Below are 230,686 nucleotides of genomic sequence, written 5' to 3' on the forward strand. Positions count from 1 at the left end.
CCGCGTATTCCGGCTTGTTCAGATGCCGCGTCTTGCCCATCATTTTCAGCCAGTCGCCGACGGGAACCCTCTTCCCCTTCTCCTCCGGGTTGTAGGTGATCGTCGTAATGCCGCGCTCGACCTCGTACAGCGGGAAGAAGCAGCTGTTGACCGCATTGTCGATAATGTCGGCCCCATCCTTGTCCTCGGACAGCCAGTTGAGCGGGCAGGTGATCAAAATTTTGCCGTACACGAGACCGACGTTCTGCGCGTACCACTGCGCCTTGGCTCCTTTGCGCACGAGATCCTGCGGGCTCGCCTCGCTGCCGGTGAAGACGTAAGGAATGTTCGTGGCGGCCATGATCTGCGCGGTGTCCTTGTGGTGGAACACTTTGCCGCCCTGGAATTTGCCGACGTTGGACGTCGACGTCCTGTGTCCCATCGGCGTCGAATACGATAGCTGGGCTCCCGTGTTCATGTAGCCTTCGTTGTCGTATTCGAGGATGATCATTTTGTGGTTGCGGAGCGCGGCGCCGATCGCAGGGCCCATGCCGATGTCCATGCCGCCGTCTCCCGTAATCATGACGAACGTAAAGTCGTCCTTCAGCCCGTATTGGTCGAGCTCGCCTCGGCGCTTGCGCTCGTGGAACATCTCGACGACGCCGGACAGCGTGGCCGCGCCGTTCTGGAACAGGTTGTGAATATACGTCGCCTTATGCGCCGAATACGGGTAACCCGTCGTGACGACCATCGCGCAGCCGGTGTGAAACAGGGCGACGATGTCGCCTTCGATTCCTTTGAAGAACAACTCCAATCCCGAGAAAATGCCGCATCCCGGACATGCTCCGTGCCCCGGAGCGATCCGCTTCGGCTTCTTCGTCAAGGAGCGCAGCGGCGGAATGCGCACGTTGACTTTGCCCGTCGCCTCGTCGGGCGTAACCGTGATGAGGCCGGTCTTCAAATCCTCGTACTTCATCGGCTCCAGCACGCGCTTCGGCGCTTTCGCCGGATCTCCCGGAGTCGCGCCGTGGTAGTCGAACGGCTTCTCCACGTACCCTTTGTTCATCGCGCTGATCGCGACTTCGAACAAGGCCAAGCCGTCCTCGGCGTAGAAATCTTTGCCTCCGAGCCCGTAGATGCGGCTGATGACGAGCGTGGACGAATTGCCGTATTGCTGAAGCGCGGCGCGCACCTCCATCACCATGTTGCCGCCGTGGCCGCCATACGAGTCGGCGCGGTCGCCGACCGTAACCGCCTTGACGTGCTTGAGCGCCTCCGCGATGAGCTTCGCCGGGAACGGCCGGATGATGTTCGGCGAGATCGCCCCCGCCTTGATTCCGCGTCCGCGCAGCTGGTCGACGACGTCCTTGATGATCTCCGCCGACGAGTTCAGCAGGAAGACGGCGACATCCGCGTCCTCCATCCGGTACAGCTCGAGGATCGGATACTCCCGTCCGGTCAATTCCGCGTACTCTTTCTGAATGCGGTCGTACACCGCCTCGGCCCGATACATCGCCATGCTCTGCTGATAGCAGTTGTTGATGTAGTCCGGCTCGTTCATATACGGCCCGACCGTAATCGGGTTGTCGCGGTCGAGCACGTGCTGGAAGCCTTCCGGAGGATGCTCGCCGACGAACTTCTGCACGTCCTCGCGATGGGTGAACGTCATAACCCTGCGCTTCTGATGGCTGGTGAAATATCCGTCCGAAGCGACGATGACCGGCAGCCGGACCTCCGGATCTTCCGCCAGCTTCAGCGCAATGATATTCATATCGTACACGGCTTGCGGATCGCGGCACAGCACGATCGGCCAGCCCGTATTCAGCGCGAAATACAAGTCCGAATGATCCCCGTGAATGTCGAGCGGCCCGGACACCGAGCGGCACACGAGGTTGAGCACCATCGGGAACCGCGTTCCCGACTGGACGGGCATCTGCTCCAGCATGTAGAGGTAACCGTTGGCGGAGGTCGCGTTGAACACCCGTCCGCCCGCCGCCGACGCCCCGTAGCACACCCCTGCCGAGCCGTGCTCGCCGTCCGCGGGAATCAGCACGATGTCGTGCTGCCCGTTAGCCTTCATAAGATCGAGAAACTGCGCGACTTCCGTCGAAGGAGAGATCGGAAAATAACCCATGATGTGATAGTTGATCTGGTGTGCGGCGTATGCGGCCATCTCGTTGCCTGATTCGTAGACGATTCGTTGCTCGACGGTGCCTTGCTTGACCGTTTCTTTGCGAATGTCGATCGACATGTTCAGACTCCACCTTTCCTATCGGGTTCTCGTTGAAAGATCACAAGGCGCTTTCTCTTTTACTTTTACTTTTACATGGCCAAATGGAACTTGTGGGCGACGCGGTGCCCGTCCGCGTATCCGTCCTCCTCCAGCTCGGAAGAGAGCGCGTCCGTCGGGCAAGCCTGCACGCATTTCAGACAGCCCTTGCAGTATTGGTAATCGATGCCCTGCAGGAACATCTGCGGACGTCCCTTCTTGTCCGGAAGCTCATCCCAGACGAAGCAGAAATCGGGGCAGACGTTGTCGCAGGCCGCGCAATGAATGCACTTGTCGTCGGCGAAATGCGGCATCTTGCCCGCGCGGGAAATGCTCAGATCCTTCAGGATGCTGTTGCCGGGGTTCGTGATCAGTCCGCCGATCGGCTGCGTCTCGTAGCCGAGCACCGGCGTGTCCATGCGGACGAAGGACGGCATCTCGTCGCCTTCGGCCAGTCCGAACGTCTGGAAGCTCATTTCGTCGTAGCCGCGCTGGAACGTGTTCAGCGCCGGCTGCACGGCGGCCGGGTACTTCTTCTCGAGCGATTTGCGAATGACGCCTTTCATGAATTCCACGTCGAGGAATTCGCAGAGCCGGAACAGCCCTCCGAGCATCGCCATGTTAACTCGGTTGTTCTCCTCCATCGCGATGCCCGTGGCGTCCACGACCGCGATGATGCCGGCCTTGAGCTTAAGCTGGCTCTTGAGCTGCTCCGGCGATTTCTTGGAATTGACCAATACAATACTGTCCTCGTGCATCCCCGAAATGACGTTGATCGTCTTCGACAGGTTCTCGTGGAACACCCCGATCACGTGCGGCCGCTCTACCGGAGACGTGTCCCGTATGCGCGTGTCGATGTCGCAGAACCGGATGTGGGCTTTGACGGCCGACCCTTTCTTCTCCGAACCGTAGGAGCTGAAGCTGACGCCGTTGAGTCCGACGCCCATGACCCCGGCCTCCGCCAGCATTTTGCCGGCCAGGTTGGCGCCCAGCCCGCCGATCGATTCCAGTCGAATTTCAAAAAAACCGAGCTCGTTAACCTTAGGCAGCGTCACCATGTTTTTCTGCAATCCCCTTTCGCGTGAAGTGAAGGAACATTCAGAAAATTTACAATATACAAACATTAATTATTTCGCCTTAAAAAGATGAATTCCTTCCTCCGATGTGGAAAAGCGCCAAATATAGCCATCCTTATGCCGACAGATCTTTTTGCAGCCGCTGCAGCTCCCTCCAGCCGATAAGGCGAACCTGTTCTTCGGCAAGTATTCTGCGGACGTCCTCGTCGAGCCAGAAGCGCCGTTCCATATCCCTCTTGTCCGGATGTCCGTGGAACGCTCTCAGCTCCGGCGCGGCCGCGGCCGGGTGCGCGATCCACTCCGTCACCCCGGGCAGCAGGCCTCGCAGCAAGTCGATCCCCTCGCGCTTGACCGTTTCATAGGTATCCCCCTCGCTCAGCCGATACTCCGGACCGATCATGTAGTCGGGCAGCACGATTCCGCGGTCGTCCGCCTGGCGCACCCGCTTTTTGGCCCGCTCCTGCAGCTCCGGCGGGATCGTTCTGCCTCCGACCGGAATCAAGGTGCGGGGCAGTCGGAAAGGCAGACCGTATTTCGCGCAAATGTCGAACACGATCGGCAGCAGGTCTTTCCCGGTATATAATCCGTACAGACTTCCCATATGATTGTCGGCATGGGTCGGCGCCAAACCCGCGGAGATGGCCGCTTCCGTCTGCGCAATCAGTTCGCTTCGCACCTCTTCGGGGTCGGCCTGCCGTTCCACCTCCGCGATCGTTTCGGGAAACCAGCTTCCTTGGGCGGTGAGCGTATTCATCGGCCGGCTCCGGCACACCGGCCCCCACTTGTAGCCAGGCCACTCGCTCGTGAGCGTCCAGTGAACGCCGACGTCCGCGTTCGGGACGGCCTCCCGAATCCGGGCGATCGCGTCCGCGGACCAGGAGCAGCACATCATGACCGTCGCCGAGCTGACCGCCCCCGCGGCCAACAGCTCGACGATCGTCTCGTTGACGCACCCGCACAATCCGAAATCGTCCGCGTTGACGATCAGCAACTTCTCCTCTTTCCCGTACCCTAACCGCTGAGCCGTGTTCACCTTCCATCGCCTCCCTCCCCTCCATTATATGTTCGCCCCCTGCGCTCATTGCTTAACAGTTGTCTATCTGTCGCACAACAAAAAAACGGAGCGCTCTAGGCACCCCGTTTTCAAGCTTATTGGTCACCCACCAGCCCCGTCGCCGCCGATAGTACCGCCACACGTGCTTACCGGTCACCCGCGGGCAACAGTCGACACGCCAGAGCGCACTACCCGTTCAGCCGGCCCAACCGCTTGGTCAACGTGTTTATCCAGCTTGCGGACAGCGCGTCCACGGCGAGCAATCGACGAATCCCTTCCGCGTCGTCCCGATCATGGTGCATAACCCGATTGGCCTCGGCCACCGTGACGCCGTCCGGATGGGGCTGCAGCAGCGACAATTCGTCGCCGACCCGCACTTCCCCCGTCTCCGCCACGCGAAAATAAAATCCGGTCGCCCCGCTGTTCGTCACGAGCAACGGCAGCTCATCCAACCCCCACTTCATGGCGAGCTTCCAGCAAGGCTGCCTTGGCTGGCTCACCTGCACGACCGCAGAGCCGATGCGGAACAGATCGCCGACTCGCACGTCATGTTCGTTTATTTTTCCCAGCGTGAAATTTTCTCCGAACGCCCCGTAATCGAGAGAACGCCCCAGCACCTCTTCCCAGTGCGGATAATGCTCGTAACTGTAGACGCAGATCGCCTTATCCGGTCCTCCGTGATGCTCCAGATCGGCCTGCTCGTCTCCTTCGAAACCGAGCTTGGTCAGCCTCACCGCTTGCTCGACCGGGCCTTTCGCAATGCCGGATTTCGCTTCTTTACCTTTATAGATGGCGGTCTGAACTTTGCCGATGTTGAGCGACAACAACGGGTAAACCGCCGCAGGCGCGGCGCTGCTCATCATAAATCCGCTCCTTTCTTGCTTGAAGAACAATTGGTGAATAACCTCCGACCTCATACGCCACGATAACTCATGTACGACCATTCGAACGAAAGGCGGGAAAAACATGTCCACTGCCAAGCGTCGCCGGGAAAGCGCATGGAAAAGCCGCAAACAAAACCAGCATCCTCACGGAAAAATCTCTTCGCTCCGCGAGTTGTCTGCCGAAGCGGACGCCGAGAGCAAACCCGATCCGTCGACGTAAACGAGCCGCTCTCGCAACGGATTCCGCGACTCTTATAATACCGATCCGTCGAAGCCGATAGTGACCGCAATCGTCTATGCAATCGGGCTGTCCGCCACAATGCCGATCCGTCGTTCACATACCGGAAGGCAACACCTGCAGTGCCGATCCGCCGTCCGCACACCGGGAGCCGTCGCGGCGCTTATCCGCCGAAGCGGCTTCCGGTTTCTACGCCAAACGCATCTTCTCCGCCGCCGTCAGCCGCCGGCCTATCGCCGTCGTGACCAACCGTCCGTCCTGCATGCCCCAGATTTCGTCCGCGAACTTCTCCGCGAGCTCTACCCGGTGCAACGCCGCGACGATCGTCGTTCCTTTATCCTTGCACAGCTTCTTAAGCGTGGCCATCATTTCCTCCGACGTATGAGGGTCAAGTCCGGAGACGGGCTCGTCCGCCAGCACGAGACGCGCGCCGTGCACGAGCGCCCGAGCGATCGCGATCCGCTGCCGTTCGCCTCCGCTCATCCGCTCGACGATCTGTTTCGACCGCTCCATCAGGCCGACATGCTCCAGCATGTCCATCGCGCCCATATAGTCGTCGCTGCGCACCATGCCGGTAATTCTCCGCCATATCGGCGTCTGCTCGGAAGCTCCGATCAGCACGTTTTTGAGCGCCGTCTTTTTCTCGTACAAAATCGGCTTCTGCTCCAAATACGCAATCTGCCGCTTAAAGCGCATCTTAGCCAGAAAATTGGCTTCCATCAAATCTTTGCCGTCAATCTTATATTCTCCCGAAGTCCACACTTCCTTCAGCGCAAGCGCTCTCAGCAACGCGGACTTGCCGCTTCCGCTCGAGCCGACGACGGCGATGAACGTTCCGGGCTGCAACCGGGCATCTACGTCTTTCAGTATCGTTTTTCCATCGGGTATCGTGCGAGTCAATCCAGAAATTACGATCATGGCTGTCCTATCCCTTCGATCTTGATGAATCTAGTGTAAAGTATAATCCCATCCCTTGCCATACGAACAAACGTTTGCTATAATAAAAACAGGAACAAACGTTCCTACACTGTTTCCAAGGTGGGATAATGGATGGTGAACTGCGAACATCTCCGTTACTTGGAGCCTCCGAGAGGCGCCAGACCGTCTAGAGACCTGACATTCAAATTTTACGAAGACGGGAAGCTCGTCATCATCGATAACGACACGGGCAACACGATGAGCCCCCGCGAGCTCAGCGGGGGCAGCTACGACTTCTACGTCCGTCAGCGCATTCGCTTGATTAAGCGCAACTTGGCCGAGAAGATTATCAAGTACGCTTGAAGCAAGCGGCGCCGCGCTCCCGCCCGTCTTGATCAGGGCAGGTTTTTATTGATTCCGTTCAAGCTGGGCGGGAAGCGCGTCATTTTTCTGACGTCCGGATCTTCCTTATGTTCCTTTACTCCCGAAGGTTTCATAGGCTCGTTCGAGTTTCTGGACATTTTCTTGGCCACGAGTTCTCACCCCCTGCCCTTCGATTGTCCGGAAGGGTTACTTTGTAGTTTTCCTCTTTTCAATCATTTACAAACCCGACTCCCCGAGCCATAATGAGAAAAACGGAATGAGGATTTAAGGAGATCAGCATCCTATGAACCAACAAATTTTATTCGACCTTGACGATACGCTAGTTTATTGCAATAAGTATTTTCACGCCATTCTGGATCGTTTCGCCGACCGGATGGCCGACTGGTTCGGTTTCGCAGGCATTGGGAAGGAAGAAATCGCGGCCAAGCAGACGGAGATCGATATCGCCGGCGTTCAGGTGTTCGGTTTCAAGAGCGAGCATTTTCCCCAATCGATGATCGACACGTACCGGTACTTTCAATCCGTCACCGGACGGCCAAGCTCTCCCCTTGAAGAGGATCAGCTATGGAAGCTCGGGAACAGCGTCTACGAGCTCGAGATCGAGCCTTACCCGCTGATGGAGGAAACGTTGGATTCGCTGGCCTCCAAAGGCCACGAACTCCACCTGTATACGGGCGGGGATGCCGTCATTCAGCTGCGCAAAATCGAAAGCATGCGCCTGGAGCGCTACTTCGACAACCGGATCTACATCCGGCAGCACAAAAATACGGACGCGTTGGAACAGATCCTGGCTGGAGGCAGCTTCGACCGCGACCATACGTGGATGATCGGCAACTCGGTCAGAACGGACGTGCTCCCGGCGCTCCACTGCGGCATCAACGCCGTCTACCTGAAGCAGGAAGCCGAATGGGCGTACAACGTCATTCCGATCGACGCCAAGCCTCGCGGGGCTCTGCTCACCCTTACGAAGCTGCCTCAAGTTCCGCCCGCGATCCATCAATACTTGGACGATAGCCTGATGAAGGAATCGGGGTAAGCACCCCTTTCCCTATGCAATAAACATAATAAGGGCATGTATTTCCCGGACGCGCAACTCTGCCGCAAATTACGGGTTCCGAAATTCTCGGAATCGCGCAGGCAGAACGGGAGATACATGCCCTATCTTTATTTGAATTTAGTGGTCAGTGTCACATCATGATGACGCTTACAAGTTAATTGAAAGCTACGTGCATACTGTTAACGGTCTACCGCACCGTTACTCCTCCGAAACCTTCGACTACGCACCCATTAACGGTCTACCGCACCGTTAATTCTCCGGAACCTTCGACTACGCAACTATTAACGGTCTACCGCACCGTTAATTCTCCGAAACCTTCGACTACGCACCCATTAACGGTCTATCGCACCGTTAATTCTCCGAAACCTTCGACTACGCACCCATTAGCGGTCTACCGCACCGTTAATTCTCCGAAACCTTCGACTACGCACCCATTAGCGGTCTACCGCGCCGCTATTCGATCACCTGGCGAGGGGCTCCCTGACAGAATACTCCCTCACTCCCCGCCCAATCCGTTCAGCTTGTCGAAAATTTTGCGAACGCCGACCGACCATAGCGGGTCCTCTGCATAGGTTCGGTTAAACCACTCGAACGGATCATGGCCTTCCGGACGGCTGTCTCCCAGCTTGACGAGAAGCCTTGCGGCGATGCCCGCGGAGTTGGCGATATCTGTATTGTATTCCATCCAGCTGTGACCGACGTTAAACGGATTGTTCGCGATTTTCAGCGCGTGTTTGGCCGACTTCGGCACGAAACCCTGTTCTTGACCGGTGATGGCGAACAGAAGGTGCGGATGCAGATCGTACTCGCGCGCCGTGTCCATAATCGTCCCAAAGTAGGGCTCTTCGGCCAGCATCGAGTCCCTGCCGCTCAAATAAGCGACAAGCGCCGGCACGTCGATTTCCGTATACTTGAGCGCTTGCGGTATCCCGACGTCGGGAACAACCGCTGGCGCCGCTTCGGGTACGGGACTTGGCGCACTCGCGGACGGCTCGACCGGCGCAGGACGCTCCATGCTGTTCGCGATCCAGACGGCTCCTCCGCCAAGCGCAATGGCCGACGCGAGAACGATAGCGGGAGCAGGCTTGGCCAAACTCCGCACCGCGGCCCAGAGCGCAGCGGACCAGCCGCTTCGCGAGGCCGTCGCTCCTTCGGGAGCCAGTCCGATCGTCACAGCTTCCGCCGCCGACAACGAAACCGCCCCATGTCGCCTCTCCAGTCGGGAAGCCAGCTGCTCCGGGCTCCATCTTCGCTGTGTGCGCTCGTTCGCCCACTGCAAAATCGGTTCCAGCAATCGTTCCGTCAAGCGTTCGTCGTCCTCGCCGATTTCTGCGAACAGATCAAGCACATCTTCAGGCCGGATGTCCCGTCTTTCTCCGACCAGACAACGGCTGATTAGCCGATCGATCATCTGCCGCTTCAAATCGTCCGGCACGTTCGGCATTCTCTGCGCGAGCGCCCGGCGAATGGCATCGGCGACGATCTCGGCGCGGCGTCCGTCGGGAAGCGGAGCGTATTTGGTCTGCACGTATCTGCGAATCGTATGAATGTCCGTCGGCGACAGCAAAGCCGCGCTTTCCATAATAAGCCTCCCCCGCCCACAATCGGTTCCTCGCCAGTCATCAGTGTACCATAGAGGAAAGATTTGGGGGAAGCCCTGTCTTCGGTACCAACTTTGCACGAATTCCGCTCCGCATGCCCTGTCAACCTGCCATCAGCCAACGTCGTGCGAGCCGATTCGCCATCAATCGCCATCCGCCGCTCCTTGCGGTCTATCCGTCTTTAGTCGCCATCGCCCCTCGCCGTGCATTCGCTCCGTCTTCAGTCCACGCGAACCGACACCGCCTCGACAATCGCCCGCTTGACCTCGTCGGTGCGGATAAAGGCGTTGATCTGCTCCTGTTCCCATTCCGTGAGCTGGTATTCGCTGTCGCAGCCGTCATCCTGTGTCACGAGCTGAATCGGGTGCCCGTCATGGGTGCACACCGCGATAATCTGAAAATCCGTCAGTTCTTCGGGCAGCGGCGTTTCGTCCGCCGTCTCCGGCAACAGGGCCACGTCGACCCACTGTCCGTCCCTGCGCTCCGCCCGATATTGAAAGCCCGTGAACCGCAGCTCGGACCATTGTTCGTCTCCATACCGAATCATTCCGTCGTTCCTCCTCCTGACATCCGTGAAAAAAGAGGCCGCCCCGCCGGGGACGACCTCTCTACGATAACCGATATCCGTTACGGGAGCAACGTGCTGCCCATCAGGAATCTGTCGACTTCGCGCGCCGCTTCGCGGCCTTCGTTGATCGCCCATACGATCAGGCTCTGTCCGCGTCTCATATCGCCCGCCGCGAACACTTTGTCCACGTTCGTCGTATACTTGCCGTACCGGGCTTTGACGTTCGTGCGACGATCCGTCTCCAGGCCGAGCTGATCGATCAGCGTACGCTCCGGACCTTCGAAGCCGACCGCGACGAGTACGAGATCCGCGGGCCATACTTTCTCGGTGCCCGGAATTTCCTCGTAAATTTTGCGGCCTTGCTCGTCCACGTAACGACGAATTTGCACCGTGTGCAGCTCTTTGACGTTGCCGTTCTCGTCACCTACGAACTTCTTCGTCAGCACGGAGAAGGCGCGAGGATCTTCGCCGTACAGAGCTTTCGCTTCCTCATGCGCGTAGTCGAGCGTGTACACGTTCGGATATTCCGGCCACGGATTGTTCATCTGATCGCGCTCTAGCGGCGCTTTCGCATGCGTACCGAATTGCGTAACGCTGGAGCAGCCGTGACGCAGCGCCGTAGCGACGCAGTCCGTTCCCGTGTCCCCGCCGCCGATAACGATGACGTTCTGGTCTTTGCCGGAAATGTACGTGCCTTCCTGCAAGCCGTTGTCGAGATAGCTCTTGATCGTGCTGTTCAAGTAATCCATCGCCTGATGGATGCCCTTAAGATCGTGCCCTTCCACGTTGCCGATCGGACGGGGCTTCGTCGCTCCGCCGCACAGCACGACCGCATCGTGCTGCTCCACCAGCTCCGCCGCGGAGATGTCCTTGCCGATCTCCGTATTGACGACGAAGCGGATGCCCTCCTCGGCAAGCAGATCGACTCGGCGCTGCACGATGTGCTTCTCCAGCTTCATCGTCGGAATGCCGTACGTCAGCAGTCCGCCGGCGCGATCCGCGCGCTCGTATACGGTGACGGTGTGGCCGGCCTTGTTCAGCTGAGCGGCCGCGGCAAGTCCTGCGGGACCGGAGCCGACGACGGCGACCTTCTTGCCCGTGCGCTTCTTCGGCGGCTGCGGAACGACCCAGCCTTCCTCGAACGCCTTATCGATGATCGCCTGCTCGATCGTCTTGATCGTGACGGGATCGCCGATCAGGCCGACCGTACAAGAGCCTTCGCACGGAGCCGGACATACGCGTCCCGTAAACTCCGGGAAGTTGTTCGTTTTCGACAGACGCTCGTAAGCTTCTCTCCACAGCCCCCGATAAACCAGGCTGTTCCATTCCGGTATCAGATTGTTGATCGGACAGCCCGATACGCTCCCCGCCAGCTCGATGCCCGTATGGCAGTAAGGAGTTCCGCAGTCCATGCAGCGCGCGCCTTGCGTGCGCAGCTGTTCCTCGGAAAACATCCGGTGAAATTCATTCCAATCCTGAATGCGTGTAAGCGGATCACGATCACCCGGCAGTTCGCGCTTATATTCCATAAATCCCGTAGGTGTAGACATCGTGCAAACCTCCATATCCGTCGGTATCTTTGTGGGTTCGTCTCTTTGCAGCATTTGTCTGTCGATGATAGATCATCCTAACAAAATGTGCTTTTCCCCACAATGGATTATCCATCGTATTGTTTGCATTATTCGTCTCCGACCCGCTCATACACGCAAAAAGCGTGCCGAAAAACGTTCCGTTCGTCCAAAATCCCCTCTTCGCGCGACGCAAGACGCCATTGCGTGCGGTCGAATTCCGGGAAGCAGGCGTCTCCTTCGAACGGCTCCTCGAGCTCCGTCAACAGCAGCCGATCCGCCGCAGCCAGCGTCTCCCGATAGATTTCCGCCCCTCCGATGACCATCAGCTCTTCGCCGCGGTACTTCTCCAGCGCCTCTGAGACCGTCCTGAGGAGCACGCAGCCTTCCGGAGCCTCCTGCATCGTCCGTGACAAAATAACGTTCGTACGGTCCTTCAGAGGGCGTCCCAGCGACTCGAACGTCTTGCGCCCCATCAGCACGGGCTTGCCGAGCGTATTTCTCTTGAAATAAGCCATATCCGCGGGTAGCCGCCAAGGCAGCTCGTTGTTCCGGCCGATCACTCCGTTGGACGCAACGGCGGCAATTAAAGCGACAGTCATGGTCAACACCCTTTGCACTTTTCTCTATACGGCCACAGTGGCTTTAATTCCGGGATGATGCTCGTAGCCGGCGAATTCGAAGTCCTCGTACTTGTAATCGAAGATCGAATCCGGCTTGCGCAAAATGTTCAGCTTCGGAAGCGGCAGCGGCTCCCTGCTCAGCTGAAGCTTGACTTGTTCCAGATGATTGCTGTAAATATGAACGTCTCCGCCGGACCAGATGAACTCGCCGACCTCCAGATCGCACTGCTGCGCGATCATATGGGTGAGCAGCGAATAGGAGGCGATGTTGAACGGGAGTCCCAGGAACGTATCGACCGAACGCATCGTCAGCATGCAGCTCAGCTTGCCCCCGGCGACGTAAAACTGGAACACGAAGTGGCAAGGCGGCAGCTTCATCTCGTCGATGACGGCCACGTTCCAGGCGCTGACCAGATGGCGGCGCGAGTCCGGATTGCGCTTGATCGCGTCCACCACCTGCTGGATCTGATCGATCGTGCGGCCGTCCGGCGTCTCCCAGGCGCGCCATTGCGAGCCGTAGACCGGTCCGAGATCGCCGTTCTCGTCCGCCCACTCGTCCCAGATGCGGACTCCGTTCTCTTTCAAATAGCCAATATTCGTATCGCCTCTGAGAAACCACAGAAGCTCATGAACGACCGATTTCAGATGAATCCGTTTCGTAGTCACGAGAGGAAAACCCTCCGACAGATCGTAGCGAAGCTGCCGTCCGAATACCGACAGCGTTCCGGTTCCGGTCCGGTCACCCTTCTCGACTCCGCGATCCAGCACGTCTTGCAGCAAATCCAAATAATTACGCAAAGAATACACACCTCGACAGCGAATTTGTTGTTTATTGTACCATCCGCCTCGCCGACTTGTCACTTGCCGACTGCGCGGACGCCGGATCATTCCGTCGTGGAGAAGCGCTGCGCGCGCCTCTTCTTGCGCTGTTCGTAGCGCTCCGGGGCGCTGTCGAACAGCTTCCTCTCCGCCTCGTTCTCGGGTACCACAGGGGGAACCGGAACCGGCTTGCCATCGTCCCCCAGCGCGACGAACGTCGAGAAAGCGGTACAGGTCACCCGGCGCTCGCCGGTGAACAGATTTTCCGCCCGCACGACGACGTACACCTCCATCGAGCTGCGATGCGTCCACGTGACGAACGCTTCCAGCTCGACCGCCTCTCCCATCCGGATCGGCGCCAGGAAGTCGAGGCTGTCCGTCGAAGCCGTGACGACCGTCTTCCCGCAATGGCGCATCGCGGCGATCGCGGATATTTTATCGATATATTTCATCAGCGTGCCGCCGAACATCGTGCCGTGATGGTTCGTATCCGTCGGAAATACGAGCTCCGTCATCACTGATCTCGACCGTCCGACCGGTCTGGCTGTCTCTATCTCTTCGTTCATCGTGTTCTCCTCCTCGCTATGCGTTATTATTTTACGCTGAAGCAGGCAAATAAAACAATCAACCCAGCTTCGACAGTTGCCCGAATAAGTCCATCAGCGCGCAAAAAAAAGAGCTGGCTATCTTTCGATAACCTGCTCCTGTTCATGATTGTTTACGCTGAGCCCTAACTTAGCGACATTGGGCTCCCGTCCCGACTCATTCTCTGAACCGGGGACAGGAAACCCCGCTTTGCCGCGCCGCTTCGGCGACTCTTCGGCTTACCTCCTCGGCCACTTGCGTATTGAACACGCTCGGGATCACATACATGCGGCTTAATTCATCCGCCCTCACCGTTGCCGCGATCGCCTCGGCTGCGGCCAGCTTCATCGCCTCGTTGATGGCGGAGGCTCTACTGTCGAGCGCTCCTCTGAATATGCCGGGAAAACATAACACATTATTGATCTGGTTCGGATAATCCGATCTTCCGGTAGCGACGACGCCGACGATATCCTCCACAAGCTCCGGCCGTATTTCCGGCTCGGGATTCGCCATGGCAAATACTATTGGTTCCGGGGCCATGGTCAAAATCTGCTCTCGGCTGACAATGTTGCCGCCGGAAACGCCTATGAATACATCCGCCCCGACCAATGCCTCGCTTAATCCGCCTGCGCGGCGCTCGCGGTTTGTATGTTCCGCATACCATGTCCAGGCCGGATTGGCGTATGCGATATCGCCGCTCAGAATACCGCATCGGTCAACTCCGACAATATGCCGCGCTCCTGCCGCAAGCAGCATCTTTGTACAGGCAGTTCCGGCGGCGCCGATACCGCATATGACGATGCGAGCGTCCTGCAGCCGTCGTCCCGTCAGCTTGAGCGCATTCAACAAGCCGGCATAGACGACGACCGCCGTACCATGCTGGTCATCGTGAAAGATGGGAATATCCAGCTCCCGGCGCAGTCTCTGCTCGATTTCAAAACAATGAGGCGCCGCTATATCCTCCAAATTAATCCCTCCGAAAACCGGAGCTATACGTTTAATCGTCTGTATAACTTCCTCGACGTCCTGCGTATCCAGACAAATCGGAAAGGCATCGATATCGGCAAATTGCTTGAACAGCATCGCCTTGCCTTCCATCACGGGCAATGCAGCATACGGACCGATATTGCCAAGTCCCAGCACCGCGCTCCCATCCGTCACAACGGCAACCGTATTTCGTTTGATGGTGAGCGCATGCACGCTGGAAGGCTTCTCGCCAATAGCCTGACATACCCTGGCCACCTCCGGGGTATACACCCGTGACAGATCGTCGCGGTTCTGAATCGGCTTTTTGGGCTGCATTTCAATTTTTCCGCCCAGATGAAGGAGAAAGGTCCGATCCGACATCATGCCATCCTTGCCACTCATTTTTGTTTGCCACTCCCCTATTATCTGTCTGCACCGAATCTCGTTTTGCATCCATTCCGGCTACTCACAGTATAGCGGGATTGTATAATGAGCCCCATCAACATATCTATCGCAACCTTCAAAAATCTATCAACATCTATATGACTACTCCATGATAAACAAGGAGCGGTATTTTTGCGGGTGCATGCCGGTATATTTTTTGAACACCGTGCTGAAATAGGTCGCGTTTTCGTAGCCGATCATCTCTGCCACCTCCAGCACCTTCAGATCCGGCGACTTGAGCAGTTCTTTGGCTGCCTCCATCCGCACCTTGGTCACGTATTCCGTTACCGTCGTTCCCGTCTCCTGCCGGAAAATGAGGCTGATATAATTGGGAGACAAATAAACCTCTTCAGCCAGACGTCCGACCGTTACATTTTCCATATAGCTGCGGTCGATAATAGTTTTGATTTTATTAATAATGCCGCTGTTTTTCCGATTGTTTTTGCGCAAAAAAAACTGCGTGACGATTCGGAATATTTCCTGCATTCGCCCGACAAGATCGGAAATATGATGCTGGCGGTACAGCTCTGTGATCACTTCCGGCAAATCGGGAAATACGGCCTCCACATTTTCACCCATCTCATGGAATGCACGCGAAGCCATATTGATCATTTCGACTCCAACGCTCTGCACGTAGCTGATCGGATAGCTGCAATCCTTCCCTATCTCCTCGAATATTTTTGTTATCGTAACGCCCACTTCCTCGACCTTGCCAAGCTTCATGTTATGAATCAGCTTGTTCTGCTGTTCATAAATGCGAGAAAAATCGATATGTACGCGACCCTCGCTAAAATCGCCAATCGGCAAAATGGCGCCATTCCCGGTAAAAAAGCGATAGTCAAGCGCCAGCTTCGCCTCCAAACAGGAGTATCTCACATCGACAATGCGATCGACGGTGTTGCCGACCCCTGCAGAAAGCGACATTTTCAGATAGGTTGAGGTGCTGTCCAGCATCTCTTTAAGGATGTCCATATGCCGGACAGCCAGGCCATCCTGATGGAAGAACAACGCGACAAATTGATTTTCATGCGGACTGAATACGATGACCGAACGATGACGCTGCGCGATTTCCTCCAAAATGTTGCTGACAGAAAACATGATTAATTGTCTGTTTTCCTCGCTGAAACGCTCTACCGCTTCCTCGTAGTCGTCGATTGTCAGTGCCGCGGCAATTACGCTCCTTTCGGCAAACTCGCTCAGCCCAAAAAACCGGAGCTTGCTTGCGAGCTCCTCCTCGCCCCGAAACATGCCCGATGCCAAACCAGCCAGGAAACGTTCCCGCAAAGCCGGCAAATTTTCCTGCAACTGCCGCTTCAGCCGCTGCTCCCTTTCTTCCCTCGAACGCTCCCGCCGTACGGATTCCGCCACCTCCAGCATCACCGTTTCCAGCTCGTCCACCTTGATCGGCTTCAAAATATAGCCATCTGCCTTTAAATTCAAGGCGGTCTTGGCGTAATGGAAGTCCTGTACCCCGCTAATAATGACAATGCGGACCGAACTGCCCGAGCTTCGCAAATAATCAGCCGCCTGCAGACCGTCCAACTCCGGCATGCGAATGTCGGTCAATACGATGTCGGGCTGCAGCCTTGTGCACAGATCCAGCAATTCAGGACCATCGGCCGCTGTGGCCGCAACCTCAATGTCCAGCTTATCCCACTCCACGACATCCTTTAAACCTTCGCGCACATTGTATTCGTCGTCGGCAATAATCATTTTAAGCTTCATCGTGCGTGACTCCTCCTGTGTTCCGGCACAGAAACCGGACAATGACCGTTACGCCTTCTTCGCCCTCAGACTTGCGGAACTCGATTCCCGAATCGTCGCCGAACACTTGACGGATGCGCTGATTGACGTTGCTCAGACCGTAGGAACGACCGTTGTCCCCGCGCAGCATCGCATTCAACTGTTCCGCAGGCGCGCCGACTCCGTTGTCTCTGATTTCAATTTCAATCCACTCTCCCGACCGACGTGCGTGAATATAGACATGACCGACGCCCCGTTTCTTTTCTATGCCATGCACCAGACTGTTTTCCACAATCGGCTGCAGGGTCAGCTTGACAGCTGCATAACCGTAAACCTCCGGCTCAACCTCGATCGTAAAGGTCAGCTTCTCCTTAAATCTGATCTGCTGAATCGATAAGTAGCTTTCGACCTGCCGCAACTCATCCTCAATCGGAATAATATCCTGCCCCTTGCTCAGGCTGTAGCGAAAAAAATCCGACAGCGCCGTCACCATTTTACTAATATCCGGCACCTTATGTCTTAAAGCAATCCAGTTGATTGAATCGAGCGTATTGTATAAAAAGTGGGGATTGATTTGCGCCTGCAGCGCCTTTAGCTCCGCTTCTTTCTTGCGCACTTCGGAGACGTACAACTCGTCGATCAGTTCCTTTATGCGGCGAATCATCTGATTGTATTGGCTGAACAGATACGTAAACTCGTCCTTGCGATGATATTGGATCTGGATATCGAAATTGCCGCTTCTGGCATACGCCATCACTTTGATGAATTTGCGAATTGGACTCGTAATATTTCCCGACAGCCACAGCGCGATCAGAAACGCAACCACCATGCAAGCGGCAAGCACAATGTACATCACTTGTCGAAACGCGACCAGCTTGCCATTCAAATCGCTGACGGGAGACAGAGATAGAATAGTCCAGCCAAGCGAATCGATGGACCGGGCGGATGCGAGCCACTCCTCTCCGTTCAGCACAGCCTCCCTCGGGCCAGCATCAAGGTGTAATTGTTGTTCCGCAAAAAAGGGAGGGCCAATGCCGACAATATCGCCGTTTGCTATTGCGGCATCGGAGGCGGCCACTACCCTGTAACGGTCGTCCACAATGGCGATCACGCTGTTGACAGAGGGCTTCATCTCGGCAATTATGGTAGTGAACTCGTCTATATCGGCCTGAACGGTCAGCAGACCGACGTAGGGTATCGTCGCATTGCGCAGGCCGAACAGCCGCTTGGCAAGCACGATGCTATGCTCCGTCATTCCTGGTATCTCGCCCGGGGAAAGCGCGACGATCGAATATTTCTGCTTGGGCGGCAAGTCGTAATACCAGTCCTCACGCTCCACTTGACTGATGGGCGACACGTATTGCGAAAAATTGTATTGCGCATATTCGGGACGATCGAGCATGTACAGACGCAATGTAAACTCTCGGCTCTGATCTCCCGGCAAATCGTAGCTGCCCACAAGCTTATTTAGGCTGGCAAGCTCATTCACAATACCGACCTGTTCAAGCGGGCGATCGGCGGACAGCAGCTCCGTCATATCGGGATTTAGATAAATGGAACCCGCGATTTGCTCCATTTCTTCGATTTTGTTCAGCAGCGCTCTCTCCGCTGAAACCAGGTTTTTCTGAAGCGTGGCCTCAATATTGCCCTTGATTGTACGGATCGATTCGTTGTAGATCGTGACGGAAATGACCGAGGTCGGCAATATGACCAAAAATAAAAAATAAAGCAAGAGCCGAAATTTCAGGCTGACGTTATAGAAAAGCAGATAAGGCGCTATTTTTCGTAACACATTTATCAACCCCACTTCAAGATGAGCGCTAAACTTGCTCACATTATAAAGGAGCCCTGTCCGTATGAAAACCTATTATTGTCATAATATTCTGAAATGCCTCTTCGTATCGTTCGTCATTGTGACGATCGCAGGCTGTGCAAGCGGTAATCGAGCCTCGTTCGATTCTGGCTTGGAGTCGTCTGAACCCGTCGCGAAAAAGCTGACTATAACCGTGCAGGAGAATGCTCATTCCAATACGCTGCGAAGCATGATCCGCAAATACGAGCGAACGCACCCGGACGTCAAGGTCGAAATCGTCCGACTGCCATCGGATCGATATGAAGAACTGCTCCATATGTTGATGACCTCCGGCGAAGGACCGGATCTGTTCCACGCTTCGACCAGGTGGATGGCAACCTACCTGTATAAAAACTGGCTGCTTGATCTTTCGGATTGGGTCGAGCTGGACCTGCTTGCCGAATATCCCCGATGGGCGGTCGACTACACGCGAACGAACAGCCGCTTCTATGCGCTTCCTTCAGAGCTGACCACGCTTCGGCTCGTCTATAATAAAGAGCTGTTTCGGCATGCCGGCCTCAATCCGGAGGCTCCTCCCGAAACCTTGTCAGATCTGCGCGACTATGCGATCCGAATCTCGCAGGCCGGTCAGGGTTATCGCATCTATGGCTTTGCCCTTCCCGCAGGAGAGAACGAGACGCTCCATCAAGCACTGGAGGCGGGCAGCACTCGCAGCGGCCATTACTACTACCGCTATGAGGACGGCGTATACGATTTCTCCGTCTATCTGCCCTGGTTCGAAACCATTCTCGAAATGAAGCAAGAGGGGGGCGTGTTTCCCGGCGAAACCTCGCTTTCCATGGATACAGCTCTGACACAATTTGCAGAAGGTTATATCGGCATGATGTACATGACCAACCGCGACTTTTTTGCGTTGACACAAAGCATGGAGGATTATTCCTCGCTTGGCGTCGCCCTGCCTCCTGTCTATAGCGACGCTGTGAAAGACAACGGCGCCCTGATGCTCACGCTGCAAGCCCCGCTTGTCGTCCATAACCATACCGAATACAGGACAGAGGCGGTCGATCTCTGGAAAACGCTGCATACCGAGGCTTTCCAGGATCAGCTATTCCGGGAAGATCTGTCGATTCCCGTTCGGCGAATGTCCGTCATGAACGCCGAAACGGATCGTGCGTTAAGCTCCTTTCAGCCGATAGGTCAGGAATCTCCTTACCCTCAAGAGCCCAAATTCATTTTAGAGAATCGCTCTGTCGATAATTTCGCGAATCTAAGCGATTCGCTTCGCATGGGCGCTTACCGGGACATCTTGCTGGGCATCACAGCCCCCGAAGAAGCATTGAACAGCTTGTCCGGGCAATACAATCGTTCGCTCGAAAATGCCATCTATCGCGGCCTTATTAATATGGAGCACTATATCTATCCCGAATTCGATCCTCTCCAGCCCATTCACGAAATCAAATAGAATTTTAAAGATTGCTGTAGATTATTTTATTCAGCCTCTTGAAAGCGGTCTCTATAATGAAAGCGAACAACAATTACAGCTAACGGGGGTATGAACGGGAATGAAAATGAAGAAACGCTTTACCAATCTGCTGGCGCTGGCGGTCAGCGCGGCGCTTATCCTTACCGGTTGTTCCGGCAAAAGCAACGGCAACGACAGCACGCAGGTTGCCAGCAATCTGCCCTCCGGCACCACACCGGAAGCAGCCACAGAGGCAACGCCGACGCCACTTCCGCCGGTTGAACTGAGCATCTACTACCCAGGCGACGAACAAAAGGATGCGGCTCTAGTCGAAGCGCGGCTGAATGCGCTGCTGGAGGACAAGATCAACGCTACAGTCAAAATCAACGCCGTAAGCTGGGGAGATTGGACACAGAAAATTAACCTGATGGTTTCAGGAGGAGAACCGTTCGACCTGATGTTTTCGGCAAGCTGGGATCGCTTTGGCAGCAATGTGGCCAAGGGCGCTTTCCTGCCTCTCAACGATTTGATCGATGACTATGCGGTCGAGTTGAAGGAAGGCATGCGCTCTGAATATTTCAATGCGACCTCGGTTGACGGTAAAATCTATGCGGTGCCCGTCCAGAAGGAGCTTGCGCAGCAATTCGGACTGGTTCTGAGTAAACCTCTTGTTGAAAAATATCAATTCGATTTGAGCACCATCAACAAGCTGGAGGATATCGAGCCTTGGCTCCAAACGATCAAGGACAATGAGCCTGATATCGTTCCGCTGTGGGCCAGCCGCACTCTCTCTGGACTTCAACCGTTCGAGGCTGTCGGAAGCAGCGCAATTCCTGGCTCCATCTACAGAGGCGGAGAACCAACGGTGTTCAACAAATTCGAATCTCCCGAAACGCTTGAGCTGCTCACGATGCTCCGCGCCTGGAATTTAAAAGGTTTCTTCCAGGATGATCCCGCAACGCAAAAAGACGCAACGGCTCACAACAAGAGCGGTCGCGTGTTCGCTCAACAACTGCAGCTGAAGCCGGGCAAGGATGTCGAGTTTAGCGTCCAGCAAGGCCATGAGTTTGTACAATTGGAGCTTACGGACGCCTATACGACGAGCGGAGACATTACAGGCGCCCTGACCGCCATTTCCCGCACATCAAAAAATCCTGAACGCGCCATGATGCTGCTCAATTTACTCCATACGGATGCCGAAATTTTGAACACGCTCGTGTTCGGCGTCGAGGGTACGCATTTCATTCGCAACGGCAATATAATCAGCAAGCCGGACGGTCTTGAAGAAAGCGGTTATGTACCGGGTATCAACTGGATGTTCGGCAACCAATTCCTGAATTACTTGTGGGACAATGAGGATCCGCTCAAATGGGAGAAGTTCCGTGAATTCAATGAAAGCGCGACACCTTCGGTATTGCTCGGGTTCAGCTACAATCCCGAGCCGGTTACGAACGAAGAGGCTGCGATCAGCAATTTATTCGATCAGTATATCGACGCCCTGTTTACCGGTGTCGGCGATCCCGCAAAGCTGCTGGAGGAATTCAACGATAAAATGAGAAAAGCCGGTATGAACAAAATTCTTGAAGAAAAGCAAAAGCAGGTCAACGAATTCCTGAATCGATAGCAGGTGTCGCCACTGCCGCAAGCGGACCGGGTTCCATGCAGATCAGGAACCCGGTCCTTTTATAGAAAAGGAGAGCATACGATGTCCATCATGAACGCCGTACAACGCCAATACAAGCGAACAATCAAATATCGCGTCCTGTTTCTTATGCTGCTGCCGGCAACCGCCGTCCTGATCTTCAACAATTATATTCCGATGGCGGGCGTCATCGTCGCCTTCAAAACCTATACCTTTGACGGCGGCATATACGGAAGTCCCTGGGCCGGTTTTAACAACTTCAAGTTTCTGTTCCAGACCGAAGAAGCCTGGATCGCTACACGTAATACCGTTCTGTACAACGGAGCATTTATTATCATTAATACGGTCGCAGCCATCACGCTGGCCATTGCGCTTAACGAACTGCGGAATCGCCGGCTTGCGAAGTTTTATCAGAGCAGCCTGCTGTTCCCTTACTTCCTCTCCTTTGTCGCGGTCAGTTACCTGGCTTACGCCTTTCTCGGCGGAGGAACGGGTTTTATCAATAAATCCATTTTGGAGCCGCTCGGCCTCTCCCCCGTCTCCTGGTACAGCGAACCCGCGCACTGGATCTATATTTTACCCATCGTAAATCTGTGGAAGGGCGTTGGATATACGATGATCGTTTATCTAGCCTCGATTGTGGCCATCGACCCGGAGTATTACGAGGCCGCTCTCATAGACGGCGCATCCAAGCGGCAACAAATTATGAAGATTACCATTCCGCTTATGATGCCGGTTATCATTATTATGATTATTCTGCAAATCGGGCGCATCTTCAACGCCGACTTCGGTTTGTTTTATCAGGTTCCGCTGAACAGCGGGCCGCTATATCCGACAACCAACGTTATCGACACCTTTGTATACCGATCCTTCCTGCTTAACGGCAACGTCGGCATGTCCGCAGCAGCCGGTTTTTACCAAGCGATGGTCGGGCTAGTCATTGTCTATCTGACCAACTATACCGTACGCAAGATCAGCAAAGAAAACGCATTATTCTGAGGAGAGATCTCATTCATGATCAATCGCATTTCCTGGAGCTCGAATCTGCTGTTAAACCTTCTATTTGTAATTGCCACGCTGGCCTGCCTGTTCCCGGTTCTGATTGTCGTTTCGGTATCGCTGACGGACGAGAACGCCATTATCCGCAGCGGCTACCGTATTATTCCGGAGCAGTTTTCATGGTATGCCTATGAATTTCTGTTTAAGGATTACGCCAAAATTGTTCGCGGCTACACCGTGTCCATTGTCGTCACCCTCCTTGGAACCTTTATCAGTCTGTTGCTGACCTCCTTGTTTGCGTATCCGCTGTCGCGTCGCGACATGCCGTTTCGGAATCCGATTTCCTTTTTCGTTTTTTTCACCATGCTGTTCAACGGCGGTCTTGTGCCTTGGTATCTCACTTACTCTGCAGCAGGGCTTAAAAACACGCTTGCAGCTCTTATTATTCCGCTGCTGATCGTCCCATTTAACATCATCATTATGCGAATTTTCTTTACGAATACCATCCCCGACTCGCTTGTCGAATCGGCGAAGATCGACGGAGCCGGCGAATTTCGCATCTATGGCCGGATCATTTTGCCGCTGTCGCTCCCGGTCATGGCTACGATTGGCTTGTTCCAAACGTTGAACTATTGGAACGATTGGTTCAACAGCATGGTGTTCATTAGCAACAACGATCTGGTCAGCCTGCAATATTTGATGTACAAGGTCATTAATCAAATTCAGTATTTAACCTCCGGCATGGTGGATGCCACTATCGCCGGTCAAGAGCTTTCCAAGATCCCCACTGAAACCGTCCGCATGGCGATGGCCATTGTCGGTATCGGACCGATCGTCTTCGTCTATCCATTTGTGCAAAAATACTTTGTCAAAGGTCTTACGATCGGCGCGGTTAAAGGATGACAATTAGTAGAGCTGAGCTAAAAGGCGGGAGAGATATAAAGTGGGATGGTTCGAAACACGCAAGCAAGAGCTTATGCAGCAAAATCCGGAAAGAACAATATCGATCCAACAAATTGACGAATATTGGAACAGCATTTTGCAGAAGCAGTCCCTCATTCCTTTACTGGTGTCAAGAGAAACTCAGAATTCGCCGTATTCGACCGTTCGTGTCGACAAACTAACCTTTCAAGGGTTCGACGAGACGCCCGTCCACAGCTGGCTGCTGCTTCCTCGCCAGGAACTGGAGGTGAATCCGTTGCCGTGCGTTATTGTGTATCAAGGCTACATGGGTGATCGCGGACTGCCCGACCGCTATGCGCCTTGGCTGCTTCGCGGCTTCGCCGTTCTGGCCGTTGACGCCCGCGGACAAGGCGGTCAAACGGGCAGCTGTCTTCCGCTTAGCGAAGGTTGGGTAAAAGGCTGGGTTACGCAAGGTATCTGCCATATTGACGAGAGCTATTATAAGGCGATCATCCTGGACGCCGTACGAGCCATCGACGCTGCGGCAGCACAACCGGAGATCGACAAATCGCACCTGGCGGCAGTTGGCGGGAGCCAGGGAGGCGGTCTGGCTCTACTGACTGCGGCTTTGCACCCGCAGCTAGGAGTCTGCGTCGCAGATATCCCGAATATGTGCCATCTCGAATACGGACTCATGCATTCCACAGGCTCTCTAAGCGAAATTGCCGCTTATTTGAAACGGTATCCCGAACGTCTGCCGGCCATCCGCCAAACATTGGCCCATGTCGATTTGCTCAATCTGGTTCATCGCATCTCTATCCCTGTCATGATCTCTGTCGGCTGGAAAGACGCGATTTGTCTGCCCGAAACGATCTACGCGTTATATAATCGGCTTGACGCTCCCAAACAATTGATCGACTATCCGTTTTCCGGACATGAGGTCAGCGAACATCAGCATTCGCTGGGCATGGATTTTGTGACCGCGACTTTTCGCAACCAGGCAAAAACGCCTTAGGCGTCCTCCAGACGATGAATCACTAATAAAGAGCAGCATGACTTCCCCGGGGAGGGGACAGTCATGCTGCTCTTATTGAAATTGCTCTTCCTTAAGATTTAGGCGCAAGCGTATGGATCGGGTGACCCATGGCGAGTTCCGCCGTATCCATCGTAATTTCGCCCAGCGTCGGGTGCGCATGGATTGTCAGCGCGATATCCTCGATCGTCGCGCCCATCTCGATCGCAAGGCCAAGCTCCGCGATCATGTTGGAAGCTTCGACGCCCGCGATTTGCGCACCGAGCACAAGGCCCGTATCCGCGTCATGAACGAGCTTCATGAAGCCGTCCGCTCCGCCCAGCGTCACCGCGCGGCCGTTGCCGCCGAACGGGAACTTGCTGGATTTCGCGTTATGGCCTTTTTCCTTCGCTTCCTTCTCCGTGTAGCCGACGCTTGCGCATTCGGGGTCGGAGAACGCGACGGCCGGAATGCACTTGTAGTCGACCTTCGAAGGCAAGCCCGCGATCGCTTCCGCGGCCACTTTCGCTTCGTAGGAAGCTTTGTGCGCCAGCGCCGCGCCCGGCACGATGTCGCCGATCGCATAGATGTGCGGGATGCTCGTACGGCATTGGTCGTCGACTTCGATCAGGCCGCGCTCGCCGACCTTCACGCCGATCAGATCGAGTCCGAGCTCTCCGTCCGTGTTGGGACGGCGTCCTACGGTCACGAGCAAGTAATCGGCCGTTACCGTCTTCTGCTCTCCGCCGACTTCGTACGTCACCGTGACGTCCTTGTCGGATTGCTCCGCGCCTTTGGCCAGCGCGCCGTTGACGATCTCGACGCCGGACTTCTTCAGCTTCTTGACCACCAGCTGGCTCATGTCCTTGTCGAAGCCCGGAAGAATCGTGTCCGCTCCCTCGAGCACAGTCACCTTCGTGCCGAACTTCGCGTACATTTGACCAAGCTCGATGCCGATGTAGCCGCCGCCGATAACGACAAGGCTCTTCGGCAGCTCAGGCAGCGACAGCGCTTCTGTCGAAGACAGAATGCGTCCGCCGAACGGGAACGGCTTCAGCTCGATCGGACGGGAGCCAGTCGCGATGATGCAGTTTTTGAAACGGTAGCGCGGCGCTTCCTGATCGTTGAACAGACGGGCTTCGTTCTCGTTGATGAACATAACCTCGCCTTGGAACATTTGCACCTTGTTCGCCTTCAGCAGCATTTCCACGCCGCTCGTCATTTTGTTGACGACGGAGTTTTTGTAGTCTTGCACTTTGCCGAAGTCGACGCCGACGTTGTCCGCGGACAAGCCGAAGTCGGCTGCGTGCTGCATCGCTTCGTAGTGGTGCGCCGAGTTGATCAGCGCCTTGGACGGGATACAGCCGACGTTCAAGCAGACGCCGCCGAACTTGCCTTTGTCCGCGATGATGACCTTCTGTCCCAATTGAGCGGCGCGGATGGCCGCGACGTATCCGCCGGGGCCCGCACCGATAACGAGCAAATCAATATCCAGAGAAGCGTCTCCTACGACCATGTCTTATACCTCCATAACAAGCAGTTCCGGATCGTTAAGCAGCTGCTTGATGTAATTTAAGAAGTTTTGCGCCGTTGCGCCGTCGATAATGCGGTGATCGAAGCTGAGCGACAGAGCCATGACCGGAGCCGCGACGATTTCGCCGTTCTTGACGACGGCTTTCTCGGAGATGCGTCCCGTGCCGAGAATCGCCACTTCCGGGAAGTTGATGACCGGCGTGAAGAACATGCCTCCGGCGGAGCCGATGTTCGTGATCGAGATCGTGCTGCCTTTCAGCTCGCCGGCGCCCAGCTTGCCGTCGCGGCCGCGGGTCGCCAGATCGCGGATTTCGTTCGCGATCGTCCAGATGTTCTTGCGGTCGGCGTCGAACACGACCGGCACGAGCAAGCCGTTGTCCGTATCCGTGGCGATGCCGATGTTGTAGTACTTCTTGTACACGATTTCGTTGGCCGCTTCGTCGATCATCGCGTTCATCGCCGGGAATTCGCGGCATGCGGCGACGAGCGCCTTCACGATAAACGGCAGGTACGTCAGCTTGACGCCCTTCTTCTCCGCGACCGGCTTCGCTTTGGTGCGCAGAGCCACGAGCGCGGATACGTCGATCTCGTCCATCAGCGTCACGTGAGGAGCCGTATAAACCGACTTGACCATCGCATTGGCGATCGCCTTGCGGATGCCCTTGAACGGCACGCGCTCTTCGACGCCCGGTCCGCTGACGGCGGCGGCCACTTTCGGAGCCGCTGCTGCAGCAGGAGCTTCCGCCGCCGGTTCGGCAGCAGCCGCTTTCGGAGCGCCGCCGGAAGCGTAAGCCAGCACGTCGTCGCGGGTAATGCGGCCGTTCTTGCCGCTTCCCGCTACTTCCGCGATCGCTACGCCCTTCTCGCGAGCCAGCTTGCGCACGCTGGGCGTCGCCAGCACGAGCGCGTTCGACGCAGGCTGGGCAGCAGCCGCGGGAGCAGGAGCCGCAGCGGCTTCCGTTGCCGGCTGCTGCGCAGGCTGACCCTTCGTATCCGCGCCGCCGGTCGCGCTGTTGTCGCCGGCCGGTTGGGCATGGCTGTCCGCCGCCGGAGCTTGCTCCGGAACGTCGCCTTCCGCTTCGATGACGGCGACAAGCTCGCCGATATGCATGACTTGTCCATCTTTGGCCAGCACTTCGAGCACTTTGCCGTTAACCGGACACGGCACTTCCACGACCGCTTTGTCGTTCTGAACTTCCATAATAATATCTTCGTCCGTTACCGTCTGTCCCGGCGCGATGAGCACTTTGACGATTTCGCCTTCGTGCATCCCTTCGCCGAGTTCCGGGAACCGATATTCGAATCTCGTCACCTGGAACCCTCCTCGTCTCCGATTAGAACTGCAGCACTTGATTGGCGGTTTTCACGATGCGCGCCGGAGTCGGCAGCCACACGTCTTCGATCTGCGCGAACGGATATACCGTATCCGGGCCCGCGACGCGAAGCACCGGAGCTTCCAGGTGCAGAATCGCTTTTTCGTTGATTTGGGCGATAATTTCCGCCGCCGCTCCGGAAGTTTTCTGAGCTTCCTGAACAACGATGGCGCGGTTCGTCTTCTGGATCGAAGCGACGATCGTGTCGATGTCGAGCGGCAGCAGCGTGCGCAGGTCGATGACTTCCGCGGATACGCCGCTCTTCTCCAGCTCTTCCGCGGCCTTGACAGCCGTGTGAACCATCAAGCCGTAAGCGATGATCGTAATGTCTTTGCCCTCGCGAACGATGTTCGCTTTGCCGATCGGCACCGTATATTCGCCTTCCGGCACTTCGGCGCGGAACGCGCGGTACAAGTTAAGATGCTCCATGAAAAAGACCGGATCGTTGTCGCGAATCGCCGAGATGAGCAGGCCCTTCGCATCGTATGGGTTGGAAGGCACGATGACCTTGATGCCCGGAGTCTGGATCGCGAGGCCCTCGAGCGAATCCGTGTGCAGCTCGGCCGCTTTGACGCCGCCGCCGAACGGCGTGCGGAATACGATCGGCGAGTGGTAGCGTCCGCCCGAGCGGTAACGCATGCGCGCGGCTTGAACGAACATCTGGTCCAGCGCCTCATAGATGAAGCCTACGAATTGAATTTCCGCAATCGGACGGAAGCCTTGCACTCCGAGACCGACCGCGAGTCCGCCGATCGCGGACTCGGCCAGCGGAGTATCGAATACGCGCTGTTCGCCGAATTCCTTCTGCAGCCCTTCCGTCGCGCGGAATACGCCGCCGACGTGGCCGACGTCTTCCCCGAAAACAAGCACGCTCGGATCGCGCGCGAGCTCTACCCGCATCGCATCGCGGATCGCGTCAATCATTGTCATTTGCGCCATGCTGTTTACTCCCCCGTCATTAAGTTAACGGCCGGCTGAGGCCGTTCAAAGTAGTTGCGATGATTTATTGGAAATCCGCCTTCTGCTCTTCGAGATGCGGCGGAGTTTGTTCGAACATCGAGTCGATCAGGCCGGCTACCGTCATTTTCTCGGTTTGCTCCGCCTTCTTGATATGCTCGTTCACGGCGGCTTTCGCTTCTTCCTTCACGCGGGCCGTGTCTTCTTCCGTCCACAATCCTTTCTTGGCAAGAAACTTGCCGAAGCGGACGATCGGGTCTTTCGCGTTCCATTCCTGCTCTTCTTCCTTCGTGCGGTACTTCGTCGCATCGTCCGCCATCGAGTGAGGACGGAAACGGTAGGTCAGGCCTTCGATCAGCGTCGCGCCTCCTCCGTTGCGACCGATTTCAGCCGCCTCTTGCACGGCGGAGATGACGGCCAGCACGTCCATTCCGTCGACTTGAACGCCGCGGATGCCTGCCGCCAGCGCTTTATGCGCGATCGATTGCGCGCCCGTCTGCTTCGCGTACGGAGTCGTAATCGCATAGCCGTTGTTTTGCACGAAATAGATAACCGGCAGCTTGAAGGAGCCGGCGAAGTTCAAACCTTCGTAGAAATCGCCTTCGGAGGAGCCGCCGTCGCCAGTGTACGTAATCGCGACGCGTTTCTCGCCCTTCAGCTTGAAGCCCATCCCGATTCCCGTCGCGTGCAGAATCTGAGCGCCGATAATGATCTGCGGCATCAGAACGTTTACGCCTTCCGGAATTTGCCCGCCGTGCTGGTGGCCGCGGGAATACAGGAACGCTTGATAGAGCGGCAATCCGTGCCATACGAGCTGCGGCATGTCGCGGTAGCCCGGGCAGACGAAATCTTCCTTCGTAAGCGCGTATTCGCTGCCGACCATTGTTGCTTCCTGTCCGGATACCGGAGCGTAGAAGCCCAGACGCCCTTGGCGGCCCAGGTTGACGGCGCGATCGTCCCATGTGCGCGTAAACACCATGCGGTACATGACTTCTTTTAATTGATCGTCGGACAGTTGCGGCATGTACTCCGGATTAATGACTTCACCTTCCAGAGACAATACTTGAAGCGGCTTGACATCTTCCGACTTGACTACGTGCGGTTGAACGCCGGATTTAACCTCCGGAGCTTCCGTGGATACTTTGCTCATTGGGTTCACCTCATCTTTGATTGTGGAAGAGGGCTTTCTGTTATAGAATTATTATATCCCTGTTTAAGTGAATTGGTCAAAGAAAAACTCGTAAAAACCTTATTTTATAAAGCTTTTCTCCTATTCATGTTTATATAACAGGATAATAAATATTGTAATACAAGGTAGTACAATTTGCTGATCATACCCTCAATTGGTTTACCCATGCCCGTCAAATCCCATACCTGCCAAGGAGGCTTCCCGATGAGCGACAACCCGCTGTTCAAGAGAACGATTCACAAGCATGACGTACTCAGCCGACTGCTGCCGGAAGGCAGCCGTTCGATCCGGGTCTATCTGCCCCCCGGCTATCAGCCCTGGATGAGCTATCCTGTCGTTTATTGTCAGGACGGAGAAGAATTTTTCAACTTCGGCCGGATCGCGACCCATGCCCAAAGACTGATTCTGGAAGAGGACTGGGACCCGTTCATCGTCGTCGGAGTCGACGTGAACGTCAAAGTCCGCACCTCGGAATATGTACCGGACGGAGAACGCTACATGGCTTATACCCGTTTTTTCGCGGAGGAACTCATTCCGTGGGTAGAATCCCAGTATCCCGTACGGGATGTGCCCGAGCAGCGGCTGCTTGCCGGAGATTCCCTCGGAGGCGCCGTGTCTGTATCGCTCGCGCTCGCCTATCCCGAACTGTTCAGCCGTATTCTGTCGCTCTCGGGCGCTTTCTATGATGTCTATATGGAGCAGATTCGCAGCGCTCCCTCCTTGGAGCGGCTTAGCGTCTGGATGATCGTCGGGCTGCAGGAGACGGAATTCGCCACGGATCGCGGCACGTTCGATTTCGTCGAGTTGAACCGCCATGCGGAGAAATTGTTGAAGGAAAAAGGAGCCCGAGTCCTCTACTCGGAAAAAGACGGGGAGCACAAATGGGGGTTCTGGCAGCGCGAGCTGCCCGAGGCTCTGTCCGCATTCCTCGGACCGGAGCCTCGTTCGCTCGGTTGACTCAGCGCTGCGGGAGCTTCTCGCGTATGCGCGCCAGAAGCTTCTCGCAGCCTTCGTTGACCATCTCGTACACTTCGTCGAAGTTGCCCGTGTAGTACGGATCGGGCACATCGTCCATCCCTCTCTCCGGGAGCAGGGACAGGAAGCGGATAATTTCGGCGCGGGGCGACACTCCGAGCCTCGCCCGAATGTCCTGCTCGTTCTTCGTATCCATCGCCACGATCAGATCGAATTCCCCGCCGTCTTGCACGGAGAGCTGACGCGCCTTCATGCCTTGATAGGAAATGCTGTAGCGGTCCAGCAAGCCGCGCGTCCCCTCATGAGGCGGACGGCCGATATGCCAGTCGCCGGTGCCGGCCGAATCGACCGTCACTTCCCCGTTCAGTCCCTCCTTGTCGATCAGATGGCGCATGACCGCCTCCGCCATAGGAGAACGGCAAATATTGCCCAGACATACGAACAGCACGGAATAACTCATGACGGACCTCCCGACGCTGCGCGCAGCGAACGGCGCGGCAGCTTCCATTTATAATGTACGGACAGCATTCGGAACGCGACGACGAGCAGGAACAAGACGAACAGGAACCATGGGGCCTGCAGCTTCGATACGCCGATGACGAAGCCCGCCGCCAGCGCCCATACCGCATAAATCTCGTCGCGAAGCACGAGCGGCTTCCTGCCGGCCATAATGTCCCGCACCATCCCGCCTCCGATTCCCGTCAGCATGCCGGCGACCATGACCGCGCTGATCGGCAAATTCGCCTTGACCGCATACAGCGCCCCTTGAATCGCGAAAGCCGACAACCCGATCGCGTCGAAGAAAGCTTCGCTTCGCTTCCAGTGATGAATCCAGGAGATCGGCAGCAAGAACACGATCAGAATCGAGATGCCGGCCGTCTTGAGGAACAGCCCCTGGCTCCACAGCGTCGTCACCGGAACGCCGATCAGCAAGTTCCGGATGACCCCTCCTCCGAACGCGGTGACGAGGCCGAGCACGAATACGCCCAGAATATCGTACTCTTCCTCCATCGCCACGATCGCGCCGCTGACCGCGAACGCGATCGTTCCAATCAAGCTGAAAATTTGAAACACATCGTCCAGTTCCAACGTTAACTCTCCTCCGCTAACCCCGCTTCAATGCGCGCCCGAGCCGTCGGGCGCTTCGTTACCCATTGTAGCGGGTAGGTCTGCAGTTCCGCAACGGTCTATGCTAAAATGAATGAATAATGTCGAAACCATCATTGCTGGAGGAACTTGTTCATGTCCCGTTCCAATACCGAACGAGCTATTATATTCGCCGGCGGCCGCTTGGGCGGCTGGGCGCTGGAAGTGCCCGCTCCGGGCGATTATCTGATCGGCGCCGACCGCGGCGCCGAGTTTCTTGTCCGCCACGGACTCAAGCCCGATCTGGCGCTCGGGGATTTCGATTCCGTCACCGAAGAGGAGATGCGGCGGATCTCCCGCGAGGCCAAGCAACTGCTGGCCTGCGACGCCTTCGACAAAGATTGGACCGACACCGAGCTCGCCCTTCGCGAAGCGCTGGACCGCGGCTTCAAGCGGATTGTCGCCGTCGGCGCGCTGGGCACGCGGTTCGATCACGGCCTCGGCAACGTGCACCTGCTTCGCCAGGCGCACGAGCGGGGAGCCTCCCTGACGCTCATCGATGAGCACAACGAAATCCGGCTTTGCGCCGATCGCCTTCTCCTCGAGGCCGACTCGCGGTTTCCCTACGTCTCGCTGCTGCCTCTGTCCCTGGAAGTGACCGGAGTCACGCTGAGCGGCTTTCGCTATCCGCTGCAGGACGCCGCGCTCAAGCTGGGCTGGTCGCTCGGCATCAGCAACGTGCTGGAGGCGGAGAACGGCACCGTCGACATTTCGAGCGGATTGCTGCTCGTCATTCGCAGCCGGGACTAGGGCGTGTATGCAACCTCCGAGGATAGCAGATATGGCCGAATTTTCGTTCCATGCAAGGAACTTTTGTGAAGGCGTACCGGAGGTACGTCAAGCAAAAGTGACGCAGCAGGGGAGATGCCTCTGAGCGGGTTTGCATACACGCCCTAGACGGATACGGTCATCCCGGTAAGCGCAAGCGACACGTTGGCCGGCAGTCCGTAATCCGCACGGACGTCGACGTCGTGGGACAGATGCGTGAAGAGGACGCGCCCCGGCTTCGTCTCGGCCGCGAGCTCCGCCCCTTCTCTCATATCGTACACCGACCGGGTTTCGACCGGATAATTTTCCTCGACGAAGCTGGTTCCCAGAACGAGCAGGCTCAGACCGCGAAGAGGCGCCTTCTGCTCCGGCTCCAGATGGATCGAGTCCGAGCAGTACGCCCAGGCTCGCCCGTCCTTCTTGCTCTCGAAGCGATAAGCGTACGCATAGCCGTTCTTGCCGTGGTTCACCCTCCAAGGCGTAATCCGCCACTCTCCGTAGTCCATGCCCCCGTCGTTGGCCAGCATCGACAATTGGCCGCCGATCCAAGGGAAACGACCGACGATCTCCCGAAGCACTTCCTCGGGCGCATATAGTTTGCCTCTTTCTTCTCTCCATCTGCAAGCGTCCGCCCATTCCGTCAAGCCGCCGATATGGTCGAAGTGGGCATGGGTAATCAGCGCCTGCGCGATGCCGCGCCGGCTGATCGCCTCCATCTGCCCTCTCCAATCCGGACCGCAATCGAGCAGCAGCGGAAGTTCGCCCTCCGTCTCCAGCAAGATCGACGAACGATAACGGCGGTTCAGGCCGCCGCTCCTCGCTTCCCCGCATACCTCGCAATCGCAATACACCCTCGGCGTTCCCATCGAATCGCCGGTTCCCAGAAACGTGACTTGCATTTTCGCATCCCCTAATTTCCGTATATTTCAAGGCAGGAAAGACAAACAATGACAAGAAGAATTCTTCCCGCGAAGGAGGCGCCCCTTGAGAACCCCGTCCTTCTCTCTGCTGCAGATCAGCCTTATTTTCATCCAATCGATCGGACTCGTCAACCATGTCCTCGTCATCCCTATGCTGCTGGACGCATCAGGCAGAGACGCCTGGATCTCGACTATCGCGACGTTCCTGATTCTGATTCCTTTTTTCCTGCTGGTCGCCCGCTCGGCCAAATCGCTTAACCGGCGGCCTGCGCTCGAATATCTCGGAGAACGGTTCGGCTCCGCCGTCTCCGGGACGATCGCCGGCATATTCGTAGTCGTTCTGGCTCTGTCCGCCGCCGTTACGACCAAAGACATGACGACCTGGACAACCTCCTCCTACTTGCCGCTTACGCCCAAATACGTCGTCGCCGCTTCCTTCCTGCTGATCTGCGCGTTCACCGCTTCCAGAGGTTTGCGCTCGGTCGCCTTATCGGCGGGCATCCTGCTGCCTTTCATCGTCCTGTTCGGCGAATTCGTCATGGTGGCCAACTGGCCGCACAAAGACTACGGCTTGCTGTTCCCGCTGTTCGAGCACGGCAAGGCCGCCCTCGCCCGCGGCATTCCGTACGCCGGCTCCGGCCTGGTCGAGATTCTGATGCTGCTGTTCGTCCAACACCACATCGCTACCCCGATCAAAAACCGACATCTGCTCCTGCTCGCCGTGCTGTTGGCGGGGCTTACGTTAGGTCCCCTGATGGGCAGCATCTCGGAGTTCGGCCCCATCGAAGGCGCCATGCAGCGTTATCCCGCGTTTGAACAGTGGCGGCTTGTGAAAATCGGCTCCTTCATCGAGCACGTCGACTTCCTGTCCATTTTCCAATGGGTAAGCGGAGCGTTCGTCCGCTTAAGCTTTACTTTATGGCTGATCTCGCATTTTCTCGACCACCGCAAATACGCGCTCCCCGTCGCGTCGCTGGCGATTCTGGTTCTCGTTCTCTACCCGATCGGGGACATGACTTTCGTCTCCCTGCTGGGCAAATATTACTTTCCAGCGGATTTCTACGTCATGATCGCGATGGGGCTCATTCTGCTCTTCCTCTTCACTCTTCCCGATAAAAAACGACAAGGAGCACGAACATGACTGCCGAAGGCATCGAGAAGCTTACCGCCCGCTACCGCCGCAGCGCGGACGTCCTGTTCGACGTCGTTGCGCTTCAGGAGCGGGAACGCGCGACTTTGATCTTCTGTCCGGCGCTCTGCGACATTCAATTGATCAATCGGCTGCTGCTGCCGGAGATCCGGGAGCAATACCGTCAGACCGGGCTGAGCAAGCCGGAGGATTTGGAACGGGGCGCTTCGATCCTGCTTAAGCCCGTAACCGAACTGTCCGCTTCCAAGACGGACGCCCTGCTGTTCGGTGGCAACGTTCTGATCGGCTTCTCCCATCTGGATGCGCTCTTCTCGTTCCATGCGTGCAAATTCCCGGAACGGCAAACCGAAGAATCGAATATCGAAGTGTCCATCCGCGGTCCCAAAAACGGACTGGTCGAGTCGATCGAGACGAACTTCGGCCTGCTTAGACGCTATATGCCCGTGCATACCGTTTCGTTCGAGACGTTCGAGATCGGCACGAAGACGGCAACGAAAGTCGGACTCGTCTTCGATTCGGAGAAGATCGGCGACGATCTGCTCGCAGACATTCGCGAACGGCTGGAGAATCTGAGCGGACGGGTCGAGGAACTGATCAGCTCCACGCAGTTGGAAGAGCAGATCTCCGACACCCCGTACAGCCTGTTCCCGCTTACGATCTATACCGGACGGCCGGATTTCGTGACGTCCTGCGTGCTCAGAGGACGGTTCGCGATCGTCATCGACGGCGTTCCCGGAGCGATGGTCGCCCCGATCTCGCTCTCTATGCTGCTGAAGACGCCGGAAGACGCGCATTTCAACTTCCTCTCCGCGTCCTTCGGGCAAATCCTGCGCCTGTTCAGCCTGCTCGTCGCCATATTCCTGCCCGGCTTCTACATCGCTCTCACGGGTTATCATCAGGATCAAATTCCGTTCCCGCTGCTTGCCACCATCGTGACGACAAGACTCGGCATTCCGCTCAGCACGCCGATGGAGATGGTGCTCGTGCTGACGCTTCTCGAAATGTTCAAAGAAGCCGGCTACCGGCTGCCCTCGATGATCGGCCAGACGCTGACAGTCGTCGGCGGCCTCATCATCGGCGACGCCGCCATCCGGGCCGGGCTGATCTCTCCGTCGATGGTCGTCATCGCCGCCATCTCGACCGTGGCCGGCTCTACGCTCATCAGCCAGACGCTTAGCGGCACTGTCAGCATTTTGCGCTATTCGTCCGTCTTTATCAGCGCGGCTTTAGGCGTATACGGCTTTATGCTGTCCGTTCTTTTTCTGCTTGTATACTTGACTAGCCTGACGTCGTTCGGGGTTTCCTTCCTCTCTCCCCTGGCTCCGATCTCAGCGAAGGATATCGGCAGAGCCTTGCTCATGTATCCCCGCAAGCTGGGCGCTTTCGTTCCCGGATACTTAAGAAAGCGATCTTAACGAGGTTGTTCAATACCTTAAAGGAATGAGCCGATTTGTCCAAACTGCTGAAGCTGCTCCTGACGCTGCCAATCGCCCTCGTCGCCGTAACGCTGTCCGGCTGCTGGGATTATAACAACATCGACCGGATGAACTATTTGACGTCGATGAGCATCGACTACGACGAAGGGCAATTCATCGTCTATCTGCAATCCTCTCACTTCACCGGCATCGCCAAAAGGGAAGGAGCGCCTATAGACGCCAAACCGCAGGACGTCATCGGCATCGGTCGTGGCAAAACCATCGGCGATGCGATCTTCAAAGTGTATCGTTCCGAGCAGATCCCGATCTATTGGGGGCACGTTAAGGCGATGGTTTTCACGAAAAGAGCGCTCCGCAACGTCGGCATCATCGATCTGACGGACCTAGTCAACCGTTACCGGGAAATCCGCTACAACCTATGGGTGTTCGGAACGGAGGAACCGATCGAAAAGTTGTTAAACGCGCTTCCCTATTACAACCGTTCTCTGTACGATTCGCTGCTGATGAAGCCTGCCGAATCTTACAGGCAATTTTCCCATATCCAACCGGTCTACCTGTATCGCTTTCTGTCAGACACCTTCGAAAGCGGAAAAACCGCCATGCTCCCCAGGCTCGCGATCGAGCGCGGCGACTGGATCGAAGGCGGCAAACCGATCTCCCTGCTGACAATGAACGGCGGCTACTTCTTCCAAGGAACCGACTATGTAGGCGAGCTGAATTGGGAGCAGCTAAAAGGCAAGCGGTATCTGGACCATAAAATGTTCCGGATACCGCTTACGATCGAATATGGGGACCAGCCCGTCGTCACTTTCGTCCTTCGCATAAAGGATTTCAAGATCGGTTACGCCGTCCGAGACGGCCGGCTTAACTTTACGCTGGACATCAAGGTTAAAGCCTTCATCGACGAGATGATGGAAAATCTCGACGAACCGAAAATGAAGCGCATGCTGGAGCAAGAAATCGAGAGAACCGTAAGATCCACCTACGACGCGGGCAAAGACATTCGCGCCGACGTTCTGAATCTGGGCTACCCGGTCTTCAGATACCATCATGCGGATTGGAAAACTTATTTGCGCGGCGAAGGCTTCCAGTCCTCCTCGCTCGGTGCGGTTCGCGTTCGGGCGATGATCACGCATTCCGGCAAGTACAAAGGACGGATCGCCAACCTATAGCGGGAGCAGGCTCACCTCGTCGCGAGCTTCCAGCCCGCGGATCATCTCTTCCCATTCCTTCGGCTTGTTCGGCAACGCCGAATAGTACTGCCGGAGGAAGCGGACGATCAATTCGGCGGGCAGCGATCCGCGCGTCTCGTCGACCGGGAAGAAGCCAAGGTCGAGCTCTGCGACCGCCTTGCCTTCGTGATCCCACGACGGATGCACATACGAGAGATCCAGCTTCTGATAGCCGATATGGGACAGCACCTCGCGTCTTACGGCCGGATGCATCGGAAGCACGTTGCCGAATTTCAGCGAAGATACAGCATGCGGACGGTAGATTTCGGCGAACATGCCGATCGACTCCGTGCCGCTAAGACGCTGCAGCCTTTCGAGGTCCCGGGATCGCTCCACGTACAGGAAGCGGCCGATGCCCAGCCCCATCGCCCCGATAATCGTAAAATCGGTCATCGCCACCCGCATCTCCGGGTAGTAGCGATATTCCGTCGCTCCGACGACGGCGTCGTTATGAACCGCGACATAGACGTGAATGTCCGGATCTTCGAGCGCTTCTTGCCACAACTCGAACGCGAGCACTTCCTCCGGAGGGAAGATGGTGCTCATCAGGCGGTGCATCTCCGCAAATCTTGGATCCTCGATCGAACGAACGCGAATATATTCCATATCATCTCTCCGTCTTAAAGGGATTTCGCCATTCCATTAACGCCGCATAATTCAGTGATTGTTCGTCTTCCAAGTATTCGGCGGCGACTCCGATCGGCAGCCTTCCGCAACGCAGCATGAACGTGATGACCGGATCGTTCAGCTCCCCTTCACATACCTTCCGAACATACTCTTCGGGCCCGAGCTTGTCGGAATGGGCCTTGTAACCGGGCATTCGCCCTCCTCCGAGCAGCCTGCGGCAGCCCAGATGAACGACCGTCTCGTACATCGACTGCATCAGCCATTTGCCCAGCCCTAATTTACGATATTGCGGATCGACGCAGAGATCGACGACATAGACCGTGTCTCCGTCCGGTTCGTGATTGCGTATGTAGCCGTCGTCCGTCATCGAAGCCCAGTCGTGCGGCCCGTCGCGGGGAACCGTTACCCGCAAAGCCGTCATCGAACCTACGATCTTCCCTTCCGCCTCCGCGCACAACGCCCCTTCGGGAAAACGGACTACGTGCTCGGTCAACTGCTCCTCGTTCCACCACAGCTCGGACGGAAAAGGCGGCGGAAAACACCTCGCCTGCAAGGCGACCAGACTCGCGAAGTCCCCCCTTCCATAGTTGCGGATCGTCAGCGGCAGCATGCGGCGTTCGTCGGACACTTTCATCTGTTTCAGCACGTTCTCACCCCCTGCTGCCGTTTCGGGCTTGGGTGCTCAGGGCTGTCCCTTAAGCAAAAGAGTCGTACCGAACGATTATCGATGGATGCAGGGTAATGGGCATCTATCTCCTTCCGATGCGAGATACCCCACAAAGTGACGTTAAGCTTCGAAGCTTATTCCGATTACTTTGCGGGGGCCCCAAAAGCGCGATCCTGAAATTTTGAATGGATAGACCCGTCGCAATGTAATTTCAGGACCGTATGAGGCAGTCTCCAGGAGATAGATGCCCTTCTTTTTTCATCGATAATCTTGTACGCCCATCTTATGGGACAGCCCCTTCCCTTGCCCACTTCCTATAGTATAGGAATCCGGCGATTCGGGGCAAGCCATTTTCAGGTTAGCGCTTACGGTTCAGGGGAATGCAGGCAAAATTGAGCAAGACATGAGAAATTTCTCATGTTTTTCTAAGAATGCGATTCAAACCGTTCTCATGCCCGTTTTTTCCCTCTCCTTGGAAAACCTTAGGGAAACCTGGCTCTGCTATACTCATTCTCGTGAGCTATGAATCTTTCGGATACATTGGAGGTATCAGCATGAGCTTAAAACAAACGTTCGTCCGCAAAGTCATCGGCATCAGCCTGTGCGCAGCCATCGGCTTCACAGGACTCGCGATCGCACAAGCCCCGCAGGCATCGGCCGCGACGAAAGCGGACAAAATCATATCCCTTGGACAAAAATATCTCGGCGTAAAATATCGGTTCGGAGCGCCGTCCGGCTCGACGTCCGCGTTCGACTGCTCGAGCTTCACGCAATATATTTACGGCAAATACGGCGTTAAGCTGCCGCGCGTATCCAGCGCCCAAGCCACAAAAGGAGTCAAAGTGGCGAAAGCCAATCTGAAGCGCGGAGATCTCGTCTTCTTCACCACGTCGCGCACCGGCAAGAAAATCGGCCACGTCGGCGTATACGTAGGGAACAACAAAATGCTGCACACTTACGGCAAGCCGGGAGTCACCTACTCGTCCCTCAACTCCAGCCATTGGAAGAAGACGTACGTGACCGCCCGCCGCGTTCTCTAGTCTCTAGCTATTTATCCTATATACGCGGAGCGCAGAGACAATGTTGCACCAAAACGCAATTGAGCAGCTGGGAATTTGTTGCAACCCCCGCCTGTAAACAAAGGCAGCGCCTCAGTCCATAATCGGACGAGGCGCTGCCTTGTTTCGTTTAAATTTTGCGGGGAAGCTGGATCGAGATCGTCGTGCCGTTGTTCGGCTTGCTGTATACTTCGACGCTTCCCTCGTGGACGTCGATGATTTTCTTGGCGATCGACAGGCCGAGACCGCTGCCCCCCGTTGAACGGTGGCGAGCCTCGTCCACCCGGTAGAAGCGCTGGAACATATTCGGAATCTCGCTCTCCGGAATACCGAGACCGTAATCGGTCACCTCCAGCTTGATGCCGCTCTTCTGGTTGCGGATTCGCACGTCGATCGGCTCTTTGCTGTATTTCAGCGCGTTGTCGATAAGAATGAGCAGCAGCTGCCGGATCTTCTCCTTGTCCCCCCGCATGTAGACGAAGTGGTGGTCGGAGTGCACGCGAATGTTGCGCTGGAACGTTTTGCCCAACACCTCGGACAGCTCCCGGACGACGCTGACGACGTCGAACCGCGACACGTTCAGCCAGTTGTCCTGCTCCGCTTCGGCCAGCGTCAGCATCGAGCGGATCAAGTTCTGCAGACGTTCGGTCTCCTTGGCGATCGCTTCGATCGCTTCGTCCCGAACCGCGGCATTGTCTCTGCCCCAACGCTTCAGCATGTCGGCATAGCTGGAGATGACCGTAAGCGGCGTCTTCAGCTCGTGGGACGCGTCCGCCACGAAATGCTTCTGGCTCTCGATCGTCCGGTCCAGCCGGTCGATCATCTGATTGAACGCCCTCACCATCTGCTGCAGCTCGACCGATTCCTCCCGCCCGTTCAGCTTGACGCGGTACAGCTTGCCGCTCCGGTCGATCTCCCGCATCGTCTGCACCATCTGGCCGATCGGCCCGGTCAGACGGGACGTGAACCAATACGTGCCGAAAATGGCGAACACGACCGCGCCGATGCTCGTAACGGTCAAGGCGCCGACCAGAATCTGCAGGTAGCTGTCCAGCACGGTTAATCTGCGGGCGGCTTCCAACGTGCCGATCATCCGGCCCTGATCGAAAATCGGCTTCGACAGGAAGAGGACGCGCTGCCCGTTGATCTGCATCGTGTCCGAATAGTTGTACACCTGGTATTGCGAAGGGATCGAGAGCAGCTCTTCGTCCGTTCCGACCTTATTGACGATCTGTTCGCCGACGACGATTCTCATCATCTCGTTGTAATTGTACAGATCGCTCAGCAGCTTCGGTTCATCGAGCCCCTGCATCCCTCGCTTGCGCAAGGACTCGATGACCAGGTCCGCCTTGTTCGTGAGAAGCTGAAGCTCCCCCCGGGTCGTCACCCGAATCACGAAGAAATAGACGAAAATATTATACAGAATCAAAATAAAAATTAACCAGAAAACCGTGAATAAGGTAAATCTGGATCTGAGAGTCATGCATCGGGCTCCTTCAGCATATAGCCGACTCCGCGCACCGTGTGCAGCAGCTTATGGCGGTAACCCTTGTCCATCTTCTGCCGCAAATAACGGATGTAGACGTCGACGACGTTCGTATCGCCGATATACTCGTAGCCCCATACGTCGGACAATATTTCGTCCCGCGTCTTCTCCTCGTTCTTGTTGCGGGCCAAGTACAGCAACAGCTCGAACTCCCGCGGAGTCAAGTCGATCGAATGATCCTTCCGGTACACCTTGCGCGTCAGCAGCTCGATCGTCAAATCGCCGATCTTGAGCACGTCCTCGCTCTCGCCTTCCCGCGAAGCCTTGAATATACGCAGCAGGTTCCGCACTCTGGCGAGCAGCTCCTCCATCGCGAACGGCTTCGTGATATAGTCGTTCGCTCCGTGCTCGAAGCCGCTTACTTTGTCGGGAACCGTATCCCTGGCCGTCAGCAGAATGACCGGAACGGCCGCGTCGTTCTGCCGCAGCCGGCGCAGCACTTCGATGCCGTTCAGCTCGGGCAGCATGACGTCCAGCAGCACCAGATCCCACTCGCCGGACACGGCCATCTCCAGCCCCTTGCGCCCGTCCGCGGCCCTTCCGACGCCGTAGCCTTCGTGCTCCAGCTCCAGCTGCAGTATTCTCGCAATCGAATCTTCGTCTTCGATAATCAATATATTTTCATTTTTCATCGTCATCACCTCGTATTTATCCCACTCTATTGTACCACGACTGTCAAAGCGATGAAAAATCGGTCGATCTCGCGGCGCTTCAAGAGCGAAGATGTCGGAAATGCGAGGCGTCAGTCTCGCTTAGTTGGCCGTCTGGGTCTCGCCGAGAGAGTCCGTCAGGGCGCGCAGCGCCCGTTCCATCGTCCGCCTCGTTCGCTCGTCCCGCGGAAAGCCCTCGCCCCTCCACAGCGCATCCAGCATGACGGAGGAAGGCAGCTCGGGCAAATGCGCCGCGGGAGCTTCGGGAAACAGCGCCAGCCAGCCGGAGCGGTCGCGAAACGGCTGATCCCGGTTCGCAATCCACGCGCTGCGAATCGTCCGGCGTTCGGCTTGCCCGTACAGTTCCGCGCAGGCCGCTTGCCTGCGGGGCGACCATTTGGCCGGATAGCAATCGGCCGCGAGCAGGACGAGATCGGCTGTGCGCAGCACGAAATCCATCGTCGCGGGATGCTCCCACCGGCTGGAGACGTCCAGCAGCACGAGCGGCACGCCGAGTCTGCGAATCCACTTCGCCAGCTCTTTGCCCGGCTCGCGGTTGACGGCAGACTCCTCTCCGGGATGGAGCGGATAATAGGCCGCCGCCCCTTCACGCCAGGCGGGCGCCGCAGCTTGCCTCCCATCTGCGCGGACGAATACGGCGCTCCTCGGCATCCGTCTCTCCCCGTTGAGAAGAGCGTACAGCTCCGCCTCGCCGCCGGGACATTCGACCAACGCATGCGCCTTGCCCTGGCTGCCGAGCGCCGCGGACAGAGCGAGCGCCGCGAAAGTCGCTCCCGCCCCGGGGTAGGCGGACACGAGCGCAACGACTCGCGTGTCGGAGCGCTCCTGATCTTGCCCTGCGAGATGCGGCGCGGGAAAGCCGTCCAGGCCGACAAGATCCAGCTTGATCCGGTTCAGCTCGTCAAGCAGCTCATCGGCGGAGCGCGGTCTGTCCGCGGGATCTGTCGCCAGCATGCGGCCGAGCAGCAGCGCAAAGTCGGCGGGCACGTCCTCCTGCAGCGCCTGCGCCATCGTTCCGCGATGACGCATGGCGAAGCGGCCGCCCGACAGGAGAAAATACGCCAAGGCCCCCAAGCCGTACAGATCGGTGCGTTCGTCGGACTGCTCGCCCCGCAGCTGCTCCGGCGCGGCGAATCCCGGCGTTCCGAGCTGCAGCGTGTCGCTCGTCTTGTTTTCGCGGTAGCGGCGGGCAATGCCGAAGTCGACGAGAATCGCCTTCTCCCCCTTGCCCAGCAGCACGTTGGCGGGCTTCAGGTCGCGGAAGACGACGGCCGGAGCCTGCGCGTGCAGATAGGTCAGCACGTTCGCCAGGTCGATCAGCGCGTCGAGCACGAACGGAAAGCTCAGCCGCAGCCCGTATCGTTCGAAGCGCTCGGCCAGCGTATCCCCGGCGACGTATTCCATGACGATGCAGGCGACGCCGTCCGCGTCCGGCGGATAATAATCGACGATGTCCGGCAGATGGGGGTGGTCCAGCTCGCTGAGCAGCTGCGCTTCGGGCAGGAACGAGCGGCGCTCCTCCGGCAGCGGGCGCGTCAGCTTAAGCGCCCTGGCCTTTCCTCCGAGCCGCGTGTCTTCGGCCAAGTAGACCCGGCCCATGCCTCCTTTGCCGATCGGCCTCTCGATCCGGTAACGATCGCCGAACAGCTGCCCCGGCGCCAGAATTAAGCCGTGCGCATGCGAATTGTCCACGTTAACTCTCTCCTCTTCTCGTCCCCGCGCGGACCGGTTAACGCAAATAACCCGCACCCGGTTCCGGAGCCCGCGAACATAACGTTCGGAACTCCGGCCGAATGCGGGATGCTTTCCCGACGGCGGACTTATTTTCTTTTCACCCATATTGTAACTTCTTCGCGGTTATGGAACAACTGCTTCACTTGACGAATGTCGAAAAAGCGGCCGTACTCCTCCGTCAAATCGTCGATCGTCTGCAGCGGCTTGCGGTACATCAGCTTCAGCGTAATGATTCCCGAGCCTCCGGCGGTAATCGACGGGGCCAGCTCCGAGACGATCCGGCTCGTATGATGGGGATCCCAGCTCATGTCGCAGACGAACAGATCGAACGTTCCCGGCGCGAACGAGACGTCGGCCGCATTGCGCCGGATATGGCGCAAGTTCGGGTGAACGACGAGAGACGGGTCCATCTCGGCCGGATCGACCGCCGTCACCTTCAGCCCGCGCTCCAGCAGCACCGACGTCCATCCGCCCGGGGCGGCGCCGAGATCGAGCGCGTTGGAGAACCGGTCGAGCGGCAGATTAAACGTCCTCTCCGCCTCCAGCAGCTTAAACGCCGCGCGCGAGATCAGACTGTCGTCCTTGCGGAAACGAACCGCGCCGCCCGGCCAGTCGGACAGATTGTCGCGCGGCTTGGAGCAGCCCATGTAGAGCTTCTTCTTCGACGCGTAGATCGAGACGATCCAGTCCGCCTCGCGGGCGACGACTTCCGCTCCGAGCCCGGAGACGATCGGCACGATCGCGTCCCGGCCTTCCGCCGACGAGAATGGGAACGGACTGTTTTGTTCCTTGCGGACTTGGATTGCAACCTTCGCGCCTTTCAGCCTCTCTTCCAGAGTGGCGGCGAACGCTCTCATGCGCTCGGCCGTCGCCTCCGGGTCGCCCGTCGCTTCGCTCTCGGCCTCGACCGGAAACAGGTGGCGAAGGAACACCGGCTCCTTGCGGCGCAACTCCTTGAGCGTCGCCTCCCGTTCCTGCTCGCCGATTGCGATCAGGAACGTCTCGCCCGGCGCGAGTCCCGATACTTTGAGGCCGGGAAACCGCCGCCTAAGCTCATCCATGGCGTACGGGGCGAAGCCCGGGTTGGACGTGCAGACGAAGTCGGTCATTCGCCGCTCTCCTTCCGGACTTCGATCCAGGGCCGATCGTGCGTCCAACGAATGTCGATCGGAAGATCGTAGGCTTCCTTAAGCTTGTCCGGCGTCAGCACGTCCCTCTTCAAGCCGGAGGAAACGAACCGGCCTTCCGCCATGAGCGCGACGTGCGTAATGACCGGAATGATCTCCTCGATATGATGCGTGACGTAGAGCAGGGAAATGTCGTTCTCGGCCAGTTCGGTCAACGACTGCAGAAACTTCTCCCGCTCATACAAATCCAGCCCTGCGCACGGTTCGTCCAGAATGAGCAGACGAGGAGAAGCCATCATCGTGCGGGCCAGCAGCGCCTTCTTGCGCTCGCCCTGCGACAAGGTGCCGAACGGCTGCTCCGCGTACGCGCCGAGGCCGACTCGCTTCAGTTCCTCGTAAGCTCTCTCCTTCACTTCTTCGGGCACTTCCTCGTAGAAGCGCAGGAAAGCGAACGCCCCGCTGGCGACGATCTCCCACAGCGGGTCTCCGAGCTCCATTTTCTCGATCAGCGCCGGACTGATATAGCCGATCTGCCTGCGCACTTCCCGCACATCCACCGTTCCGTATCGGTTGCCGAGCACGTCGACGGTGCCGGAAGTCGGAAACTGATAGGCGGTCACCATTTCCAGAATCGTCGATTTGCCGCAGCCGTTGCGTCCCAGTATCGCCCAATGCTCCCCCGGGTTTACTTTCAGATCGACGCCGCGCAAAATATCGCGCCCTTCACGCCGGAATGTCAAGCCTTGCAGATGAATCATAAGTTCTCTCTCGCTTTCCTCAGCAGTTCCACCAGCTCCACGACGGAGGGGAAACGGTAATGTTTGCTCCATGCGCCGTTGTTGCGCTTGACGATCAGGCACGGCACACTTTCTATTTTCAGCAGCTGCGCCATCTCGGGCATCAGGTTCAGGTTCGCCCGCGCGACAGGCGTCTCGGGGACGAGCTCCGTCGCCACCGCGAGCATGCGCCCCGCCGCCTGGCAGGTGCCGCACAGCGGCGTATGGACGAACAGGGCCAGCGGGGTCGGCGAGAACGTCCACTCCCGCTTCCAGTTCCCCGGCTCCCACTCACGCATCCGGCCGCGCCTCCGCGGCTTCCCGCAGCACGGACGGAGGCATCGGGCCGTCGTGAACGTCGACGCCTTCCGGATTCGCCGCGCGGAGGTCTCTTACCATGTTCGCCCGCCCCAGCATGCTGGAGGAATGAACGTAAATGCGCTTCGGGTATTTGCCCGCCGCGATCAGGCCGTGCACGACCGTCAGCCCGTTCGGCTGGCCGAAGCCGAGCTCGTAATCGAGCGACAAAATATCGACTTCGCATTCCGTCAGCAGCAGCAAGCACTCCTGCGCCGAACGCGCCGCGACGAAGCCGCGCGGACAAGGTCGAACGTCGTCCAAATAAACGTTGATCATCCTTCTTCCTCCCCCAACCATCGCCTGACCCGCTTCACTTGCTCCCGATGCGTGCCGTCCGGGTCCGCAGGCGTTTCCATAATAAGCGGAACGGCGCGCAGCTCGGGCGTGCGCAGCAGTTCCTCGAACTGCTCCCGGCCGATCCTGCCTTCCCCGATCGCCGCATGCCGATCCTTGCGCGAGCCGGATGGGTACAGCGAATCGTTCAAGTGCACCGCGCGTACGTGCTCCCACAGCCCCAAGCCTCTGGCGCGTTCCGCGAAAAACTCCCATTGCCCCGGCTTCCACTCGCCGCTGGCGAACAGATGGCAGGTGTCGAGGCAGAAGCCGATTTTGTCGGGATGCTCGGCGAGCGAGCGGATTTGCGCCAGTTCCTCCGGCGTCGTGCCCATCGGGCCGTGGTCGCCGGCTTGATTCTCCAGCAGAATCAGCGCCCGACCCTGCCAGAGCGCCGTGACGCTGTTGATCCACTGCAACATGTTGCGGTAGCCCTGCAGCGGGTCAGCGCCCTTGTAGGTTCCGAAATGGACGACGACGCCGATCGAGCCGCAAGCCTCCGCGATCTGCAGATCGTTGAGCGTGCAGAGCGCCATTCGCTTCGCCGTCTCCCCTTCGGACGCGGGGTTGACGGGATACGGGCCGTGCCCGATCGATACGATGCCGCGCTCCCGGCACCAGGCGGCGCACCTCTCGGCATCGCCGCGCTCGAACGCTTTCGGCTGCAGCGTTCTCGGGTTTTTCGGAAAATACTGAAAGCAGTTGCCCCCGATCGCCGCCGCGTGTTCCGCTGCCGCGCGATAACCGCGCCGCGTGCTGACATGGCTGCCGACCCTGCTCATTCAAGCTTCCCGCTGGCAATTCGGGCAGTAAAACATTTTGCGCCCGCTCAGCGTCTCTTGGCGAATCGGCGTTCCGCAGACGTCGCACGGCTCATCCGGACGATCGTACACAAGGCACCTCTCGTTGTAGCCGCCGGTCAGCTGATCGCCCGGCGTCAGCGGATGATCCATATAACCGCCCGCCTCCTTCGCCTCGGTCAGCACCTTGTGCATGGCGCGGTACAGCCGCTCCGCTTCTTCTTCAGTCAGCTTGTTCGCGGCCGACGCAGGATGCAGCTTCGCTTCGAAGCATATTTCGTCGCTGTAGCAGTTGCCGATGCCCGCGATGAAATGCTGGTCCGTCAGCGCGGTCTTCAGCTTGCTCCGCTTGGAAGACAGCAGCTTGCGGAACGCTTCCGGCGTCAGCCGCGGGTCGAACGGCTCGGGACCGAGCTCCTTCATGCGCTCGATTGCGGTCTTGGCGGATATCCGGTGCAGGTACCCGAGACGCAGCCCCCCGAAGTAGAGCGAATGGCCCCCTTCGAACGTCAGGATGACCTGGAAGTGGCTGTCCGGCTTCGGACCTTGCTCCCCGTATGCCATCCAGCCTCCCAGCATCAGGTGGAGCAGCAGGCGATTGCCGTCGTCCAGGTGGAACAGCAGATGCTTGCCTCTGCGTTCCACGAACAGAATCGTGCGTCCGGCAAGCTCTGCCGCGAATTCATCCTCGGGTTCGTTGATCGACGCCGCGCGGTTTACTGTGGCCTTCGCGATTTTCCGGCCGCTGACAAGCGAAGACAGCTGTGTGCGGTAATGCTCCATTTCCGGGTATTCCGGCATGTTGTTGACTCCCTTTCCTTGGGTTGACGCTATGCGCTTAGGTTATCTTAAATTCTTGCGTACAGAAAGTGCTCCAGCTGCTCCGGTCCCGCGCAGACGACGTCGGGATGCACGCCGGCTTTGGCGCAATGGGCCCCCCAGTTGTCCGCGTCGCACAGTCCCGTCAGCACGAGAATCGACGGACAGCCCGCGCCTCGCGCGGCGGCCAGGTCGGTGTACGGGTTGTCGCCGATGACCCACGTATTCTGGGGCTTCGTGCCGGATATTCGCAGCGAATAATCCATCAATATGCGGGAAGGCTTGCCGATGACGACCGGCTCTACGCCGGTCGCCGCCTGAAGCGGCGCTCCGATGCTGCCCGCGCCGGGCAGAAAGCCGCCGTCTATCGGCAGCAGCCGGTCCGGATTCGTCTGCACGAACGCGGCTCCGCCGAGCAGATGGTTGACGGCCTCGGCAAGCCGGTCGTAGGTAAGCTGCCTGTCCAGTCCCTGCACGACGATGTCCGCCGGTTCGCCGCGATCGGCCAGTCGCAGGCCGGCGCTCAGAAGCGCCTCCCTCAGTCCTTTCTCGCCGATCGCATATACGGCCGCTCCCGGGTAGTTCGCCCGGGCGTAATCGGCGGCGGCCATCGCCGAAGTCGCGATTCTCTCTTCCGGCGCCTCGATGCCCATCTCTCTTAAGTGTTCCGCCACTTCGCCGGGCGTACGCGTCGAATTGTTCGTCACGAACAAACTTAGCATGCCCCGGCTTTGCAATCCGGAGATCAGCTTCCCCGCTCCCGGCACCGGTTCGTTCCCCCGGTACAGCGTGCCGTCGAGATCGAACAGCAGCGCTTCGGGAGCCGGGTAGTCGTCTATCGGGTTCAGTATCCGTATCAAAGCCGTCCTACTTCCTTTCGCGCGACACCTTGTCCCTCAGTCTCGCTATTCTATGCTGCAATGCCGCCCTCTCCGCATCGCGCTTGACCTTGTCCCGCGCCAGAATGCCGCGCCTGACGGCAAGCTCCAGCGCTCTCTCGGCATAAGTTAATGCCGTTAACAACTGCTTGTCGCGATGCTCGTAATGCATCGCCAGCTCGATATGCGCCTCGACCGCGGGAGCGGCGGCGCCCTCCGCCGTCTCGGCGAATTTCCGCCACAGCGGAAGCGCCCGTTCGAAGCGGCCCGCCTTCTTGTATCTGGCAGCCAGCGGCAGGCTCCAGCCCGCTTCGCCGGCTTCTTCCCGCTCGGCCAGCCGCTCGAACAACCGTTCGGCCACTTCCGTCAAGCCGTGCTGCTCCAGCCATGCCGCGGTACGGAACAGCTCCTCGCTCTCCAGAATCGCCTCCTCGTCGCCTTCCCCGTCCAGCAGACGGCCGAAATGGACGGCAAGCGACGCCAGCGTCAATATATCTTTCTCGTTGTGCGCGTACACGCCGTGCAGATGCTCCGGATGGCCGTCGCTCAAAAATTGAAAATAGAGCGTCGGCGCGAGCGAGCCCGGCACATCGTCTTCTCTGCGGACGCCCAGCCTCGCTTCCTCCACGGTGCCCAGTCGGCACGAAGGCAGCGTCTTCCGCCACAGCGCCCGGGAAGGATGCAGGAAATCCAGATGGCCCGGCGACTGCCCGCTCTTGCGCCAGCCGTTCAGAATGAAGCGGTTGGCGAGCACCGGCCAGTCGAACGTGCGGCCGTTGTAGGAAACGATGTGCGTCTTGTCCTTCATTCGATCCAGCAGGTAGGTCAGCATCGCCCGCTCCTCGCCCGGATGGCGGATGAGCGCCTGCTCGACGATAAAGGCGCTGGCAGCATAGTAGCCGAAGCCGACCATAAACGGCACGTTGCCTGCGCCGACGCCGAGTCCGGTCGTCTCGGTGTCGAGAAACAACAGCCGGTACGGGTCGATCGGCCCGCTGCTCCCGTTCTGGCGCTCGGCGATCGGGAGCAGGCTTCCCGCCCGCGCGAGCAGCTCGCCTAGCTCATGCTTACCATGATGGTAAGGCAGCGGATACGCGATGCGGCGAAGCAGGAACGGGCCGGCTTCGTTCTCCTCGAGCCCGACGCCGATCGCGCCGAAGCCCGCAGGCAGCGCGGGTCGCTCCGTCTGGGTCGGAGCAGGAGGCTCGCTCCGCGGAGCGGCCGGTTCGGGCGTGCCGCGCAGACGGTTCAGCCTGTCCCGCAGCCCGCTCATGCTTTCATCCCCTGCAGCAGCGACATCGCCAGCTCCTTGCCCAGCAAGCCGACTTCCTCGATCGGTCCGACGCAGGCCGGACAGCCGCTTAAGCATCCGCAGCCGCGAATGAGCCGCTCCGCTTCCTCCAGCAGCTCTCCGTGCTTCTCGTACAGCCTCTGGCTAAGCCCGATGCCGCCCGGGTAACGGTCGTAGAAGTAGATCGTCGGCTGCTTCGTATGCGTCGCCTTCACCTGCGGCACGACGCGGATGTCGAGCGGGTCGCACATCAGATGGAGCGGCGCCAAGTGAATCAGCACATTCGCCAGCCCGAGCAGCGCCATCTGCATGTCGTTGGCGCTGCGCTTGGCCGACTCCTCTTCCGAGAACGAGAACCAGTACCCGCTCGTATGCAAAATTTCCTCCGGCAGATGGATGGGACCGGAGCCGATGTTCTCGTGCGTGCGCAGCCGAATTTTCTTGAAAATCGTCGGCTTGGCCATTACCGTCACTTCCCCGAATTGCCGATGCAGGGCCCCGGTCGTCGCCTCAAGGTCGACGTGCAGCACCTTCAGCTCCACCGCCATGCTCGCATCCGTAAAATAGTCCACGTTCACTTCGCGCACATAAGCTTTTTTCTCCGGATAGTCCAGCTTCTCGACCTGATACTGCACGCCTTCGTGGAGGTAGATCGCTTCTTCGTGGATCAGCGTCGGCGCGCTGAAACGATCGACCTCGCCGATGACGCGGTGCCCCTCCGTCTGATCGATGATGACGAAGTTCTCCTGCGCCGCCGAACGAAGCGAGATGTTGTGGGCCGGGAACGCCTGCTCCATCCAATACCAGCGGGTGCCGACCTTGTGCAGCACCTTCTCCTCGGCCAGAAATTCCAGCAGATCCGTCAGCTTCTCGCCGCCGAACGTATCTCCTTCCTCGAACGGAAGCTCGTAGGCGGCGCATTTCAGATGGTCCAGCAAAATAAGCAAATTATCGGGATGAATGCGGGCTTCCTCCGGCGGACGTCCGAGAAAATAATCGGGATTCTGGATCAAGTATTGATCGAGCGGATTGCTGCTGGCGACGAGAAACGTCACCGAGCTCGTTTGCCGTCTGCCCGCGCGTCCAGACTGCTGCCACGTGCTGGCGATCGTGCCGGGGTAGCCGTTCAGCACGCACGCCTGCAACTGGCCGATGTCGATGCCGAGCTCCAGCGCGTTCGTGCTGACGACGCCGCGAATCTCGCCGCTGCGCAGCCCTCGCTCGATCTCCCGCCGCAGCTTGGGCAAGTAACCGCCGCGATAGCCGCGGATCGTCTTCGAGCCGAGCTCGTGCTTCACCGTCTCCTGAAGGTAGGTGAGCAAAATTTCGACGCGCACGCGGCTGCGCGCGAACACGATCGTCTGGATGCCGCTCTTCAGCAGCAAAGCGGCGAGCTTCTGCGATTCCAGCACGCTGCTTCTGCGGATGCCGAGCTGCTTGTTGACGACGGGCGGATTGTAGAACACCATATGCTTCTCGCCCGTAGGCGCTCCGTTGTCGTCCACGAGCGACACCGTCTCGCCGATCAGGCGCTCGGCGTGCTCGCGCGGGTTGCGGATCGTCGCCGAAGCGCACAGAAACTGCGGATCGCTGCCGTAGAACCGGCAGATCCGCTTCAGCCTGCGAATCACGTTGGCCACATGGCTGCCGAACACGCCGCGATACGCGTGCAGCTCGTCGATGACGATGTATTTGATATTTTCGAATAGCTTAACCCATTTCGTATGATGCGGCAAGATCGCCGAATGCAGCATATCCGGATTCGTGACGACGATGTGTCCGGCGTTGCGGATCGCCTGCCGCACCGTCGGCGGCGTATCTCCGTCGTATGTATGCGTCTTGATGTCCGCTTCCATCAGGTTGGCGAGCTCCTGAAGCTCCGCCACCTGGTCCTGGGCGAGCGCCTTCGTCGGAAACAGATACAGCGCCCTGGCGCTGTCGTCCTCCAGCAGACGCTGCACGACGGGCAGGTTGTAGCAGAGCGTCTTCCCCGACGCAGTCGGCGTAACGGTCACGACGTGGCGTCCGGCGGACACCTCCCGGAACGATGCGGCCTGGTGCGTATAGAGCTGCGTGATGCCTTTGCTCCCCAGCGCCCCGGCCAGCTTCGGGTGAACGGTGACGGGCAGCTCGGCCGTGCGGGCCGGTTTCGCCGGCTCGGTATGCCAGAACGTGACGTTGTCCATCAGCTCCCGCTTGCTTCTGAGCAGCTCCAGCCACTCGTCCACGGACTCCGCCTTTTGCGTATACGGATTCATGGCAATTCTCCTAAATATACAGGTATAATCCCATTGTACAGAATACATGTTCGTGCGGCAATGCCCGGTTCCGGCCAACGTTCGACAAATCGGCCGCCCATCCGTCTGACGAGACCCCTCGATTCGTAACGATCGGGGCTGTTGCGACATTTCGTGTCGGCTCCTGCGCTTTCCCGGGAAAGTATTATTTCCTCGCCGCCGCAAGACGCAAGCTCCCCGCACGGCCTCTGGAGCGGCTCGTCGGGGAGCTTGCGGGTTGTTGCTTTTCCGTTCGGCGTCCGGGAGCTTGCAGGTTGATGCCTTTCCGTTCAGCCTCCGGGAGGCTCGTTGGGTTCCGGATGTTGTTGCTCAATCCACTGATCCCTTCACACGTAAGGAGCTTCCCAGGCTTTCTTGTGCCAGCCAATGTCTTCGGCGATGACGTTCAGCTGGCGATCCAGCCTTACCTCCGCGCGATAGGGCCAATCCCGCTCTCTCCAGAAACGCAAATCCGTCCACGTGACGAGATAGTCTCCGTTGGCCTCTTCCTTCCAGCTTGCGTACGCCCGTTTGGCGAACCCCTTCAGCGTCTGAACCGAGGATGAGCGCCGACTCGCTTCGATGCACTCGTGGGCAGCGGCATGCGGCAGATGCTTGCACGGCAGCCACCGCCTTCCCGCGATGCTTCCCATCTCGTAACCCGAATCCGTCTGAACGAGAAACTGCCAGCGAAACCACCACAACCCCGGCAGCACGTGAACGGCCAGCGCTCGGCGGTATCTTCTTCTGACCCGTCTCGCCACGATGGCATGATGGGCGATCCGCCATCCGACGTACGCCGCCGTAATCGACCACGCTCCCGCGAATAGCCATGGGGAAGCGTCAACTCCGCCCGGCAGCGAGGCGACGATCGCTCCGGCGTGTACGGCGACGAGGAATGGATCGGTCAGGCAGATTGCGTCCAGATGAAGCCATTCCTTGCGAAACGGCAGCAGAAATTGAACGCCGTACGCGTTCGTCCAATCAGACAGAACGTGAATAGCCACCGCCAGCAGAGCAAAGCCGAACAGCAGAAGCGCATGCTCCCCCGTCCCCCATATCCATGCGGCCAGAGCGGCGAGTCCTCCCGCCCATACGGGCCATACGGGAAGCGCGTGGCTGATGCCGCGGTGGTGCTTCAAATAAGCGTCCTTGCCCCTCAGTCTCACGACAGCGTCGAAGTCCGGGGCCAGAGAGCCGGCGACCGAGACGGTCAGCACGGCTGCCGCCAAGTATGGATCGGCAGCGACGGACGGAAAGAACAGAGCTGTGCCCGCGAGCGTAACGCCGAACAAAACGTGCGAACCCGTATCCAAGCCGATGTCTCCTCTCGAATGCCTTTTTTCTTGGTACGGCTTCAGGTTACATCAGCTCTGTTAGGGAGAGGTCAGCGCGGCGTAAGCAACGTATTATTTTCGGAACGGAACGAATATCGTCGCAGCTTCGCATCCATACTATTCGACGGGCATGCGTCCATATCGTACAACACGAAGGAGCGATGAGAACGATGGCAAAACCCGACGACCGTTCGGATAACGCGGAGAAGCTGGAGGAAGCCGTTCAGAACACGATAGAGAACTTGGAGCAATCCGAGCACTATCTGGACGAGCATTCCGTCGAGCTGTCTCCGGAGGAATCTTCCACGCTGCGGCAGAAAAACGAAAATCGCCGCGCGGCGATCGACAGCCTGCGCAGCGAAATTCAGGACGAGCAGGAATACTCGGAATAGCTGAAGCGAAAGCCGCAGTCATGGGGCTGTCCCATAAGTACCTGCCGGAGGACAGCCCCATCTCTCATGCTCTCGAAAACGACTCCAGCTTCACCGAACCTCCCGTTCACGTGCTCTAACCAGACTCAACCGGCTTACAGCTCGTCCAACCTCCGTTTACGTGCTCCAACCAGACGCAATCGGGTTACAGCTCATCCAACCTCCGTTCACATGCTCTAACCAGACTCAACCGGGTTACAGCTCATCCACCCCACGTTCACGTGCTCTAACCAGACTCAATCGTGTTACAGCTCATCCAACCTCCGTTCACGTGCTCTAACCGGACTCAACCGGGTTACAGCTCATCCAACCTCCGTTCCACGTGCTCTAACCAGACTCAACCGGCTTACAGCTCATCCAACCTCCGTTCCACGTGCTCTAACCAGACTCAACCGGGTTACAGCTCATCCAACCTCCGTTCACGTGCTCTAACCAGACTCAACCGGGTTACAGCTCATCCAACCTCCGTTCACATGCTCTAACCAGACTCAACCGGGTTACAGCTTCACCAGCCCGCCGTTCGTCCGCCCACATTTTGCTCAAGAAGGCAAAAACAGCCCAAAAGAAAGAAATAGCGGTGCAAGGTGGTCTTCCCCCTTCAGCACCGCCATTTCTTCATTTTCGTCGATTCATTCATCAAGTGAGCTGTCTCTTAGCAAGGCGAGCAAGCCTACTTTTGGAACAGACTCTTCGTTGCGGACGCTCCGTCCGCGATCAGGCTTTCTCCACGTTGAAGTATTGCGCCTCCGGATGAGCGAACACCATTGCCGATACGCTCGCTTCCGGCTCCATCATGAAGCCTTCGGTCAATTCGACTCCGATATCTTCGGGCTTCATCAACGCGAACAACGGACCCTGATCCTCCAAGTCCGGGCAGGCAGGGTAGCCGAACGAGACGCGGATGCCCTGATAGCGGGCGCCGAAGCGCTTCTTCATCGTCATGTCGGCCGGGTCCGGGAAGCCCCAAATGTCCCTCATCATATGGTGAACGCGTTCCGCCAGTCCTTCCGCCACTTCGAGCGCGGTTGCCAGCAGCGCATGGGAGCGCAAGTAGTCCCCGTTCTCCTTCCACTCTTCCGCTTGCTCGCGAGCGCCTTGACCGGCGGTCACGACGAGGAAGCCGACGTTGTCCATCACGCCGCTGTCCACCGACTTAAGGAAGTCCGCCAGACAGAGGAACGGCTCCACCTGCTGCCTAGGGAACGTGAAGCGGTGCAGCACCTTGCTCGTATCCGCCGGATCATAGATCAGAATGTCGTTGCCGTCGGATTGCGCCGGGAAGAACCGGTACATCGCCTGAGGGTTCAGCCAGCCCTTCGTCTGGGACTGACGCAAAATCTCGTCTACCGTTGCCTTCAAGTTGACGGTTCTCTCATCCCCTGCGGCCAGCAGCTCGTCGACGTTGCCTTTCAAACCTAGATGATGCCCGAGCAGCATCTGCATGTTGACGTAGGGCAGCACGTGCGGAATCGGATAGTCGCGCAGCACGTGGCGGTCGTAGTCCGGCGGTGCAAATACCGGAGCGTCCTGCGAGATGCTGGAACGCCGCGCGCGCGACGCTTCCGGCAGCTCCTTCGCGGGCTTGTCGGTTTCCTCCGCCAGCTTCGCCTGGGCGGCCCAGTGTTCCTCGATGATGCGAGCCCGATGTCCGGGATCGCTCAGCTTGTTGGCTAAATCCAGTCCTTCCATCGCGTCCTTCGCGTAGAGAACGACGCCTTCGTATTCGGGCGCGATCCGGTTTTTCGTGAACTTCCTCGTCAACGCGGCGCCTCCGACGAGAATCGGGGCGTCGATGCCGGCGGCGCGCAAGTCCTGCGCGGTGACGACCATCTGCTGCGCGGATTTGACGAGCAGACCGGACAGTCCGATGGCGTCGGGATTTTCCTTGCGAACCGCTTCGACGATTTGATCCGGCGGCACCTTGATGCCCAGATTGACGATCTGGTAACCGTTGTTGGACAAAATAATCTCGACGAGGTTTTTGCCGATATCGTGCACGTCGCCCTTAACAGTAGCGAGCAGAATTTTTCCTTTAACGGCGGATTCGTTCTTCTCCATATGCGGCTCAAGCTGCGCTACGGAAGCCTTCATCACTTCCGCGCTCTGAAGCACCTCCGCCACGATCAGCTCGTTGTTGTTGAACAAGCGTCCTACTTCCGTCATTCCCGCCATCAGCGGACCGTTAATGATGTCCAGCGGCGCGTATTTCTTAAGCGCTTCGTCCAGATCCGGAGCCAATCCGTCCTTGCTGCCCTCGACGACGTAATTCGCAAGCCGTTCCTCCAACGTCAGGTTCTCGACCTTGATCTTCTTCTCGACCTTCTTGTCGCGGAACGCCGCGACAAACGCGGCCAGCGTATCGTCGTTCGTCTCGTACAGCAGCTGTTCGGCCAGCTTGCGCTCATGATCCGGGATCGAAGCGTATCGCTCCAGCTTCTCCGTGTTCACGATCGCATAGTCCAGACCCGCTTTCGTGCATTCGTACAGAAACACGGAGTTCAGCACTTCGCGTCCGGCTTCCGGCAGACCGAAGGAAATGTTGCTGACGCCGAGAATCGTCTGGCACGCGGGCAGAACTTGCTTGATCAGCCGGATGCCCTCGATCGTCTCCTTCGCGGAGCCGATATACTGCTCGTCGCCGGTGCCGACCGGGAACACAAGCGGATCGAAAATGATATCCTCCGCCTTTAAGCCGTACTTGTTCACGAGCAAGTCGTGCGAACGAATCGCCACGTCCCGCTTGTCTTCGCGCGAGATCGCCTGCCCTCTCTCGTCGATCGTGCCGACGACGACGGCAGCTCCGTACTTGTGGAGAATCGGAACGACCTTCTCGAACTTCTCTTCGCCGTCCTCAAGATTAATGGAGTTAATAATCGATTTGCCTTGAATGTATTTCAGCGCCAGGTCGATGACCGCGGCGTCGGTCGTATCGACCATGAACGGCACTTTGACCTTCTTCGTCACGAAGTCCAGAAACAGCTTCATATCGGACGCCTCGTCCCGGTCCGGGTCCTGCACGCAAATATCGATGACATGGGCGCCCGTCTTTACTTGCGCTCTGGCGATTTCCGAAGCTTCCTCGTATTTGCCTTCGGCGATCAGCCGTTTGAACTTACGGGAGCCGAGCACGTTCGTGCGCTCGCCGACCATGTACGGACGGCCGTCGTTCTCGATGTAGACCGTATCGATGCCGGATACCGCAGGCGGATGCTCGCCTTCGATGCTGCGGGGAGCGACATCCTTCATCGCATCGGCGATGGCCGCGATATGAGCGGGAGTCGTGCCGCAGCAGCCTCCGGCTACGTTCAGCCAGCCCTGCTCCGCAAAAGCGCGCAGCTTCTTGGCGAGCGAATCCGGCGATTCATGATAGTGGCCGTTCTCGTCGGGCAGCCCTGCGTTCGGATAACAGCTGACGGCCGTCTTCGCTATGGAAGACAGCGTGCGGATATGATCTCGCATGAACTCCGGTCCGGTCGCGCAGTTCAATCCCATCGACACCGGGTTCAGATGCTCGAGCGAAATGTAGAAAGATTCGATGCTTTGGCCGGCGAGAGTCGTGCCCATCGGCTCAATCGTCCCGCTGATCATGATCGGCAGCTCGCGCCCCGTCTTCTTGAACGCTTCCCTAACGCCTATGCTTGCCGCTTTGACGTTGAGCGTATCCTGGCACGTCTCGATCAGGATGCAGTCCACTCCGCCTTCCATCAAGGCGACGACCTGGTCCTCGTAGTCCTGCACCAATTGATCGAACGTGACGCCCCCGGTTACGGACAGCGTTTTCGTCGTCGGGCCGAGCGCGCCCGCGGCGTAACGCGGTTTATCCGGAGTCGAATATTTATCGCAGGCTTCCTTCGCGAGCCGGGCCGCGGCCAGATTGATTTCACGCGCCTTGCCGGGGATATCGTACTCGGACAGCACGACCGCCGTCGAGCCGAACGTGTTCGTCTCGATAATATCGGCGCCCGCGGCCAGATATGCTTCATGAATCGAGCGGATGACGTCGGGTCTTGTCAATACGAGCAGTTCGTTGCAGCCTTCGAATTCTTCTCCTCCGAAATCTTCGGCCGTCAGATCCGCTTGCTGGATCATCGTTCCCATCGCGCCGTCCAGAATGAGAATTCTGGAGTCCAGAGCCTCTTGCAGAGACGGTTTACTTTGCGTTAAAGTCATAATTAAGTCTCTTCCCCTGTCTGTCAAATCATTAAACTCTATAGTAACAGAATCCGTAATGGACGAAAAGATACACATCGACAGGTTTTCGGAATTGGACTATAATAAAGGCATTAATTCACATTGGGAAAAGAGGGATTTAGCTATGGCAGAAATTCGCATCCGCAACACCAACGAAAGAATTTCCGGCGAGGAAGAGGTACGTGTGTTTCTGACGAAGCAGAACGTACTGTACGAACACTGGGACACGAGCAAGCTTCCGTCCGAGCTGTATGAGAAATTCGTGCTCTCCGACGAAGATAAGGCTCAACTGCTGGCTGCCTACGATACGGAAATTCGCGATCTGGCCGGCAGACGCGGTTACAAAGTATGGGACATCGTCGCCCTCTCCGAAGCGACGCCGAATCTGCCCGAGCTGCTCAAGAAATTCGAGCAGGTGCACACGCATACGGAGGACGAAGTTCGCGCCATTACGGCGGGACGCGGCATCTTCATCATTAAGGGCGACGATGAGACCGGATACTTCGACGTCGAACTGAGCGCCGGCGACGTCATCTCCGTACCGGAAGGCCAGCCTCACTTCTTTACATTGATGGAAAACAAAGCGATCGTAGCCGTACGCCTGTTCATCGAGCCGGCCGGCTGGGTTGCGGAACCGTTCGAAGACCCTGCTTTCGTGAAGTAATCCGCAGGCATGACAAAGGGCTATCCCCGATCGTCGGGGATAGCCCTTTGTGCGTTATAGCGCGACTCAACGTTTGCAGGTGCTGACGCCGAGCATGCGATACATCAGACAACTGCCTGCAAGCCCCGTCAATACGAACACAAGTCCCAGCAAACCGACGAATCTGATCCCGCCTTCCAGCACGAAGACGAGAGACAGCACGCCCAGGCCAATCACGATACGCGTCATTCTATCGATCGTTCCGACGTTTTTCATTCCAATTCCTCCGCATGATCAAATTGAATTCTTTATCATGTTAAGAGAAAGCGGAACGCGCTTCCGTGACTAAGTCACGAAAGCGCGTCGTTTACCGCGAATTTAAAGTACGAATCAGTTCGGGAAGCTCGGTCAAGCTCTTGATCTCGTAGGACGGAACGATATCGTCGTTCCGGATCGCGCCGTGTCGGTTAATCCATACGGACGTCATGCCGATCCGGTTCGCGCCGAGAATGTCGGTCGTCAGCTTGTCTCCGATCATGATCCCTTCGTCCGCCGTAATCCCGATCTGCTCCAGCGCATGGGCGAACAGATTGGAGGAAGGCTTGCCCTCGCCGAAGTTGCCGGAGATGACGATTGCGTCGAAGTACGGAATCAGATCGGGCATGCCATCCAGCTTCTCCTGCTGAAGATCCGGGGATCCGTTCGTCAGCAGCAGCAGCTTGTACGACTCCTTCAATTCGTCCAGCACGGCGAACGTCTCGTCGTAAACGTACTTAAGCTTTCTTCTCTGGGCAGGGAACATCTCGGCGAGCTGTACGCCCAGACCCGGGCTGTCCACGCCTACCGCGGCCAGTCCCTTGGTCCAAGCGTTCTGGCGGTAGCCGGGAGCCAGCTCCTGAAGCTTGCGGAACATCGGGTGCTCTCCGCGCTCGAACTTGCCCCACAACGCCTCGAACGGATTGATGCCGATCATCTGCGTAAATCCGAAAGTCTCAAAAGTCTCGTACAGAGTTCTCGCTTCGCGACGCACCGCCGCCTCCAATTCCCGCTCGTCGACTCCCGTCGCCTCGGCCGCGTATCGGCACGTAGCCTGGAAAGCTTCGCTTACGCTTCTATCGTCCCATAGCAGCGTATCGTCCAAATCAAACAGTACCGCTTTAACCGACATTTCCCGTTCCTCACTTCGTCTTGAATTCGTATTCGACTTGATTGACTTCCGCGTAAACTTTAAGCCGCTCGGCCATTTGGGCGATCGGGTAACGGTTCATGAACTTGGAAAACACCCAGTTCGTCCCTTTGACGGATTCGACGAGGACGTAGCCGGGCTGAACGACGATTTTGCGAATTTGCGAAGGACGCAGCGTCTTGTAGCCGGTGAACTTGCGCGTCTCCAGCGTATCGCGGCTGACGGCCAAGTAAGGACGTCTGAAATAATAGAAAACCGCGAGCAGAACGTAACATCCGATCGTCACCCAGAACAGCGTCGGATCTTGAAGGAACTTGTCCGACCAAGGCTGCGACAGCACAATGTAAAACGCAATCAGCAAAACAAGCAGCGTCGGAATAACGTAATTCCGTCCCCGAAAGCGGTCGATCTGCGGCGCGTTAGGGGCAATTCCCCTTTTGCCTTCCTTTTTGCGTTTTTTGTTGATCTGCTTCGTGTTCTTCGACACCATGCGTTCCCAAGAGCGGGACATAGATTTCCTCCTCGTCACATTACGGCCGACGATTGAGAGCCTTGCGATCCGTTCGGCTCTTCGTCGACTCCTTGCGGTTTCTTCCGGTTGCTCGTTTATCGTTAATGCTTGATCGGGGGCTCGTCGACGATCTCGATCCGATCCAGCTCTTGACGGAAGTTGCTTTTGAATATCGACAAATATTGCTTGCGCAGACGGTCTCGTTCCGCGACTTCCTGTTCGCTCAAGCCTTCTTTCTTGCTTTTGCGGGATAATTCGTTAATCCGGTTAATCAACTGATCCATCTCCATCGGTGTCTCACTCCCCTTTTCGCATCTTCTCTACTTTGCCATTTTCGCCGACAGCTTGTCAAGAATTCCGCGGCTCGATCGGGCTTTGCTCCGCAGATTTGCGCTTATTGAGACTCTTTCATTAAAAACAGCAAAAAAGACCGGAGCTCCGGTCTTGGATTTGGTATCGATATATGGGAGGTTAAGGCAAAATTTTCGCGGGAAAGATGAGCTGCTGTCCGCTTTGCAAGTCGGGAGCGGATAGTCCGTTCCTCTCCATAAGAACATGCACGGCTTGCCGCGTGTCGATGGCAGGATCCTTATAGGTTCGAGCGAGTTCCCACAGCGTATCTCCGCTGTCGACGGAGATGACGATCTCTTCGCTCGAAGCCGGCGCAAGCTCGCCGGTAGAAGCGAACGAGCGCACAAGCGTAAAACCGCTGAACAGCAGAAGGAACGCCACGAGCGTGAACACGCCTCTAGCCGCTTTCCAATTTGCAGAACCTTGTTCGCGTTTCTCGCCGCGAGTATATGTCATCCGAGTCGTATCATGCAGCTTCGTTGCAGCCGGCGCTCCTGCCGGAACCCAAGTATGAACCATTCCGCTCACCCCAAACGTTTGTTCTGGTATTAGATTAACACGAACACATGTTCATGTCAACGGTTTTCAGGAACGTTCGTTCTCTAGAACGAGTGTTTGTGCGAACTCGGGTTCTGTGTTATAATTTGTCATCATGAGCTATTTTAATAGGGAGGGTTTGGCGTGACCAAGATGTCCAGCCGTCAGAATTCCATACTTGAATTCATTAAGAACGAAGTCCGCGACAAGGGTTATCCCCCTTCCGTCCGCGAGATCGGAGAAGCCGTAGGGCTCGCTTCCAGCTCGACCGTGCACGGCCATCTCGATCGTCTGGAGAAGAAGGGCCTCATCCGGCGAGATCCGACCAAACCTCGCGCCATCGAAATTCTCGGCGACGACTACGATCCGGTCCACAAGCTTTCCTCTTCGGTGCGCCCGGTGCCGCTCGTAGGCAAAGTCACGGCAGGCGTGCCGATTACGGCTACGGAGAATATCGAGGATTATTACCCGCTTCCTGTCTCCATGGTAGGAGAACAGCCGGTGTTCATGCTGTCCGTCCAAGGCGAGAGCATGATCGAAGCGGGCATCCATAACGGCGATTACGTGATCGTGCGCCAGCAGCCGACCGCGGTGAACGGAGACATCGTCGTAGCGATGACGGAAGACAACGAAGCAACGGTCAAAACCTTCTACAAGGAACGCGACCACATTCGCCTCCAACCGGAGAACGTCAGCATGGAGCCGCTCCGCCTTTCCAACGTCAGCATTCTCGGCAAGGTAATCGGCCTCATCCGCTCCATCCACTAATCGCTCGACAAACAGCCTTGCGGATGAAGATCCGCAAGGCTGTTTCTTTTTTGCAAACAACCAATGTTTCTTTTGATAACAAAATTGCTATATACTGAATTCATTAACTTGTCAAAGCAGATAATCAGACTTCAGTTCTGGAAAGTTGGGAAACTTAAGGAACTTAAACCCTTGAAGACCTAAGTTTGTGGATACCCCACTCCTGCGTGGGCACTTGCATACCAGAAAAAATGAAAGGATGATCCGTATGCGATTTACGGCTGCAGTAACGAAGGAAGGTAAATGGTACGTAGCGCGTTGTTTGGAAGTTGAAGTGACCACCAAGGCGAGTCAATGGACGAAGCACTATCGAATCTGCGCGAGGCGCTTGAGCTGTATTTTGACGAGGATACTCCGATCGAGCCGTTTGTCTCCCCAATAATCGCTCCACTTGACGTTAAGATACGGTCATGACCCCGAAGTTTCCCGTTGTTTCAAGTAAAGATGCTGCAGCTGCGCTTGAACGAATTGGCTTTATTACTGTTAGTCAGCAGGGCAGCCATAAGAAAATGCGCCACCTCAGCGGTAAAGTTGTCATTATTCCGATGCACGATGAACTCGCAATCGGAACCTTAACTACAACAACAAAATTTATGGGGGCGTTCCGGGGCCATCGACGGAATAACCGCCCAGACTCCCCCGCAACGCCCCCAAACTCAAATCCCCATACCTCTTATCTTGCAACGATCTTCCCGCTTAATAATGCGTCAAATACTGATCGCGTTCCCACTGGTGGACTTGCGTGCGGTACATATCCCACTCGATTTCCTTCAGCTCGTAGAAGTGGCTGAGCGCGTGATCGCCGAGAGCGTCGCAGATGATGTCGTCGCGCAGCAGCTCGGACAGAGCTTCCTTCAGGTTGATCGGCAAGCTCGGGATGCCTTCCTCGATGCGTTCTTCCTCGCTCATCACGTAGATGTTGCGGTCGACCGGAGCCGGAGTCGGCAGCTTGCTGCTGATGCCGTCCAGACCTGCCTTGAGCATGACAGCCAAGGTCAAGTAAGGGTTCGCGGCAGGGTCCGGGTTACGAACTTCGACGCGCGTGCTGAGGCCGCGGGAAGCCGGAATGCGGATCATCGGGCTGCGGTTGCTCGCAGACCAAGCGACGTAACACGGCGCTTCATAGCCCGGAACGAGGCGCTTGTACGAGTTGACCGTCGGGTTCGTAATCGCCGCGATTCCGCGCGCGTGCTTCAAGATACCTGCCATAAAGTGGCGCGCTTCGCCGCTCAGGCCGAGCTTGTCGCTCGGGTCGTAGAAGGCGTTCTCGCCGCCGCGGAACAGCGACAGATGGCAGTGCATGCCCGAACCGTTCATTCCGAACAGCGGCTTCGGCATGAACGTCGCATGCAGGCCGTGCTGGCGGGCGATCGTCTTCACGACGAGCTTGAACGTCTGGATCTGGTCCGCCGCCTTAACCGCGGAAGCGTACTTGAAGTCGATCTCATGCTGACCCGGAGCGACTTCGTGGTGCGACGCTTCGATCTCGAAGCCCATCTCTTCCAGCGTAAGCACGATATCGCGGCGGCAGTTCTCGCCGAGATCCGTCGGAGCGAGATCGAAGTAACCGCCCTGATCGTTCAGCTCCGTCGTCGGGTTGCCTTTGTCATCGGTCTGGAACAGGAAGAATTCCGGCTCCGGGCCAACGTTCATAGTCGTGTAGCCCATTCTCTCGGCTTCTTCCAGCGCGCGCTTCAGAATGCCGCGCGGGTCGCCCGCGAACGGAGTGCCGTCCGGCATATAGATGTCGCAGATCAAGCGCGCGACCTTGTTCTCGGTCACCCAGGGGAACACGACCCAGGTGCTGAGATCCGGATACAGGTACATGTCCGATTCTTCGATGCGAACGTACCCTTCGATGGAGGAACCGTCGAACATCATCTTGTTGTCGAGCGCCTTCTCCAGCTGGCTGACCGGGATTTCCACGTTTTTGATCGAGCCGAGCAAATCCGTGAACTGGAGACGAATAAATCGAACGTTCTGTTCCTTGGCGATCCGGGTAATATCTTCGCGTGTGTAGGTCATGACAGCCTCCTAAAGCTTAAGAATAAATTATTTGTTCTTGAAAAAGCGGGAAAGTTCCCCTTGAATCAACGAGACTTGACCCGGACGCTTGCCCTGCATCAATTGCTGCTTCAGCATCCGATGCAGCTGCGAATCGCTCAGCTCGCGCCGTTTTACTTCGGACACTTCATTAATGATCGTGCCTTCGTTCTCGTCCTGACCGACCGGATTCATCACTTGCTTGATCCCCGCGATATTGACGCCCTTCTCGATCAACGATTTGATTTCCATGAGACGTTCTACGTCGTTAAAAGAAAACAAACGCTGATTGCCGTCCGTGCGGGCGGGCTGAATCAGTTCATGCTGCTCGTAATAGCGAATTTGTCGGGCGGTCAGATCGGTCAGCTTCATTACGATGCCAATGGGAAATAACGCCATATTCCTGCGAATCTCGTCGCCCATCTCATACCAACCTTCCAACTTGACTTGTTGTAATTGAAATCACTTTCATTGTACCTGCACCCCCAAAACATGTCAAGGAATGTAAGGTTTCTGGAAGCGATCTTTTACAAAAATCCGCGATTCCACAATTCCTTTAGCGCCAGCTTGACGGCAAACTTCACATGAGCGTAAGTCAGCCCGCCCTGCATGTACGCAATGTAGGGTTCCCGCACCGGGGCGTCGGCGGACAGTTCCAGGCTTCCCCCTTGGATGAACGTGCCGGCGGCCATAATGACGGGGTGCTCGTAGCCTGGCATATCCCAAGGCTCGGGCACGACGTGCGCGTCGACTGCGGCCGCTTTCTGGATCGCCTGAACGAAATGAATCAGAGGCTCCGCTCCGGCGAATCGGATCGCCTGGATCAGATCGGTCCGCGGGTCGTCCCAGCGAGGATGCGTCTCAAAGCCCATCTGCGCGAAAATGGATGACGCGAACACGCTTCCTTTCACGGCTTGTCCGACAAGCAAAGGCGCGAGGAACAGCCCTTGATAGATCGATCTCGTCGTGCCGAGCATCGCGCCCACTTCCCCGCCGATGCCGGGAGCGGTCATCCGGTAGGCGGCCAGCTCCACGAGCCGCTTGCGGCCCGCAATGTAGCCGCCGCTGGCCGCCAGTCCGCCTCCCGGGTTCTTGATCAGCGAGCCCGCGATCAGGTCGACGCCGACTTCCGTCGGCTCCTTCTCTTCCGTAAATTCCCCATAGCAGTTGTCGGCGAATAAGATCGCGTCCGGCTTCAGCTCTTTAAGGCGCGTTGCCATCTCCGCGATCTGCCCGATCGTGAACGAAGGTCTCCAGTCGTAGCCGCGCGAGCGCTGAATGGCGAACACCTTCGTCCTCTCGGTCGTCGCAGCGGCGACTCCTTCCCAATCTACGCCGCCATCGGCGAGCAACGGTACGATCTTCGTCGTCACGCCCCAATCGGCCAGCGAGCCGAGCCCGTCCCCGGGCTGGCCGATCACCTTGTGCAGCGTATCGTACGGCCGTCCGGTGACGAACAGAAGTTCGTCACCCGGACGCAGGCAGCCGAACAGAGCCGCCGAGATCGTATGCGTTCCCGATACGAGATGCGGCCTGACGATGGCGGCTTCCGCCCCGAAGACGTCCGCGTAGACGAGGTCCAGCACTTCCCTTCCGCTGTCGTTATATCCATATCCGGTGGAAGAGGCGAAGTGAAAATCGCTTACCCGATGCTTCTGGAACGCCCGGATCACTTTCCACTGATTGTTTTCCGCGATGCGGTCCAGCTTGCGAAACACAGCCTGGGTCTGCTCTTCCGCCGCCGCCTCCCACTGTTCCCATTGTTTTTCGTAATCCCCGATCTCAGATGCCTGCATAACGCTCCCCTTTGTTTCCCCTATGGTTCTATTGCGTATCCATGATGCGATACTCTTCCAGCTCTCGTCCCGCTCTCTCCATATCCGCCGGATTCAGCCGGACCGACAACAGCAGATGCTCCTCGTCCGTCTCCTGGCCCGTCACTTCCCCGACCCGATAAGCCAGCGACGTCAAATCCCCTCTCGAAGCCGGAATCCGGAACCTCGCGATCTCTCCGAGAATGCGGTCTTCGACGGCCGCTCGCAAGCGAGCCATATCCTGTTCGTCGTAGGCGCTGACGCGAATCGCGTCCTTGCCTCCGGCAAGCGCCCGGTCGGACTGTTCGGTCAGCAAATCGATCTTGTTGAACACGGTCAGCGTCGGCTTCCCGCCCGCGCCGAGCTCGCGAAGCACTTCTTCGACGACGGACATCTGCCGTTCCCGCATCGGAGACGACGAATCGACGACGTGCAGCAGCAGGTCGGCCTGCGCCGCCTCCTCCAATGTCGCGCGGAACGCCGCGACGAGGTCGTGCGGAAGATTCTGAATAAACCCGACCGTGTCCGTCAAAACAACCGTCTTCCCGCTCGGCAGCTCCAAGCTGCGCGAAGTCGGGTCGAGCGTTGCGAACAGTTTGTTCTCCGCCAGCACGTCCGCATTGGTGAGCTGCCGCAGCAAGCTCGACTTGCCCGCATTCGTATAGCCGACGAGCGCAACCTGCACGGCGCCGACCTTGCGTCTGCGCTCGCGGTGCAGATTGCGGTGAGCCGTCACCGCCTCCAGCTGCCGCTTGAGCTCGGTAATCCGCCGCCGGATATGACGGCGGTCCGTCTCCAGCTTCGTCTCGCCGGGGCCTCTCGTGCCGATCCCGCCGCCGAGCCGGGACAGGTTTTTCCCGTGTCCGGACAGTCTCGGAAGCAGATAGGTCAGTTGCGCAAGCTCGACTTGCAAAATCCCTTCCCTTGTCTTGGCCCTTCCGGCGAAGATGTCGAGAATGAGCTGCGTACGGTCGATGATTTTCAGATCCAGCGTCTCCTCCAGATTGCGGACCTGGGCGCCGGTCAGCTCCTGATCGAAAATCGCCGTCGTCGCGCCGTCCCGAATCGCGATATCCCGGATTTCCTGCGCCTTCCCTTTGCCGACGTAATACTTGTTGTCCGGGGAGTCCAAATTTTGCATCACGGAACCGATAACCTCGACCCCGGCCGTCTCCGCCAACGAGGCAAGCTCTTCGAGCGAGTGCTCCGGATCCGCCCCCGATCTCTTCACTTCGTCCGTGACCAAGCTGACGAGCAAAGCTCTCTCCCGGCCTGCCGCTTCCGTCTCGTATGCGCTTTGTCTCATCGCTATCCCTCATTCCGTTATTGTTGCAAGCCGCGAACGTCCTCGGGCCTCAGCGCCATCAGTTCCTGACGTCCCGGCGACGAAGCCGGGTGCTGAGACAGCAGCCGTACCGCCTGATTGCGGATCGCCCGCTCCAGCACGTTCCTGACGAATCTTGCGTTGCTGAAATCGTAGATCGCTTCGGCCTTCTCCTGCATGAGCAGCTGCCTGAGCTTGTAGACGGTTTGCGGCAGCAGCGTATAGTCCCTGTCCTTGGCCATGCCTTCGGCGATCTGGATCAACTGGTCGACCGAATAGTCCGGAAACGTCATCTGAATCGGAAAGCGGGAAGGCAAGCCCGGGTTCGTCATTAAAAACGTCTCGATCTCCAGCGTATAGCCGGCGAGGATAAGCACAAATTGATTCTTAAAATCCTCCATGGCCTTCACCAGCGTATCGATCGCTTCTTTGCCGAAGTCCTTCTCGCCGCCGCGCGCCAAACTGTACGCTTCGTCCACGAACAGCACGCCGCCCAGCGCCTTTTTCACCAGTTCCCGGGTTTTCTGGGCCGTATGCCCGATGTACTCGCCCACGAGATCGGCGCGCTCCACTTCCACGAGATGGCCCTTGGCCAGCAGTCCCATGCTCTGGAACAGCTTCGCGAGCAGCCGGGCTACCGTCGTTTTGCCCGTGCCCGGATTGCCCTTGAAAATCATATGGTACACGTGAGCCTGCGCTTGCAGACTCGCCTCGCTGCGGTACTGCATGATCTGGAGCAGGGCGTAAATCTCGTAGACGAGCTCCTTGATATTGTCCAGCCCGACCAGACGATCCAGTTCCTTCTGCCATTCCGACCACGGGCCGGATTGAGGCAACGCTCTTAGACTGCCCGAATGATCGGCCGCGCTTGCATAGCCGGCCGTCGCTTCCTGGTCCGCATTGCGCAGGATGATGTTAATCTGTCTGGAAGGGCGGGAAGACGAGGCGACAGCCGCCTTGACCTCCGATGCGCCCGCTTTAGCGTTCATCAAGCTTCACCCCGTGAACTCGAGTCGACGATTAGCCGCAATACCAATGTATTCCGTTCGTCCGATCCCTAGTCATAGGAACAGCTTCATGCCCAGCCACTTCGTATAGGCCAGCACTTCGCGCGCTTGATGGTAAGGCACATTCAGCACGTCGGAATCCGTCACGCTGACTTGAACCGGTGACAGCCCGACCTTCTTGGCGATGTCCGCGGCTCTGGAGCCATGATAGTTGTGCGTGACGATGACCGCCGAAGTCCAGTCGTTGGCATCCATAATGTCCTGCGCGAAAATCAGGTTCTCGTACGTGCTCCGGGACTCCGTGTCCAACAGAATCGCCGACTCGGGCACTCCGTTGGCAACGAGATAGTTGCGCATCCCTTCCGCTTCCGTAATCGTCGCGCCGTGCGCGTCCAGCCCGCCGGTGACGATCACGTTGGCGAAAGCGCCTTGCCGGTACAGATCCAGCGCCAAGTCCAGCCGTTCTCGCAGTCCCGGGCTGGGCTGATCGTTCCACAGCCTTGCTCCCAGCACGATGCCGACGTCCGCAGCGATCGGCTTGCCGTCCTTCGGGCTGCCGTCGAACCGGACGACCATCGCGTAGATCGACAGACACCAGACAAGCAGCGCTGCCGCTCCGAGCGCAATGAGCCACAGAATTCTTCGCTTCCATTTGCCGCGTTTGCCGCCTTTAACGGGGCCGAGAGCTGTCTGCATGCCGGGCGGCCTCCCTTCTCCCTGCCGACCGAGCGTCATAGCGGGCTTTTATCCCAGCCCAGCTTGCTCAGCAGCGTCCGGCGATGCTGCAGGCTCAAGTCGAAGTAAGGAAACTTGTTTTGCTGGATCAGGTCCATCAGCCGGGACGCCGTCTTGCGGGCCATCGCGGAATCGCGGGGAGTGATCTCCCCCTCCTCCAGCGCCTCCTCCAGCTCGTCCTCGTCCAGCAGCAGCTTCTCTCCCGTCGGGAGCACAACGATGTCCAAAAACAGATCGTCGAACCAGGGCACCTGCTGATCGGTCAAGCCTTGAATTTTGCAGATGTCGATGTACCACTGCACGACTTGGCCCCGATCGTCGAACATCGTCGTCACGACGAAGTGCTCCCCCTTCGGAAAATGCTGCATCCACAAATATCCGCGGTCCGCCAGACACATCCTTCTCCCGTTGTATTCCTTCCACAACGGGTCGCGCAGCTCATGGATCCGGTACAACGTCACGAATCCCCTGAACTGAGGCTCATCCATAGGTACGCATGCATAGCTCTTCTTCAAAATCCGCCGCCAGTTGGCCCGATCCGAAAATTTACGCTTCATCACGACTTTCCTTTCCGTCCGTTCAACATTAGTAAGCTTGTTTGCTCGCACTGCGCCGTTAGACGGCTTAATCGCGTTGCCCATGGCAACTCCATATAAGAAAAGCTTACCACAAGTTGCCTTCGCTAACCAGTTTGCCTCCGCCCGGCGGAACGCCCGAAAATGAGAAAAAGGACGATACCAGCTAATGAAAGCCGGTATCGTCCTCGTTTTAACGATTCGCAAAGCGCCAAGCCGTTATTCTTTCCGAATCGCCTTCCACAAAACGCGTTTCTCTATCCTGGGGAATGCCGAAGGCGTTTCGCCCCTGAAGCTTGGGTTACGGAACCGTCCCGAACAGCGGAACGGTTTCCGTTTCTTCTCCGACCGCCGGAATGTCCGGGCTCGGACTTTCGGTCGCGACCGGAGGAGGAACCTCCTCCGAAGGCGTCGGAGAAGGCGTTGGCGACTCGCCGGGAACCTCGATCGGCGGCTCTGTCGTCTCGGTCGGCTCGCCGGTTTCTTCCGGAGGCACGGTCTCTTCGGTTTCCTCCGGCGGAGGCGTCGTCTCCATGCCGGACGTCACTGTGATCGTCTGCTGCTCGGAAGGCTCGCTCTCCAGACCCGTGGACTGCTGGTACGCGGTCACGTAGTAGGTGTACGTCTGGTCCGGCAGCAGCGCCATATCGTCGTACGCCGTACCGTCGGCCACCTCGGCCATCATTCTGAACTCCGCTTCGCTTGCTTCCTTGCGGTAGATGCGATACGAAATCCCTTCCCCTTGCACCGCGGACCACATCAGCTCGACGCTGATTGTCTCCGGGGAGTACGACACGAGCAAGCCGCTTACGGGGTCCAGCTTCTGCTCCTCTTCCTCCTTCACTCCGGAAGGCACGGGGAAGCTCTTTTTCTTGTAGTTCTCCAGCACCTTGGACATGACCGCGGAGAACATCGAGGCCGCCTGACCGCTGCTTCCGTCGAGCAGATGATCCTTATCGGTCTTGTCGTAGCCGAACCAGACGGCCGCAGTCAGCTCCGGCGTATATCCGACGAACCAGACGTCGCGGTTTTTGCTCGTCTTCAGATTCGGAATGCCCGCTTGCGTCGTTCCCGTCTTGCCGACGACGGTGCGTCCGCTGATGGCCGCCCTCGTTCCGGTTCCGCCCTTCTGCACGACGCCGGAAAGCAGTTCCGTCATGTAATGAGCGGTCGTCTCCTTCATGACCTGCTCGGGCTTATCGTCGAATTGATGGATCACCTTGCCGTTGACGTCCTCGATCTTCACAATGCTGTGCGGCTCGTACAGCTTCCCGCCGTTGGCGAAAGCCGAGTAGGCCCGAGCCATCTGCAGCGGGGTGACGCCGTGCGTAAGTCCGCCCAGCGCGATGGACAGGTTGCGATCTTCCGGTCCAAGCTCGATGCCGAGGTTTTTGGCAAACTTCAGTCCGTTGCCGATACCGATCTCGTTGAGCAGCCAGACGGCCGAGATGTTGCGCGATTCCTTGATCGCCTGACTCATCGGGATTGCGCCCAAATACTGATTGCGGTTGGAGTTGGACGGGCAGTAATCGCCGAAGCATTGCTTCACGTCCTGAACGATCGACCATGGGAAAAAGTCCCCGGACTCGAGCGCCGGCCCGTAATCGATAATCGGCTTGAACGACGAACCCGGCTGCCGTTGCTTGACTGCGCGGTTCCAGCCTTGTGCTTCGTAGTCTCTGCCGCCGACCATCGCCACGAGCGAGCCGTCGTACTGGTTCATAATGACCATCGCGCCCTGAACTTTCTGGTCGTCCACGCTCTTCTCGAAGCGCTCGTCGTTGGCGAATTCCTGCTCCGCGATCGCTTGCGCCTTCGTATCGATCGTAGTCGTAATGATGTAGCCGGCGCTGCGCAGCTCCTCCTCGGTGAGATTCGTCTTCTCCTGAGCTTCATCAAGCACGTAATCGAGGAACGCCAAATATTTTTGGTCAACCTTGCTCGCCTTGGACGGCTTATAGACTTGTTTGGCCGCGGCTTCCTTTTCCTTCTCGCTAATAAGTCCCTGATCGTACATCAGCTTCAGCACGACCGCGCGCCGTTCCATCGATTTCTCCGGATTGCGGATCGGGTTGTACGTGTTCGGAGCCTTCGGCATGCCGGCCAGCGTGGCGATCTGCCACAGCTCCAGATCCTCCAGATTTTCCACGTCGAAATAGTACTTGGCCGCCGTCTTGATGCCGTATTGGCCTTTGCCGAAGTAAATCCGGTTCAAGTACAGCTCCAAAATTTCCGGCTTCGTCATCTTCTGCTCCAGCGCGAGCGCGATGGACGCTTCCGTGCCTTTGCGGAACAGCGTCTTGTCCGCGTTCAGGAACAGGTTCTTGGCAAGCTGCTGCGTAATCGTGCTGGCGCCTTCGACCGCGCTGCGGGCGATCACGTCCTTGACGAGCGCGCGTCCGATGCCGAGCAGATCGACGCCGTTATGGTCGTAGAAACGCTTGTCCTCGGTGGCGACGAACGCGTCCTGCACGAGCTTCGGAATTTCCCCGATCGGCGCGAACTCCCGGTTGCCTTCATGGTTGTACAGCTTGGCCACTTCGTTGCCATTGCGATCGACGACGATCGATGCCTTATCCAGATTCAATTTGTTGATATTGGCGTTAAGAATGCGTTCCCCGTTCAAAATAACGAGCAAGTAACCGACGACCGCGCACACGATCGCAATCAGGGCGATGAAAAACAGCCATACGAGCGCGAGCTTCTTTCTTCCCTTGCGGGGACGCTTGCCTTTTCCATTCCCGTTGCCCTTGCCTTTGCTGCCGGTCTTGCCGCCTCTCTCCATGCTGCCCGATCGGCTTGGAACTGTCGGATGGTTCATCTGTGTCTCCCCTTCTATCCGTTTCTCTCTCTACATAGGTTGAACCTGTGGTCAGAAGTCCATTACATTCCGAAAGGAATGGCTTTGCCGGCTTCAGACAGGTTGTTTTGAGTTTCTTCGATCGATAAGACCTATATAGGCAAGAAACTCAAAGCCAAAACTCGCGGACAAAACCATTTCCTTTCTCCATTGCATTGGGTTTTGTGATACAGCTTCGGTTCAACCTGTATAGTCTCTAATCTGCCCAGCTTTTAGAGGTTGTTCAAAAAGTCCGCTTTTGATCACGAAGCATCCCAGGAAGTAGACTCGACATCGAATCTTGAATTCAGCCGTCTCTTCCGGTGCTCACGTAGCTTCCACTACGCTTTACTAGCGTTCCTCATCAACGGTCTTCATCCAATCTTCTTGGTGCTGAAAACCGAACTTGTTGAACTCTCACTATAAAGAAAGAACAACCCGGTTAGCGGGTTGCCCAAGTGCCGGCCTATTCTCTTAGACGCGTATGGCTGGGGAAAAGTTTCACTCGACCTCGTCGCGAGGACGGCGGATCAGTTGTCCGTTCCGCTGTCCTGCTGCATGAGGGAGACGTTGCGCTGAGGCATAAACGTGCTGATCGCATGCTTATACACCATTTGCTGGCGTCCCTCGCTGTCGATGACGATGGTGAAGTTGTCAAACGCGCGGACGATGCCGCGGATTTGAAACCCGTTGGTCAAATAAACAGTGACCGGAATGCTGTCTTTGCGAAGTTGATTGAGAAAGGTATCCTGGATGTTAATGGACTTGTTCATTGGCCGTAAACCCCCATCGCCACTAATATTTATGAACAAATATATTCAATATCAATCTGAAACTTTCCTGCTATTATAGCACATATCCTTTGGAAAAGGGCGCTGTTTTTTGCATCGCCGCCCACTTCCGCCCATTCGAGCCCCTGCATATGGCGAAACCAGCTTAACTGACGCTTCGCAAAATGCCTCGTATCCCGCTTAAGAATCGTCACCGCATCCTCGTAAGAAGTCTCTCCTGCCAAGTAAGCGGCGATCTCCTTGTAGCCGAGTCCGCGCATCGATACGGAGCCTCGCGGCACGCCCGCGTCAAGCAATCCGCGCACTTCTTCCACCAGTCCGGCTTCCAGCATCAGATCGACCCTCGCGTCGATTCGCCTGTACAGCTCGTCCCGGTCCATCGTCAGCCCGATCAGGCACAGCTTGTAAGGCGATTTCTTCTCCTCGCCCCTGGATTGGCTCTGCGCTTCGGACAGCGGCTTGCCGGTCAGCTTGAACACCTCGAGCGCGCGGATAATCCGGCCCTCGTCGTTCGGGTGCAGCTTGGCCGCCGTGACCGGATCGACTTCCGCCAGCTTGCCGTGCAGCGCCTGCGCGCCTTTCTCGGCGGCGTACGCCCTCATCTCCGCCCGGTACGCCTCGTCCGCTCCGAAATCCTGGAAACGAAAGCCGTAGCAGACGGACTCCACATATAATCCCGTCCCCCCCACGATAAACGGCAATCGGCCGCGACTGTGGATCTCCTTGATGGCATCGGTGCACAAGCTCTGAAACTCCGAAACGGAAAAAGGATGCTCCGGGTCGCGGATGTCGATGAGATGGTGCGGCACGCCCTCCATCTCTTCCGGCCGCAGCTTGGCCGTCCCGATGTCCATTCCCCGGTATACCTGCATCGAATCGCCGCTGATGATTTCCGCGTTCAGCGCCTTGGCCAGCTTCAGGCTGAGGGCGGTTTTGCCGACGGCGGTCGGCCCGACAAGCACGAGCAGCGGCGGACGCTTGTCTTCTTCTTCATTACTCAACGTCAATCACTCCGTATGCGACGGCGGACGAGGACGATTTGACCAGCCGGAAGCCGAGCTGCTCGAACCTCCCGCTGTCGCGATGGTCTTTAAGAACGACTTTGCTGCGGGCGACCCGCCGCGCCTCCCGGACGGATTCTTCCGTAAGCGGGCTGTGGGCGGCCCAGGCGCGCAGCGGGCTGATCGCGCTCGAAGCGGTCACCGGCTTCTCGAACATCGGATCGAAGTAGACGATGTCGGCGCTGTCGTCCGGCAAGCGAGAGAGCCATTCCTCGTAGCTGGCATGAACGGCTTCGATGGCGCGCATCGCCCGATCGGCGTCGGCAATGCCCGTCTCGTACGTTCGCAGTCCCTCCCGCACGACGACATGCACCTTAAGCACCGCTTCCAGCGCCGTGACTTTGCCCGTTTCGCCCACCGCGTAGCTGAACATGAGAGAATCCGAGCATAGCCCCGCCGTGCAGTCGATCACCGTATCCCCCGCCTTGACGCCGGACACCTCCAGCAGCGTGTCCCGTCCTCCCGCCAGCAAGCCCTTGATTCTGACAAGCGCCATGCTCGGGTGAAAATAAAACGGCGGCTCCTCCCCGGCGATCAGCCTGATGTCCCTCGGGCCGACGACAAGCGCCTCTTGGTCTCCAGCCGCCGTCTGCAGCGAGCGAATCGTCCGCGTTCCTCTGGGCGCATAAGCGCCTCCGAGTTCGGCCGCGAGCCGAACGGCCCGCTCAATCTCTTGGGCGGTCGGTCGCTGGGAAGTCGTTACGATCAAGACGTCACCCGCTTAAACATTTTCTCAAGCTCGTACGTGCTGAAGCTGACGACGATCGGCCTTCCGTGCGGGCAGGTGTAAGGCTGCTTGCACGCGGCCAGCCGCTCGAGCAGCTTCTCGCCGGATTCCCTCGTCAGCGCCTGATTGGCTTTGATCGACGCCTTGCACGAGCACATGATCGCCGCTTTCTCCCGCAGCACGCGCAGATCGACGCTTTTCTCCTCGATGATCCATTCCGCCATCTCGCGAACGATCGCCGCTTCGTCGCCGGACGGGAACCAATGGGGCACCGCCCTTATGATAAAGGTATTGCCCCCGAAATCCTCCATATATACGCCCGCGCTCTCGAAAGCCGCAAGCCGTCCGCGCAGCACGGCGCATTCGTCCGGAGCGAACTCCAGCGTCACCGGGAGCAGCAGCTCCTGGCTCGCTTCCTCCGGCCGGCCGAATTTATCGTAATAGTACTCGTAGTGAATGCGCTCGTGAGCGGCGTGCTGGTCGATCAGATAAAGGCCGTTCGGATTCTGCGCGACGATATACGTACCGTGCAGCTGCCCGACCCAGCCGAGCTCCGGAAACTCCGGAACGGCGGGCCGAACGTCAGGCGCGGCGAACGCGCTCTTCCATACTTCGGACGGAATAGGATCGGCCGAGGCCGTCGCGGCCGGCCAAACGGTCGACGAGCGAGATTGCGGCTGGCTCGCCTGCGGCCGGTCGTATCGGGAACCCGCCTGAGGTCCGGCGGAAGGAGCATTCCGCTCCGTCGACACCGGAGTGGACCGAGGCCCGTCCCCCGATGCCGGCGACGGGGGCGTCTGCCAGTCGTAAGCCGCCGCCGTCTCCTTGACGGAGACTTCGCCGGACTGCCGCTCCTCCGGTTCGCGTGAACGCTGCGAGGCATCTGCCGGCGGTTCCGGCAGCGGCGCTTGCGCCGGTTCGGCTTCCTCCCTTGCGGGCGGAAGCTGGAACCGGATCTGCTCCTGCACCCACACGTTCGTCTTCGGAGTCCGCACGGCCGCGCCCGACGGGATGTACGTCTGCGTGCTTAGCGCCTTCTTGATCGCGCTCTCCACGAAAGCGCGCAGCTCGGGCTCCTTGCTGAAGCGCACCTCCAGCTTGGCGGGATGAACGTTGACGTCCACGAGCGTCGGGTGCATCCGCAAGTCGAGCACGGCGAGCGGATAGCGATGCAGCGGCAGCAGCGTATGATAAGCCTGCAGCAGCGGCTGCATGACCGCCTGGCTGCGAACGTACCGCCCGTTGACGAGCACGGTCAGCGCGTTGCGGTTCGCCCTCGTCTCCGTCGGCATGGCGATCAGCCCGGAGATCGAATAGTCGGGATTTTCGTCCCTCACCTCGATCATCGCTTTCGCCGAAGCCGTTCCGTAGATCGCCGCCACCACCTGGCGAAGGTCGCCGGTTCCCGGCGTGCGCAGCAGCACGTTGCCGTTGTGCGAGAAAGTAAACGCGATATCCGGTCTGGCGAGCGCCTGCCGGTAGACGATATCGGACAAGTGACCCAGCTCCGTCTGGATCGTCTTCATGTATTTCAGGCGAGCAGGCGTATTGTAGAAAATCTCTTTGACGACCATCTCCGTGCCCTTGGGCGCGTTCGTCTCGCGATTGGCGGCCACCGCGCCGGCCTCGATCTCGAGCAGGCTGCCCAGCCCGCTGTCGTCCGTCGCGCTGACGCACTTGACCTTGGCGACCGCCGCGATACTCGGCAGCGCCTCTCCTCGAAAGCCGAGCGTGGCGATCTGGAACAAGTCTTTGTCGGTCGATATTTTACTCGTGGCATGCCGCTGGAAAGCGATCAGCATATCGTCCGGCTGAATGCCGCCGCCGTTGTCCGCTACCCGAAGCAGCTGCAAGCCGCCTTCCTCCGCGGATACGTCGATCCGGCTCGCGCCGGCGTCGACGGCGTTCTCGATCAGCTCCTTCAGCACGGAAGCCGGCCGTTCGACGACCTCTCCCGCGGCAATCTGGTTCGCCAGATGTTCGTCGAGCGGGCGAATGATTCCCATACCGTCCTCCTCCTTTCCTTACCCTGTCCAGCTCTGCGATTACCGCGATCCCAGCTTCAGCGTCTCGCCGGACGCCGAGAAAGTGACGCCTTTGAACCATTTCGCCAGCAGACGGACATCGATGCTCGTACGTCCGTCCTTGATTTTAACGCGGGAGTCGGTTGCCTTGATCGTCTCTTTCTGACTGCCTTTGGTCAGCGTATACGTGCGGCTCTTGGCGTCGTATGTCAGCTTGGCGCCTGCAATCTCGGTGCCGAGCTTCAAGTTGACATACCACAGATTGCCTTCCTTCCTCGCGGCGTCGGGCTGCGACATACGCACGCCGTTTAACGTCAGGATGCCCTTGTTCCAGCTGACGGCCAGCTTCGTGCCGCCGGCGAGGCGGAAAGCGCCAATCAACTGCTCGGCGGCTCCGCTCACCGTCAGATCCGGAGTCAGGCCGACCTGGTCCACCTTTTTCCCCTTGGGGGTGTAGTATTCTTGAATCGTTACTTTCAGCACGCCGCCGCTCTTGAGCGGAATAAGCGACTGAACGACGCCTTTGCCGTAAGTCTTCGTGCCGACGAGCTGCCCAACGCCGTAATCCCGCAGCGCGCCCGACAGCAATTCCGATGCGCTTGCCGTGTTGCCGTTGACGAGCACGACGACCTCATACGGTCTTGACGTTCCGGAGATGGACAGCGGCTCGTCGTGTCCGTTGCGGTCTCTCATGTGCGCCAGTACGCCTTCCTTGACGAACAACCCGGCGACCTCTTGCGCAGCGCTGACATAGCCGCCGCCGTTGTTGCGCAAATCGAGCACGAGCGAAGCAAGACCGTTCTTCTCGAGCTTCTCCAGCTCGCGCTTCACCTCTTTGCCGGCTTCGGAAGTAAAGCTGGTCAACGCCAAATAGCCGATGCCTTGATCAAGCATTTTGGTCGAAACGACCGGCACGTGCACCTGCTTGCGCGTAATCTTGAATTTGAGTTCCTTGCCGCTGCGGGACACCGTAAGCGCCACGACCGTTCCTTCCTCGCCGCGAAGCTCCTTCTGAATGTCGGCCATCGTTTTTCCTGCGAACGACTTCCCGTCCGCGGCGACGAGCAGATCGCCCGCCAGAATGCCGACCGACGATGCCGGACTGTCCGCGATCACGTCCTCGACGTAGATTTTCCCCTTCTCTTCCATCATAACGATGCCGATGCCGACGAACGTCTGCTCCAGTTCAGAGCTGTAGGCCTTCCATTCCTGGTCGTCAAAATACTGCGTGTACGGATCGTCCAGAGAGTCGACCATCTCGTCGATTTCCTTGTCCGCCAGCGCCGAATCGTCCGGACTTTTCAGATGATACTGCTCGAGCAGCCCCCTGACTTCCTCAACCTGTTGGGCGCTTGCGCCAAGAGCTGCGGGAACATATGCGAAAAATAACGAGAACGTTAGCAGAAGTACGATGGAATGCTTGATTTTCCTGATCAGGTTCATGACGCTCCCCCGCTTTCCGTCAATTGGTTTCTTGCGTCGTTCAGCCATTCCAACGCCTGCATCGGCGTCATTCTCATGACGTCGAGCTTTCTGAGCTTGTCCAGCACCTTGTCCGCCGCGGGCGGTCTGGCCGGCTTGGGCTGCGGCGCTTCCTCGGGGAACAGGCTGAGCTGCACGATCGGCTGCGGAGTCGGTTCCCCGGAGGCTGCCGCCGCTTCTTGCGCCGCTTGCTGTGCGGCCTGCGGCTTCGGCGGCTCGGCTGCGGCCGGCGCCGAATCCCGATCGTTCAGCAGCGAATACGCTCTGGAGACGATCGTCTCCGGCAAGCCGGCGAGCTGCGCGCAATAGATGCCGTAGCTGGAATCCGCCGCGCCGGGCACGAGCTTGCGCAGAAACGTGACGCCGTCCGCGCTCTCGCGAACCGCCATGCAGCCGTTGCGAAGGCCCTCAAGCGACGACTCGAGATGAGCCAGCTCGTGAAAATGCGTCGAGACGAGCGCTTTGCAGCCGATATGATGATGCACGTATTCGATGACCGCCTGCGCGATCGCCATTCCTTCGTCCGTCGACGTTCCGCGTCCAAGCTCGTCGATGATGATCAAGCTGCGCGAAGTCGCCTGCTCGGTCATGACCTGGATGTCCTTCATCTCGACCATGAACGTGCTCTGGCCGCCGACCAGATCGTCCGCCGCCCCGATCCGGGTGAAAATCCGGTCGACGAACGGCAGCACCGCCCGGCGAGCCGGCACGAAGCAGCCGATCTGGGCCATGAGACAGATCATCGCCACCTGGCGCATGTATGTGCTCTTGCCGGCCATGTTTGGCCCGGTGATGAGCAGAATCGAGCCGTCTTCCCCGGTGAGCGAAGTGTCGTTGGCGATAAACACGCCGTTCTCGTTCACCGATTCGACGACCGGGTGGCGTCCTTCTTCGATAATGAGATCGTAGCCGTCGCCGTCAGTCCAGCTCGGGCGCGTATAGCGGCGCTCGGCGCTCGCTTCGGCGAACGATTGCAGCACGTCAAGCGACGCGACGCTCTCCGCCAGCCGCTGCAGCCGCGACATCTGTCCCGCGATCCGGTCGCGAAGGGCGATGAACGTCTCGTATTCGAGGTCGAACATCCGGTCTTCCGCTTCCAGGATGAGCGCTTCCTTCTCCTTCAGCTCGGGCGTGACGAACCGCTCGGCGTTGGCCAGCGTCTGCTTTCTCTCGTAACGGCCTTCCGGCAAGCTCGTCAAATTCGCTCGGGTTACTTCCAAATAGTAGCCGAACACTTTGTTAAAGCCGATCTTGAGCGACTTGATGCCCGTCGCTTCGCGTTCGCGCCGTTCCAGCTCGGCGATCCATTGCTTGCCGTTCTGGCTCGCTTCCCGCAGCTCGTCGAGTTTCGCGTCGTACCCGGGGCGAATAATGCCGCCGTCCTTCAGCGTCGTCGGAGGCTCGTCCGCGATGGCCGCCTCGATGGCGTCGGCGATATCTTCGCAGGCGTCCATGCCCTGCGCGAGGGAATCGAGCGGGGCCGCATTGAGGCTTTCGCACAGCGCTTGAACGGCGGGAACTCGCCTGAGCGAGTTTTTGAGCGCGTTCAGATCCCGGGCGTTGGCCGTCCCGTAAGCGATTCGTCCGGCAAGACGTTCGAGGTCGTACACTTCGCCGAGTTCGTCCCTCAGCTCCTTGCGCTTGATCCAATCCTTGTTGAGCGCCTCGACCGCATCAAGCCGGCGCTCCGTCTCCTCGCGGCTGAGCAGCGGCTGGTCGATCCAGCGCTTGAGCAGCCGCGCGCCCATTGCCGTACGGGTGCGGTCCAGCAGCCCGAGCAGCGAGCCTTTGCGGGAGCGGTCGCGAATCGTCTCCGTCAGCTCAAGGTTGCGGCGGGTAAAGGCGTCGAGCGACATATAAGCTTCCGTATCGTAAGCTTTAACCGCGCGCAAATGCGCGAGCGATCTCTTCTGCGTCTCTTCCAAATAAGTGACGAGACGCGACACGGCCAGCTGCCGCACCGGCTCGTGCGCGCTCCACGGCTCGTCCGGGAATTGCGCGGCCAGCTTGCCTGTCTCGGCTTCCTCGCGCACCGTCGTCGACAGAGTGCGCCCCGCCGGATGCAGCGTCTCGCGAATCGCCGCGATCGCCGCTTCGTCCCCGACCGCTTCCGACGGCCGGTACACGTTCAGCACGTTGTTGATCTCTTCGGGCGACAGCGCGAACGAGGTCAAATACAGCTCCCCGGTCGTCAGGTCGCAAGCCGCGACGCCGAGACGTCCCCCTTGCGAAGCCGCCCCGACGATAAAATTGTTGGACGCGTCGCCGACCAGCTTCGCGTCCATCACCGTTCCCGGCGTCACGATGCGCACGATCTCGCGCCGGACGACGCCCTTCGTGCTGGCCGGGTCTTCGACCTGCTCGCATACGGCGACTTTGTAGCCTTTTTCTACTAATCTAGCTATGTATCCTTCCGCGGAATGGTGGGGAACTCCGCACATCGGAACCCGTTCCTCCATCCCGGCGCCTCGTCCGGTCAGCGTAATCTCCAATTCTCTCGACGCCGTGATCGCGTCTTCGAAAAACATTTCATAGAAATCGCCCAAGCGGAAAAACAGCAAAGCGTCCTTCGCCGTCGCTTTGACGGATAAATATTGCTCCATCATGGGGGTATATCCAGCCATGGTCTTCCTCCCGGTATTTTGCAGCAGTGCAAAGTTCAATATCTCATTATATCAAATCGGGACTGGCGGGGACACCCCGCCTTCGGCCTCTCCGCAGCGCCGCCTGACGTGCCTATTCGCTCGTTGCCTTCCTGCGACCTCGCCATAGAACCGTCGGGCGTGCCTATTCGCTCGCTGCGATCCTGCGACCCGCCGTAGAGCCGCCTGGCGTGCCTATTCGCTCGCTGCCATCCTGCGACCTCACCATAGAGCCGCCTGACGTGCCTATTCGCTCGCTGCCATCCTGCGACCTCACCATAGAACCGTCTGACGTGCCTATTCGCTCACTGCCATCCTGCGACCTCACCATAGAACCGTCTGACGTGCCTATTCGCTCACTGCCATCCTGCGACCTCACCATAGAGCCGTCTGACGAGCATATCCCCTCGTTCCCTTCCCTCAACCTCACCATAGAGCCGCCTCACGAGCTAACTGAATCCTGCCAACCGGAACAAACTTCCTCACATCGCGCTTCAGTTTCGCCGCACGAGGCGCCGCGTTCCGCGCAGCTCTTGCAAATTCCCCGCCCCGATTCCGAACATGGCCGCTTTCAGTTCGAACTCAACCCGCGCGAACAGCTCGTCCAGCTTATCGGCGGAGTCGAGCGCGGGCGCAAGCAGCGCCTTCCCGAACGCGACGGCGTCGGCTCCGAGCGCCAGCGCTTTGGCGGCCTCCACGCCGTTCGTCATGCCGCCGCTCGCGATCAGAGTCGTATCCGGCGCTGCCTCTCTCGCCTCCCGAATGCATTCCGCGGTCGGATTGCCCCAATCCTCAAAAGCATCTGACGCTATTTTTCGAAGCCGGTCCTTCGTCCGATATTTCTCAACTTTGATCCAGGAGGTGCCCCCCGCCCCCGCCACGTCCACGAACGACACGCCGATGTCGGCGAGCATCCGGACAGTCTCTCCGTCGATCCCCATCCCGACTTCCTTCACACCGACCGGAAACTCCGCTTCCTTGCACAGTTCAGCGATCCGTCGCGCCAATCCCCGGAAATTGGTGTCCCCTCCGTCCTGAAATACCTCCTGCATCCCGTTAAGATGCAGAACGAGCGCATCCGCGCCCGTCATCTCCACCGCTCTGCGGCATTCCGCAATGCCGTAACCGTAGTTCAGTTGCGCCGCACCCAGATTCGCCAGCAAGGGCACGTCGGGCGCGATTTGCCTCACCCGATAAGACGCTGCGGAATCCGGAGCTTCGATCGCCGCACGCAGCGAACCGAGGCCCATCGCCCAGCCGTGTCGCTGCGCCGCTTCCGCCAGACGCACGTTGATGCGGCCCGCTTCGTCCGTTCCGCCCGTCATTGAACTGACGACGAACGGCGCCTTTAAGTTGCGACCCAGAAACGAGGAATCCAGCCGAATATCGGCAAAATCGAGCTCAGGCAGCGCAAGGTGCCGAAAGCGGTAACGATCGAATCCCGTTCCTTCACCCCAGCCTTCCACGTCCTCGCGCAAACAGATTTCGATATGTTCCCTTTTTCTGCGTTTGATTTCCGTCTCCGGGCTCATCTCTGCTGCCGCTTCAACGTTCTTCTCGTCCATGTCCCGGAACCCCCCAAGTCGTCTGATATGTCTTCATCTATCTTGAATACCAATGTCTAACCCCATACTACACGCATTCTATCCTCAATTGCGACCCATTTATTACAATGGTGCTCGACAATGCCCCCATTCACATTATCCCCTTCCGTCAGCCCGTTAGCTAGCATCACACCTATCGTTCATTCCTTTTACAGGTATCCCTTCCCGTCAGTTCGTTCTATCTCTCTCCTTTCATTCTCTGCGTCTTTTGTCGGTATCCCCTTCATTCAGTTCACGCCATACCCCGTTCTACCGCTTTTTCGCCCCTTTGTCGCTATTCCTTCCGGTCAGTTCATGCCGTAGCTGAACGTTAATTCGTAGCTGTGGGGATGATCAACTGATTAAACGGAATAACTATCGCAAAACGCTGATAACCAGATTTCTGAGCTGTTGGGATACTGACAAATGGAGGATAGGTCATGGCCGATCTCGCAGGAGGCGTACGGCCAACCTGATTGGACGGGATATCGGCAAAAGAACAGAAAAGGCACTACGTACATATTCAGAATGTGGCGCAGATAAGCTGATTGGACGGGATACCGGCAAAAGAGCGAAAAAGACACTACGTACATATTCAGAATGTGGCGCAGATAAGCTGATTGGACGGGATATCGGCAATAGAGGCAGAGAACGATAAACCCCGCCGCCGGATCTCTGCATCCACAATAAAACAGCCTTAGTCCGGCGAATTACCGAACTAAGGCCGCCCAGTTACAGCTGCTTGTTCTTCAGGGCATGAATCAGATGCTTCTCTTTCTCCGCCAGCTCTGTTATCTGACGAACCATTGTATCGACGTCTATATCCTCCCATTTCGAATGCTTCAGCACATAATGGATCGACTCCGAGATGCCGGAGCACTCGGCTGCGGCTTGAACGAGGGACATCTCGAACGACATCGCCTCAAGAAATCTGGAGAACAGCAGACGGGAACCGAACATAATGGCGAAGAAAAACCTGAATTTCTCCTGATCCGCCTGCAGCTGCTTGGGCAACTGCTCCTTCACGACCGCATACGTGGCAAGATCATCGGAGAAGCCGTTCAGCCACTCCGTATATTTGTCCATCAGCATTTTCGGATCGACATGAACGCCGCCAAGATCCGCATAGGTCATTCCTCTGGCCGCTCCCGGAGCCGAGTTAAACGACTTGACAAGCATTTCTTCGCTCATCTCTCCGTAAAACACCGGCGGGTCCTGGACGACAAACTTGGCCTCTTTGCCCGGCACGTAATCGTGAATAATAAAGGAATGAAACGATCTATACTTCCGATAATGCTCCCGATGCGGAATATAATAATTGCACAGCCAGGAAAAAATCGACGTCCCCCCCTTCAGCAGTTGAACGATCTGCTCCTTTGCCGAATGGAACTTGGGATACCTTTGATCGACAATTTGAACGCCCAACAGCTTGAAATCGTCCTGTTTGCTCAGGCAGCCCGTTTCGAACAGCCAACGGTTTTGGTTTTTGGTAAATAAATGCTCGTAGACGGTTTTCGTATTTTCCAAGGTGTTGTAGAAATAATAATCGACGGGAACTCCTTTGGATCTCAGGTAGGCCACCACTTGCGCGTTGCGGCAATTAAAATAGTTCTCCTCGTACTCAAACAACGTTGCGTTCAGCGTATGCATCGTTTGCTGCGTGTTCATCATATCCTCCCCTTAATGTAAGATTAATATGGACGCAGACGAGCTTATTGCTCGGCCCGTCGGCAACGCCTGTTATCTCGCAGGTATCCCCTCCTTAACTTGATCTAAAATGGCAGCGATCCGGATCGCCAATTCGTTCGCTCGCTGCTGCAAAAACAGATGCCCGCCTTCGAAAGCCGCGCACTCCACCCGCTCGGCCCATTTCAGCCATGCGGATGCGTCTTCTCTCGTAAATACGCTGTCCTCCGTCCCGTAAAAGACGTGAAGCGGCGTTTGCAGCCGCTGTTCGCTGGGACATGTATAGGTTGCGATCGCATCGTAGTCCGCGCGAAGAATCGGCAGGAAGTAGTCCACAAACGGACCGCAGCGAAGCAGCTCCTCCGGAATGCCGCCGAACGAAGCGACGTGCTCCAGCAAAGCTTGATCGTCCTTGTAGTCGGCGGGCGGACAATCCGGGGCGGGGCATCCCGATACGATCACCGCCGCCGGAGCCGCCCCGGCCAGCTCCAGCAGCTGTGCCATGCGATGAACGATTTTGCCGCCCATGCTGTGGCCCAGCAGCACATAGGGGGGCTTAAAATAGGCGCGAAGCCGATCGAGATACAACCGCACGAGCGCTTCCAGGTTGTTCAGCAGCGGCTCCGGGTTGGAACCGTGCCCCGGAGGGTCGATCGATATGACCTGCCAGTCGCACCGAAGCTCCTCCTGCAGCGGCTTAAACGCGGCCGAATAACCTCCCGCATAGGGGATGCAGATCAGACGCTTGCCGCTAACCGCGGAACAATCGAATACTTTAATCATATTGTCCATCTACAGTTCGACCTCTTTTTGCGTCGCTGCCGTTTCCGGCGCCCATTTGTTCAGGCTCCAGCCGTAGTATACAAACAGGACAAAAGTAATGGCGGCAAGCCCGAAATAAGCGCTCTCCAAGCTGATGATTCGCGGATAAAACGCCAGCACCAGTCCCAGGGCGATAGAATGCGCCAGCATCATGATCGGCTCCAGCCAGGCGGCCACCCGCCCCATTTTGCTCGCTTCCACGATTTGCGGCAGCCAGCCTCCCAGCGCGACGTTGACGGGAGCGATGCACATGCCGGCAAGCGTAACCCCGATCAAATACGTCCAGATGTCGGCGATCATCGCGAACACAACGGCCAACAGGCTGATGAGCAGCAGCCCCGTGTTGATGACGATGTGCGGCTTCAGCTTTTGCAGCGCCCAGGAGCCGGCGATGCTGCCGAGAAAGAAGCCGACGCCCAGAAAGACCGCGAACAGCGCCATATACTGCTCGTACTGATCGGGAACCAATTTGTACTTCAGGGTAAACATCGGAATAACGGCCAGCGTGCCGTTAATCAAGCCGAACACCAAATAGCCCAGCATAATCGACAGCAGCAGACGATAGCGGAGGATGTATTTCATGCCCGCCGTAAAATCGGCCATGACCGGTTTAAGCCCCAGACTTCGCCATTCGGAACGCCCATTCGGCAATCTGACCTCGAGCGGAATGCGGCAGGAGCGAATGAGCAGCGCGGATGCGATCATGCTGATTCCGTCGATCACGATTGCCCAGACAATGCCCAAATACAAATAGGCAGCTGCTCCCAGCCCCATGCCGAATACGATAAATACCCCCGACACCATCTGGTTTAGCCCCGCCGCCTGCATGAGCTGCTTCTCCTCAAGAATGCCCTGCACGAGCGCGAGCTGCGCCGGAACAAAAAATTTGGACACGGCGCTGCGCAGAAACAGCAGTACAAATACGAGAGCAAGCAGGTCCAACGCAAGCGCGCCTAAAATAAACAGCGTAAGGACAGTCCGTATCCAGTCCGAGTTTTCCGCGATTTTCGCCCGGTCGAACCGGTCGGCGACGACTCCGACAATAAAGAATATGAACACGCTCGGCACCGCGGACATTAGCTCGGCTGCGGTCGCATAACCCGGCTGCTCGCTAAAGCGATCCAGCAAATAAAACACAAACGCCATATTGCCCAAAATCGTGCCCATCTGCGAGGTTAAAGAAGCCGAGAACAGCCGGACAAAATTACGGTTTCTTAAAACTTCCACGGCGTACGCCTCCTTTCTTAACGAAACAGCAAGCGGCTGATCGCCTGCGCCCCCGATTGCAGTGCCCGGACGGGAATTCTTTCGTTCGCGGCATGGATCAACTCGGTAAAGGCGAAGGACTTGGGCAGATCCATCGGCAGAAACCCGTAGGTTTGAATACCCAATCCGGCATAAAAGCGGCTGTCCGTCGAGCCGGTCAACACATACGGAATCGGAACGCCTTGCGGGTCCTGTTCGTGCAAAATGGCAGCCAGCGTCGGGAACAGCTCCAGATTGACGGCGTCGGGAAAAGGATCGTGCAGCAGCACCTCGTATTCCAGCTCATACCCGATCACCTTGTTCAATTCCTTCATTAAATCCGCTGGCTCGAACCCCGGCAGCAGCCGTCCGTCGATTTTCAACTCGATTTGCTCGGGGATTGCATTCACCGCCAATCCGCCCTGTATGACCGTAATGTTGGCCGTATTGTAGAACAAGGGTGCCAGCATTGCTCCCTTATCTCCCAGCAATTTCAAAATCGTCGAAGTCCATCCGGGATGCAGCAATTGCCGAAACAGCCGCTTCTGCGGCGGCCGCATCGCATCCGCCATCGCCTCGATCATCGTCCGCACCGCCGAGGTAATGTGCGCCGGAAACCGCAGCGGACGCAATCTCCGGATGATATCGCCCAGCATCGCGACCGCGCTCTTGTTTTGGGCTTGCGAGCCGTGGCCTCCGGAACCCTTAATCGTCGTTTGCAGCCAGCACAATCTTTTCTCCGCCACCATAATCGGATAAAACTTCCGCTTCCCGACATAGAACGAGAACCCGCCGAACTCGCCGATCGCATGCCGAATGCCCGCAAACTGCTCGGCATGGTTTTCCACGAGAAATTTCGACCCGTACTTCCCTCCCGCTTCTTCGTCGGAGACAATCGCCAGGACCAGATCCCTGGGCAGCTCCTCCTCGCGGGATTTCGCCTCCAGGAAAGCGGCCAGCAGCATGGCGACGCCGCCCTTCATGTCCAGAGCTCCGCGCCCCCAGACGCAGTCGTCGTAGATTTCGCCGCTGAACGGAGGAACGTTCCAGCTTTGTCCGTCGGTCGGCACGACGTCCACATGCCCGTACAGCAGCAGAGGCGGAGCCTGTCCGCTGCCGCGAATTCTGGCGATCAGGTTAGGCCGGTTGGCGTCAAGAGCCAGCAGCGTGCTCTCGATGCCGCTCCGGCGCAGCAGCTCTTCGATATACAAAATGCATTCCCGCTCGTTGCCGGGCGGATTCGTCGTATTATAAGAGATCAGCTTTTGCAAGATGGCCGCCGGATCGTGCCTGTTCTCCATTTGCGTCTCCTCCGTCTCCTCTGTGAACGGTTACTTTTCCAGCACCAGATACCCGACCCCGAAGTCGATCCCGGCCAACAGAAGCAGCAGTTTGCTCCCCGGCGGAATCTCGCGCTCCCGCTCCAACTGCCGCAGGCTCGCATACGGATCGTTGCCGAGCAGGTTGACGTCCGGCCACTGCCGTCTCACGAAAAACACGGTCGACGTTTGCCGGCATTTGTCCTCCACCGCGCGGCAGAAAGCGTCCGACAGCCGCTGGCAAAGGACGTAATCGATGCGGCCGTGGATCGACCAGGCTTGCTGAAGCAGCCTTTGGGCGTGATCGCTCATCAGCTTCTCCGCAAGCCGATACTCTCTTTCCTTCCAGAGAGGATACGACAAGGGGATGCCGTCGGCAAACTTCCGCGCCTCAACGATCCGATAATCTCCGGCGGAGGAAGACAGCAGCATGACGGAGGCGCTGTCCCCGCGCAAATAACCCGTAAATTGATAGCGCAGCTCGGCAAATTCCACCCGATCCGCCACGACCAGCAGTCCCAGCTTGTCCGGCTGCTTCCGCATCGCCGACTCGGCCAGCCGGAGGGCGCTCAGGCTGGCCAAGCTGCCGCTTTGACTGAGCATGAGCGAGATGCAGTCGTTCATTTCGAACTGACGTTTGATTTTCAAGGAAGGCAGCATGTAAGCTTGCTCCAACGTCTCGTGACAGTAAAACAAGCAATCCATCTTGGTCAAATTCATGCCCAGCGCTTGAATGGCGCCTATCGCCGCTTGACTGCCGGATTCCGTAAACACGGGAACTTCCGGCGCCGCCGAAGCGGCCGCCTGCTCCCGCATTCCGGCGCGAAATTCGCGATAATGCTCAGGAGTCGGAAAGAACACCTCGCTGAATTCGTCCTGAGGCTGGAAATCGCCGCCTCTCCCGTCGCCGCAAGAAATGGGCTGCGACTTAGGCACATCCAGCTGTCCGATCGACAAGTACAGGTTGCTCACGAATCGCTCTACCTCGCTTTATAGTCAGTTCAATATTGGTGGAGCGCGCAGCCCATAAACCCGCCGTAGCCCACGTTAATCGTAATATAGTAATCTCCCTGCTTAAGCGCTCCCTCCGCAATTGCCTGAGCAAGATTGTATTGGATGTCCGAGCTGGGCAGATGCCCCACCTCGCGCGTCTTCACATAGAACTTCTCGAGCGGCGCGCGCAGCAGGTAAGCGACGGTCTCCCAAGCCTTCAAGCTGACGTTGGAGCCGACAATGAGCTTCACGTCGTCCAGCGACAGCTTCGCTTGCTTGAGAATGGACTGGATCGCGCCGCGAATGCCCAGGAAGAAGGTGGTGTTAAAGAGCGCCACGCCTTCTGCGTTCGATTGGTCGTACACATATCCGTCTTGATTAAACACTTCATAGGTTTTGTGGCCTGCGCCATACGGTGTGAGCAAGCAGGCCGAGGCGCTGTCGCCGCACAAATAAAATTCGGTCAGCTTGTGCGAGTTAACGCTTAATTTGTCTACGGCAACGATAAGAATCGCTCCCTCGTCGCGGCTTGCGTCAAACAGATGAGTCGCCATCCGCAAGGCCATATGGAACGAGGCGCACGTCTGCTTCCCGATCGAATAGATGTCCGCGCCGCGAAGCTGCTCGTACTTGTGAAGCAGCGCTTTGAACACATTATGCTGCAGCCCCCAGTTGCCTCCGTTGACGAACATCAGCACTTGAATCGGAAGCGAATTTCTGTCCAGCAAGGGCGTGCACGCCGCAGCAATCATTTCTTCCACGGACAGCTCCGTTTCGAACGGGGCCTGCATAAACCCGTAGTCCCGTTGAAAAGCTTCGATCTGCGCCTCCGTAATCGTCATGCCCTGCCGCCGCAAATGCGCTGCGCCGTCGCGAACCGAAAATCGCGATTCAGGGATGTAATGCGAAAGATCGGCTATGGCAAAGCGCGCCTGCTTGTTCGTCGGCCCGGTTAATGCTTGGTCCGCAACAGCGTTTCCCATAACGCTACCTCCTTGGCAAACAAGGATTCGGCGAGCTTACAGCACTGCGGCCGATCCAGCTTGCGCTGGATCGAAGCCTTCATAAAAAGCTGTTTGACGAAATCCCAGCCGCTGCGAATCTCTTGAATCTGTGCCAGCAGCCGCTCGAACGTATCCGCCGGAATCAAAGACAGCTCGCGCAACGAACGAATCAACGATTCGTTCGCCTTGTGACGATTGGCAATAATGTTGATGCCGACCACGCTGTAGGTGAGATAATCGTTCAGCCTGCTCTCGTCCAGCTCCACGTTCCACTGCCCTTCCAGCGAGAAGCTGCGAATCTCGCGAATCAGCCGATCCGCGTGAAAGCATACCTCCTGCAGCGTCAGCTCGTAAGGCGGAATCTCCTCGCGGACGCTGTACTTCAAGACGGGCGGCAGCACGTAGTCGGGGTTTGTGCGGCACTCCGAATTTTCGTAGGACACGATCAGCCTTTCCTCCGGAATGGCGTGCTCCATATATCCGTCCAGGTTGTCGTCGATCACGTAGTAGGTGGACGCGGCCTCGTCGTAGCCGTTAAACAGCGAGTAATGGTACCAATGGAACTTCTGATAGGCCATGCTGTTCGGAATCCAGTAAAATAAATCGACATTCAGGCTGAAAATCTGATTGGCCTTGCATAGCTCGCGAATTTCGTGCAAGTAGCTGTCCCGGTCGGGGAAATGATGAAGAACGAGCGGCCCAAACACTTTGGAAAGGGAGAAGTCATGGTTCTTCCGCCCTTCGTTCCGATACAGAAAATCCAAATAATACATCGAATCGATCGTCGGATACCGGAACAGCGGATCGGTGGCCGCTTCCCAGCGAAAATATTGATAGGAATTCAAGTAGGCGGCATAGCGATAGCTCGGCTCATAGGTACAGGCTACGGAGAACATTTGGTTGAGGATGCAGTTCATCCAAAACTCGTCAAAAGGCTTGATCCGATTCGAGTATTTCATCCTTTTCTCCCCTGTCATGATCTTTTCTTCTTCATTCTGTTTCCGGGAGCCAGCTCTTCGACGATCACGCATTTCTGCGGAATTCCCCACACCGGCAGTTTGTCGCGGCAGAACGCTCTCATGCGCGCTCTAAACTCGGCGGCGGGCAGGCGGTCCCGCAGTTGAACGGTAGCGGTAATCATCGTGCCGGTAATGAGATTTTGCTCGCCGGCAACGGAAACCTCGATCACTTCGTCCATTTGCAGCAGCACGTTTTCGATTTCGACCGGATAAATTTTTTCCCCGCCGATGTTGATCATTTCCGACTGCCGTCCCCGAATGCGAAAATACTCTCCGTCGCACTCTGCGGCGTCCCCTGTTCGATACCAGCCATCCTCCGTAAACCGGCTTTCGGCGTTCAAATAGCCCAGCATCGTAAATTCCGACTTGACCTCCAGCAGCCCGTCCACGATCCGCGTCTCGTAATCCTCGCCCTTGAACTTCATCCATAAGGAATCCGGTGAGCGCGACGAAGATCGGATAATGCCGATCTCCGACATGCCGTAGCTTTGCAGCAAGCCCACCTGCGGCAAAACCTCGCGAATACGCGTCAAGGTATGCTCGTTCATCGCCTCCGTACCGTAATTGATCAGCTCCAGACTGCTCAGATCGTGCCGTCGGTACGCCTCGCTCAGCAAGAGCAGGTTCAGGAACGTCGGCGATGCCGGCAGCACCTGAACTTTGTGCCGGGCAATCGCGGCGCATACCCGGTCCGGCGAACGGTCCTCCAGCGCCACGATGCAGCCGCCGCTCGACAGCGCGTTCAGAACGGTATTGATTCCGCCGATATGATCGAAGAACAGGAAGCCCATGATCCGCTTGCCCGCCCTGACGCGGTCCGTCGCAAACTTCTTCAGCATGACGGTAAAATCGTGGACGGTCGCTTTGCTTTTGCCGGTGGAACCGGAGGAAAACAAAATGAGGCCCGGATGCTCGCGCTCCTGAAGCGAGATGAGCAGCTCATGCGAAGTCCGCGTCGGGAACGAGGACACGGACACCCGATCCTCCGCATCCATTGCCAGCACAAGCTGAGCCTGTGCGATCTCGTAAATCTCCTCCTTCCGGCTGTCCATGCCGCTTGTCAGCGGAACGATCAGGCATTCCCGATCAATCAGAGCGAACATAAACGCGAGCGTGCCCGGCGTAAAATCGCCCTCAAGCACAACTACGCTTCCCGCTTGAACCCGGTACCGGTCGAGCAGCGAGCGGCACTCTTCGATGCTTTCCAGCAGCCTCGCATAGCTGTAAGACTCGCCTTTCCATATAATCGCTTCTTTCGAGCCGCAGTCTCGAAATCTCTCAAGCAGGAAGCGAGTATGCAACTTCACACCCCTCCCAAGTAGAGACATTGTCCCGTAATAAAATCGCTCTCTTTGCGGATAAAGAAATCGACCGCATTGGCTACGTCCTCGAACGTGCCCATTCGCTGAATCGCCTGCCGCGCGATCAGGTCGTCCATTTTCGCACGCGGCACGGTGCGGATCAGATCGGTCATGACCGGAGTCGGCCCGACGCAGTTGACGGTAATGCCATACTCCGCGTATTCTCTGGCGGCAATCTCGGAGAAGGAGACGATCGCGGCTTTGGAGGCCGCGTAGATCGATTCCCCGGTCAGCTGCAGCGGGTACGCCACCGTTGAGAAATTGACGATACGACCGTAGCGATGCTTCATCATGAGCTTGGCAGCTTCCCGCGCAAATAAAAATGTGCCCTTCACATTCGTGTCGAAGATGCTTGTCACGGTGGATAACGGTGTTAGCAGGCTGTGGTTCATCGAGGCGATTCCGGCGTTATTGATCATATTGTCCAGGCGGCCGTATTTTTTCTTGACGTGCTTGAAAACCCGCTTCACGTCCGCTTCATCCGCCACATCGGCGACGATGTGATCGTAACGATCGTGCGTCCAATCCGCCTCGTTCCGGCTGCAGCCGACGACAGAGTGGCCAAGATCGGCATAGTACCGGGCGAGATATTGGCCGATTCCTTTGCGCGTGCCCGTAATGACGGTAACCGGTACACTCATACCGCCGCCTCCTCCTGCAGCAGCTCGTCGATGTACTCCGCCAGCGTTCCGACCGTTCTGAAGGGCGTGGACGATCGCGACATCGCTTTCTCGCTCGTTAACGTAATGCCGCCGGATTCCAGATTGTCGTTGACTCGCTCTTCCGCGAGCACGATAAAGCTGACCAACTCCAGCGAATTCAATACGGCTCCCTCGCCGAACAGCACCGTCGTCTCGCTCATCTCGATTGCGGCTTCCTTGGCGCTCAAAATCTCTTCCAGAGCCGGATAAACGATGTCACCCAAAATCGCTTCCATGGATTGCGGCTTATTCGTATTCGTTGTCATGGCGCTCTTCCTTTCCTGCTTGCGATTTTTTTAGCTGCTCCATGTGCGAAGCCAACGCTTGGATCGTGTTGTGCTCGACGATGTTCAAGCCGTCCATCGGGAAACCTCTGTCCTCCAGCTCGATTTGCACCCGAACGGCTTGAATCGACTGGCCGCCCAGATCGAAAAAGCTGTCGTTGATGCCGATCTTGTCCAGGTTCAGCACTTCCCGCCAGATCGCCGCGATTTGCTCCTCCAGTTCGTTCGTCGGTCCCTCGTAGCTCTCCAGATGAGACTTTCTCCCTTCCAGATGCGGCAAAGCTTTGCGATCGATTTTGCCATTCGACGTTAACGGCATCTCGTCAATCTGTACAAAATACGATGGGATCATAAAGCTGGGCAAATCCTTCAGCACGGCTTCTCTCAACGTGTTCAAGGAAAGCTCGGCGTCGGCGACAAAGTAGGCGCACAAGCGGCTGTATCCCGCGCCGCCCTCCTCCGCTTCCGCCGTCACGACGACCTCGCGAATCGACGGGCATTTCAGCAGTTGAATTTCGACCTCGCTCAGCTCGATCCGATAACCGCGAATTTTCACCTGACGGTCTATTCGGCCCAAATAAACCGCGTTGCCGTCCGGCAGCCATTTCGCCAGGTCGCCGGTACGGTACATTCGCTCGCCGGAAAGCCACGGATGCTCGACAAAGCTTCTGGCCGTCAGGTCCGGCCGGTGAATGTAGCCCCGCGCCAAGCCTTTGCCGGAGATGCACAGCTCCCCGGCGACGCCTATCGGAACGGGCAGGTCCCCGGCGCCCAGGATGTAAGCTTGGTTGTTGTAGAGCGGTCGGCCGATCGGCACATTTTTTCCTTCGGGCGAACGCGAGCGATACACATACATGTTGGAGCAGATCGTCGTTTCCGTCGGGCCGTAGCCGTTAACGATGGACATCGCGGGATTCAGCTCGATAAATTGCTCCAGCACCGTGTCCTTGATCGGCTCGACGCCGACCAGCATTTTATTCAGCTTGATCTTGTCGCGATGCTCGGCCAAGCCTTTGGCTGCAGCGGACAAAATCGTCGGCGGAATGTAGGCGAACGTAATCCGCTTATGCACAATCGTCTCGACCAAAGGTTTGACGTTGACGAAATTGCGCATATCGTACAGCACGAGCGTGCCCCCGAACACGAGCGGCATAAACAGCTCGCATACACTGACGTCAAAGGAAATGTTGGTTAAGCCTAGACCGCGATCGTTCGGACCAAACGTCTCGCCGCAGTGCCGGTTCATCGTGTAGGCGAAATTGTGAAAGGAACGATGCTCGATCATGACGCCTTTCGGATCGCCCGTCGAACCGGAGGTGTAGATGACGTACATGAGATCGCGGGCGGTTTGCACCGGCTGCAGGTCGCTCTTATCCCCTTCGTACAGGCCGTCGTCCAGCAGATCCAGCACTTCCTTGTCCTCTCCCGGATTCCAGACCCCTGCCGCGTTCGTCAGCACAATGCTCGCCCGGCAATTGTTCAGCATGAACGACTTGCGCGCCTCGGGATATTCCGGATCGATCGGCAGGTACGCGCCCCCGGCCTTTAGCACGGCCAGGATGCCGATCATCATCTCCGGCGACGGATACGTCAGCAGGCCGACAACCTCATCGGCTTTGACGCCCTTGCTTCTTAGCAGGCGCGCAAGCTGGTTGGCTTTCTCGTTCAATTCTCCGTAGGTGATGAATCGATCCTCAAGCTCGACGGCCGGCTGCGCCGGATTCAACCAGGCCTGCCGCTCGAACATCTGATGAATCATTAAACTCTCGTCATATTCCCCCGACATCTCGTTGAATTCCACCGTCATCCGCCGCCATTGCCGCTCCGTGAGCATGTTCAGCTCGCCGATGGCCGTTTGTGGATATGCGCTGCATTGCTTCAGCAATTCGATATAGTGCTCCATCATTTGCTCGACCGTCTGCTGCCGGAACAGATCGGTGCAGTATTCCACGATCAGTTCCATGCGGTTGCCCCGTTCCACGGCTTGCACCATCAAGTCGAACTTGGCCGTATTCGAAGCGATCGGATAGGAGCTCAGCTCGAAATGCTCTCCCGTCATCCCCGGCATTTTCAAATTTTGCATGATGAACATCGTATCGAAGATCGGATTGCGGCTTAAATCCGTGAACCCCAGCTCCCGCACCAGATCGTCGAACGGAAAATCCTGATTCTGGTACGCTTGCAGCGAATAGGCTTTAACCTCGCCAAGAAACTGCTCGTACGTCTTGCTGGGCGAAGGCTTGTTCAGAAACACCAGCGTATTGATGAACATCCCGACAAGCCCGCCTAAATCCGGATGCAGCCGTCCCGCAATCGGGGTGCCGACAGCTATCTCTTCATTATTGGAATATTTCGCCAACAGGATTTGATAGACGCTCATCATGACCATAAACAAGGACGTATTCGCTTCGCGAGCGAATTGCTTCAACTGCTGTGTCAGCTCGTCTTCGAGCTCAAGGAAAATCGTATGCCCTCTCTCGCTTTTGACCGGCGGTCGTACAAAGTCTGTGGGCAGATCCAGAATCGGCGGCTCGCCCGCCAAAGCTTCCAGCCAGAACCGCTTCTGCTTGGCCAATTCGGTCGATTGCAAGATTTCCCGCTCCCAGACCGAATAATCCTTATACTGCAGCTCCAATGGCGACAACTGCTGTCCGTCGTACAGAGCGACAAATTCCCGAACCAGTATCCCCATCGACGTGCCGTCCGAGATAATATGATGCATGTCGAACAGCAGCATATATTCCTCGCGGTCCAGTTCGAACGCAAACACACGGAACAATGGCGCGCTGCCTAAATCATAGGGCTGAATGCACTGCCGAATCCGAGCGTCGATCTCGTCCTCCGAAGCTTCCGCCCAAGCGATTTCGATGGAAACCTCGTCATGGATGCGCTGAACCGGATCGCCGCCGTAAAAATGAAAGCTGGTACGCAAGCTCTCATGCCGATCGACGAGCTGCTTCAGCGTCTTCTCCAACCGGGTGCGATCGAGCCTCCCTCTCAGCCGCAGCGCTTCGGATAAGTTGTAATTGGTGCTGCCCGGCTGCAGCCGATCCAGCAGCAGCAGCCGCTTCTGCGCGGACGAGACAGGATAGGCCGTCTGCGCGGACACCGGAACCAAAGGCAGAAGCTTGTCCGCTCCCGCCGTCCCGCTCTTGGACTGCCGAACGAATCGGGCCAAGTTCAGCACCGTTCCCTGCTGCAAAACATCTGTAATGGCAATCGGAACGCCCAGCAGCCGCTCGATCTCATGAACGACCTGCATCGCAATAATCGAATCTCCGCCAAGCTGATAGAAGTGCTCGGTGACGTCGATTTCTTCAAACCCCAACATTTTGCCCACGATTTGCCCGATGCCGTCTTCCAGCGAGTCGTATTCTCCCGAGGCTTTGCCTGCAAGCTTAACTCGGTTGGCAGAGGCTCGCGCCTCCGTTTCGGTCTCCGCTGCGGCTGCGGCCGCCACCGGCGCGACAATGACCGGGATCAAGCCGGAGTGCTCCACATTCGGCTTGATCCAGCAGCGATAGGGCTGGAACGAATAAGTGGGCAGGTGCAGCCGTTTCCTGCGCTCGCCGGCATACACGCCGGACCAATCGACGTTAGCGCCCTGCGCGTAATCTCTGGCCAGCGCCTCTTCCGCCGACGCATCCGCCAAATCTGCCTCTCCATCCCCGGCATGATCCGGTTGTCCGCCTGATGCCAGCATTTTTGCCCCGATAAAAACGCCTCTTGCGCTTCCCGCTAGAGCGAGATCCGCCGAAGCCGCCGGCGAGGACGCCATAAACTGAATCTGCTCCAGCTTATGGCGCAATTCCGGCACGTCCCGCACTGCGCAGGCGATCCGATAATCGTAATGCCCTCTGCCCGCGCTGGAGGTGAAGCAAATGTCCCGAACGGACAACCGCTCCGCGCTCTCTTGATAGAGGAACGAGATATAGTCTTCGATCATTCGGAGAAGGGAGTCGCGGCTTCTCGCCGACAGGGTGAACACGGAGCCGCCCTGCGCCTCTTCGTCCGTACGCTCCTCGTCGCCCGGTTGCGGGCTCTCCTCCAAAATAACGTGACAGTTCGTACCGCTCATGCCGAAGGCGCTTACTCCGGCTCTTCTAGGAGCGGCCGCCTTTTCCCACTTTCTCGCACGATCGTTGATGTATACAGGAGAACGGATAAAATCGATGGCCGAATTCGGTTGCGTAAAATGAATCGTTGGCGGGATTATACGCTTCTTCAGGGAGAGCGCAGCTTTCACTAAACCGGCGATCCCTGCAGCGTGGTCCAAATGACCAATGTTGCTTTTTACCGAACCGATAGCACAAAATTGATTCGCCTCCGTCGAGTTTCGGAATGCCCGCGTAATCCCTTCGATCTCGATAGGATCTCCCAGCACGGTGCCCGTCCCATGGGCTTCGATGCAGGAGATCGTCTCCGGCTCCACATTCGCATCTCGCCAGGCCTGCACGATGACGTCTTCCTGCGCGGCGGCGTTCGGCGCGGTAATGCCGACCGAGCTGCCGTCCTGATTGGCGGCGCTGCCTTTAATGACGGCATAGATGCTGTCGCCGGCGTCGATCGCCTGCTGCAGCGGCTTCAGCAGCACGCCGATGACCCCTTCTCCCCCGCCCGTTCCGTCCGCGCGAATGTCGAACGGCTTCGCCCGCCCGTCGGCCGACGCGATTCCGACGCTGATGCCGAGATCGACCGGAAACGTATAGAGCTTGGAGCTGCCGACCAGCGCAAGCTCGCATTCTCCATTGCGAATCGCCTGGCAGGCAAGGTGCACGGCAACGAGCGAGGACGAGCATGCCGTATCCACCATAAGAGCCGGTCCCTTGAAGTCCAGCAAATAGGCGATCCGACTGGCGATCATCGAGCTGAGGTTGCCGGGAATGGCCAGTCCGAGCGATTGCGGGTCCAGCGCTTCGATCATCCGTTTGTAATCGTGAAAGCTGTCGGCGTTATACCCGAGGAACACCCCTGTTCTGCTCCCCCTCAGCGCATCCCCTCCGTAACCCGCATCCTCGATCGTCTGCCAGGCCGTCTGCAGAAACAGCCGCTGATTGGGATTCATCAGGCTCGCTTCCTTGGGAGACAGGCGAAAAAAGCTGTAGTCGAACGTACTGATGTCATCCAAAAAGGCGCATTCCAGCAGCTTCGCGGATTTTCGGTCAATATGCAGTCTGTGCATGTAATCTTCAATGTCACGCAGCCGGTTTTCCGGAAGCGGTCCGATACAATCCAAGCCTTGCTCCAGGTTCTCCCAAAATTGCTCCAGGGTGCTTGCATGAGGCAGCTTGGCGGACATGCCGATAATCGCGATGTCTCTGTTTGATACTTCCGAAATTTCAATCGCGTCTTCTTCATCGTCTCGCAAGCGGATCGATTGAAATTGCAGCATGCTACTCCCCCTCGTCTAAAATGTCGTCGCCGGCCGAGTGTCTCTGTTCCTCCTATTCAGCAAAATCGTCAGAGCGATCATGCCGGCCACGCCGATCAGCGTCATCGCGATCGCCGCCGGGTCGTTGCTCATCCATCCCTTGCCGACGTCCAGCTTATAGCCGACGAAGAACAAGCTCATCGCCGTAATCTGCACGATGATCGGCGCCCATAAGGAACGCGCAATGATATAGATGAAGCAATACACCGTGCCGGTCACAACCGAAATGAGCATGAAGCCGGCGCTTGGCTGAACGACGACGTAACCGACCATTTGTACAATCACTGCGATCCCTACCGGCATTACTTTTCTTAGCTCATTAAAGACAAGCCCCCGGAAGAGCACTTCCTCAAGCGCGGGAAACAGAATGCCGAGCGTCGCGACAATCAGCAGGAAATTCCCGCTGCCCATCATCGAGTCCACATTGGCCTCCAAATCCGGGAACACCTCCTTTAACGACACGATTTCCAACAGCCCCAGGCTGGCCAGCGCCCCCGCGAGTCCGATCAGGAAGCTGAACGCGGCCATTCCGGGCGGCAGCTTCACGAGCTTCACCGCCTGAACGAACGATTGACGCTCCGTGTTGCGGAATACCAGGTTCAGCTTATACAGCAGCCAATAGAGCAGCATCGTCAAACCGAAAATGAAAATCAGATGAAGCGGCGGATTCGCATCGATCAGCTTCCCGTAAGCTTCCAGGGCCAGCAGGCGTCCGAATACAAATATGGAGAAATAGAAAACGACAAAATAAAGAATGACGTTCGCCGCTGCAGCCACATATTTTTTCATCGCGTCCACCTTCCGTTAAATAAGGTTCGCTTCCGCAAGTCTGTTCCTCTGCTGCTCCGGCGGAACGCCTTTCATCTGCAAAATCGCTTGCAGCCATTGCAGTCCTTGGTGAATATCCTCCGGGCCAGGCTGCTTATTCTGCTGCTCCAGCCTGCCGCGAAGATCGATGAGCCGCTTGTAAGGCTCCACGACGCCTTGCCGAGCTTTCGGATCGTCTGGACGGCGATTCGGTTCCGTGACCGCAATGGCTACCAGCTTAGCAATAGGATGATCGCTGCGACTTGCCTCTCCGGTTCTGTTCGCGATCCGGCTGGCCAGCCGTTTGCGGTCTTCTGCGACGTCGTAGGCAAACGCATCGATCGCTTCATGGCTTTTCAATAGCTGCTTCAGAACCGTTTTCGGCCCCAGCTCGATCGCCAGCTCGATTCCCCAGTAATGCAGAACGTTCATCGATTTGTGCCACTGTACGGGCAGCGTCATTTGCCGGGTCAATTCCTCGACCAGACTTTGCTTGTTCGCATCAATCGCATGGCCCGTTACGTTTGACAGCACTTTGTAATGCAAAGTTTTGAACGCGACCTGTTCAAGCCGGCGCTTCAGCTCCTCGGCTGCGGACTGCATCAGCGGGTGGTGAAAAGGAGCGCCGACTTGCAAATGGGTTACCTTCGCTCCGAGCTTGCGGAAATGGGACTCCACCCGCTCCATCGCCGGATAGGTTCCGGAGACGACCGCTTGGAAGGGCCCGTTGTAGCAGGCGATGCAGGCCTCTTCACGGCTTGCAGTCAGTGTCGCCAGCTGCTCCTCTGCCGTTAAATAATCGATTCCGCCGACGGCGAGCATCGTACCCGTTCCTAGCTCTGAAGCCGCCTTCATCGTTTGCCCCCGGAAATGCACAAGCTCTAATGCCTCGGCGAAAGAGATTGCCCCCGCTCCGCAAAGCGCCGAATATTCCCCGAGGCTGTGTCCCGCCGCGGCAAAGGGATGAACTCCGATCTCCTCCCTATACACGCGATACATCGCCATCGAAGCGGTCAGCAGCGCCGGCTGAGCAACGTCGGTGCTCGTCAACTGGTCTATCGGACCGTGAAAGCAGGCGTTTGTTACGCTCCAGCCCAGCGTGTCGTCGGCTTCTTCGAAGGTTCGTTTGGCGATCGGGTAATGGTCGTAAAACCATTTTCCCATACCCGCCATTTGCGAGCCTTGTCCCGGGAACAGCAGCGCCACCTTCTTCATGGACTCACCCCCATTTGAAACCAAACCATCACCGTTCCGCTGCTGAATACGTGCACGATCAAGGAAGCCCACAAGGAATCGGAAGCCCAGTAGACAAGCCCGTATAAGAGCGCCCCTAAGGCGGCAAAGCCTCCTAAAATCGGATCCATCATGATGACTCCAAATAGCACGGCCTGAACAAGAACCGCGACATAGACCGGGGATACGGCGCGAACTTCATTCAGAATCAGCCCCCGGAACAGCACTTCCTCAAACAAGGAACCGATCAACACCGTGCTGAGCAGCGTTAACGCAATCGCATTCCCTCCTCCGCCGACGAATTCCACCAAATTGTAAATTTGCGGCCAATCCTCCCGAATGACCGGGAGGTTGGCTGCGCTGTAGATGACGGTTCCTAGCGCGATTCCGATCAACGGAGCGATGAGGAGCGCCTTGGTCGAAATGGGCTTCACTCGGCAGAAGATCAGCAGCGACCGCTTGCGGGCTTTCATCAGCAGCGCATAAATCGCGAGCGTACAGACGTTGTTGACGATAAACGACACCTGAAGAGACAATTGCGACAACACGCTTTGGCTGACGAGCTGAACGGCGACATAGATCGCCAAATACAGCACGATGAAGCCGATGGCCCGAACGACTTTCACGCCGCCCCCTCCTTACGAATCGCGTGGGCCTGCAATCCCCGATGCTTGTTGAAGATCACGATAAGCAGAGCAACGATCGCGATTCCTGTAATCGTCAGGAAGAGGTACTGCATATTCGGGTCGGTGACGTGCGTCTCCGATCTTCTGAATACATATTGGCTGCCTTGACAGGCGTATTGCGCAACAATCGGCGCCCAGATCGAACGATAACGAACATACAGAAGGGCGAACACGACCGCGCCCAGAAATCCGTACACCGTTAACGGAATGTCAAAGCTGAAAAACAATCCGCCATACAAAATCCCTTGAATAAGGATGGCGACCGTCAGCGGCGACAGGTTGCGCAGCTCCTTAAAAATCATGCCGCGAAACAGCATTTCCTTGTAAATATTGCCGTACAACAAGAAGGCGAGAAACATCAGCACGCTTGAGCCGTCGTTGAGGTAGGCCAAGATCTCCTCGAACTGCGGAAATTGCTCTTGAATCCAGCTCAGACTGAAAAATAGATCCGTAAACCAGCCCATCAGCAAACCGATCGAGACAATCGTGACGACTTGCGGCATGCCGAGCTTGGTAAAACCGGCTTCCTTGAAAATATGAACCTTGCGAACCTTCAGCAGGATGAAAAAGAGGAGAGGCATTTGAATGATGTCGTTAAAGACGATAAAGGCGATCGGATTGTCCTCAAACCAGCCGGACGTCGGGTACACAAACCGGGAGTAAACTTGGATTAGGCCATAGAATAAAACAAAATAAACGGCGATGATCCACACGATGTTGAACAAGCTTTTGGAAGTCGTTTTTTTCATTGTTCGTTGTCGCCTCCATTTGAGTTACGGGAAGTTTCCCTTGCTACAGCTGCGTTCACATCGGCGGTAAAGGCTTCGATGACTTGATGCATGACCTGGACGAAAGATTGCAGCAGCCGCTTCATTCTGTCCGGGTTTAAGCGATGTGCGTTGAATTGCAGCACGAGCTGGATTTCACGCTTGGCGGACAAGCTCGCGCCAATGCAAATGTCGTAATCGCTCTCCCCTGCGAGAGAATGCGGCCCGTCTTGCGAAAATACGGGCAATAACGTTCCTTTTTCTCTCGTTTTTACAACTCTCTCGCGCCATTCGGACAGCGGAATGCCTAATGCCGAACCCGTGCGGAGGCTTTCATGGATACTCGCAATCAATTGTCCAAAATGGTTCACCCGAACGAAGCTTTGCCGCAGCTCGCCGACAAATCCTTGTTGGCGAACGACTTGTATCGTAATCTCTTGTTGCTCGGAACGCTCGTGAAGCAAGTAGGCATAAATCGCCAGCCAGATGTCGTGAATGTCCACGCCTAGCCGCGCGGCGATAGAAGTCAGTTGGTCGATCGCCTTCTTGTCCGGAGTATAGCGGTACTCTCTTCCCGCTTGTTGCGAGGCAGAAGGGCCAAAGTCGCCCAGCGGCCACGGGATCAGCGCAATTTTCTCCGTTGCAGCCTGCTTCTTGCGTGATCGGATGTGTTCGGCCAGCTTGAATACCGTCGAATAGGTGAACAAGTCGGTTACTTTGACCAGATCGGGATACACGGTGTCAATTTCCGCTTGCGCCCTGACAAGCAGCAATGAATTTCCCCCGATGTCGAAGAAGTTGTCGTGAACGCTGAACTTCTCCATTCCCGACAGCTCTTGCCAGATGGCGGCCAGCCGCCGTTCGATTTCGCTGTTCGGCAGCGTCGAAGCCTCATCGCGTCCTTCCCCTGCCCCTTGCGGATCGGGAAGCGCTTTGCGGTCCAGCTTCCCGTTAAAGCTGAGCGGCATTTGGTCCAATTGCACGATGTAGCCGGGCACCATATATTCCGGCACTTTACGCTGCAGCCATGCTTTGACTTCGACGCCCGACAAAGGCTGGCTTGCCACCATGTAGCCGCAAAGATAATCCTCATTCTGCTTATTGCGCTTCACGACGACTACGCATTCGCGAATGTGCTCGTGCTTCAGGAGCGCTTGCTCGATCTCGCCCAATTCGATGCGGAAGCCGCGAATTTTGACTTGATTGTCTCTCCTTCCCAAGTATTGAATGTTTCCGTCCGGCAGCCAGCGGGCCAGATCTCCCGTGCGATACAGCTTCCGACCGGCGAGGAACGGATGGTCCACGAACGCTTGGGCCGTCAATTCCGGCCGGTTCGCATAGCCGCGAGCCAAGCCGTCGCCGGCGATGCACAGCTCTCCCGGAACTCCGATCGGCTGCAATTGGAAGCTGTCGCTTAGGATCAGCAGAGACGTATTGTAGATCGGCTTGCCGATCGGCACGATACTTGCCGGCTCGTCCCAGCGGCATTCGTAATAGGACACGTCGACCGTCGCTTCCGTCGGACCGTACAGGTTGATCAGTCGCGTGCCGAAGCGCTCGTTCAGCGCTTTGAACTGCTCGACCTGCGGCGCTTGCAGCGCTTCGCCGCTGGCAAATACATAGGAGAGGCTATCGAGCTTGGTCGTCAGTCCCGTACGATGACAGCGCTCCAAAAACAGCTTCAGCATCGGAGGCACGAAATGCATATGGCTTACTTCGTACCGTTCGATTGCCGTGACAATTAGCGCCGGGTCCTTCTCTCCTCCGCTTTCCAGCAGCGCCACTCGGCTGCCGGAAATCATCCACCAGAACAGCTCCCATACCGAGACGTCGAAGGTGAACGGCGTTTTCTGCAAGATGACGCTGTCCGGACCCAGCGGATATTGATCCTGCATCCACAGCAGGCGATTCGTCACCGAGCGATGCTCGATCATCGTTCCTTTCGGCCGCCCGGTCGAGCCCGACGTGTAGATGACGTACGCCAGATGACGGCTCGTATGCGCACGAGGCAGATTGTTGCCATCGTCCGCGTACGATGACTCGCTGTCCACATCGATTCCCGTTACCGTCTGAAGCTCGCTTATGCTCCCTTGCAGCGGAAGCCAATATTTCGCTCTGCCGACTACGATGCCGGCCCCGCTGTCTTGAAGCAGGTACTGAATGCGCTCCGCCGGGAAATCGGGCGATACGGGCAAGTAAGCCCCTCCGGCCTTCCAGATCGCCAAGATGGCGACCAGCATTTCCGGCGAACGCTCGATCAACAGCGGCACGACGCTATCGGCCTTGACGCCGTGTTCGCGCAGCGTGCGGGCGAGCCGGTTCGCCCGCTCGTTCAGCTCTCCGTAGCCGAGGCTCAGGTCCAGCCACTGTACCGCAATCCGCTCCTTCCGATCCGCCGCCTGCATTTCAAAGTAATCGAGCAGCGTGCAATCCTCCAGATAATCTCTGTGCGTCGCGTTAAAGTCGCCAAGAATGATCCGCTTCTCCTCCTCGCTCATCCATTCCAACTCGGAGACGGAGCAGTCCGGCTCGCGGCAAACGCTTTGCACGATTCGGATATAATGCCTCAGCATTCGTTCGGCCGTTTCCGGCGTAAAGAGCGATGTCGCATACTCCAGGTTTAAGGTCAATGCCGTTCCATGCTCCACTGCCTCCAGCGTCAAATCGAATTTGGCGGTCGGATTGTCCAGCGCATAGGGCGCGAATAAGACCTCATCCAGCTCCAGCTCTGGCAGCCCCATGTTTTGCACAATAAACATCGCATCGAACAGCGGATTGCGCGACAGATCCCGTTCCAGCTTCAGCCCGTCGATTAAGCGCTCGAACGGATAGTCTTGATGCTGGAACGCCTCAAGCGTTAATGCCTTCGTTGCATTCAGCAGCTCTCCGCAGCTTTCGTTTGCCGAGATTTTCACCTTGAGCGCGAGCGTGTTCACGAACATCCCGATCAGCGGCTGGATGTCGCTGTGGGTTCTGCCCGCTACGGGCGTGCCGACGACAATTTCGTCCTGGCCGGCATACTTGTGCAGCAGTGCGTAAAATGCGGTCAGCAGCACCATGTAGGGGGTCGCCCCGTACCGTGCGGCCAAGTCGCGAACCGCCTGCGAATCCCGCTCGCTCAGTTGCGCAGCGATCCGGGCGCCTTCCGTCGTTTTTCTGGACGGCCGCACAAAGTCCGTCGGAAGCTGGAGCGCGGGAACGCCGTCGGCGAATTGCGCGAGCCAGAACCGTTCTTGCCGTGCAGCCTGTTCGCTGCTTAGCCAGCGGTTTTGCCATTCCGTATAGTCCTTCACCTGAATGCGGAGCGGCGGCAATTCCTTCCCTTCGTACAGCGCGATGAACTCGTTCGCCAAATGTACGGTGGACAGGCCGTCGGCAATCAGATGGTGCATATCGAACAGCAGCACATGATCGTCCGGCGACTTGCGAATGAGCACAACGCGCAGCAGAGGAGCCTGGGTCAGATCGAACGGTCGCAGGAAAGACTGGATGTGCGCGCGCTCGTCCTGTCCATCCGCCAATTCGAGCGAGAAATCCACCTGCGGATGGATGCGCTGCATCGGTTCGCCCCCAGACCACGCGAAGCTGGTCCGCAAAGATTCATGACGCCGGATCAGCCGTTGAAGGACCGCTTCTACTTTACGCGCATCGAGCGAACCCTTCATCTCAATCGCTTGCGACAAATGATAGGCGGTATTCGCCTCCTCCATCTGATGCAAAACGTACAATCGCTTCTGCGCCGAGGACAGCGGGTAAGCGTCCTTCGGCTCCGCCGGGGAGATGGATTCGAACCGCTCCCGCTCCGCCGCAGCGATCCGCTGCGCCAATTGTTTGATCGTCGGCGCTTGGAACACTTCTTTTAAGGCGATTGATACGTGGAAAGCCTCATGAATTTTCGTCACGAGATGGGCCGCCCGCAAGGAATGTCCTCCCAGGCTGAAGAAATTGTCCTCCACGCCAATCCGCCGAACGCCCAATAGCTCCTGCCAGATCGCCGCAAGCTTGCTCTCGAACTCATTGCTCGGCTCTGCGCAGGCCGCCCCGTCACGGCCGCCGAATTCGGGCAGCGGCAGCGCCTTGCGATTCAGCTTTCCGTTCGCGCTGAGCGGGAATCGCTCCAAGCGGACGTAGACGCCGGGAATCATATAATCCGGCAGTGTCGCGCCCAGCAGCGTCCTCCATTCCGGCAAACCGATCTCATGGTCGGAAATATAGTAGCCGCACAAGTATGCTTCCGACTGTGCATCCGGATGGGCGACGACGATCGCATCCCGAACCCGAGGATCGGCGTTCATCTGGTGAGCGATCTCCTCGCACTCGATGCGATAGCCGCGAATTTTCACTTGATGGTCCAAGCGGCCCAAATATTCGATATGACCGTCTTCGCGCCATCTGACGAGATCCCCGGTGCGGTACAGCTTCTGCTTGTCGGCAAAGGGATGGTTGACAAACTTCTGGGCGGTCAATTCCGGCTGATTAAGATATCCTCTGGCCAGACCGTCCCCCGCGATGCACAGCTCTCCGGGAACGCCGATCGGCTGAAGCTGCAAATGATCGTTCAAGACGAGCAGTTGGATGTTGTCGATCGGCTTGCCGATCGGCACGAACTGGTCCATCGGTTCGGCGAAGCAGTCGAAGCAGGACACGTCAACCGTCGCCTCGGTCGGACCGTACAGATTCACAAGCCGGGCTCCGAACCGTTCATGCAGCAGCGACTCGAACAGCCGAACCTGATGAGGATGCAGCGCTTCGCCGCTGGCAAAAACGTGCCGAACGCCGGCCAGCTTCGCGATATCTTCGGGATGCTGCTGCAGGTACAGTAGAAAGATTTGCAGCATGGAAGGAACGAAGTGCAGCGTCGTCACCCGGTGGCGCCCGATCGCTTCCGCGATTTGCCGCGGGTCCTTCTCCCCTTCCGCCGCCAGCAAATGCAAGGCCGATCCTTGCGCAGCGCCCCAGAACAGTTCCCACACGGACACGTCGAACGTATACGGCGTTTTCTGCAAAATGACGTCATCGGCACCGATCGGGTAGCTTCTGTGCATCCAGTTCAAACGATTAATGACGGAGCGATGCTCGATCAGCACCCCTTTCGGCTGTCCCGTCGATCCCGACGTGTAGATGACATAAGCCAAGTCCCGCGATTCGTTCACCGAAGGCAGCGGCTGATCGTCCGCATCGTAATTGGCCGCATCGTCCAGATCGATGATCGGCAGCTCCGCCCGAATCGAAGCGATCCATCGATGCTGCGCCAAGATGCGCTGCGCCCGGCTATTCTCGAGAATGTACCTCCTTCGCTCCGGCGGGTAATGCGGATCCAGCGGCAAATACGCGCCGCCGGCTTTCAGAATCGCCCAGATGCCGACGATCATCTCCAAGGATCGTTCCGCCGCAATCGGGATAATTTCTTCCCGCCGTACGCCAAGCTTTCTTAACGTTCTGGCAAGCCGGTTGGCCAATCGATCCAATTCAAGGAAGGTCCATTCCCGTTCGCCGTGCGTAAGCGCAATCCGATCGGGCGTGAGCCGGGCCTGCCGCTCGAATTGCTCGACCAGCGTCTGCTCGCTCGGATAAAGCCGGAACGTCGAATTGAATTCGAACAAAATTTGCTCCCGCTCCGGCGCGGTAAGCACGTCCAGCTCGGTCACGAGTAAATCCAAATCGTTCGCCAGACGCTCCGCGGCGATCTGAAAATGCCGGACGAAGCGTTCCATCGACTTTCTGGCGTATAAATCCGTATTGAATTCCAGATCGCAGCGAAGCTCTCCGCGTTCCGTCAAGTAAACGTCCAGTTTGAAATCGAGCTTGGCCTGCCCCAGTTCAAGTTCATAGCGCGAGCAGCGCCACTCCCCGAATCGCCAAGTATCGGGGGATTCCATCTGACTGTGCACGACCAGCATCGTGTCGAACAACGGATTGCGGGAAGCGTCGATGGAAGCGCCGGTATCCGCGATTATCTGATCGTAAGGGAAGTCCGAGTGCTCGTAAGCCTCCATCAGCGTACGATGAAGCTGCTGCATCCAGCTTCCGCACGTCTGCGCCTCCGGCAGGCGGCAGCGGATCGGCAGGAAATTGTTGAACATGCCGACCATGTCCTGAACTTCGGGATGGCTGCGCCCTGCGACGAGGGAGCCGACGATGAAGTCGTCCTGACCGCTGAGCTTGTACAGCAGCACGCTGTACACGGTGAACAATACGGTATGGACCGTGACGTTCTCCCGCTGCGCGATTGCGCGGATTCGCTCTCCCGTCTCCGCATTCACGGTAAAGCGAAGCGTCTCGCCGCGATACGTCTTATGCTCCCGGCGCGGGAAGTCCAGCGGCAGGTTCAGCACGGGAAGTTCGCCGGCAAGCTGCTCCCGCCAATACTGCCGCTGGCGCCGGAACGAGGCGGAATGCCGCTCCTCTTCCAGCCACTGCGCGTAGTCCCTGTATTGCAGACGCGGCCGCTCCGCCAGGTATCCTCCCATCAACCGGAACATCTGGTTAAGAAGGAACTGAACCGAGATACCGTCCGCAATAATGTGATGAATGTCGATGAGCAAATACTGCTCTTCGGCAGAAGTGCGCAGCAGATAGATTCGCACCAAAGGAGCCGCCTCTAAATCAAACGGTCGAATCCAGTCCCGCAGCCGTTGTTCCGCCATGTCCTGCTCCATCGTTTCGGTGTGGACGCGAATGCGGACGTTCGGATGAACGATTTGCCGCATTTCTCCCTGCCGCCAGACGAAGGAGGTGCGCAGCGGTTCATGGATTTCAGCCAACTGCTCCCAAGCTGCCTCCACCTGACGCGGATCAAGATAGCCGTCCACCTTCAGAACGATCGGCATATTGTAATTGGTGCCCATCGCCTCCAATTGCTCCTGGATCATCAACCGTTGCTGCGCAGCGGAGACGGGATACTCTCCCGATTCATTTTCTAGCGAACGCATGGGAGTAAACGCTTTCAATCCCTCTTGCTGGATTAACTTGGCCAAATCTCGTATCGTAGGCATTCGCATAAACTGCTGGAAGGGAATCTTCACCTGAAACTGCTCATAGATTCGGGCCAACAGGATCGTCGCCTTAAGCGAATGACCGCCCAAATCGAAGAAATGGTCGTCTCTTCCGATCGGCTGACGTTGCAGCAGATTTTCCCACAACTCGGCCAGCTTGCGTTCAAGCTCGTCTACCGGCGGCACAAAGGCTTTGTTCTTGGTCCGAGAAGCATCAGGAGCGGGCAGCAGCTTCTTGTTGATCTTCCCGTTCGACGTTAACGGCATCGCCTCCAGCGCGATCAAATCGGCAGGGACCATGAACAGCGGCAGCGCTTCGGATAAGTAAGCTCTGATCTCCTCCCCGTTTACGACTTCATTCGCGACATAGTAGGCGCACAGAGACGGGCTTCCTTCCGCTGCGCGCGCAACGACGCACGCTTCTTGAATGTGCGGATGGGCCAGCAGACACGCCTCGATCTCGCCTAACTCGATGCGGAAGCCGCGAATTTTAACCTGCTGATCGATCCGGTCCAGAAATTCAATGCAGCCTCCGGGCAGCCAGCGCACCAAATCCCCCGTCCGGTACACCCGCTTGTCGGCCTCGTAAGGATGCGGGATAAACTTCTCGGCAGTGACGTCCGGAAGGTTAAGATACCCCCGAGCCAGCCCTTCCCCGGAAATCCATAGTTCTCCCGGCACGCCGATCGGCTGCGGACGCCCATAGCGGTTCATGACATACAGTCCCGTTCCGTTAATCGGCTTGCCGATCGGAACGCCGCTCGCCTGCTCCTCCCACTGCTCGATCTCGTAATATGTGGCAAATACGGTCGTTTCCGTCGGGCCGTACACATGAATGAGCTTTCCGGGTCCGAGCGTCCGGAACGCCTTGTGAACATGGGACACCGAAGCCCGTTCCCCGCCGAACAATATTTTGCGCACATGCGCGACCGAGTCGATGTATTGCTCCACGATGACGTTAAACAACGCCGTCGTTACGAAAAATACGGTTACCTTTTCCGCCGTCAGCAGCTCGCTCAACCGATTCATGTCGCTGACCGTCTCCGCATCGGCCAGTACGAGCTTTGCCCCGTTCAACAATGCGCCGAAAATATCAAACGTCGAGCCGTCGAAAGCGTAATTCGACAGCTGCAGCAGCACATCTTGCTTCGTGATGTCGATATAATTGGTGTCCTTCACGACTCGAACAATGTTGGCATGTGTCGTGCACGTCCCTTTCGGGTTGCCGGTCGAGCCGGACGTGTACATGATGTAAGCCAAATCCGCAGCTGCGCTCTGCGGCGGAAGATTTGCGCGGCTTAAGCGATCGTTCGAGCCGTCGTCCAGCAGCATGACATCGCCGAAGCGCGAGCAGCGCTCTTGCCACTTGTTCATCGTCAGCATGCAGATTGCCCGGCTGTCGCTCATCATGTACTCCACGCGTTCCGTCGGGAACGTCGGATCAATCGGCAGATACGCCCCTCCGGCCTTCAAGATCGCCAGAATGGCGACGATCATCTCCACTGAACGATCGGCCATTATTCCCGCGACAAAGCCGGGACTTGCCCCGTTCGCGAGCAGCGCATGCGCCAGCTGGTTCGCTCGTTCGTTGATGTCCCGATAGGAATGGGAACTGCCGTTCAACGTTACGGCTATTCGCTCCGGGTATTGCTCGGCTTTCCGCTCGAACAGCTGCGAGATCGTCTGCTCCTTCGGATAAGGGGCGAACGCCAAGTTCCAGCCGCTTGTGAGCAGCCGCTCCTCCTCGGCCGTCAGCAGCTCGATGTCCTTCAACCGCTTGCCCGGATGCTTAGCGATGTCCTGCAGGATGCGAATATAGTGCCCCGCCAATCGTTCTATCGTCGAAGCGTGGAACAGCTCCGTCACGTAACGGAAAGTGAAGGCAAGTCCTTCATCATGGACCAACGCCTCCAGCGTCAGATCGAACGGAACCGAGGTCGGCTCGATAAAGTCGGCTTCGAAGCTCAGCCCTCCGGCCGCGCCGGACACGTTCAGCCGCTCCTGCAGCACAAATACGTATTCGAAGAGCGGGTTCCGGCTCGGGTCGCGCTGCACGCCCAGTTGCTCCACTACGAATTCGAACGGATAATCCTGATGCGCGAACGCGCCCAGCGCCGCTTCTTTCGTTTCCGTTAAGTAATCGGAATAAGCTTTATCTCCCTCCGGACAGCTTCGCAACGCGGACATGTTGACGAACATTCCGACCATTTGCTCCAGTCCGCTATGTTTTCTTCCCGCAATCGGAGATCCGACGATGACCTCCTCGTGCCCGCTGTGCTTCGACAGCAGAATGGAGTAGGCCGACAACAGGACCATATACAGCGTCGTGTTCGTCCGTTGCGCAAGCCTCTGGATTGCCTGCACGGTTTCCTTGCCCAGTCCCGTCTTGACGCACGCTCCGGCATAGCTCTTGACGGAAGGTCTGCGCCGATCCGTCAGCAGCTCTGTCACCGGAAGCTCGCCTTGCAGCGCGTTCAGCCAGTATTGCCGTCCGGCCTCCAGCGCTTCGGCTTTCATCCCGCTCTGCTGCCAGCAAGCGTAATCGCTGTATTGCAGAGCGAGGTCAGGCAGCGGCTGATCTTGCATGAGCTTAATGAACTCCGCCATTAATACATTCATCGCCATACCGTCTGCCACGCTATGATGAATATGGATCGCTACCGCACGCCGATCTTCCGCCCATGACCACACCTGTACCCTCATCAGCGGAGGCGTCGACAAATCGAACGCTTGAACAGCGGCTTGCAGCTGCGCCTCCGACGGCTCGGCGGCGACATCCCGCCAATCAACGGCGACATTCACGCGGTCGCGAACGATCTGCACAATCCCGTCTTCCCTCGTATGGAACGAGGTACGCAGCGCTTCATGTCTCGCGACGAGTTGATCGAAGGCTTGGGCGATGGCGTCTCTGCCCAACGTCCCGGCAAGCTTCATAACGCCTGCAATGACATAAGCGGTCTGCACGCCTTCGTTCTGCTCCGCCATCACCATGCGCCGCTGTGCAAATGTCGTCGGGTACGCTTCCCGCCGCTCTCCCAGCGGCTCTATCCGCTGGACGCGAGCTTTGTCCGCCTGACCGATGAACTCCGCCATCGCTTCAATGGTCGCAAGCTCAAACAGCCTCTGGATCGGGACCTCGACCTCGAATTCATGCTCGATCCGGGCGAGCATGTGCGAAGCGCTCAAGGACTGTCCGCCGATTTCAAAGAAAGCGTCGTCCGTGCTGATCCGCTCCCTCTCCAGCACCTCCTGCCATAGGGCCAGCAGCTTAGCTTCCGTAGCGTTCTGCGGCGATTTATGCGCTTTGTGCCGCAGTCTCTCTTGCATGAGCCCCGTCATCGTTTGCGCCAGCTCGGCGAATTCGCCTGCCCTGAACTGCTCCGCCAGCTTGTATCTTTGCGTTTTGCCGCTTGTCGTCTTCGGAATCGCCCTGACGGGAAGCACGTTTCTCACGTCAATGCCCATGCGGGCGTTTATCGCGCGCTGAATTCTTGCGGCCTGATCCGCAAACTTCTCCAGTTCCCCGCGATGAGACACGAAGTAAACGACTTCCTCGCTTCCAAGCCGCTCATTATAAACGCCGCAGGCCGCCGTTCGGCCCGGCGCTATGCCTTCCAAAGCTTCAATCGTTCCCTCTATGTCGTGGGGGTACACATTTTGCCCGTTTACAAAAATGATGTCCTTATGTCTGCCCGTGACACAAAGCCTGCCCCCGCGCATAAAGCCGATATCTCCCGTAATAAACCACCCTTCTTGTGTGAATGACGCCGCATTGGCTTGCGGCATTCGGTAATATCCCGACGTTACGTTTTTTCCGCGAATATGGATATGTCCAACCGTTCCTTCCGGAAGCTCGGCATGATCGTCTCCGCTAATTCTCACCTCGCATTCTGCTACAGGAAATCCTACATCTACAAAAGTGACTCGATCCTCTTCGTCGTCCGGATTCATCGCCAGCGATTCGCCGATTCGCAACGCTCGTCTGGAGAGGTGAATCGCAATAACCTCTTCCTCCACCGGCGGGAATGTGACGGCCAGACTTGCTTCCGCCAATCCGTAAACCGGGAACATCGCGTTTCGTCGCAATCCGTATGGAGCCAAGCGATCCACAAAGTCCTCGCAGATTTGCGCCGCAATCGGCTCCGCCCCGTTATAGATGAGTCTGACGCAGCCAAGATCCCACTCGCTGGCCGCCTTCTCCTTGAAGTGCCTGAGAAAATGCCGATACCCGAAGTTGGGAGACGACAGCATGGATATCCGCTCTGTGTGCACGAGCTCCATCCACAGCATCGGCTGCATCATGAATAAGGTGGAAGGCATAATCCACTGATCCATCGATGCGTACAACGGCGAGAGATGAAAACCGATCAGGCCCATATCATGGGTGAGCGGCAGCCAACTGATTGAAGAATCGGTTTCCGCAGCCCCGCAGCCGTTGACGATGGCTCGAATATTTGTCAGCAAATTTTCATGCGTGAGCACGACGCCCTTAGGCTGTCCCGTAGATCCCGAGGAAAATTGGATAAAGGCGCAATCTCCGGGAGAAATGTCGGGGATGATTCCCGGATCGACCGAGCTCAGCTCGTCGTAGATGATGATGCGCTCGCGGCCCGCTAACGGATATTGCTCCTGCTGGTCTGCAAACTGCCGAAGATGCTCGTACTGTTCCGAGTCGGTAATCAGACTGGGGTTCTCAAGCATCCGCCATACTTCGAAAAATTTAACGGTCTGATCATCCGTCGTCGCGTACTGGATCGGAACCGGCACGATTCCGCCGAGCAGGCACGCCCAGAAGGCAAATAGAAAGGCGTCGTTCTCTTGAAGCAGCAGCATGACATAATCCCCCTGCTTCAACCCTTTCCTCTGCAGATCGCCGAGATAAGCAACCGCTCGTTCATGCAACAGCTCGTAAGAAACGCGGTATTCTTTTTTCTTGTGCACAAACGTTATTCCCTTATGCTGCGTTCGATTTGCGGAGAGTAATTCAACTAGCGTATTTCCTTTATGCATCGCTCGACTTCCCTCCTAATCATCTAATCTCGTGTTCAGGCCGCCATTCCCCTCTTTTAGTTAATTTGTGTAATGACTGTGCATTTGCACAAAATTGTAAAGATGGATCACTTAAAGATTACTTAAATTTTCCATCGGCCAGCAAGTGCCAAGATTCTTTATCCAGGGATACTTTTCACTAATATTCAAAATAATTCGAGTCTTTGTCGGGAAATCGGGAATACAAAAGAAGCCCGTTGAGCTTCTTGTCTGCTCGGCGGACTTCATGCGTTTGGATGGGCGAGTTGCGCATTTGCCGTCGGATTCCGGCGGACGGCGGTCACCCGATCTGCTCGTAATCCATTTCTTGAATGCGGTATTGGATGTCGCATCCTGTCGGATTGTGCAGCGCAGTGGAAAGCATATATTTCCCCCGAAGGCGGCAGGTGTAATACTCCCATTCCCCTTGCGCGGCTCGGCCCGGCCGAACAGGTACGGAGAATGACAGAGGAGGCAGAGAAAAACCCATTCCCTTGGCCTTCATATGCGCCTCCTTCCTCGTCCACACCATGTAGAACGCATTCAGCTTTTCTTCCTCGCCCTGCTGTTCATTCACGTAATCTATCTCCGCTTGATTAAAAACTCTGGACATAATCGTTAAATGGTCCTTGGCGAGCCGCTCCACGTCCACGCCAATGTCGGATAATGTCGTCATCGCGCAGACGATCAATTTATCGGTGTGAGAAAGATTGAAAAACAGTTGTTCGCTTGTTATGTCGGCGTCATGCTCCGGGAGATAGAGCTTGCCGTATTGATTTTTGCGAAAATGAATCGTTCGCGGATCGGCTCCGATTCGCTGCGCCAGCTGCGTCTTCAGCAAGATCCGGCCAATGGCGAACTCCACTTTCTTGAAGTCAACTTGATAGCGGCGATAGACCTGCAGCTCCTCTTCGTCCAATAAGTCAAGGCGTCGATCGAGCTTGCCGAGATCGAATTCGTCCCTGACGGGGACGACATACAGCTGGATTTCGTTCAATTTCCTGTCCCCCTGTGAGCCGGTCGGCGTAATGGCGGAGATGGGCTTTCGGCGCAAGCCGATCCTTCTGCTCTCGCATTGCTATTCTCTTCGACGCGGAGGGGCGAAAGTCCTTATACCTTGCAAAATCTTTTTAAGCTCAAGCCATTGCCATGCAATGGAGCGAACTGCATAAGCCATGTTACTAATTACCGAGGTTATTTTTCGAGTTCCGCCTACTGTATCCCATCTGAGCGCCTGTGTACGATTCTTTCGAGCAATTCCCTGCAACACTCACCGGCGAACCCCGGTCAACGCACGGGAATTCGCCATTTCACGCGGATGTCGGCGTTCTCGTTCCAGCTCTTGCCCCGCTTGATCGCCTCGAACACGAAGTCGATCGGTTCGCGGTAAGCCGCATAACCCGACGTTCCGGCAAGCGCTCGATGCACTCGTGCGGCCGCGGACAGCAGCGTCTCCCGGTCGCCCGAGTAGAACGCCTCGCGCACCCGTTCCTCGTCGAGAGGTCGGCCGCAAGCCGCCAACTCGCGCGAATGCTCGCTCGCCACTTTCACCAGCGCGAACACCCCGAGCGCAAGCCTCGGGGAGACAAGCCAGCTCGGCGGCGTCCGATACTCGAAGCCGCCATGGGGCTGCCGCCGCACGTCGCCGAGCGCGCCGTAACGCGGGCGGCGGCTTCCCGCGCCCGGCGGCTCCAGCAGCCGAAGCGGCAGCGCCACGGCGTTGTCGAGCGCGCGCAGCCGCTCGCCGTGCAGCGCCGCGCCGCTCACATGCACGTGCCCGCCCAGCGGCACGCCCGGCACGGGCAAAGCGCCTGCGCGCCAAGACAGAGCGACGCCGGCGGTGCGCCCGGCCGCTTCGCGCAGCAGGCCGTGCAGCTCTGCGGTCAGCTGCGCCGGCTCCGGGCACGGTCGGGGCCGCAGCTCGACAAGCGGCCATATTTTCTCGCCGCGCACGCGCATCGAGTCGCATCCGGCTTCCCCCTCATAGGGAAAGTAGCGGGATGCCGGAACAACCCGTCCCGCGGACGAGAGCAGCACGAACTCCGGGTCCGCGCCGAGCATTGTCTGCACGCCCGATCCCTCCGTCGTCTCCGCAGCCCACCGCTCTGCGAATGCTGCCGCCGTCTCCCGCCACCTCCGCTTGCCTTCGGACGTATGCAGCAGCAGCCGCGCATCCACTGCAGTGACGGCAAGTCTGCCTTGTTCGCTTACCCGCAAGTCGACTTGTCCAAAATCGAGCCCCAATGCATAGACGGCGCGTACAGCCAGTCTCTGCGCCGGTTTCCACAGCGCATGCTCGTCCAAAATTGCGGTTTGACCAACAGCGCCCCTCACATACTTAACGTCATTAATTACTCCTTCACCCACTGAAGCCCTGCGCATCTCCAACGCGTCGAAGCCCCATACGACAACGGTTAGTTTCATTCCGCCGCCTTGCTCTCCGATCCGAGCCGACACCCCTTCGCGCCGCAGTCTCCTCTCCAACTCCTGATCGCCAAGCGCCGCAACTTCGGACGCCGCAGCGTTCATGAGCCAAGGGGATACCGACAAAGCTGCCGATTGCCCCGACCGTTCGGGCGTTTTCCCGACGTCATCTGACCGAATGGGATAACCAGTCGCCTTACCCACGAGCGCCCCCACTGAACGAACGGGATAACCAACGCCAGCCGAAGAAGCTCCCGATCCCGCCGCCAAGCCTCCGGCAGGAGTCCCGCCCGCGATCACGCAATCGTTAGGCCCGGCATCCGCCAAAGTCCGCAGCACCGGAATGCCCGCCTCGCGAGCGAGCTCCTTCCGAGCGCCAGCCCCGGCGCCTCCGGCGATCCACATTTTCAACGCTCCGGCACCGCGCGCCATACGGCTCCCTCCATCCGAAGCCAAACACGGGAAGGGCCGTCCCGCAGGCGGCGCGTAAACGCCGAAGCCGAATGACCCTTCCCCATGTTCGCCCCTGCTGCAATCAGGCTTATCCCGTTGATCCGACAGGGCATCCGCCCTCGACTTTTGATCCGCGTCCGCATAGACTTAAGTACCGGCCGATGACCGAACCGATCACAAATCGTCTTCCAGAAGATCGGAATCGAGATCCTCGTAATCCGCATCCTCGCCCACGCCGAAATCGACATCTTTGCCGTCGTCGTCTCCCCCGACCGGATCGACGATAACGTACACTTTCGTCTCCGCCACCATTTCCACGGCGAATTCCCGTTCGACGCGGATCAGGACGGAAGACCCGTTCGAGCTGACCGTCGCTTCCACACAGTTAGGCTCCTGCGTTGCGTCCGCGGAGACTTCTTCGGTGGAGGCGCGGTGCCTTGGGTCGACGTACGACAAAGGAATGTGCTCCACGTAGGAGATCGTTTCTTTGGCGACGTCGGTTTGCGAATTTTTGCTGTACGAATACCAGATGTTGATATCGTAAGACCCGATGACTTCGATTCCGTTCCCCGATTTCACCGCCTCATACTGATGGTTGATGATCCACGCGCCCAGAATGCTGGTCGGGTGGTGCGGCGGCGTTACGGTGTGGGTAATCGTCGAGAACTTACGGCCTTTGCCGCAAACCGCCTTCGTGATGATTTCCCTGCGCTGCAGCCGTTTATCCGCAATAGCCATTTCGGTAGACCTCCTCCATACGATCAAGTCACTTAAAGTCTATGCAGGACATTCGTCTAGAGTGACAAAAATGTATCCATGCACAAACTTGAACTTATACGTTTCATTGTATGATCGCATGGGCGGAAGTTGACTTCCGTTTTTTCATTCGGACGGCCACGCTAAGAAAACGTCGCAGCTCCCGCGACAGATGGAACAGCGCGGCGCGAATTTCGAATTCGTCCCTCGTCCGAGGCAGCGGCAAACCCCGGAAACCCTGCTCGAGCTCCGTCAGCATCCTCTCGGTCTCGCCTTCGTAATACTCCGACCGGACATCCTGCTGCAGCCGGTCGAACAGCACCGCGATCAGGTCCGCTTGCGGGACATGCCTCGATACGAGCGCGATGCACTCCATCATCAGCTGAATCGACTCGAACTGCTGCCTGCGCATCTGAAAATAAAGCTGCCACGGCTCGTCCTGCGGGATAAGCCGGTTTTCGCGCGCCCGGTTCGCGATCGAGATGCCCTCTTCGATCGCCGATTCCGCCTGCAATATTTCGTCGCCGTCCCACACCGTATCGGGATTGCGCAGATGCTCCGCCAGCCGGCGGAACACTTCCGAGAACGCATGCTCCGTCAAGTACCGAAGCTCCGTCAGCGCCTTGTTCTCCTTCGGCATGTAAGCCAGATTAAAGACGGTCGCCCAGCCGAGGCCGATCAGAAGCAGCGCCAGCTCCGTTCCGAGCGCATGGAGCGTCACCTCGCCGCGAGCGAACAGATGGAACACGACGACCGCACCCGTGACGACGCCCTCCTTCAATCCGAAGCGGCCGAGCGCCGGGAAGGCAAGCAGGATGTACACGGCAAGCACCCAAATATGAAAGCCGACCAGTCCGAACAGCAGCGACGCCAGCCCGAGACCGAGCACGGACGCCCCGAACCTGGCCGCGACGACGCGGATGCCGCGCCAGCGGGTCGTCTCTACCCCGAGTATGGCGAGCAAGCCGGCCGCCAGCGGATTTTCCACCCCGAGCAAGTATGCGGTATAGATCGCCGCCAGCGTGGCCGCCGCCGTCTTGATGACCCTAAACCCCATCCGCAAAAGCTCCTCTATTCCAAACGATAGATGTCCCGATATTTATTTTCCAGGTAGTCGCACAGATAGGAGGATTGCAGAGGCTGTCCGGTGATCCGTTCGATAATTTCGGAAGGACGCTGCAACTTGCCGTACTGGTACACCTTGTCGGTCAGCCACTCCTTAAGCGGGAGCAACTGCCCGGATGCGATCTGCTCGTCCAGATCGGGAATTTCCTGGCGGGCCGTATCCATAATCTGCGCGGCGTACATGTTGCCCAGAGAGTAGGACGGGAAGTAGCCGAACGCTCCGCCCGACCAGTGCACGTCCTGCAGGACGCCCAGCGCGTTGCTCGGAGGCGTGACGCCGAGCGCTTCCTCGTACTTGCGGTTCCACACTTCCGGCAGGTCGCGCGGATTCAATCCTTCATTAAACAGCATCTTCTCGATCTCATAGCGGATCATGATGTGAAGATTGTACGTCAGCTCGTCCGCTTCGATCCGGATCAAGCTCGGCTCCACGATATTGATGCCCCGGTAGAACGCTTCGGCCGACACGTCGTCAAGCTGCCCCGGAAAATGCTCCTTCAGCGCCGGCAAATATTTCGTCCAGAAGCCGCGGCTGCGTCCGACCATGTTTTCCCACAGGCGGGACTGCGACTCATGAATGCCCATCGACGTTCCCGTGCAGAGCGGCGTATTCGCCAGCTCGTCCTTGATGTTCTGCTCGTAGAGCGCGTGCCCGCCTTCGTGAATCGTGCCGAACAGCGCGCTCGTCAAGTCGTCCGGCAAGTAACGCGTCGTAATGCGCACGTCGTTCTTGTTCAGCCCCGTCGCGAACGGATGCACGCTCTCGTCCAGCCTGCCGGCCTCGAAGTCGTAGCCCATCTCCTTCAGAATCAGCCTGCTGAACTTCTTCTGCGCTTCCTTGTCGAATTCGCCGATGAGGAACGATCTGTCGGGCCGATTCCCGGACGAAGCGATCTTCTCGGCCAGCGGCACGAGCCGCGCCCGCAGCTCTCCGAACAACCGGTCCAGCTCCTCCGTCGTCAATCCGGGCTCGTATGCGTCGAGCAGCGTATCGTACGGCGTCGCCTTGACGCCCCACAGCTCGATGAACTTGCGGTTAAACTCGATGATTTTCTCCAAATAAGGAACGAAGCCTTCGAAGTCGTTATTCGCCTTCGCCTCTTCCCACGCGGACTCGGACTGGGACGTGAGCACGACGTACTCGCGGTACATGTCCGGCGGAATGCGGCGGTTGCGCTCGTAATCCTTGGCCGTCTCCTCGACGAGCCGGCGGTCGATCTCGTCCAGCGCAGCCAACTGTTCCGGCTTGTTCAGCTCCCGCAGCAGCTCGCCCATCTCTTCGGACGTCGACAGCTTAAACGTCTCCGCGGACAGCGCCCCTACCGCTTCGGAACGAAGCTCGATGCCTTTGCGCGGCGCTCCCGTCCTCATATCCCAATAGACCAGACCCAATATTTCCTCGTATTGTTTAATTTGACCCGTCAGTTCCCGAAACCGCTTCAGCGGCGCCGCTGCGGTCAGATCCGCGCTGCTCATCGATGGCACAACCTTTCTGCACTGGATATTGTCTCCTTGATCATACTCCCCTCAAAATTTATAATCAACTTACTGTTTGTTTGCAGGCTGGAATTCGAACGGGGCGAAAAGGGGAAAATGACATGATCGTGGAGTGGAGCGAAGCGGCTTTGACGGAGATTGCGAACCGTTACGGTCAAGAGGCGCGAATTTGGAAGCTGGCATCGGATTCCGAAGGGTGCGGCTGCGCGATGAACGGAGTGGCGGCCTTGTGGTCGATCGACGCGCCGGAAGCCGGCGATTTGCAGGCCCAGAGCAATGGCGTGGAGGTCTGGTACGAGAAGCGTCACGAGGTGTTTTTCGACGAGCGGATGCGGGTTTCCTACGACCCTTCCAAACGCGCGTTCAAACTGGCCAGCGACGGCCAAATCTACAGCAACCAGCTCAGGCTGGAGGACAGAAGAAACAAGGAGGAATGACCTTGCGCAAACTCGATGAAATATTGACCTTCAACAAGCAATTTGTCGAAAACAAAGATTACGAACAGTACTTGACGACGAACCGGCCGCCGGAGAAGAAGGTCGTCATCGTCACCTGCATGGACGCCCGCATGACGGAGCTGCTCCCGAAGGCGATGAACATGAAGAACGGCGACGCCAAAATTATTAAAAACGCCGGAGCCATCATCACTTCCCCGTTCGGCAACATTATGCGGAGCGTGCTCGTCGCGCTGTACGAGCTGCACGCCAACGAAGTGTTTCTCGTCGGCCATCACGATTGCGGCATGACCGGCATCAATCCGGACGAGGTCGTCCGCCATATGGAGGCGCGGGGCATCCCGCAGCATGTCATCCATACGCTTCGCCACTCCGGCATCAACCTGTACCGTTGGCTGACCGGCTTCGACAGCGTGCGCGAGAGCGTCGAGAACAGCGTCGAGATCGTTCGCAACCATCCGCTGCTTCCACCGGGCACGCCGGTGCACGGCTTGATCATTCACCCCGACACGGGTGAGCTCGAAGTCGTCACGGACGGGTATCTGGCTCTCGAATCCCGCGGCTGAGCGCCTTGAGCCTCGCCGATTCGGCCCGGGCCAGGACGACCTCCTCCCGATCTCGCGTCAAATGGCGGTGAATCACCTCTTCGCCCGCTTCAAGCCCCGGCAGGTTCCATGTATAGCCAAGCTCCAGGCAGCGCTGCTTCGCGGCGCTCAGCAAGCGTTCGTCGCGAATCGGCAGGTCGATGTCCCGGTAACTCGCGTCCGGCTCGCCCCATTCGCGCGCGGTACGTCTTAACAGCTCGGCCAGCTCGCCGCCGTCGATGCCCAGCCGGTCGAACAGCTCGGGTTCCGCCTCGTCCGCCGCTTTGCCCATCAGCTTGATCGCTCCGGTCCAATTTCCCCGCCGGGAATGATACTGACATACCGCGATCCGGATGAGCACGAGCCAGCACGTGCGATACTCCGGCCATTCGTTCTCCTTCCAAAATTCTTCCATAATCTCGTGACACTCGAAATAATCCCGCGAACCGTAATATTCGGCCAAATAATCGATATAGGCCGGCGGATACTCGATGGCTCTCATCCTGCTTCTTCCTCTCTTCTTCCGCATCTTCCTTTCCTTTAGCATAACGCAATTCGGGCCGCTCGGCATCCCAGAATGTGACTGAAACCGCAAATGAACCCGACCGTAAGTAATAAAGTAAGACACTTACAACCACCTTCAGGAGGAACTGCACCATGTGGAAAAAGATGATGATCATGATGAGCCTGTTCGCCTTCACGATAGCCGTAACGGTACCGGCAGACTACGCCGACGCGAGACCCCGCTCGTTCAGCTCCGGCAAGAAATCGTTCAACAAGACGCCCGCCCAGTCCCAGGACGGCGTCAGCAAGAGCTCGACGACGAACTCGTCGTCCGGGACTTCCGCGGCGGGAACGGGGAATCGCGGATTTTTCAGCGGCGGCAGCTTCATGAAAGGGTTGATGATCGGCGGTCTGGCCGGCCTGCTGTTCGGCGGCATGTTCGGCACCGGGTTCTTCGCCAACATGCTGGGCCTGCTCGTCAACGTGCTCGCGCTGTTCGTCCTTTTCGTCGTCTTCCGCGCCGCGTATGACGCGTTCAAGCGCCGCAGGCAGAATCAGAACCCGCAGCAGCGCAGATGGTAACCGGTCATGCGCCTTACGATGGATCAGATCGTTAACGCCGTCTGCCTTAACATGGCCGAACGTCACGAGGTTCCGGTCGAATCGGTCGAAGTCGAGCTGCTGTACGACGAGGACAACGGCTTCAGCGCCGAAGTATGGGTACAGGGCCGCAGCCGGTTTCTGGTCGAGGCCAACCTGAAGGAAGCGATCATGCGCTACGTGCTGAACGAATACGGACAGCGGGTCTACCCTTCGCAGATCGAATTGGACGTCGAAGACGAGATGTGGGCGGATATCCGCGCTTAAGCCTCCCGAACAATTATCGATAGGTGAATGGTAATGGGCATCTATCTCCTTACGCTGCTATACGATCCTGAAATTTGAACCGGAAAACCCGACAACTCGTTGTAACCTGCGAATACCAGAAATCTCCGCCCTAGTAGCGCCGGGCGGAGATTTCGTCATTTCGGCCCCTGATTGATTCGGCGGAAGATCTACGGGGGCGCCGATATTCAAGACAGTGCATACGAGACCGCCTGCTCAGCCGCCTTCCGTCCCTGCTCGATGCAGTCGGGGATGCCCACGCCCTCGTAGCCGGCGCCGCATAGCCATAAGCCCGGCTTCTCGATTGCCAGCCTCGCCCGCAACTCCTTTAACCGGTCCCGGTGGCCGAGCGGGTATTGCGGCATCGAGCGATGGCAGCGGCTGATCTCGACGAACAGCGGCTCGGCGGTTATGCCCATCGTCGCTTGAAGATCCGCCCGGACGCCGGCGATCAGTTCCTCCTCCGACAGGTTCAACCATTCCTGGGCGTTCGCCCTGCCGACGTACGTTCGAAGCAAAACTTTGCCTGGTGGCGCGGCGTGGGGCCACTTCGACGACGACCAGGTGCACGCCGTGATCAGCCTGCCTTCCCGTTGCGGAACGACGAAGCCTGAGCCGTCCAGCGCGCCGGGGACGTCCGCCGCACGATAAGCCAGAGCGATGTTCGCCACGGAGGCGTACGCGATGCGGTTCAGCCACTGCGCTTCCGCAACGTCGGAGAGCAGCCGGGCCGTTTCCATCGCGGGCGTCGCCATAATCAGGCCGTCGGCCTGCAGCGCCGTACCGTCTTCGAGCTGCAGCCGGTAGCCGTCGGCTTCCTTCCCGATTGTCGCGATACCGGCTCCCTTCAGCTTCCGAACCATCGGCAGCGCCTGCTCCAGCCGTTCGACCAGCGTCGACAGGCCGCGATCGAACGTCAGGAACAGACTGTTCCTCGCGACTTTCGGCGTATCCGTCGCAGCCGCCGGCGCGCTCTTCTTGCCCGCCAGCATCCCGATCATAAGGCTGCGGTGCTCGCGCTCGATCTGGCGGAATTGCGGGAAGGTCGCCTGCAGGCTCAGCGACTGGGTGTCTCCGGCGTAGATGCCGGCCAGCAGCGGCTCCGTGATGTTGTCCAGCACCTCCTTGCCCAGCCGGCGCCGGATAAAGCCGCCCAAAGACTCGTCGCTCTCGTCCTTCCGGCGCGGCAGCAGCAAATCCATCGCGGCGCGAAGCTTGCCGAGCGGGGAGACGAGCCCCGTCTTGACGAAGGGAGTCAGCGCCGTAGGAATGCCGAGCACAAGCCCCAGCGGCATCTCGTGGAGCTTTCCCTTGTGCAGAATGTAGTTCTTTTTCGCTTGCGGGTCCGGATTGGTCGACGCCAGGCGCTCCTCCAGATGCAGCTCGCGAACGAGCTTCAGGACGGCCGGCTTGCGGGCCAGGAAGGAATCCGGCCCTTGCTCGATAATGAAGCCGTCGCGATACAGCGTCCGGATCTGCCCGCCGAGCCTTCCGCTTTTCTCCACAAGAACGATATCGGCCGCAGCGCCCCGTTCCGCAAGATATTTAACGGCATAAAATGCCGCGCTCATTCCTGTAATTCCTCCGCCTGCGACGACGATCTTTAACCGCCTGCCGTCCATCCTCAGCACCGCCCTTCTCCATCTGTCGCCGTCTCTTTGCCGCTGTACCGTTTAACCGGCTGTTTTTCGCCTTCTCTTCGCCGCGATCCCGCATCAACCGACCGGGCTTCGCTCCCGCCATTTCTTCGGAATATACGCGCAATACGGATCACTCTCCAACTCGTCCCCGGTCACGGCGTAAGCTCTGGCCCGGGAACCGCCGCACAGCTCCTTGAATTCGCATGCTCCGCACTTCCCCTTGAGCAGCGATTTGTCGCGCAGCCGCTGCAGCAGCGGAGAATTGCGGTAGATGTCCGGCAGCGGCGTCTCCCGGACGTTCCCGCAGGAGATCGGCAGGAACCCGCTCGGGTACACGTCTCCGATATGGCTGATGAAGACGAAGCCGTCCCCGTCGTTGACCCCTTTGTGCGCGCGCCCGAGCAGGTCGGCCCTTTTCGCCCCGGCTTGTTCCTGCCCCGCCCCCGCCCGCATCTTCTCCTGCATGAACACTCGGCGAAAATGCGGAGCCTCCGTCGCTTTCACACCGTATGGCATGCGCTGCTGAACGCGGAACAGCCACTTCATGACCTCTTCGTGCTGCTCCGGGGAGATCATGTCCTTCTCCATCCCGCGCCCGGTCGGAACGAGGAAGAAGACGCTCCACAGCACCGCGCCCATCTCCTTCACCTTCTCGGCCGTCGCTTCGAGATCGTGCAGATTGTACTGCGACACCGTCGTATTGATCTGGATCGGGATTTGCATTTCCTGCAAATATTCGATCCCTCTCATCGTCAGATCGTAGGAGCCCTTCGTCCCGCGAAAATGATCGTGGATTTCCGCCCGGGAGCCGTCCAGGCTGAACGCCCAGCGCGACAGTCCGACCTCCTTCGCCTTGCGGATCGCATCACGCGTCACTCTCGGGGTGGCGCTCGGCGTCATCGATACGGGGAGCTTCTTCTCCTCGATCGCATATCGGGCCAGCTCGAACAGATCCGGGCGCATCAGCGGATCTCCTCCGGTGAACACGAACAACGGATTGTCCATCTCCGCGATGCTGTCGATCAGCTTCTTGCCCTCTTCCAACGTCAGCTGGCGGGGATCGGCGCGATACTGCGCTTCGGCCCGGCAATGCAGGCATTTCAGCGCGCAGGCCCGGGTCACTTCCCAGATGACGATAAACGGATTTACGTTGTAATCTCTCTCTCGAACGATCGACGACATGACGTCGCCTCCTTTCGGACTGCTTCTCGCTTTCCTTAGCCTAGAGGAGTTTGCTTCCGCCAGCTGTGAGGCTCATCACATTCCCGCCTTCCTTTACAAGTTGTTACAGATTTGCGACAACCTCAAATACGTGTTCCCTGTCACATTTGCACGCTTGTCTTTCTTGTACGTTTAAGGTAAGCGGAGATCACAACACCCCCTGGCCAGGAGGAGCAAACCACGTTTCTGCCGCCGCTGTCGCTGTCGATGGAATCGACTTTTTTTTCAACACTGCATTGTGAATTAAATCACATTGAAAGGAATGATTCGCATGCGCAAACCTTGGATCACCTTAGTCGCGCTCGCCGTTGCCGCCCTGCTGATCCTGCCCGCCTGCCAGCGGCAGGACGCTTCCTCCAAGACGGTTCATGAAAACGCTGCAGCGAAAACGGCGGTTGCCCCCGTCGCCTCCGCTGCGGCGAATCGGATCAATCAGCCTCCGGTAGAGCCGATCGTCAAGAGAAACGGCAGCGTCGTGGAGATCGAGATGACGTCGCAGGTGACGGACATCGAGATCTCCAAAGGCGTCGTCTACAACGCCTGGACGTTTAACGGAACGGCGCCCGGTCCGGTCCTTCGGGTCAAAGAAGGAGATACGCTCAAATTCACCCTGAGAAATCTCGACCCTGACATTCCGCATTCGATGGACTTCCATGCCGTTCACGCGGCGCCGAGCAAGAAATTCATCAACGTCCTGCCCGACGAGCAAGGCACGTTCGAATACCCGGCCAACTCCCCCGGCGTATTCATGTACCACTGCGGCACCGCCCCCGTGCTTCAGCATATCGCCAACGGCATGTACGGCGTCATCATCGTCGAACCGGAAAACGGCTATCCGTCGGATGCGGAGATCGACCGGTCGTATACGATCGTGCAGAGCGAATGGTACGCTGAGAACGACATGGAAGCGATGCTGAACGCCGAACCTGAATACGTCGTGTTTAACGGCAACGACTACGGCTTGAAGGAAAAGCCGCTGCTGGCGAAGGTCGGAGATACGGTCCGGCTGTACGTCAACAACGTCGGCCCGAACGAAGTGTCGTCCTTCCACGTCGTCGGCACCATTCTGGATCGAGTGTACGTGGACGGCCACCCGGACAACTTGATGCATGGGCTGCAGACGATCATGCTTCCGGCCAGCGGCGGAGCGGTCGTCGAGTTCACCGTCACGGAAGAAGGCGATTACCCGATCGTCACCCACCAGTTCAACCACGCTTCCAAAGGCGCCGTCGCCATTCTTCGAGTCACCGCGGACGGCACGGACGACGGATCGGCGGCTATGGGCCACTAAACTCGCCGCGAACGCATAGAACGAACGATGAACAGAAACGGGGGAACGGATCTCCCCCGTTTCTGGTCGTTTATCCGAGTCTCCCGGTCTTTCCGACCGCTTCCTTCCGCCCGCTCCGCCGCGCGCCTTCAGTTAAACCTGATCTCGTACTCGCAGCAGTCGTCCCCGTTCACGTTGCACTTGATTTCCTTGACCGTAACCCGCTGTCCCGATATCCGCGTCAGCGCCCCTTCCATGATCGCGCCTTCCAGATCGCACACGAGCTTCTCCTCCAGCACCGGCAGACCTTTGCAGAAGCAATCCTCCACCGCCACCCGCACGATGCGATCGTCGCGATGGACAATGCTCGGAATGCCGATCTTTAACTTCCGGAACAAGGCCAACAGCTCTTCGAGAGAACGGACGGGGAGACTCTCTCCGATCTTCCTGCCAATCGTCAGCGTCGTGCCTCGTCCGCCCATCGGCAACCCCTGATACATGCCGATCAAACGAATCGTCCGGAACAGCTCCAGAGGAACCTGGTCCCCCAATTCCGCCCTGTCGATCTGCTGCATATCCTCATACGAAAATCCCTGCATCCGCCTGCGCCTCCCTTGGTTGCTCCCGCCTTCTCTTGGGGCTGTGATCAATGTCATCCTATCACACCGCCATTGTCCAAGGTGTGAGGGTCGTCACAGTCGCCCGGCTTCATTTGGATTAAAGTGAGAGAGAGCAAGACGACAAGGAGGCAGACATATGGTTATCAAGCTGGACGGCGATCCGATCATGGAGAAAATGAAGGAGCTCTGCGAGACGTTGCTCGGGCAAGAAGGCTACAAGGAATTGCGCGATTCGATCGACCATTTCGCTTCGGACGAATCGTCGCTGCAGCAGTATGAGCGCTTTATGGAGAAGCATCAGCATCTGCGGCACAAGGAGGACGCGGATATCGAGCTGACATCCGAGGAGATCGCCGATTACGAGCAGGAAGAGCGGGCGCTGTACGACAATTCCGTCATTCGCAAGTTTCTGTACGCCCAGCGCGAGTTCGGTCAGCTTCACGATAAGATCAGCCAATATTTCACAAAAACGGTCGAGCTCGACCGCCTCCCGGAGCCGGGAGACCTCAAGAAAGGCGACTGCGGCTGCGGCGGCAGCTGCGGAAGCGGCCACAGCCACTAGTAGAGCGCCCCCGAAGTAACGTAACCAAGATGTTGAAGAATCTGGGCTGACTCAGTCTTACTGAGTCGGGTTGGAGCATCGAATGGGACGTCAGAGTCGCTGCAACCGTGTTGAGTCGGGTTGGAGTAACGAATGGGACGTCAGAGTAGCTGCAACGGTGCTGTGTCGGGTTGGAGCTGCGAAAGGGGCGTCAGAGTAGCTGCAACCGCGCTGTGTCGGGTTGGAGCAGCGAAAGGACCGGTAGAGTCGCTGCAACCGCGCTGTGTCGGGTTGGAGCTGCGAAAGGGCCGGTAGAGTAGCTGCAACCGCGCTGTGTCGGGTTGGAGCATCGAATGAGCTGGTAAAGTAGCTGCAACCGCGCTGTGTCGGGTTGGAGTAACGAATGGGACGTCAGAGTAGCTGCAACCGCGCTGTGTCGGGTTGGAGCATCGAATGGGGCGTCAGAGTAGCTGCAGCCGCGCTGTGTCGGGTTGGAGCAGCGAATGGGGCGTCAGAGTAGCTGCAGCCACGCTGTGTCGGGTTGGAGAGTAAGATTGCATCGGCTTCGAGCGCAATCGCATTTTACTTCTGGAATGCTCTACTAGGGCGTGTCTAGCGAACGGACCCGGCTTCCGCCGCCCGCCCCCTATCGCATACGCAAGCCAGAAGGGCATGAATCTCTCCCGCAGCGGAGCGCATTCATGCCCTTCCTTATGTCTTGCCGAAGTCTTGCCGAAGTCTTGCCAATGTCCTGCAGCCCCTGCTACCCCTGCCTGCCCAGAGCGCGCGGAAACAGAACTTCGTCTTCGAGCGCGGCATGGAGGGCCAGATCCGTTTCCAGCTCCTGCAGCTTCTCGTAAGCCAGCTTATACGTCGGGCATGCCCACTCCGGCAGTTCGTAATCGTTCGTCACCGTCCGAAGCCGCGCCAGCGTCTCCTCGCAGGACTGATGATCGCTCTCCAGCGCGCGGATCATTCTCTCCGCTTGCCGCAGGCTCTCATAGGAAGGCTCCCGCTCCAGCTTGCCGATCAGCGGAAACATATCCTTCTCCTCCCGCGTCAGATGCAGCTCGAGCTCCCTGCGCACGTCGGAGACCAGCTTGCGCACTTCGCCCAGCTCCGGCTGATAGCTTCCATGGACGCTCTCGATCGTCCGCGCGTATTGGTCGATTTCGGGCAGCGCCTTGTACAAATACGCATGATGGACGTTCACGATATAATCGATCAGATCGCCCAAGCTTGCCTTTTCCCATCGTTGACTCGTTTTTTCGTTCACCGCAATCACCTCCGCAACCCGTTAATTCAAGTTACCCGGGACCGATTTCATCACTTTGCCTGTCTGCAGCGCTTGCATCGTGGTAACGGGCGGTCTGATGAGCTTCATCCGCGTCCCCTCCTTCTTTATTCGACATGATCGTTCCATAGCAGCCCCAGCGCCCGCTTCAGCTTCCTCTTCTCGTGCGGACAAGGCCGCTTGCCCGTTCTCATCCGGTACAGCGGGCAATGGTTGCCCTGGCATGCGGGACGGTAAAAGCACGCTCGGCATACCGCGTCCTGCTCTTCGCCCGAATCCGTCCATAACGCGATTTTGTCGCGATCCAGCCGCATCGTTCCGTCCCGCTCCAGCTGGCCGACCCGGTTCGCTTCGTCGTCCAGCGCCACGGAACATTTGTACAGGCTGCCGTCCGCTCCGACGACCATGGCGTTCGGCTTGGCCGCGTAGCAGACCGATCCTGCCGGCATGAGCGCGTCCGCAACCGCTCCGCTGATCGGCAGACCGGCCTGGCGGCCGTATTCGGCGAGCTCCCATAGATAGCGGTCGGACGCCGTCCTGTCGCAGACGGGCAGTTGGGCGTCCCGAGGGCCGCCCCACCGCCCGACAGGCCGAACCAGCAATCCGAAGCGACGATCCCCGCCCAGCAGATCGGACAATTCATTCAGCCACGCCTTCAACCCCGCAACGTTATCCTCGTCGAAGTTGACGCGAAGATCGACCGTATACTCTGCGTCCAAGGATCGCAGCTCTCTCAAATTGTCCATAATCGTCCGATAAGTCCCGCCGCCGCCGCGAAGCTTCCTTCTGCGGTCGTGAACGCCGGCTTCGCCGTCGACGGTGATCATGTATCGGCGAACTTGGCGTTCGATCAACGCGGCAAGCTTCTCCTTGGTCAGTCCGTATCCGTTGGTGGACATATCCGCCGAATACCGGGCGCCGCCTCGCCTGCAGCTGTCCATGAAGCTGTCGGACAATTCCACAATCGTATCGAACGCAAGCAGAGGCTCTCCCCCGAACCAGCTGACCAACAGATGGCTGACGCGCTCCGCCGCTTTCCGAACGTATGCCTTAAGCCCTTCGATGACGTCCCTTGTCATCGCACCGCGCTTAAACGTCTGATAGCAATACGCGCAGCGGAAGTTGCACGCCTCCGTCGGCATCAGGACAAGGTGCATCGTCCCCGCCGTCTTAAGCGCCTCGTGAAATTGCGAGGCCAGCCGCAGCTCGTCCGCGTCGGCCGGAACGAGAAAACCCGCGGCCAGCAATTCCCCGGCCAGCCCCTCCGCATCCTCCGGCGTCTCGATTACTCCGCTTAGCAAGCGGGCAACCTGGCCTTGCTCCTCGGAAGAGACGGCTGCCAGCGCTCCGGTATAGGAGTTGTACAGCATTCCCCCACCGCCTCGATCGCCTTCGACGCTTACGAATCGGGTATACCGCGAAGCTATCCAATGCCGCCGCTCGCCAACGCGGACCGTCATGCGGGGCTTGCCGCTTCCGCCAGCCCGCTCCGCTTCCTGCTCGACAAAGCCACCCCTCCCTTCCTTCGCGATGTACTCGGTCGCTAATGTACCATATCCGAAGACCGCCCGATGTGACGACGGTCACCCTCTGCGGCAATAGCCGCTTCCTCCCCGACCGAAGCTACACTTTGAACTTGCGAACCTTCTCCGTCAGTCCGGCCGATACCGCCTCCAGAGTGCCGGCTTGCGCCGCGATGCGATCGACGTAGCCCGACTGCTCGTGCGCAGACGCCGCCACCTGCTGGGACGACGCGGCCGTCTGCTGGATGAACTGAACGAATTCCGTCGTCGCTTCGACCACCTCCTCTATGAAGTTCGCGACGTATTGCGAAATTTGCTGCAGCTCCTTCACGCTCTGCTCCGTGCGAACGACTTGCTCCGTGATGGAAGCAAGCGCTTCTCCTCCTTCATGCATATAATCCGCCTGACGCTCGACCGCCTCCAGCGTATGCTCCATCGCGGATACCGTCTGCGCCGTTTCTTCCCGAATTTCGCCGACCATATCCGCGATCCGCTCCGCGGAAGCTTTGGACTGCTCGGCCAGCTTGCGCACCTCCCCGGCCACTACCGCGAAGCCTCTGCCCTGCTGTCCGGCCCTGGCCGCTTCGATAGCCGCATTGAGGGCGAGCAGGTTCGTCTGGTAAGAGATTTGCGAGATAACGGTCACGATGCCGCCGATCTCCTCGGATCGTCCGCCCAGCGCGCGGATCGAACCAGCGGACTGCTTCACGGATTCCGTCACCGCGCGAAGATGCTCGACCGCTTCGCGAATAGCGGCTTCGCCGCGTCTCGCCTCGCCCGTGGACCGCACCGCCGCCGAGGCGGCCGAGCCGGCTTTGAGATTCCCGTTCGCGATCTCCCGCTTGGCGCGCTCCACCAGCTCGATCACCGAGCCGGCGCGCTCGACCTGCCGCATCGCCCCGGCCGCCACCTCGTCCACGGCCAGCGAAATCTGACGGGACGCCTCGCCCGTCCGCGCAGCCGTCTGCGTCAGTTCGCGGCTCGCTTCGGTTAATTGGTCGGACGTACGCATCATCCCTTGGGCCAGAGAGGACAAGTCGCCGACCATGCTCCCGAAGCTCTTGAACAGCTGTCCGGCTTCGTCCCGGCTCTTGATCTCTCCCGACATCGCGGTGAAGTCGCCTCCGGCGACGCGGCGAACTTCCTCGTTCACGATTTTGAGCGGCGCGATCGTCCTTCGAACGAACAGAATCGTGATCGCCGCGGCGACGAAGGGCAGCAGCAAGCAGATCAGCATCGTATCCCCGATCATCGTCCATGTCCGCTCGGCCAAAATCCCGGCGTCGAAATCGATCGCATTCAGCGCGATAAGCTCCCCGCTTGGGTCGTTATTCTCGAAGATCGGCGCGTAGCCGGTTATTCTCTTGCTGCCGGCGAATTCGTACACGCCGGAGTAGGCCGGATGCTTCATCGTACGAATCATATCAAGCGCTTCCGAATCCAGATAATAAGAATCTCCCGCCTTCACTCCCTGGGCCTGAAGCGAAGCATCCGCTGCCAGCACTGTGCCGTCCAGAGACAGGACGTATTGGTTCTTGAAGATTGGTTTCTGCGCGATCGTCCAGCTGATATCGCGCTGGACTTGGTCCAGGGGAGAATCGTCGCCGGAGGCCAGCTTCCGGATTGCCCCGGGGTCGAGAATGCCGATCGTAATGTTCGCGCAGCCGGTCAACTCCACGCCCGCCGCGGCCTTGACCTGATTGTAGCTGTTCCAGTAGCTGACGAAGATGACGATGGCAGAACTGACGAGGACGATGGACAGGACGATAGCGGTCATTTTCCCAGTGATCCCGGCTTTCATGATTCCCTCCAATAAATGGACTGTATGGTGACCGCTAGATTATAGCAGAAAATGGTATTTCGGTTAGTGAGGAAGATCACTCGCTTGAGCGGGCTGCGGCATTGTGCGGATTTCGAAAATAAAATCGTCGACTTTGTGATTTTTATCACTTTACCGAAACAATATGTTGTATTACTATTCTTTTCATCGCCTATATATAGTGTCATTGGAACCAAGGAGGTGAGCCAGCGCTTATTTTCATGAAGGAGGGACTTGGGGATGCTCGCTTTCTATCCCGGATTTACTCGCACGTTCGACGATTTGCCTGGGCGCGTGTCTTTGCTTATCCACAGCTGGAACGGCTGCAATATGCGCTGCTTCGGCTGTCACAATTACGACGAGCTGATCGCCGCCAAACCGGACGCGAGCCGGCTGACCGCCGCTCAGGCCGTCGAACGCATTCGGGCGAGCGCCGGGCTGTTCGACGCCCTGCTCGTCAGCGGAGGGGAATTTCTCGTCAACCGTACCGCCGATATGGCCGATTTCTTCAGCCAAGTGCGCGACGCGTTCGACGGTACCGTTATCGTGTACACGAACGGCACTTATCCGCACAAATTGCGGATGCTGCTCGATCTTAGACTGATTGACGGCGTACATATCGATATGAAGCTTCCCTATCATCTGCTGGACCCCGTCGAAGACTCCGACGTCTATGAAGCGATTATCGGAACGGCGCCTTCCCGCCGAATGCACCGGGACATGCTCGAGTCCGTGGAAGCCGTCATCCGGCACAACGGCGAAGCCAGCCAGGTGCGAACCGTGCGATACCCGCTGCTGAGCGACGAATACTTCGAGGAGATCCGCGCTTACGTGAACGAATTGAACGCCAAGCACGACAGTCGCGTTCCCTACTTTCTGAATCCGTATTATCCTCCGCAAGCCGCGCGGGGGCACTCACACTTTTGAATGGAGGATTCGCCATGTTCAACCGTACAGAAGAAATCATCGAGACGTTCACTTCCCCGTCGGAAACGAAGCAAGCCGATTATTTGAAACGGGAAAACAGCAACTTCGTCTACTCCCTGCCGCTGCTCCGGCACAATCTGACCAACTTCTCGGAGGAGCGCTATCTTCTGGACAACGTGCTGCCGGCCGCGCTGACCGAGCTGTACAGAGACGGCGTCGTCTACATTCACGACAAGCAGCTCAGCCCTTACTGCCTGAGCGTGTCTTGCAAGGACATCGCGACCAAGGGCATTCCCACGCTGGCCAAAAACATGATGAGCTCGAAGCCGACCCGCAAGCTGGACACGCTGCTTCGGCATTTCAGCAACGTCGTCGTGCTCATGTCCCAGCAGGTGTCCGGAGCGGTCATGCTGTCGCAGATGACGACGATCTCGGCCTCTTATCTGTACGCGGAGGAACGCATACATGGCCGCAGCTTCACGGACGACGAGCTGACGCAATTATTCCAGAGCCTGATCTGGGAGATGAATATGCCGCTGCGCGGCGGCTCCCAATCGGCGTTCACCAACATTACGCTCGAATTCGGCAAGCCGTCCGACGAGATCAAGGACGAGCTCGTGATCATCGGCGGAGCGCCGCTCGACATCTCCTATCGCGACATCCCCGCCTCCTACTTCGACCGGATCAACAGCGCCGTCATCGAAGTGATGAAGGAGGGAACGGGCAACGGCATTCCGTTCACCTTCCCGCTGCTGACCGTGCCGATCGACGACGATTTCGACTACGGCAACCGCCTGTTTCTGGAGCTGCTCGACGGGATGTACCGCTGGGGCGGCGTCTACTTCGAGAACTTCCGCACCGCTCCGTTCCGGGATGAACGCTATACCCGGCTGAATCCCTACTTGAAGCCGCGCGATCCGGAAGCGAGCCGCAGCCTGTGCTGCAGGCTGCAGATCGATTTGAACGTGCTGTCCCGGGTCGGCAGCGGCATCTTCGGCAGCTCGACCGGCTCGACCGGCGCGGTGCAGGTGCTGAACTTGAATCTGAACAGAATGCTGCTCGAATACGGCCATGACGAAAAAGCGCTGTTCTCCAAAATCGCCGAGATTCTGAACGTCATGCAGGAAGGCCATATGGCGAAGCGAAAATGGATCGAACGCAACAAGGAGCTGTATCCGACCTTCTTCGCGTTTAACCGCGACTTGTCCAATTATTTCAACGTGTTCGGCGTGGCGGGCATGCACGAAGGACTGATCAACGCCGGATATGCGGGAGGAATGAACAACGAGGCGGGCAAACTTCTGGCTCATCGGATCATGCAGTTTATGACGGAACAGATTAACGAATTTATCGTGAGAGACCGCGTCGCCTGCGGCATCGAATATGCGCCCGGCGAGAACGCGGCGATCAAGCTGGCCCGCCACGACGTCAAATGGGCGCGGAGCCGGAGCCGCGACATCTTCGTGCAGGGCTCGGGGGACCACGTCTACTTGACGTCCGGCTGCATGCTGCCCTTCAGCGAAGACGACTTCGTCCGGCAGATCGAGAACAGCGCGGAATTTCAAGCTTACGCCACTTCGGGAAGCATTCTGCACCACTTCCTGGAAAGCAAAGTGCCGCCCGAGCGGCTCGCGGACTATTTGCGAAAAATCTTCGACAAACCGATCCAGTACATCACCTTGACGCCGACTTTGACGAGCTGCCTCTCCTGCAATCAGCAGATCGTCGCCGACGACGGAAGGAACGTCGAGCTCTGCCCGGTATGCGGCAGCGACGATCTTGCGACCTACAGCCGGGTCATCGGCTACGTTAAAATGATCGCCCGCAAGAAGATCCAGGTCGACGAAGAAGGCTGCTACACGGGACAGTTCAACTTCTGGAGCAAGGCCAGACGCTTCGATTGGAATACGCGCAAACGGTTAAAGGAAGAAACGCTTCGGACGCAAAAGGAAGAAACGCTCCAGCTGCAATAAACAGCCGCATAAAAAAGAAACCCGATCTCGCCAACGTACGTACCGGCGGGATCGGGCTTCTTCTTTATTGATGGAAAAGAAAAACGGTCAACAACAAAAATTGCAGCGCCCCGACGATCTCCATAATGCCGACCTTGGCCGGTCTCATCGTTTGGCCGGCGTATACGAACGCTCGCAATGCCGGGAAGACGAACGGAATCGTCATCAGCGGGTAACCCATCGTCCATGGAAACGCAAGAGCCAGCACATGGTAGATTTTCGCGTATGCGATCCATCGGGCATTCAGCCTCTCCCTGAACACGGTCTTGACGAAGAACGCCGTTCCCATGAAATAGGCGAAATTAAGCGCCACGAGCGCGGCCATCTCGGCGCCCCATTCCCCGCCGCCGGCCAAGTAAGCCGCAGCGGCGGCAAGCGAGAAGCTGACGATGGCGCACAGGTCGTTCAGCAGCGCCCGCTCCGACTTCCGCTTCGAATGCCAGACGTTCACCGCGAGCAGCGCGGCCAGCGGAATTCCGAAGTAAGCCAGCTCCGGCCGGTCGATCAGCGGCGGGATCAGGCACGCCAGCGCGCCGAGCGCGTATCCCGCTCCCCATTTCAGCATATAAGCCCGGTTCGCCGCTCTCTTCACGGCTTGCAGGAGCGGATACGAAGCCAAATATAAGAGCAGCCATCCGGCGAACAGCGGCAAATGAATCCATTGCGGAGTTCCGGCCGCCATGCCGACCAGGAACGGCACGCTGACCATCGCCCATCCGCCGTGTTCGTGAGGGATCACCAGTTTTTTCTTCTTTTTCATCGTCACTCCCCCGTTACCGGTCTGCCGCCTCCTGCGACTCGAGCGCAAGCAGACTTTCGTATTGCTCCGGCGTATTCAGATTCAGAATAAACCGCGGATCGATGCCCCGGCGCAGGAACTCGGCCTCCGCCGCCTTCTCGCAGCGGATCGCGTCCAGAAACCCGCCGACCCGGAACTGTCCTCGGCTGAACAGATACGGTATCCGTTCGACGCAGCTTTTGTCGTACACGCCGTGGAACGGATACATTCGTTCGTTGAAGTACGGAACCGCCGCTTCGCTGCCTGTGTCCGTCTTGATCTCCAGCAGCGATCGGGCGGCCTGCGGAGACAAGAACGGCATATCGCAAGCGACGATCCAGACGTTCATATGGCTCGAGAGCGACAACGCGGCGTGAATTCCGCCGAGCGGCCCTTTATCGGGATAGAAGTCGGTAATGATTCTAACCTCGTTGTCCACGAGCGGAAGGAACGTCCTCGGCTCGTTCGTGACCAGTATAATCTCCGAGCATATTTTCCTCAACTCATTCAGTTGCCGGTGAATCAACTTCTCTCCGCGGAACGGCAGCAGCGCCTTATGGGGGCCGCCCATTCTCCGGCTTCTTCCTCCGGCCAGAATCACGCCGGAGAGGCAAACGTTCTTGTCAATCGGCAGTCGATCGGTCGTATCCACATCGCATTCCTCCGGATTCGCATGGAATAATCGCGCTTCTCCCCGCTATCCCATTATCGTCCTCGCCGATCGACTTCCTCTATGACATAACTCACAGCCATTCCGGCCAAAATTCATTAATATGTTGAAAACCGATCCCAATGATGGATACATCTTGCTGGGATTTCCGATACAATTAAGACTGTATAGATCCGATATACGAGGAGGATGTCCATGAGCAAGGATAAAGCGTCCGCTTTCCTGCATCAGGTCCCGTTGTTCCACGATTTGAACCCCCAGGAGATGGCGCGGGTCGAGGAAATTACGATCTCCCGTTCCATCTCGAGAAGATCCGTCATTTTTACCGAAGGCAGCGAGAAAGAGGCCGTCTACTTCATCAAGAACGGTTTGGTGAAAACCTATAAAACGGACGAGAACGGTCACGAGCAGATCGTTTCCTTCCTGAAAACCGGCGACATGTTCCCGCATACCGGCTTCTTCAACCAGAATCCGTACCCGGCCACGGCCGAAGCGATCGTCGACACGCAGCTGCTGGCGATTCCCGTCAAAGTATTCGAACGGCTGATGATGAATACCCCGTCGATCGCGATCAAGATGATGCGCGTGATGGGCGACAAAATCCGGGAGCTGCAGGAGAAGCTGCAGGTGCTCTCCGGCCAGGACGTCAAGCACCGGGTGCTGTCGTTCCTGCTCCAGCTCGCGGAACATCACGGGGACGTTAAGGACAACAAAATTACGATCAATCTGCCGATGACCCACCAAGAGATCGCCAACTCTATCGGAACGACGAGAGAGACGATCAACCGGCTGCTCAGTCAGTTCAACAAAGACGAACTGCTCGAAGTCGATCGCAGCCGGATCGTCATCATCGATCTGGAAGCGTTAAAGCAGCAGAAGGAAATCCGGTAACCCGAACCGCGATTACAGCCGGCCTTCTTCGACCCGCGGGAACAGCACGTTGTTCTCCAGATGGATATGCTCGAACAGATCCGCTTCCAGCTCGACCAGCTTGCCGAACGCCAGCGTATACGTCGTGCAAGCTTCCGGCGGCAGAGCGTAACCGTCCGTCGCCTCTCTCATTTCCTTCAAATAGTCGCCGACGACGCTGTGGTCCTTCTCCAGGTCGTCCAGCCCCGCGACCGCCTTCTCCCTCGCCTCCGCGCTCGGCTCGGCCGCGTAGCTCTTCAGCAGCGGGAAGAGCGCTTCTTCTTCGGCGATCAGATGCTGGTCCAGCTCGATTTTCATTTGATGAAACCGTCTATGCAGCGAGGAAAGCTCGGGATGTCCTGCTCCGTGGACGCGAAGCACCTTCGTCAACAGCTCGCTGATGTGCGGCAGCTCCTTCTTCACATAGCCGTGATGCCTGGCGACGATATGATCGATCAGATCCGCGATCGGCGCCGTCTTCCAATCGGCCTCTCCCGCTTCGGCCTTGGCGATCGCTTCCGCGTATCCCGCGTTCAGACGGCTTACAAGCTCCTCCAAGTTCAACCCTTGGCCAAGGGCGGCTTCGGACAACGGCCGATCCCCGCCGCAGCAGAAGTCGATTTTCGCCTCCTTGAACAGATGGCTTGCTCCCGGGTAATCGGCCACGATGTTGCCGATTTTCTCTTCTCCATTAAATCTTTGGCTCATATCCGATCCTTCCTTTCGTTTTTTTCTGTAGGTTCACCCCCAGTATAAGCGCAGCGGAATGTCCAGCCTGTGATGTAGAACACACTTTATTTGCCCATAAGGCCGAAGATGTGAGGTGAATCACACTTGACGTTTCGTTCCCCTGTTATACTTGCTCCAACGTATCCTGGAGGTGGCTCACGTGATTACCGCGCCAAGGCAAGCCGACTGCAATCCGATCCGCAACTCGTCCCTCTTTTCCGGCGATAATCTGCAGAAACTGCAACAAATTATGTACTTCCAGAATCTGAATTCGAACGTCAACGTCTTCCGCGAAGGAGACGCCGCCGGCAGCCTGTATTTCATTCAATCGGGCAAAGTCAAATTGACGAAGCTGTCGGAGGAAGGCAAGGAATACATTATGTCCCTGTTCCATGGAGGGGATTTCTTCGGTCAGCTCGACGCCTCGTCCAGATCGGTCCACCAATTCACCGCCACGACGATCGAGAAGTGCGTCGTCGGCGTGTTTCAGCGAAGCGACTTGGAAGTGCTGCTCTGGCAGCATGGCGACTTGGCGATCGAATTCGTCAATTGGATGAGCTTCATGCATCGGTTGACCCAGACGAAATTCCGCGATCTGGTCATGCTGGGCAAACCGGGCGCCCTCTGCTCCACCCTGATCCGTCTGTCCAACACATACGGACGCCAGGACGAGAAGGGCATCCACATTACAATGAAGCTGACGAACGCCGAATTGGCCGACCACATCGGCTGCGCGCGGGAGAGCGTCAACCGGATGCTCGGCGAGCTGCGCAGAGCGGGGGCCATCTCCATGAACGACGGAATGATCACCGTTACGGATTTGTCCTATCTGCAGTCGGTATGCCGGTGCGAATTGTGTCCCAAGGACCTGTGCCGCATGTAATTCGCGCCCGGCGAATCTCCTGAAAGTTCATGTTTCCGTTTGAATCAAAAATAGCGTAACGATTCGGACAGGTGTGATGCGCATTACATCCCCGTCTGTTTCGCTGCGCTAAAATAATGGAAACATTTTACTTTTGGGAGGCATATCAAGTGAATACGAAGTCGTTGGCGCTTTGCACCGTGCTCGTTACGTACATACTGATTGTGTTCGGGGGTTACGTCGCATCGTCGGAATCGGGCATGGGCTGCGGTCCGGATTGGCCCTTGTGCAACGGCGTTCTCGTTCCCGTTCTGCGCGGAGAGACGCTGGTCGAATACGCGCACCGGGTCGTCGGCGCCGTTCTGGCCGTCCTGAATCTGATGTTGTGGTACAAAATCGTCAAAAAAACCGATCAAGCCGGTCCCGTGCGAGCCGCGGCCAACTGGTCGCTCGCGCTGCTCGTCCTGCAAATTCTGTTCGGAGCGCTTGTCGTCGTGCTCGATTTGCCTTCGATCGTCATTTCCGCCCATCTGCTGATCGCCATGGCTTATCTTGCGCTCGTTATGCTCGTATGGCGGACGGTCGATCGGCCTCTCGACGTTTACGCGCCCGTCGACCGGCGGAACAGGACTTACATTCGGCACGTTCATGCGATACTCGGGCTCATGCTGCTGACGATAGCCGTCGGCGCCTACACGAAACACGAAACCTACGGACTCGCCTGCGGCTGGCTGGAATGCGGCGAGAGCTGGCTTCCCGAATCCCTTCCGCAAACGGTGCAGACGATCCATCGGATCGCCGCAGCCGCCGCGGTTGCGTATATCGGGTTATTGGCGTTCCGGGTGATGGTCCGCAACGAGCCGTCCGGCTTGAAAATCCGGATGCTGGCTTGCGCCGCGCTGGCCGCCGCGCAGATCGCTGCCGGGATATTGACCGTCCTGTATGAGCTGGACATCGCCTGGGCGGTAATCCACCTGGCGATTGCGACGGCCCTGTTCGCTTGTCTCGTCGAGGTGCGAATTTGGCTGAAATTGCACGGCTCCGACGAATAGTCGTCCGAGCGGCGAGGCTGTCCCATAAGCAGAGTTGCTTGAGATGATCGATATATAAAGAAGGGGTATGTGTCTTCCGGAGACTGCCTCATACGCTCCTGAAATTACCTAATCACGGGTTTACCTGTTCAAATTTCAGGAGTGTATAGCATCGGAGGGAGATACATACCCCTTTCACCTTTATCATCGATTATCTTTCACAGCAACTTGCTTGGCTTATGGGACAGCCTCGGTTGCGAAGCTATGCCGAGCCGTTCCTGCGTCGATACAGCACATAGCTTCTTCTTAAATAGCCCAAAGGCAAGCTGAACACGTGAACAAGCCGCGTAAACGGAAAGACAAGGTACAGAACAAACGTCGTCAAAATGTGGATCTTGAATCCGATCGGGACCGTCTCCATCAGCGCGGGATCCGGTTGCAGCACCAGCACTCCCCGCAGCCAAGGGTTGATCGTCGTTCGGTAATCGAAGTCCCCGTGGCTCAGGGAGTTCCCCGCCGTTGCCGCCAGTCCCGTGAACAGGACGACGACGAGAACGAGGAGCGCCACCCGGTCGCCCGCGCTGCTCGTCGCGCGAATGCGGGCGTCGGCATATCTGCGGTACAGCAGAATGAGCGAGCCGACGAACGCGGCGATGCCCGCGGGCATCCCGCCGGCTATCGCCGCAAGGTGATACAGCTCGTCGCTGATCCCCAGCCACCGATACACTTCCACAGGAACGAGCAGCCCGGCGATATGTCCGCAGAACACGGCCAGGATGCCGTAATGAAACAGCAGACTTCCCCATTTCAGCTTGCGCTTCTCCAGCATTTCGCTGGATTTGGACGTCCAGCTGAACGGGTTGGTCGCATACCGCCAGATCAACCCGGCGATAAAGAGCGTCAGCACCACGTACGGCAAGGCGCCCCACAGCAATACCTCCATCGCTTAATCTCCTCCTCTCGCCGATAATATCGCTTCTTCATGCGCTTCGTTCGGAGGCTTCGCGGGAACGATCCGCAACAGCAATTCCATTAACGGCGCATACGGGCTGTTCGCTTGCTCCAGCTTGCGGCGAATCGATTCCAGCGCCGTCGTTCTGGCTCCCAGCAGCGCCCCGGACGACTCCCAGGGAGCGGCCGAAGCGAATTCCAGCATAAGCGGAAGGTAATCGGGAAGCTCTCCCCCCGCCAGCTCGAAGCCTGCGGCGGCATATTGCCGCTTCAATTCCAGCAGCGCCGGCCCCCGATCGCGCTCTTCTCCATGCTGCTCGTAGGTTAAATACAGGTTGGACGTCTTGCCGAAGTCGAACGTTCGCACATAGCCGTCCTGCCACCGCATATCGTCAGACTCCTCCGCCAGTCGAAGAAAGGCGGCAAGAGTTGCGGCGGCATCCGGGTCCGGGAGGGCTTCCGCTTCCTCCCGGAACGCCGGAAGCCGCTCCCTCCAATCCCGGTCGGGGTATTGAAGCAGATAAGCCAGAAGCCAGCAGGTCGTCTGGGTCGTCTCGATATCCATCCGCAGCTCCTCCTCGGTCAAAATACGCCGCACGCGCCCGGTCCGCCCATGAAATCGAGTCCGCAGCCGCCCTGTTCGTTGTACAGATCGGCTACCTGCTCGCGATGGGCCGGCGGAATGACGAAGCGGTCGTCGTATTTGGCGATCGCGAGCAGCCGGTACATGTCCTCCACCGTCTGCGCGCTCTGCCCGATCGTCTCCAGCAAAGCCGGATCGCTGACGCGCCCTGTCTGCTTGTTGCGCATATGAATGCGCATGACCGCCATTTTGCGCAGCACTTCCCGGATCAGCTCCGAGTCTCCCGCGGTCAGCAAGTTGGCCAAATAATCGACCGGAATTCTCATGCTGTCGATCGCCGGGAAAATATCGCTGGGATCCAGCGCGCTGCCCTTCCCTTCGATCCGATTCGTGATCGGGCTCAGCGGCGGCACGTACCAGACCATCGGCAGCGTCCGGTATTCCGGATGCAGCGGCAAGGCGATTCGCCATTCCATAACCATCTTATAGATCGGCGAACGCTGAGCGGCCTCGATCCAGTCTTCCGGAATGCCTTCTTTGCGCGCTTCCGCGATCACTTCGGGATCGTGCGGATCGAGGAAGATGCCCATTTGCGATTCGTACAGATCCTGCTCATTCTCTACCGAAGCGGCGGCTTCCACTTTGTCCGCGTCGTAGAACATCAAGCCGAGATAGCGGATGCGCCCGACGCAGGTCTCGGAGCAGATCGTCGGCAGGCCGGCTTCGATGCGCGGGAAGCAGAGCGTGCATTTCTCCGCCTTGTTCGTCTGCCAGTTGAAGTACACTTTCTTGTACGGACAGCTCGACACGCAGAACCGCCACGCCCGGCACGCGTTCTGGTCGACCAGCACGATGCCGTCTTCGTCCCGCTTGTACATCGCTCCCGACGGACAGGACGAGACGCAAGCCGGATTGATGCAGTGCTCGCATATGCGCGGCAAATACATCATGAACACTTGCTCGAAGTCCATCTTGATAGACTCTTCCAGGCCGCGCATGTTCGGATCTTCCATTCCCGTCACGTGCGCGCCCGCCAAGTCGTCCTCCCAGTTCGGTCCCCACTCGAGGTTCATGTACGAGCCGGTCACCGTCGATTTCGGCCGCGCCACCGGCTGATGCTTCTTGGCGGGACTGTTCGTCAGTTTCTCGTATTCGTAGGTCCACGGCTCATAATAGTCGTCGAGCGTCGGCTGGTCGGGGTTATGGAAAATGTTCAGCAGCCTCTTGCCGCGGCTTCCCGATTTCAATTCCAGCTTGCCTTTCCTCAGCTCCCAGCCGCCTTTGTAACGCTCCTGGTCTTCCCATTGCTTCGGGTACCCGATGCCCGGCTTCGTCTCGACGTTGTTCCAATACATGTACTCGGCGCCCGGACGGTTCGTCCACGTGTTTTTGCACGTTACGCTGCACGTATGGCAGCCGATGCATTTGTCCAAGTTCATGACCATGCCGACCTGAGCTTTAATCTTCAAGCCAGTCCACCTCCTGCAGCTTCCGAATGATGACGTGCAAATCCCGCTGGTTGCCGGTCGGACCGTAATAGTTGAAGCCGTAGCTTAACTGCGCGTAGCCGCCGATCATATGCGTCGGCTTGACGTGGATACGGGTCGGGCTGTTGTGCGTGCCGCCCCGCGTCTGTGAGATCGGCGTGCCCGGCACGTTGATATGCCGATCCTGGGCGTGGTACATGAACGCCATGCCCCGCGGAATCCGGTGCGAGACGACGGCGCGCGCGACGACGACGCCGTTGCGGTTAAAGCATTCGATCCAGTCGTTGTCGGCCACGTCGGCTTCCGCGGCGTCTTCGTAGTTCATCCATACCGTCGGTCCGCCGCGGAACAGCGTCAGCATCGGCAAAGCGTCGTAGTACATGCTGTGAATCGACCACTTATTGTGCGGCGTCAAATAGTTCAGGACGATTTCCTTGCCGCCTTCGACCGGCCGTTTGCTGTTCGGATGGAACGGCGTATGCTTCAGCGTCGGCTTGAACGTCGCCAGCGTCTCGCCGAATTCGCGCAGCATCTCGTGATCGATGTAGAACTGCTGCCGCCCCGTGAGCGTGCGCCATGGAATGAGGCGCTCCACGTTCGTCGTGAACGGGGAGTAGCGGCGTCCGCCCTTCTCCGAGCCGCTGAAGGCCGGCGAAGTAATGACCGTCTTCGGACGGGAGGTGATCTCCTCGAACGTGAAGCACTCTTCCGCGCGCTCTTCGGCCAGATCCTTCAGCTGAAGCGCGGTTTTCTTCTCCAGCGATTCCCACGCCCTTACGGCCATATGGCCGTTCGTCGTAGAAGACAGCGTCAGAATCGCCTCGGCGACGCGGCGGTCGGTGCTTAAGTCCGGACAGCCCTCGCCCAGCCCTTGCCGCACGGTGCCGAGAACCCGCTTCAGCTTCTCGTATTCCGGCGCGGCCGACCAGGAGATGCCCTTCGTTCCGATCGGCTTGTCTTTAACCAGCGGGCCGAGCGCGATCATCTTCTCGTAGACGGCCGCATAGTCGCGCTGTACAACATGGAAGTGAGGCATCGTGCGGCCCGGAATCGGCTCGCACTCTCCCCTGCTCCAATCGCGGATGCGTCCCAGCGGCTGGGCCAATTCGTCCGGCGAATCGTGCAGCAGCGGCGTCGCCACGATATCGTGCTGCGGCTGGTCAAACTGATCTTTGGCCATCTCCGAGAACGTCCGGGCCAGCTCCTTGAAAATATTCCAGTCGGAACGCGATTCCCATTGCGGGGACACCGCGGGATTAAACGGATGAACGAACGGATGCATGTCCGTGCTGCTCAGATCGCTCTTCTCGTACCAGGTCGCCGCAGGCAGCACGACGTCCGAGTACAGCGCCGTGCCGGCCATGCGGAAATCGAGATTGACCATCAAGTCCAGCTTGCCTTCGGGCGCTTGCTCCGCCCAAGCGATCTCTTCCGGCCTGAAGCTGTTAGTGTCGTCGTTCAGCAAGCCGTTGGTGGTGCCGAGCAGGTGCTTCAGGAAATATTCGTGGCCTTTGCCCGAGCTGGAAATCAGATTCGCCCGCCATACGAACAGCACGCGCGGGAAGTTGGCCGGATCATCCGGCGCCTCGATCGAGAACTTCAAGTTTCTAGCTTGCAGCTGCCTCGCCACGTAAGCGGAGATTTCCTCGTTCGTGCTCGCTCCCGCTTTGCGGGCATCCCGGTACAGTTCGATCGAGTTGCGGTCGAACTGCGGATAGGAGGGCAGCCAGCCCAATCTGGCGGCCATCACGTTATAGTCCGCCACATGCGCGTACCTCGCCTTGTCCGCCAGCGGCGAGATCAGACTGTCTACCGACATTTCTTCATAGCGCCATTGGTCCGTCGCGAAATAGAAGAACGATGTCCCGTTCTGCAGTCTCGCCGGTCCGCCCCAATCTCTCGCGAAGGCGATCGTCTGCCACCCTTCCGCGGGACGCAGCTTCTCCTGACCGACGTAGTGCGCCCAGCCGCCGCCGTTCACCCCCTGACACCCGGTCATGACGACGAGGTTCAGAATGGCCCGGTAGATGACGTCGGAATTGTACCAGTGGTTAATGCCCGCTCCGACGATAATCATGGAACGCCCTTTCGTCTCGTCGGCGTTGCGGGCGAATTCGCGCGCGATCTGCACGACGACGTCGCGATCGACGCCCGTGATGCTCTCTTGCCACGCCGGCGTGAACGGTCTGCTCTCGTCCGGCCCGCGCTCCCCTTCCAGTCCGCGGTCGACGCCGTACTTGGCGAGCACCAGGTCGTAGACCGTCGTGACGATGAGAGATTTGCCTCCGCTCACGATTCGTTTGACCGGTATCGTGCGCTCCATCAGATGCCGGCCGTCGTCGTCGAAGTACGGAAGCCGGATCGCCGCCGTCTCGTTATGAACGCCCAGCAGCGACAGTCGCGGCTCGATCGGCTGCTGCCCGTCCGCCGTCTCCATGCGCAAGTTCCAGGTGCCTTCTTCGCCCCATCGGAAGCCGAGACTGCCTTTCGGCACCGCGAGCGTTCCGCTGTTGTCGTCGTACACGACCGTTTTCCACTGCATGTTGTTGCCCTTCTCGCCCAGATCGTCCGCGACGAGAAACCTGCCTGCGGAGTAAACCCCGTTATTCTCCTCGATCAGGACGAGATTGGGGAAATCCGTATATTGCTTCGCATATTGAATGAAGTATTCGGTCGGATTCTCGACGTAAAACTCTTTCAAAATGATGTGGCCCATCGCCATCGCGAGCGCGCCGTCCGTACCTTGCTTGACCGACATCCACGTATCGGCGAATTTGACGAATTCCGCGTAGTCGGGGCTGACGGAGACGACCTTCGTCCCGCGGTAGCGTACCTCGGCCAGGAAGTGGGCGTCCGGCGTTCTCGTCATCGGAAGATTGGAGCCCCAGACGACGATGTATCCGGAGTTGAACCAGTCGCTGCTCTCCGGCACGTCGGTCTGATCGCCCCAGATTTGCGGCGAAGCCGGCGGCAAATCCGCGTACCAATCGTAGAAGCTGAGCAGCGGCGAGCCGACGAGCGACAGAAACCGGGAGCCGGCGGCGTAACTGACCATCGACATCGCCGGAATCGGGGAAAAACCGATGATTCTGTCGGGGCCGTACTGCTTGATCGTATGGATCATCGACGCGGAGATAATCTCCGTCGCCTCGTCCCAGGAAGCGCGCACGAGCCCCCCTTTGCCTCTGGCGGTTTTGTACTTCTTGACCAGCTCGGGATTGTCCGCGATGCTCGCCCACGCCCGCACCGGATCGCCCTCCCGCCGCAGCGCTTCCCGCCATAATTCCAGCAGCGTGCCGCGCACATAAGGATATTTCACCCGAAGCGGACTGTACAAATACCAAGAGAAGCTGGCGCCCCGCGGGCAGCCGCGCGGCTCGAATTCCGGCATGTCCGGACCGGTGGACGGATAATCGGTCGCCTGGTTCTCCCAAGTGACGATGCCGTCCTTCACGAAAATTTGCCAGCTGCACGAACCCGTGCAGTTGACGCCGTGCGTCGAGCGCACGACTTTATCATGCTGCCACCGTCTGCGGTAGACGTCCTCCCAATCGCGACTGGCAGGCGACACCTCGCTCCAGCCGTCGGAATGCTGTTCCCGTTTGGCGAAATAGTTGAGCTTGCGGAATAGCGGCGTTCTCGACTTGCCCATAGTTCTCCTCCTTGTCTGGATGCGGAGCGCGTTTACCCAGAAATGTCTGTTCCGTAACTAGAAATCTCTGATCCGTAATCTGTAGTTCAATGTATCACCGTGCGGATTCGACAGGCTGTGACCGACATCACCCGTTCATAAATTCGACACATTCCATTACCCGCCGATTTGCGACATCCGTCTGGCCGTGGGCGTGCGCGACCGGTTTGCCCCGGCCAGAGCGGCGGCCATCTCGTGCGTCTCGGGCTTCTCCTCCAGCGCCCGCCGGAACAGCGCCTCGATAGCGGCCGGATTGCCGGCGTGCTTGCGCACATTGTATTCGTCCGACCAGTACAAGCAGGACTTGATGTTTCCGTCGGCCGTCAGTCGCAGGCGGTTGCAGCTGCCGCAGAAATGATCGCTGACCGGACTTATGAGTCCGAAAGTTCCGGCCGCTCCATCCATGCGGAAGCTGCTGGCCGGGCCGTTGCCGTACACGTCCCCGCAAGGCGAGAAGCGCCAGCCCAGCCTGCGGCAAGTGTCCAACACGTGTTCGAGCGGCAAATATCCGGCTTTCCAGCCGGCGCTCTCGAAGCCGATCGGCATGTATTCGATGAAGCGGATATGAATCGGTTCCTCCCAAGTCATGCGCAGAAACTTCTCTACCTCGTCGTCATTAGTTCCCTTCATCAACACGACGTTCAGCTTGATCGGATCGAAGCCGACGCGGCGGCTCGCATTCAGGCCTTCCACGACTTTGCGGACATCGCCGCCTCGGGTGATCCTCGCGTATTTGTCCGGATCGAGGGAATCGAGACTGACGTTCACCCGCGTGACCCCGGCCTCCTTCAGCCGCTCTGCGAACGGAGCCAAATAAATCCCGTTCGTGGATAAGGCGATATCCTCGATGCCCGGAATCGCGGACAGCATGGCGACCAAGCGGTCGAGCCCCTTCCTGACCAGCGGTTCTCCTCCGGTAAGCCGCAGCTTCTTCACGCCGAGAGGGGCGAGCGTCGCCGCGACCTCGGCGATCTCCTCGTAGGACAGGATGCGATGCCCCGGTTCAAACTGCATCCCCTCTTCGGGCATGCAGTACACGCAGCGCAGATTGCAGCGATCCGTCACCGAGATGCGCAAGTAATCGTGTACTCTGCCGAATCCGTCAACCAATCGTTTCTCCACTCGCTTCACTCTCCTCGGGCCTGTCCTCCCATTCGTCCAGAACTTGCTTCATTCGGCGGCGCGCTTCCCGGACGATCCCTTCGATATCCTCGCGGGAAGGCCGATCCAGATGAATGCCCGCCAGCACGGCGACCGTGCGGCGAAGAGCCGATGCCGCCGCCACGGCCAGCTCGGCCGCCAGTCGATCTTCCCGGTGACCGGGCAGCGTCAGCACATCGACATGAACGGCTTCCCCCTCCTTGTCCGACCAGCAGGCCGTCGCCGTCGCGCCAATATGCGCCGCTCCCCCGGTAACGAGAAATACGACGTCTTTGCCCATGCCGTAATAACGAATATCTACTTGAGCAAGGCGATTGTTCTCTGCCCGGCCGCTTTTCATAAGCTTCGCGTCCTTCCGTTGTCGTCAACGCTTCCTCAGTATAGGCAGACGGTTCGCCGCCAGCTGTGACGATGATCACCATCCCTTTGCCGACAACGCATCTGTCACAGACATTTCGGAACTTGCGAAATTCCGCCCCCATATGTGATCGCGGTCACATAGTCCCTACATCGCCTGCTCTATAATCGGGATCGTAAAGCTATTTACTCCCGAGGAGGAATGTAAAATGAGTCAATTCGCCGCTACTGTCAACGCCACGGAGTATCCGCCGCATTTGAAGCACAAAGTCATTTTCGAAACTTTTCAACGTCTGGAGCCGAACGAGGCCATGCTGCTCATAAACGATCACGACCCCGTCCCTCTCCGCTACCAGTTCGAAGCGAATCACGCAGAGCACTTCACGTGGGACTACGTCGAACGAGGACCGGCGGTATTCCAGGTCAGAATCGGGAAAATCTGATGGCGCGCGTCGATATCCTCGATGAGAAGACGATCAAGATTACGGTAGGCTTGGAAGACGCGGTCTCGATGGTTCGGGAAGCTTCCCTCGGGATCGGCGAATACGCCTCCGAGATCGTAACCATCTACGAGAAGATGCCGGAGTTTCACTATACGTATTTCTGCTTCTACGCTTACGACTCCGCGCGCTTGTTCGAGAGAATGCTCGGAGTCGATCCGAAAGACTACACTTCCTTTTCCTTGGACGCGCCCGACTCTTTCTTCTACTCCCTCTACGGAGGGATGGCGGGGCTGTACGAAGAGGCCAAAAGGCGGGAGACCAAATAGTCGAGAGGTGAACGAGCATGGACCGCAAAGACGCCAAAATCGTCGAGCTGGACGTCAGGCCCCACCTTCGCAAGAAGCTGGAGCCGTTCCAATTGATCATGGATGCCGTGAGAAACCTCGGCAAGGACGACATCTTCGTCCTTCACGCCACCTTCAAGCCGGCGCCGCTGTTCGGCGTGCTTAAGATGAAAGGATTGGCGGGCAAAGCCGAGCAGATCGGTCCCGAGCACTGGATTTCCACTTTCGTGAACAAGAAGAACAAGAGCTGGCTGGACGACGGGGCAAGCGACGAGGAAGATAACGGGGAACGCGCGTCATCGGCGGCGGATAACGAACCGGCGCCGATCGGAGAGTCCAAAGTGGTCTCGCTGGACAACCGCGGCCTGGAGCCGCCCAAGCCGATGATTCGCACCCTGTCCGCTCTGGACCGCTGCCGGCCGGGAGACGAAGTGCACATTCATAACGACCGCGTGCCGATGTTCCTGATCGAAGAACTCCAAACGTTGGGCTATCCCTATACCGTAGAGGAGCAGCCGGACGGATCGGCGAAGGTTCGCATACAAAAACCGTAAGGAGGCGAGAACGATGTCCCGTCTCCCCTTTCTTTTTATCATCACCGGAATCGCCGGATTCGCGCTGTTCCACGGAGCCTCGCTGCTGTCGCTGTCCGGCTGGCTCGGCGAAGAGCTGCGCGGTCCGGACGGCTGGTTTCACATCCATCTGTTCGTGCTCGGCTGGGCGACCATGCTGGCTATGGGCGCCGTCTACCAGTTGATCAACGTCATTCTTCAGTCTTCGCTGTACAGCGAGCGGCTGGGCTACGTCCATTACGCGCTATTCTCCGTCGGCTTGTTCGGACTGCTCGTCGGGTTCGCGGGGGGTGACATCCACTGGATCGCCGCTTTCACTTCACTGGCGTTCTGCGGCATCATCGCGTTCGCCTGGAACATCGGCGCAACCCTGATTCGCGCGTCGAAGTGGAACGCGATCACGATCAGCGCCGCGTGCTCGGTCGTCTGCCTGCTGCTGACCGGCTTGTCCGGCATGGCGATGGGCCTGAATTTTGCGACCGGCATCTGGGCGAACTATCACGACAATCTGTTCGGAGCGCACATCTGGCTCGGGACGGTCGGCTGGTTCGGCCTGTTGATTACCGGGTTCAGCTACAAAATGCTGCCGATGTTTTACTTGTCGCACGATTATCCGATCAAGCTGCAAAGCGCCGTGCTGATCTTGTGGAACGCCTCCGTCACGATCGGAGCGTTGGCATTCCTGGCCGACTGGGACGCATGGGCGCTCCAGCTCGCGATTGCTCTGCTGGCGGCCGCGACCGTCCTCTACAACGTTCACCTGGTACAGATCAGGAAGAAGCGGCACAAGCGCACTCCCGGCTCGGGGATCAAGTGGTCGATATACGCAAGCCAAGCTTTCGCCATCATGACGATCGCCGCCTTCGTCTGCTCGGTCATCTATCCGGAGCGGATGCTGCTGTCCTCCTCCCTCGTCGTGGCAGGCTGGGCTTACTTGGGCGGCTGGGTATCGTTCACGATACTCGGTTACGCCTCCAAAATCGTTCCGTTCCTGTGGTGGACGCACAAGTACGGAAAACGCGCCGGCAAGCCCGGAACTCCGGTCATGGCGGATCTGCTGAGCGAGAAGCAAACGAATGTCGGGCTGACGTCGATCGCCGTCTTGAGCCTCCTTCTTCTGGGAGGACTTGCGGCAGGCTCATCCTGGTTGATCTCGATTGCCGGATCGGCTTTATCCCTTCTGTCCATCGCCTATATTGCGCTCATCTCGCTCGTATTCACCCGATAACTTTCATGAAATGGAGTGGATTGCAATGGCACACAGCGAAGATCATCTCCGCGACCTTCTTAAGGAAGTGTACGACCCCGAGCTGGGCGTCAACATCGTCGATCTCGGGCTCGTCTACGAAGTTCGCGACGAACCGGAACGGATCTACGTCAAAATGACGCTGACGACGCCGGGCTGTCCGATGCACGACACGATTGCCGGAGGGGTCAAATGGGTGCTCGCGGAACGTACCGGCAAAGAGGACGTCAACGTCGACATCGTCTGGGAGCCGAAATGGTCTCCTCGCATGATGTCGATGGAAGCGAAAGAAATGCTCGGCTTCTTCTGACCCGAATGTTTACGACAAATCGGTTGTCTCGGGCAAAAATGAAGAAATGGCGGTGCTGGAGGAAACTAACCTCGCGCCGCCATTTCTGTTTGTTCGAGCATCCGCTCTGTCTTTTCCTTGCTTACGTGATGGAACCATCGTTTTCGTCCAGCCGCACACGTGTCCGGGTGTCCTCGGCCTCATCGTGAGTCGCTGTAACCGCGCTAAGTGGGGTTGGAGCAGCAAATGGGCCGGATGAGTCGCTGTAACCGCGCTGAGTCGGGTTAAAGCAGCAAATGGGCCGGTAGAGTCGCTGTAACGGTGCTGAGTCGGGTTGGAGCAGCAAATGAGCCAGTAGAGTCGCTGTAACCGTGCTGAGTCGGGTTGGAGCAGCAAATGGGCCGGTAGAGTCGCTGTAACGGTGCTGAGTCGGGTTGGAGCAGCAAATGGGCCGGATGAGTCGCTGTAACCGTGCTGAGTCGGGTTGGAGCAGCAAATGGGCCGGATGAGTCGCTGTAACCGTGCTGAGTCGGGTTGGAGCAACACATGGGTCGATAGAGTCACTGTAACCGCGCTGAGTCGGGTTGGAGCAGCAAATGAGCCGGATGAGTCGCTGTAACCGTGCTGAGTCGAGTTGGAGCAGCAAATGAGCCAGTAGAGTCGCTGTAACCGTGCTGAGTCGGGTTGGAGCAGCAAATGGGCCGGTAGAGTCGCTGTAACGGTGCTGAGTCGGGTTGGAGCAGCAAATGGGCCGGATGAGTCGCTGTAACCGTGCTGAGTCGGGTTGGAGCAGCAAATGGGCCGGATGAGTCGCTGTAACCGCGCTGAGTCGGGTTGGAGTAGCAACTGGGCCAGTAGAGTCGCTTTAACCGTGCTGAGTCGGGTTAGAGCAGCACATGGGCCGGCAATGTTACTGTAACCGCGCTGAGTCGGGTTGGAGTAGCAACTGGGCCAGCAATGTTACTGTAACCGAGCTGAGTCGGGTTAGAGCAGCGATGACACAGCTCCTGCTGGGTTCGCCTAATCTTCCTCGTCCGGAGAATTGACCATGATGCGGGCAACTTGAGTTAGTCTGTCGTACAGCATTTCTCTTGCCGGGCCGGCAAGCCCGATCTCGTCCATCGCCTCTTTCATGCAGCGAAGCCATGCTTCCGCTCTTCGCGGAGTAACCGGGAAAGCCATATGCCGCTGCTGCATTCTCGGAGGTCCGTACTGGTCGGAGTAGAGCGGCGGACCTCCCGCGAACTGGGTCAGAAACAGCGTTTGTTTGCGCATGATTTCCTCGACTCCGTCCGGAAACAACGGGGATAGATCGGCGTCCCGGTACACTCTCGGATAGAAAGCCTGCACCAACCGCCGAATCGTCCCTTCCCCTCCGATCGTGTCGTATATCGTCTTCGGTTCCTCGGTCAGCATATTCCCCATCCTTTCTCCAAAAAGCTATCCCCATCATAAACTCGGAAATCCCGGCCTGCTGTGACGTCCGTCACGGTAAAAAGGAGCCTTGCGGCTCCTAAATCAAGCTAAGCGTCTTCGAACGTTCGGGACAGTTAACCCACAAACGCCATGTCATTCTTCCTTCCGAACGGGGCGGTCAGGCCCCGGCAACTCGCCGATTGGAGCCGATGTCGCTGAACATGCCCGCATAGTTTTTCACTTCGTCCGCATCGTTCTTGATCGCCGTAACGCTTAACCACTCCAGGTAGATCTCTCCGTTTTTCCGCCGATTCCAGATTTCCCCTTGCCAATATCCTTTTTCCCGCAGGGAGCGCCACATTTCGTCGTAGAAGCTCTTATCCTGCTTGCCGGACTTCAGAATGCTCGGCTTCTTCCCGATCGCCTCCTCCGCCGAATAGCCCGTAATCGCGGTGAAAGCGGGGTTGACCGAAGTGATGACGCCGTTCGTGTCCGTAATGAGAATCGCTTCGATCGTATTTTCCAGCACGTTGGCGGACAGCGTAAGTTTGTCCTGGAAGAACATCCAGTTGACGAGGACGAAGCTGGCCAGCGCGATCTGCGCGAGCGCCATAAATCCGATCGAATACTGGCCGGTCAGGCCGTAGATCGCCGTAAGCAGCAGCGGCGGGAAAAACCCGCCCAAGCCGCCCATGGCCGAGATCATGCCGTTGGCGATGCCCGCTTGCTTGGTGAAATAGAGCGGCACGAGCTTGAAGATCGTTCCGTTGCCGGTTCCCGCGCACAACGCAACAGTCAGGCAGCCGACCGTATACAGCGCGATCGAGGGCGAGAAAGACAGCAGAATGGCGGCTGCGGTCAAGCCCGCAAATACGAACATTAAAATTTTGAACGGATTAAAGCGGTCCCCGAGCCAGCCTCCGATCGGTCTCATCGCCGTGGCCAGCGCGATAAAGCCGGCCGTGCGCATGCCCGCATCCACCTTGTCCAGATCGAAGTGGCTCACCAGAAAGTTCGGCAAGTATACCGTGAAGGCAACGAAAGAACCGAACGTCAGAAAGTAGAACAGGCACAGAAACCACAGCTTCTCGTTGCCCGACACCGCTCTGATCTGCTCCATGATCGGCGTGCGAACCGGCGTCTCCTTCCGATCGCCGAGCAGGAAGTTGAAGCCCGCGAGCAGCACCAGCGCGATGCTGTAGAGCATAACCGTCCTGGACCAGCCGATCGCGCTGGCCAGCACCGGAGCTCCGAACGCGGATAAGGCGGTTCCCAGGTTGCCGATGCCGTAGATGCCGTTGACGAAGCCGTGCCGTTCCTTCGGGTAGTACTTGGGCAGCGACGTCACCCCGACGGAGAATACGGCGCCGCCGATTCCGAGGAATACGCCGCCCACGATCAGATCGGCGAAGGAATCCGCCTGGCTGACCCAGAATACGGGCGCGAGCAGCAGTACGAAGCTGATCATGAACAGCTTGCGCGCTCCGTGCCGATTCGTCCAATAGCCGTACGGAATGCGCATGATCGAACCGATCAGCACCGGAATCGCCGTCACCCAGGCGAGCTGGGACGAAGTCAGCTGGATGTCTTCTTTAATGTAGGGCATTAGAGAAGACAAGATCACCCATACCATAAAGCCCAAAACCAAACTTACCGTTTGCAGCGGCAGTTGAAACTTTTTTGCGTCTTGCATTCGCGCAGCTCCTCTCCTCTATGCCTATCAGTCCGGATTCGTAATCCAATGTACCATCGATAGGAATCGGAGCACTGTGACGCGAGTCACCGCCGCGCGCACCAACCGCCGTCCAGCGCGGAATCGTTCATAAAACGGACAAAAAAGCAAGCGGCGCATTTAAAACGAAAAACGACCGGCTTGCCGCAAGCGGACAAAGCTAGTCGTTTCTGGCTCTGGCGAAGAAAAGCAAAACGAACGATACGGCGATCATCGACAGCGTCCACGCCCAGGCCATCGTTGCGTTGCCGGCGTCTACGGCTATGTAGATCGCGGTCGGCGTCGTCTGCGTTCGGCCCGGAATGTTCCCGGCGATCATCAGCGTGGCGCCGAACTCTCCGAACCCTCGGGCGAATCCCAGCACGTAGGCCGTTACGAAAGAGCGGTAAGCCAGCGGCAGCGTAATGTAGGCGAACACTTGGCGCTCGTTCGCTCCGCTGGAGCGCGCCGCCTCTTCCAAGCCTTTGTCGACGGACAGGAACCCCGTCTTCATCGTCTGGTAGACCAGCGGGAAGGCGACGACGACCGACGCGATCACCGCGGCCCACCAGGAGAAGACGATCGGAGCGGCGAACAGCCACTCCGCGAACTTCCCGATCCAGCTCCTTCTCCCCAGACTGACGAGAAGCAGAAACCCGACGACCGTCGGAGGCAAGACAAGCGGCAGCATGAACGCCGTCTCCAGCAGCGTCTTCCCTTTGAACGAACGCCGGGTCATCCACCTTGCCGCTCCTACGCCCAGCGCCATCGCCGCGACGCTGGACAGGAGCGCGACCCGCAGCGACAGCGCGATGGGCGACCAGAACGCTTGCCAATCCAGTTCTCCGATCATTTGGCCGCCGGCACCGAGAAGCCGTATTTGACGAACACGTCCAGCGCGGCTTGCGATTGAAGATAATCGTATAGGACGCCCGCTTGATCGGCGTTCTTCGTCGCCTTCACGATGCCGATCGGATATTCCACAGGCGTGTAGGCGGCCGGATCGACGGAGAATGCGATGCCGACCTTATCCGAAGTGAGAGCATCGGTCTTGTAGACGAAGCCCGCTTCCGCGTTGCCCGTCTCTACGTATTGAAGCACTTGGCGAACGTCCTTCGCCTGCACCAGCTTCGGCTGCAGCGAGTCCCACAGCTGTGCGTTCGTCAGCGCTTCTTTGGCATAGTTGCCGGCCGGAACGCTCTCGGGAATGCCGATGGCGACTTTCTTGATCTCGTCATTGGCCAGATCCGCCGCGCCTGCAATGCTTATTTTACCGTCCGTCGGCACGACGACGACCAATTCGTTGTTCAGCAGGTTCGTTTGCCGATCCGCATCAATCAGTTGATTGTCGACCAGCGCCTTCATGTTTTTGGTCGCGGCGGACAAGAACAAGTCTGCCGGAGCCCCTTGCTCGATCTGCTGCTGCAGCGCCCCGGATGCGCCGAAGTTAAACACGAGCTTGATGTCCGGGTGCGCCTTCTCGAACAGCGGCTGAATTTCGTTCAGCGCGTCGGTCAGGCTCGCAGCCGCCGATACGGTAAGCTCGACTTGCTTCGCAGGAGCCGACTTCGAATTCGAACCGCACGCAGCCAATACGACGGACAAGACAACGACAAGCAGCATAACCATACTTTTTCTAACAAATTGATGCATTCTTTCTCCCCACCCCTATGTTTAGATATAATTAGACATAATTGATGATTATAAACTTGTCAGGTCAGATTGTAAATCGAGCGACGACCGATGCGCGCCTTGTCGGATCGAATACTATTTTCGCTTACTTATCTGAAAGCGGAAGTGACGACCATCACAAAACTCATTTTAATTATATTAAAACATATTTAGATATAACCATCTATCATTCCGCATCTACTCAAACACAGCAAAAAGCTCCTTGCCGGCAAGTTGTGCCGACCAGGAGCTTACTGAATACGTCCCTCCGGTGCGCTTTACTTTAGCAGAGCTTTCAGTACATCGTCCACTTTGGTGCTGTTCGCGATCGGACCGTCGTTCATCCAATGGAACATTTCGACTTCATGCAGGTTCCCTTTTTGGACGGCGGGAACGTTTTTCCACAACGGATGATTTTGGAATTCCTTGGCGTCGTCTTCGCCGGGCTTGTCGTACGTGATGAAAATATGATCGGCATCGAAATCCGGAATCATTTCCGCCGAGATCAGAGGGGCGGAGTTGTCCTCTCCCCATGCGAACTCCTTGATCAACTTGGACGGCTGCAAGCCTAAATCCCCGTACAGCACGTCGGCGGAGAAGTTGCTTGGACCGCCGTAAATTTGAATGCGCTCGGCTCTCGTAAACCGAATGAACATGACGGTTTCGTCGCCGATGGCCTGCTTCAGCGATTCGCGGGCTTTGGCTGTTTTGTCCTCGTACTCGTTCAACCAAGCTTCCGCCTGCTCCGGCCTGCCGATCACGTCCGCCACCTTTTTCAACGTGTCCTTCCATCCATCCTCGCCGCTGAACACGTAAGTGGGAGCGATTTTCGCAAACTGCTCGTATCTCCCTTCCTGGGCGTAGGCCGGATAAGCGAGCAGGATCAGCTCGGGCTTCTCCTGAAGAATCAATTCCAAATTAATGCTGCTCGTGCTGATCGCCGGCAAATCGCCGATTTGATCTTGCAAATACGGCAGAGGGCGGGTCCCGTACATCGTCTGCGTCAGCGGTTTGACGCCCAGGGCCAGCAGGAAGTCGTCCAGATAGACTCCGACGATGCGTTCCGGGGCTCCCGACACTTCCGTCGTGCCGAATTCGTGCGTATAGGAACGGGCCTCTCCGCCCGAAGCTTCGGACGCCGTCTCTGTCGAAGCCGCCGGATCGGCTTCGGCGCTTGGCGCGGCCGATTCCGCTTGTTGGCTTGCTTCCGCCTGCACGCTCGGCTCCGCTTGTTCGTTCTGGCGGCCGCATGCGGTCGCCAATACGGCTGTCATGAGCACAATCAAAATCAGATAAAACCCGACGCGTTTGTTAGCGTTTCTCTTGTCCACTGTGTTCTCCCTCGTCTTTTTGTCATTGATTATCATTCTCAATGACAGTGTAGCACGGGCTGAAACCTCATCTCCATGACCGATTGTACGTTCATTTTTGCACGATTGTTGGCAGCGCCCGGCTGGAAGGAACAAGGCAACGGACTGCGTCCTGCAGCTTCAACCGATGGGCGATGATGCCGAAAGTCATCCAAACGTCGAAACGAACCTCGTAGCAGCGGTCGGCTTGCACGACAGGCAAGCTCCTCCATCGGGGATCGTCCGCCAACTCGTCCCAATACGGTCGGCCCGCCGGGTCCACGACAAGGAACAGGTGATCCGCCTGCAATTCGAACAGAGCTTCCGGAGCGACGGAAGCATAGCCGGAGGGCTTGTCCCAAGCAAGCTGCAGCACGGATTCGGAAGGCTTCAGGCCGAGATCCTGGTACAATACGGTTCCCGAATAGCCGCCCGGTCCCCCGTACAGACGAATACGCCTATCATTGCATATCCGAATCAGCGCGACCGTCTGATCGCCGATCTCCGCCAGCTGCGTTCGGGCCGATTGCAAAACCTGTTCGTGATGGGAAATCAGCGCTTCGGCCTGCGGCAACCGGTTCAGCAGCTGTCCGATAATGCGTACGCCGTGCTCCCAATGATGAAGACCTTTGCGTATGCTGTACGTCGGCGCGATTTCGGAGAAGCGGTCGAATCTGCCGTCGCCGCCGTACGAGTGATGTCCGAGAATAATGAGATCGGGCTTGGCGTCGGCAATCTCGCCGAAATCGAACGAGAGCAGCGACCATTCCTCCACGCCGTTCAAATAAGCGTTTAAGTAGCTTTGACGGAAGTTGTTTCCGACGCATTTCAGGACAGGTTTGACGCCGAGCGCGATCAGGAAATCTTCGACGTACAGCCCTATGATCCGAATCGGGCCGAACGGGCGGTCGGGCGGATCGGCCGTCAGACCAAGCGACTGCATGTGCAGCGGAAACGGCTGGGAAACGTCAACATGCTTGGCGAAATGCCGGCGCGCGAACTCCTTGGGCGACACGCCGATAACCTGCTTGAATTGCCTGCTGAAGTAAAACTCGTTGCGGTAGCCTACGCTTTCCGCGATTTCCCGCAATTTGCGGTCGCTGAACAGCAGCTGCTTCTTGGCATGGCGAATTCGAATTTCCGTCAGCATCTCCATCGGGCTCTTGCCCGTCTCTCTCTTGAAAATGAAAGAATAGTGCGAGGGACTCATATTCGCCGCCTTGGCCAGCTCTTCCCGCGTAATCTGCTGTCCGTAGCCTTGTTCCATCAACCTGACCGTCTCTTGAATCGCTTCCTTCGATTCCCGATTCTCCCGGCGCTCTATGCGGGACTTCCACATTTTCGACAGGATATCGAGAAAACGAATCGAATGGGCGAACGCCAAGTATTCCTGCAGCCCGTCCTCCTGTCTATCCGCGTCCATCCAGCGTCCGATCTCTTGGGCCAGATGGTTGTCCACCAAGCCGGATACCGGAAAAATCGCCGGCTCCATGACGACGGAAGCCGCGTCCCCGACCGCTTCGTCTCCCTCCGTCTGTCCGACCCGCCAAACGTCGAACTCGACCGCCCGGCAGCGCAGCGTTTGCTCTCCCTCGCCGCGGATTCGCACGCGTTCCCCGGGGAGCAGCAGCCAGCAGCTGTCCGGAAACAGGACCGCATCGGCTTGCTCCCTTGCCAGTCGCGCCCTGCCGGCGTCGACCATAAGAAGCAAGTGCCTCCTCGACCGGCCTTCCGGGAGCACATCGGCCAGAAGGGCCTCCGACAACTCCCCCTTACGCGTTACCGTCGCATGCATAACGCCGCCCGGATACGCCGAGCCTGTGCGTCCGTTCTTCATCCGCATTCACCGACCTCGAAATCATCGCTAATCGTTTGCATCGACTTGCAAACTATTGACGTCCCTTGTTCAAAATGCCCAAATACGCGATCCACGGTCCGACGTCCTCCCGATATCTCTCGGCCATGACCCGCACGATCTGGGCGATGTGCGTCAGATCGTGGGCGACCCAAGTCGACACCAGTTCCCTCGCCTTGACCGCTCCGAAGGCGGGATGCGAACCGACGTCTTCCAGTCGCGCCTCCGAATCGATCAGCGCTTTCAGCCTGGCCGTATTTTGCAGCCGGATCTCCTTGAATTCGCGCAGCTTCCGATCGATAGAGCCATCGGCGGCTTCGTTCAAATGAGAATAACGGTCGAACGGAGGAAACGGCTTGCCCTCCCCTTCCCGCAGCAGCCATTCCAGCCGGGGAATCCAGTTCGTCCGCTCCCCTTCGATCAGGTGCGCCACAACCTCGGACGCGTTCCACGTTCCTTCGCCTTCGTTGCAGCTCAACCACTCTTCGGACAAGCCGGACAGCAGCGCTTCCAGCGTCGCCGGCGTGCGTTCCAATACTTCGATCGCCTGTTCCAGCCTGAAATTCATGATCCCGCTCCCTCCCTTCAGGAATTCGGCGCCTCGTCCAGACGCGCGAATAGAATAGGGTCGAGGCCGACCGGCTTGCCCGATTGCCTTCTGAGCGCGCTGTTGATCTGACCGCGATGGTACTGGCCGTGAAGCGCGACGTGAATGAGGATGTCGCGGATCGAAGTGCGGAATTTCGTTCCGCTCTGGTTGGCGTAGTCGAGCATGCGATCCAGATCCGTCTCCGTCAAGCCGTCGATATAGCGTTTGTATCGCTCTTCGTTGCCCCGAACGAGCGCCTCCAGCGAAGCGACGTCGCTCTCCTCCCACAGCTTCAGATGAGCAGTGCTCTTCCCTTCCAGTCTCGTCGCCCATACCTGCTCGGCGATGAGAATGTGGCGGAACAGCTTGCCGATCTCCCCGTCTGCGACCGGCTGCTCGCGAAGGCCCGCCAGCAGCGCGTCGTTAGCCCAGTACATATGATCCATCATGCGGCGAATCGTCAACATTGCGTTTTCCCCCTATCAATTGGCGTCTCCTTTATACCCGATCCAATTGCGTTTCATCCGCCGGTCCGTTTTGCGTACCCGTCGGCTGCCCGATTCCTGTTCGCCTGGTCTCCTGTGCGCCCGTCAGCATTCGGTCAAGTCCACCTTGCCGCCCACAGCTTCATCTCGTGACAGATGACGTGCAGATCCTGCCCCTTCGGGGTAAGCGTGTATTCCACCGTAACCGGAACGGTCGGATAGACGACCCGCTCGAGGACGCCCTGCTCTTCGAGATGGCGCAGCGTGCTGGTCAGCGCGCGGGGGCTTACGCTGGGGATTTTGCGCTGGAGCTCCCCGAAGCGAAGCGTCCCGCAGAACAGCTCGCGAATGACGAGGAACGCCCACTTCCCGCCGAGCACGTCCAACGTTTTTTCGATATTGCATTCGATATGCACCGGATTTTTCGGAATATAGCTGCTCGCTTTTTTAACCGAATTCATGCAGTCTCTCCTCCAAGCCTGTAACTATATTTAAGTATAGTAGCTATACTGCCTATAATTAAGTGAAAAACATTTCACTTCTTCAAATTGTATACGAACTTTTATAGAATGAGAAGGCAACGAAAACGAATTCAAGGAGGCTGCTTGGAATGAAATATCGCAGATTGGGCGGAAGCGGACTTAAGGTCAGCGAAATCAGCTTGGGGAGCTGGCTTACATATGGCGGTTACGTGGAACGGGAAAACGCGGTGAAATCGATCAAGACGGCGTACGACCTGGGCATCAACTTTTTCGATACGGCCAATGTGTACGAGAGAGGCGCGGCGGAAGAGCTGGTCGGCAAGGCGCTGAAGGAGTATCCGCGCGAATCCTACGTGCTGGCGACGAAAGCGTTCTGGCCGATGGGAGAAGGCCCGAACGACCGCGGCCTGTCCCGCAAGCATGTTGTCGAGCAGGCCAACGCGAGCTTGAAGCGTCTCGGCCACGACTACGTGGACATCTTCTACTGCCACCGTCACGATCCGGAGACGCCGCTGTACGAGACGCTGCGCGCGATCGACGATCTCGTTCGCCAAGGCAAGGCGCTCTACGTCGGCGTAAGCGAATGGCAGGCTTCCCAGATCGCGGAAGGGCTCGGCGTAGCCGACCGTTACCTGCTCGACCGCATCGTCGTCAACCAGCCGGTGTACAATATGTTCGAGCGCTACATCGAGAAGGAAGTCGTTCCGCTCAGCGAACGCTCCGGCATCGGCCAAGTCGTCTTCTCTCCGCTCGCGCAAGGTCTGCTTACGGGCAAGTATTCGTCGGCTTCCGACATCCCGCAGGACAGCCGGGCCGCGAAGCTGGATTGGGTGCGCAAAGGCATTACCGAAGAGAAAATCGCCAAGGTAAAGCAGCTGGAAGGCATTGCGAAGGAACTGGACATTTCCGTAGGCAATCTCGCTCTGGCGTGGATTTTGCGCCTGAACAACGTGGCGAGCGCGCTCGTCGGCGCCAGCCGTCCGGAGCAGGTGACGGAGAACGCCAAAGCGTCCGGCATCGAGCTTAGCCCGGAAGTTCTGGATCGTATCGAGGAAATTCTGAAATAGGAGCGAACGAGATGGCTAAAGTAGTCGTTACCGGGGGCAGCGGCATGCTCGGAAGATGGGTCGTTCGCCATTTCGTCGAGCAAGGCTACGACGTGCTGAACGTCGACACCCGCCGCCCGGACGAACCCGTATGCAAGACGCTGCTCGCCAATCTGGAAAACCTCGGCGAAACCTACGGCGCGCTGTCCGGCGCCGACGCCGTCGTTCATCTGGCGGCCATACCGGCAGCGCACATTTATACGCCGGAGGTCACGTTCCGCAACAACGTCATGTCCACCTACAACATTTTGGAGGCGGCGGCCGGACTCGGCATTCGCAAAGCGGTCATCGCGTCCAGCGAGTCTTCGTACGGCATCGTGTTCGCGGTTCATCCGCCCGCTCCGCAGTATGTTCCGGTGGACGAGAACCATCCGCAGCTGCCGGAAGACAGCTACGGCCTGTCCAAAGTCGTCAACGAGAAAACCGCCGAGATGTTCCACCGCCGCACCGGCATGCAAGTCGTCTCCCTGCGGCTGGGCAACGTCATTCCGCCGGAATGGTACGAGCGGTTCCCTTCGTTCATTAACCGGCCGGAGGAACGGGATCGCATTTTGTGGAGCTATATCGACACGCGCGACGCCGCCTCCGCCTGTCGGCTGGCGATCGAGACGGACGGCCTTGGCGCCGTAGCGCTCAACATCGCCGCGGACGACTCCAGCATGGCGGTTCGCAGCCGCGATCTGCTGACCGCCCGTTATCCCGGCGTCACGGACATCCGAACGCCGCTGGAAGGGCACGAGACGCTGCTCGACAACGCGAAGGCCAAGCGCCTTCTCGGCTGGCAGCCGGTTCATCGCTGGCGGGACGAAGTCGGTCCGTAATCGCGGGGAAGCACCCTTCGCAACCTCAAAAAAACCGTTCTTATCGTAAAGGGCAGGTCGTGCCTCCATTTTAGGAGAGAACGGTTTTTTGGCAATTCCCCGGGCTCTTCAAGCTTTGGGGCCATTTTCGAGACGGCGAACGGTTGCGCCGCCAGATGATCCTCCATCCCGGGGGCAAGCAAGCTCCCACTCCTCTCAGGCGGACGGAACCGCCGGACGAATGAACTTGGCGACGATGCCGTGCTTCGGCGACCCGAGGAAGCTGATCATGAACACGATACCCGTCGCGAACGCCATCGAACCCGATATCGACGTATCCAGCCAGACCGCGACGTAATAGCCCGCTATGGCGGAGACGACGCCGAACAGACCGCTTAGCCCGAGCATGACGGCGAGCCGGTCCGTCCACAAATATGCGGCTGCTGCCGGCGTAATGAGCATCGCTACGACCATAATCGCGCCAACCGCATCGAAGGCGGCCACGGTCGTGACCGAGACGAGCGACATGAACACGTAATGCATCAGCACGACCGGAATGCCCAGGCTCGCCGCCAGCGCGGGGTCGAAGGAAGTGATTTTCCACTCCTTATAGAACGCCAGGATGACCGCCACGACGACGATCAGCACAAGCGAGAGGATGAATACCGCCTCCGGAATCGCTCCAAGCCAAGGCAGCTCGATTTTCTCCCACGGGATAAACGTAATCTCTCCCATCAGCGTGTGCTTGACGTCGAGGTGGGCGTTGCCGACCTTCGTCGCGATGAGCACGACGCCGATCGCGAACAGCGAAGTAAACACGACGCCGATCGAAGCTTCCTGCTGCACGCCGCGGGAATGAAACCATTGCACGAGCACCGACGTCAGCAGCCCTGCGGCGATCGCGCCGAGCAGCATGTGCACGCCGCTCAGCTCGCGCGTAACCAGATAGGCGACGACGATGCCCAGCAGCACCGTATGGCTGATCGCGTCGGCCATCATCGCCATTCTCCGCAGAATGAGCAGCGCTCCGATAAATCCGCAAGACAATCCGACCAGAGAAGCGGTCAGCAATATCCAACCGGCATAACTCATCTCAGCTCCCCCTCTCCAGCGCGCTTTGTTGTACGAACGTCGTTCTTCTGAGCTTTTTGCGCTGCGCGTACTGCTGCACGGCCAGCACGACCAGCCCCTTGCGCGCGCCGAAGGCGAGCGAGACGACGAACAGACAGGCGGCGGCGATCACGATAAACGGCCCGGTCGGCCAGCCTTTACCGTACGTGCTGATCAACGTTCCGATCATTCCCGCTCCTCCGCCGAACAAGGCGGACAGAACGACCATCCATTTGAACGATTGGGTCCAGTACCGGGCGCTGACCGCCGGGATAATGAGCAGCGCCGCCATCAGGATGACGCCGACCGCCTGAATGCCGACGACGATGACGAGCACGAGCGCCCCCATATAGATAGCGCCCATCCAACGGGTCGACATGCCCAGCCCTTTGGCGAACGCCGGGTCGAACAGGAACAGCTTCCACTCCTTGAAGGCGATGCCGGCCACGAGCAGCACGATCGATGCCAGCACGATCATCATCAGCACATCCTTGCGCACCATCGAAGCCGCCTGCCCGAAAATAAAGCTGTCCAAGCCGCTCTGGCTCGCGCCCGCCATCCGGTTGACGAAAGTCAGCATCATAATGCCGAGTCCGAAGAAGACGGACAAAATGATGCCCATCGCCGCATCCTCCTTGACGCGGCTGGACGAACGAATCCAGTGGATCAGCAGCGCGCCGATCAAGGCGCTGACGGCCGCTCCCGCAATCATGACCGGCAGATTCTTGAAGCCCATCAGGGCAAAGCCCCCGACGACTCCCGGCAGCGCCGCGTGGGACAGGGCGTCGCTCATCAGGCTTTGCCGCTTCCAATAGGCCAGACAGCCCATGATGCCGGCCGCCGTGCCGAGGATCAGCGTGCTCAGCAGCACCCATTGCGCGTTATGGGACAGTCCGATCATCCCGACAACCCCTCCATCCAGCGAAGCGTTCCGCCATACGTACGGAATATATTTTCTCTCGTGAACGCGTCCGCGGTAGGTCCGTGAGCGACGACAGTCCGATTGAGCAGCAGCACGTGATCGAAATAATCCTCCACCGTCTGCAAGTCGTGATGGACGACCAGCACTGTCCTGCCCTTGCTCTTGAGCAGCTTGAGCGTATCCATGATCGCCCGCTCGGTAGCGGCGTCGACCCCGGCGAGCGGCTCGTCGAGGAAATACAGGTCTGCGTCCTGGATCAGCGCGCGGGCGAGGAACACCCGCTGCTGCTGCCCGCCGGAGAGCTGGCTGATCTGGCGCGAGGCGTAATCGGCCATTCCCATCTGATCGAGCGCCTCCAGCGCCTTCTCCCTGTGCAGCTTCTTCGGCCACTTCAGCCAGCCGATCCGGCCGTACAGCCCCATCAGGACGACATCGAGCGCGTTCGTCGGGAAGTCCCAATCGACGGACCCCCGCTGCGGCACGTAGCCGATCCGCTCCTTCGCCTTGGCGTAGGTTTCTCCGAAGAAACTTACCGTTCCGGACAGCTTCGGATGCAGCTCGAGCAGCACTTTGAGCAGCGTCGATTTGCCTGCGCCGTTCGGTCCGACGATGCTCGTCATCGTCCCGGGACGAACCTCGAAGCCGACGCGGTCGAGCACTTTGTTTTTCCGATAGGAGGCCGACAGTTGATTAACGTTGATTACCGGAAGCATGCGGCTCCCCCTTTCATTTCAGCGCTTGATAGATCGTCTCGACGTTATGCCGGTACATCCCCGCATAAGTTCCTTCAGGCGTGCCGGCATCGCCCATCGCGTCGGAGAACAGCTCGCCGCCCAGCTTGACGTCCAGTCCCTGCTTTTTGGCGCCTTCGATGACCGCATTGATCGACGCCGGGTTGATGCTGCTTTCCACGAAAACGGCCGGCACTTGATGCTCCAGCAGCAGCCCGATCGTATCCTCGATGTCCGACAGCCCGATTTCCGCCTCCGTGCTCAGCCCCTGCAAGCCGACCACCTCGATGTCCAGCATGCGGCCGAAGTAACCGAACGCGTCGTGCGCGGTGACGAGCACCCTTCTCTCCTGCGGAATTTGCGTCAGCTTCTCCGTCGCCTCCTGCTTAAGCGCGTCGAGTTCGGCGAAATATTTCGTCTTGTTGCTGTCGAAGTAATCGGCGTCCTCCGGCGAAGCCTCCTTCAGCTTCTCGGTTGCGGCCCCGAGCGCGTGCTTCCACAGGTCGATGTCGAACCAGACGTGCGGGTCGGTCGCCCCTCCTTCGTCCTTCAAGAGCCGGTCCTCGGCTATGCCGTCGCTGATCGCCAGCACCGGCTTGCTCTTGCCGATCTCCTCGAACACCTTGACCATATTGGCCTCCAAGTGAAGTCCGCTGTAGAAAATCACGTCTCCGCCTTCCAGCTTCCCGATATCCCCTTGTGTCGCGTTGTACAGATGCGGATCGACGCCCGGTCCCATCAGGCTTTGCACATTGACCCGGTCGCCTCCGATGACGGACATCGGCTCGGCGATTTGCGCGATTGTTGTCACGATGTCTATTTTTTCCCCTTTTGCCGCCTTGCTCTTGTCGTCGGATTCATTGGAACCGCACGCGGTCAGAGCCCCTAACAACGCCAACAGACATACTCCCGCAACCGCTTTTTTGCTTTTGAACAACCTTTTCTCCACTCTCTTTCTCCTCCTGATCCAATTGTGTACTCGGCGAAATATTTTTACCTAATGCAAAACTTGTGTACGTGTTTAAAATAATTATCCCAGGGCAATTTGTCAACCGTTTCTTGTAAAAAAAGCAGCGATCCGAGTCGCTCTTGGCGGTCATGGAGTAGCTGGACTGCGTGAACCGGAGGTAAAACGGCATAAAAAAAAGCGCAAGCCCAAGGGGATTATTCCCTTGAAACTTGCGCGTTTCGCCTCATTCGGCCCTGCATGCTTAAAGCTCCGGCGAGCATGCCGTTGGCGGTTCGCCTGGCGCTGATCGGATCTGCCGGACTTTACCGGCCTTCCTCCCGCCCGGACGCATCGCTTTCTTGCCGCTTGACGCCATCCATGAACCATTCGATCGCTTTCATCGCGTCTTCCAGGGCGGACGGGTCGGCCGCTTCCCGGGAGGCCAGCCACAGCGATGTCTCGTTCAAAGCTCCCGACAGAAAATGCGTCGTCACTTCCAACGGAACCGCCTTCAGGTAGCCGAGCTCCTGCATAATTTCCAGTTGTCCGCGCAGCAGGCGCATGGAATGCTTCTGATCCATGGCCCTCCAGACCTCCCAGCCTAATATGGCGGGACCGTCGATCAGCATAATCCGTTTGTTGCGCGGCTCTACCGCGGCCAGCACAAAGGCGCGGCAGCCGAAGAACAGCTGCTCCCACACGTCGTCGCTTGCCGATGCCGCCTGCTCGATCCGTTCCGCCACTTCCTGCTGCACCGCTTCGAGCACCGTGCGAAACAAATCCTTCTTGTTGCGAAAATGGTGGTACACCGCGCCGCGCGTAATGTTCGCCTCTTGGACGACCGCCTCCAGCGCCGTGTCCGCGTAGCCCCGTTCGGTAAAATGCTCCCTGGCGATCTCGACCAACCGGCGAATCGTCTCCTGCGCTTCCTCTTTGCTCTTCCTCATCGTACGCTCCGTCTGCCTCCGGAAATGTTCAACCTTGGCGTTCTTCCTCCGCATTCCATATCTCTTCCGAGTACTGTTTGCCGAACGATTCGGACGGAGGAATAATCTTGATCACATCGATCAGTATACCATTCGGATCGGAAGTCAGGAAGTGACGCTGCCCGAAGTCCTCGTCGCGGATGTCCAGATGCAGAGGAAGCCCTGCCCCGCGTATAAGCCGATCGTATTGGGCATCGACGTCGTCCGTCTCGAAGTTGAGAATCATCCCTCTCGCTTGCGTGCGATAAGCCTCCGGAATCGTCGGATGCGTATAATCGATGATCGCCAGCTCGTAAGCCGCTCCGTCGCCTCCCGTCCTTAAGCTCACATACCAGTCCGCTTCGAACACCGTCTCGAACCCGAAATGCCCGACGTAAAAAGCGGATGTCTCCTGCACCTTGTCCGTCATAATAACGGGATAAAAGCTGTTTGTCTTCATAATTGCAGTCTCCTCTCGATTATCGATTCTTTGTTAATTTAACATACATACTGTATGTATGTAAATAGACAATCGAATTCCGCTCATACGAAGCACATTGTTCTATGAAATCGAGTATCGTCCCCGAAATTCTGCTCAAACGAAGGACACTGTTCTAAGAAATCGAGTATCGTCCACAGAAAAAACGCAAGTTCCGGGGCGATAGAGCCCTGAAACTGCGTTTTTTTCCTCATTGCCATTCCTAATCCTGGACCGTATCCTCGGCTGTCCTACACAGTTAGAATCAACTCATTGGGACGGCGCCCTGTCTTCCCTTTACCAGGCGTAAGCCTGAGGAGCCGACCCTCCCGGTCCCGGGAAAATCTCGTCGATGCGCTTCAACACGTCGTCCGACAGTTCGAGATCGACGACGCGCAAAGCGCCTTCGAGCTGGCCGAGCGTGCGCGGCCCGATAATCGGCGCCGTCATCGCCGGATGAACGAGCGTCCAAGCGAGCGCCACGTTCGCATCACTCTCTCCGATGTCGCGGCACAGCGCCCCGAACGCTTCCAACTGCGCCCGATGGCGCTCCACGCGCTCCGGATTGCCGGCCCGCTTGGAGCCTTCGACCGGCCTCAGCGCATGTCCGCTCAGCAGGCCGCCGTCCAGCGGGCTCCACGCGATGACGCCGATGCCCAGCTCCTCCGCCGCAGGCAGCACTTCCAGCTCCGGCAAGCGGCACAGCAGGCTGTACTTGTGCTGCTCACTCACCAGACCGAGCGTCCGGCTCGCCTTGGCCTCGTACTGCGCCTTGACCAGGTCGCGGCCGGCGAAATTGCTCGATCCGACATAACCGATTTTGCCTTGATGGATCGCTACGCCGAACGCTTCCCACAGCTCGTCCCAGCTTACGTTGCGATCGACGTGATGCATTTGATAGAGTTCAATATGATCGGTCTGGAGCCGCTTAAGCGATCCTTCCAGATGACGACGAAGCTTGTAGGCGGACAGGCCGGCCTCGCTGTTCGGGCCGTCCGTCTCGTCGCTCATATCGCCGTAAAACTTCGTCGCCAGCACGACTTTCTCGCGCCTTCCCCCGCCTTGAGCGAACCAGCGGCCGATGATTTCCTCGGTCCGGCCGGCGTTTTTGCCCCAGCCGTAGATGTTGGCCGTATCGAAGAAATTGATTCCCGCGTCCAGCGCGGCGTCCATGATGCGGAAAGCTTCCTTCTCGTCCGTATCGACTCCGAAGTTCATCGTTCCCAGACACAGCTTGCTGACTTTCAGGCCGGATCGGCCCAAACGAGCGTATTTCATTTTCCCCACGCGCCTCTCCTCGAATGTTCTTCCCTATCCATTGTAACTTTCAAATAGATATCGATTCAAGAAAGCGTTGCGAAATTTGCCCTGCGAGTCGAAACGGGCGGCCAGCTCCCGGAAATCGGGCAATTTCGGATAAAGAGATTGGACGCGCGAAGGCTCCATCGTGAACAGCTTGGCCCAGTGAGGCCGCGCCCCGAACGGCTCGAGCTTGCTTTCGATCAGCGGCAGCACTTGCCGAACCGCCTCCCAGTCCGGCTTCCACGTAAAATGAATGCCCGCCGAGTTTTGCTTGTAGTTCGGGCTCATCCAGAGCTCGTCCCCCGCAATCGTACGAATCTCGGACACGTACAGCAACGGGGATATCCTCTCTCTGATGTCGGCTATCGCGCCAAGAGCCCGATAGACTTGATCCCGCGGGACGAAATATTCGCTCTGCAGCTCCTCTCCCGCGCTCGGGGTAAACTCCATCTTGAAATGCGCCAGCCGCTCGTGCCACGGTCCGGCAACGCCCATCTGCTCGCTGCAATTGTGAACGGGCTGCCCCGGCACGGGATGAAGCGGCTGAGTTGCCCTCTTCGCTCCGTAAAGCTCGGGTCCGGCAGGGGTGAATTGGCCGTCCGCCGCCGTTCGCTTCACCCACACTTGGTTGATCGCCGTATCCTTCCAGTCTGTGAAAAGGCTTACACTGTAGCCGGAGAAAAAAATGTCGTCCGCATGCTTCTCCAGCTGCGAGAGAGGCAAATTTTCATAGACGGTTTGGCTCACCTCGAAGGCAGGAACGACGTCCAGCGTCAGCTTCGTCACGACTCCCAACGCGCCCAGCCCGACGACCGCTCCCGCGAAGCCGCCGTCCTGCCCGTCCCGCGACAGCGCGACCGTCTCCCCGTCGGCGTTAACGATCTCCAGCGCCCTCACCGCCGTAGAGAGATTGCCGTTGCGGTTCCCGGAGCCGTGAGTGGCCGTCGCGCATGCGCCGGCTACGCTAATGTGCGGCAGCGACGCCAGATTGTGCAGCGCATAGCCGTTGTCGTTCAAATAGCCGCACAGCTCTCCATAGCGAATGCCCGCTTCGACCGTAACCGTCCCGCTCTCTCTGTCCAGACCGACGATCCGGTTCAACTTCGAGAGCGAGAGATGGCTCCCGTCGGTATCGGGAATGCCGTTAAACGAATGACGCGTGCCGAGCGCCTTGATCGTGCGGCTGCGGGCGACCAGCTCTTGAACTTGTTCGATGTTGTCCGGCGCATGGAGCTCCGAAGCGCCATACCGATAATTTCCAGCCCAGTTTCGTTCGTTTCCCACGTTTTCACGCTCCCTATCGGACTTAGGCCCGTCTCCCTTTCCACCAGCAGAGACGCAGCCGCCAACGCTAGTATACCAACTGTCGACGGCCAGCAATAGGGGCTATTCTATTCGGCTAAAACTTGTAGGCGACGATGCTCTCGACTGTTCCGCCCGGAGGCGTGTATTTCAAATAATAGGAGACCGAATCGTCGTTCCAGTAAGCGAGGCGCGACACCGAAGCGTGCAGCGAATCCCGCAAAATGTAACGGCCGTTCGCTAGCTGCGTCCCGTCCAGCTCCGCCTGATACACGTGGTCGTTGTTCTCGTCCCTCGTATGGAACAGCAGCTTCTTGCCGTCCGGAGACAGACTGTAGGAGACGCCGACGTCCAAGCCGTCGATTCTCGTCCCCAGCACGAGCGACGAGACTTCCCGAGTTTGCGGATCGTAGACGAACAACCCGTTCTCTCGATCGTAGGTCCCGTTGAACATCAACTCGCCGCCGGGCAAAAAGCGGTAATCCCCGATCGAATCGCGCGCCTTCCCTCCGGGAAAATCCAAATATAGCTCGGCCTCTCCCCCGTCCGGCGAAAATCTGTAGATGGCGTTATCCTTGTCCGCAAACGAACCGTCCACATAGATATATCCGCCGTAATAGCGCGGATTGCCGTAGCTGTAGCCGTATTTCGACGTATCGAAGATTTTCTTCAAATCCGCCCATTTCGCTTCTCCGCTTGCCGGCCGAATGAGACCGATTATACCGGGCACGCCGCCGATCACGTACTCGCCTTCCGGGTCGGCGAAGCTCCAGCGGGAGTTCGCTTCCGCGCCGTCCAGCACCCACGTCTCCCCGCTCTCCAGATCGCTGACGTAATGCCGCCCGTCCCGCTCGTACAACGACCGCCGTCCGTCCTCGGACACCTCCGACGCGCGCGTTTCCGACACTTTCCGAGGCTCATCCAGCCGTTCCAGTTCCGCCTTGTACAAGCCATCCGCCCGGTTAAACAGCATGCTTCCTTCGCGAACGTTCAGCACCTCTTCGAACCGCACCCGGTCTGGCAGCTCGACCGGGTCGCCTTGAATCAGGGGCAGCTTCTTCGCCTGGAGCTCCGATTTTACGTCGCTGCTTAAAACAAAGCTGCTCTCCCCGGTATGGCCGACCGCCTGCGCGGCGCATCCGCTCAGCGCGAACGCCAGAGCGACCGTACCCGCGCGTCCGAGCTTGCGCCATCCGCCGCCTCTTTTTCCGCATTCCATCGTCATCTTCTTCCATCCCTTCTGAATCGTTTCGGCGCCCCGTCTCATTAACGGCTTGCACGGTTCGCCCGCTCCTGTAATCTATCGCACGGATATAGACAATTCAGGCGGAGTTGTTGCCAACTTGCGACCGCAGCGGCAGCCTGATCTCCAAAACGACGGCGGCAGGACGAAGCGTCAGCGCGACGGAGCCGCGATGGAGCTCGACGATTTGTTTGCAGATTGCAAGGCCGAGCCCGACGCTCCCTCGCTCCTTGGAGCCCGAGGAACCGCTGCGGTAGAACGGCTCGAACGCCAGGTCCGCTTCGAAACGATGTCCGGGCTCGATCTCGTTGGCGATCGTCAGGACCGCCTCGGCGCCGACGGACGACAGCTCGGCTTCGATGACGCTGTCGGGCTTGCCGTATTTAATCGCGTTGTCCAAAACATTGTCCCATACTTTGCGCAGCTCGTCGGCATCCCCGCTTGCGACGAGCGGCTCCAGCCGGCAGCGAATGCGCTGCCCGCGCTCTTCCGCCTTCAGCCGCATCGCTTCCGCCGCATCGCCGATCGAATCTTCGAGCCGGACGGCTTCGTCGCGGCGATCCGCCGCATCGAACTCCCGCTTGGAATGCTCGATAATGTCCAGCATCATCCGATGCAGACGCCCGGACTCCCGGTGAATGCGGCCGGCCGCGTTACGCAGGAACGCCGGATCGTCGAAGTCGGGAGCTTGCAGTATTTGCGCATAGCCGGAGATCGTCGTCAGCGGCGTCTTCAATTCGTGGGTCACGTTGCGAAAGAAGCTTCGCCGGTTGCCCTCCAGGGCGACGACTTTGTTTCTCTCCGCCACGAGCGCCTCCATCTGCTCTTCCAGCTTGCCTCTCATCTCCTCGAAGCTCTTCGACAGCACCGCGATTTCGCTGCTCGCGGGAGGAATGCGCAGCGAATTGAAGCGGCCTTCGCCGAATTGCCGCATCGCGAAAGCAAGCTCGGACAGCGGTCGGGTCAGCCTGCGCGCGAAAGACCAGGCGAGCGCGGCCAACAACGCCCACAGCGCGAGCGAAAAGCCGATCAAGCTCTGCAGAACGACGGCGTCCCGGCGGAACGTCCCGGTGTAATCGGCGGTTAATCTGAGAAACCCAGCCGTCTCGTCCAGCGCGTATACCGGAAGCGTCAGCACGGCCAGGCTCTCCCCGCGGTCGTGATGCAGGCTGACGACGGATTGATTTTGCGCCGCGGCGGCCAAGTCGCTTGCCGCCGACCGCAGCAGCGCCGGCGAAGGCTTGGATTGCACCAGCACGTATCCTCCGTCCATCGGCAAGCTTTCGGCCTGGAACGTCCCGTCCGGCCCGTAGTAAGCCGCCCGGACATTGCCGCTCAGGCTGAGCGCGCGAATCAGCGTCTCGGGGTGCCCGGACGACGATCGCTCCGGCCGAACGTCGTTCAGCGTCAAGTAATAATCGATATGATCATAGACAAGCGACTGCAGCCGCTTCATCTCGTCGGCGATCGACGCTTGCGTATGCTGCTTCAAAAGATGGGACATATAGCCGTAAAAGCCCAGAGCCGCCACCGCGAACAGCAGTGCGATGCCGATCAGAAATTTGCGCCTCAGCGGACCGCTGCCTTCCCGGGGTTTGCGCCGAAGTTTCCCCGTCAGCACGTGCGGCTCCTTCCCCGCCACTTGTAGCCGATTCCGAACACCGTCTCGATAAGCGGCTCCTCCAGCTTTTTGCGGATTCGCTGAACATGGACGTCGACGGTGCGCAAGTCCCCGTCGTAGTCCATCTCCCACACCTGGTCCAATATCTCCTCTCTGGAGAACACCCGGTTGGGGTGATCGCGCAGCAGCAGAAGCAGCTCGTATTCCTTCGGCTTAAGCTTGATCGGACTTCCGTCCCGGTACACCGCGTAGCCCGGCCGATCCAGCTCCAGCCTGTCCGACAAAGCGACGAGGCCGGACGCCCGGGAGCCGCCGTCCCTCTCGATGTCCCTTCTTCGCAGCACCGCCCGAATCCGGGCGATCACCTCGCGGATTTCGAACGGTTTGGTCATGTAATCGTCCGCTCCGAGCTCCAGCCCGAGCACCTTGTCTACGAGATCGTGGCGCGCCGTCAGAAGGAGAATCGGAATCCGGACATTCGAAGACACTTTTCTGCACAGGTCAAAGCCGTCCGCGTCGGGCAGGTTGACGTCCAGCAGAAGGACGTCCGGCGCGAAGCGCTCCAGCAGCTCCATGCCTTCCTCTCCCGTCGCGGCGGCTCTCGCGTGAAATCCTTCCCGCCTCAGCGCGTACACGAGAATGTCGCGAATCGACTCCTCGTCTTCGATCGCCAGCACTTTAATCGCATCCGTCAACGACAAAGCTCCTTTATCCGTTAATGGATCAAGTATAGCAAATAAATGTTGCCAACTTTTAAACCTCCGCGAGCGAAAGGGGCTGTCCCATAAGTAGAGTCGTACCAGATTATCGATGAAAAAGAAGGGCATCTATCTCCCGGAGACTGCCTCATACGGTCCTGAAATGACCCTGTTGCGGGTCTATCCATTCGAAATTTCAGGATCGTATAGCATCGGAGGGAGATAGATGCCCCTGACATCCTTCCATCGATAATCGTTCGGTACGGCTTTATTTACTTATGGGACGGCCCCTTTGCCAGAGAACCGTTTATTTGAAATGTCCCCGAGGCTTCTTCCCGCTCCAGCGCTCGTCGACCTTCTCGCTAGCGGCCTGATAACGGGTATCGACACTCAGCCGGTACTGGTTGGTCGTGTTCTCGAGCGAGCAGTGCATCAGGAACATGCCGAAGATAAGCACGTCGCCGGCCCGGTATTCCGTCGTCGCCCACTGGCCCCCGAACCTCTCCGTCACGAGCAGGGGATCGTCGGTATAGTGACCGAAGCCGATGCCGTCGCGATCCGAATCCTTGGAGCCGTAAGACTGCTTCAGCTCTTCGAAGTTGTGGGAATCGAGACAGATCGCCAGCCCGCCCATAGCATAATCGATATCTCCCAGTGGCGACCAGACGGTGTACAAGTTATGCGTCCCTCTGCCCATATAGACGATGTCGTAATGCGCCCCTGTGAAATCCCCTTGGCCGACCGCCCGCAGCCACTTGTAGTGATACGTCAGCGATTGTTCCCCGAGCAGGTCGTCGAAAAAGCGCATAATGCGCTCCCCGTTGAGCACCTCAAGCAGTTCAGGCAAATCCTCGTTCGTTCCCCCCATGAAAATTGTCTTGCTGCCGTCCGCCACATAGCCTTCCTCCAGCAGCGTGTCCCGGTCGAGCTTGCCCATCCGGTCCATTTTCTCCAGAATGCGCCTTCTCGCCTTCATCACCTGTTCCCTGTCGTGGAAGTCCCGTAACAGCAAATAGCCGTCTTCCCGCAATCTGGCGCGCAGCGCCTCAATATCCCCCAACAGCTCGTTCGAGCTTCTTAATGACGTTAAATGTTCGCCTCCCAGTTCCAGCTCGCGACTGCCGACTTTCACTCTCATAGCTCCAGCACTCCTTCGAAGTTGATGCTTCTAATTGTAGAAGGCCGGTCGGCTCGGAACCATGTAACAGCGTGCTTATTTCATGTATAATCGTACGAAATATATAAAATATATGGCTGAATATTCGTATTAACATGTATGATAGAACAAAAAAAGGACGGAGACGCATGAGCCACAAACCGTACATGGACATCCCCTATGCTTTGGCGGATGCCGACGAGCTGCCGGAGTGCCGGTTTCGCTCAATCTGGAAAGTGCAAGCCAACGACGCCTATCAAGTGCGCCAGCCGAGCGGCTTTCCGGACTCGGGCATGTTCGTCACGTTCGCTGGGCAGGGTCGCCTTCAGCTTCCCTCCGGCACGCGCGACCTCACCGCCGGAACCTTCTTCATCGTGGATAAAAACGTCCCTTGTTCCTACCGATGCATGAATGACGACTGGAAGTTTTACTTTATCGATTATCGGGATGCGGGAATGGCCCGCCATCTGGAGCTTCCGGCCGGCGAGACGGCGACGACGGCGAAAATGCCGGAGATCGTGCGCCTGTGCGAGCGGCTGATCGACAGCCTGATCGTCCGGCCTGCCGGCTACCGTTACGGCGTTCACCTTCATCTGCAGGAGCTGCTGCTGCTCCTCGCCAGGGAACGATACGACAGCCGCGTCACTCGTTATCCGGAGCTGGACGAGGTGCTCCATCTGATGCATCGCAACATCGGCATGACGCTGCGCGTCGAAGAGGCCGTTCAACGGACGGGACTGTCCCGGACGGCTTTCTTCCAACGTTTTCGCGAGATGACGGGAACGTCTCCGACCCGCTATATGCTGGAACTGAAGCTGGCCTCGGCCAAAGTCTCGCTCGAAACGACGAGCCTGTCGGTCAAGGAAATCGCGGACGCGCTCGGCTTCTACGACGAATTCCATTTCTCGCGGACATTTAAGCGGCATTACGGCGTCTCTCCTCGCGCTTACCGGCAAGACGGTCCGGACTGAACTTCACGTTTCTCCCCCCAAAAAAATTGACATTGACAAAAATAATTATTTGTGTTATAATAAAATATTTTTGTATTTACAACACTATCTTCTTTTGTTATCTTACGATTATCCGTCGCATGCACTTCTCTCTTCTCTGCGAACGTCCAAGGCGGAGCGATAACAAGGAGGAATCCACCGATGCTGATCAAGCCAGGAATTGCCGCGCTCGAACTAACCGCCGTCATCATGGGCAGGCCGAACACGATTTACCCCGTCCTGCTATGGGACGAGGAGGAAGCCGTCCTCGTCGACACGGGCTATCCCGGACAGGCCGACCTGATTGCCGCCGAACTCGGGACATACGCTCTTCCTTCGGGCGGCCTAACGCGAATCGTCCTTTCCCACCAAGACATCGATCATATCGGCTCGCTGCCCGTTCTCGCAGCTCGATCCGCCGGCGCGGTCTCGGTCATGTCCAGCGCCTTCGAGAAGCCCTATATCGAAGGCCAACTCCGCCTGCTTAGAATAACGCCAGAAGCGATCGAGCAAGCCGTGAGGTCCCTCCCCCCGAACGTATCCGACGAGTGGAAGCAGGCGTTCCGGCATTCGCTGGAACATCCCCCAAGCTGCCCGGTGAGCGATATCGTCAATGACGGCCAAGAGCTCTCTTGCTGCGGAGGCATAACCGTCATCGCCACACCGGGCCATACGCCGGGTCATATCAGCCTCTACCACCGGGCCAGCAAGACGCTGATTGCCGCGGACGCTTTAACGGTGAACGAGGCAGGCGAGCTGTGCGGCCCGGACCCGGCGACGACGCTCGATCCGGAGCAGGCAAGACGCTCCCTAGCCAAACTGCTGGACTACGACATCGAAGCCGTCGTCTGTTATCACGGCGGACTGTACCGCGGCGACGTGCGGGGAAGATTGTCGGAACTCGCGCAGCCGGCCGGCATTTAGAGCTTCGGCTGGAAGGAACATCGCCCGGCCAACAACCGGAAACCTTCGGCCGCTCCGGTATGTTACAATAAAGGCATCCTGAATTTATTCCTCATACGGGAGGCCCGCGCCGTCATGTCGAGCGATCAATCCTATACGACCGAAGAAATCGCCAAACTGTTGAAAATATCGAAGCTGACCGTGTACGACCTGATCAAAAAAGGCAAGCTCCCTTCGTATCGGGTGGGCAAGCAGATGCGGGTCGACGCGGCGGATCTGGAAGCGTACAAGCGTCAGGCCAAGGGAATCGCCCAATCGCCCTCGCCCGCTGCATCCGAAGAGCCCCCGAGCGCTCGTCCAGAGCCAAGGCAGGCATCCGGCATTCGTCCTCTCGTCATTACGGGACAGGATATGAGCCTCGACATTTTATCCAAGCATTTGGAGAACCGCGCAACCGGGTTCCGGCCGCTCCGCTCGTTCGCCGGTTCGCTGGACAGCTTGATCTCGATGTATCGGGGAGAATCCGACCTGGTCAGCACGCATCTGCTGGACGGGGACACCGGGGAGTACAATCTGCCCTACATCAAGAAAATTTTAGTCGGCTCTTCTTACGTCGTCGTGAACCTGCTCTCCCGTCAAGCCGGATTTTACGTGCGCCAAGGCAATCCCCTCGGCCTCCAAGACTGGCCGGACCTTGCCAAACCCGGCGTGCGCCTCGTTAACCGCGAGGTCGGCTCCGGCGCCAGAGTGCTGCTGGACGAGCAGCTCAGGCTGAATCGCATCGCTCCCTCTTCGTTGCTGGGATACGATGCGCTCGAGTCCAATCATCTGGCCGTCGCGGGCAAAGTCGGATTGGGCGAGGCGGACGTCGGCATCGGGATCGAGAAGGCGGCCGCGATCGTCGGCAACGTCACCTTCGTCCCGCTGATCCGCGAGCGCTACGATCTCGTCATGAGAAAATCGCCCGACAATGCCCGATGGATCGAGGCGGTCATGGACATTTTGAAATCCGATGCTTATTTGAGCGAGCTGCGGGCGATCCAGGGCTACGACCTGTCGCAGACCGGCCGCATTCTGCTGGAGACCTGATCCCGCAACGAGAAGAAGCACAAGGCGACCCGATCCCGGGCTGCGCCTTGTGCTTCTTTGTTGAGCTGCGGACATGTCGCCCGCTTCTAGATCGTAAACTGCCGAACCAGCTTCTGCAAATCTTTGGAAATATCCGACAGCGTCTGAGAGGAGCGGGTCATCTCCTCGCTGGACGCCTGCTGCTCTTCCGTCGTCGCCGCCACTTGCTGAGACATGCCGGCCGTCTGTCTGGCAATATGCCCCATGTTGGAGATCGAAGCCGCGACCTCCTCCGAGCTGGCCGCGAGCTGCTCCGCCGCCGCCGCGGCTTCCTGGATCCGGGTGGACACTTCGCCCGTGGAGGAGACGATCTCCTGGAACGCCTGCTCGGCGTGGTCCACGGCGAGTACGCCCTCCTGTACCTCCTGCAAGCTCAGCCGCATCGCTTCCGCGGCGTCGAGCGTATCCTTCTGGATCGTCGCGATCAGCTCGATGATGCCTTTGGACGACTCATCGCTCTGCGAAGCGAGCTTGCGCACCTCCCCGGCTACGACGGCAAAGCCTTTGCCGTGCTCTCCCGCTCTGGCCGCTTCGATCGCGGCGTTCAGCGCCAGCAGATTGGTGCGGTAGGCGATCTCGCCGATCAGGCCGGAAATTTCGCTGATCTGGGCCGATTGCTCCTCCAGCTTGACGATCGTGCGGCCGGCTTGCTCGACGGTCTCGGACAAGCGCTGCATATGATCCGACACCTCGACCATTTTCGCCGAGCCGCTGCTTGCCTGCTGGGCAGCCTGCTGCGACAGCTCCGACACTTCTCCCGTCGTCTCGGCGATCCGCTGGACGCCTTCCGCCATCTCGTCGATGACGCGTCCGCATTCCGCGGCGGTGCTCGCTTGCTCTTCCGAGCCGGCAGCCACCTGGTTGATCGACTCCGACACGTGCCGGGCCGCTTCAGAGTTTTGCTCGGAGCTCGCATACAGCTGGGCGGACGCCGTTGCCACCGACGTAGAGGCGTCCTGCATCTGCTGGACGGATTGCCGCAGCGCAAGCACCGTCTTATTGACGGACTCCATCATGACGCCGAATTCATCCTTGCGATCGATGCGAAGCAGATCGACGCGCAGATCGCCCGCCGAAATTCGGTTCATGACCGCCGTCGTCGCTTTAAGCGGCCTCGTCAGATTCATGATCAGCCACCAGGCCAACGCGCCTACGACGACGAGGATTCCGATTCCCAGGAAAAACAGCACGCCCGATGTCGCCTCGTACACCGCCTTGCTCTCGTTTTTGCTGTTGTTGGCTCCCTCGTGGTTGTACACGATCAGTCCTTCGACTACGGTCTTCAGATGACCGAACGATTGCGACACGTCTGCCATCGCGGCGGCCGCTTCTTCCTTCGTAGCGTTGGGATCGGCCGTCTTGGCCAGATCTTGCTGGAATTGGTTCCACGCTTGAACGAGAGATTCGTATTGGGCGACGTCCTCTTCCCCCGCCAACGTTTTCTCGTATTGTTTGATGTCTTCGTCGATCGCGCTCACGAGCGCCGTTCTCGCATCCGCGAGCTGCTTCGACTGATCCGCGTCTTGGACGCTTAATGATTGATAATAATTGCCAAGGAACTGCTCGATCTTCAAATTCGCCTGCAAAATGGTCTCTGTGCCTCGGAGCCAATGGTCGGTGACCTCGTCCGTAAAATCGCTGACCTGTTTGATCTGCGACAGACCCGTCCACCCCAATGCAAAAACGAAGATCAATACGATTGCAAACGAACTTAGCAGCTTTGCCCTTACGGATCTCATTAGCTTCCCCCTGTTCTTAGATGACAACGGCAAATTAGGCTCTGCCTATTGCTATCATAGAAGGGGAAATGTTAAAAAACTATTAAAAATTATACTTGAATTGTAAAAATGAGGATATCAAGCGACAATTATATTTTTCCAGTCGTTAACCGCTTTCCTTAGGCGTCTTAACCCTCTTACAGCCCCTTCGTTTGGGTCCATTTATGATTTGACGTTTACGACGTACGGAGCGGTAATGACTTGGCCTTCGTGTTTGAATTGAGCCCATATTTTGTAGAGGCCGGCATGCGGAAAAGAAGTCGAGAACTCGGCCACCGGTCCCGTCGCTTTCTCGTCGATCGGGTGCACGTGAAGATACTGCTCCGCATCCGCCGATAAGATTACGACGTGGCCGACGGCGCCCAGGTACGGTTCGAGGTCGTCAATTGCCTCCTTCGTCTTGTCGTCGCGTATCGTAAAAGAAAGCTTGACGTCCTTGCCCGGCTTGACCTCGTCAAGCGCAAGCTCGATTTCCTTGCCGTCTGTCGAGCGAACGAGCCGCTCGTCCTGCTTAAGCTCGACATGAGCCGCTTCCTCGCCTTCCACCGTCACCCATTCGCTCAGCGTCAAGTTTTTGCCGCCTTCGGGGATGAAGTCCGCGAACACCTTGTACTGTCCGCCCGATGGAAAAGCGGTCGTTACCGCAAACTCCCCGTCTCCCCGGTAATCGGGGTGAATATGGTCGAAGTAGGCCAAGTCGTGATCCACGACGATCAGATGAAGCAGCTTCTCGTGGTTGACTTCGTACTTGTCTACGGGAATTCCCTGCCGGTCCGTAATACGAATGGTCAGCTCTGTCTCTTCGTTGGCAGCCGCCCGGCCGGCGGCGAAGGCGAACGAAGCCTGCAGGCCGCTCTCCCCCGCCGCATTCGGCTCGTCATGCCCTCCATGCCCGGAAGCGTGCCGGCTTTCGCCGGACTTGCCGCAGGAGGCGAGCAGCGCCGCCGCGACAAGCGCGCTCGCAACCGTCAGCATGATGCGTCTATTCATTCTCAAGCACAATCACTCCGTTTCCTAATTGCCGTTGGGATCGATCAGGCGCGTTTGATTTTGACGCGCTGCAGGCGAAGCGCGTTCAGCACGACTGACACCGAGCTCAGCGCCATCGCCGCTCCCGCGACCCACGGCGCGAGCAGGCCGACCGCCGCGATCGGAATGCCCAGCGTATTGTAGCCGAGCGCCCAGAACAGATTTTGCCGGATATTGCTCATCGTCTTCCGGCTCATGTAGATGGCGTCGGGAATGCTGGACAGATCGCCGCGCATCAGCGTGACGTCGGCGGCTTCCATCGCCACGTCCGTCCCGGTCCCGATCGCCATCCCGATGTCCGCCGTCGCCAGCGCCGGGGCGTCGTTAATGCCGTCGCCGACCATCGCCACCTTTTTGCCGCTCGCTTGCAGCTTGCGCACTTCCTCCGCCTTCCCTTCCGGGAGCACTTCGGCCAGCACCTTGTCGATGCCTACCTGGGCGGCGATCGCCTTGGCCGTCCGCTCGTTGTCGCCCGTAATCATCACGACTTCGATGCCCATATCCTTCAGCTTGCGAACGGCTTCGGCGGACGTTGTCTTGATCGTGTCGGCTACCGCGACCATCCCCGCATAGCGGTTATCGATCGCCGCGAGCATCGCCGTTTTGCCGGATTCCTCCAGCAGCGACATCGTCTCGTACGCCGCGCTTGCGTCCACGTTGTACCGCTCCATCAATTTGCGCGTTCCGACGAGAACCCGTTTGCCCTGCGCTTCGGCTTGAATGCCATAGCCGGGAATCGCTTCGAACGATTCGGCCGCGGCGATGCGGATGTTCCTCTTTCCGATGCCGGCGACGATCGCTTCCGCGAGCGGGTGCTCGGACTGAAGCTCCGCGGCTCCGACGAGACGGAGAAATTCCGTTTCGTCGCCGACCGCGATCACGTCGGTCAGCTCCGGCTTGCCGTTCGTCACCGTGCCCGTCTTATCCAGAACGACGGTGTCGACTTTGTGCGTCTGCTCCAGATGCTCGCCGCCTTTGAACAGAATTCCCAGCTCCGCTGCACGGCCCGATCCGGCCATAATGGAAGTCGGCGTGGCAAGGCCAAGCGCGCAAGGACAAGCGATGACCAGAATCGCGATCGCCTTCTCCAGCGCTTCGGCGAAATCGCCGGGCGCGGCGAAGAAGTACCAGATGAGGAAAGCCGCGATGGCTACGCCGACGACGATCGGCACGAAGATGCCCGAGATCGCGTCCGCCACCCGCTGAATCGGCGCCTTGGAGCCTTGAGCCTCTTCGACAACCTTGATAATCTGGGCCAGCGCCGTGTCTTTGCCGACCTTGGTCGCCTTTACGCGAAGCGCGCCGTTCTTGTTGATCGTCGCTCCGATTACGGCGTCGCCCGCTTTCTTGCCGACGGGCAGGCTCTCGCCGGTCAGCATCGATTCGTCAACGGACGATACGCCCTCCATTACTTCCCCGTCCACCGGAATTTTGTCTCCCGGACGGACGAGCACGATATCTCCCGCCAGCACCTCTTCGACCGGCACCGTCAGCTCCTGTCCGTCGCGTACGACGAGCGCCGTTTTGGCCTGCAGGCCCATCAGCGACTTGATCGCCTCCGAAGTGCGGCCTTTGGCGCGGGATTCCAGCAGCTTGCCCATAATGACCAGCGTAATCAGAATCGCGCTCGTCTCGTAGTACAGCGCCGGACCGTGATGCTGCATGCCGGCTGCGGCATACCAGTCGATCGTCAGGTACAGACTGTAGAAGAACGCGGCCGAGGTGCCGAGCGCCACGAGCACGTCCATATTCGCGCCGCCGCCCCGAAGCGCCTTGTACGCTCCGACGTAGAACTGTTTGCCGACGTAGAATTGCACCGGAGCGGCAAGAAGCAGTTGGAACCACGGCTCCATGAACAGCTCCGGCAAGTAGATCCAAGAGGTGAACGAGAAGTGGGCGACCATGCTCCACAGCAGCGGCAGCGACAGAGCGGCCGACAAGATCAGCTTGTTCTTCTGCTTACGGGTTTCCTTGGCGCGCCGATCCTCCGCGTTCGCGTCTTCCTGCCGGACGATCGCCCGGTAACCGAGCTGCTTGACCTTGCCCTGCATATCGCCGACCGAGACGCTTCCCGGATTGAACTCCACGCGGGCGGATTCGAGCGCGAAGTTGACGGTAACGCCCGTCACGCCGGGAAGCTTCGCCAGCCCCTTCTCGATCCGGTTGGCGCACGCCGCGCACGTCATGCCTTCCAGCTTGAACTGCGCGACCTCCTTGGCGGTATCGTATCCCAGCTTGCGGATCGTCTCCTCCATTCGTTCGATGCCGACTTTCGCCGGATCGTACGTGACGCTCGCCTGCTCGACCGCGAAGTTGACGTTGGCGGCCGAGACGCCCTCCAGCTTGCCGAGTCCTTTCTCGATCCGGTTGGCGCATGCCGCGCACGTCATGCCGGTAATTTGCAAAGACGTCATCTTCGTATCGCTTGTCGCCGTCGTTTCCACTGTCGCTCACTCCTTAGTCGCGCAAGCCGATTAAGACTTTACGTCGTATCCTTGATCCTCGATCGCCGCTTTGATTTTGTCGACGGTTGTGCTGGCTTCGTTATAAGTCACTTCGACCGACCCGCTTTTCAGATCGACGGTTCCTTCCGCTCCGATCTCCTTCAGCGCGCCTTCAACGGAGTTTACGCAATGCTGGCAGCTCATGCCTTCGACTTTCAAAATGGTTTTAGCCATGTTTCATCAACCTTTCGGATAAGATTTTGATTTCTGACGTTAGTATACCCCTCTACCCTATATTTAGTCAACAACTATTTTTAGAATACCGGGGTACCCTATACCGAACGTAATGCGACTATTGCCTTCCAGGGAGTAAAAAAAGGGCAGCGCCGCCGCTGCCCGTTCCGTGTCACTTCATCATTTTGTTCATCGTCGTCATCAATTCGTTGATGACGTCCATGTCGCCTTCCTGAATTCGTTCTACGACGCAGCTCTTCATATGATTCTCGAACAGCAGCTTCCCTACTCCGTTTAGCGCCGATTGGATGGAGGCGATTTGGTTGAGCACGTCGTCGCAGTACGTATCCTTCTCGATCAGTCCCTTGAGTCCGCGCACTTGGCCTTCGATCCGGTTGAGGCGGCTGACCAGGCTGTTTTTCACCTTGTCGGAGTGGTGGCTCTTGCGAACCGAGCTTCCGTCCGAGCAGCATTCCGCTCCGTCCTCCGTCCCGTGTTCCAGTTGTTCCGTCGACGTATCCATGCGGATCGACCTCCTTCCTTTTCTCCTAATATACTCCCATCCCCTATAAAAGTAAATCCCGTTACCGCCCTCCGCCCGGATCGAACACCGCTCCCGCGAACAGAACGCAGCCCGTGCCGCCGTCAACGATCGCCGCGATAAACGGCCTGTCTACCTTCATTTCGAACGGCTCCTCCGGAGGCGCCGCGCCGGCAAGCATCTCCACCACCGTCGCCGCTGCCGCTTCGGTGCCTTCCTCGTCCATGGCGAGGGCGGCCCGGTGCGTAACCTTGCTGATGAACAGGTTCGGGGGCTCGGGCGCCATCGCGGAGAAATCCGCACGGTCCGGTTCGAACGCTTCCGCGATTCCCGCTCGCCGCAGCGTGCCGACCAAATCTTCGGAATACTCCAAGCGAAGCCTGGGGACTTCGATGCTTCCTGGCCGCGCTTCGTACGATTCCGTCAGCAGACCCGGATTCTCCGCCAGCCGAACCGCCAATTCGGACAACGGGACGTCTTCGTCCGGCATCAGAACGGCCATGTAGGCCGACTCGCGTTTCCCGTAAGGGAGCCGGATCGCTTCATAACCGTCCTTCTTCGCGTAAAGGTAACGGCCTCCGCCGCTCATCATGGGCACCGATACCGTCTCGCCGGGAGAGACGCGGAAGAGACCGTCCTTCGTCCGGTTCGGGTTAAACGGAGTCGTCCATGCGCCGTTAAAATAAACCGCGTTCAGAACGTACATGGCCGCATCCGCCTCCACGCTCTCCAGCATCCGCTTGATTTTGCCCTCGGTCGCATTCTCCACCCATTCGTTCATCGTTCGCAGCGTTTGCGGTGCGGCGAAGTCGACCCGCTCGACCTCCGCTCCGAAGTCGTCCCGGCTTCTGCCGACGAATTCGTCCAGGAACGGCTTGCCTTCATTCAGCCACAACGAGTTGACGACGTTCGTCCGGATGCCCTCTTCTCCCGGATGACGAAGCAGATCGAGCAGCGCCCGATAGCCTTCCCCGATCTCGTCGTTTGTTTTCCCGCCGAGCCCCAGCGCCTCCCGCATTTCTTCCCCCGTCTTACCCGCTCCGCCCGTCGTCGCCAGCGCCAGCGCGGAAGACACGCTTAACGGAGACAGCAGCACGTTCTGTGCCGGACGCTCGGCCATCAGCTTCTCCATCAGCGACAAACCGAACCCGTTGGCAGCCTGCACGAGGCTTGAATCGACGTCTTGGGCCATATACGCGCTCACCCGCCTCTCTTCGCTCAGCGAGTCCGAATTGTTCCCCGCTCCCGAATTTCCGCAGCCCGAGCAGGCGATTACCGCCGCCATACCTAAACCGACAGCCGTTTTGCGCACGTCTCATCCCCCATTTCTTTACTGAACATGACGTTCCCTGGAAGAAAGAAGTTGCAGCCCAGCGAAAATCGGATTGTCCGGCAAACCGCAGCAGGGCTATTCCGCTCATCCTTGGATGCGCCGCGGAATAGCCCTGCTGCGGGAGTGCGATCTATTCGACAAGAGCGTTCTTCGCCGCGATGACGAATTGTTCGAAGAACGCGTCGTCCTCCTCCAACCTCTCGTCCACCGTCTGAATTTCCTCTTCGCTGCCGGATCGGTCGCTGAAATTCAGCGCATAGCTCCAATTGTTTTTCCCGTTGTCGCTTTGAATCGTCACTTCGTAGCCTTGCTTGTGGTTTTCGATCTCGAAGCGAATGAGGCCGACGTATCCGTTGTCCTCGTCCCGAATCATTTTCGCGCTAAGTATAGTTGCCTTCATGCCGTCACCTCCTCATCAGCGATGTATCAAGCTTCGAATTGTTACGATTTGTATCTTATTTTTAGATTATAACCTTATTTTAGCTGAATGCGAGCTGAAAATTATAATATTCCGCCTGATTTGCACCGATTTCTCAAGAAAACGTTTCCTCATCCCCTTGACACGATACATTTTGTATCATAAATTTAATTTAGATCACTCTATTTCTGATCAAGGAGATATGACGAATGACTATGGGAGACAGATTGCGCGAGCTGCGGTTGCAGCGCAAAATCTCGCAAGAAGAAGTGGCGCGCCATATCGGCATCACCCGCTCCGCCTACAGCCATTACGAGATTAACAATAGACAGCCTGTCTATGAAACTCTCATCAAGCTTGCCGCGTTCTTCGACGTTTCGCTGGATTACGTAATCGGAGGCACGCAGCCGAATCCTTCCCCGGATTCGCCCGCAGTTCCGGATTCAGGAGAAATTCTTAAGCTGTTCCGGCGAATGAGCCACGAGCAGCGCAAGCAATCCATCTCCCTCATTTCGGATTTCATGAGCCGGGAGCAGCGAGCGGACAACAGCGGCTAGGGCGTGTATGCATACACGCCCTAGCGGCGCGCCGGAAGCTCAATGCGGAAGACGCACCCGCCGCCTTCGGAATTGCGGACGTCGATTCGCCCGCCGTGCAATTCGACGATTTCTTTGGCGATCGCAAGTCCCAAGCCGCCGCCTCCCGAACCGGAAGAGCCGGAATCGCCCTTCCGATAGTACCGGTCGAAAATTCGGGGAACGTCGGCGGGCTCGATTCCGGGACCGCTGTCGGCGACCAGAATTTCCACTGCGCCGGGTTCCGGCAGCGTCCGCAGAGACAGTGCGATCTCGCCGCCTTCCGGCGTGTAGCGTATGGCGTTGTACAGCAGGTTGGCGAATACGCGGTCCATCTGCCTGATATCGACCGCCACGATCGTATCGGGGGCGGATTCGCCGACCCGTTCGCAGCGAAAGCGGATACCTTTGCTTTGCATCTCCAAGCCGTACTGTTCCGTTATCCTTTGTTGCCAGTACGACAACGGAATATTCTCCAGCGACAGCTCCAGCCTCCTCGCTTCCAGCAAGGACAAGTCGAACAGGTCCTGGATGAGGGAATTGAGGCCTTCGACCTTCGACAGCATCGATCGGATCGTCTTGTCGCGCTGATCCGGTTCCGAGATGACGTCGTCTCTGAGCGCCTCCAGATAACCGCGCAATAGCGTGATCGGCGTTCTCAAGTCGTGAGAAATGTTGCTGACGAGACGCGCTCGCGAATGCTCCATCCTCTCCAGCTCGACCTTCGCTTCCTCAAGCGTGACGTAAGAGCGCCGCAGCTCCTCCGTCCGCTCCTCGATTCTTTCCTCCAGCGAGCTGTTCCATTCGATCAGTTGCGCGGACATTCTCTCCGCCCTGTCGTAAGTCAACGAAAACCTGAGCGAAATGATGAACGAATTCATGATGATCAGAAACAGCAGACCGAACGGGAGCATATCGACCGAACGGGACCATCCGTTGTAGAACAGAATGTCGTTGACGATCGTAACGACAAGACCGGCGACGCCGATCAGCGCGAGAATCGCTCCCTCCCGCTTCCGGTGGGCCGATACGAACAGTCCGACCAGAACGCGCGCGCTGAACAGGAGCACGTAGATCTGGTTGACGATGAGCCACGACGTGAACGACAGCGTCGGCGTAACGAACGCAACGAGAATAAGCGCGGCGCCGACGACGGTCGCGGCTTTGAACCAAATCTTCGGGATTTCCAGCGGATACATCTTGCGGAAGTAAGCGAAGCCCGCCCAGGCCGCCATGACGAACGCCGCATACTCGAGCCGGATCGCCGTCCCCCAGCTCATGCCCTGCAGCCATCTGACGATAAAGCCTTCCCCGATCAGGCCGGTCCTCAGCCCGACGCACAGGCAGAGCAAGGCGAACATCACATTCGCGGTCTCCTTGCGCCGCAAAATATACAGTCCGAGGTGGTAGAAGCCGATCATAAGCAGGCAGCCCATAATAATCAGCTCTTGGGCGGCGTGCCTGAGCTGCAATCGCTGGATCTGCTCCGACGTGCCCATCAGGATCGACGTACGGACGCCGCCGTGCCGGTGGTCGTAGTTGGCGACGACAAGCTTCAGCTCCGTCCTTTCTCCTCCCGCGCCGAAGTGGACGGTCGCAGGCACCTGACGAGGGATCGTCAGACGCGCCGAGACGTCGGGATGCCCGCGCGACTGCACGAGCTTGTCCCCAATGTAGAGCTCATAAGATGTCGAGATGTTCGGCAGCCGAATCGCCATCATCCCGCTCTGGGGGCGATGCAGAATCGTCAACCGGTATTCGCCGTATCCGATGTCGTCGAGCGATTTTCCGTCGCCGGGCTCCACCGCGCCCCACGTTCCGGGCATGTTCAGCGTCGTATCCCGATACGTCGGCTCCGCGCCGGTCTCTTCTCCGCGCTCCAGCCACCGGAAGCTCCACTCGCCGTCCAGAGGGACGGTCCCCTCTTCGTTCCAAGGCCACTGGGTCAAGTCGATGACCCCGCCCGCGGCAACCGGCTCCGCCATGCTTCCTCGCGAAGAGGACGCGCACCCGGTCGCCCCGACCGACAGCAGCGCGATAATCGCCAGAACCGCCGCATACGCATACCATCGCCTGATCGACATTTCCGCTTTTCGCGACGCCACGATTCCCTCTCCCTTTATTGATCGATGTCGGTCCGGTTCGAATACGTTTCGAACGTCATTGTAACGGTGCATTGATTCCTCGTCAACGCTTTCGTTATAATAAGACGATTGGAGTGTTTTCACAAAATCGGTTCTTCTCTTCGAGAATTAACACCTTCGCACGGAGGATTATGATGACCAGCTACGAAGCAACCGTCCTCGTCGTCGACGACGAGCAGGAAATTACCGAGTTGATCGCCCTCTACTTGCAAAAAGCGGGGTTCGACGTATACGCGGCCGACAACGGGACGCAGGCTCTCCGGATGGCGGAGACGCTTCAGCCCGACTTGATCCTGCTCGACGTCTCGCTCGGACGCATGGACGGCATCGAGGTGTGCCGCATGCTGCGGCAAGGACCGTGCGCGGACGTGCCGATCCTGTTCCTCAGCTGCAAGTCGGAAGACCAGGACATCATTCGCGCGTTGTCCGAAGGCGGGGACGATTATATTACGAAGCCGTTCAGCCCGAGCCAGCTCGTCGCGAGAATCCAGGCGCACATCCGCAGGCGCAGGACGCGGGAACGAAATCCGGAGGAGCAGGCCTCGTCGCTCAGCTTCCCGGGGCTGGACATCGATTTTCTCAGCATGGAGGTTCGCCTGAACGGCGAGCTGCTCTCGTTGTCCGCCAAGGAGTTCGAGCTGCTCAGCGTCATGGCCAAATCCCCCAAGCGGGTATTTCCGCTGGAGGAGCTGTACCGCAGAGTGTGGCAGTCGGACAGCATGGGCGATACGCGGACGCTGATGGTGCACGTCAGCAATCTCAGGAAGAAGCTGGAGAGCGATCCCGCTCGTCCCCGCTGGATTCAGACCGTAAGAGGCTTCGGCTACCGGTTCTGCCCGGCGGAGAATTGCGAGGAACAGACCTCATAACTTATCTATATAGATTGAGCCAAAGCGCCTCGCCGAATAAGCGGAGTGCAATGGAGAAAGGGAATGGTTTTGTCCGCGAGTTTTGGCTTTGAGTTGCATACCTATGAAGGTCTTATCGATCCAAGCAACTCAAAACAACCTGTCTGAAGCCGGCAAAGCCATCCCTTTCGCAATGGAATGAGCTTCTCCATTCGCTGGTTCAACCTATATAGAATATTAGACGACAAAAGGAAGTTGAACGATGATGCGATTGGCGCAAGATTGGCAAGATTACGAACTGCTCGACACCGGCAACGGAGAGAAGCTCGAGCGTTGGGGAGACGTCGTACTGCGGCGCCCCGACCCGCAGATTATTTGGCCGCTGAAGTCCGAGAACGCAGACTGGAAGCAGGCGGACGGCCACTACCACCGCAGCAGCAGCGGCGGCGGGCAATGGACCTACAAGCGCTCGCTGCCGGAACGCTGGAGCATCGCGTACGGCCCGCTGAAGTTCCATATCAAGCCGACGAGCTTTAAGCACACCGGCCTGTTCCCCGAGCAAGCGGTCAATTGGAGCTGGATGATGAACAAAATCCGCGAAGCCGGACGGCCGATCCGCGTGCTGAACTTGTTCGCATATACGGGAGGCGCGACGGTCGCCGCCGCTTCCGCCGGGGCGGAAGTCTGCCACGTGGACGCCGCCAAGGGCATGGTTCAATGGGCCAAGGAAAATGCCGAGCTGTCCGGACTGGGGGCCGCTCCAATCCGCTACATCACGGACGACGTCTTCAAGTTCGTCCAACGCGAGCAAAGAAGAGAGCGCCAGTACGAAGCGATCATCATGGACCCTCCGTCTTACGGACGCGGACCTAACGGAGAAACGTGGAAGCTTGAAGAAAACTTGTTCCCGTTCCTGGAGACGTGCATGTCCATCCTCTCCGACAAGCCGTTGTTCGTACTCGTTAATTCGTATACGACCGGATTCTCCCCTACCGTATTAAGCAATCTGCTCGAGCTCAGCTTCAAGCGCAAGTTCGGCGGCTCGCTCGATTGCGGGGAAGTCGGTCTGCCGATTACGCGCAGCGGCATGACCCTGCCCTGCGGCATCTACGGACGTTGGGAAAGCGGGAGTTGACGAAAGGCTTGGCACATCAGATTAACGATTCGGTTAGAGGCAGAAGGTATGCCTCCCTGCTCGGCATAAGCTTGCTGGCGATCGTTCTTGCGTCCTGCACGAACGATTCTTCCCGTGCGCAGCCGTCCTCTTCGGGACAGGCTCCGTCGGAGACAGCCTCTTCGCCGGCACCCTCTGCAACGGCTTCCGGCTTGCCGGAAACGCCGTCTCCAGAGCTGCCAGCGGAGCCCGTGGTCACGGAAGCGACGTTGCTGGCCGTCGGAGACATCATGGTGCACATGCCGCAGCTTCCCGCTTATTACGACAAGGCCAGCGACAGCTACGATCTCACTCCGTGGTTCTCGCAAGTAAAACCGATTTTGGAGCGCGGAGACTGGGTCGTCGGCAACCTGGAGACGCCGATCGCGGGCAAGGATTTGAAGTTTACCGGCTTCCCTCGCTTTAACGCTCCCGACGAGCTGGCCGAAGCGGTCAGAAGCGCCGGCATTCAGCTGGTCTCGACCGCCAACAACCACTCGCTCGACCGCGGCGTCCCCGGCGTGGAGAGGACGCTGGCGGCCGTGCGCAAAGCCGGGCTGGTTCCGTTCGGAACTGCGGGTAGCGCTGAGGAACGAGATCGCGAAGTCATCGAGGAGAGAAACGGCATTCGCATGGGCTTCCTCTCCTACACGTACGGCACGAACGGCATTCCGATTCCTTCGGGCAAAGAATACGCCGTCAACCTGATCGACCTCGACGTCATCAAGCGCGACATCGCGAAGCTGAGGCAGTCCGAAGTCGACGCGGTAACCGTCTCCCTCCACTTCGGAGTCGAGTACCAGCGCATGCCGAACACCGAACAGACCGCTCTGGCCAAGGAGTTGATCCGATGCGGGGCCGATCTCATTCTCGGCTCGCATCCTCACGTCGTTCAGCCGTACGAGGAAATTTCCGTTCCCGCCGAGGAAAGCTTCGACGGTACTGCTCGCAAGGGCATCGTCATCTACTCGCTCGGCAACTTCATCTCCAACCAGACCGGCAGCTGGAAGGACGTCGGCGTCATCTTCGGCGTGCGCATGACGAAAACCGCCCATCCTGACGGAACCGTCGAGATGGAATGGAACGAAATCACGACCGAACCTACCTGGGTTCATATCGTCTGGAAGAACAAGAAACGGCATTATACGGTTATTCCTCTTCCAACCGAACTGAAGCAGCGCGGCTTCTCCGAACTGACGTCCAAAGACTACGAGAAGATGCGCACGATGCAGACTGGCATTCACAAGCATCTCCGCAAGCTCGTCTCGGGCTGACGACGGGCCTTCGGCTCCGGACGAGAGCTCGGGGGGCGATGCTCGATTCTTTCGAGCATCGTGCGCGATTTCCGCCTTCTGGCGGAGGCGTTGATCGATTTTTTCGAACATCGTGCGCGATTTCCGCCTTCTGGCGGGGCGTTGATCGATTTTTTCGAACATCGTGCGTGATTTCCGCCCTCTGGCGGGGGCGATGATCGATTTTCTAGAACATCGTGCGCGATTTCCTCCTTCTGGCGGGGGCGTTGACCGATTCTTTCGAGCATCGTGCGCGATTTCCGCCTTCTGGCGGGGGCGATGACCGATTCTTTAGAACATCGTCTCCAGTTGGCTGAAATCCTTGCTAAAATGTCGCAAGTCGCTACGCTAATCCGCAACGCCAAATAAGCTCCAACCCACAAAAAAACAGCGCAAGTTCCGGACGGACGGTATGTCTCCCCGAGAACTTGCGCTGTTTTATTAGCTTCCGACAGCTGCTCCTGCGTTACACCACCGGCTCCTTGGCCGTTTCGACAGCTTGCCTCGTTCTTGCTCACAGGCTCCTTGGCCGCCTCAACGGTTCGCTTCGCGTTGCACCGCCGGCTTCTTAGCCGTTTCAACGGCTCGCCTCGCGCTTGCGCCAAGCCGTCCGAATTTTCCCACGTTTACTACCATCTCTTTCGCCGATACGACAGCCCGTCCCCCGCGCCTATACGACCGACTCGGCAGCCGCCGATTCGCCGGCCGGCTCCGCCGTTTCATTGTCGGCATCCGTTTTCCGATCTGGTGTTCGCGCTTCTCTGGTGCCCGACACTTTGCCGATCAGGTAGACGAGCAACTGGCGATTGTGCGTGGAAATCCGGTCCAGAGATTCGTTCACGATCGCCGAGCGAACGGCGATGCCGCGCTCGACTTCGGAACGTCCGAGCTCGGTCATCGTCACCCATACGATTCTGCGATCCCCTTCGTCCCGGTTTCTCTCGACCAGCCCCGCCCTCTCCATGCGATCGAGCAGCGTCGTAATTGCAGCGGGAGTCGTCTCCAAATGGGGTAGCAGGTCCGACGGCTTCATCGGCTCGTGCGCTTGCAACAGCTCCAGCACTTCCAGTTGCCCCGCCGTCAGTTGCGGAGCCAGCTCCGTCTCCATCCGCGCGTTCCAATCCTTCGTGAGCTTCGTCCAGCTTTTCACAAATTCCGCCGCATTATCCATAGGTACGCCCCTTCCTTCCCGAACATTGCCTTCTCCTTTATTATACTCACCGTCTATGTCGAAAGATAGTTTAATGCAATTAAATATTTACGACATGAATCCGCATGATCGAGAACATGACGACAAGCGGCGACATATACTGGTTACGAAAAATGGGTAAAAGCGGAGAAACGGCAACGAGGAGGCGCTGTCCATGTCCTCTAACGAAACGAAAATCAAAATGATCGGCCAAATGGCCCAGGACGCCGGCCTAATAGAAGACCCCCAGTGGCTCGAACGGCTCAATGAACCGGTGCCCCTGTGGGTCGTCTTGGATATGCTATTGCGATGGGTAGACCGTACCGAACCGAACGGCGGGGGCCCTTACGATTAAGCGGGCCCGTTCTGAGTCGAGAGCGGCTTGACGAAAGCTTCGGCCAGCGTGTCCCCTCGGTCGACAGGGATCATCAGCTTGCCCTGACCGCGTCTGTCTTCAATCGGAGAGCTCTCCGAGGAAAATTCCGATACGCCCCCGCTCGCCGTCAAGGCGAGCAGGCTGACCGCTTCCTTGACATGGAACGCGGCGACCAGCTTCGTGCCGTTCGGGCGGACGCGCTTGCCTTCCTTGAACTCGAACGTCTGAATCCCCTTGCCCCCGCGGCCTTGCTGAGGGTAATCAAGCAGCAAGGTGCGCTTCGCATAGCCGTAGTCGGACAGAACGAGAACCTCTCCTTCGTCCTCCGCGACGAACAGAGCGTCCGTCAGCTGATCGCCCTCTTTCAGCGTAATGCCTCTTACTCCTCCGGCCACGCGGCCCTGCACGCTGACTTCCTCGCGGTTGAACCGGATGCTCATCCCCTGCTCGGTCACGAGCAGCAGATCGTCCGGACTGTCCGAACGCATCACCTTCACGATCTCGTCCCCGTCCGCCACTTTGCAGGCGGCGATCGCCATGCTTCGCGTCGTGGCGTATTCGACGAGCGGCGTCCGCTTCACTTGTCCCCGCTTCGTTACAAACACAAGCATCGGCCCGGACGTCTCCGCTTCTTCCTTCCCGTCCGCCGGCGGAGTCAGCTCCGCGCTCTTGGCGTGCACGACGCCGACGATGCGGTCGTCCTTGGCAAGCGGAAGCACGTTCACGATCGCCGTCCCCGTATCCTTCCACTTGAACTCCGGAATTTGGTGAACCGGCAGCAAATAGTAGTGGCCCTTCTGCGTGAAGAGCAGCAGCGGGTCGAGCGTGTTGACGCCCAGACTCCAGCGAATGACGTCGCCTTCCTTCACGCCCGCGCTTTCGAGTTCTCCGCCGGATCGGGTGAACGACAGAAGGCTCGTCCTCTTAATGTAGCCTTCGCGGCTTAACGTCACGAGCACTTCTTCCGCCGGAACCATCACTTCCAGGTTGACCTTGATCTCTTCCACTTCGCCCTGAATGACGGAGCGGCGGTCGATGCCGTACTTGTTGCGGATTTCCGCCAGCTCGTCTTTAATGACGCTCAGCAGCTTGCGCGGACTATCCAGAATGGCGCGCAACTGGGCGATTTTCTTGAGCGTGTCGGCATGCTCCTTCTCGAGCTGGGTAATCTCGAGATTGGTCAGCCGATAGAGCTGCAAGGTGAGAATGGCGTCCGCTTGGCGCTCGGTGAAGCCGAACTTGGCGACCAGGTTGTTTTGCGCGTCTTGACGGTTTTTCGAAGCTTTGATCGTCTCGATGATCTGATCGAGCAGATTCAGCGCCTTGACGAGTCCTTCCAGCACGTGCGCGCGGTCTTCCGCCTTCTCCAGATCGTATTGGGTGCGGTGCGTGACGACTTCCTTCTGGTGCTCGATGTACGCGTCGAGAATATGCTTAAGGCCCAGTTGACGCGGCGCCTTGTTCACGATCGCGACCATGTTGAAGTTGTACGTCGTCTGCAGGTCGGTTTTCTTCAGCAGGAAAGCGAGTATGCCTTCCGCATCCGCATCCTTCTTCAGCTCGACGACGATGCGCAGGCCGTTCCGGCCGCTCTCGTCCCGCACTTCGGCGATGCCTTCGACCTTCTTCTCCATCCGCAGGCTGTCGATGGCGTTCACGAGCTTCGACTTGACGACTTGGTACGGAATTTCCGTAATGACGATCTGCTGCTTGCCGCCTCGCATATCTTCGATCGCGGTTTTGGAGCGGATGTGGATTTTCCCTTTGCCCGTCTCGTAAGCTTCGCGAATGCCATCCGCGCCCATAATGATGCCGCCGGTCGGAAAATCGGGACCTTTCACGGTGTCCATCAGCTCTTGCACCGTAATGTCCGGCTTGTTCATGACGGCGACGCACGCATCGATAATTTCGCGCAGGTTATGCGTCGGGATTTCCGTCGCGAAGCCGGCCGATATGCCGGATACGCCGTTCACGAGCAAATTCGGGTAACGCGACGGAAGAACGACGGGCTCCTTGGCCGTGTTGTCGAAGTTGTCCTTGAACAGCACCGTCCTCTTCTCGATATCGCGCAGCAGCTCCATCGAGATCGGAGACAGACGCGCCTCCGTATACCGCATCGCCGCAGGAGGATCGTCGTCCATCGATCCCCAGTTGCCGTGCCCGTCGACGAGCATGTGCGCCATTTTCCATGGCTGGGCCATCCGCACCATGCCCTCGTAGATCGAGGAGTCGCCGTGAGGGTGGTAGTTCCCCATGACGTCGCCGACCGTCTTGGCCGACTTCCGGTACGGTTTGTCCGGCGTGTTGCCCGACTCGTACATCGCGTACAGAATGCGGCGCTGCACCGGCTTCAGGCCGTCGCGAACGTCCGGAATGGCGCGGTCCTGGATAATGTATTTAGAATAGCGTCCGAAGCGGTCTCCTACGACCTCCTCCAGAAACGCCGGCAAAAAATTTTCAAGTAGGCTCACTGCTACTGCCTCCTAGTTCTGGAGCACACGCACCGGGATATCGCTCTCGCAGACCGTTGGTTCGACGATGTCCCGATGATGTGCGGTTTATTAGCGGTCCGACAGACCGCTATTTCCGTATTTGCGCGGTTTGAGGCGCAGTTAACGGTCCAACGGACCGTTAACTATGCATTCGCACCGGTTCTAGCCCGGTTAACGGCCTAGCAGACCGTTAACTATGCATTCGTGCCGGTTCTGGCCCAGTTAACGGTCCAACAGACCGCTAACTCTCCCGCCCTCCGGCCGACCGCCGACTACTCCTCGTACTCCGTGAAATCGACGTTTTCGATGATCCAGCGTTTGCGAGGGTCGACCTTGTCGCCCATGAGCGTCGATACGCGGCGCTCCGCCTTGGCGGCGTCTTCAATCTGCACCTGCAGGAACGTGCGCGTCTCGTAGTTCATCGTCGTCTCCCACAGCTGGTCGGGGTTCATTTCTCCCAGACCTTTGTACCGCTGCAGCTCGGCGCCCTTGCCGAGCTCCTTCGTGAAGACGCTCAGCTGCTCGTCCGTCCAGGCGTAGCGCACCGTCTCCAGCTTGCCCGACTTTCTCGTGATCTTGTAGAGCGGCGGCTGGGCGATGAATACTTTGCCCGCGTCGATCAGCGGCTTCATGTACCGGTAGAAGAAAGTCAGCAGCAGCACTTGAATGTGCGCGCCGTCCGTATCGGCGTCGGTCATAATAATGATCTTGGAATAGTTGCATTCCTCGACGTCGAACTCCGAGCCGATGCCCGCTCCGATCGCCGAGATGATCGCCTTGTACTCGTCGTTCTTCAGAATGTCGATGAGCTTGGATTTCTCCGGATTCATCGGCTTGCCCTTAAGCGGCAGAATGGCCTGGTACTTCGAATCCCGGCCCTGCTTGGCCGATCCGCCCGCGGAATCGCCCTCGACGATGAACAGCTCGTTGCGGGTGCTGTCCTTGGACTGGGCCGGAGACAGCTTGCCGCCGAGGCTCGCGCTCTCGCTGCGCTTCTTGCCGCTGCGGATTTCCTCGCGCGCTTTGCGCGCCGCTTCCCGGGCCTTGGAAGCCTGAATCGACTTGCGGATCAGCAGTTGGCCGACCTGCGGATTCTCTTCCAGAAATACGGTCATCTTGTCCGTCACGACGGCGTCGACCGCGCTGCGCGCGGAAGCGCTCCCGAGCTGGTCCTTCGTCTGGCCGACGAATTCGACCTCGGACATTTTAATATTGATGACCGCCATCATGCCTTCGCGCAGGTCGTTGCCTTCGAGATTTTTTTCCTTCTCCTTCAGCTGTCCCGTCTTGCGCGCATATTCGTTCATCACCCGCGTGTAGGCGGTTTTGAAGCCCGTCTCGTGCGTGCCTCCGCCCCTCGTCGGAATGGCGTTGACGAACGATGCGATCGTCTCCGTATAGCCGTCGTTGTACTGCAGCGCGATCTCGACCTCGATGTCGTCCTTCTCCGCCGCAAAATGGATGACATCGTGCAGCACCGATTTCTCTTCGTTCAGGAACTGCACGAACTGGCGCGCGCCGCCTTCGTAATGGAACGAATCCGACTTGCCGCTGCGCTCGTCCTTGATGTTGACCTTCAGTCCGGAGTTGAGGAACGCAATTTCCTGCAGCCGCTCCGACAAGGTGTCGTAGTTCATGCTGACGTTGCCGTGGAACACTTTCGGATCGGGCTTAAACGTCACCTTCGTGCCGGTGCGGTTCGTGTTGCCGGTCACTTCCAGCCCCGTCACGGGCTCTCCGACATGCTCCACGCCTTTGTCGTCGACCCACGTCTCGAATCTCATCTTATGTATTTTGCCATCGCGGTAAATCTCGACTTCCAGCCACTCGGACAGGGCGTTCGTTACCGAAGCGCCTACCCCGTGCAGCCCGCCGGACTTCTTATAGCCGCCTCCGCCGAATTTGCCGCCCGCGTGCAGGATCGTATAGACGACCTGAGGCGTCGGGATGCCGCTCTTGTGCATGCCCGTCGGAATGCCCCGCCCGTTATCGATGACCGTAACGGAGTTGTTCGCATGAACAGTGACGTCGATGCGCGAGCAGAACTTGGCCAGATGCTCGTCCACGGCGTTGTCCACGATCTCCCACAACAGATGATGCAGACCCGACGTCGTCGTGCTGCCGATGTACATGCCCGGCCTTTTGCGAACGGCGGTCAGCCCTTCTAAAATTTGAATATCATCCGCGCTGTATTCACTTCCCGCCTGCGCGGCGGATTCAGTGAAAATATCCAGTTGTTCGGTCACGAACGGACCTCCTTGCGTAATCTCTTGCGCTTATGCTCATAAACGCGCTTCGTTTATTCTAATTCAAGATGTCTTGCTTCGTAAAGACGGCGAACGAAACGATAACCGACGCAACGCCCCAGATCGCCAGTACGGCAAGCGAAAATCCGAGCGACATGCCCTCGACCGGAGGCGGCGTTCCCCGCAAATAAGCGGACAGCTCCAGGTTGACGTTGAACAAATATTTCGCCGACTTCCAGGAAGAGGCCATGTTGGCCAAAATCGTGCCCGAGATGATCGTCGCCATCATCGTCACGAAGCTCGCCGCCGTGCTGCGCACGAGCACCGATACCATCAGCCCGATCACGGCCACCACCATTGCAGCGAACCAGATGAGCCCCGCCTGCATCAGCAGGTACACGCCCTGTGTGACGGCATGGACGTTCGACGTATCCACGTCCGCGCCCTGAACCCGGAACCCGACGAACACCGGTTCTCCCCAGCCTCCGTAGCCGAACACGAGGCCTGAGATCAGGTAGCAGAGCGCGATTGTCGTAACGAGAATAAGAGAAACGTATAAGGTCAGTGTCGCTAATTTGGAAAATAAAATTCGCCATCTTCGCACGGGCCGCGTCAGCAGCATCTTGATCGTCCCCGTCGCACGCTCCGAGGAGACGAGATCCGAAGCGATCGCCAGCACCATGAGCGGGATGAACAGACTCACCGCGTTATCCATAAACCTGCGGGTGAACGTAACCCCGTTCGGAGACTCGGGATTGATGTCGTGATCGAGATAATATTGCAGCTGCTGAACAAGCGCCTTGCGCCACTGCTTCCATTCCTCGGGGATCCGGTCGCTGCTCAGGGCGTTCGTATTGTCGGTAATCCGGCTCTGCAGCTCGGCCCGCCAATCCGTCCGGAACTTGTCGGCGCTGTTCTGCGCGACCTTCATCTGAGCGTAGACGAATACGGGGATCAAGATGAGCAGGATGAGCACGACGACCGCGAACCGTTTTTTCTTCCATACCTTTAACGTCTCGTTCTGAATGAGCGCCAGCAGATTAGTCAATTTTCTCCCCCTCCGTCAGCTTCAGGAATAGCTCCTCCAAGGAGGGAGCGACGCGCTGCACCGATGCGATGCCGATGCCGGACGCCACAAGCCGGCTCACCCAGTCCGCGATTCGGCTCTCGTCCACGACGGTGACGATCGGCTCGTCCAACGCGGACAGCAGCGCTTCGTCGATCCGATGCTCCTCCTCCGGCACGAGCCCGATGTCCGAACCGCCGGCGAACATCCGCTTCGCTTCCTCCGGCCGATCGACCTGCCACACCGTGTACGCGCCCGCCTGCGACACGAGCTGCTCCACCTCGCCGACGGCGATGACTTCGCCGTGCGCGATAATCGCCACGCGGTCGCACATGAGCTGGATCTCGCTGAGCAGATGGCTCGAAATGAACAGGCTCATGCCGCTCTCCGCCAGCATTCGGATAAACTCGCGCAGCTCCTTGATTCCTTTCGGATCGAGACCGTTCGTCGGCTCGTCCAGTATGAGCAGCCGGGGCTTGCACAGCAGCGCCTGAGCGATGCCCAGCCGCTGCCTCATGCCGAGCGAATAGGTTTTCACCTTGTCGTGGATTCGGTGGTCCAGCCCGACGATCTCCACCACTTCGGCGATGCGCGCCTCCGGAATTCCGGGCTGCATCCGGGCGAAGTGAGCGAGATTTTCCCATCCGGTCATAAAGCCGTACATTTCCGGATTTTCCACGATGCAGCCGATATGCGCGAGCGCTCTGTCCGGATGCGTGCGGACGTTCTCCCCGCAGACGAGAATGTCCCCGTCCGTCGGTTTGATCAGGCCGACAAGCATGCGGATCGTCGTCGTCTTCCCCGAGCCGTTCGGTCCCAGAAACCCGAATATCTCCCCCGCCTTGACGTCGAAGGAGACGTCGCGAATGATCGGCTTGCGTCCGATTCTTTTTTTCAGCCCCCGTACCGACAATACGACTTCCTTCTCCTGCTCTCCCATCGGTGGTCCCCTTTCTCCGTCGTTATCGAAGCGCGTCCGCGACTCTTGCGGCAATCCGTTCGTACCCGAGCGCATTCGGGTGAAAATGATCCGAGGATAAATAGTCCGTCAGATTAAACTCGAACAGATCGTACGTCGGAACGACCGTTGCGTTGCCGTCCGCCAGCGCAAGCCGGTAGGCGTAGCCGTTCCATTCCGCGACCGTCTCGCTGGCGACCTCCCGCATCTGCGGCACGTCGTAGAAGGCGTTGTACAGCCCGACGTAGACGATGCGCGCAACCGGATTCACGGCCCTGATCTTGTCGAACACTTCCTTAAGCCTCGGTTTGACGTCAGGCAGCAGCTCGCGAAGCGCCTCCGGAGACAGGTCTCCTCCTTCCGCAAGCGAACCGCCTCCTTGCGCGACCTGGAACAGATCGTTGCCTCCGATCGTCAGCAGCACAATGTCCGCGCGTCCGACCGCGTTCACGAACCCTTTCTCATCCAGATTGACGGCCAGCTGGTCGGCGCGCATGCCGTTGACGGCCATATTGTTGACCAGATAGACCGGCTTGTCCAGCCTCTCGGCCAGCGAAGCGATCGTGCGCGCAACATAGCCTTCGCCGGTCGCGTCCCCCGTTCCCTTCGTCAAGGAATCCCCTAACGCGGCGACGTACAGCTCGCTCTTCGCGCTCCAGTCGCCGCCGGCCGCCTTCTCCGGTTCGCTGGCCTTAGGCAGAGCCAGTCCCTCTTTCGGAAACCACGTGTCCTTAATCGCCCAGCCGAAACCGGTCAGCATCGCCAGCAGGCAGACGAGCGACGCAATGCCCAGCGTTCTCCACAGCACGGAAGACGACTTCATCCGCTTTCCCCCAGTCGTTCGATGATTCGGAGCTTTGTTTCCGCTTTCTCCCTATACTTTTCCACGATAACGGTTATTGCCGCATTTTTCAAATCGAAATGCCCGGTCCTGCGCGAAAAAACGCAAAAAACCGGCCTGAAGGCGTCCCAAGACGCCGACAAGCCGGCAAGCGAACAGGTTAATGCTAACGGTCAAGCGGACAAAAAGCGGTACTGGGCTTCGACCAGGTTGCGGTAATGCCCCGGGCGCTTCATCAGCTCCTCATGGTTGCCCATCTCCATTATCTCCCCGTGATCGAGCACGACGATGCAATCGGCATGACGAATCGTGGACAGACGGTGGGCGACGATAAACGAGGTGCGTCCCTGCAGCAGCGTGCCCAGCGCCTCCTGGATGCGCAGCTCCGTCTCCGTGTCGATGCTGGCCGTCGCTTCGTCCAGCACGAGAATGCGAGGATCGGCGAGCAGCGCCCGCGCAAAGCTGAGCAGCTGCCGCTGGCCGACCGAGAGCACGTTGCCCCGCTCCTCGACTTCGGTCTCGTAGCCGCTGGGCAGATCGACGATGAAGTCGTGCGCCCGCACGGCGCGGGCCGCCGCTTCGACCTCCGCGTCCGTCGCGCCGGGGCGCCCGTAGCGGATGTTGTCGCGAATCGTCCCCGAGAAAATAAACGTATCCTGAAGCACGATGCCGATCTGCGAGCGCAGGCTGTCGATCGTCACGTCCCGCACGTCCCGGCCGTCGATCAGCACCCGGCCCTCCACCGTATCGTAGAAGCGGCAGATCAAGTTGACGATCGTACTCTTGCCCGAACCGGTGTGGCCGACGAGCGCTACCGACAATCCCGGCTTGACGTCGAGGTTGATGCCCTTCAGCGCCGGACGATCGTTCTCGTAGCCGAACGTCACGTTGTCGAGCTGGACGCGGCCGCTCAACTGCGAGATCGGTTTAGCGCCTTCCTTTTCCGGAACGGCCGGACGTTCGTCCATGAATTCGAAGATCCGCTCGGCCGACGACATCGAGATAAGCATTTGGGAATACATGTTGCCCAGCCGCGTAATCGGCTCCCAGAAGCTGCCGACATAAGTAATGAACGCGACGAGGACGCCGACGGTCATCGCCTCGGACTGAATGAGGTACGTGCCGTACAGCAGCAGGATCAGCGTGCCGATCGCGGACGTAATCTCGATCAGCGGCCCGAACAGCTGGTTCAGCGCCGATGCTCTGTTCCAGGAACGGATGTTGCTCTTGTTCATGTCGTCGAAATAAGCGATGTTTTCCTTCTCTTGCGCGAACGCCTGCGTTACCCGGATGCCCTGGATGCTCTCGTTCAGATGCGCGTTGATGCGCGATTGTTTGATCCGGACGATCTGCCAGGCCATGCGGATCTTCTTGCGCAGCGCCGTAGAGACGAAGAACATGAGCGGCACCGTCACGATAACGGCCAAGGCGAGCTTCGGCTCGATGAAGAGCAGAATGACCGTAATGCCGATCAGCTGCACGATGTCGATCGCCGTGTTGACGACCCCGTTCGTGAACATGTCCTGCAAGGAATTGACGTCGTTGGTCACCCGCACGAGCACCGAGCCTGCCGGACGCTTGTCGAAGAAGCGGAACGACAAAGATTGAATGTGCTTGAACAGGGCGGCCCGCAAGTCGAAAATAACCCTCTGCCCGATCTCGTTCGTCCGGTGAATCGTATATTTCTGCGCCCACCAGCGCGTACCGTACAGCACGAGCATGACGGCGGCGATCGTCAGCAGCAGCGACAGGCTCCCTTCGCCCGACTTCGGGAAGATCGCCCGGTCGATCGCCAGCATCGTCAGGAACGGAATCGCCAGCTTGGAGAGCATCCCGAACACGAGCATGACGAACACGACTTTGCCGACCTCGGCTTTGTACGGTTTCACGAACGTGACCAGACGGCCCATCTGCTTCCAGTTAAAAGGCTTCTCGATCAGTTCGTCGTCCTGGTATACGAATTGACGGCTCATCCCGACACCCGCCTTTCCGAGGCGCATTCCGAGTCCGCCTCGTAATCCAGTTCTTCCGGGCGGTCGGAGTATTGAATCCGGTACGTCTCGCGGTACAGCCCCGGCTGGCGCACCAGCTTGTCGTGCGTCCCGCGCTGAATCGTGTGTCCCCGGTCGAGCACGAGAATTTCATCCGCAAGACGCAAAGTGGAAATCCGGTGCGCGATCATGAACACGGTGCGTCCGGCCATCACCTTGCGGATGGCGGTCTGAATCTCGTGCTCCGTCTCCATGTCGAGCGCGCTCGTCGCGTCGTCGAGAATGAGAATTTTCGGCTTGTTCAGCAGCGCCCGCGCGATCGCGATCCGCTGCTTCTGGCCGCCCGACAAGCCCATTCCCCGTTCGCCCACGATCGTCTCGTAGCCGAGCGGCAGCTCGCGGATGAAGCCGTCCGCCTGCGCGTAGCGCGCCGCCTCCTCAATCTCTTCCATCGTCGCGTCCGGGCGGCCGTAGCGGATATTCTCCTTGATCGTCGTCGAGAACAGGAACGACTCCTGGAACACGATGCCGATCTGTCTGCGCAAGCTTTCCAGCTCGATGTGGCGAATGTCGATTCCGTCAAGCGTAATCGCGCCGTCGCCGACGTCGTAAGCTCTCAGCAGCAGCCCCACGGCCGTCGATTTGCCCGAACCGGTTCCCCCGAGCAGGCCGACGACGGCGCCGGCCGGCGCGTCGAGCTGCAAGCCGAGCAGCGCGGAAGGCAGGTCGTCGCGGTTCGTATAGCGGAAGCTGACGTCGTCGAAGCGAATGTGCCCCTGAACCGCCTCGTCGTCCAGCGCAAGGCTGTTGTCGCGGTTTTTCACCGAGATCGGTTGGTAGAGCAGCTCCAGCAGACGTTCTCCCGAAGCTTTCGATTGCGTATATCCATTGATCTGGAAGCCGAGCGTCCAGAGCGGAGCGACGACGAAGCCGAGCATCCCCGTGATCGCGACCAGCTCGCCCAGCGTCATCGTGCCGGCGATCACGCGCCAGCCGCCGGCCAGCAGCAGCGTCGCGACGCTAAGGTTAGCGATAAACTCCATCATCGGAAAATACTTCGCCCACACGTCCGCGAGCGTCAGATGATTGTCCCGATAGTCCACGTTTTCCTTCACGAACTTGTTGATCTCGAACGGTTCCCGGGCGAACGATTTGACCGTGCGCACTCCGGTGATGTTTTCTTGCACCCGCACCGTCAAGCGTCCCACCGCGGACCGGATCGACCGGAATACCGGGTGGATGGCCTGCTCGAAGCGGATCGCCACGAAGCCGAGCACCGGGATGAAGACGAGGATGAGCAGCGTAAGCGCCCAGTCGACAAAAAACATCATCGTGAACCCGAATACGAGCAGCAATCCCGTGTTGAGCAGCTGTGCGAAGCCAAAGCCGATAAACATCCGCACGCCTTCGATATCGGCCGTGAGCCTCGACATCAGGTCTCCCGTCCTTGCCGTATCATAGTAGGAGAAGGACAATTGCTGCAGCTTCTCGTAGCAGGCGTTGCGCAGCCGATACGCGATCCGGTTGCCGAGCCGGCCGCCGCTGAAACCGTGTACATACTGGAATGCGGCTTTGACGAATATGACGCCGACCGCCGTTAACGTCAGACCGAGAACCCCGTCGTACTTCCCCGCGAGAATCATGTCGTCGATAAGCGATTTGAGTAGCAGGGGATAAATCAGGCCAAGCGCGGTCGCGACCGCCAGTCCGGCTATCGATCCCCACAAGAAGCCTTTGTCTTTCCAGTAATAGGATTTTAAAGCCCGAAAAATATCCAAAAATGGTCCTCCCCTCGCTGCTTTCTACGGCAGTGTAAGCCGAATCTCAGATCCCGGCAACAGCGTTATTTCGCCCTATTCGGGCTTGCGGCGGAAACTGCCGTCGGCATCGCCGGGTATTCACCGGATATCTTCGATATCGTCCCTTTTCATACCCAACATCCCCTTGTTGAACCGTTTACGCAAGGAAAACGCAGGCAACGGAAGAAAAGGCCCCCTTCCATCTTCGTCAAGATGAAAGAGGGCCGATTATCGAAATTAACGGCGGATTTTCCGCCATTGCTCACGCAAATCCATCAAATATCGTTCTTCGCCCGGCTGACGAAGCGCTTCGCTCATGCTGAGCGCGAACGCGGACAGCTGCCCGGACCAGGCCTGCGCGGCGCTGTGGACCGCTTCCTGCAGCGCCTTCTCCGTCGCCAGCTCCCATTGCCGGCGAAGCGCCTCGAGCGCCTCGTCGATCGTCCCCAGCAGCGTCTCTTGGAGACTTCCCCGGAGAGCGACGGCTCCTTCCTTCTCGAAGAAGTGCTTCGGAGAGCGGAACGCGCCCCACAGCTGTCTGGAATCGAAGTTCGGACCGGAGGCGAACGCTTCGGGAAGCGGCAGCTCCAGGACAGGCTTCTCCGCCGGCTCCGGCGTAAAGCCTTCGCTCTCCATCTCCGCCAGCCCGGACAACGCAGCGAGCGCCTTCTCCGCCAGCGCGCCGATCGTTCCTTCGAGCCTCAATCCCGCCGCCCTCAGCTCCTGCAGCAAATCTTCGTTCAGCGACCGCTTCAAATCTTCGCCGCACGCCTGCAGCAGCTTTTTGAGATCGCGTCCGTCGTCCTGCAAAATGGACGGATGGAACGCCGACTGGAAATGCTCCTTAAAGCGGAATTTCAACCGCTGGCGCAAATGGTACAGCTGCTCGCCGACCTCTTGGCGAAGCGGCTGCGCCGCCGCCGCGGGAACGGCTTCCGCCCCCTCCGCCTGCCAGCGCCGCGCCTGCTCGCTCAGCCGCTTCGCCTTCGCTTCGCGCGTGGCGGCGTCCGCGTTGGCCGATTGCAGCCAGCCGTCCAGCAGCTTGTCGACGCGGTCCAGCTCCTTGTTCGCGGACGCAAGCGCCAGCCCCCCCAGCTCCTCTTCGGAGAAGCGGCGGAAGGCGCCTTCGAATTCGGACAATCCGGAAGCTTCGAGAGCGGGACGGCTGCGCGACAGCTTCGCCTGCAAGCCGTTCAGACTGGACACCCCGAACAGCCGCGGTTTGCGGATGCCGTGCTTCAGCAACTGCGCGCCCACGTGCGCCTTGACGGCTTCCAGCTCCGCTTCCGACGAAGCCAGATCGGCCGCATTAATGACGAAAAACATTTTGTCGAGCTCGAATACGTCCTTGACGCTGCCGAGCTGATTGAGAAACTCGCGATCCGCCTCCGTGAAGGCGTGGTTATAATACGTCACGAACAGAACCGCGTCCGCGTTTTTGATATATTGGAACGCGACGCCGGTATGGCGCGCGTTGATCGAATCCGCTCCCGGCGTATCGACGAGCACCGCGCCGCTGCGCGTAATCGGCGAATCGACGTACAGGTCGATCTCGGCGACGAAGCAGGAAGCCTGCTCGTCGGCGGCGAACCTCCTGTACTCCTCTCCGCTCGCCGTCAGCTTCCGGCCCAGCATCGGGCCGAATTCGCTCCAGCCTTTGGCAGCGGCCGTCAGGAACGCCAGATGCGGCCGCCCGCGCGGATGCAGGTCTCCCGCCGCCACCGGGTCCTTCAGCGCCAGCAGCTTGGAGACGTCCGCTCCGGCCGTGTCCAGCTGCTCCTGAGCGATGCCGATCCGCTTCAGCGAATGGCGGACGTCGTCGGCGAAATCCTCCGGCGTCTTCATCGTCACGAGCGCCGTGCCGTCCGGGCGCTCCTCCGTCGGAGCGACGATTCGGTTGATCGTCGCCGTCGTCGGATTCGGCGAGACCGGCAGAGCCGGCTTGCCGACGAGCGCGTTGGCGAACGACGATTTGCCCGCGCTGAACGCGCCGAACAGCGCGATCGTAAAGCTCTTGTCGCGAAAGCGCGCCGCCTTGGCGCTCAAGCCGTCCGCGACGCTCCGCAGCGCGGAAATGTTGGACAGCAGCGCGGCGGCGTTCTCCAGCATCTCCGCGGCTCCCGTGGGCGCTCCCAGACGGCCAGGTTGGGCCTCTTCGGAAGAGGCTCCCTGCTCTTCGGGCGTCGCATTGTCCCCGGAGCCGCCGGTTGCTTCATGGGAGTCCGGCATTGGCGCTTCCTGGATCAGCGCTCCGGCCAGATCGGCCGCGAGCGGTTCGGGCGCGGGAAGCCGCAGCTCGCCGTCGTTGCCGCCCTCCGGCTCAGGCAGCAGCGCGAGCAGCTTCCGCTCCTCTTCGCGCTCCTCCCGTTCAAGCCCGGCGATCTCGTCGGCGATCCGATCCGCTTGCGCCAGCTCGGCCAGCTGCGCTTGCACGCCCTCGGCCTTCTGCTCCAGCGCGGGACGATCCCGCTCCTGCAGCTCGTCGATCCACTGGAACGCCGCTTTGCGGTACAGCGACTTCAGCTCGGCGCTGATCTCCGCCGAGTAGTGCAGCGTCGCCTGACCCTCCGCTCCGGCTCCCGGCTTCACGAGCGCGCGCAGCCATTCCGGCTGAACCGGGCGGAAAATGTCGTCGAGCGAGCGCTCCATCTCCTCGCCGATGAAGCCGCTCTGTTCCGCCTCGCGCCGCAGCAGCGCCTTCAGATGGCCGGTGACGTTCGCCGACACCTGACGGTTGAAATCGTCGGTCAGCCTGCCGAGCCTCGCGGCGCGCTCCGCCTCCGTCTTCGCCGCTCCCGCCAGCCAGCCCGCCTTAAAGCCCGGCTGCATCGCCGCCAGCACCGCTTGCGCCTTCTCCCGCGTCTCGGCCGGCGTCAGGTTGGCGTTGCCGAGCAGCTTATCCATGTCGACGCGCACGCGTTCCTTGCGCCGGTCTCCCGCCGTCCGGAGCTGCGACAGCTCCGTCTCCAATTCGGCGCGCAGAGCCGTTCTGCGCGCCGTCTCGCCTTCGTCGCCCAACTGCTCCTGGAGGCGCTGCCTGCTCTCTTGATTGCGCTGATGAAGCGTCTCTCGATACTGCTCCGCCAAGTAGACGGCCGAACGGGCCACGCTTCTGGTGATAAGCGCGTCCGCAAGCGGCTGGAGCTCCTCCATAAGCCGAAGCAGCTGCTTCCATTGCGACAGCGGGTGATCGGGCTCTCGCAGCGACAGGAACAGCGTAGCAGCCGGCTCGATATCCCAGTTGGACAGCGCCTCGCTCAGGCTGCTTCTAAACTCCGCGAACGGGAGCTGCTCCTCCCTGTGCTTGTCGATCTGATTGACGAGCAGATAGGTCGGTTTGCCCCAACGCGCCAGACTGCGCAGGAAACGGAAGTTGACTTCGGACTGCACGTGATTATAATCGGTCACGAAAAAGACGACGTCCGCCATATGGAGAGCGGACTCGGTCGCCGCCCGATGCGCGCCGTCCGTCGAGTCGACGCCCGGCGTATCTACGATCGCCATGCGATCGCCGAGCAGCGGGATCGGGTAGGATACGCGAATCGAGGTGACGCCTTCTCCGTCGACCGCGAAATCGTGCAGTTGCTCGACCGCGATCGTGCGAGACGGATGCGTCCTGCCGCTCGAATCGCGGAATTCCGTCTCGGCGAACGGTTCGCCGTTGACGACCGTCACGACGTTGGCGCTCGTCGGAATCGGGGATGCGGGCAGAAGCGTCGCCCCGCACAGCGTATTGACGAGCGTGGACTTCCCGGCGGAGAAATGCCCGCAGAACGCGACGGTCAGCCGTCCGCTCTCCAGCTTGCCGGACAGCTCCTCCAGCTTCGCGGCCTGGACTTCGTCGCCGTTGCCGGCCGTTCTGGCGGACATCTGCCGCAGCGCTTGTTGGAATCGGATAAGTTCTGATGATAACGGCACGCCGGTTGGCGGCGCGCCGAGGTCGATAGAGTTCACTTCGCTACGCTCCTCTTCTTCAAGGAGGCTTTCATTCGAGCCTTGCCTTCCTTGCAATGTTCCAGTACCGGACAAACTTCGCATTTCGGATTTTGCGCCTTGCAGTGGTAACGCCCGAAGAAGATCAACCGATGATGCGTAATCGTCCACTCATCTCTCGGCACCTTGCGCATCAGCTTCTTCTCGACTTCGAGCACCGAATCGTCGGGCTTGGCGATGCCAAGACGCTTGGATACGCGCTCCACGTGGGTGTCCACCGCGATCGCCGGCACGTCGAAGGCGTTGGACATGACAACGTTCGCCGTCTTCCGGCCTACGCCGGCCAGAGCCGTCAATTCCTCATGCGTGCGGGGCACGTCCCCGCCATGCAGGTCGATGACCATTCGGCACAGCTTCTGGATATTCGCCGCTTTGTTGCGGAACAGCCCGATTCTGCGAATGTCGTTCTCCAACTCTTCCAAGGGGACGTTCAAGTAATCCTGCGGAGAGCGGTATTTCTCGAACAGCGCAGCCGTCACCTTGTTGACGGTCTCGTCCGTACACTGCGCCGACAGCAGCACCGCGATCGTCAACTCGAACGGATTGCGGTGATTCAGCTCGCAGCGCGCATCGGGAAACATCTCCGCTATCGTATTCAACACTTGCCTTAACGTTGCGGCGTTCATAAGCGCTCCTCATTTTCAGAAAGTCTCTAACTTATTAGTCTACCGGAATATCGCTCATGCGGCAATATGCGGCACACATTAGCACGCCACACGACACTAATCCCGCACAGCAAATCAGGCCAACCGGATCGCTCCGATTGGCCTGACGGCGGATAAAGCTTATTTCACGATTTCAACGACTTTGCCGCGGACGATGTACAGCGTGATCGGATCGTCCTTCTTCATGCTCGACAGCAAAATCGTATTCGCGCCCTGATGGACGTACACCTGAGGATGCAAATCGTACGTATTGTTCTCGTTCAAGGAAGCTCTGTTCACGTACAGAATCGAGGAATTGTGATTCAGGTACTGCTTGCTGACGGCCGGAATGATCTCGATGACCGTCTTGTCATTCTCGTCCACGCGAATTTCGACGCGGTCGTTCGCCTTGATCGAGGACAGCGAACCGATTACCGTATTCGCTCTCGTCACCGTCGGAGCAGCCGGATACGATCTCGTCACCGTCGCGCCGGCGTTCGTCAACACCTCGATGGAATTGGTCGCCGCGTTCACGGAAACCACCTTGCCGTAAGTGACCGGATAAGCTTTGATCTTGATCGGCGTTCTTCCTTTGAACGTGACGTTAAGCAGCTTCGTGTTCAATTGGTTCAGAGCGGTCAGGCTGATCGGATTGTCGTTCTCGTCCACGAGAGACAACTGTGTCGTATTCAGGCTCCATTCTTCGAATACGCCGTCGGCCCGCTTGGCCCGCAGCTTGTTCAACGAGAGATCCACTCTGTCCAGCTCGAATTGAACCGTCTTCTGTACTTGAACGGCGATGACCGTGTCCTGCGTATTATAATCCATAAGTGCCGTGACTTTGTCGCCGACGCGAATGTCGAGATAGCTCGTCGAGGACGTTCCGTAGATTTCCGCCGCAAAATAGTTCGGATAAGGCAGCACGACTTCGTTCTTGTTATCCAGCTGCAGCTTCAGCGTCTTGGCCGACAGGTTGTTCTCCAGCACCGTCCCGGTATACTGGGAAACGACCGAAATGTACGCCGCGTTAGAGTTGGTATAGCCTACGTTGATCTTCTTGCCTTTGAGGATATACTTCGCCGCGTCTTTCTTCGTAAGAACCGTTCCGTTCAGATCGAATCGGGTCGTCTCGGTCAGAATAAGCGGAACCTTCTTGTTCGCGGAATCCGTCACGATCAGAATGTCGTTGTCCAAGTCGGCGGAAAATACGACTGCCCCGTTCAGGAAGTTGACGGAACGATTCTGGATCGTGATGATGGCGACTTTGCCGCTTTCGTTCAACGTCATGGACACCGTATCGCCCTTGAACAGATCGTCCAGCGTCACGTTGGACAGCCCTTCAAGCTTAACGATGACGTTATCGGCCAAATCCTTGGCGCCAAGCTCGTTGTTGATGCGATATTGAATCGTCTTGCCCGCTTTGTCCACGAGGTTGATGACGCCCTCGATCGGAGGCTGAACCTTCTTCGTTATCGTAATGCTCGTCACCGAGCCCATCTTCACTTCGTAGGAGACGGCGTCGCCTGCGACCAGCTGATCCAGCGTCAGATTCGTGCCGTTATGCTTGACGACGGCGTTCGCGTCGATCGGATAAGTATCCGATGTGCCGTCGGCGTCTTTTACTTGCAGCGTCAGACCGGTCACGTTAACGCTCTCGACCGTGCCAGAGCCGGACTTGTTCGTTACCGCTTTGTTTACCGTAAGCGACAGCAGCTTGCTCTCGGTCGCCACGTCGACGCCCAGCGTTACGGGCACGTTGAGCGGAAGATCGGCGATCGTCAGCGATTGTCCGTTAATGTCTTTGATCGTCAAAGACGCCGCGTTATAAGAAACGCTCTTCGGCTCGCCGTCGACGGAGACGGTCAGCTTGCTTTGCGCTTCGGACACGAGCAGCAGCGTTCCTTGGATGTTGGTCACCTTCGGCGTCTCGCTGGTCTGCTCCACGTAGCCGACCGTGCCGCTGGAAGTGCCGATGAGAATCACTTCGCCGTACAGCTTTAATGAAGAAATATCCGTCGTCTGCTCCGAGCCGAATCCGTAGACGGAAGCGGTCTGGGACAACGTGTAATCCTTCACGACGCCGTCGGAATGAAGCAGTGTCAGCTTGTTGCCCTCCACTCCGACAAGCGCTCCGGTCACTTGGCCGGCATAAGCGACGTCGATCTGGGATTGGGCGCGGCTGAACAGCGTGGAAGCCATCTCGCGCGTGACCGAAGCCGTCGGATCGAACTTGGTCGGCGTTACGCCGTTAACGAGTCCGAGCGCCACCGCTACGCTGACGTAGCCCTTCAGGCCGGCGTCGATCTGGGCGTCGTCGCCGAACGAGGTCGCTTGGCTTCCGGCTTCCTTGGCCGCCTGGTCTTTGCCGATCGCGCGCACGAGCAGCTTGGCCATCCATTCGCGCGTAGCGGGGCTGCTGCCCCATTCCTTGCCGCCGTCTTTTTTGACGAGCGCGATCTCTTCGTCGAGCAGCAAAATATTTTTTTGAACCGCAAGTTTTATGTAAGGTTTATAGTCGTCCTTGATGACCAGATCGCTTGGAAAAACGAGGGGCTCCCCGATCTTCACTTCGTTGTCGACGCCCATAAATCTGAGCGCGATAATGACCGCCTCTTGGCGGGTCACTTTGTTGGCCGGACTGAACATGCCCGCCTGCTTTCCCGTTCCGCCCTTCAAAATGCCTTGCATCGCGAGCTTCGTAATGTGCTTCTCCGCCCAGCCCGGTTTGACGTCCGTGAAAATGGAAGCGGCCGACGCCGATTTTTCCGTGTAGGAGACCCCCGAAAACACCAGCGATGCAGCGAGCAAACCGGTAATGCCTTTCGATAATCCTTTCTTCATCGTCATACTGTCCCCTCTCCCGGAATATGAGCATGCCGGCCCCTAATAGGGCCGGACAGCTTATTGCAGATTCAATTGCAGCTTGATTCCCGTCGCGATCGCCTGGGCTACGCGGTTTTGCAGCTCTTCGGTCCACAGCTTCGGCTCGTCGATGCTGCTGGACAAATAACCGGCTTCCAGCAAAATGGCCGGCATCGTCGTCTTCGTCGTCACGGCGAGATTGACGGAGTGCTTCTTGTAGCCGTTGTCCTTCAAGCCCGTCGCCGGAGCGAATAAGGAATGCATCAGCTGGGCGAACGCCTTGCTGTCTTCACGGGTATAATAAGTTTCCGTGCCGTTCGTATTCGGCGAAGTGCTGCTGTTCGCATGCACCGACACGAAAATGTCCGCTTGAATCGAATTGGCCAGCGTATACCGATCCGTCAGCGTCGGATACGTATCGTCCGCACGGGTCAGAATCAGCTTGATCCGCTCTTCACCCGCCAGCAGCGCTTGCACCTTCAGCACGACGGCCAGGTTAAAATCCTTCTCCGGCTTCTTCGAGATGCTGATCGCGCCAGGGTCCGTTCCGCCGTGTCCGGCATCCAGAACGACCGTGTAGAGCGATTTGTCTTCCGGAGGACGCTTGAGCGCAATCGTGAGCGTGCCGGCGCCCGGATCGTTGCTCAGCTCGTAATCCCAGGCTTGATTGAGGTCGAGCACGAATCTCGGCGCCTTCGTATCCGTTCCGAACATCGAATACCGAATCGAACGCAGCGCTTCGTGTCCCTCTACGGGAATATAACCTTCGTTCGCCATGGAGAAGTCGACGGCGGGAATGAATTCCGGCGCGTATCTTCCGTTCGGAACGTCGATTACGATCCTTTTCGGATTGTCCAGCTTGAAATCTCGGGGAACGATAAGGCCGTCGTATTTCAGCACGACCGATTCCGTCCCGGGATCGTAGTAAATCTCGTTCAGATTTCCCGTCACCGCAGGAGGAACGACGGTGCCCGGAGAAGTCTCTTCTCCCGATTCGCCGGTGCCTTCGCTCGGGTCGACGACCCCGATCAGGCCGCCGTCCGAAGGATCGGTCGGCTTGCCGGCGCTGCCGCCGGGCTCAGTCTCCGCGGGAGAATACATAAATACCGATTTAATTTGATTATCCCAGAAAACCTGAACGCCAAGAGACTCGCCAAGAAATCTTAAAGGGATAAGAGTAAATTGGGATTGGATGAGCGGCGGCTTCGTCATCTCCATCGGCGTACCGTCCAGGTAAGCCGTAGGCTTGTCCACCGTCATGACGAGCTTCTTCTTGCCGTTGGATACCGTCACCTGTTTCTTGCTGTTGTCGAAGTCCACCTTGTATCCCAAATTCTCGGTCGCGATGCGCACCGGCACCATAACCGTGCTGTTCAGGAGAAACGGCGGAACCTGGGGCTCTAACTCCATGCCGTCCAAAATCAATTTGGGCGTCGGCGTCTCCGCTTTGGCGGCGTGCGCCATGCCCGAACTCAGGACCAGCATGCCGGCGACGACGAACAACAGGGAGAGCCACTTCTTCATGCTTCACCTCGATGTCTGAAAGATTTGCGAACGATGCCGATTTATGTAGAATTGCAGCGGCTTGTCCACGAATCATTAGACGTAGAAAAACATGAAAAGTTGCGTAACGGAGGAAAAAAAGACCCCTTGCCCCGAATTTTGCCGAATCGGAGACAAAAGGTCTTTTTTCTGCCTATTTCAGGCATCCGCGTCCGCAGTATTCGGCGTTAGACGACCGCGCTTGCGGCGCGGCGTTGTTCGTAGGCCGTAATGGCGGCTTCGTGCTGAAGCGTGAGGCCGATATCGTCCAACCCTTTCAGCAGGAAGTTCCGACGGTGCGCGTCGATCTCGAAAGAAATGTTCAAGCCGTCTTCGTCGGTAATGACCTGGTTTTCCAGATCGACGTTCAGCTTGTAGCCTTCTTTCGCTTCCGTGCGCTTGAACAGGTCGTCGACCTGCTCTTCGGTCAGCTTGATCGGCAGAATGCCGTTTTTGAAGCAGTTGTTGTAGAAAATGTCGGCGAACGACGGCGCGATGACGCAGCGGAAGCCGTAGTCCAGAATCGCCCACGGCGCGTGCTCGCGGGACGAGCCGCAGCCGAAGTTGGCGCGGGACAGCAGGACGGACGCGCCCTGGTAGCGGTCCTTGTTCAGGCTGAATTCCGGAATGACGTTGCCCTGCTCATCCCATCTCCATTCGAAGAACAGGAATTGGCCGAACCCGCTTCTTTCGATTCTTTTCAGAAATTGCTTAGGAATAATGGCGTCGGTATCTACATTAACCCGGTCGACCGGGGCGACAAGTCCGTTCAGTTGTACGAATGCTTCCATGTTCGTGATCCTCCCCTTACGCCGTTACTTCGGCTTTGAAATCCCATTTGCGCACGTCTACGAAACGGCCTTGGACGGCGGCTGCCGCTGCCATCTCCGGCGATACGAGGTGCGTGCGTCCGCCGCGGCCTTGACGGCCTTCGAAGTTCCGGTTGGACGTCGAAGCGCAGCGTTGGCCGGGCTGAAGAACGTCGGGGTTCATCGCAAGGCACATGCTGCAGCCCGCGTCGCGCCATTCGAATCCGGCTTCGACGAAGATCTTGTCGAGACCTTCCTTCTCGGCTTGGATCTTGACGCGTCCGGAGCCCGGCACGACGATCGCGGTCACTTTCGGGTTGACCTTGTAGCCGCGCGCCACGGATGCCGCAGCCCGCAAGTCTTCGATGCGTCCGTTCGTACAGGAGCCGATAAACACGTAATCGATCTCGATGTCCGTCATCGGCGTACCCGGCTTAAGGCCCATGTACTCGATCGCGCTCTTGGCGGCTTTGCGCTCGTTCTCGGTCGGCAGCTCTTCCGGAACCGGTACGGAATCGGTAATGCCCGTACCCATGCCGGGGCTCGTGCCCCAAGTCACTTGCGGAATGAGCGTAGCAACGTCGAAGTCGAGCGTCAAATCGAACTCGGCGCCTTCGTCCGTGCACAGCGCTCTCCACTGCTCGACAGCTTTATCGAACGCAGCGCCTTGAGGAGCGTATTCGCGTCCGCGCAAATATGCGAAAGTCGTTTCGTCCGGAGCGATCAGACCGGCGCGCGCGCCGGCTTCGATGGACATGTTGCAGACGGTCATCCGCTCTTCCATCGTCAACTCGCGAATCGCTTCGCCCGTATACTCCATAACGTAGCCTGTGCCGAAGTCCGTGCCGTACTTCGCGATCAGACCGAGAATCATGTCCTTCGCGGTAATGCCCGGCTTGCGTTTGCCGTTGAAGCGAATGCACATCGTTTTGGCCTTGGCTTGCTGCAGACACTGCGTAGCGAGAACGTGCTCGACTTCGCTCGTGCCGATCCCGAAAGCAAGCGCGCCGAACGCGCCGTGCGTGGACGTGTGGCTGTCGCCGCACACGATCGTCTTGCCCGGGTGAGTCAGGCCGAGTTCCGGTCCCATAACGTGAACGACGCCTTGGTCGATCGTGTTCAAGTCGTACAGCTTGACGCCGAACTCTTTGCAGTTCGCCGTAAGCGTATCGACCTGCTGTTTGGAGATCGGATCGGAAATGTTGAAGCGGTCTTTCGTCGGAACGTTGTGGTCCATCGTCGCGAACGTCAATTCCGGCCGTCTTACTTGGCGTCCGGACAAGCGCAAGCCTTCGAACGCTTGCGGGGAAGTAACCTCGTGCACCAGGTGAAGATCGATATACAGGATGCTAGGTTTTCCTTGCTCCGATACGATCTCGTGGTTTTCCCAAATTTTCTCGAACATCGTTTTTTTGCTCATCTGTTGTTCACCCCAAAAGTTCTCTTTAGCTTGCTCTTATCTTAACATTTCGTCTATCATTGTTCCAAGATATAATATCTATAAGGTTAATTGTTCCAGACTATAAAGGAGGGCTCTAGATGGAGTTCCGCCAATTGCAATACGCCATCCAAATCGCGAATGAAAGAAACTTCTCGCGCGCCGCCGAGAAGCTGCACATCGCCCAACCGTCCCTTAGCCAGCAGCTGTCCAAGCTCGAGAAGGAGCTCGGCGTGCTGCTGTTCAAGAGAAGCACAAACTCCGTCGAACTGACGCACGCGGGCGACGTGTTCGTCAAGAAAGCGCAGCAGATCGTCGATATGGCCGACCAGCTTCGCCGCGAGATGGAGGACATCGCCGACATGCGCAAAGGCCGGCTCGTCGTCGGCAGCCTCCCGATGACCGGCGCCCACGTGCTGCCGCACGTTCTTCCCGTTTTCCGCGAGGCCTACCCGAACATTGAAATCGTGCTCATCGAAGAGACGACCCGGCAGTTGGAACAGCTGACCGCCAGCGGCGGCACGGACGTCAGCCTGCTCTCGCTTCCGCTGATTGAGCCGTCGCTCGCCTATCTTCCCGTCATCGAAGAAGGCATCTGCCTCGCCGTGCCTCCCGACCACCCTCTCGCGCATCCGCAGTACCGGGACAAGGAAATTTCCGTCGGGCTGCTGAAGGACGAGCCGTTCGTTCTTTTGAAGAAAGGCCAAGGGTTCCGCCTGATCGCGCACGATCTGTGCGCCGCGGCCGGCTTCGACCCGCGCGTCGTCTTCGAGAGCGCCAACATCGACACTGTCCAGTCGCTGGTGGCCGCCGGCATGGGCGTCGCCTTCCTGCCCAAGATGGTCACTCGCAGCGACTGGCCTGGCCGCGCCCCGGTATACCTGCAATTGGAAGGCCGTCCGACGCGTACGCTGGTCATCGCCTATCGCAAAGGACGCTACCTGTCCAACGCGGCCGAGGCTTTCATCTCGACGTTCCGCTCCACGTTCGACAAGATCGATATGGGAAAATAACGGAGACGGTTGGCGGGGGTGGTCGACGGTTGAGCCGACGGTTCGGCACTGCTCGGGGACCGCTAACGGTCTGACAGACCGTTAATCCGCCGACTCACCTCTGCGAGGGACCGCTAACGGTCCAGCAGACCACTAATCCGTCGACTCCCCGCCGGGAGAGACCGCTAACGGTCTGACAGACCGTTAATCCGGCGATTCACCTCTACGAGAAACCGCTAACGGTCCGACAGACCGTTAATGCTGCATCACGCGGCGAGGAAATCGCGTATGAATACCCGTCACTCGTATAATTCGGGTCTGCGGTCGGCGAATACCGGGATGCGGCCGCGCACCTCGTCGACGAGCGCGAGATCGATGTCGGCGACGAGAATCGTCTCCCGCTCTTCGGCTTCGGCCACGACTTCTCCCCATGGATCGATGACCATCGAGTGGCCGAAGAAGCTGGAGCCCCCACTTTCACCGACCGTATTGCAGGAGACGACGAACATCTGGTTCTCGATCGCCCTGGCCTGCAGCAGCGTGCGCCAGTGATGCAGGCGGGGATGCGGCCATTCTGCCGGGACGATCAACAGCTTCGCCCCGCCCAAAGCCAGCTTGCGGGCCAACTCGGGAAAACGGATGTCATAGCAGATCATCGCCGCCGCCGGAACGCCCTCCAGTTCGAACGATCCCGCCGCTCCCCCTGCTTCCAGATGAAGATGCTCGTTCATCAACTGGAACAGGTGAATTTTGCTGTATTCGGCAATATTGGCTCCCGTCCGATCGAACGCGTGGATCGTGTTCGTCACACCTTCGCCGCGCAGCTGCGCGATCGATCCCGCGAGCACGTTGACGCCGTGACGGCGGCAAAACTCGGACACGAGCTTCTTCGTGCGCTCTCCGTCCGGGTCCGCCAGCTTGCGGATTTCCTTCAGGGCGTAACCCGTGTTCCACATTTCGGGCAGCACGATCAAGTCCGGCTTCGGCTCAAGCGCGGCCGCCTCTTCCAGCTTCTGCTCCATTTTGGCGAAGTTGGCTTCCGTATTCCCCGCTTCTATATTCATCTGCACTAATGCAATCCTCAATTGAGTCATCGTTATTCACTCCTGTAGACGTCCATTATGGAGACTGTCAACGAACGGGGCTCGCCGCGCCGAATCGCAGTCATTAGCGGATCGTGAGGCTCGATCCTTGATCGACAGTCGCTCTATGTCCTCCATCGTACTGCATCCTCCCCGTTCCGGCAACCGCGCGTATCGTTCCGCCAATGTTATCTGGTTAAGTTATTGGTTTCCAGGGCTGGCGGTTGAACGCGGGTTAGCGGTATGGTTGCGCCCGCTCTGGCCAGGTTTCCGCAACACGCCCACAACAATTTCCACAATTCCGCCCTGCTATCTCTGATTTTTTTCCACAAAAAAGCCCGCATCCGTTGCCGAGCCGATGTCGTTATGCTACATTCATCCTATTCCAATTCTAAGCATGACGGAGCGTGACGATCGAGCATGAGTGTCAAGTTTACCCCTGCCAAGCGGATGCAGGCTTTACCCGAACAATTTTTCGCGGCGCTCGTCGCCAAAGCGAACGCGCGCGCCGCTACAGGCAGCGACGTCATCAATCTCGGACAAGGCAATCCCGATTTGCCGACTCCCCGGAACGTCGTGGAACGGCTGAAAACCGCTTCCGAAAACCCGCTGTACCACAAATATCCGCCTTTTCGCGGTTTTCCGTTCCTGAAGCAAGCCGTCGCTGAGCGCTATCTGGCGGATTACGGCGTCGAGCTGAATCCCGAGACGGAAGTTGCCGTCCTGTTCGGAGGCAAATCCGGCCTGATCGAGATCAGCCAAATTTATCTCGATCCGGGCGACGTCTGCCTCGTGCCCGATCCGGGTTATCCGGATTACTGGTCGGGCGTCGCGCTCGCAGGGGCGGAAATGAGCTTCATGCCGCTGAAGGAGGAGAACGATTTCCTTCCCGATTACGAAGCGATTCCGTCCGGCGCCGTCGATCGCGCCAAGCTGATGTTCCTCAACTACCCGAACAACCCGACGGCTGCGACGGCGACTCCCGAATTTTACGAACGGACCGTCGCGTTCGCGCGCAAGCACGGCATCGTCGTTGCCAGCGACTTCGCTTACGGGGCAATCGGCTTCAACGGCAAACGTCCGGTCAGCTTCCTGGAGACGCCGGGGGCCAAGGAAGTAGGCGTCGAATTTTACACGCTGTCCAAGTCGTACAATATGGCCGGCTGGCGCGTCGGCTTCGCTATCGGCAACGCGGACATTATCGAGCAGATCAACCTGATTCAAGACCATATGTACTGCAGTCTGTTCGGCGGCATCCAGGAAGCCGCAGCGGAAGCGTTGACCGGCCCGCAGCAATCCGTTCGCGACCTCGTGGCGACCTACGAAAGCCGCCGCAACGCCCTGTACGGAGCGCTGGACGAAATCGGCTGGAAAGCGACGAAGCCTGCGGGCTCCTTCTTCTGCTGGCTGCCAGTCGCCCAAGGCCACACGTCGATGTCGTTCGCCAATCTGCTGCTGGAGCAAGCGGACGTCGTCGTCGCTCCCGGCTCCGGCTTCGGCGAAAGCGGCGAAGGCTACGTCCGGCTCGGCCTGCTGACGAGCGAGGAGCGGCTGCGCGAGGTGGCGGCCAGAGTCGGACGGCTCGGGCTGTTCTAAGTCCGCCTCCCCCGCCGTCCGTTCCTTTACAACCCTTGCGGCGCATGGTATTCTTAGGATATTCGAGCGCCGGGGCGACCGGCGATCATACCAACGCAATGACGGGAAACGAAGCGGACCCGGGCTCGCGCAGAGAGCAAACTCCTTGGCTGAGAGAGTTTGCCTGGCCCCCCGCCTCCCCCATCCCCGAGCGGACGGCGACGAGCCGGACAGCGCCCGCTGTTATCGGGAGCATGAGAGGACGGATGCCTCTGTATTCAGGCGCCGTCAACGAAGGTGGTACCGCGGAAGATGAGCTTTCGTCCTTTATGGGGCGGGAGTTTTTTTTATGGCTTGATAGGAGGTTGAACGCATGGGCAAACGAATCGTAGTCAAAATAGGCAGCAGCTCCCTCACCTCCGAGCAAGGCGGATTAAACCGCGCGCAGGTGAAGTTTTTCGCGGACGAGCTGGCCTCGCTGCACGGCGAGGGCCACCAGGTGCTGCTCGTCACGTCCGGAGCGATCGCCGCGGGGTTCCGCCGGCTCGGCTATACGGACAGACCAAAGCTCGTGCACGAGAAGCAGGCGGCCGCATCCGTCGGCCAGGCGCTGCTGATGCAGGCTTACCAGGAAGCGCTGGGCGCAAGCGGCATCGCGGCCGCGCAAATCCTGCTCACCCGGCCGGATTTCAGCAACCGGGGACGGGCGCAGAACGCCACGAGAACGATCGAGGAGCTGCTGAAGCAGCGGGCGATCCCGATCATTAACGAGAACGACACCGTCGCCGTCGACGAGATCAAGTTCGGGGAGAACGACTCTCTCTCCGCGCTCGTCGCCAATCTGGTCAAAGCCGACGGCCTGTACATTCTGACCGATATGGACGGATTGTACACGGGCGATCCCCGCAAAATGCCGGAAGCCGAGCGCATCGAACGCGTCGAGGCGCTCACCGAAGAACTGTACCGGATGGCGGGAGGAGCCGGCTCTTCCGTCGGCACCGGCGGCATGCGCTCCAAGCTCGACGCGGCGCGCATCGCCATGCGGGGAGGCGTTCCGTTATTCGTAGGACGGGTATCCGAAGCCGGAGATTTGATGGCGGCCGCGGCCGGAGTCGGCAAGGGCACTTATTTCGCCCCTTCCCTCCACTCCCTGTCCGCGAAGAAGCATTGGGTCGGATTCCTGTCCGATCCGCAAGGAAGAATCGTCGTCGACGCCGGAGCGGAAGACGCGCTGTTGAACCGGGGAAGCAGCCTGCTCCCCGCCGGCATTACGGCCGCGGAGGGAGACTTCCACCCCGGGGAAGTCGTCGAGGTCGTCAGTCAAGACGGCCGAGTGCTCGGCAGGGGCATCACGAATTACGCCCCATGGCAGATTACGGCCGTAGCCGGCTTATCCACCGACGAAGCGCGCAAACGCGTCGACGTCGCCCGCATCGAAATCATTCACCGCGACGAATGGGTCGCATCCACGATCGTAAAGGAGGCTCACGCACATGAGTGAAGTCGTAACGAAAGCCAAGGCGGCTCGGGAAACGACCGCCGCGTTGAATAACCTGACTACCGAGCAGAAGAACGAGGCGCTGATTTTAATCGCGGACGCCCTGCTTGCCGCTGAAGACCGCCTGCTCGCCGCGAACGAGGAGGATATCGTCCGCGGGCGCGCCCAAGGCACGTCGGAATCGCTGCTCGACCGGCTGAAGCTGACTCCGCAGCGGCTGCAAGGCATCGCCCAAGGCGTCCGGGAAGTCGTCGAGCTGCCCGATCCGGTCGGCGAAACGCTGCAGTCGTTCGATCGTCCTAACGGGTTGTCCATCGAACAGAGGCGCGTGCCGCTCGGCGTTATCGGCATGATCTATGAAGCGCGGCCCAACGTCACTGTGGACGCCGCCTCTCTCTGCCTGAAAACCGGGAACGCCGTCGTGCTTCGCGGCGGTTCGGCGGCGCTCTCCTCCAACCGCGCCATCGTCGAGGTCATGCGCGAGGCGCTGTCGCGCTCGGCCCTTCCCGCGGACGCGCTGCAGCTGATCGAGGATTCGGACCGCAAGTCGGTCGACGAAATGCTGAAGCTGAACGGCTTGCTGGACGTCATCATTCCGCGCGGAGGCGCATCGCTTATTCAGAACGTCGTGCAGAACGCGACGGTGCCCGTCATCGAGACGGGCGCGGGCATCTGCCATACGTTCGCGGACGCGAGCGCGGATTACGCGATGGCGGAAGCGATCGCCCTGAACGCGAAGGTTCAGCGTCCGTCGGTGTGCAACTCCATGGAGACGCTGCTGCTGCACGAAGCGTTCGCTTCCGAGCATCTGGCCGCCCTTGCCGACAAATTCACGCAAGCCGGCGTCAAGCTGAAAGGCTGCGAAGCGTCCCGCAAGCTCGTTCCGTCAATCGAGACGGCAACCGCGGAAGATTACGCCACCGAATACAACGACTACATTTTGAACCTGAAAATTGTAAAAGATGTAGACGAAGCGCTCGCCCACATCCGCAAGTTCGGAACGCAGCATTCGGAGTGCATCGTGACGGAAGACGCCGGGAACGCCGAACGCTTCCTGCAGGAAGTCGACGCCGCCGCCGTCTACCATAACGCCTCCACCCGCTTCACCGACGGCTTCGAATTCGGCTTCGGCGCCGAAATCGGCATCAGCACGCAGAAGCTGCACGCGCGCGGTCCGATGGGACTGCCCGCCCTCACTTCGACGAAATACCGCATTGTCGGTTCGGGTCAAATCAGAGCTTAGGAGCGTGCAACGGAAAAATGACGAATTCAACCTCCTCCCCCTTGCGGGGAGTTCGACTTTGCTTTTACGGGGCGGGCTCGATGGCGGAAGCGATTTTGCGCGGCCTGGTCGAGCCCAAGCTGGCCGAACCGGGCAGCATCTCCGTCATGAACCGGCAGAACGCCGAACGCCTGCGGGAGCTGGCCTCCCGCTACGGCGTCGTTCCCGCCGATACGGACGACAAGAAGAACGAGGCGCTGACGTCCGCGGACGTCGTCGTTCTCGGCATGAAGCCGAAGGATGCCGCGACGGCGATCAAGGCGCTTAAGCCGCTGCTCCGTCCGGAGCAGCTCGTCGTATCGCTCATTGCCGGCCTGTCTATCTCTACCATCCACCAGTTGCTCGGCCGCGAGCAGCCGGTCGTCCGCACGATGCCGAATACGTCCAGCACGATCGGCCTCGGGGCGACGGGCATCAGCTTCTCCGAAGCCGTCTCCGCGGAGCGCCGCGAGCTGGCGCTGGCCATGTTCGGCGCCATCGGCATGACCGCCGTCGTCGAGGAACCGCTGATCGAGGCGGTCAACGGCGTGTCCGGCAGCGGCCCGGCTTACGTGTACTATCTGATGGAAGCGATGATCGACGCCGGAGTGAAGCTCGGCTTAACGCCGGAAGCGGCCAAGGCGCTTACCGTCCAGACGGTTCGCGGCGCTGCCGAGATGGTGCTGTCTACCGGGGAGAATCCGGGCGAGCTGCGCCGCAAAGTCACGTCGCCGAACGGAACGACCCAAGCGGCCATCGAGACGCTGGACCGGTTCGACTTCCGGGAAGGCATGAACCAGGCCATCCTGCGCTGCGCGGAGAGAGCCCGCGAGATGGGCGAGGCCATCCGCGAAGAAGCCGTCAAATCCTGATCCGCAAGTATAGAAGAGGTTGTTCCAAAAGAAGATTTGCAAGGAAAGAAGGTTATCATCGAAATGAATTCCTCTGCCTATAGCCATGCCACTTACCGGCTGTACGACGACAAGGCCGATTTCGCCAAAAAGGCGCAGAGCATCGCCGTCGGACTCACCGTAGGAAGCTGGACCGAGCTGCCGGAGGCGGCCAAGGAACAGATGCAGAAGCATCTTGGCCAAGTCGTGTCCGTAGAGGCGCACGAGCCCGAAGGCGTGCAGCCGGGCGAACGCTATGCCGATATTACGATCGCTTACCCGGACGTCAACTTCAGCCGGGACATTCCCGCCTTCCTGGTCACCGCGTTCGGCAAGCTGTCGATGGACGGCCGCATCAAGCTGATCGACATCGCGCCGTCCTCCGACTTCCTGAGCGCGTTCCCCGGGCCGAAATTCGGCGTCCAAGGCGTGCGCGACTTGCTCGGCGTTCACGACCGGCCGCTCGTCATGAGCATTTTCAAATCCGTTATCGGCCACGATCTGGCGAATCTCCGCGAGCAGTTCCTCCAGCAGGCGCTCGGCGGCGTCGACCTGATCAAGGACGACGAAATTTTGTTCGAGAACCCGCTGACCCCGTTGGAGCGGCGCATCGAGGCATGCGTCTCCGCCGCCAAGGAAGCGGAGCAGGCCACCGGACAGAAACTCATCTACTTCGCGAACTTGACCGGATCGACGTTCGAGCTGAAGGAGAATGCCAAGCGGGCAATTGCGGCGGGAGCGAACGGCCTCCTGTTCAACGTGCTCGCCTACGGATTCGATGCGCTCGCCGAGCTGGCCAAGGACCCGGACGTCAACGTCCCGATCGCCGCCCATCCGGCGATGGCCGGCGCGTTCTACCCTTCGCCGCACTACGGCATCTCGGCGCCCGTGCTGCTCGGCAAGCTGATGCGGATCGCCGGAGCGGATCTGTCGCTGTTCCCTTCCCCTTACGGCTCGGTCGTCATGCCGAAGGCGGAAAACCTCGCAGTCATGGAGGCGCTGCTTGTGCCCGGGCTGCCGCAGAAGCCGGCGTTCCCGGTTCCGTCCGCGGGCATTCATCCAGGCCTCGTGCCGCTGATTATGGGAGACTTCGGCCCCGAAGTTGTCGTGAATGCGGGCGGCGGCGTGCACGGTCATCCCGGAGGCGCGGCTGCCGGAGGACGCGCGTTCCGTCAGGCGGTAGACGCAACCAAATCGGGAGTCCCGCTGGAAAAATACGCTGAAAATCACGAGGAATTGCGCATCGCGATCGAACGCTGGGGGGTACGCACATCTTGAGCGGCACGACAGCTAAGTTTCCGCGTCAACCGGTATTGTTCTGCGACTTTGACGGCACGATCACGCTCAGCGACAATATCATCGCCGTCATGAAGCATTTTAACCCGCCGGGTTGGGATGAGATCGTACAGGAAATCATCACCGACACGAAGTCCGTCAAGCAAGGCGTCGGCGAGATGTTCGCCCTCCTGCCTGCTTCCATGAAGGACGAAGTCAGAAATTACATCTTGACGAGCGCGGGCATCCGTCCGGGCTTCGCCGAGCTGCTGGACTGGTGCAAGACCCACGACGTGCCCTTCTACGTCACGAGCGGCGGCATCGACTTCTTCGTCCATCCGCTGCTGGCGCCGTTCGGCATTCCGGCCGACCATGTTTACTGCAACGGCAGCGATTTCAGCGGGGACCGCATCCGGATTACGTGGCCGTACGACTGCGACGACCATTGCGACAACCGCGGTCGCTGCGGCATGTGCAAAACCGCCGTCATCCGCCGCTTCCCGGCGGACAGCCACTATCGCATTCTGATCGGGGACAGCGTCACCGATTTTCCCGGAGCGAAGATCGTCGACCTCGTCTTCTCCCGCTCCCATTTGACGGACAAGTGCCAAGAGCTCGGACTTCCGCACCTGCCGTTCGAGACGTTCCACGACGTCATTCATCATCTTGAACAAGGGGGCTTGCGCTCATGAGCTTCGCGGACATTACGACCGAAGAGAAGCGCCGAGTGCTCGGCGAGTTTACCGAAGTAAAGGCAGAATTCGCCTCGCGCGGCTGGTTCGCCGGCACTGGCGGCAATCTGTCGATGCGGATCGGCCCCTACTCGCCCGACCGCTTCTATTTCGCCGTTACGGCAAGCGGCAAGGACAAGACGCGCTCGACGCCGGAGGACTTCCTGTTCGTCGACCAGGACGGCAAGCCGTGCGAGGCGACGACGCTCAAGCCCTCCGCCGAGACGTCGCTGCACCGCGAAATTTACCGACTGACTGGTGCGGGCGCCATTTTCCATATTCATAGCGTATTTAACAACCTCGTCTCCGAGTGGTTCTGGGAACGCCGCGCCGTTCCGATTCAAGGCGTCGAGCTGATCAAGGCGTTCAACATTTGGGAAGAGGATGCGCGCATCGACGTGCCGATCCTGACCAATTACGCCGACGTGCCGCGCATCGTCCCGGAAATTACCGAACGGCTCGATCCGCGCGTACCCGGCCTGCTGATCCGCAAGCACGGCGTATGCGCCTGGGGCAAAGACGCCTTCGAGGCGAAAAAGCATCTGGAGGCGTTCGAGTTTCTGTTCGAGTACGCCTACCGTTGGGAACTTTTAAACGGCCGCAAGGGCTGACTTCGAATTTGAATGCGTTTTGTCGGAGACGATTCAGATCAGGATAGCGAATTTTATACTTTCTGCAATTGTCAAAAAAAATCCGCTTCCTCGTCTGCAATCGGCAGACAGGGAAGCGGATTTTTTGACAGAGCGTCGCCCCGGACTTCACCGCCCGCCGCGAAACTTCTGCGCATGATCGCGGGCTTGATCGACGTTCGTGACGCGGTTGCGGCTCCATTCGAGCAAAATCCGGTCGATGTAGCGGAAGCTCAGCTTGCCCGCGAACACCGATTCCTTCAGCGCGAAGCGGATCAGATCGTCCGGATACTGGTCCTGGTCGAGCCAGCCGTTCATAATTTCGTATTCCGTCGGCGTCAGCGGGCGTCCGAACTCCTGCTCGAACAGCGAGAACAGGCTGCCCGTCACCGGCGACAGCGCCGGCCGCACGGCGGCCGCGCGATCGGCGGCCTCGGCCGTCTCGTCGGCCCGTCCCGCCCGCATCGGCAGCTCTCCTGCCGACAGCAGAGCCCCGATCTCGTAAAACAGCCCCGACAGATTGTAACGCTCCGATTGGACGCCGCTCGCCGGATCGAACACTTCGTCGATCTCGACGAAGCCGAGCTTCATCAGCTTCTGCAGCGCCTGCCCGACGACCGACGGCGAGCAGCCCAATCTCTCCTGAAGCTGCTCGATCGTCGGAAATTCGTTTTGTTCCAGCTGACGGTACGCGATCAGATGCATGAGCAGCATCGCTTCCGTATCGGTGAGCTTAAGCGCCCTGTAGGTTCGAAGCAAAGCGTACGGGATGCTGACGGCTCCGTCCATATATGCCTCCGCCATTCCCTTGGCCAAAGAACTGCGATCGTTCATCCCCCGGTTTCATCCCCTGTCTGCTCTTTAACGTGTCTATCGTTCAGCGGATTTCGTTCGTTTACGGATAGAGCCGGTACAGCGTGCGCGGGAAAGCAATCGTCTCACGAACGTGATCCAGGCCGCATATCCAGGCAACGACCCGCTCAAGTCCGAGCCCGAAGCCCGAATGCGGCACCGTTCCGTACTTCCGCAGATCCTTGTACCAGCCGTAGGCTTCTTCCGTCAGCTCGTGCTCGGCGAATCGCTCCGCCAGCAGCTCCGGATCGTCGATCCGCTGCGAGCCGCCGATGATTTCCCCGTAGCCCTCCGGCGCAATCATGTCCGCGCACAGGACGACCTCCGGACGGTTCGGGTCCGGCTTCATGTAGAACGCCTTAAAGCTCGCCGGATAGTGGGTGATGAATACCGGCCGGTCGAACTTCTCGGCGATTGCCGTCTCGTGAGGCGCGCCGAAATCTTCTCCCCAAGGCAGATCCATGCCGATTTCCTGGAGCAGCTCAAGCGCTTTGTCGTACGTAATGCGCGGGAACGGCGGTTTCACCCGTTCGAGCGCGGCGACGTCGCGTTCCAGCACGGCCAGCTCGGCCTTGCAGTTGCTTAGCACCCGGTCCACGATATGACCGATGAATTGCTCCTGAACGTTCAAGTTCTCTTCATGGTCGACGAAAGCCATCTCCGGCTCGATCATCCAAAACTCGATCAGATGGCGCCGGGTTTTCGATTTCTCCGCCCGGAACGTCGGGCCGAACGAGTATACTTTGCCCAGCGCCATCGCCGCCGCTTCCATGTAGAGCTGGCCGCTCTGCGTCAAATAGGCGTCCTCGTCGAAATATTTCGTATGGAACAGGTTCGTCGTACCTTCGCACGAAGACGGCGTCAGTACCGGCGGATCGACGAGCGTAAAACCGCGCTCGTCGAAAAACTGCTGTATCGCCGAGATGATTTGCGCGCGAATGCGCATAATGGCGCGTTGACGCGGCGCGCGCAGCCATAGATGGCGATGATCCATCAGGAAGTCGACTCCGTGCTCCTTCGGCGTGATCGGATAATCCTTGGCGATCTGGATAATCTCGATGCCCGTCACCGCCAGCTCGAAGCCGGACGGACTGCGCGGCTCTTCCCGCACGAGACCCGTCACGTAGAACGAGCTCTCCTGCGTCAGTTGGCCCGCGCGTTCCCATACTTCTTCGGGCACTTCCGCTTTGACCAGCACGCCTTGAATGAAGCCCATGCCGTCGCGAATTTGCAGAAACTGAATTTTACCGCTGGAACGCTTGCGCGTCAGCCAGCCCCCGAACGTTACCGTCTGACCGACATAGCTGCCGATCGTCTTCAAATCTACACGTCCCATGGACACAGCCCCTTTCCGATGTTCGATATGCAACAGCCTTATCTTACCGGCCGCCTGCTTTATTTTTGACAAGCCGGAACGTATCCCGCGCGATCAGCAGCTCCTCGTTCGTCGGAACGACCAGCACGCTGATCTCGGAATCGTCGGTCGTAATTCTGCGCGGCTCCGAAGAGCGAATCGCGTTCCTCTCCTCGTCCAGCCGCACGCCGAAGAACGTCAATCGCTCGCAGACCGCCTTGCGCAAGACGTCCGAGTTTTCCCCGACGCCTGCGGTGAAAATGATCGCATCGGCTCCATCCATCGCCGCGACGTAAGCGCCGATATATTTGCGAATCCGGTAAGCGTACATGTCGAACGCCAGCTTCGCCTTCTCGTTGCCTTCGTTCATCGCCTCGACGATCTCGCGCATATCGCTGCTGACTCCCGAGACGGCGATCAGTCCGCTGTGCTTGTTTAGCATCGAGCTGACCTCGTTCAGCGTCAAATCTTCCTTGTTGATCGTGTACGGCACGACCGCCGGGTCCAGATCCCCGCTGCGCGTCCCCATCATCAGCCCTTCAAGCGGCGTCATGCCCATGCTCGTATCGTACGACTTGCCGTGCAAAATCGCGGTGCAGCTCGCTCCGTTGCCGATGTGGCACGTGATCAGCTTCAGCTGGTCGAGCGGCTTGCCCAGAAACTCGGCCGCGCGCTGGCTGACATAGTCGTGCGACGTGCCGTGGAAGCCGTAGCGGCGGATTTTGTGCTTGCGGTACAATACCGTCGGAATCGCGTACAAGTACGAGATCGGCGGCATCGTCTGATGGAAGGCGGTATCGAACACGACTGCCTGCGGGACGCTTGGCAAGTTGTCTTCGACCGCCGTGATGCCCATCATGTGCGCCGGATTGTGCAGCGGAGCCAGGTCGAACAGCCTGCGGATTTCCAGCTTGACGCTGTGGTCGACGAGCACCGACTCGCTGAACGATTCGCCTCCATGCACGACACGATGGCCGACTGCCTGAATGTCCGAGATGTTCCGCAGCACGCCGAACTTCCGGTGCGTCAGCATGTCGAGCACCTTCTTGATCGCCGTCGTATGATCGAGAATTTCGCTTACTTCCCGCACTTCCGGCTGATGGGCGACCTCGTGCGTCAGGATCGAGGAATCCATTCCAATCCGCTCGACCCGTCCCGTGGCCATGGCGGTTTCCGTCTTCATATCGTACAGCTGGTATTTGAGCGAGGAGCTCCCCGCGTTAATGACGAGAATGTTCATGACAACCGTTCACCGTCCTTGTCGTACTTGAAAAATCCGATTCCCGTCTTGATGCCGAGCTGGCCGGCCCGTACTTTCTTCTTCAACAGAAACGACGGCCGGTATTTCAGTTCCCCGTATTCCCGGAACATCCGCTCAAGGGCGGCCAGAACGGAATCGAGCCCGAAGCGGTCCGCCATCTCCAGCGGTCCGTGCTCGAAGCTGTAGCCCATGCTCATCGCATCGTCGATGTCTTCGGGAGAAGCCACCCCTTCTTCAAGCAGATGAAGCGCTTCGTTGATGAGCAGGCAGATCAGCCTCGTCGTCACGTATCCGGGAGACTCGTACACCATGACGCCTTTTTTCGACAGGACGTGGTCGATGAACGACTTCGTCTTGCCGAACGTC

The 230,686-nt window shown here is 58.3% G+C and carries 194 protein-coding genes and 1 pseudogene (2 of these 195 running past the window's edge); 52 read left to right on the plus strand and 143 right to left on the minus strand.

Features of this window, described 5'->3' with window-relative positions; genetic code table 11:
• The 4 genes from B0G52_RS05450 to B0G52_RS05465 all read right to left on the minus strand — a co-directional run.
• A protein-coding gene (locus B0G52_RS05450) for a thiamine pyrophosphate-dependent enzyme (RefSeq protein ID WP_094042524.1) crosses the window boundary here: on the minus strand, positions 1–2,230 show its 5' portion. It extends 80 nt beyond the left edge of the window; the window shows 2,230 of its 2,310 coding nt (coding positions 1–2,230); the start codon lies at positions 2,228–2,230; the stop codon falls past the left edge of the window.
• A gap of 71 nt (positions 2,231–2,301) precedes the next feature.
• Positions 2,302–3,306 carry a 2-oxoacid:acceptor oxidoreductase family protein gene (locus tag B0G52_RS05455; RefSeq protein ID WP_094042525.1) on the minus strand — a complete coding sequence of 335 codons (1,005 nt, stop codon included), beginning with the start codon at positions 3,304–3,306 and terminating at the stop codon, positions 2,302–2,304.
• A 133-nt stretch (positions 3,307–3,439) separates the two neighbouring features.
• Positions 3,440–4,357 carry a polysaccharide deacetylase family protein gene (locus B0G52_RS05460; protein ID WP_094042526.1) on the minus strand — a complete coding sequence of 306 codons (918 nt, stop codon included), beginning with the start codon at positions 4,355–4,357 and terminating at the stop codon, positions 3,440–3,442.
• 209 nt (positions 4,358–4,566) lie between these two features.
• Positions 4,567–5,241 carry an MOSC domain-containing protein gene (locus tag B0G52_RS05465; RefSeq protein WP_233162399.1) on the minus strand — a complete coding sequence of 225 codons (675 nt, stop codon included), beginning with the start codon at positions 5,239–5,241 and terminating at the stop codon, positions 4,567–4,569.
• Between the two features lie 103 nt (positions 5,242–5,344).
• Here B0G52_RS05465 and B0G52_RS35875 point away from each other — a divergent pair, with 103 nt between their 5' ends.
• A complete protein-coding gene (locus B0G52_RS35875; protein ID WP_198960602.1) occupies positions 5,345–5,482 on the plus strand; it encodes a DUF6254 family protein in 138 nt (45 codons plus the stop codon).
• Positions 5,483–5,689: 207 nt separating this feature from the next.
• On the opposite strand, the gene B0G52_RS05470 is transcribed toward B0G52_RS35875, so the two are convergent.
• Entirely contained in the window at positions 5,690–6,418 is a 729-nt protein-coding gene (locus B0G52_RS05470; RefSeq protein ID WP_094042527.1) for a phosphonate ABC transporter ATP-binding protein, read from the minus strand.
• Between the two features lie 132 nt (positions 6,419–6,550).
• On the opposite strand from B0G52_RS05470, the gene B0G52_RS05475 reads away from it, so the two are divergent.
• Positions 6,551–6,781 carry a hypothetical protein gene (locus tag B0G52_RS05475; protein ID WP_094042528.1) on the plus strand — a complete coding sequence of 77 codons (231 nt, stop codon included), beginning with the start codon at positions 6,551–6,553 and terminating at the stop codon, positions 6,779–6,781.
• Between the two features lie 32 nt (positions 6,782–6,813).
• Here the strand turns inward: B0G52_RS05475 and B0G52_RS35530 are convergent, their stop codons facing one another.
• Positions 6,814–6,951, minus strand: a complete 138-nt coding sequence (locus B0G52_RS35530) for a hypothetical protein (RefSeq protein WP_158223597.1) — start codon at positions 6,949–6,951, stop codon at positions 6,814–6,816.
• A gap of 134 nt (positions 6,952–7,085) precedes the next feature.
• Here B0G52_RS35530 and B0G52_RS05480 point away from each other — a divergent pair, with 134 nt between their 5' ends.
• Positions 7,086–7,838 (plus strand): HAD family hydrolase, encoded by a 753-nt coding sequence (locus tag B0G52_RS05480; protein WP_094042529.1) that lies wholly within the window; start codon positions 7,086–7,088, stop codon positions 7,836–7,838.
• Between the two features lie 517 nt (positions 7,839–8,355).
• Here B0G52_RS05480 and B0G52_RS05485 read toward each other — a convergent pair.
• The 9 genes from B0G52_RS05485 to B0G52_RS05525 form a co-directional block, all read right to left on the minus strand.
• Positions 8,356–9,441 (minus strand): hypothetical protein, encoded by a 1,086-nt coding sequence (locus tag B0G52_RS05485; RefSeq protein WP_094042530.1) that lies wholly within the window; start codon positions 9,439–9,441, stop codon positions 8,356–8,358.
• Positions 9,442–9,680: 239 nt separating this feature from the next.
• Positions 9,681–10,007 carry a hypothetical protein gene (locus B0G52_RS05490; protein ID WP_094042531.1) on the minus strand — a complete coding sequence of 109 codons (327 nt, stop codon included), beginning with the start codon at positions 10,005–10,007 and terminating at the stop codon, positions 9,681–9,683.
• 80 nt (positions 10,008–10,087) lie between these two features.
• A complete protein-coding gene (locus B0G52_RS05495) occupies positions 10,088–11,578 on the minus strand; it encodes a glutamate synthase subunit beta (protein WP_094042532.1) in 1,491 nt (496 codons plus the stop codon).
• Positions 11,579–11,706: 128 nt separating this feature from the next.
• Complete coding sequence (locus B0G52_RS05500) at positions 11,707–12,198, minus strand: dihydrofolate reductase (RefSeq protein WP_094042533.1); 492 nt, start codon at positions 12,196–12,198, stop codon at positions 11,707–11,709.
• A gap of 24 nt (positions 12,199–12,222) precedes the next feature.
• Entirely contained in the window at positions 12,223–13,017 is a 795-nt protein-coding gene (gene thyA / locus B0G52_RS05505) for a thymidylate synthase (protein ID WP_094042534.1), read from the minus strand.
• A gap of 86 nt (positions 13,018–13,103) precedes the next feature.
• The gene (locus tag B0G52_RS05510; RefSeq protein WP_094042535.1) at positions 13,104–13,604 is read right to left on the minus strand and encodes an acyl-CoA thioesterase; all 501 of its coding nucleotides are present in this window, start codon (positions 13,602–13,604) and stop codon (positions 13,104–13,106) included.
• Between the two features lie 196 nt (positions 13,605–13,800).
• Complete coding sequence (locus tag B0G52_RS05515; RefSeq protein ID WP_233162442.1) at positions 13,801–14,991, minus strand: NAD(P)-dependent malic enzyme; 1,191 nt, start codon at positions 14,989–14,991, stop codon at positions 13,801–13,803.
• A gap of 144 nt (positions 14,992–15,135) precedes the next feature.
• On the minus strand, positions 15,136–16,758 hold the full coding sequence (locus tag B0G52_RS05520; protein ID WP_094042537.1) for a response regulator: 1,623 nt from the start codon (positions 16,756–16,758) through the stop codon (positions 15,136–15,138).
• The gene (locus B0G52_RS05525; protein WP_143762523.1) at positions 16,748–18,610 is read right to left on the minus strand and encodes a cache domain-containing sensor histidine kinase; all 1,863 of its coding nucleotides are present in this window, start codon (positions 18,608–18,610) and stop codon (positions 16,748–16,750) included. The genes B0G52_RS05520 and B0G52_RS05525 overlap by 11 nt, the downstream gene beginning before the upstream one ends.
• Positions 18,611–18,632: 22 nt before the next feature.
• On the opposite strand from B0G52_RS05525, the gene B0G52_RS05530 reads away from it, so the two are divergent.
• The 5 genes from B0G52_RS05530 to B0G52_RS05550 all read left to right on the plus strand — a co-directional run bounded on the left by B0G52_RS05530 (position 18,633) and on the right by B0G52_RS05550 (position 24,610).
• Positions 18,633–20,051, plus strand: coding sequence for an ABC transporter substrate-binding protein (locus B0G52_RS05530; RefSeq protein ID WP_094042539.1), 1,419 nt, complete (start codon positions 18,633–18,635; stop codon positions 20,049–20,051).
• Between the two features lie 100 nt (positions 20,052–20,151).
• Positions 20,152–21,675, plus strand: a complete 1,524-nt coding sequence (locus B0G52_RS05535) for an ABC transporter substrate-binding protein (protein ID WP_094042540.1) — start codon at positions 20,152–20,154, stop codon at positions 21,673–21,675.
• A gap of 81 nt (positions 21,676–21,756) precedes the next feature.
• Positions 21,757–22,692, plus strand: coding sequence for an ABC transporter permease (locus B0G52_RS05540; RefSeq protein ID WP_233162400.1), 936 nt, complete (start codon positions 21,757–21,759; stop codon positions 22,690–22,692).
• Between the two features lie 15 nt (positions 22,693–22,707).
• Positions 22,708–23,595, plus strand: coding sequence for a carbohydrate ABC transporter permease (locus B0G52_RS05545; RefSeq protein ID WP_094042541.1), 888 nt, complete (start codon positions 22,708–22,710; stop codon positions 23,593–23,595).
• Positions 23,596–23,635: 40 nt separating this feature from the next.
• Positions 23,636–24,610 (plus strand): acetylxylan esterase, encoded by a 975-nt coding sequence (locus B0G52_RS05550; RefSeq protein ID WP_094042542.1) that lies wholly within the window; start codon positions 23,636–23,638, stop codon positions 24,608–24,610.
• 91 nt (positions 24,611–24,701) lie between these two features.
• On the opposite strand, the gene lpdA is transcribed toward B0G52_RS05550, so the two are convergent.
• The 4 genes from lpdA to pdhA all read right to left on the minus strand — a co-directional run bounded on the left by lpdA (position 24,702) and on the right by pdhA (position 29,620).
• Positions 24,702–26,123: a dihydrolipoyl dehydrogenase gene (lpdA, locus tag B0G52_RS05555; protein ID WP_094042543.1), complete on the minus strand. Its 1,422-nt coding sequence runs from the start codon at positions 26,121–26,123 to the stop codon at positions 24,702–24,704.
• Between the two features lie 3 nt (positions 26,124–26,126).
• On the minus strand, positions 26,127–27,452 hold the full coding sequence (locus B0G52_RS05560) for a dihydrolipoamide acetyltransferase family protein (RefSeq protein ID WP_094042544.1): 1,326 nt from the start codon (positions 27,450–27,452) through the stop codon (positions 26,127–26,129).
• Between the two features lie 22 nt (positions 27,453–27,474).
• Positions 27,475–28,452, minus strand: coding sequence for an alpha-ketoacid dehydrogenase subunit beta (locus B0G52_RS05565; protein WP_094042545.1), 978 nt, complete (start codon positions 28,450–28,452; stop codon positions 27,475–27,477).
• Between the two features lie 64 nt (positions 28,453–28,516).
• A complete protein-coding gene (gene pdhA, locus B0G52_RS05570) occupies positions 28,517–29,620 on the minus strand; it encodes a pyruvate dehydrogenase (acetyl-transferring) E1 component subunit alpha (protein WP_094042546.1) in 1,104 nt (367 codons plus the stop codon).
• A 243-nt stretch (positions 29,621–29,863) separates the two neighbouring features.
• Between pdhA and B0G52_RS05575 the strand changes: the two genes are divergently transcribed.
• Positions 29,864–30,616, plus strand: coding sequence for an alpha/beta hydrolase (locus B0G52_RS05575; RefSeq protein WP_094042547.1), 753 nt, complete (start codon positions 29,864–29,866; stop codon positions 30,614–30,616).
• 1 nt (position 30,617) lies between these two features.
• Here B0G52_RS05575 and B0G52_RS05580 read toward each other — a convergent pair whose 3' ends face one another.
• Both B0G52_RS05580 and B0G52_RS05585 read right to left on the minus strand, forming a co-directional pair.
• Complete coding sequence (locus B0G52_RS05580; protein ID WP_094042548.1) at positions 30,618–31,094, minus strand: low molecular weight protein-tyrosine-phosphatase; 477 nt, start codon at positions 31,092–31,094, stop codon at positions 30,618–30,620.
• Complete coding sequence (locus tag B0G52_RS05585; RefSeq protein WP_369827018.1) at positions 31,091–31,723, minus strand: trimeric intracellular cation channel family protein; 633 nt, start codon at positions 31,721–31,723, stop codon at positions 31,091–31,093. Before B0G52_RS05585 ends, B0G52_RS05580 begins: the two co-directional genes overlap by 4 nt.
• Positions 31,724–31,876: 153 nt before the next feature.
• Between B0G52_RS05585 and B0G52_RS05590 the strand changes: the two genes are divergently transcribed.
• Entirely contained in the window at positions 31,877–32,530 is a 654-nt protein-coding gene (locus B0G52_RS05590; protein WP_094042549.1) for a thiamine diphosphokinase, read from the plus strand.
• Positions 32,531–32,673: 143 nt separating this feature from the next.
• On the opposite strand, the gene B0G52_RS05595 is transcribed toward B0G52_RS05590, so the two are convergent.
• Positions 32,674–33,447 (minus strand): MBL fold metallo-hydrolase, encoded by a 774-nt coding sequence (locus B0G52_RS05595; protein WP_094042550.1) that lies wholly within the window; start codon positions 33,445–33,447, stop codon positions 32,674–32,676.
• 85 nt (positions 33,448–33,532) lie between these two features.
• Here B0G52_RS05595 and B0G52_RS05600 point away from each other — a divergent pair, with 85 nt between their 5' ends.
• Genes B0G52_RS05600 through B0G52_RS05610 form a run of 3 tightly spaced genes read left to right on the plus strand, consistent with a single transcriptional unit; the run spans position 33,533 to position 37,226 of the window.
• Positions 33,533–34,609: a GerAB/ArcD/ProY family transporter gene (locus B0G52_RS05600; protein WP_094042551.1), complete on the plus strand. Its 1,077-nt coding sequence runs from the start codon at positions 33,533–33,535 to the stop codon at positions 34,607–34,609.
• Positions 34,606–36,033 (plus strand): spore germination protein, encoded by a 1,428-nt coding sequence (locus B0G52_RS05605; protein WP_094042552.1) that lies wholly within the window; start codon positions 34,606–34,608, stop codon positions 36,031–36,033. Before B0G52_RS05600 ends, B0G52_RS05605 begins: the two co-directional genes overlap by 4 nt.
• Positions 36,034–36,068: 35 nt before the next feature.
• Positions 36,069–37,226 (plus strand): Ger(x)C family spore germination protein, encoded by a 1,158-nt coding sequence (locus tag B0G52_RS05610; RefSeq protein ID WP_094042553.1) that lies wholly within the window; start codon positions 36,069–36,071, stop codon positions 37,224–37,226.
• Here B0G52_RS05610 and B0G52_RS05615 read toward each other — a convergent pair.
• Complete coding sequence (locus tag B0G52_RS05615; RefSeq protein ID WP_094042554.1) at positions 37,221–37,892, minus strand: GNAT family acetyltransferase; 672 nt, start codon at positions 37,890–37,892, stop codon at positions 37,221–37,223. The genes B0G52_RS05610 and B0G52_RS05615 overlap by 6 nt on opposite strands.
• Position 37,893: 1 nt before the next feature.
• Positions 37,894–38,547: a GNAT family N-acetyltransferase gene (locus tag B0G52_RS05620; protein ID WP_094042861.1), complete on the minus strand. Its 654-nt coding sequence runs from the start codon at positions 38,545–38,547 to the stop codon at positions 37,894–37,896.
• Positions 38,548–39,134: 587 nt separating this feature from the next.
• On the opposite strand from B0G52_RS05620, the gene B0G52_RS05625 reads away from it, so the two are divergent.
• Positions 39,135–39,620: a C40 family peptidase gene (locus B0G52_RS05625; RefSeq protein ID WP_094042555.1), complete on the plus strand. Its 486-nt coding sequence runs from the start codon at positions 39,135–39,137 to the stop codon at positions 39,618–39,620.
• Between the two features lie 148 nt (positions 39,621–39,768).
• On the opposite strand, the gene B0G52_RS05630 is transcribed toward B0G52_RS05625, so the two are convergent.
• The 13 genes from B0G52_RS05630 to B0G52_RS05690 form a co-directional block, all read right to left on the minus strand.
• On the minus strand, positions 39,769–41,121 hold the full coding sequence (locus B0G52_RS05630) for a sensor histidine kinase (RefSeq protein WP_094042556.1): 1,353 nt from the start codon (positions 41,119–41,121) through the stop codon (positions 39,769–39,771).
• Positions 41,118–41,816 (minus strand): response regulator transcription factor, encoded by a 699-nt coding sequence (locus B0G52_RS05635; protein ID WP_094042557.1) that lies wholly within the window; start codon positions 41,814–41,816, stop codon positions 41,118–41,120. The genes B0G52_RS05630 and B0G52_RS05635 overlap by 4 nt, the downstream gene beginning before the upstream one ends.
• Positions 41,817–41,936: 120 nt before the next feature.
• Positions 41,937–43,547 (minus strand): serine/threonine-protein kinase, encoded by a 1,611-nt coding sequence (locus B0G52_RS05640; protein ID WP_158223598.1) that lies wholly within the window; start codon positions 43,545–43,547, stop codon positions 41,937–41,939.
• Between the two features lie 128 nt (positions 43,548–43,675).
• Entirely contained in the window at positions 43,676–44,698 is a 1,023-nt protein-coding gene (locus tag B0G52_RS05645) for a 23S rRNA (cytidine(2498)-2'-O)-methyltransferase RlmM (protein ID WP_094042559.1), read from the minus strand.
• The gene (locus tag B0G52_RS05650; RefSeq protein WP_094042560.1) at positions 44,695–45,474 is read right to left on the minus strand and encodes an ABC transporter ATP-binding protein; all 780 of its coding nucleotides are present in this window, start codon (positions 45,472–45,474) and stop codon (positions 44,695–44,697) included. Before B0G52_RS05650 ends, B0G52_RS05645 begins: the two co-directional genes overlap by 4 nt.
• Positions 45,471–45,791 carry a thioredoxin family protein gene (locus B0G52_RS05655; protein WP_094042561.1) on the minus strand — a complete coding sequence of 107 codons (321 nt, stop codon included), beginning with the start codon at positions 45,789–45,791 and terminating at the stop codon, positions 45,471–45,473. The genes B0G52_RS05650 and B0G52_RS05655 overlap by 4 nt, the downstream gene beginning before the upstream one ends.
• Positions 45,784–46,128, minus strand: a complete 345-nt coding sequence (locus B0G52_RS05660) for a cyclic-phosphate processing receiver domain-containing protein (protein ID WP_094042562.1) — start codon at positions 46,126–46,128, stop codon at positions 45,784–45,786. Before B0G52_RS05660 ends, B0G52_RS05655 begins: the two co-directional genes overlap by 8 nt.
• Positions 46,125–46,967, minus strand: a complete 843-nt coding sequence (locus B0G52_RS05665; protein ID WP_094042563.1) for a deoxyribonuclease IV — start codon at positions 46,965–46,967, stop codon at positions 46,125–46,127. Before B0G52_RS05665 ends, B0G52_RS05660 begins: the two co-directional genes overlap by 4 nt.
• Positions 46,968–47,786: a bifunctional DNA-formamidopyrimidine glycosylase/DNA-(apurinic or apyrimidinic site) lyase gene (gene mutM / locus B0G52_RS05670; RefSeq protein WP_094042564.1), complete on the minus strand. Its 819-nt coding sequence runs from the start codon at positions 47,784–47,786 to the stop codon at positions 46,968–46,970. It abuts the gene before it with no gap.
• A gap of 47 nt (positions 47,787–47,833) precedes the next feature.
• The gene (locus tag B0G52_RS05675) at positions 47,834–48,664 is read right to left on the minus strand and encodes an HAD-IIA family hydrolase (RefSeq protein WP_233162402.1); all 831 of its coding nucleotides are present in this window, start codon (positions 48,662–48,664) and stop codon (positions 47,834–47,836) included.
• Between the two features lie 7 nt (positions 48,665–48,671).
• Entirely contained in the window at positions 48,672–49,955 is a 1,284-nt protein-coding gene (locus tag B0G52_RS05680) for a ribonuclease H-like domain-containing protein (protein ID WP_094042565.1), read from the minus strand.
• On the minus strand, positions 49,952–52,231 hold the full coding sequence (locus tag B0G52_RS05685) for a DEAD/DEAH box helicase (protein ID WP_094042566.1): 2,280 nt from the start codon (positions 52,229–52,231) through the stop codon (positions 49,952–49,954). The genes B0G52_RS05680 and B0G52_RS05685 overlap by 4 nt, the downstream gene beginning before the upstream one ends.
• 365 nt (positions 52,232–52,596) lie before the next feature.
• Complete coding sequence (locus B0G52_RS05690) at positions 52,597–53,565, minus strand: metal-dependent hydrolase (protein WP_158223599.1); 969 nt, start codon at positions 53,563–53,565, stop codon at positions 52,597–52,599.
• A gap of 191 nt (positions 53,566–53,756) precedes the next feature.
• Here B0G52_RS05690 and tlp point away from each other — a divergent pair, with 191 nt between their 5' ends.
• On the plus strand, positions 53,757–53,978 hold the full coding sequence (gene tlp, locus B0G52_RS05695; protein ID WP_094042568.1) for a small acid-soluble spore protein Tlp: 222 nt from the start codon (positions 53,757–53,759) through the stop codon (positions 53,976–53,978).
• A 753-nt stretch (positions 53,979–54,731) separates the two neighbouring features.
• Here the strand turns inward: tlp and metH are convergent.
• Positions 54,732–58,187, minus strand: a complete 3,456-nt coding sequence (metH, locus tag B0G52_RS05700; protein WP_094042569.1) for a methionine synthase — start codon at positions 58,185–58,187, stop codon at positions 54,732–54,734.
• 145 nt (positions 58,188–58,332) lie between these two features.
• Between metH and B0G52_RS05705 the strand changes: the two genes are divergently transcribed.
• Entirely contained in the window at positions 58,333–58,872 is a 540-nt protein-coding gene (locus B0G52_RS05705) for a 1,2-dihydroxy-3-keto-5-methylthiopentene dioxygenase (protein WP_094042570.1), read from the plus strand.
• 66 nt (positions 58,873–58,938) lie between these two features.
• On the opposite strand, the gene B0G52_RS05710 is transcribed toward B0G52_RS05705, so the two are convergent.
• The 5 genes from B0G52_RS05710 to B0G52_RS05730 form a co-directional block, all read right to left on the minus strand.
• Positions 58,939–59,127 carry a YgaP family membrane protein gene (locus B0G52_RS05710; protein ID WP_094042571.1) on the minus strand — a complete coding sequence of 63 codons (189 nt, stop codon included), beginning with the start codon at positions 59,125–59,127 and terminating at the stop codon, positions 58,939–58,941.
• 91 nt (positions 59,128–59,218) lie between these two features.
• Complete coding sequence (locus B0G52_RS05715; RefSeq protein ID WP_094042572.1) at positions 59,219–60,019, minus strand: HAD family hydrolase; 801 nt, start codon at positions 60,017–60,019, stop codon at positions 59,219–59,221.
• A gap of 10 nt (positions 60,020–60,029) precedes the next feature.
• Complete coding sequence (locus B0G52_RS05720; protein WP_094042573.1) at positions 60,030–60,548, minus strand: hypothetical protein; 519 nt, start codon at positions 60,546–60,548, stop codon at positions 60,030–60,032.
• Positions 60,549–60,649: 101 nt separating this feature from the next.
• Positions 60,650–60,838: a DUF896 domain-containing protein gene (locus tag B0G52_RS05725; RefSeq protein WP_094042574.1), complete on the minus strand. Its 189-nt coding sequence runs from the start codon at positions 60,836–60,838 to the stop codon at positions 60,650–60,652.
• Positions 60,839–61,019: 181 nt separating this feature from the next.
• Positions 61,020–61,418 (minus strand): LysM peptidoglycan-binding domain-containing protein, encoded by a 399-nt coding sequence (locus tag B0G52_RS05730; protein WP_094042575.1) that lies wholly within the window; start codon positions 61,416–61,418, stop codon positions 61,020–61,022.
• 162 nt (positions 61,419–61,580) lie between these two features.
• Between B0G52_RS05730 and lexA the strand changes: the two genes are divergently transcribed.
• Both lexA and B0G52_RS36580 read left to right on the plus strand, forming a co-directional pair.
• Complete coding sequence (gene lexA / locus B0G52_RS05735) at positions 61,581–62,204, plus strand: transcriptional repressor LexA (RefSeq protein ID WP_094042576.1); 624 nt, start codon at positions 61,581–61,583, stop codon at positions 62,202–62,204.
• A gap of 449 nt (positions 62,205–62,653) precedes the next feature.
• Entirely contained in the window at positions 62,654–63,034 is a 381-nt protein-coding gene (locus B0G52_RS36580; protein WP_094042577.1) for a type II toxin-antitoxin system HicA family toxin, read from the plus strand.
• On the opposite strand, the gene glnA is transcribed toward B0G52_RS36580, so the two are convergent.
• The 36 genes and pseudogenes from glnA to B0G52_RS05930 form a co-directional block, all read right to left on the minus strand.
• Entirely contained in the window at positions 62,940–64,268 is a 1,329-nt protein-coding gene (gene glnA, locus B0G52_RS05750; RefSeq protein WP_094042578.1) for a type I glutamate--ammonia ligase, read from the minus strand. The genes B0G52_RS36580 and glnA overlap by 95 nt on opposite strands.
• Before the next feature lie 27 nt (positions 64,269–64,295).
• The gene (locus B0G52_RS05755; protein WP_094042579.1) at positions 64,296–64,709 is read right to left on the minus strand and encodes a MerR family transcriptional regulator; all 414 of its coding nucleotides are present in this window, start codon (positions 64,707–64,709) and stop codon (positions 64,296–64,298) included.
• A gap of 104 nt (positions 64,710–64,813) precedes the next feature.
• Positions 64,814–66,082, minus strand: coding sequence for a methionine gamma-lyase family protein (locus tag B0G52_RS05760; RefSeq protein WP_094042580.1), 1,269 nt, complete (start codon positions 66,080–66,082; stop codon positions 64,814–64,816).
• Between the two features lie 28 nt (positions 66,083–66,110).
• A complete protein-coding gene (gene hflX, locus B0G52_RS05765; RefSeq protein ID WP_094042581.1) occupies positions 66,111–67,406 on the minus strand; it encodes a GTPase HflX in 1,296 nt (431 codons plus the stop codon).
• Positions 67,407–67,423: 17 nt separating this feature from the next.
• The gene (locus tag B0G52_RS05770; protein ID WP_094042582.1) at positions 67,424–68,413 is read right to left on the minus strand and encodes an AAA family ATPase; all 990 of its coding nucleotides are present in this window, start codon (positions 68,411–68,413) and stop codon (positions 67,424–67,426) included.
• A gap of 72 nt (positions 68,414–68,485) precedes the next feature.
• Positions 68,486–69,127: a YdcF family protein gene (locus tag B0G52_RS05775; RefSeq protein WP_094042583.1), complete on the minus strand. Its 642-nt coding sequence runs from the start codon at positions 69,125–69,127 to the stop codon at positions 68,486–68,488.
• 35 nt (positions 69,128–69,162) lie between these two features.
• Positions 69,163–69,723, minus strand: a complete 561-nt coding sequence (locus tag B0G52_RS05780) for a ribonuclease FAU-1 family protein (RefSeq protein WP_094042584.1) — start codon at positions 69,721–69,723, stop codon at positions 69,163–69,165.
• A gap of 319 nt (positions 69,724–70,042) precedes the next feature.
• Positions 70,043–72,562 (minus strand): PBP1A family penicillin-binding protein, encoded by a 2,520-nt coding sequence (locus tag B0G52_RS05785; protein ID WP_233162405.1) that lies wholly within the window; start codon positions 72,560–72,562, stop codon positions 70,043–70,045.
• Between the two features lie 548 nt (positions 72,563–73,110).
• Positions 73,111–73,353 (minus strand): RNA chaperone Hfq, encoded by a 243-nt coding sequence (gene hfq / locus B0G52_RS05790; RefSeq protein ID WP_094042585.1) that lies wholly within the window; start codon positions 73,351–73,353, stop codon positions 73,111–73,113.
• Positions 73,354–73,382: 29 nt separating this feature from the next.
• On the minus strand, positions 73,383–74,372 hold the full coding sequence (miaA, locus tag B0G52_RS05795) for a tRNA (adenosine(37)-N6)-dimethylallyltransferase MiaA (protein ID WP_094042586.1): 990 nt from the start codon (positions 74,370–74,372) through the stop codon (positions 73,383–73,385).
• The gene (locus tag B0G52_RS05800) at positions 74,365–75,141 is read right to left on the minus strand and encodes a class I SAM-dependent methyltransferase (RefSeq protein ID WP_094042587.1); all 777 of its coding nucleotides are present in this window, start codon (positions 75,139–75,141) and stop codon (positions 74,365–74,367) included. The genes miaA and B0G52_RS05800 overlap by 8 nt, the downstream gene beginning before the upstream one ends.
• Positions 75,138–77,165, minus strand: coding sequence for a DNA mismatch repair endonuclease MutL (mutL, locus tag B0G52_RS05805; RefSeq protein ID WP_094042588.1), 2,028 nt, complete (start codon positions 77,163–77,165; stop codon positions 75,138–75,140). Before mutL ends, B0G52_RS05800 begins: the two co-directional genes overlap by 4 nt.
• A gap of 39 nt (positions 77,166–77,204) precedes the next feature.
• Positions 77,205–78,626 (minus strand): S41 family peptidase, encoded by a 1,422-nt coding sequence (locus B0G52_RS05810; protein ID WP_158223600.1) that lies wholly within the window; start codon positions 78,624–78,626, stop codon positions 77,205–77,207.
• Complete coding sequence (gene mutS / locus B0G52_RS05815; protein WP_094042590.1) at positions 78,623–81,289, minus strand: DNA mismatch repair protein MutS; 2,667 nt, start codon at positions 81,287–81,289, stop codon at positions 78,623–78,625. The genes B0G52_RS05810 and mutS overlap by 4 nt, the downstream gene beginning before the upstream one ends.
• 512 nt (positions 81,290–81,801) lie before the next feature.
• The gene (gene fni / locus B0G52_RS05825) at positions 81,802–82,872 is read right to left on the minus strand and encodes a type 2 isopentenyl-diphosphate Delta-isomerase (protein ID WP_233162407.1); all 1,071 of its coding nucleotides are present in this window, start codon (positions 82,870–82,872) and stop codon (positions 81,802–81,804) included.
• 750 nt (positions 82,873–83,622) lie between these two features.
• Entirely contained in the window at positions 83,623–84,558 is a 936-nt protein-coding gene (locus B0G52_RS05830; RefSeq protein ID WP_094042592.1) for a hypothetical protein, read from the minus strand.
• A gap of 72 nt (positions 84,559–84,630) precedes the next feature.
• Positions 84,631–85,368 (minus strand): thioesterase II family protein, encoded by a 738-nt coding sequence (locus B0G52_RS05835; RefSeq protein WP_094042593.1) that lies wholly within the window; start codon positions 85,366–85,368, stop codon positions 84,631–84,633.
• Complete coding sequence (locus B0G52_RS05840; protein WP_094042594.1) at positions 85,369–86,625, minus strand: MFS transporter; 1,257 nt, start codon at positions 86,623–86,625, stop codon at positions 85,369–85,371.
• Positions 86,626–86,642: 17 nt separating this feature from the next.
• Positions 86,643–87,950, minus strand: a pseudogene (locus B0G52_RS05845) (M20/M25/M40 family metallo-hydrolase); the annotation flags it as partial.
• Positions 87,951–87,974: 24 nt separating this feature from the next.
• Positions 87,975–88,934 (minus strand): beta-ketoacyl-[acyl-carrier-protein] synthase family protein, encoded by a 960-nt coding sequence (locus B0G52_RS05850; protein ID WP_094042596.1) that lies wholly within the window; start codon positions 88,932–88,934, stop codon positions 87,975–87,977.
• A gap of 29 nt (positions 88,935–88,963) precedes the next feature.
• Positions 88,964–89,938, minus strand: coding sequence for a 3-oxoacyl-[acyl-carrier-protein] synthase III C-terminal domain-containing protein (locus B0G52_RS05855; RefSeq protein ID WP_094042597.1), 975 nt, complete (start codon positions 89,936–89,938; stop codon positions 88,964–88,966).
• On the minus strand, positions 89,908–90,918 hold the full coding sequence (locus B0G52_RS05860; protein ID WP_094042598.1) for a hypothetical protein: 1,011 nt from the start codon (positions 90,916–90,918) through the stop codon (positions 89,908–89,910). Before B0G52_RS05860 ends, B0G52_RS05855 begins: the two co-directional genes overlap by 31 nt.
• Before the next feature lie 14 nt (positions 90,919–90,932).
• On the minus strand, positions 90,933–92,279 hold the full coding sequence (locus B0G52_RS05865; protein WP_198960604.1) for an ANL family adenylate-forming protein: 1,347 nt from the start codon (positions 92,277–92,279) through the stop codon (positions 90,933–90,935).
• 2 nt (positions 92,280–92,281) lie between these two features.
• A complete protein-coding gene (locus B0G52_RS05870; protein ID WP_094042600.1) occupies positions 92,282–92,980 on the minus strand; it encodes an SDR family NAD(P)-dependent oxidoreductase in 699 nt (232 codons plus the stop codon).
• Positions 92,977–93,306, minus strand: coding sequence for a hypothetical protein (locus B0G52_RS05875; protein ID WP_094042601.1), 330 nt, complete (start codon positions 93,304–93,306; stop codon positions 92,977–92,979). Before B0G52_RS05875 ends, B0G52_RS05870 begins: the two co-directional genes overlap by 4 nt.
• Positions 93,287–98,716 carry a non-ribosomal peptide synthetase gene (locus B0G52_RS05880; protein WP_094042602.1) on the minus strand — a complete coding sequence of 1,810 codons (5,430 nt, stop codon included), beginning with the start codon at positions 98,714–98,716 and terminating at the stop codon, positions 93,287–93,289. Before B0G52_RS05880 ends, B0G52_RS05875 begins: the two co-directional genes overlap by 20 nt.
• Before the next feature lie 15 nt (positions 98,717–98,731).
• Complete coding sequence (locus B0G52_RS05885) at positions 98,732–99,544, minus strand: CPBP family intramembrane glutamic endopeptidase (RefSeq protein WP_094042603.1); 813 nt, start codon at positions 99,542–99,544, stop codon at positions 98,732–98,734.
• A gap of 15 nt (positions 99,545–99,559) precedes the next feature.
• Positions 99,560–100,777, minus strand: coding sequence for an ACP S-malonyltransferase (fabD, locus tag B0G52_RS05890; protein WP_094042604.1), 1,218 nt, complete (start codon positions 100,775–100,777; stop codon positions 99,560–99,562).
• Positions 100,774–101,421: a CPBP family intramembrane glutamic endopeptidase gene (locus tag B0G52_RS05895; RefSeq protein ID WP_094042605.1), complete on the minus strand. Its 648-nt coding sequence runs from the start codon at positions 101,419–101,421 to the stop codon at positions 100,774–100,776. The genes fabD and B0G52_RS05895 overlap by 4 nt, the downstream gene beginning before the upstream one ends.
• Positions 101,418–102,230, minus strand: coding sequence for a CPBP family intramembrane glutamic endopeptidase (locus B0G52_RS05900; protein ID WP_094042606.1), 813 nt, complete (start codon positions 102,228–102,230; stop codon positions 101,418–101,420). Before B0G52_RS05900 ends, B0G52_RS05895 begins: the two co-directional genes overlap by 4 nt.
• Positions 102,227–114,253: a non-ribosomal peptide synthetase gene (locus B0G52_RS05905; protein ID WP_094042607.1), complete on the minus strand. Its 12,027-nt coding sequence runs from the start codon at positions 114,251–114,253 to the stop codon at positions 102,227–102,229. Before B0G52_RS05905 ends, B0G52_RS05900 begins: the two co-directional genes overlap by 4 nt.
• A 319-nt stretch (positions 114,254–114,572) precedes the next feature.
• Complete coding sequence (locus B0G52_RS05910) at positions 114,573–115,268, minus strand: 4'-phosphopantetheinyl transferase family protein (RefSeq protein WP_094042608.1); 696 nt, start codon at positions 115,266–115,268, stop codon at positions 114,573–114,575.
• A 290-nt stretch (positions 115,269–115,558) separates the two neighbouring features.
• A complete protein-coding gene (locus B0G52_RS05915; protein ID WP_094042609.1) occupies positions 115,559–117,127 on the minus strand; it encodes a putative amidoligase domain-containing protein in 1,569 nt (522 codons plus the stop codon).
• A gap of 195 nt (positions 117,128–117,322) precedes the next feature.
• The gene (cotE, locus tag B0G52_RS05920) at positions 117,323–117,886 is read right to left on the minus strand and encodes an outer spore coat protein CotE (RefSeq protein ID WP_094042610.1); all 564 of its coding nucleotides are present in this window, start codon (positions 117,884–117,886) and stop codon (positions 117,323–117,325) included.
• Between the two features lie 103 nt (positions 117,887–117,989).
• Positions 117,990–118,961, minus strand: coding sequence for an aromatic acid exporter family protein (locus tag B0G52_RS05925; protein WP_094042611.1), 972 nt, complete (start codon positions 118,959–118,961; stop codon positions 117,990–117,992).
• Between the two features lie 14 nt (positions 118,962–118,975).
• A complete protein-coding gene (locus tag B0G52_RS05930; RefSeq protein ID WP_094042612.1) occupies positions 118,976–120,505 on the minus strand; it encodes a carboxypeptidase M32 in 1,530 nt (509 codons plus the stop codon).
• 122 nt (positions 120,506–120,627) lie between these two features.
• Between B0G52_RS05930 and B0G52_RS05935 the strand changes: the two genes are divergently transcribed.
• Together B0G52_RS05935 and B0G52_RS05940 are read left to right on the plus strand one after the other, a co-directional pair.
• Positions 120,628–120,963, plus strand: a complete 336-nt coding sequence (locus B0G52_RS05935) for an iron-sulfur cluster biosynthesis family protein (RefSeq protein ID WP_094042613.1) — start codon at positions 120,628–120,630, stop codon at positions 120,961–120,963.
• Between the two features lie 2 nt (positions 120,964–120,965).
• A complete protein-coding gene (locus B0G52_RS05940; RefSeq protein WP_094042614.1) occupies positions 120,966–121,547 on the plus strand; it encodes a beta-class carbonic anhydrase in 582 nt (193 codons plus the stop codon).
• Here B0G52_RS05940 and B0G52_RS05945 read toward each other — a convergent pair.
• Positions 121,510–122,067, minus strand: a complete 558-nt coding sequence (locus B0G52_RS05945) for a DUF309 domain-containing protein (protein ID WP_158223602.1) — start codon at positions 122,065–122,067, stop codon at positions 121,510–121,512. The genes B0G52_RS05940 and B0G52_RS05945 overlap by 38 nt on opposite strands.
• A gap of 155 nt (positions 122,068–122,222) precedes the next feature.
• On the opposite strand from B0G52_RS05945, the gene B0G52_RS05950 reads away from it, so the two are divergent.
• Complete coding sequence (locus B0G52_RS05950) at positions 122,223–122,651, plus strand: hypothetical protein (protein WP_094042616.1); 429 nt, start codon at positions 122,223–122,225, stop codon at positions 122,649–122,651.
• A gap of 6 nt (positions 122,652–122,657) precedes the next feature.
• On the plus strand, positions 122,658–122,936 hold the full coding sequence (locus B0G52_RS05955; protein ID WP_094042617.1) for a DUF2653 family protein: 279 nt from the start codon (positions 122,658–122,660) through the stop codon (positions 122,934–122,936).
• 206 nt (positions 122,937–123,142) lie between these two features.
• Here B0G52_RS05955 and hemG read toward each other — a convergent pair whose 3' ends face one another.
• Positions 123,143–124,576 (minus strand): protoporphyrinogen oxidase, encoded by a 1,434-nt coding sequence (gene hemG / locus B0G52_RS05960; protein WP_094042618.1) that lies wholly within the window; start codon positions 124,574–124,576, stop codon positions 123,143–123,145.
• A gap of 93 nt (positions 124,577–124,669) precedes the next feature.
• Positions 124,670–125,776: a TIGR04053 family radical SAM/SPASM domain-containing protein gene (locus B0G52_RS05965; RefSeq protein ID WP_094042619.1), complete on the minus strand. Its 1,107-nt coding sequence runs from the start codon at positions 125,774–125,776 to the stop codon at positions 124,670–124,672.
• Positions 125,777–126,086: 310 nt separating this feature from the next.
• Here B0G52_RS05965 and B0G52_RS05970 point away from each other — a divergent pair, with 310 nt between their 5' ends.
• The gene (locus B0G52_RS05970) at positions 126,087–127,106 is read left to right on the plus strand and encodes a multicopper oxidase domain-containing protein (protein WP_094042620.1); all 1,020 of its coding nucleotides are present in this window, start codon (positions 126,087–126,089) and stop codon (positions 127,104–127,106) included.
• Between the two features lie 128 nt (positions 127,107–127,234).
• Here the strand turns inward: B0G52_RS05970 and B0G52_RS05975 are convergent, their stop codons facing one another.
• Complete coding sequence (locus B0G52_RS05975) at positions 127,235–127,684, minus strand: V4R domain-containing protein (protein WP_094042621.1); 450 nt, start codon at positions 127,682–127,684, stop codon at positions 127,235–127,237.
• Positions 127,685–127,841: 157 nt separating this feature from the next.
• Here B0G52_RS05975 and B0G52_RS05980 point away from each other — a divergent pair, with 157 nt between their 5' ends.
• Entirely contained in the window at positions 127,842–128,267 is a 426-nt protein-coding gene (locus B0G52_RS05980; protein WP_094042622.1) for a YlbF/YmcA family competence regulator, read from the plus strand.
• A 742-nt stretch (positions 128,268–129,009) separates the two neighbouring features.
• On the opposite strand, the gene B0G52_RS05985 is transcribed toward B0G52_RS05980, so the two are convergent.
• From B0G52_RS05985 to B0G52_RS05995, 3 genes are all read right to left on the minus strand, one after another.
• The gene (locus tag B0G52_RS05985) at positions 129,010–129,522 is read right to left on the minus strand and encodes a hemerythrin domain-containing protein (protein WP_158223603.1); all 513 of its coding nucleotides are present in this window, start codon (positions 129,520–129,522) and stop codon (positions 129,010–129,012) included.
• Positions 129,523–129,647: 125 nt separating this feature from the next.
• Positions 129,648–131,000: a radical SAM/SPASM domain-containing protein gene (locus B0G52_RS05990; RefSeq protein WP_233162411.1), complete on the minus strand. Its 1,353-nt coding sequence runs from the start codon at positions 130,998–131,000 to the stop codon at positions 129,648–129,650.
• A 163-nt stretch (positions 131,001–131,163) separates the two neighbouring features.
• Positions 131,164–132,864, minus strand: a complete 1,701-nt coding sequence (locus B0G52_RS05995; protein WP_094042625.1) for a methyl-accepting chemotaxis protein — start codon at positions 132,862–132,864, stop codon at positions 131,164–131,166.
• Positions 132,865–133,122: 258 nt separating this feature from the next.
• On the opposite strand from B0G52_RS05995, the gene B0G52_RS06000 reads away from it, so the two are divergent.
• Positions 133,123–133,809 carry a radical SAM protein gene (locus B0G52_RS06000; RefSeq protein WP_094042626.1) on the plus strand — a complete coding sequence of 229 codons (687 nt, stop codon included), beginning with the start codon at positions 133,123–133,125 and terminating at the stop codon, positions 133,807–133,809.
• Between the two features lie 14 nt (positions 133,810–133,823).
• A complete protein-coding gene (gene nrdD, locus B0G52_RS06005; RefSeq protein WP_094042627.1) occupies positions 133,824–135,782 on the plus strand; it encodes an anaerobic ribonucleoside-triphosphate reductase in 1,959 nt (652 codons plus the stop codon).
• 64 nt (positions 135,783–135,846) lie between these two features.
• Here the strand turns inward: nrdD and B0G52_RS06010 are convergent, their stop codons facing one another.
• Complete coding sequence (locus B0G52_RS06010) at positions 135,847–136,581, minus strand: YwiC-like family protein (protein ID WP_094042628.1); 735 nt, start codon at positions 136,579–136,581, stop codon at positions 135,847–135,849.
• A gap of 13 nt (positions 136,582–136,594) precedes the next feature.
• Complete coding sequence (gene mobA / locus B0G52_RS06015; RefSeq protein ID WP_094042629.1) at positions 136,595–137,251, minus strand: molybdenum cofactor guanylyltransferase; 657 nt, start codon at positions 137,249–137,251, stop codon at positions 136,595–136,597.
• A 213-nt stretch (positions 137,252–137,464) separates the two neighbouring features.
• Between mobA and B0G52_RS06020 the strand changes: the two genes are divergently transcribed.
• Positions 137,465–138,160: a Crp/Fnr family transcriptional regulator gene (locus tag B0G52_RS06020; RefSeq protein ID WP_094042630.1), complete on the plus strand. Its 696-nt coding sequence runs from the start codon at positions 137,465–137,467 to the stop codon at positions 138,158–138,160.
• 12 nt (positions 138,161–138,172) lie between these two features.
• Here B0G52_RS06020 and ric read toward each other — a convergent pair whose 3' ends face one another.
• The gene (ric, locus tag B0G52_RS06025) at positions 138,173–138,886 is read right to left on the minus strand and encodes an iron-sulfur cluster repair di-iron protein (protein ID WP_094042631.1); all 714 of its coding nucleotides are present in this window, start codon (positions 138,884–138,886) and stop codon (positions 138,173–138,175) included.
• Positions 138,887–139,067: 181 nt separating this feature from the next.
• Between ric and B0G52_RS06030 the strand changes: the two genes are divergently transcribed.
• Positions 139,068–139,790 carry a Crp/Fnr family transcriptional regulator gene (locus B0G52_RS06030; RefSeq protein WP_233162414.1) on the plus strand — a complete coding sequence of 241 codons (723 nt, stop codon included), beginning with the start codon at positions 139,068–139,070 and terminating at the stop codon, positions 139,788–139,790.
• Between the two features lie 149 nt (positions 139,791–139,939).
• A complete protein-coding gene (locus B0G52_RS06035) occupies positions 139,940–140,821 on the plus strand; it encodes a COX15/CtaA family protein (RefSeq protein WP_158223604.1) in 882 nt (293 codons plus the stop codon).
• Positions 140,822–141,062: 241 nt separating this feature from the next.
• On the opposite strand, the gene narI is transcribed toward B0G52_RS06035, so the two are convergent.
• The 6 genes from narI to lpdD form a co-directional block, all read right to left on the minus strand.
• The gene (gene narI, locus B0G52_RS06040; protein ID WP_094042633.1) at positions 141,063–141,743 is read right to left on the minus strand and encodes a respiratory nitrate reductase subunit gamma; all 681 of its coding nucleotides are present in this window, start codon (positions 141,741–141,743) and stop codon (positions 141,063–141,065) included.
• Positions 141,744–141,746: 3 nt separating this feature from the next.
• The gene (narJ, locus tag B0G52_RS06045; protein ID WP_094042634.1) at positions 141,747–142,316 is read right to left on the minus strand and encodes a nitrate reductase molybdenum cofactor assembly chaperone; all 570 of its coding nucleotides are present in this window, start codon (positions 142,314–142,316) and stop codon (positions 141,747–141,749) included.
• A gap of 17 nt (positions 142,317–142,333) precedes the next feature.
• Positions 142,334–143,803, minus strand: coding sequence for a nitrate reductase subunit beta (gene narH, locus B0G52_RS06050; RefSeq protein ID WP_094042635.1), 1,470 nt, complete (start codon positions 143,801–143,803; stop codon positions 142,334–142,336).
• Positions 143,793–147,473, minus strand: coding sequence for a nitrate reductase subunit alpha (locus B0G52_RS06055; RefSeq protein ID WP_094042636.1), 3,681 nt, complete (start codon positions 147,471–147,473; stop codon positions 143,793–143,795). Before B0G52_RS06055 ends, narH begins: the two co-directional genes overlap by 11 nt.
• A 156-nt stretch (positions 147,474–147,629) precedes the next feature.
• On the minus strand, positions 147,630–148,634 hold the full coding sequence (moaA, locus tag B0G52_RS06060; RefSeq protein ID WP_094042637.1) for a GTP 3',8-cyclase MoaA: 1,005 nt from the start codon (positions 148,632–148,634) through the stop codon (positions 147,630–147,632).
• Positions 148,615–149,013, minus strand: a complete 399-nt coding sequence (lpdD, locus tag B0G52_RS06065; RefSeq protein WP_094042638.1) for a prenylated flavin chaperone LpdD — start codon at positions 149,011–149,013, stop codon at positions 148,615–148,617. The genes moaA and lpdD overlap by 20 nt, the downstream gene beginning before the upstream one ends.
• Before the next feature lie 226 nt (positions 149,014–149,239).
• Between lpdD and B0G52_RS06070 the strand changes: the two genes are divergently transcribed.
• The 5 genes from B0G52_RS06070 to B0G52_RS06090 are packed head-to-tail and all read left to right on the plus strand — an operon-like array spanning position 149,240 to position 151,945.
• Positions 149,240–149,473, plus strand: coding sequence for a DUF2249 domain-containing protein (locus B0G52_RS06070; RefSeq protein ID WP_094042639.1), 234 nt, complete (start codon positions 149,240–149,242; stop codon positions 149,471–149,473).
• Positions 149,473–149,799, plus strand: coding sequence for a hypothetical protein (locus tag B0G52_RS06075; protein ID WP_094042640.1), 327 nt, complete (start codon positions 149,473–149,475; stop codon positions 149,797–149,799). The genes B0G52_RS06070 and B0G52_RS06075 overlap by 1 nt, the downstream gene beginning before the upstream one ends.
• A gap of 17 nt (positions 149,800–149,816) precedes the next feature.
• Entirely contained in the window at positions 149,817–150,371 is a 555-nt protein-coding gene (locus B0G52_RS06080; protein WP_094042641.1) for a DUF2249 domain-containing protein, read from the plus strand.
• 13 nt (positions 150,372–150,384) lie between these two features.
• On the plus strand, positions 150,385–151,617 hold the full coding sequence (locus B0G52_RS06085; protein WP_094042642.1) for a heme-copper oxidase family protein: 1,233 nt from the start codon (positions 150,385–150,387) through the stop codon (positions 151,615–151,617).
• 25 nt (positions 151,618–151,642) lie between these two features.
• The gene (locus tag B0G52_RS06090; protein WP_094042643.1) at positions 151,643–151,945 is read left to right on the plus strand and encodes a metal-sulfur cluster assembly factor; all 303 of its coding nucleotides are present in this window, start codon (positions 151,643–151,645) and stop codon (positions 151,943–151,945) included.
• Positions 151,946–152,944: 999 nt separating this feature from the next.
• On the opposite strand, the gene B0G52_RS06095 is transcribed toward B0G52_RS06090, so the two are convergent.
• The 9 genes from B0G52_RS06095 to B0G52_RS06135 form a co-directional block, all read right to left on the minus strand.
• On the minus strand, positions 152,945–153,337 hold the full coding sequence (locus tag B0G52_RS06095) for a globin domain-containing protein (RefSeq protein ID WP_094042866.1): 393 nt from the start codon (positions 153,335–153,337) through the stop codon (positions 152,945–152,947).
• A 181-nt stretch (positions 153,338–153,518) separates the two neighbouring features.
• The gene (locus B0G52_RS06100) at positions 153,519–155,033 is read right to left on the minus strand and encodes a nitrate/nitrite transporter (protein ID WP_094042644.1); all 1,515 of its coding nucleotides are present in this window, start codon (positions 155,031–155,033) and stop codon (positions 153,519–153,521) included.
• A gap of 199 nt (positions 155,034–155,232) precedes the next feature.
• A complete protein-coding gene (modB, locus tag B0G52_RS06105; RefSeq protein WP_094042645.1) occupies positions 155,233–155,904 on the minus strand; it encodes a molybdate ABC transporter permease subunit in 672 nt (223 codons plus the stop codon).
• A complete protein-coding gene (modA, locus tag B0G52_RS06110; RefSeq protein WP_094042646.1) occupies positions 155,901–156,704 on the minus strand; it encodes a molybdate ABC transporter substrate-binding protein in 804 nt (267 codons plus the stop codon). Before modA ends, modB begins: the two co-directional genes overlap by 4 nt.
• Positions 156,705–157,000: 296 nt before the next feature.
• Complete coding sequence (locus B0G52_RS06115; protein WP_158223605.1) at positions 157,001–158,053, minus strand: ABC transporter substrate-binding protein; 1,053 nt, start codon at positions 158,051–158,053, stop codon at positions 157,001–157,003.
• Between the two features lie 91 nt (positions 158,054–158,144).
• Positions 158,145–159,908 carry an AraC family transcriptional regulator gene (locus tag B0G52_RS06120; protein ID WP_233162416.1) on the minus strand — a complete coding sequence of 588 codons (1,764 nt, stop codon included), beginning with the start codon at positions 159,906–159,908 and terminating at the stop codon, positions 158,145–158,147.
• Between the two features lie 52 nt (positions 159,909–159,960).
• Positions 159,961–160,494: a DinB family protein gene (locus tag B0G52_RS06125; RefSeq protein WP_094042649.1), complete on the minus strand. Its 534-nt coding sequence runs from the start codon at positions 160,492–160,494 to the stop codon at positions 159,961–159,963.
• A gap of 17 nt (positions 160,495–160,511) precedes the next feature.
• On the minus strand, positions 160,512–160,982 hold the full coding sequence (locus B0G52_RS06130; protein ID WP_094042650.1) for a DinB family protein: 471 nt from the start codon (positions 160,980–160,982) through the stop codon (positions 160,512–160,514).
• A gap of 134 nt (positions 160,983–161,116) precedes the next feature.
• Positions 161,117–161,461 carry a winged helix-turn-helix transcriptional regulator gene (locus tag B0G52_RS06135; protein WP_094042651.1) on the minus strand — a complete coding sequence of 115 codons (345 nt, stop codon included), beginning with the start codon at positions 161,459–161,461 and terminating at the stop codon, positions 161,117–161,119.
• A 149-nt stretch (positions 161,462–161,610) separates the two neighbouring features.
• On the opposite strand from B0G52_RS06135, the gene B0G52_RS06140 reads away from it, so the two are divergent.
• Positions 161,611–162,549, plus strand: a complete 939-nt coding sequence (locus B0G52_RS06140; protein ID WP_094042652.1) for an aldo/keto reductase family protein — start codon at positions 161,611–161,613, stop codon at positions 162,547–162,549.
• Between the two features lie 11 nt (positions 162,550–162,560).
• A complete protein-coding gene (locus tag B0G52_RS06145) occupies positions 162,561–163,409 on the plus strand; it encodes an NAD-dependent epimerase/dehydratase family protein (RefSeq protein WP_094042653.1) in 849 nt (282 codons plus the stop codon).
• A 195-nt stretch (positions 163,410–163,604) separates the two neighbouring features.
• Here B0G52_RS06145 and B0G52_RS06150 read toward each other — a convergent pair whose 3' ends face one another.
• The 12 genes from B0G52_RS06150 to B0G52_RS06205 all read right to left on the minus strand — a co-directional run bounded on the left by B0G52_RS06150 (position 163,605) and on the right by B0G52_RS06205 (position 175,847).
• A complete protein-coding gene (locus B0G52_RS06150; protein ID WP_094042654.1) occupies positions 163,605–164,480 on the minus strand; it encodes a metal ABC transporter permease in 876 nt (291 codons plus the stop codon).
• Between the two features lies 1 nt (position 164,481).
• Entirely contained in the window at positions 164,482–165,399 is a 918-nt protein-coding gene (locus B0G52_RS06155) for a metal ABC transporter permease (RefSeq protein WP_094042655.1), read from the minus strand.
• Positions 165,396–166,133 carry a metal ABC transporter ATP-binding protein gene (locus tag B0G52_RS06160; RefSeq protein ID WP_094042656.1) on the minus strand — a complete coding sequence of 246 codons (738 nt, stop codon included), beginning with the start codon at positions 166,131–166,133 and terminating at the stop codon, positions 165,396–165,398. Before B0G52_RS06160 ends, B0G52_RS06155 begins: the two co-directional genes overlap by 4 nt.
• A gap of 13 nt (positions 166,134–166,146) precedes the next feature.
• Positions 166,147–167,100: a metal ABC transporter solute-binding protein, Zn/Mn family gene (locus B0G52_RS06165; protein WP_094042657.1), complete on the minus strand. Its 954-nt coding sequence runs from the start codon at positions 167,098–167,100 to the stop codon at positions 166,147–166,149.
• A gap of 323 nt (positions 167,101–167,423) precedes the next feature.
• Entirely contained in the window at positions 167,424–168,047 is a 624-nt protein-coding gene (locus tag B0G52_RS06170) for a TetR/AcrR family transcriptional regulator (RefSeq protein WP_094042867.1), read from the minus strand.
• A gap of 28 nt (positions 168,048–168,075) precedes the next feature.
• Positions 168,076–168,525 (minus strand): VOC family protein, encoded by a 450-nt coding sequence (locus B0G52_RS06175; protein WP_094042658.1) that lies wholly within the window; start codon positions 168,523–168,525, stop codon positions 168,076–168,078.
• Between the two features lie 315 nt (positions 168,526–168,840).
• Entirely contained in the window at positions 168,841–169,821 is a 981-nt protein-coding gene (locus B0G52_RS06180; RefSeq protein WP_094042659.1) for an aldo/keto reductase, read from the minus strand.
• Positions 169,822–169,854: 33 nt separating this feature from the next.
• Positions 169,855–171,129, minus strand: a complete 1,275-nt coding sequence (locus B0G52_RS06185) for an FAD-binding protein (RefSeq protein ID WP_094042660.1) — start codon at positions 171,127–171,129, stop codon at positions 169,855–169,857.
• 115 nt (positions 171,130–171,244) lie between these two features.
• Positions 171,245–172,372, minus strand: a complete 1,128-nt coding sequence (locus tag B0G52_RS06190) for a TolB-like translocation protein (RefSeq protein ID WP_143762525.1) — start codon at positions 172,370–172,372, stop codon at positions 171,245–171,247.
• Positions 172,373–172,469: 97 nt separating this feature from the next.
• Positions 172,470–174,011 (minus strand): sensor histidine kinase, encoded by a 1,542-nt coding sequence (locus tag B0G52_RS06195; protein ID WP_143762526.1) that lies wholly within the window; start codon positions 174,009–174,011, stop codon positions 172,470–172,472.
• The gene (locus tag B0G52_RS06200; RefSeq protein ID WP_233162418.1) at positions 174,005–174,706 is read right to left on the minus strand and encodes a response regulator transcription factor; all 702 of its coding nucleotides are present in this window, start codon (positions 174,704–174,706) and stop codon (positions 174,005–174,007) included. Before B0G52_RS06200 ends, B0G52_RS06195 begins: the two co-directional genes overlap by 7 nt.
• Before the next feature lie 310 nt (positions 174,707–175,016).
• On the minus strand, positions 175,017–175,847 hold the full coding sequence (locus B0G52_RS06205; protein ID WP_094042664.1) for a phytanoyl-CoA dioxygenase family protein: 831 nt from the start codon (positions 175,845–175,847) through the stop codon (positions 175,017–175,019).
• A 167-nt stretch (positions 175,848–176,014) separates the two neighbouring features.
• On the opposite strand from B0G52_RS06205, the gene B0G52_RS06210 reads away from it, so the two are divergent.
• The 3 genes from B0G52_RS06210 (at position 176,015) to B0G52_RS06220 (ending at position 178,846) form a co-directional block, all read left to right on the plus strand.
• On the plus strand, positions 176,015–176,836 hold the full coding sequence (locus B0G52_RS06210) for a helix-turn-helix domain-containing protein (protein WP_158223606.1): 822 nt from the start codon (positions 176,015–176,017) through the stop codon (positions 176,834–176,836).
• 180 nt (positions 176,837–177,016) lie between these two features.
• A complete protein-coding gene (locus B0G52_RS06215; protein ID WP_094042666.1) occupies positions 177,017–177,778 on the plus strand; it encodes an MBL fold metallo-hydrolase in 762 nt (253 codons plus the stop codon).
• 114 nt (positions 177,779–177,892) lie between these two features.
• Positions 177,893–178,846, plus strand: coding sequence for a helix-turn-helix transcriptional regulator (locus B0G52_RS06220; RefSeq protein ID WP_094042667.1), 954 nt, complete (start codon positions 177,893–177,895; stop codon positions 178,844–178,846).
• An 86-nt stretch (positions 178,847–178,932) separates the two neighbouring features.
• Here B0G52_RS06220 and B0G52_RS06225 read toward each other — a convergent pair whose 3' ends face one another.
• The 7 genes from B0G52_RS06225 to B0G52_RS06255 all read right to left on the minus strand — a co-directional run bounded on the left by B0G52_RS06225 (position 178,933) and on the right by B0G52_RS06255 (position 186,644).
• Complete coding sequence (locus tag B0G52_RS06225; protein WP_094042668.1) at positions 178,933–180,624, minus strand: methyl-accepting chemotaxis protein; 1,692 nt, start codon at positions 180,622–180,624, stop codon at positions 178,933–178,935.
• Between the two features lie 201 nt (positions 180,625–180,825).
• Complete coding sequence (locus B0G52_RS06230) at positions 180,826–181,653, minus strand: hypothetical protein (RefSeq protein WP_094042669.1); 828 nt, start codon at positions 181,651–181,653, stop codon at positions 180,826–180,828.
• 44 nt (positions 181,654–181,697) lie between these two features.
• A complete protein-coding gene (locus B0G52_RS06235; RefSeq protein ID WP_094042868.1) occupies positions 181,698–184,106 on the minus strand; it encodes a heavy metal translocating P-type ATPase in 2,409 nt (802 codons plus the stop codon).
• A gap of 60 nt (positions 184,107–184,166) precedes the next feature.
• Positions 184,167–184,370, minus strand: coding sequence for a cation transporter (locus B0G52_RS06240; RefSeq protein ID WP_094042670.1), 204 nt, complete (start codon positions 184,368–184,370; stop codon positions 184,167–184,169).
• Positions 184,371–184,542: 172 nt separating this feature from the next.
• Positions 184,543–184,893 carry a metal-sensitive transcriptional regulator gene (locus B0G52_RS06245; RefSeq protein WP_094042671.1) on the minus strand — a complete coding sequence of 117 codons (351 nt, stop codon included), beginning with the start codon at positions 184,891–184,893 and terminating at the stop codon, positions 184,543–184,545.
• Positions 184,894–184,954: 61 nt separating this feature from the next.
• Entirely contained in the window at positions 184,955–186,223 is a 1,269-nt protein-coding gene (locus tag B0G52_RS06250) for a serpin family protein (protein WP_143762527.1), read from the minus strand.
• Positions 186,224–186,374: 151 nt separating this feature from the next.
• The gene (locus B0G52_RS06255) at positions 186,375–186,644 is read right to left on the minus strand and encodes a hypothetical protein (protein WP_094042673.1); all 270 of its coding nucleotides are present in this window, start codon (positions 186,642–186,644) and stop codon (positions 186,375–186,377) included.
• 227 nt (positions 186,645–186,871) lie between these two features.
• On the opposite strand from B0G52_RS06255, the gene B0G52_RS06260 reads away from it, so the two are divergent.
• On the plus strand, positions 186,872–187,219 hold the full coding sequence (locus B0G52_RS06260; protein ID WP_094042674.1) for a helix-turn-helix domain-containing protein: 348 nt from the start codon (positions 186,872–186,874) through the stop codon (positions 187,217–187,219).
• 20 nt (positions 187,220–187,239) lie between these two features.
• Here the strand turns inward: B0G52_RS06260 and B0G52_RS06265 are convergent, their stop codons facing one another.
• Complete coding sequence (locus B0G52_RS06265) at positions 187,240–189,342, minus strand: sensor histidine kinase (RefSeq protein WP_158223607.1); 2,103 nt, start codon at positions 189,340–189,342, stop codon at positions 187,240–187,242.
• A gap of 173 nt (positions 189,343–189,515) precedes the next feature.
• On the opposite strand from B0G52_RS06265, the gene B0G52_RS06270 reads away from it, so the two are divergent.
• From B0G52_RS06270 to B0G52_RS06285, 3 genes are all read left to right on the plus strand, one after another.
• Positions 189,516–190,250 (plus strand): response regulator transcription factor, encoded by a 735-nt coding sequence (locus B0G52_RS06270; protein WP_094042676.1) that lies wholly within the window; start codon positions 189,516–189,518, stop codon positions 190,248–190,250.
• A 244-nt stretch (positions 190,251–190,494) separates the two neighbouring features.
• Positions 190,495–191,364: a class I SAM-dependent methyltransferase gene (locus tag B0G52_RS06275; protein ID WP_094042869.1), complete on the plus strand. Its 870-nt coding sequence runs from the start codon at positions 190,495–190,497 to the stop codon at positions 191,362–191,364.
• An 8-nt stretch (positions 191,365–191,372) separates the two neighbouring features.
• Positions 191,373–192,656, plus strand: a complete 1,284-nt coding sequence (locus tag B0G52_RS06285) for a CapA family protein (protein ID WP_143762528.1) — start codon at positions 191,373–191,375, stop codon at positions 192,654–192,656.
• A 688-nt stretch (positions 192,657–193,344) separates the two neighbouring features.
• Here B0G52_RS06285 and B0G52_RS06290 read toward each other — a convergent pair.
• Complete coding sequence (locus B0G52_RS06290) at positions 193,345–193,845, minus strand: MarR family winged helix-turn-helix transcriptional regulator (RefSeq protein WP_094042679.1); 501 nt, start codon at positions 193,843–193,845, stop codon at positions 193,345–193,347.
• A gap of 193 nt (positions 193,846–194,038) precedes the next feature.
• Between B0G52_RS06290 and B0G52_RS06295 the strand changes: the two genes are divergently transcribed.
• Positions 194,039–194,218 carry a hypothetical protein gene (locus tag B0G52_RS06295; protein ID WP_094042680.1) on the plus strand — a complete coding sequence of 60 codons (180 nt, stop codon included), beginning with the start codon at positions 194,039–194,041 and terminating at the stop codon, positions 194,216–194,218.
• Here the strand turns inward: B0G52_RS06295 and gyrA are convergent.
• The 13 genes from gyrA to leuC form a co-directional block, all read right to left on the minus strand.
• A complete protein-coding gene (gene gyrA, locus B0G52_RS06300; RefSeq protein WP_094042681.1) occupies positions 194,215–196,710 on the minus strand; it encodes a DNA gyrase subunit A in 2,496 nt (831 codons plus the stop codon). The genes B0G52_RS06295 and gyrA overlap by 4 nt on opposite strands.
• A 293-nt stretch (positions 196,711–197,003) precedes the next feature.
• Positions 197,004–198,977 carry a DNA topoisomerase IV subunit B gene (gene parE / locus B0G52_RS06305; protein WP_094042682.1) on the minus strand — a complete coding sequence of 658 codons (1,974 nt, stop codon included), beginning with the start codon at positions 198,975–198,977 and terminating at the stop codon, positions 197,004–197,006.
• Positions 198,978–199,035: 58 nt separating this feature from the next.
• Positions 199,036–200,025 (minus strand): ABC transporter permease, encoded by a 990-nt coding sequence (locus B0G52_RS06310; protein WP_094042683.1) that lies wholly within the window; start codon positions 200,023–200,025, stop codon positions 199,036–199,038.
• A complete protein-coding gene (locus tag B0G52_RS06315) occupies positions 200,018–200,983 on the minus strand; it encodes an ABC transporter ATP-binding protein (RefSeq protein WP_094042684.1) in 966 nt (321 codons plus the stop codon). The genes B0G52_RS06310 and B0G52_RS06315 overlap by 8 nt, the downstream gene beginning before the upstream one ends.
• 22 nt (positions 200,984–201,005) lie before the next feature.
• Positions 201,006–201,824, minus strand: a complete 819-nt coding sequence (locus B0G52_RS06320) for a GDSL-type esterase/lipase family protein (RefSeq protein ID WP_094042685.1) — start codon at positions 201,822–201,824, stop codon at positions 201,006–201,008.
• Positions 201,825–202,015: 191 nt separating this feature from the next.
• A complete protein-coding gene (locus B0G52_RS06325) occupies positions 202,016–203,815 on the minus strand; it encodes an ABC transporter ATP-binding protein (protein ID WP_094042686.1) in 1,800 nt (599 codons plus the stop codon).
• Positions 203,812–205,611: an ABC transporter ATP-binding protein gene (locus tag B0G52_RS06330; RefSeq protein ID WP_094042687.1), complete on the minus strand. Its 1,800-nt coding sequence runs from the start codon at positions 205,609–205,611 to the stop codon at positions 203,812–203,814. Before B0G52_RS06330 ends, B0G52_RS06325 begins: the two co-directional genes overlap by 4 nt.
• 258 nt (positions 205,612–205,869) lie before the next feature.
• A complete protein-coding gene (locus B0G52_RS06335; RefSeq protein ID WP_158223608.1) occupies positions 205,870–209,586 on the minus strand; it encodes a dynamin family protein in 3,717 nt (1,238 codons plus the stop codon).
• Positions 209,583–210,251 (minus strand): endonuclease III, encoded by a 669-nt coding sequence (nth, locus tag B0G52_RS06340; protein WP_094042689.1) that lies wholly within the window; start codon positions 210,249–210,251, stop codon positions 209,583–209,585. The genes B0G52_RS06335 and nth overlap by 4 nt, the downstream gene beginning before the upstream one ends.
• 159 nt (positions 210,252–210,410) lie before the next feature.
• Positions 210,411–213,110: an S-layer homology domain-containing protein gene (locus tag B0G52_RS06345; RefSeq protein WP_158223609.1), complete on the minus strand. Its 2,700-nt coding sequence runs from the start codon at positions 213,108–213,110 to the stop codon at positions 210,411–210,413.
• Positions 213,111–213,170: 60 nt separating this feature from the next.
• Positions 213,171–214,655 (minus strand): N-acetylmuramoyl-L-alanine amidase family protein, encoded by a 1,485-nt coding sequence (locus tag B0G52_RS06350; protein ID WP_094042691.1) that lies wholly within the window; start codon positions 214,653–214,655, stop codon positions 213,171–213,173.
• A 206-nt stretch (positions 214,656–214,861) separates the two neighbouring features.
• Complete coding sequence (leuD, locus tag B0G52_RS06355) at positions 214,862–215,464, minus strand: 3-isopropylmalate dehydratase small subunit (RefSeq protein WP_094042692.1); 603 nt, start codon at positions 215,462–215,464, stop codon at positions 214,862–214,864.
• Between the two features lie 16 nt (positions 215,465–215,480).
• Positions 215,481–216,902, minus strand: a complete 1,422-nt coding sequence (gene leuC, locus B0G52_RS06360) for a 3-isopropylmalate dehydratase large subunit (RefSeq protein ID WP_094042693.1) — start codon at positions 216,900–216,902, stop codon at positions 215,481–215,483.
• Positions 216,903–217,021: 119 nt separating this feature from the next.
• Here leuC and B0G52_RS06365 point away from each other — a divergent pair, with 119 nt between their 5' ends.
• Positions 217,022–217,933 carry a LysR family transcriptional regulator gene (locus tag B0G52_RS06365; protein ID WP_094042694.1) on the plus strand — a complete coding sequence of 304 codons (912 nt, stop codon included), beginning with the start codon at positions 217,022–217,024 and terminating at the stop codon, positions 217,931–217,933.
• Between the two features lie 278 nt (positions 217,934–218,211).
• Here B0G52_RS06365 and B0G52_RS06370 read toward each other — a convergent pair whose 3' ends face one another.
• Positions 218,212–219,006, minus strand: coding sequence for a carbon-nitrogen family hydrolase (locus tag B0G52_RS06370; RefSeq protein WP_094042695.1), 795 nt, complete (start codon positions 219,004–219,006; stop codon positions 218,212–218,214).
• Between the two features lie 408 nt (positions 219,007–219,414).
• On the opposite strand from B0G52_RS06370, the gene B0G52_RS06375 reads away from it, so the two are divergent.
• From B0G52_RS06375 to mtnB, 7 genes are all read left to right on the plus strand, one after another.
• Complete coding sequence (locus tag B0G52_RS06375; RefSeq protein ID WP_094042696.1) at positions 219,415–220,590, plus strand: pyridoxal phosphate-dependent aminotransferase; 1,176 nt, start codon at positions 219,415–219,417, stop codon at positions 220,588–220,590.
• Positions 220,591–220,942: 352 nt separating this feature from the next.
• On the plus strand, positions 220,943–222,070 hold the full coding sequence (gene proB, locus B0G52_RS06380; protein WP_094042697.1) for a glutamate 5-kinase: 1,128 nt from the start codon (positions 220,943–220,945) through the stop codon (positions 222,068–222,070).
• Complete coding sequence (locus B0G52_RS06385) at positions 222,063–223,310, plus strand: glutamate-5-semialdehyde dehydrogenase (protein ID WP_094042698.1); 1,248 nt, start codon at positions 222,063–222,065, stop codon at positions 223,308–223,310. Before proB ends, B0G52_RS06385 begins: the two co-directional genes overlap by 8 nt.
• A gap of 17 nt (positions 223,311–223,327) precedes the next feature.
• Positions 223,328–224,200 carry a pyrroline-5-carboxylate reductase gene (gene proC / locus B0G52_RS06390; RefSeq protein WP_094042699.1) on the plus strand — a complete coding sequence of 291 codons (873 nt, stop codon included), beginning with the start codon at positions 223,328–223,330 and terminating at the stop codon, positions 224,198–224,200.
• Between the two features lie 63 nt (positions 224,201–224,263).
• Positions 224,264–225,496, plus strand: coding sequence for a 2,3-diketo-5-methylthiopentyl-1-phosphate enolase (locus B0G52_RS06395; protein WP_094042870.1), 1,233 nt, complete (start codon positions 224,264–224,266; stop codon positions 225,494–225,496).
• On the plus strand, positions 225,493–226,185 hold the full coding sequence (locus B0G52_RS06400) for a 2-hydroxy-3-keto-5-methylthiopentenyl-1-phosphate phosphatase (RefSeq protein WP_094042700.1): 693 nt from the start codon (positions 225,493–225,495) through the stop codon (positions 226,183–226,185). The genes B0G52_RS06395 and B0G52_RS06400 overlap by 4 nt, the downstream gene beginning before the upstream one ends.
• A complete protein-coding gene (mtnB, locus tag B0G52_RS06405; protein WP_094042701.1) occupies positions 226,182–226,835 on the plus strand; it encodes a methylthioribulose 1-phosphate dehydratase in 654 nt (217 codons plus the stop codon). The genes B0G52_RS06400 and mtnB overlap by 4 nt, the downstream gene beginning before the upstream one ends.
• A gap of 147 nt (positions 226,836–226,982) precedes the next feature.
• Here mtnB and B0G52_RS06410 read toward each other — a convergent pair whose 3' ends face one another.
• From B0G52_RS06410 to B0G52_RS06425, 4 genes are all read right to left on the minus strand, one after another.
• Complete coding sequence (locus B0G52_RS06410) at positions 226,983–227,687, minus strand: DnaD domain-containing protein (protein ID WP_094042702.1); 705 nt, start codon at positions 227,685–227,687, stop codon at positions 226,983–226,985.
• 61 nt (positions 227,688–227,748) lie between these two features.
• Complete coding sequence (asnS, locus tag B0G52_RS06415) at positions 227,749–229,041, minus strand: asparagine--tRNA ligase (RefSeq protein ID WP_094042703.1); 1,293 nt, start codon at positions 229,039–229,041, stop codon at positions 227,749–227,751.
• A 43-nt stretch (positions 229,042–229,084) separates the two neighbouring features.
• Complete coding sequence (locus B0G52_RS06420) at positions 229,085–230,299, minus strand: acetate kinase (RefSeq protein WP_094042704.1); 1,215 nt, start codon at positions 230,297–230,299, stop codon at positions 229,085–229,087.
• Positions 230,296–230,686, minus strand: partial view of a 3-hydroxyacyl-CoA dehydrogenase family protein gene (locus B0G52_RS06425; protein WP_094042705.1) — the 3' portion only. It continues 482 nt past the right edge of the window; the window shows 391 of its 873 coding nt (coding positions 483–873); the start codon falls outside the window, past its right edge; its stop codon occupies positions 230,296–230,298. The genes B0G52_RS06420 and B0G52_RS06425 overlap by 4 nt, the downstream gene beginning before the upstream one ends.

It is taken from the genome of Cohnella sp. SGD-V74 (assembly GCF_003001675.1).
Classification (GTDB): Bacteria; Bacillota; Bacilli; order Paenibacillales; family Paenibacillaceae; genus Cohnella.

Excerpts from the sequence above, each read along its gene's own strand:
- B0G52_RS05455 (WP_094042525.1), bottom strand. The coding sequence starts at position 3,306 with ATGGTGACGCTGCCTAAGGTTAACGAGCTCGGTTTTTTTGAAATTCGA.
- B0G52_RS05465 (WP_233162399.1), bottom strand. The coding sequence starts at position 5,241 with ATGATGAGCAGCGCCGCGCCTGCGGCGGTTTACCCGTTGTTGTCGCTC.
- B0G52_RS35875 (WP_198960602.1), top strand. The coding sequence starts at position 5,345 with ATGTCCACTGCCAAGCGTCGCCGGGAAAGCGCATGGAAAAGCCGCAAA.
- B0G52_RS05470 (WP_094042527.1), bottom strand. The coding sequence starts at position 6,418 with ATGATCGTAATTTCTGGATTGACTCGCACGATACCCGATGGAAAAACG.
- B0G52_RS05475 (WP_094042528.1), top strand. The coding sequence starts at position 6,551 with ATGGTGAACTGCGAACATCTCCGTTACTTGGAGCCTCCGAGAGGCGCC.
- B0G52_RS05480 (WP_094042529.1), top strand. The coding sequence starts at position 7,086 with ATGAACCAACAAATTTTATTCGACCTTGACGATACGCTAGTTTATTGC.
- B0G52_RS05485 (WP_094042530.1), bottom strand. The coding sequence starts at position 9,441 with ATGGAAAGCGCGGCTTTGCTGTCGCCGACGGACATTCATACGATTCGC.
- B0G52_RS05490 (WP_094042531.1), bottom strand. The coding sequence starts at position 10,007 with ATGATTCGGTATGGAGACGAACAATGGTCCGAGCTGCGGTTCACGGGC.
- B0G52_RS05495 (WP_094042532.1), bottom strand. The coding sequence starts at position 11,578 with ATGTCTACACCTACGGGATTTATGGAATATAAGCGCGAACTGCCGGGT.
- B0G52_RS05500 (WP_094042533.1), bottom strand. The coding sequence starts at position 12,198 with ATGACTGTCGCTTTAATTGCCGCCGTTGCGTCCAACGGAGTGATCGGC.
- B0G52_RS05510 (WP_094042535.1), bottom strand. The coding sequence starts at position 13,604 with ATGAACGAAGAGATAGAGACAGCCAGACCGGTCGGACGGTCGAGATCA.
- B0G52_RS05515 (WP_233162442.1), bottom strand. The coding sequence starts at position 14,991 with ATGAGTGGCAAGGATGGCATGATGTCGGATCGGACCTTTCTCCTTCAT.
- B0G52_RS05520 (WP_094042537.1), bottom strand. The coding sequence starts at position 16,758 with ATGAAGCTTAAAATGATTATTGCCGACGACGAATACAATGTGCGCGAA.
- B0G52_RS05530 (WP_094042539.1), top strand. The coding sequence starts at position 18,633 with ATGAAAACCTATTATTGTCATAATATTCTGAAATGCCTCTTCGTATCG.
- B0G52_RS05535 (WP_094042540.1), top strand. The coding sequence starts at position 20,152 with ATGAAAATGAAGAAACGCTTTACCAATCTGCTGGCGCTGGCGGTCAGC.
- B0G52_RS05540 (WP_233162400.1), top strand. The coding sequence starts at position 21,757 with ATGTCCATCATGAACGCCGTACAACGCCAATACAAGCGAACAATCAAA.
- B0G52_RS05545 (WP_094042541.1), top strand. The coding sequence starts at position 22,708 with ATGATCAATCGCATTTCCTGGAGCTCGAATCTGCTGTTAAACCTTCTA.
- lpdA (WP_094042543.1), bottom strand. The coding sequence starts at position 26,123 with ATGGTCGTAGGAGACGCTTCTCTGGATATTGATTTGCTCGTTATCGGT.
- B0G52_RS05565 (WP_094042545.1), bottom strand. The coding sequence starts at position 28,452 with ATGGCGCAAATGACAATGATTGACGCGATCCGCGATGCGATGCGGGTA.
- pdhA (WP_094042546.1), bottom strand. The coding sequence starts at position 29,620 with ATGAGCAAAGTATCCACGGAAGCTCCGGAGGTTAAATCCGGCGTTCAA.
- B0G52_RS05575 (WP_094042547.1), top strand. The coding sequence starts at position 29,864 with ATGAGCGACAACCCGCTGTTCAAGAGAACGATTCACAAGCATGACGTA.
- B0G52_RS05580 (WP_094042548.1), bottom strand. The coding sequence starts at position 31,094 with ATGAGTTATTCCGTGCTGTTCGTATGTCTGGGCAATATTTGCCGTTCT.
- B0G52_RS05590 (WP_094042549.1), top strand. The coding sequence starts at position 31,877 with ATGTCCCGTTCCAATACCGAACGAGCTATTATATTCGCCGGCGGCCGC.
- B0G52_RS05595 (WP_094042550.1), bottom strand. The coding sequence starts at position 33,447 with ATGCAAGTCACGTTTCTGGGAACCGGCGATTCGATGGGAACGCCGAGG.
- B0G52_RS05605 (WP_094042552.1), top strand. The coding sequence starts at position 34,606 with ATGACTGCCGAAGGCATCGAGAAGCTTACCGCCCGCTACCGCCGCAGC.
- B0G52_RS05615 (WP_094042554.1), bottom strand. The coding sequence starts at position 37,892 with ATGGAATATATTCGCGTTCGTTCGATCGAGGATCCAAGATTTGCGGAG.
- B0G52_RS05620 (WP_094042861.1), bottom strand. The coding sequence starts at position 38,547 with ATGAAAGTGTCCGACGAACGCCGCATGCTGCCGCTGACGATCCGCAAC.
- B0G52_RS05625 (WP_094042555.1), top strand. The coding sequence starts at position 39,135 with ATGAGCTTAAAACAAACGTTCGTCCGCAAAGTCATCGGCATCAGCCTG.
- B0G52_RS05630 (WP_094042556.1), bottom strand. The coding sequence starts at position 41,121 with ATGACTCTCAGATCCAGATTTACCTTATTCACGGTTTTCTGGTTAATT.
- B0G52_RS05635 (WP_094042557.1), bottom strand. The coding sequence starts at position 41,816 with ATGAAAAATGAAAATATATTGATTATCGAAGACGAAGATTCGATTGCG.
- B0G52_RS05645 (WP_094042559.1), bottom strand. The coding sequence starts at position 44,698 with ATGACCGACTTCGTCTGCACGTCCAACCCGGGCTTCGCCCCGTACGCC.
- B0G52_RS05650 (WP_094042560.1), bottom strand. The coding sequence starts at position 45,474 with ATGATTCATCTGCAAGGCTTGACATTCCGGCGTGAAGGGCGCGATATT.
- B0G52_RS05655 (WP_094042561.1), bottom strand. The coding sequence starts at position 45,791 with ATGCGTGAGTGGGAGCCGGGGAACTGGAAGCGGGAGTGGACGTTCTCG.
- B0G52_RS05660 (WP_094042562.1), bottom strand. The coding sequence starts at position 46,128 with ATGATCAACGTTTATTTGGACGACGTTCGACCTTGTCCGCGCGGCTTC.
- B0G52_RS05665 (WP_094042563.1), bottom strand. The coding sequence starts at position 46,967 with ATGAGCAGGGTCGGCAGCCATGTCAGCACGCGGCGCGGTTATCGCGCG.
- mutM (WP_094042564.1), bottom strand. The coding sequence starts at position 47,786 with ATGCCGGAATACCCGGAAATGGAGCATTACCGCACACAGCTGTCTTCG.
- B0G52_RS05680 (WP_094042565.1), bottom strand. The coding sequence starts at position 49,955 with ATGAGCGGGCTGCGGGACAGGCTGAACCGTCTGCGCGGCACGCCCGAA.
- B0G52_RS05685 (WP_094042566.1), bottom strand. The coding sequence starts at position 52,231 with ATGAATCCGTATACGCAAAAGGCGGAGTCCGTGGACGAGTGGCTGGAG.
- tlp (WP_094042568.1), top strand. The coding sequence starts at position 53,757 with ATGGCAAAACCCGACGACCGTTCGGATAACGCGGAGAAGCTGGAGGAA.
- metH (WP_094042569.1), bottom strand. The coding sequence starts at position 58,187 with ATGACTTTAACGCAAAGTAAACCGTCTCTGCAAGAGGCTCTGGACTCC.
- B0G52_RS05705 (WP_094042570.1), top strand. The coding sequence starts at position 58,333 with ATGGCAGAAATTCGCATCCGCAACACCAACGAAAGAATTTCCGGCGAG.
- B0G52_RS05710 (WP_094042571.1), bottom strand. The coding sequence starts at position 59,127 with ATGAAAAACGTCGGAACGATCGATAGAATGACGCGTATCGTGATTGGC.
- B0G52_RS05715 (WP_094042572.1), bottom strand. The coding sequence starts at position 60,019 with ATGTCGGTTAAAGCGGTACTGTTTGATTTGGACGATACGCTGCTATGG.
- B0G52_RS05720 (WP_094042573.1), bottom strand. The coding sequence starts at position 60,548 with ATGTCCCGCTCTTGGGAACGCATGGTGTCGAAGAACACGAAGCAGATC.
- B0G52_RS05725 (WP_094042574.1), bottom strand. The coding sequence starts at position 60,838 with ATGGAGATGGATCAGTTGATTAACCGGATTAACGAATTATCCCGCAAA.
- B0G52_RS05730 (WP_094042575.1), bottom strand. The coding sequence starts at position 61,418 with ATGGTTCATACTTGGGTTCCGGCAGGAGCGCCGGCTGCAACGAAGCTG.
- B0G52_RS36580 (WP_094042577.1), top strand. The coding sequence starts at position 62,654 with ATGACCCCGAAGTTTCCCGTTGTTTCAAGTAAAGATGCTGCAGCTGCG.
- glnA (WP_094042578.1), bottom strand. The coding sequence starts at position 64,268 with ATGACCTACACACGCGAAGATATTACCCGGATCGCCAAGGAACAGAAC.
- B0G52_RS05755 (WP_094042579.1), bottom strand. The coding sequence starts at position 64,709 with ATGGGCGACGAGATTCGCAGGAATATGGCGTTATTTCCCATTGGCATC.
- B0G52_RS05760 (WP_094042580.1), bottom strand. The coding sequence starts at position 66,082 with ATGCAGGCATCTGAGATCGGGGATTACGAAAAACAATGGGAACAGTGG.
- hflX (WP_094042581.1), bottom strand. The coding sequence starts at position 67,406 with ATGAGACAAAGCGCATACGAGACGGAAGCGGCAGGCCGGGAGAGAGCT.
- B0G52_RS05770 (WP_094042582.1), bottom strand. The coding sequence starts at position 68,413 with ATGAACGCTAAAGCGGGCGCATCGGAGGTCAAGGCGGCTGTCGCCTCG.
- B0G52_RS05775 (WP_094042583.1), bottom strand. The coding sequence starts at position 69,127 with ATGCAGACAGCTCTCGGCCCCGTTAAAGGCGGCAAACGCGGCAAATGG.
- B0G52_RS05780 (WP_094042584.1), bottom strand. The coding sequence starts at position 69,723 with ATGAAGCGTAAATTTTCGGATCGGGCCAACTGGCGGCGGATTTTGAAG.
- B0G52_RS05785 (WP_233162405.1), bottom strand. The coding sequence starts at position 72,562 with ATGAACCATCCGACAGTTCCAAGCCGATCGGGCAGCATGGAGAGAGGC.
- hfq (WP_094042585.1), bottom strand. The coding sequence starts at position 73,353 with ATGAACAAGTCCATTAACATCCAGGATACCTTTCTCAATCAACTTCGC.
- mutL (WP_094042588.1), bottom strand. The coding sequence starts at position 77,165 with ATGGGAATCATTCGCCCGCTCGACGAACATCTGGCGAACCAGATTGCC.
- B0G52_RS05810 (WP_158223600.1), bottom strand. The coding sequence starts at position 78,626 with ATGAACCTGATCAGGAAAATCAAGCATTCCATCGTACTTCTGCTAACG.
- mutS (WP_094042590.1), bottom strand. The coding sequence starts at position 81,289 with ATGGCTGGATATACCCCCATGATGGAGCAATATTTATCCGTCAAAGCG.
- fni (WP_233162407.1), bottom strand. The coding sequence starts at position 82,872 with ATGGACGAGAAGAACGTTGAAGCGGCAGCAGAGATGAGCCCGGAGACG.
- B0G52_RS05830 (WP_094042592.1), bottom strand. The coding sequence starts at position 84,558 with ATGAACACGCAGCAAACGATGCATACGCTGAACGCAACGTTGTTTGAG.
- B0G52_RS05835 (WP_094042593.1), bottom strand. The coding sequence starts at position 85,368 with ATGGACAATATGATTAAAGTATTCGATTGTTCCGCGGTTAGCGGCAAG.
- B0G52_RS05855 (WP_094042597.1), bottom strand. The coding sequence starts at position 89,938 with ATGGGAAACGCTGTTGCGGACCAAGCATTAACCGGGCCGACGAACAAG.
- B0G52_RS05860 (WP_094042598.1), bottom strand. The coding sequence starts at position 90,918 with ATGAAATACTCGAATCGGATCAAGCCTTTTGACGAGTTTTGGATGAAC.
- B0G52_RS05870 (WP_094042600.1), bottom strand. The coding sequence starts at position 92,980 with ATGAGTGTACCGGTTACCGTCATTACGGGCACGCGCAAAGGAATCGGC.
- B0G52_RS05875 (WP_094042601.1), bottom strand. The coding sequence starts at position 93,306 with ATGACAACGAATACGAATAAGCCGCAATCCATGGAAGCGATTTTGGGT.
- B0G52_RS05880 (WP_094042602.1), bottom strand. The coding sequence starts at position 98,716 with ATGCTGCAATTTCAATCGATCCGCTTGCGAGACGATGAAGAAGACGCG.
- B0G52_RS05885 (WP_094042603.1), bottom strand. The coding sequence starts at position 99,544 with ATGAAAAAATATGTGGCTGCAGCGGCGAACGTCATTCTTTATTTTGTC.
- fabD (WP_094042604.1), bottom strand. The coding sequence starts at position 100,777 with ATGAAGAAGGTGGCGCTGCTGTTCCCGGGACAAGGCTCGCAAATGGCG.
- B0G52_RS05900 (WP_094042606.1), bottom strand. The coding sequence starts at position 102,230 with ATGAAAAAAACGACTTCCAAAAGCTTGTTCAACATCGTGTGGATCATC.
- B0G52_RS05905 (WP_094042607.1), bottom strand. The coding sequence starts at position 114,253 with ATGCATAAAGGAAATACGCTAGTTGAATTACTCTCCGCAAATCGAACG.
- B0G52_RS05915 (WP_094042609.1), bottom strand. The coding sequence starts at position 117,127 with ATGGCGCGCGGTGCCGGAGCGTTGAAAATGTGGATCGCCGGAGGCGCC.
- cotE (WP_094042610.1), bottom strand. The coding sequence starts at position 117,886 with ATGGCTATTGCGGATAAACGGCTGCAGCGCAGGGAAATCATCACGAAG.
- B0G52_RS05925 (WP_094042611.1), bottom strand. The coding sequence starts at position 118,961 with ATGGGGTTTAGGGTCATCAAGACGGCGGCGGCCACGCTGGCGGCGATC.
- B0G52_RS05930 (WP_094042612.1), bottom strand. The coding sequence starts at position 120,505 with ATGAGCAGCGCGGATCTGACCGCAGCGGCGCCGCTGAAGCGGTTTCGG.
- B0G52_RS05935 (WP_094042613.1), top strand. The coding sequence starts at position 120,628 with ATGATCGTGGAGTGGAGCGAAGCGGCTTTGACGGAGATTGCGAACCGT.
- B0G52_RS05945 (WP_158223602.1), bottom strand. The coding sequence starts at position 122,067 with ATGAGAGCCATCGAGTATCCGCCGGCCTATATCGATTATTTGGCCGAA.
- B0G52_RS05950 (WP_094042616.1), top strand. The coding sequence starts at position 122,223 with ATGTGGAAAAAGATGATGATCATGATGAGCCTGTTCGCCTTCACGATA.
- B0G52_RS05955 (WP_094042617.1), top strand. The coding sequence starts at position 122,658 with ATGCGCCTTACGATGGATCAGATCGTTAACGCCGTCTGCCTTAACATG.
- hemG (WP_094042618.1), bottom strand. The coding sequence starts at position 124,576 with ATGGACGGCAGGCGGTTAAAGATCGTCGTCGCAGGCGGAGGAATTACA.
- B0G52_RS05965 (WP_094042619.1), bottom strand. The coding sequence starts at position 125,776 with ATGTCGTCGATCGTTCGAGAGAGAGATTACAACGTAAATCCGTTTATC.
- B0G52_RS05970 (WP_094042620.1), top strand. The coding sequence starts at position 126,087 with ATGCGCAAACCTTGGATCACCTTAGTCGCGCTCGCCGTTGCCGCCCTG.
- B0G52_RS05975 (WP_094042621.1), bottom strand. The coding sequence starts at position 127,684 with ATGCAGGGATTTTCGTATGAGGATATGCAGCAGATCGACAGGGCGGAA.
- B0G52_RS05980 (WP_094042622.1), top strand. The coding sequence starts at position 127,842 with ATGGTTATCAAGCTGGACGGCGATCCGATCATGGAGAAAATGAAGGAG.
- B0G52_RS05990 (WP_233162411.1), bottom strand. The coding sequence starts at position 131,000 with ATGACGGTCCGCGTTGGCGAGCGGCGGCATTGGATAGCTTCGCGGTAT.
- B0G52_RS05995 (WP_094042625.1), bottom strand. The coding sequence starts at position 132,864 with ATGAAAGCCGGGATCACTGGGAAAATGACCGCTATCGTCCTGTCCATC.
- B0G52_RS06000 (WP_094042626.1), top strand. The coding sequence starts at position 133,123 with ATGCTCGCTTTCTATCCCGGATTTACTCGCACGTTCGACGATTTGCCT.
- nrdD (WP_094042627.1), top strand. The coding sequence starts at position 133,824 with ATGTTCAACCGTACAGAAGAAATCATCGAGACGTTCACTTCCCCGTCG.
- B0G52_RS06010 (WP_094042628.1), bottom strand. The coding sequence starts at position 136,581 with ATGAAAAAGAAGAAAAAACTGGTGATCCCTCACGAACACGGCGGATGG.
- B0G52_RS06020 (WP_094042630.1), top strand. The coding sequence starts at position 137,465 with ATGAGCAAGGATAAAGCGTCCGCTTTCCTGCATCAGGTCCCGTTGTTC.
- ric (WP_094042631.1), bottom strand. The coding sequence starts at position 138,886 with ATGAGCCAAAGATTTAATGGAGAAGAGAAAATCGGCAACATCGTGGCC.
- narI (WP_094042633.1), bottom strand. The coding sequence starts at position 141,743 with ATGGAGGTATTGCTGTGGGGCGCCTTGCCGTACGTGGTGCTGACGCTC.
- narJ (WP_094042634.1), bottom strand. The coding sequence starts at position 142,316 with ATGGATATCGAGACGACCCAGACGACCTGCTGGCTTCTGGCTTATCTG.
- B0G52_RS06055 (WP_094042636.1), bottom strand. The coding sequence starts at position 147,473 with ATGGGCAAGTCGAGAACGCCGCTATTCCGCAAGCTCAACTATTTCGCC.
- lpdD (WP_094042638.1), bottom strand. The coding sequence starts at position 149,013 with ATGAAAAGCGGCCGGGCAGAGAACAATCGCCTTGCTCAAGTAGATATT.
- B0G52_RS06070 (WP_094042639.1), top strand. The coding sequence starts at position 149,240 with ATGAGTCAATTCGCCGCTACTGTCAACGCCACGGAGTATCCGCCGCAT.
- B0G52_RS06075 (WP_094042640.1), top strand. The coding sequence starts at position 149,473 with ATGGCGCGCGTCGATATCCTCGATGAGAAGACGATCAAGATTACGGTA.
- B0G52_RS06080 (WP_094042641.1), top strand. The coding sequence starts at position 149,817 with ATGGACCGCAAAGACGCCAAAATCGTCGAGCTGGACGTCAGGCCCCAC.
- B0G52_RS06085 (WP_094042642.1), top strand. The coding sequence starts at position 150,385 with ATGTCCCGTCTCCCCTTTCTTTTTATCATCACCGGAATCGCCGGATTC.
- B0G52_RS06090 (WP_094042643.1), top strand. The coding sequence starts at position 151,643 with ATGGCACACAGCGAAGATCATCTCCGCGACCTTCTTAAGGAAGTGTAC.
- B0G52_RS06100 (WP_094042644.1), bottom strand. The coding sequence starts at position 155,033 with ATGCAAGACGCAAAAAAGTTTCAACTGCCGCTGCAAACGGTAAGTTTG.
- modB (WP_094042645.1), bottom strand. The coding sequence starts at position 155,904 with ATGATCGGAGAACTGGATTGGCAAGCGTTCTGGTCGCCCATCGCGCTG.
- modA (WP_094042646.1), bottom strand. The coding sequence starts at position 156,704 with ATGCATCAATTTGTTAGAAAAAGTATGGTTATGCTGCTTGTCGTTGTC.
- B0G52_RS06120 (WP_233162416.1), bottom strand. The coding sequence starts at position 159,908 with ATGAAGAACGGACGCACAGGCTCGGCGTATCCGGGCGGCGTTATGCAT.
- B0G52_RS06125 (WP_094042649.1), bottom strand. The coding sequence starts at position 160,494 with ATGAATTTCAGGCTGGAACAGGCGATCGAAGTATTGGAACGCACGCCG.
- B0G52_RS06130 (WP_094042650.1), bottom strand. The coding sequence starts at position 160,982 with ATGTTGACGATTCGCCGCATGATGGATCATATGTACTGGGCTAACGAC.
- B0G52_RS06135 (WP_094042651.1), bottom strand. The coding sequence starts at position 161,461 with ATGAATTCGGTTAAAAAAGCGAGCAGCTATATTCCGAAAAATCCGGTG.
- B0G52_RS06140 (WP_094042652.1), top strand. The coding sequence starts at position 161,611 with ATGAAATATCGCAGATTGGGCGGAAGCGGACTTAAGGTCAGCGAAATC.
- B0G52_RS06145 (WP_094042653.1), top strand. The coding sequence starts at position 162,561 with ATGGCTAAAGTAGTCGTTACCGGGGGCAGCGGCATGCTCGGAAGATGG.
- B0G52_RS06150 (WP_094042654.1), bottom strand. The coding sequence starts at position 164,480 with ATGAGTTATGCCGGTTGGATATTGCTGACCGCTTCTCTGGTCGGATTG.
- B0G52_RS06155 (WP_094042655.1), bottom strand. The coding sequence starts at position 165,399 with ATGATCGGACTGTCCCATAACGCGCAATGGGTGCTGCTGAGCACGCTG.
- B0G52_RS06160 (WP_094042656.1), bottom strand. The coding sequence starts at position 166,133 with ATGCTTCCGGTAATCAACGTTAATCAACTGTCGGCCTCCTATCGGAAA.
- B0G52_RS06170 (WP_094042867.1), bottom strand. The coding sequence starts at position 168,047 with ATGAGGAAGAGCAAAGAGGAAGCGCAGGAGACGATTCGCCGGTTGGTC.
- B0G52_RS06175 (WP_094042658.1), bottom strand. The coding sequence starts at position 168,525 with ATGAAGACAAACAGCTTTTATCCCGTTATTATGACGGACAAGGTGCAG.
- B0G52_RS06180 (WP_094042659.1), bottom strand. The coding sequence starts at position 169,821 with ATGAAATACGCTCGTTTGGGCCGATCCGGCCTGAAAGTCAGCAAGCTG.
- B0G52_RS06190 (WP_143762525.1), bottom strand. The coding sequence starts at position 172,372 with ATGACGATGGAATGCGGAAAAAGAGGCGGCGGATGGCGCAAGCTCGGA.
- B0G52_RS06205 (WP_094042664.1), bottom strand. The coding sequence starts at position 175,847 with ATGAGAGTGAAAGTCGGCAGTCGCGAGCTGGAACTGGGAGGCGAACAT.
- B0G52_RS06210 (WP_158223606.1), top strand. The coding sequence starts at position 176,015 with ATGAGCCACAAACCGTACATGGACATCCCCTATGCTTTGGCGGATGCC.
- B0G52_RS06215 (WP_094042666.1), top strand. The coding sequence starts at position 177,017 with ATGCTGATCAAGCCAGGAATTGCCGCGCTCGAACTAACCGCCGTCATC.
- B0G52_RS06220 (WP_094042667.1), top strand. The coding sequence starts at position 177,893 with ATGTCGAGCGATCAATCCTATACGACCGAAGAAATCGCCAAACTGTTG.
- B0G52_RS06225 (WP_094042668.1), bottom strand. The coding sequence starts at position 180,624 with ATGAGATCCGTAAGGGCAAAGCTGCTAAGTTCGTTTGCAATCGTATTG.
- B0G52_RS06230 (WP_094042669.1), bottom strand. The coding sequence starts at position 181,653 with ATGAATAGACGCATCATGCTGACGGTTGCGAGCGCGCTTGTCGCGGCG.
- B0G52_RS06235 (WP_094042868.1), bottom strand. The coding sequence starts at position 184,106 with ATGACGTCTTTGCAAATTACCGGCATGACGTGCGCGGCATGCGCCAAC.
- B0G52_RS06240 (WP_094042670.1), bottom strand. The coding sequence starts at position 184,370 with ATGGCTAAAACCATTTTGAAAGTCGAAGGCATGAGCTGCCAGCATTGC.
- B0G52_RS06245 (WP_094042671.1), bottom strand. The coding sequence starts at position 184,893 with ATGGATACGTCGACGGAACAACTGGAACACGGGACGGAGGACGGAGCG.
- B0G52_RS06255 (WP_094042673.1), bottom strand. The coding sequence starts at position 186,644 with ATGAAGGCAACTATACTTAGCGCGAAAATGATTCGGGACGAGGACAAC.
- B0G52_RS06260 (WP_094042674.1), top strand. The coding sequence starts at position 186,872 with ATGACTATGGGAGACAGATTGCGCGAGCTGCGGTTGCAGCGCAAAATC.
- B0G52_RS06270 (WP_094042676.1), top strand. The coding sequence starts at position 189,516 with ATGACCAGCTACGAAGCAACCGTCCTCGTCGTCGACGACGAGCAGGAA.
- B0G52_RS06275 (WP_094042869.1), top strand. The coding sequence starts at position 190,495 with ATGCGATTGGCGCAAGATTGGCAAGATTACGAACTGCTCGACACCGGC.
- B0G52_RS06290 (WP_094042679.1), bottom strand. The coding sequence starts at position 193,845 with ATGGATAATGCGGCGGAATTTGTGAAAAGCTGGACGAAGCTCACGAAG.
- B0G52_RS06295 (WP_094042680.1), top strand. The coding sequence starts at position 194,039 with ATGTCCTCTAACGAAACGAAAATCAAAATGATCGGCCAAATGGCCCAG.
- B0G52_RS06315 (WP_094042684.1), bottom strand. The coding sequence starts at position 200,983 with ATGGGAGAGCAGGAGAAGGAAGTCGTATTGTCGGTACGGGGGCTGAAA.
- B0G52_RS06320 (WP_094042685.1), bottom strand. The coding sequence starts at position 201,824 with ATGAAGTCGTCTTCCGTGCTGTGGAGAACGCTGGGCATTGCGTCGCTC.
- B0G52_RS06325 (WP_094042686.1), bottom strand. The coding sequence starts at position 203,815 with ATGAGCCGTCAATTCGTATACCAGGACGACGAACTGATCGAGAAGCCT.
- nth (WP_094042689.1), bottom strand. The coding sequence starts at position 210,251 with ATGAACGCCGCAACGTTAAGGCAAGTGTTGAATACGATAGCGGAGATG.
- B0G52_RS06345 (WP_158223609.1), bottom strand. The coding sequence starts at position 213,110 with ATGAAGAAAGGATTATCGAAAGGCATTACCGGTTTGCTCGCTGCATCG.
- B0G52_RS06350 (WP_094042691.1), bottom strand. The coding sequence starts at position 214,655 with ATGAAGAAGTGGCTCTCCCTGTTGTTCGTCGTCGCCGGCATGCTGGTC.
- leuD (WP_094042692.1), bottom strand. The coding sequence starts at position 215,464 with ATGGAAGCATTCGTACAACTGAACGGACTTGTCGCCCCGGTCGACCGG.
- leuC (WP_094042693.1), bottom strand. The coding sequence starts at position 216,902 with ATGAGCAAAAAAACGATGTTCGAGAAAATTTGGGAAAACCACGAGATC.
- B0G52_RS06365 (WP_094042694.1), top strand. The coding sequence starts at position 217,022 with ATGGAGTTCCGCCAATTGCAATACGCCATCCAAATCGCGAATGAAAGA.
- B0G52_RS06370 (WP_094042695.1), bottom strand. The coding sequence starts at position 219,006 with ATGACTCAATTGAGGATTGCATTAGTGCAGATGAATATAGAAGCGGGG.
- B0G52_RS06375 (WP_094042696.1), top strand. The coding sequence starts at position 219,415 with ATGAGTGTCAAGTTTACCCCTGCCAAGCGGATGCAGGCTTTACCCGAA.
- proB (WP_094042697.1), top strand. The coding sequence starts at position 220,943 with ATGGGCAAACGAATCGTAGTCAAAATAGGCAGCAGCTCCCTCACCTCC.
- B0G52_RS06385 (WP_094042698.1), top strand. The coding sequence starts at position 222,063 with ATGAGTGAAGTCGTAACGAAAGCCAAGGCGGCTCGGGAAACGACCGCC.
- proC (WP_094042699.1), top strand. The coding sequence starts at position 223,328 with ATGACGAATTCAACCTCCTCCCCCTTGCGGGGAGTTCGACTTTGCTTT.
- B0G52_RS06395 (WP_094042870.1), top strand. The coding sequence starts at position 224,264 with ATGAATTCCTCTGCCTATAGCCATGCCACTTACCGGCTGTACGACGAC.
- mtnB (WP_094042701.1), top strand. The coding sequence starts at position 226,182 with ATGAGCTTCGCGGACATTACGACCGAAGAGAAGCGCCGAGTGCTCGGC.
- B0G52_RS06410 (WP_094042702.1), bottom strand. The coding sequence starts at position 227,687 with ATGAACGATCGCAGTTCTTTGGCCAAGGGAATGGCGGAGGCATATATG.
- asnS (WP_094042703.1), bottom strand. The coding sequence starts at position 229,041 with ATGGGACGTGTAGATTTGAAGACGATCGGCAGCTATGTCGGTCAGACG.
- B0G52_RS06420 (WP_094042704.1), bottom strand. The coding sequence starts at position 230,299 with ATGAACATTCTCGTCATTAACGCGGGGAGCTCCTCGCTCAAATACCAG.